The sequence below is a fragment of the Mailhella massiliensis genome (assembly GCF_900155525.1).
GTDB classification, from domain to species: domain Bacteria; phylum Desulfobacterota; class Desulfovibrionia; order Desulfovibrionales; family Desulfovibrionaceae; genus Mailhella; species Mailhella massiliensis.
Map to the genome: position 1 here is coordinate 226,230 of NZ_LT706951.1, position 224,194 is coordinate 450,423.

The 224,194-nt window shown below is 59.4% G+C and carries 217 protein-coding genes, 11 tRNA genes, 3 pseudogenes and 1 riboswitch (2 of these 232 only partly in view); of the genes and pseudogenes, 105 read left to right on the forward strand and 126 right to left on the reverse strand.

Annotated elements, in window-relative coordinates; genetic code table 11:
• The 23 genes from CZ345_RS06475 to CZ345_RS06595 all read left to right on the forward strand — a co-directional run.
• Window positions 1-112, forward strand: the final stretch of a protein-coding gene (locus tag CZ345_RS06475) for a YceD family protein (protein WP_077072363.1). Its footprint begins 446 nt before the window's first position; the window shows 112 of its 558 coding nt (coding positions 447-558); its start codon lies off the left edge, out of view; it ends in the stop codon at window positions 110-112.
• 33 nt (window positions 113-145) lie between these two features.
• The gene (rpmF, locus tag CZ345_RS06480) at window positions 146-331 is read left to right on the forward strand and encodes a 50S ribosomal protein L32 (RefSeq protein ID WP_077072364.1); all 186 of its coding nucleotides are present in this window, start codon (window positions 146-148) and stop codon (window positions 329-331) included.
• The gene (plsX, locus tag CZ345_RS06485; RefSeq protein ID WP_077072365.1) at window positions 321-1,370 is read left to right on the forward strand and encodes a phosphate acyltransferase PlsX; all 1,050 of its coding nucleotides are present in this window, start codon (window positions 321-323) and stop codon (window positions 1,368-1,370) included. Before rpmF ends, plsX begins: the two co-directional genes overlap by 11 nt.
• A gap of 232 nt (window positions 1,371-1,602) precedes the next feature.
• The gene (locus CZ345_RS06490) at window positions 1,603-2,607 is read left to right on the forward strand and encodes a beta-ketoacyl-ACP synthase III (RefSeq protein ID WP_077072366.1); all 1,005 of its coding nucleotides are present in this window, start codon (window positions 1,603-1,605) and stop codon (window positions 2,605-2,607) included.
• Between the two features lie 58 nt (window positions 2,608-2,665).
• Complete coding sequence (fabG, locus tag CZ345_RS06495) at window positions 2,666-3,409, forward strand: 3-oxoacyl-[acyl-carrier-protein] reductase (protein WP_077072367.1); 744 nt, start codon at window positions 2,666-2,668, stop codon at window positions 3,407-3,409.
• Window positions 3,410-3,548: 139 nt separating this feature from the next.
• Window positions 3,549-3,785 carry an acyl carrier protein gene (locus tag CZ345_RS06500; protein ID WP_077072368.1) on the forward strand — a complete coding sequence of 79 codons (237 nt, stop codon included), beginning with the start codon at window positions 3,549-3,551 and terminating at the stop codon, window positions 3,783-3,785.
• A 480-nt stretch (window positions 3,786-4,265) separates the two neighbouring features.
• Window positions 4,266-5,513: a beta-ketoacyl-ACP synthase II gene (gene fabF / locus CZ345_RS06505; protein WP_077072990.1), complete on the forward strand. Its 1,248-nt coding sequence runs from the start codon at window positions 4,266-4,268 to the stop codon at window positions 5,511-5,513.
• Between the two features lie 47 nt (window positions 5,514-5,560).
• A complete protein-coding gene (glyA, locus tag CZ345_RS06510) occupies window positions 5,561-6,805 on the forward strand; it encodes a serine hydroxymethyltransferase (protein ID WP_077072369.1) in 1,245 nt (414 codons plus the stop codon).
• Between the two features lie 100 nt (window positions 6,806-6,905).
• A complete protein-coding gene (locus CZ345_RS06515; protein WP_083717322.1) occupies window positions 6,906-7,448 on the forward strand; it encodes a deoxycytidylate deaminase in 543 nt (180 codons plus the stop codon).
• A complete protein-coding gene (gene ribD / locus CZ345_RS06520; RefSeq protein ID WP_077072370.1) occupies window positions 7,445-8,575 on the forward strand; it encodes a bifunctional diaminohydroxyphosphoribosylaminopyrimidine deaminase/5-amino-6-(5-phosphoribosylamino)uracil reductase RibD in 1,131 nt (376 codons plus the stop codon). Before CZ345_RS06515 ends, ribD begins: the two co-directional genes overlap by 4 nt.
• Window positions 8,576-8,578: 3 nt before the next feature.
• On the forward strand, window positions 8,579-9,247 hold the full coding sequence (locus CZ345_RS06525; RefSeq protein WP_077072371.1) for a riboflavin synthase: 669 nt from the start codon (window positions 8,579-8,581) through the stop codon (window positions 9,245-9,247).
• 65 nt (window positions 9,248-9,312) lie between these two features.
• A complete protein-coding gene (locus tag CZ345_RS06530) occupies window positions 9,313-10,533 on the forward strand; it encodes a bifunctional 3,4-dihydroxy-2-butanone-4-phosphate synthase/GTP cyclohydrolase II (RefSeq protein WP_077072372.1) in 1,221 nt (406 codons plus the stop codon).
• 7 nt (window positions 10,534-10,540) lie between these two features.
• On the forward strand, window positions 10,541-11,011 hold the full coding sequence (gene ribH / locus CZ345_RS06535; protein ID WP_077072373.1) for a 6,7-dimethyl-8-ribityllumazine synthase: 471 nt from the start codon (window positions 10,541-10,543) through the stop codon (window positions 11,009-11,011).
• Complete coding sequence (gene nusB, locus CZ345_RS06540; RefSeq protein WP_077072374.1) at window positions 11,011-11,472, forward strand: transcription antitermination factor NusB; 462 nt, start codon at window positions 11,011-11,013, stop codon at window positions 11,470-11,472. Before ribH ends, nusB begins: the two co-directional genes overlap by 1 nt.
• Before the next feature lie 64 nt (window positions 11,473-11,536).
• Window positions 11,537-14,041, forward strand: coding sequence for a leucine--tRNA ligase (gene leuS, locus CZ345_RS06545; protein ID WP_077072375.1), 2,505 nt, complete (start codon window positions 11,537-11,539; stop codon window positions 14,039-14,041).
• 392 nt (window positions 14,042-14,433) lie between these two features.
• On the forward strand, window positions 14,434-14,964 hold the full coding sequence (locus tag CZ345_RS06550; protein ID WP_077072376.1) for a hypothetical protein: 531 nt from the start codon (window positions 14,434-14,436) through the stop codon (window positions 14,962-14,964).
• A gap of 89 nt (window positions 14,965-15,053) precedes the next feature.
• The gene (gene holA / locus CZ345_RS06555) at window positions 15,054-16,040 is read left to right on the forward strand and encodes a DNA polymerase III subunit delta (protein WP_077072377.1); all 987 of its coding nucleotides are present in this window, start codon (window positions 15,054-15,056) and stop codon (window positions 16,038-16,040) included.
• A gap of 6 nt (window positions 16,041-16,046) precedes the next feature.
• Window positions 16,047-16,754 carry a JAB domain-containing protein gene (locus CZ345_RS06560; protein ID WP_077072378.1) on the forward strand — a complete coding sequence of 236 codons (708 nt, stop codon included), beginning with the start codon at window positions 16,047-16,049 and terminating at the stop codon, window positions 16,752-16,754.
• A gap of 28 nt (window positions 16,755-16,782) precedes the next feature.
• Window positions 16,783-19,275 carry an endopeptidase La gene (gene lon, locus CZ345_RS06565; protein ID WP_077072379.1) on the forward strand — a complete coding sequence of 831 codons (2,493 nt, stop codon included), beginning with the start codon at window positions 16,783-16,785 and terminating at the stop codon, window positions 19,273-19,275.
• Window positions 19,276-19,472: 197 nt separating this feature from the next.
• On the forward strand, window positions 19,473-19,931 hold the full coding sequence (gene tnpA, locus CZ345_RS06575; protein WP_077072381.1) for an IS200/IS605 family transposase: 459 nt from the start codon (window positions 19,473-19,475) through the stop codon (window positions 19,929-19,931).
• Window positions 19,932-20,367: 436 nt separating this feature from the next.
• The gene (locus CZ345_RS06580; protein ID WP_077072382.1) at window positions 20,368-21,762 is read left to right on the forward strand and encodes an MFS transporter; all 1,395 of its coding nucleotides are present in this window, start codon (window positions 20,368-20,370) and stop codon (window positions 21,760-21,762) included.
• A gap of 184 nt (window positions 21,763-21,946) precedes the next feature.
• Window positions 21,947-22,921: a hypothetical protein gene (locus CZ345_RS06585; protein WP_077072383.1), complete on the forward strand. Its 975-nt coding sequence runs from the start codon at window positions 21,947-21,949 to the stop codon at window positions 22,919-22,921.
• 642 nt (window positions 22,922-23,563) lie between these two features.
• The gene (locus CZ345_RS06595) at window positions 23,564-23,815 is read left to right on the forward strand and encodes a cell envelope biogenesis protein OmpA (RefSeq protein WP_077072385.1); all 252 of its coding nucleotides are present in this window, start codon (window positions 23,564-23,566) and stop codon (window positions 23,813-23,815) included.
• A 65-nt stretch (window positions 23,816-23,880) separates the two neighbouring features.
• On the opposite strand, the gene CZ345_RS06600 is transcribed toward CZ345_RS06595, so the two are convergent.
• The 5 genes from CZ345_RS06600 to cadR form a co-directional block, all read right to left on the reverse strand.
• Window positions 23,881-24,705, reverse strand: coding sequence for an ABC transporter permease (locus CZ345_RS06600; RefSeq protein ID WP_077072386.1), 825 nt, complete (start codon window positions 24,703-24,705; stop codon window positions 23,881-23,883).
• Window positions 24,702-25,742 (reverse strand): ABC transporter permease, encoded by a 1,041-nt coding sequence (locus tag CZ345_RS06605; RefSeq protein ID WP_077072387.1) that lies wholly within the window; start codon window positions 25,740-25,742, stop codon window positions 24,702-24,704. Before CZ345_RS06605 ends, CZ345_RS06600 begins: the two co-directional genes overlap by 4 nt.
• Before the next feature lie 194 nt (window positions 25,743-25,936).
• Window positions 25,937-26,506, reverse strand: coding sequence for a hypothetical protein (locus CZ345_RS06610; RefSeq protein WP_077072388.1), 570 nt, complete (start codon window positions 26,504-26,506; stop codon window positions 25,937-25,939).
• 249 nt (window positions 26,507-26,755) lie between these two features.
• Window positions 26,756-27,379: a recombination-associated protein RdgC gene (locus tag CZ345_RS06615; protein ID WP_077072389.1), complete on the reverse strand. Its 624-nt coding sequence runs from the start codon at window positions 27,377-27,379 to the stop codon at window positions 26,756-26,758.
• Between the two features lie 266 nt (window positions 27,380-27,645).
• Window positions 27,646-28,155, reverse strand: a complete 510-nt coding sequence (cadR, locus tag CZ345_RS06620) for a Cd(II)/Pb(II)-responsive transcriptional regulator (RefSeq protein WP_077072390.1) — start codon at window positions 28,153-28,155, stop codon at window positions 27,646-27,648.
• A gap of 181 nt (window positions 28,156-28,336) precedes the next feature.
• On the opposite strand from cadR, the gene CZ345_RS06625 reads away from it, so the two are divergent.
• From CZ345_RS06625 to CZ345_RS06660, 8 genes are all read left to right on the forward strand, one after another.
• Window positions 28,337-30,676 carry a heavy metal translocating P-type ATPase gene (locus tag CZ345_RS06625; RefSeq protein WP_083717192.1) on the forward strand — a complete coding sequence of 780 codons (2,340 nt, stop codon included), beginning with the start codon at window positions 28,337-28,339 and terminating at the stop codon, window positions 30,674-30,676.
• 187 nt (window positions 30,677-30,863) lie between these two features.
• Entirely contained in the window at window positions 30,864-31,646 is a 783-nt protein-coding gene (locus CZ345_RS06630) for an MBL fold metallo-hydrolase (RefSeq protein WP_077072391.1), read from the forward strand.
• Window positions 31,647-32,197: 551 nt separating this feature from the next.
• On the forward strand, window positions 32,198-33,064 hold the full coding sequence (gene galU / locus CZ345_RS06635) for a UTP--glucose-1-phosphate uridylyltransferase GalU (RefSeq protein WP_077072392.1): 867 nt from the start codon (window positions 32,198-32,200) through the stop codon (window positions 33,062-33,064).
• A 361-nt stretch (window positions 33,065-33,425) separates the two neighbouring features.
• Window positions 33,426-34,613: a M20/M25/M40 family metallo-hydrolase gene (locus tag CZ345_RS06640; protein ID WP_077072393.1), complete on the forward strand. Its 1,188-nt coding sequence runs from the start codon at window positions 33,426-33,428 to the stop codon at window positions 34,611-34,613.
• Window positions 34,561-35,124, forward strand: coding sequence for a zinc-binding metallopeptidase family protein (locus tag CZ345_RS06645; RefSeq protein ID WP_144277273.1), 564 nt, complete (start codon window positions 34,561-34,563; stop codon window positions 35,122-35,124). Before CZ345_RS06640 ends, CZ345_RS06645 begins: the two co-directional genes overlap by 53 nt.
• A 199-nt stretch (window positions 35,125-35,323) precedes the next feature.
• Window positions 35,324-36,157, forward strand: coding sequence for a 3-deoxy-8-phosphooctulonate synthase (gene kdsA / locus CZ345_RS06650; RefSeq protein ID WP_077072395.1), 834 nt, complete (start codon window positions 35,324-35,326; stop codon window positions 36,155-36,157).
• Complete coding sequence (kdsB, locus tag CZ345_RS06655; protein WP_077072396.1) at window positions 36,154-36,885, forward strand: 3-deoxy-manno-octulosonate cytidylyltransferase; 732 nt, start codon at window positions 36,154-36,156, stop codon at window positions 36,883-36,885. Before kdsA ends, kdsB begins: the two co-directional genes overlap by 4 nt.
• A 5-nt stretch (window positions 36,886-36,890) precedes the next feature.
• Window positions 36,891-37,826, forward strand: coding sequence for a KpsF/GutQ family sugar-phosphate isomerase (locus CZ345_RS06660; protein ID WP_077072992.1), 936 nt, complete (start codon window positions 36,891-36,893; stop codon window positions 37,824-37,826).
• A 174-nt stretch (window positions 37,827-38,000) separates the two neighbouring features.
• On the opposite strand, the gene metA is transcribed toward CZ345_RS06660, so the two are convergent.
• The 6 genes from metA to CZ345_RS06690 all read right to left on the reverse strand — a co-directional run bounded on the left by metA (window position 38,001) and on the right by CZ345_RS06690 (window position 45,317).
• On the reverse strand, window positions 38,001-38,939 hold the full coding sequence (metA, locus tag CZ345_RS06665) for a homoserine O-acetyltransferase MetA (RefSeq protein ID WP_077072397.1): 939 nt from the start codon (window positions 38,937-38,939) through the stop codon (window positions 38,001-38,003).
• Window positions 38,940-39,018: 79 nt separating this feature from the next.
• On the reverse strand, window positions 39,019-40,302 hold the full coding sequence (locus tag CZ345_RS06670) for an O-acetylhomoserine aminocarboxypropyltransferase/cysteine synthase family protein (RefSeq protein WP_077072398.1): 1,284 nt from the start codon (window positions 40,300-40,302) through the stop codon (window positions 39,019-39,021).
• Between the two features lie 853 nt (window positions 40,303-41,155).
• Complete coding sequence (locus CZ345_RS06675; protein ID WP_077072399.1) at window positions 41,156-41,563, reverse strand: cupin domain-containing protein; 408 nt, start codon at window positions 41,561-41,563, stop codon at window positions 41,156-41,158.
• 218 nt (window positions 41,564-41,781) lie between these two features.
• Window positions 41,782-42,981 carry an MFS transporter gene (locus tag CZ345_RS06680; RefSeq protein ID WP_077072400.1) on the reverse strand — a complete coding sequence of 400 codons (1,200 nt, stop codon included), beginning with the start codon at window positions 42,979-42,981 and terminating at the stop codon, window positions 41,782-41,784.
• 122 nt (window positions 42,982-43,103) lie between these two features.
• A complete protein-coding gene (locus CZ345_RS06685; RefSeq protein ID WP_077072401.1) occupies window positions 43,104-44,150 on the reverse strand; it encodes an alpha/beta hydrolase in 1,047 nt (348 codons plus the stop codon).
• 132 nt (window positions 44,151-44,282) lie between these two features.
• Complete coding sequence (locus tag CZ345_RS06690; RefSeq protein WP_077072402.1) at window positions 44,283-45,317, reverse strand: alpha/beta hydrolase; 1,035 nt, start codon at window positions 45,315-45,317, stop codon at window positions 44,283-44,285.
• Window positions 45,318-45,509: 192 nt separating this feature from the next.
• Here CZ345_RS06690 and CZ345_RS06695 point away from each other — a divergent pair, with 192 nt between their 5' ends.
• Window positions 45,510-46,403, forward strand: a complete 894-nt coding sequence (locus CZ345_RS06695) for a LysR family transcriptional regulator (RefSeq protein ID WP_077072403.1) — start codon at window positions 45,510-45,512, stop codon at window positions 46,401-46,403.
• A gap of 173 nt (window positions 46,404-46,576) precedes the next feature.
• Here the strand turns inward: CZ345_RS06695 and CZ345_RS06700 are convergent, their stop codons facing one another.
• Genes CZ345_RS06700 through larB form a run of 4 tightly spaced genes read right to left on the reverse strand, consistent with a single transcriptional unit; the run spans window position 46,577 to window position 50,006 of the window.
• Window positions 46,577-47,683: a DUF362 domain-containing protein gene (locus CZ345_RS06700; RefSeq protein ID WP_077072404.1), complete on the reverse strand. Its 1,107-nt coding sequence runs from the start codon at window positions 47,681-47,683 to the stop codon at window positions 46,577-46,579.
• Between the two features lie 41 nt (window positions 47,684-47,724).
• Complete coding sequence (locus tag CZ345_RS06705; protein WP_077072405.1) at window positions 47,725-48,540, reverse strand: adenine nucleotide alpha-hydrolase family protein; 816 nt, start codon at window positions 48,538-48,540, stop codon at window positions 47,725-47,727.
• A 9-nt stretch (window positions 48,541-48,549) separates the two neighbouring features.
• Window positions 48,550-49,356 (reverse strand): nickel pincer cofactor biosynthesis protein LarC, encoded by an 807-nt coding sequence (larC, locus tag CZ345_RS06710; protein WP_077072406.1) that lies wholly within the window; start codon window positions 49,354-49,356, stop codon window positions 48,550-48,552.
• Complete coding sequence (gene larB, locus CZ345_RS06715) at window positions 49,353-50,006, reverse strand: nickel pincer cofactor biosynthesis protein LarB (protein ID WP_077072407.1); 654 nt, start codon at window positions 50,004-50,006, stop codon at window positions 49,353-49,355. Before larB ends, larC begins: the two co-directional genes overlap by 4 nt.
• 460 nt (window positions 50,007-50,466) lie before the next feature.
• On the opposite strand from larB, the gene CZ345_RS06720 reads away from it, so the two are divergent.
• The 5 genes from CZ345_RS06720 to CZ345_RS06740 are packed head-to-tail and all read left to right on the forward strand — an operon-like array spanning window position 50,467 to window position 53,717.
• Window positions 50,467-51,147 carry a DUF134 domain-containing protein gene (locus tag CZ345_RS06720; RefSeq protein ID WP_077072408.1) on the forward strand — a complete coding sequence of 227 codons (681 nt, stop codon included), beginning with the start codon at window positions 50,467-50,469 and terminating at the stop codon, window positions 51,145-51,147.
• 9 nt (window positions 51,148-51,156) lie between these two features.
• Window positions 51,157-52,056: a 4Fe-4S binding protein gene (locus CZ345_RS06725; RefSeq protein ID WP_077072409.1), complete on the forward strand. Its 900-nt coding sequence runs from the start codon at window positions 51,157-51,159 to the stop codon at window positions 52,054-52,056.
• Window positions 52,049-52,921: an ATP-binding protein gene (locus tag CZ345_RS06730; RefSeq protein ID WP_077072410.1), complete on the forward strand. Its 873-nt coding sequence runs from the start codon at window positions 52,049-52,051 to the stop codon at window positions 52,919-52,921. The genes CZ345_RS06725 and CZ345_RS06730 overlap by 8 nt, the downstream gene beginning before the upstream one ends.
• 31 nt (window positions 52,922-52,952) lie before the next feature.
• Complete coding sequence (locus CZ345_RS06735) at window positions 52,953-53,345, forward strand: NifB/NifX family molybdenum-iron cluster-binding protein (protein WP_077072411.1); 393 nt, start codon at window positions 52,953-52,955, stop codon at window positions 53,343-53,345.
• Window positions 53,346-53,354: 9 nt separating this feature from the next.
• Entirely contained in the window at window positions 53,355-53,717 is a 363-nt protein-coding gene (locus tag CZ345_RS06740) for a hypothetical protein (RefSeq protein ID WP_077072412.1), read from the forward strand.
• A 367-nt stretch (window positions 53,718-54,084) separates the two neighbouring features.
• Here the strand turns inward: CZ345_RS06740 and CZ345_RS06750 are convergent.
• From CZ345_RS06750 to CZ345_RS17705, 3 genes and pseudogenes are all read right to left on the reverse strand, one after another.
• Window positions 54,085-54,171, reverse strand: a tRNA-Leu gene (locus CZ345_RS06750).
• A 66-nt stretch (window positions 54,172-54,237) separates the two neighbouring features.
• Window positions 54,238-54,588 (reverse strand): oligopeptide/dipeptide ABC transporter ATP-binding protein, encoded by a 351-nt coding sequence (locus CZ345_RS17700; RefSeq protein WP_420843769.1) that lies wholly within the window; start codon window positions 54,586-54,588, stop codon window positions 54,238-54,240.
• Window positions 54,589-54,645: 57 nt separating this feature from the next.
• Window positions 54,646-55,191, reverse strand: a pseudogene (locus tag CZ345_RS17705) (ABC transporter ATP-binding protein); the annotation flags it as partial.
• Window positions 55,192-55,480: 289 nt separating this feature from the next.
• On the opposite strand from CZ345_RS17705, the gene CZ345_RS06760 reads away from it, so the two are divergent.
• Both CZ345_RS06760 and feoB read left to right on the forward strand, forming a co-directional pair.
• Window positions 55,481-55,714: a FeoA family protein gene (locus tag CZ345_RS06760; RefSeq protein WP_077072415.1), complete on the forward strand. Its 234-nt coding sequence runs from the start codon at window positions 55,481-55,483 to the stop codon at window positions 55,712-55,714.
• Window positions 55,714-57,933, forward strand: coding sequence for a ferrous iron transport protein B (gene feoB, locus CZ345_RS06765; protein WP_239446634.1), 2,220 nt, complete (start codon window positions 55,714-55,716; stop codon window positions 57,931-57,933). The genes CZ345_RS06760 and feoB overlap by 1 nt, the downstream gene beginning before the upstream one ends.
• 339 nt (window positions 57,934-58,272) lie before the next feature.
• Here the strand turns inward: feoB and CZ345_RS06775 are convergent, their stop codons facing one another.
• Window positions 58,273-59,103, reverse strand: coding sequence for an Mrp/NBP35 family ATP-binding protein (locus CZ345_RS06775; RefSeq protein WP_077072417.1), 831 nt, complete (start codon window positions 59,101-59,103; stop codon window positions 58,273-58,275).
• Between the two features lie 439 nt (window positions 59,104-59,542).
• Between CZ345_RS06775 and CZ345_RS16565 the strand changes: the two genes are divergently transcribed.
• Entirely contained in the window at window positions 59,543-59,821 is a 279-nt protein-coding gene (locus CZ345_RS16565; protein ID WP_144277274.1) for a hypothetical protein, read from the forward strand.
• A gap of 281 nt (window positions 59,822-60,102) precedes the next feature.
• On the opposite strand, the gene thiE is transcribed toward CZ345_RS16565, so the two are convergent.
• From thiE to CZ345_RS06815, 7 genes are all read right to left on the reverse strand, one after another.
• The gene (gene thiE, locus CZ345_RS06785; RefSeq protein WP_077072419.1) at window positions 60,103-60,744 is read right to left on the reverse strand and encodes a thiamine phosphate synthase; all 642 of its coding nucleotides are present in this window, start codon (window positions 60,742-60,744) and stop codon (window positions 60,103-60,105) included.
• 10 nt (window positions 60,745-60,754) lie between these two features.
• Window positions 60,755-61,363, reverse strand: coding sequence for a sulfur carrier protein ThiS adenylyltransferase ThiF (thiF, locus tag CZ345_RS06790; RefSeq protein ID WP_077072420.1), 609 nt, complete (start codon window positions 61,361-61,363; stop codon window positions 60,755-60,757).
• Between the two features lie 2 nt (window positions 61,364-61,365).
• Window positions 61,366-62,517: a 2-iminoacetate synthase ThiH gene (gene thiH / locus CZ345_RS06795; RefSeq protein ID WP_077072421.1), complete on the reverse strand. Its 1,152-nt coding sequence runs from the start codon at window positions 62,515-62,517 to the stop codon at window positions 61,366-61,368.
• Window positions 62,518-62,779: 262 nt separating this feature from the next.
• Window positions 62,780-63,547, reverse strand: a complete 768-nt coding sequence (locus CZ345_RS06800) for a thiazole synthase (RefSeq protein WP_077072422.1) — start codon at window positions 63,545-63,547, stop codon at window positions 62,780-62,782.
• 1 nt (window position 63,548) lies between these two features.
• Window positions 63,549-63,773 (reverse strand): sulfur carrier protein ThiS, encoded by a 225-nt coding sequence (thiS, locus tag CZ345_RS06805; RefSeq protein ID WP_239446635.1) that lies wholly within the window; start codon window positions 63,771-63,773, stop codon window positions 63,549-63,551.
• Window positions 63,774-63,807: 34 nt separating this feature from the next.
• Window positions 63,808-63,912, reverse strand: a riboswitch (TPP riboswitch).
• Between the two features lie 9 nt (window positions 63,913-63,921).
• A complete protein-coding gene (locus CZ345_RS06810; protein WP_077072423.1) occupies window positions 63,922-65,301 on the reverse strand; it encodes a Na+/H+ antiporter NhaC family protein in 1,380 nt (459 codons plus the stop codon).
• A gap of 41 nt (window positions 65,302-65,342) precedes the next feature.
• A complete protein-coding gene (locus CZ345_RS06815; protein ID WP_077072424.1) occupies window positions 65,343-66,158 on the reverse strand; it encodes an LpxI family protein in 816 nt (271 codons plus the stop codon).
• A gap of 286 nt (window positions 66,159-66,444) precedes the next feature.
• On the opposite strand from CZ345_RS06815, the gene CZ345_RS06820 reads away from it, so the two are divergent.
• The 14 genes from CZ345_RS06820 (at window position 66,445) to hslV (ending at window position 83,071) form a co-directional block, all read left to right on the forward strand.
• Window positions 66,445-68,385, forward strand: coding sequence for an aconitate hydratase (locus CZ345_RS06820; protein WP_077072425.1), 1,941 nt, complete (start codon window positions 66,445-66,447; stop codon window positions 68,383-68,385).
• Window positions 68,386-68,442: 57 nt separating this feature from the next.
• Window positions 68,443-70,344 carry a SurA N-terminal domain-containing protein gene (locus CZ345_RS06825; RefSeq protein WP_077072426.1) on the forward strand — a complete coding sequence of 634 codons (1,902 nt, stop codon included), beginning with the start codon at window positions 68,443-68,445 and terminating at the stop codon, window positions 70,342-70,344.
• 265 nt (window positions 70,345-70,609) lie between these two features.
• Window positions 70,610-71,092: a cytochrome c3 family protein gene (locus CZ345_RS06830; protein WP_077072427.1), complete on the forward strand. Its 483-nt coding sequence runs from the start codon at window positions 70,610-70,612 to the stop codon at window positions 71,090-71,092.
• Window positions 71,093-71,270: 178 nt separating this feature from the next.
• Window positions 71,271-72,035 (forward strand): hypothetical protein, encoded by a 765-nt coding sequence (locus CZ345_RS06835; RefSeq protein ID WP_077072428.1) that lies wholly within the window; start codon window positions 71,271-71,273, stop codon window positions 72,033-72,035.
• 115 nt (window positions 72,036-72,150) lie between these two features.
• Window positions 72,151-72,654 carry a hypothetical protein gene (locus CZ345_RS06840; protein WP_077072429.1) on the forward strand — a complete coding sequence of 168 codons (504 nt, stop codon included), beginning with the start codon at window positions 72,151-72,153 and terminating at the stop codon, window positions 72,652-72,654.
• 318 nt (window positions 72,655-72,972) lie between these two features.
• Window positions 72,973-73,281, forward strand: coding sequence for a YggT family protein (locus CZ345_RS06845; protein WP_077072430.1), 309 nt, complete (start codon window positions 72,973-72,975; stop codon window positions 73,279-73,281).
• A 63-nt stretch (window positions 73,282-73,344) separates the two neighbouring features.
• Window positions 73,345-73,566: a DUF465 domain-containing protein gene (locus CZ345_RS06850; protein ID WP_077072431.1), complete on the forward strand. Its 222-nt coding sequence runs from the start codon at window positions 73,345-73,347 to the stop codon at window positions 73,564-73,566.
• Window positions 73,567-73,757: 191 nt separating this feature from the next.
• Window positions 73,758-75,038 (forward strand): diaminopimelate decarboxylase, encoded by a 1,281-nt coding sequence (lysA, locus tag CZ345_RS06855; protein WP_077072432.1) that lies wholly within the window; start codon window positions 73,758-73,760, stop codon window positions 75,036-75,038.
• Between the two features lie 299 nt (window positions 75,039-75,337).
• Window positions 75,338-76,762, forward strand: coding sequence for an MATE family efflux transporter (locus CZ345_RS06860; RefSeq protein WP_162274945.1), 1,425 nt, complete (start codon window positions 75,338-75,340; stop codon window positions 76,760-76,762).
• The gene (locus CZ345_RS06865; protein WP_077072433.1) at window positions 76,759-77,661 is read left to right on the forward strand and encodes a DUF2156 domain-containing protein; all 903 of its coding nucleotides are present in this window, start codon (window positions 76,759-76,761) and stop codon (window positions 77,659-77,661) included. The genes CZ345_RS06860 and CZ345_RS06865 overlap by 4 nt, the downstream gene beginning before the upstream one ends.
• Before the next feature lie 77 nt (window positions 77,662-77,738).
• The gene (gltX, locus tag CZ345_RS06870; protein ID WP_475717181.1) at window positions 77,739-79,130 is read left to right on the forward strand and encodes a glutamate--tRNA ligase; all 1,392 of its coding nucleotides are present in this window, start codon (window positions 77,739-77,741) and stop codon (window positions 79,128-79,130) included.
• A gap of 434 nt (window positions 79,131-79,564) precedes the next feature.
• Window positions 79,565-81,022: a cysteine--tRNA ligase gene (gene cysS / locus CZ345_RS06880; protein WP_077072435.1), complete on the forward strand. Its 1,458-nt coding sequence runs from the start codon at window positions 79,565-79,567 to the stop codon at window positions 81,020-81,022.
• Window positions 81,023-81,050: 28 nt separating this feature from the next.
• Window positions 81,051-82,466 carry a M48 family metallopeptidase gene (locus CZ345_RS06885; RefSeq protein ID WP_077072436.1) on the forward strand — a complete coding sequence of 472 codons (1,416 nt, stop codon included), beginning with the start codon at window positions 81,051-81,053 and terminating at the stop codon, window positions 82,464-82,466.
• 65 nt (window positions 82,467-82,531) lie between these two features.
• Window positions 82,532-83,071 carry an ATP-dependent protease subunit HslV gene (gene hslV / locus CZ345_RS06890; RefSeq protein ID WP_077072437.1) on the forward strand — a complete coding sequence of 180 codons (540 nt, stop codon included), beginning with the start codon at window positions 82,532-82,534 and terminating at the stop codon, window positions 83,069-83,071.
• A gap of 332 nt (window positions 83,072-83,403) precedes the next feature.
• Here hslV and CZ345_RS06895 read toward each other — a convergent pair whose 3' ends face one another.
• Complete coding sequence (locus CZ345_RS06895) at window positions 83,404-84,378, reverse strand: DUF1848 domain-containing protein (RefSeq protein ID WP_239446636.1); 975 nt, start codon at window positions 84,376-84,378, stop codon at window positions 83,404-83,406.
• 309 nt (window positions 84,379-84,687) lie between these two features.
• Here CZ345_RS06895 and CZ345_RS06905 point away from each other — a divergent pair, with 309 nt between their 5' ends.
• The gene (locus CZ345_RS06905) at window positions 84,688-85,371 is read left to right on the forward strand and encodes a DUF4405 domain-containing protein (RefSeq protein ID WP_077072440.1); all 684 of its coding nucleotides are present in this window, start codon (window positions 84,688-84,690) and stop codon (window positions 85,369-85,371) included.
• 45 nt (window positions 85,372-85,416) lie between these two features.
• Window positions 85,417-85,851 carry a cyclophilin-like fold protein gene (locus CZ345_RS06910; protein ID WP_077072441.1) on the forward strand — a complete coding sequence of 145 codons (435 nt, stop codon included), beginning with the start codon at window positions 85,417-85,419 and terminating at the stop codon, window positions 85,849-85,851.
• A gap of 2 nt (window positions 85,852-85,853) precedes the next feature.
• Here the strand turns inward: CZ345_RS06910 and CZ345_RS06915 are convergent, their stop codons facing one another.
• The 7 genes from CZ345_RS06915 to CZ345_RS06945 all read right to left on the reverse strand — a co-directional run bounded on the left by CZ345_RS06915 (window position 85,854) and on the right by CZ345_RS06945 (window position 90,926).
• Window positions 85,854-86,534 carry an HAD hydrolase-like protein gene (locus CZ345_RS06915; protein WP_077072442.1) on the reverse strand — a complete coding sequence of 227 codons (681 nt, stop codon included), beginning with the start codon at window positions 86,532-86,534 and terminating at the stop codon, window positions 85,854-85,856.
• A gap of 124 nt (window positions 86,535-86,658) precedes the next feature.
• Window positions 86,659-87,072 (reverse strand): zinc ribbon domain-containing protein, encoded by a 414-nt coding sequence (locus tag CZ345_RS06920; protein WP_077072443.1) that lies wholly within the window; start codon window positions 87,070-87,072, stop codon window positions 86,659-86,661.
• Between the two features lie 90 nt (window positions 87,073-87,162).
• Window positions 87,163-88,008 carry a histidine racemase CntK family protein gene (locus CZ345_RS06925; protein WP_077072444.1) on the reverse strand — a complete coding sequence of 282 codons (846 nt, stop codon included), beginning with the start codon at window positions 88,006-88,008 and terminating at the stop codon, window positions 87,163-87,165.
• A gap of 256 nt (window positions 88,009-88,264) precedes the next feature.
• Entirely contained in the window at window positions 88,265-88,600 is a 336-nt protein-coding gene (locus CZ345_RS06930) for an IscA/HesB family protein (RefSeq protein WP_077072445.1), read from the reverse strand.
• 67 nt (window positions 88,601-88,667) lie between these two features.
• The gene (locus CZ345_RS06935; protein WP_083717198.1) at window positions 88,668-88,985 is read right to left on the reverse strand and encodes an IscA/HesB family protein; all 318 of its coding nucleotides are present in this window, start codon (window positions 88,983-88,985) and stop codon (window positions 88,668-88,670) included.
• 131 nt (window positions 88,986-89,116) lie between these two features.
• Window positions 89,117-90,307: a cystathionine beta-lyase gene (gene metC / locus CZ345_RS06940; RefSeq protein WP_077072446.1), complete on the reverse strand. Its 1,191-nt coding sequence runs from the start codon at window positions 90,305-90,307 to the stop codon at window positions 89,117-89,119.
• Between the two features lie 166 nt (window positions 90,308-90,473).
• Complete coding sequence (locus CZ345_RS06945) at window positions 90,474-90,926, reverse strand: EF-hand domain-containing protein (protein ID WP_083717200.1); 453 nt, start codon at window positions 90,924-90,926, stop codon at window positions 90,474-90,476.
• A 130-nt stretch (window positions 90,927-91,056) separates the two neighbouring features.
• Between CZ345_RS06945 and CZ345_RS06950 the strand changes: the two genes are divergently transcribed.
• The 6 genes and pseudogenes from CZ345_RS06950 to CZ345_RS06980 form a co-directional block, all read left to right on the forward strand.
• Complete coding sequence (locus CZ345_RS06950; RefSeq protein WP_077072447.1) at window positions 91,057-91,533, forward strand: GNAT family N-acetyltransferase; 477 nt, start codon at window positions 91,057-91,059, stop codon at window positions 91,531-91,533.
• Between the two features lie 27 nt (window positions 91,534-91,560).
• Complete coding sequence (gene tig / locus CZ345_RS06955) at window positions 91,561-92,841, forward strand: trigger factor (RefSeq protein ID WP_077072448.1); 1,281 nt, start codon at window positions 91,561-91,563, stop codon at window positions 92,839-92,841.
• Window positions 92,842-93,027: 186 nt separating this feature from the next.
• Entirely contained in the window at window positions 93,028-94,365 is a 1,338-nt protein-coding gene (gene tig, locus CZ345_RS06960) for a trigger factor (protein WP_077072449.1), read from the forward strand.
• 237 nt (window positions 94,366-94,602) lie between these two features.
• Window positions 94,603-95,073, forward strand: a complete 471-nt coding sequence (gene tnpA / locus CZ345_RS06965; protein WP_077072450.1) for an IS200/IS605 family transposase — start codon at window positions 94,603-94,605, stop codon at window positions 95,071-95,073.
• A gap of 287 nt (window positions 95,074-95,360) precedes the next feature.
• A pseudogene (gene tnpA, locus CZ345_RS06970) lies at window positions 95,361-95,612 on the forward strand (IS200/IS605 family transposase); the annotation flags it as partial.
• A 4-nt stretch (window positions 95,613-95,616) separates the two neighbouring features.
• Window positions 95,617-96,185: pseudogene (locus tag CZ345_RS06980) on the forward strand (IS5 family transposase); the annotation flags it as partial.
• A gap of 115 nt (window positions 96,186-96,300) precedes the next feature.
• Here the strand turns inward: CZ345_RS06980 and CZ345_RS06985 are convergent.
• The gene (locus CZ345_RS06985; RefSeq protein WP_077072453.1) at window positions 96,301-97,299 is read right to left on the reverse strand and encodes a lytic murein transglycosylase; all 999 of its coding nucleotides are present in this window, start codon (window positions 97,297-97,299) and stop codon (window positions 96,301-96,303) included.
• Window positions 97,300-97,953: 654 nt separating this feature from the next.
• Between CZ345_RS06985 and CZ345_RS06990 the strand changes: the two genes are divergently transcribed.
• Both CZ345_RS06990 and CZ345_RS06995 read left to right on the forward strand, forming a co-directional pair.
• Window positions 97,954-98,547, forward strand: a complete 594-nt coding sequence (locus tag CZ345_RS06990) for a hypothetical protein (RefSeq protein WP_077072454.1) — start codon at window positions 97,954-97,956, stop codon at window positions 98,545-98,547.
• Between the two features lie 208 nt (window positions 98,548-98,755).
• Window positions 98,756-99,181, forward strand: coding sequence for a VOC family protein (locus tag CZ345_RS06995; protein ID WP_077072455.1), 426 nt, complete (start codon window positions 98,756-98,758; stop codon window positions 99,179-99,181).
• Between the two features lie 304 nt (window positions 99,182-99,485).
• Here the strand turns inward: CZ345_RS06995 and CZ345_RS07000 are convergent, their stop codons facing one another.
• On the reverse strand, window positions 99,486-100,520 hold the full coding sequence (locus CZ345_RS07000; RefSeq protein ID WP_273523489.1) for a branched-chain amino acid aminotransferase: 1,035 nt from the start codon (window positions 100,518-100,520) through the stop codon (window positions 99,486-99,488).
• A gap of 428 nt (window positions 100,521-100,948) precedes the next feature.
• Here CZ345_RS07000 and CZ345_RS07005 point away from each other — a divergent pair, with 428 nt between their 5' ends.
• Entirely contained in the window at window positions 100,949-101,449 is a 501-nt protein-coding gene (locus CZ345_RS07005) for a single-stranded DNA-binding protein (RefSeq protein ID WP_077072457.1), read from the forward strand.
• 889 nt (window positions 101,450-102,338) lie between these two features.
• On the opposite strand, the gene CZ345_RS07015 is transcribed toward CZ345_RS07005, so the two are convergent.
• The 13 genes from CZ345_RS07015 to CZ345_RS07075 all read right to left on the reverse strand — a co-directional run bounded on the left by CZ345_RS07015 (window position 102,339) and on the right by CZ345_RS07075 (window position 109,785).
• Window positions 102,339-103,067, reverse strand: a complete 729-nt coding sequence (locus tag CZ345_RS07015) for a hypothetical protein (RefSeq protein ID WP_077072459.1) — start codon at window positions 103,065-103,067, stop codon at window positions 102,339-102,341.
• Window positions 103,068-103,091: 24 nt separating this feature from the next.
• A complete protein-coding gene (locus tag CZ345_RS07020; RefSeq protein WP_077072460.1) occupies window positions 103,092-103,589 on the reverse strand; it encodes a DUF5681 domain-containing protein in 498 nt (165 codons plus the stop codon).
• Window positions 103,579-103,803, reverse strand: a complete 225-nt coding sequence (locus tag CZ345_RS07025; protein WP_077072461.1) for a hypothetical protein — start codon at window positions 103,801-103,803, stop codon at window positions 103,579-103,581. Before CZ345_RS07025 ends, CZ345_RS07020 begins: the two co-directional genes overlap by 11 nt.
• Before the next feature lie 5 nt (window positions 103,804-103,808).
• Window positions 103,809-104,006 carry a hypothetical protein gene (locus tag CZ345_RS07030; RefSeq protein ID WP_077072462.1) on the reverse strand — a complete coding sequence of 66 codons (198 nt, stop codon included), beginning with the start codon at window positions 104,004-104,006 and terminating at the stop codon, window positions 103,809-103,811.
• A gap of 168 nt (window positions 104,007-104,174) precedes the next feature.
• Window positions 104,175-104,393 (reverse strand): hypothetical protein, encoded by a 219-nt coding sequence (locus CZ345_RS07035; protein ID WP_077072463.1) that lies wholly within the window; start codon window positions 104,391-104,393, stop codon window positions 104,175-104,177.
• 29 nt (window positions 104,394-104,422) lie between these two features.
• Window positions 104,423-104,806 carry a hypothetical protein gene (locus tag CZ345_RS07040; protein WP_077072464.1) on the reverse strand — a complete coding sequence of 128 codons (384 nt, stop codon included), beginning with the start codon at window positions 104,804-104,806 and terminating at the stop codon, window positions 104,423-104,425.
• A gap of 9 nt (window positions 104,807-104,815) precedes the next feature.
• On the reverse strand, window positions 104,816-105,400 hold the full coding sequence (locus CZ345_RS07045) for a hypothetical protein (RefSeq protein ID WP_077072465.1): 585 nt from the start codon (window positions 105,398-105,400) through the stop codon (window positions 104,816-104,818).
• Complete coding sequence (locus CZ345_RS16205; protein ID WP_083717204.1) at window positions 105,397-107,220, reverse strand: bifunctional DNA primase/polymerase; 1,824 nt, start codon at window positions 107,218-107,220, stop codon at window positions 105,397-105,399. Before CZ345_RS16205 ends, CZ345_RS07045 begins: the two co-directional genes overlap by 4 nt.
• Window positions 107,217-107,387: a hypothetical protein gene (locus CZ345_RS16875; protein WP_154674805.1), complete on the reverse strand. Its 171-nt coding sequence runs from the start codon at window positions 107,385-107,387 to the stop codon at window positions 107,217-107,219. The genes CZ345_RS16205 and CZ345_RS16875 overlap by 4 nt, the downstream gene beginning before the upstream one ends.
• Window positions 107,380-107,817 (reverse strand): hypothetical protein, encoded by a 438-nt coding sequence (locus CZ345_RS07060; protein ID WP_144277276.1) that lies wholly within the window; start codon window positions 107,815-107,817, stop codon window positions 107,380-107,382. The genes CZ345_RS16875 and CZ345_RS07060 overlap by 8 nt, the downstream gene beginning before the upstream one ends.
• A 409-nt stretch (window positions 107,818-108,226) precedes the next feature.
• Window positions 108,227-108,427, reverse strand: a complete 201-nt coding sequence (locus CZ345_RS17710; protein ID WP_077072467.1) for a helix-turn-helix transcriptional regulator — start codon at window positions 108,425-108,427, stop codon at window positions 108,227-108,229.
• A 120-nt stretch (window positions 108,428-108,547) separates the two neighbouring features.
• Window positions 108,548-109,261 (reverse strand): hypothetical protein, encoded by a 714-nt coding sequence (locus CZ345_RS07070; RefSeq protein ID WP_144277277.1) that lies wholly within the window; start codon window positions 109,259-109,261, stop codon window positions 108,548-108,550.
• Complete coding sequence (locus CZ345_RS07075; protein ID WP_077072469.1) at window positions 109,261-109,785, reverse strand: tyrosine-type recombinase/integrase; 525 nt, start codon at window positions 109,783-109,785, stop codon at window positions 109,261-109,263. The genes CZ345_RS07070 and CZ345_RS07075 overlap by 1 nt, the downstream gene beginning before the upstream one ends.
• A 176-nt stretch (window positions 109,786-109,961) precedes the next feature.
• Here CZ345_RS07075 and CZ345_RS16210 point away from each other — a divergent pair.
• A protein-coding gene (locus tag CZ345_RS16210; RefSeq protein WP_239446597.1) for an IS5 family transposase occupies window positions 109,962-110,716 on the forward strand; the annotation gives its coding sequence in 2 pieces (ribosomal slippage) (window positions 109,962-110,295 and window positions 110,295-110,716; 756 coding nt in all).
• Here the strand turns inward: CZ345_RS16210 and CZ345_RS07090 are convergent.
• The 3 genes from CZ345_RS07090 to CZ345_RS07100 form a co-directional block, all read right to left on the reverse strand.
• On the reverse strand, window positions 110,713-111,330 hold the full coding sequence (locus tag CZ345_RS07090) for a tyrosine-type recombinase/integrase (protein ID WP_077072470.1): 618 nt from the start codon (window positions 111,328-111,330) through the stop codon (window positions 110,713-110,715). The two genes, CZ345_RS16210 and CZ345_RS07090, sit on opposite strands and share 4 nt — an antisense overlap.
• A 174-nt stretch (window positions 111,331-111,504) precedes the next feature.
• Window positions 111,505-111,580: transfer RNA gene (locus tag CZ345_RS07095), tRNA-Glu, on the reverse strand.
• A gap of 55 nt (window positions 111,581-111,635) precedes the next feature.
• Window positions 111,636-112,238, reverse strand: a complete 603-nt coding sequence (locus CZ345_RS07100) for an SGNH/GDSL hydrolase family protein (protein WP_077072471.1) — start codon at window positions 112,236-112,238, stop codon at window positions 111,636-111,638.
• A 383-nt stretch (window positions 112,239-112,621) separates the two neighbouring features.
• On the opposite strand from CZ345_RS07100, the gene CZ345_RS07105 reads away from it, so the two are divergent.
• Complete coding sequence (locus CZ345_RS07105; RefSeq protein WP_077072472.1) at window positions 112,622-113,176, forward strand: hypothetical protein; 555 nt, start codon at window positions 112,622-112,624, stop codon at window positions 113,174-113,176.
• Between the two features lies 1 nt (window position 113,177).
• A complete protein-coding gene (locus tag CZ345_RS07110) occupies window positions 113,178-113,546 on the forward strand; it encodes a hypothetical protein (RefSeq protein WP_077072473.1) in 369 nt (122 codons plus the stop codon).
• A 121-nt stretch (window positions 113,547-113,667) separates the two neighbouring features.
• On the opposite strand, the gene CZ345_RS07115 is transcribed toward CZ345_RS07110, so the two are convergent.
• From CZ345_RS07115 to CZ345_RS07235, 26 genes are all read right to left on the reverse strand, one after another.
• Window positions 113,668-114,627, reverse strand: a complete 960-nt coding sequence (locus CZ345_RS07115; RefSeq protein WP_077072474.1) for a hypothetical protein — start codon at window positions 114,625-114,627, stop codon at window positions 113,668-113,670.
• The gene (locus CZ345_RS07120) at window positions 114,620-115,195 is read right to left on the reverse strand and encodes a lytic transglycosylase domain-containing protein (protein WP_239446637.1); all 576 of its coding nucleotides are present in this window, start codon (window positions 115,193-115,195) and stop codon (window positions 114,620-114,622) included. The genes CZ345_RS07115 and CZ345_RS07120 overlap by 8 nt, the downstream gene beginning before the upstream one ends.
• A 144-nt stretch (window positions 115,196-115,339) precedes the next feature.
• Window positions 115,340-115,765, reverse strand: a complete 426-nt coding sequence (locus CZ345_RS07125; RefSeq protein ID WP_077072475.1) for an ATP-binding protein — start codon at window positions 115,763-115,765, stop codon at window positions 115,340-115,342.
• Between the two features lie 95 nt (window positions 115,766-115,860).
• Complete coding sequence (locus tag CZ345_RS07130; protein WP_077072476.1) at window positions 115,861-116,196, reverse strand: STAS domain-containing protein; 336 nt, start codon at window positions 116,194-116,196, stop codon at window positions 115,861-115,863.
• A 23-nt stretch (window positions 116,197-116,219) separates the two neighbouring features.
• A complete protein-coding gene (gene sctR / locus CZ345_RS07135) occupies window positions 116,220-116,870 on the reverse strand; it encodes a type III secretion system export apparatus subunit SctR (RefSeq protein WP_077072477.1) in 651 nt (216 codons plus the stop codon).
• A gap of 15 nt (window positions 116,871-116,885) precedes the next feature.
• Window positions 116,886-117,935 (reverse strand): type III secretion system cytoplasmic ring protein SctQ, encoded by a 1,050-nt coding sequence (gene sctQ / locus CZ345_RS07140; RefSeq protein ID WP_077072478.1) that lies wholly within the window; start codon window positions 117,933-117,935, stop codon window positions 116,886-116,888.
• A gap of 15 nt (window positions 117,936-117,950) precedes the next feature.
• Window positions 117,951-118,676, reverse strand: a complete 726-nt coding sequence (locus tag CZ345_RS07145) for a hypothetical protein (RefSeq protein WP_077072479.1) — start codon at window positions 118,674-118,676, stop codon at window positions 117,951-117,953.
• A 20-nt stretch (window positions 118,677-118,696) separates the two neighbouring features.
• Entirely contained in the window at window positions 118,697-119,197 is a 501-nt protein-coding gene (locus tag CZ345_RS07150; protein ID WP_077072480.1) for a type III secretion protein, read from the reverse strand.
• Window positions 119,198-119,199: 2 nt separating this feature from the next.
• The gene (gene sctN, locus CZ345_RS07155; protein WP_077072481.1) at window positions 119,200-120,516 is read right to left on the reverse strand and encodes a type III secretion system ATPase SctN; all 1,317 of its coding nucleotides are present in this window, start codon (window positions 120,514-120,516) and stop codon (window positions 119,200-119,202) included.
• 15 nt (window positions 120,517-120,531) lie between these two features.
• The gene (locus tag CZ345_RS07160) at window positions 120,532-121,149 is read right to left on the reverse strand and encodes an HrpE/YscL family type III secretion apparatus protein (protein ID WP_077072482.1); all 618 of its coding nucleotides are present in this window, start codon (window positions 121,147-121,149) and stop codon (window positions 120,532-120,534) included.
• Window positions 121,128-121,784, reverse strand: coding sequence for a SctK family type III secretion system sorting platform protein (locus tag CZ345_RS07165; RefSeq protein WP_077072483.1), 657 nt, complete (start codon window positions 121,782-121,784; stop codon window positions 121,128-121,130). The genes CZ345_RS07160 and CZ345_RS07165 overlap by 22 nt, the downstream gene beginning before the upstream one ends.
• A gap of 12 nt (window positions 121,785-121,796) precedes the next feature.
• Complete coding sequence (gene sctJ / locus CZ345_RS07170; protein ID WP_077072484.1) at window positions 121,797-122,561, reverse strand: type III secretion system inner membrane ring lipoprotein SctJ; 765 nt, start codon at window positions 122,559-122,561, stop codon at window positions 121,797-121,799.
• Between the two features lie 15 nt (window positions 122,562-122,576).
• A complete protein-coding gene (locus tag CZ345_RS07175; protein ID WP_077072485.1) occupies window positions 122,577-123,023 on the reverse strand; it encodes a hypothetical protein in 447 nt (148 codons plus the stop codon).
• 81 nt (window positions 123,024-123,104) lie between these two features.
• Window positions 123,105-123,476: a tetratricopeptide repeat protein gene (locus CZ345_RS07180; RefSeq protein ID WP_077072486.1), complete on the reverse strand. Its 372-nt coding sequence runs from the start codon at window positions 123,474-123,476 to the stop codon at window positions 123,105-123,107.
• 170 nt (window positions 123,477-123,646) lie between these two features.
• Window positions 123,647-123,892: an EscF/YscF/HrpA family type III secretion system needle major subunit gene (locus CZ345_RS07185; RefSeq protein WP_077072487.1), complete on the reverse strand. Its 246-nt coding sequence runs from the start codon at window positions 123,890-123,892 to the stop codon at window positions 123,647-123,649.
• Between the two features lie 15 nt (window positions 123,893-123,907).
• Window positions 123,908-124,114 (reverse strand): hypothetical protein, encoded by a 207-nt coding sequence (locus tag CZ345_RS07190; RefSeq protein WP_077072488.1) that lies wholly within the window; start codon window positions 124,112-124,114, stop codon window positions 123,908-123,910.
• Window positions 124,107-125,618, reverse strand: a complete 1,512-nt coding sequence (sctD, locus tag CZ345_RS07195) for a type III secretion system inner membrane ring subunit SctD (RefSeq protein WP_077072489.1) — start codon at window positions 125,616-125,618, stop codon at window positions 124,107-124,109. Before sctD ends, CZ345_RS07190 begins: the two co-directional genes overlap by 8 nt.
• Complete coding sequence (gene sctC, locus CZ345_RS07200) at window positions 125,618-127,429, reverse strand: type III secretion system outer membrane ring subunit SctC (protein WP_077072490.1); 1,812 nt, start codon at window positions 127,427-127,429, stop codon at window positions 125,618-125,620. Before sctC ends, sctD begins: the two co-directional genes overlap by 1 nt.
• A 20-nt stretch (window positions 127,430-127,449) precedes the next feature.
• The gene (locus tag CZ345_RS07205) at window positions 127,450-127,896 is read right to left on the reverse strand and encodes a type III secretion system chaperone family protein (RefSeq protein ID WP_077072491.1); all 447 of its coding nucleotides are present in this window, start codon (window positions 127,894-127,896) and stop codon (window positions 127,450-127,452) included.
• Between the two features lie 131 nt (window positions 127,897-128,027).
• On the reverse strand, window positions 128,028-128,894 hold the full coding sequence (gene sctB / locus CZ345_RS07210; protein WP_077072492.1) for a type III secretion system translocon subunit SctB: 867 nt from the start codon (window positions 128,892-128,894) through the stop codon (window positions 128,028-128,030).
• A gap of 132 nt (window positions 128,895-129,026) precedes the next feature.
• Window positions 129,027-130,046: a hypothetical protein gene (locus CZ345_RS07215; RefSeq protein WP_077072493.1), complete on the reverse strand. Its 1,020-nt coding sequence runs from the start codon at window positions 130,044-130,046 to the stop codon at window positions 129,027-129,029.
• A gap of 3 nt (window positions 130,047-130,049) precedes the next feature.
• Window positions 130,050-130,532, reverse strand: coding sequence for a SycD/LcrH family type III secretion system chaperone (locus CZ345_RS07220; protein ID WP_077072494.1), 483 nt, complete (start codon window positions 130,530-130,532; stop codon window positions 130,050-130,052).
• A gap of 69 nt (window positions 130,533-130,601) precedes the next feature.
• Window positions 130,602-130,865, reverse strand: a complete 264-nt coding sequence (locus CZ345_RS17390; RefSeq protein ID WP_239446638.1) for a hypothetical protein — start codon at window positions 130,863-130,865, stop codon at window positions 130,602-130,604.
• Complete coding sequence (locus CZ345_RS17395) at window positions 130,838-131,158, reverse strand: hypothetical protein (protein WP_239446639.1); 321 nt, start codon at window positions 131,156-131,158, stop codon at window positions 130,838-130,840. The genes CZ345_RS17390 and CZ345_RS17395 overlap by 28 nt, the downstream gene beginning before the upstream one ends.
• A gap of 95 nt (window positions 131,159-131,253) precedes the next feature.
• Window positions 131,254-131,781, reverse strand: coding sequence for a hypothetical protein (locus CZ345_RS07230; RefSeq protein ID WP_077072495.1), 528 nt, complete (start codon window positions 131,779-131,781; stop codon window positions 131,254-131,256).
• Window positions 131,782-131,832: 51 nt separating this feature from the next.
• Entirely contained in the window at window positions 131,833-132,126 is a 294-nt protein-coding gene (locus CZ345_RS07235) for a hypothetical protein (protein ID WP_077072496.1), read from the reverse strand.
• A 309-nt stretch (window positions 132,127-132,435) separates the two neighbouring features.
• On the opposite strand from CZ345_RS07235, the gene sctW reads away from it, so the two are divergent.
• From sctW to CZ345_RS07285, 10 genes are all read left to right on the forward strand, one after another.
• Complete coding sequence (sctW, locus tag CZ345_RS07240; protein WP_077072497.1) at window positions 132,436-133,557, forward strand: type III secretion system gatekeeper subunit SctW; 1,122 nt, start codon at window positions 132,436-132,438, stop codon at window positions 133,555-133,557.
• Between the two features lie 3 nt (window positions 133,558-133,560).
• Window positions 133,561-133,926: a CesT family type III secretion system chaperone gene (locus CZ345_RS07245; RefSeq protein WP_077072498.1), complete on the forward strand. Its 366-nt coding sequence runs from the start codon at window positions 133,561-133,563 to the stop codon at window positions 133,924-133,926.
• A gap of 66 nt (window positions 133,927-133,992) precedes the next feature.
• Window positions 133,993-134,358, forward strand: coding sequence for a type III secretion apparatus assembly protein SctX (gene sctX, locus CZ345_RS07250; protein WP_077072499.1), 366 nt, complete (start codon window positions 133,993-133,995; stop codon window positions 134,356-134,358).
• 1 nt (window position 134,359) lies between these two features.
• Window positions 134,360-134,719: a type III secretion apparatus assembly chaperone SctY gene (sctY, locus tag CZ345_RS07255; protein WP_077072500.1), complete on the forward strand. Its 360-nt coding sequence runs from the start codon at window positions 134,360-134,362 to the stop codon at window positions 134,717-134,719.
• Entirely contained in the window at window positions 134,716-136,806 is a 2,091-nt protein-coding gene (sctV, locus tag CZ345_RS07260) for a type III secretion system export apparatus subunit SctV (protein WP_077072501.1), read from the forward strand. The genes sctY and sctV overlap by 4 nt, the downstream gene beginning before the upstream one ends.
• A gap of 8 nt (window positions 136,807-136,814) precedes the next feature.
• Window positions 136,815-137,075, forward strand: coding sequence for a type III secretion system export apparatus subunit SctS (gene sctS / locus CZ345_RS07265; RefSeq protein WP_077072502.1), 261 nt, complete (start codon window positions 136,815-136,817; stop codon window positions 137,073-137,075).
• A gap of 69 nt (window positions 137,076-137,144) precedes the next feature.
• Window positions 137,145-137,963, forward strand: a complete 819-nt coding sequence (sctT, locus tag CZ345_RS07270; RefSeq protein ID WP_077072503.1) for a type III secretion system export apparatus subunit SctT — start codon at window positions 137,145-137,147, stop codon at window positions 137,961-137,963.
• Entirely contained in the window at window positions 137,960-139,003 is a 1,044-nt protein-coding gene (gene sctU / locus CZ345_RS07275; RefSeq protein ID WP_077072504.1) for a type III secretion system export apparatus subunit SctU, read from the forward strand. The genes sctT and sctU overlap by 4 nt, the downstream gene beginning before the upstream one ends.
• A gap of 114 nt (window positions 139,004-139,117) precedes the next feature.
• On the forward strand, window positions 139,118-140,395 hold the full coding sequence (locus tag CZ345_RS07280) for a sigma-54 interaction domain-containing protein (RefSeq protein WP_077072505.1): 1,278 nt from the start codon (window positions 139,118-139,120) through the stop codon (window positions 140,393-140,395).
• The gene (locus tag CZ345_RS07285) at window positions 140,392-142,347 is read left to right on the forward strand and encodes a PP2C family protein-serine/threonine phosphatase (RefSeq protein ID WP_077072506.1); all 1,956 of its coding nucleotides are present in this window, start codon (window positions 140,392-140,394) and stop codon (window positions 142,345-142,347) included. Before CZ345_RS07280 ends, CZ345_RS07285 begins: the two co-directional genes overlap by 4 nt.
• 123 nt (window positions 142,348-142,470) lie before the next feature.
• Here CZ345_RS07285 and CZ345_RS07290 read toward each other — a convergent pair whose 3' ends face one another.
• The 8 genes from CZ345_RS07290 to CZ345_RS07330 all read right to left on the reverse strand — a co-directional run bounded on the left by CZ345_RS07290 (window position 142,471) and on the right by CZ345_RS07330 (window position 151,359).
• The gene (locus CZ345_RS07290) at window positions 142,471-143,136 is read right to left on the reverse strand and encodes a GNAT family N-acetyltransferase (protein ID WP_077072507.1); all 666 of its coding nucleotides are present in this window, start codon (window positions 143,134-143,136) and stop codon (window positions 142,471-142,473) included.
• A complete protein-coding gene (locus tag CZ345_RS07295; protein WP_077072508.1) occupies window positions 143,133-144,116 on the reverse strand; it encodes an alanine racemase in 984 nt (327 codons plus the stop codon). The genes CZ345_RS07290 and CZ345_RS07295 overlap by 4 nt, the downstream gene beginning before the upstream one ends.
• Entirely contained in the window at window positions 144,116-146,452 is a 2,337-nt protein-coding gene (locus CZ345_RS07300) for an MFS transporter (protein ID WP_077072509.1), read from the reverse strand. Before CZ345_RS07300 ends, CZ345_RS07295 begins: the two co-directional genes overlap by 1 nt.
• Window positions 146,445-147,581 (reverse strand): ABC transporter substrate-binding protein, encoded by a 1,137-nt coding sequence (locus CZ345_RS07305; RefSeq protein ID WP_077072510.1) that lies wholly within the window; start codon window positions 147,579-147,581, stop codon window positions 146,445-146,447. The genes CZ345_RS07300 and CZ345_RS07305 overlap by 8 nt, the downstream gene beginning before the upstream one ends.
• 179 nt (window positions 147,582-147,760) lie before the next feature.
• Complete coding sequence (locus tag CZ345_RS07310; RefSeq protein ID WP_162274947.1) at window positions 147,761-148,987, reverse strand: PqqD family peptide modification chaperone; 1,227 nt, start codon at window positions 148,985-148,987, stop codon at window positions 147,761-147,763.
• Window positions 148,988-150,421: 1,434 nt separating this feature from the next.
• Window positions 150,422-150,498: transfer RNA gene (locus CZ345_RS07320), tRNA-Pro, on the reverse strand.
• Window positions 150,499-150,520: 22 nt separating this feature from the next.
• Window positions 150,521-150,596: transfer RNA gene (locus CZ345_RS07325), tRNA-Thr, on the reverse strand.
• An 88-nt stretch (window positions 150,597-150,684) separates the two neighbouring features.
• Window positions 150,685-151,359: a histidinol phosphate phosphatase domain-containing protein gene (locus CZ345_RS07330; protein WP_077072513.1), complete on the reverse strand. Its 675-nt coding sequence runs from the start codon at window positions 151,357-151,359 to the stop codon at window positions 150,685-150,687.
• A gap of 141 nt (window positions 151,360-151,500) precedes the next feature.
• On the opposite strand from CZ345_RS07330, the gene rsfS reads away from it, so the two are divergent.
• From rsfS to CZ345_RS07365, 6 genes are all read left to right on the forward strand, one after another.
• Window positions 151,501-151,893, forward strand: coding sequence for a ribosome silencing factor (rsfS, locus tag CZ345_RS07335; RefSeq protein ID WP_077072514.1), 393 nt, complete (start codon window positions 151,501-151,503; stop codon window positions 151,891-151,893).
• Complete coding sequence (gene gpmI / locus CZ345_RS07340) at window positions 151,893-153,413, forward strand: 2,3-bisphosphoglycerate-independent phosphoglycerate mutase (RefSeq protein WP_077072515.1); 1,521 nt, start codon at window positions 151,893-151,895, stop codon at window positions 153,411-153,413. Before rsfS ends, gpmI begins: the two co-directional genes overlap by 1 nt.
• Window positions 153,414-153,478: 65 nt before the next feature.
• Complete coding sequence (locus CZ345_RS07345) at window positions 153,479-153,706, forward strand: Lar family restriction alleviation protein (protein WP_239446640.1); 228 nt, start codon at window positions 153,479-153,481, stop codon at window positions 153,704-153,706.
• Between the two features lie 399 nt (window positions 153,707-154,105).
• On the forward strand, window positions 154,106-154,762 hold the full coding sequence (locus tag CZ345_RS07355) for a YczE/YyaS/YitT family protein (RefSeq protein ID WP_077072518.1): 657 nt from the start codon (window positions 154,106-154,108) through the stop codon (window positions 154,760-154,762).
• 52 nt (window positions 154,763-154,814) lie between these two features.
• A tRNA-Arg gene (locus CZ345_RS07360) sits at window positions 154,815-154,891 on the forward strand.
• Between the two features lie 564 nt (window positions 154,892-155,455).
• Window positions 155,456-155,836, forward strand: coding sequence for a hypothetical protein (locus CZ345_RS07365; RefSeq protein ID WP_077072519.1), 381 nt, complete (start codon window positions 155,456-155,458; stop codon window positions 155,834-155,836).
• A gap of 641 nt (window positions 155,837-156,477) precedes the next feature.
• Here CZ345_RS07365 and CZ345_RS07370 read toward each other — a convergent pair.
• Both CZ345_RS07370 and CZ345_RS07375 read right to left on the reverse strand, forming a co-directional pair.
• A tRNA-Pro gene (locus CZ345_RS07370) sits at window positions 156,478-156,554 on the reverse strand.
• A gap of 22 nt (window positions 156,555-156,576) precedes the next feature.
• Window positions 156,577-156,652 (reverse strand) — tRNA-Thr (locus tag CZ345_RS07375).
• Window positions 156,653-157,097: 445 nt separating this feature from the next.
• Between CZ345_RS07375 and CZ345_RS07380 the strand changes: the two genes are divergently transcribed.
• Entirely contained in the window at window positions 157,098-158,654 is a 1,557-nt protein-coding gene (locus CZ345_RS07380; protein ID WP_083717214.1) for an AbgT family transporter, read from the forward strand.
• 151 nt (window positions 158,655-158,805) lie between these two features.
• Window positions 158,806-160,041, forward strand: coding sequence for a peptidase T (gene pepT / locus CZ345_RS07385; RefSeq protein WP_077072521.1), 1,236 nt, complete (start codon window positions 158,806-158,808; stop codon window positions 160,039-160,041).
• A gap of 308 nt (window positions 160,042-160,349) precedes the next feature.
• On the opposite strand, the gene CZ345_RS07390 is transcribed toward pepT, so the two are convergent.
• The 14 genes from CZ345_RS07390 to CZ345_RS07465 form a co-directional block, all read right to left on the reverse strand.
• Complete coding sequence (locus tag CZ345_RS07390; protein WP_083717328.1) at window positions 160,350-161,273, reverse strand: DMT family transporter; 924 nt, start codon at window positions 161,271-161,273, stop codon at window positions 160,350-160,352.
• 318 nt (window positions 161,274-161,591) lie between these two features.
• On the reverse strand, window positions 161,592-162,959 hold the full coding sequence (locus CZ345_RS07395; RefSeq protein WP_077072523.1) for a YfcC family protein: 1,368 nt from the start codon (window positions 162,957-162,959) through the stop codon (window positions 161,592-161,594).
• 70 nt (window positions 162,960-163,029) lie between these two features.
• Window positions 163,030-164,208, reverse strand: coding sequence for a M20 family metallopeptidase (locus tag CZ345_RS07400; RefSeq protein ID WP_077072524.1), 1,179 nt, complete (start codon window positions 164,206-164,208; stop codon window positions 163,030-163,032).
• 459 nt (window positions 164,209-164,667) lie between these two features.
• Window positions 164,668-165,084: a hypothetical protein gene (locus CZ345_RS07405; RefSeq protein WP_077072525.1), complete on the reverse strand. Its 417-nt coding sequence runs from the start codon at window positions 165,082-165,084 to the stop codon at window positions 164,668-164,670.
• A 222-nt stretch (window positions 165,085-165,306) separates the two neighbouring features.
• Entirely contained in the window at window positions 165,307-166,404 is a 1,098-nt protein-coding gene (locus CZ345_RS07410) for an NAD(P)-binding protein (RefSeq protein ID WP_077072526.1), read from the reverse strand.
• Window positions 166,404-168,056 (reverse strand): FAD-binding protein, encoded by a 1,653-nt coding sequence (locus tag CZ345_RS07415; RefSeq protein WP_077072527.1) that lies wholly within the window; start codon window positions 168,054-168,056, stop codon window positions 166,404-166,406. Before CZ345_RS07415 ends, CZ345_RS07410 begins: the two co-directional genes overlap by 1 nt.
• Before the next feature lie 13 nt (window positions 168,057-168,069).
• Complete coding sequence (locus CZ345_RS07420) at window positions 168,070-169,584, reverse strand: tripartite tricarboxylate transporter permease (protein ID WP_077072528.1); 1,515 nt, start codon at window positions 169,582-169,584, stop codon at window positions 168,070-168,072.
• 145 nt (window positions 169,585-169,729) lie between these two features.
• Window positions 169,730-170,161, reverse strand: coding sequence for a tripartite tricarboxylate transporter TctB family protein (locus tag CZ345_RS07425; RefSeq protein ID WP_077072529.1), 432 nt, complete (start codon window positions 170,159-170,161; stop codon window positions 169,730-169,732).
• Window positions 170,162-170,215: 54 nt separating this feature from the next.
• Window positions 170,216-171,175, reverse strand: coding sequence for a tripartite tricarboxylate transporter substrate binding protein (locus CZ345_RS07430; RefSeq protein WP_077072530.1), 960 nt, complete (start codon window positions 171,173-171,175; stop codon window positions 170,216-170,218).
• Between the two features lie 44 nt (window positions 171,176-171,219).
• Window positions 171,220-171,972: a GntR family transcriptional regulator gene (locus CZ345_RS07435; protein ID WP_077072531.1), complete on the reverse strand. Its 753-nt coding sequence runs from the start codon at window positions 171,970-171,972 to the stop codon at window positions 171,220-171,222.
• A gap of 1,326 nt (window positions 171,973-173,298) precedes the next feature.
• On the reverse strand, window positions 173,299-174,468 hold the full coding sequence (locus CZ345_RS07445) for a metallophosphoesterase (protein ID WP_077072533.1): 1,170 nt from the start codon (window positions 174,466-174,468) through the stop codon (window positions 173,299-173,301).
• Window positions 174,469-175,047: 579 nt separating this feature from the next.
• On the reverse strand, window positions 175,048-175,497 hold the full coding sequence (locus tag CZ345_RS07450) for a type III secretion system chaperone (protein WP_077072534.1): 450 nt from the start codon (window positions 175,495-175,497) through the stop codon (window positions 175,048-175,050).
• A gap of 25 nt (window positions 175,498-175,522) precedes the next feature.
• Entirely contained in the window at window positions 175,523-177,310 is a 1,788-nt protein-coding gene (locus CZ345_RS07455) for a hypothetical protein (RefSeq protein ID WP_077072535.1), read from the reverse strand.
• A 539-nt stretch (window positions 177,311-177,849) separates the two neighbouring features.
• Window positions 177,850-177,925, reverse strand: a tRNA-Ala gene (locus CZ345_RS07465).
• A gap of 407 nt (window positions 177,926-178,332) precedes the next feature.
• On the opposite strand from CZ345_RS07465, the gene CZ345_RS07470 reads away from it, so the two are divergent.
• The gene (locus tag CZ345_RS07470) at window positions 178,333-178,884 is read left to right on the forward strand and encodes an NADPH-dependent FMN reductase (protein WP_077072537.1); all 552 of its coding nucleotides are present in this window, start codon (window positions 178,333-178,335) and stop codon (window positions 178,882-178,884) included.
• 39 nt (window positions 178,885-178,923) lie between these two features.
• Here the strand turns inward: CZ345_RS07470 and CZ345_RS07475 are convergent, their stop codons facing one another.
• Complete coding sequence (locus CZ345_RS07475) at window positions 178,924-179,391, reverse strand: pyridoxamine 5'-phosphate oxidase family protein (protein WP_077072538.1); 468 nt, start codon at window positions 179,389-179,391, stop codon at window positions 178,924-178,926.
• Window positions 179,392-180,365: 974 nt separating this feature from the next.
• Between CZ345_RS07475 and CZ345_RS07480 the strand changes: the two genes are divergently transcribed.
• On the forward strand, window positions 180,366-181,172 hold the full coding sequence (locus tag CZ345_RS07480; RefSeq protein ID WP_077072539.1) for an ADP-ribosylglycohydrolase family protein: 807 nt from the start codon (window positions 180,366-180,368) through the stop codon (window positions 181,170-181,172).
• A 39-nt stretch (window positions 181,173-181,211) separates the two neighbouring features.
• On the opposite strand, the gene CZ345_RS07485 is transcribed toward CZ345_RS07480, so the two are convergent.
• Complete coding sequence (locus tag CZ345_RS07485) at window positions 181,212-182,447, reverse strand: peptidase U32 family protein (protein ID WP_077072540.1); 1,236 nt, start codon at window positions 182,445-182,447, stop codon at window positions 181,212-181,214.
• Window positions 182,448-182,609: 162 nt separating this feature from the next.
• Here CZ345_RS07485 and CZ345_RS17045 point away from each other — a divergent pair, with 162 nt between their 5' ends.
• The 3 genes from CZ345_RS17045 to CZ345_RS07500 all read left to right on the forward strand — a co-directional run bounded on the left by CZ345_RS17045 (window position 182,610) and on the right by CZ345_RS07500 (window position 184,694).
• On the forward strand, window positions 182,610-183,203 hold the full coding sequence (locus tag CZ345_RS17045) for a hypothetical protein (protein ID WP_077072541.1): 594 nt from the start codon (window positions 182,610-182,612) through the stop codon (window positions 183,201-183,203).
• A 199-nt stretch (window positions 183,204-183,402) separates the two neighbouring features.
• The gene (locus CZ345_RS17050) at window positions 183,403-184,125 is read left to right on the forward strand and encodes an ADP-ribosylglycohydrolase family protein (protein ID WP_077072542.1); all 723 of its coding nucleotides are present in this window, start codon (window positions 183,403-183,405) and stop codon (window positions 184,123-184,125) included.
• Between the two features lie 170 nt (window positions 184,126-184,295).
• A complete protein-coding gene (locus CZ345_RS07500; RefSeq protein ID WP_077072543.1) occupies window positions 184,296-184,694 on the forward strand; it encodes an ADP-ribosylglycohydrolase family protein in 399 nt (132 codons plus the stop codon).
• A gap of 126 nt (window positions 184,695-184,820) precedes the next feature.
• Here the strand turns inward: CZ345_RS07500 and CZ345_RS07505 are convergent, their stop codons facing one another.
• The 4 genes from CZ345_RS07505 to CZ345_RS07520 all read right to left on the reverse strand — a co-directional run bounded on the left by CZ345_RS07505 (window position 184,821) and on the right by CZ345_RS07520 (window position 189,418).
• Window positions 184,821-186,161 (reverse strand): MFS transporter, encoded by a 1,341-nt coding sequence (locus CZ345_RS07505; protein WP_239446641.1) that lies wholly within the window; start codon window positions 186,159-186,161, stop codon window positions 184,821-184,823.
• A gap of 228 nt (window positions 186,162-186,389) precedes the next feature.
• Entirely contained in the window at window positions 186,390-187,913 is a 1,524-nt protein-coding gene (locus CZ345_RS07510) for an alpha/beta hydrolase family protein (protein ID WP_077072544.1), read from the reverse strand.
• 129 nt (window positions 187,914-188,042) lie between these two features.
• On the reverse strand, window positions 188,043-188,894 hold the full coding sequence (gene mazG / locus CZ345_RS07515) for a nucleoside triphosphate pyrophosphohydrolase (protein ID WP_077072545.1): 852 nt from the start codon (window positions 188,892-188,894) through the stop codon (window positions 188,043-188,045).
• Window positions 188,895-188,932: 38 nt separating this feature from the next.
• Window positions 188,933-189,418, reverse strand: a complete 486-nt coding sequence (locus tag CZ345_RS07520) for a CvpA family protein (protein ID WP_077072546.1) — start codon at window positions 189,416-189,418, stop codon at window positions 188,933-188,935.
• Window positions 189,419-189,723: 305 nt separating this feature from the next.
• Here CZ345_RS07520 and CZ345_RS07525 point away from each other — a divergent pair, with 305 nt between their 5' ends.
• The 5 genes from CZ345_RS07525 to CZ345_RS07545 all read left to right on the forward strand — a co-directional run bounded on the left by CZ345_RS07525 (window position 189,724) and on the right by CZ345_RS07545 (window position 193,787).
• The gene (locus tag CZ345_RS07525) at window positions 189,724-190,245 is read left to right on the forward strand and encodes a nitroreductase family protein (protein ID WP_077072547.1); all 522 of its coding nucleotides are present in this window, start codon (window positions 189,724-189,726) and stop codon (window positions 190,243-190,245) included.
• A gap of 94 nt (window positions 190,246-190,339) precedes the next feature.
• Window positions 190,340-190,588: a TM1266 family iron-only hydrogenase system putative regulator gene (locus CZ345_RS07530; protein WP_077072548.1), complete on the forward strand. Its 249-nt coding sequence runs from the start codon at window positions 190,340-190,342 to the stop codon at window positions 190,586-190,588.
• Window positions 190,589-190,591: 3 nt separating this feature from the next.
• Window positions 190,592-191,785, forward strand: a complete 1,194-nt coding sequence (gene hydE, locus CZ345_RS07535; protein ID WP_077072549.1) for a [FeFe] hydrogenase H-cluster radical SAM maturase HydE — start codon at window positions 190,592-190,594, stop codon at window positions 191,783-191,785.
• A gap of 271 nt (window positions 191,786-192,056) precedes the next feature.
• Window positions 192,057-193,265 (forward strand): [FeFe] hydrogenase H-cluster maturation GTPase HydF, encoded by a 1,209-nt coding sequence (gene hydF / locus CZ345_RS07540; protein ID WP_077072550.1) that lies wholly within the window; start codon window positions 192,057-192,059, stop codon window positions 193,263-193,265.
• A 445-nt stretch (window positions 193,266-193,710) separates the two neighbouring features.
• Window positions 193,711-193,787, forward strand: a tRNA-Pro gene (locus CZ345_RS07545).
• Between the two features lie 866 nt (window positions 193,788-194,653).
• Here CZ345_RS07545 and CZ345_RS07550 read toward each other — a convergent pair.
• From CZ345_RS07550 to CZ345_RS07570, 5 genes are all read right to left on the reverse strand, one after another.
• Complete coding sequence (locus CZ345_RS07550; RefSeq protein ID WP_077072551.1) at window positions 194,654-195,031, reverse strand: cupin domain-containing protein; 378 nt, start codon at window positions 195,029-195,031, stop codon at window positions 194,654-194,656.
• 105 nt (window positions 195,032-195,136) lie between these two features.
• Entirely contained in the window at window positions 195,137-195,574 is a 438-nt protein-coding gene (locus tag CZ345_RS07555) for a MarR family winged helix-turn-helix transcriptional regulator (protein ID WP_077072552.1), read from the reverse strand.
• A 195-nt stretch (window positions 195,575-195,769) separates the two neighbouring features.
• Complete coding sequence (pstA, locus tag CZ345_RS07560; protein ID WP_077072553.1) at window positions 195,770-196,642, reverse strand: phosphate ABC transporter permease PstA; 873 nt, start codon at window positions 196,640-196,642, stop codon at window positions 195,770-195,772.
• 109 nt (window positions 196,643-196,751) lie between these two features.
• Window positions 196,752-197,630 carry a phosphate ABC transporter permease subunit PstC gene (gene pstC, locus CZ345_RS07565; RefSeq protein WP_077072554.1) on the reverse strand — a complete coding sequence of 293 codons (879 nt, stop codon included), beginning with the start codon at window positions 197,628-197,630 and terminating at the stop codon, window positions 196,752-196,754.
• A gap of 177 nt (window positions 197,631-197,807) precedes the next feature.
• Entirely contained in the window at window positions 197,808-198,626 is an 819-nt protein-coding gene (locus CZ345_RS07570) for a phosphate ABC transporter substrate-binding protein (RefSeq protein ID WP_204224241.1), read from the reverse strand.
• Between the two features lie 203 nt (window positions 198,627-198,829).
• Here CZ345_RS07570 and CZ345_RS07575 point away from each other — a divergent pair, with 203 nt between their 5' ends.
• The 4 genes from CZ345_RS07575 to phoU all read left to right on the forward strand — a co-directional run bounded on the left by CZ345_RS07575 (window position 198,830) and on the right by phoU (window position 203,111).
• Window positions 198,830-199,519, forward strand: a complete 690-nt coding sequence (locus tag CZ345_RS07575) for a response regulator transcription factor (RefSeq protein WP_077072555.1) — start codon at window positions 198,830-198,832, stop codon at window positions 199,517-199,519.
• Between the two features lie 2 nt (window positions 199,520-199,521).
• Window positions 199,522-201,297 carry an ATP-binding protein gene (locus CZ345_RS07580; protein WP_077072556.1) on the forward strand — a complete coding sequence of 592 codons (1,776 nt, stop codon included), beginning with the start codon at window positions 199,522-199,524 and terminating at the stop codon, window positions 201,295-201,297.
• Window positions 201,298-201,331: 34 nt separating this feature from the next.
• Entirely contained in the window at window positions 201,332-202,090 is a 759-nt protein-coding gene (gene pstB / locus CZ345_RS07585; protein WP_077072557.1) for a phosphate ABC transporter ATP-binding protein PstB, read from the forward strand.
• Window positions 202,091-202,430: 340 nt separating this feature from the next.
• Window positions 202,431-203,111, forward strand: a complete 681-nt coding sequence (gene phoU / locus CZ345_RS07590; protein WP_077072558.1) for a phosphate signaling complex protein PhoU — start codon at window positions 202,431-202,433, stop codon at window positions 203,109-203,111.
• An 818-nt stretch (window positions 203,112-203,929) separates the two neighbouring features.
• Here the strand turns inward: phoU and uraA are convergent.
• Both uraA and CZ345_RS07600 read right to left on the reverse strand, forming a co-directional pair.
• Entirely contained in the window at window positions 203,930-205,180 is a 1,251-nt protein-coding gene (gene uraA / locus CZ345_RS07595; RefSeq protein ID WP_077072559.1) for a uracil permease, read from the reverse strand.
• Window positions 205,181-205,445: 265 nt separating this feature from the next.
• Window positions 205,446-206,093 (reverse strand): flavodoxin family protein, encoded by a 648-nt coding sequence (locus CZ345_RS07600; RefSeq protein WP_077072560.1) that lies wholly within the window; start codon window positions 206,091-206,093, stop codon window positions 205,446-205,448.
• Window positions 206,094-206,248: 155 nt separating this feature from the next.
• Between CZ345_RS07600 and tsaA the strand changes: the two genes are divergently transcribed.
• Complete coding sequence (gene tsaA / locus CZ345_RS07605; protein WP_077072561.1) at window positions 206,249-206,923, forward strand: tRNA (N6-threonylcarbamoyladenosine(37)-N6)-methyltransferase TrmO; 675 nt, start codon at window positions 206,249-206,251, stop codon at window positions 206,921-206,923.
• Window positions 206,924-207,268: 345 nt separating this feature from the next.
• Here the strand turns inward: tsaA and CZ345_RS07610 are convergent, their stop codons facing one another.
• The 4 genes from CZ345_RS07610 to CZ345_RS07625 form a co-directional block, all read right to left on the reverse strand.
• Window positions 207,269-208,006: a sulfite exporter TauE/SafE family protein gene (locus CZ345_RS07610; protein ID WP_077072562.1), complete on the reverse strand. Its 738-nt coding sequence runs from the start codon at window positions 208,004-208,006 to the stop codon at window positions 207,269-207,271.
• 241 nt (window positions 208,007-208,247) lie between these two features.
• The gene (locus CZ345_RS07615; RefSeq protein ID WP_083717220.1) at window positions 208,248-209,711 is read right to left on the reverse strand and encodes an SLC13 family permease; all 1,464 of its coding nucleotides are present in this window, start codon (window positions 209,709-209,711) and stop codon (window positions 208,248-208,250) included.
• 69 nt (window positions 209,712-209,780) lie between these two features.
• Window positions 209,781-209,993: a 4Fe-4S dicluster domain-containing protein gene (locus CZ345_RS07620; RefSeq protein WP_077072563.1), complete on the reverse strand. Its 213-nt coding sequence runs from the start codon at window positions 209,991-209,993 to the stop codon at window positions 209,781-209,783.
• Between the two features lie 33 nt (window positions 209,994-210,026).
• The gene (locus CZ345_RS07625) at window positions 210,027-211,712 is read right to left on the reverse strand and encodes an FAD-dependent oxidoreductase (RefSeq protein WP_077072564.1); all 1,686 of its coding nucleotides are present in this window, start codon (window positions 211,710-211,712) and stop codon (window positions 210,027-210,029) included.
• Between the two features lie 199 nt (window positions 211,713-211,911).
• Between CZ345_RS07625 and CZ345_RS07630 the strand changes: the two genes are divergently transcribed.
• The 3 genes from CZ345_RS07630 (at window position 211,912) to CZ345_RS07640 (ending at window position 215,684) form a co-directional block, all read left to right on the forward strand.
• A complete protein-coding gene (locus CZ345_RS07630; RefSeq protein WP_077072565.1) occupies window positions 211,912-213,798 on the forward strand; it encodes a sigma 54-interacting transcriptional regulator in 1,887 nt (628 codons plus the stop codon).
• A 604-nt stretch (window positions 213,799-214,402) separates the two neighbouring features.
• A complete protein-coding gene (gene tnpA / locus CZ345_RS07635; protein ID WP_077072566.1) occupies window positions 214,403-214,864 on the forward strand; it encodes an IS200/IS605 family transposase in 462 nt (153 codons plus the stop codon).
• 439 nt (window positions 214,865-215,303) lie between these two features.
• Complete coding sequence (locus tag CZ345_RS07640) at window positions 215,304-215,684, forward strand: hypothetical protein (RefSeq protein WP_144277279.1); 381 nt, start codon at window positions 215,304-215,306, stop codon at window positions 215,682-215,684.
• A gap of 307 nt (window positions 215,685-215,991) precedes the next feature.
• Here CZ345_RS07640 and CZ345_RS07645 read toward each other — a convergent pair whose 3' ends face one another.
• A complete protein-coding gene (locus CZ345_RS07645) occupies window positions 215,992-216,279 on the reverse strand; it encodes a DUF1653 domain-containing protein (RefSeq protein WP_077072568.1) in 288 nt (95 codons plus the stop codon).
• Between the two features lie 350 nt (window positions 216,280-216,629).
• On the opposite strand from CZ345_RS07645, the gene CZ345_RS07655 reads away from it, so the two are divergent.
• Window positions 216,630-218,843, forward strand: coding sequence for an AAA family ATPase (locus CZ345_RS07655; RefSeq protein WP_083717222.1), 2,214 nt, complete (start codon window positions 216,630-216,632; stop codon window positions 218,841-218,843).
• 312 nt (window positions 218,844-219,155) lie between these two features.
• Here CZ345_RS07655 and CZ345_RS07660 read toward each other — a convergent pair.
• The 6 genes from CZ345_RS07660 to CZ345_RS07685 form a co-directional block, all read right to left on the reverse strand.
• Window positions 219,156-219,246, reverse strand: a tRNA-Ser gene (locus CZ345_RS07660).
• A gap of 386 nt (window positions 219,247-219,632) precedes the next feature.
• Entirely contained in the window at window positions 219,633-220,373 is a 741-nt protein-coding gene (locus CZ345_RS07665; RefSeq protein WP_077072570.1) for a Fic family protein, read from the reverse strand.
• Between the two features lie 539 nt (window positions 220,374-220,912).
• Window positions 220,913-222,607: a gamma-glutamyltransferase gene (gene ggt, locus CZ345_RS07670; protein ID WP_204224243.1), complete on the reverse strand. Its 1,695-nt coding sequence runs from the start codon at window positions 222,605-222,607 to the stop codon at window positions 220,913-220,915.
• Between the two features lie 241 nt (window positions 222,608-222,848).
• Window positions 222,849-222,939 (reverse strand) — tRNA-Ser (locus CZ345_RS07675).
• Window positions 222,940-223,011: 72 nt separating this feature from the next.
• Window positions 223,012-224,169 (reverse strand): NADP-dependent isocitrate dehydrogenase, encoded by a 1,158-nt coding sequence (gene icd / locus CZ345_RS07680; RefSeq protein ID WP_077072571.1) that lies wholly within the window; start codon window positions 224,167-224,169, stop codon window positions 223,012-223,014.
• An 11-nt stretch (window positions 224,170-224,180) separates the two neighbouring features.
• Window positions 224,181-224,194: the end of an A/G-specific adenine glycosylase gene (locus CZ345_RS07685; RefSeq protein WP_077072572.1), read on the reverse strand. Its footprint extends 1,111 nt past the window's final position; the window shows 14 of its 1,125 coding nt (coding positions 1,112-1,125); the start codon falls outside the window, past its right edge; it ends in the stop codon at window positions 224,181-224,183.

Here is a 224,194-nt window from a genome sequence, read left to right on the forward strand (position 1 = left end):
GTGCCCCGAGTGCGGCAAAAATCTTAATGAAGGTGCCTGCGGCTGTTCCCGCGACAGCGGTGATCCGCGGCTGGCTGCTCTGCGTCAACTGAAAGTGAAACATCAGGGGTAACATCCCCCCGTTTCCGAGATAAGGAGAAACATCATGGCCGTTCAGCAGAACAAAAAGTCCCACTCCAAAAAGTGCATGCGTCGTTCTCATGACCGTGTGGCCAAGCCCACCGTCATCTACTGCTCCTGCGGCGCTCCCACCAAGCCTCACAGCGTTTGCCCCTCCTGCGGCAAGTACGACGGCCGCCAGGTAGAACCTGTGGCCGCCGATGAGCAGTAGTCGTCCAAGGCTGGCCGTGGACGCCATGGGGGGCGATTTCGGCCCTTCCGTGGTGGTCCCCGGCGCGCTTCAGGCCGCCCGCAACACGGGCGCGAAGGTCATCCTTGTCGGTATTGAGGAAGAGATCCGCAAGACGCTTGCCGATCTTTCCCAAGAGGACGGGGAAGGGGAACTTTTCGAGATCGTCAACGCCACGCAGCTGGTGGAGATGACCGACAAACCTTCCGAAGTTCTGCGTACCAAGAAGGATTCCTCCATGCAGGTGGCATGCAGGCTGGTCCGCCAGGGGGAAGCCGACGCTTTCATCAGCGCCGGCCATTCCGGTGCGGCCTATGCCTGCGGCATGTTCATTCTCGGGCGCATTCCCGGGGTGGAACGTCCTGCGCTGGCTTCCGTGATTCCCACGGAGAAGTCGCCCATGCTGCTTCTCGACGTGGGCGCCAACGTGGAATGCCGCCCTCACCATCTTTTTCAGTTCGGCCTCATGGGGTCCACCTTCGTCAAGGATATCCTCGGCTATGAGGAACCCCGCGTCGGCATTCTGAGCATCGGTGAGGAGGAAGGGAAGGGCAATTCGCTCGTCAAGAGCAGTTATGAACTGCTCAAGCAGGCTTCCAACCTCAACTTCATCGGTAACGCCGAGGGCAGAGATCTGTTCACCGGCGATATCGACGTCGCGGTCTGCGACGGCTTCGTGGGCAACATCGCCCTCAAGCTGAGCGAGGGGCTGGCTTCTTCCCTTACGCATCTTCTGAAAAGAGAGCTTCTGAACAACGGCGTTCTTCCCAAGATCGGCGCCATGCTTTCCATGAAGGCTTTCCAGAATTTCAAGAAGATGGTGGACTATGCGGAATACGGCGGCGCGCCGCTGCTCGGTCTGAAGGGCATTGCCATCGTCTGTCACGGCAAGTCCAACGCCAAGGCCATCACGAGCGCCGTGACCATGGCCAACACCTATGTGGTCAAGGGAACGCAGCAGCGTCTCGTGGAGACGATCAGCGCCAACGAGGAGCTGACGAGCTACGGCCGTTCCGTGTAATCTCATGTATTTTTTTCACGCATCGCCTTCGCCTTCCGGCGGAGGCGGCGCGTGTCGTGTCGGCGGCGTATGTTCGCCGTCCGTCGAGACAAGGTGCTTTTTTTTTCACGCACCTGCCGGCCGCTTCGTCCCTGTGCGGAAAATGCGCGGCTTCTTTCGAGGCGGGGCCGTCGCGGCCCCCCTCGTCTCAACTGGGATCGGCTGCCTCCCGGGCGCCTCTCCGGACATCTTCATGAATCATCCCTGTTACATTTGCGGACTCGGCACCTTCATTCCTCCCCGTGTCATGACCAATCACGACCTGGAAAAGCTGGTGGAGACTTCCGACGAGTGGATCACCACCAGAACGGGCATCAAGGAACGTCATATCCTTGACGAAGGCGTCAATCCTTCCGACTGCGGTGTGGAAGCCGCGCGTGCCGCTCTGGCGGAGGCCGGAGTGTCGCCGGAAGAAGTCACGCATATTTTCGTAGCCACCTGCACTCCCGACTATCTCTGCCCCAGCACGGCCTGCGTCATTGCGGGCAAGCTCGGTCTGTCCGCCCAGGATGGCCGCAGGGGGGATGTGATGTGCCTGGACTTCAATGCCGCGTGCACGGGCTTCGTGTACGGGCTTGAACTGGCGCGCGCCATTGCAGGCACGCATGACGACGCTGTGGTGCTGCTTGTGGCTGCGGAAGGTCTGAGCCGCCGCACCAATTTTTCCGACCGCACCACCTGCGTGCTTTTCGGCGACGCCGCCGGGGCCGTGGTGCTCCGTTCCTGCGGAAAGAATGCCCTCTGGAGGCTGAGCGACGTGGTCTGTTCTTCCGACGGCTCCCTGCATGAGCTTATTCAGATAGGCGGGGGCGCGGCCTGCAGCATGAGGGAGGGCGACCCCGTGGGCGCGGACTGGTTCATTTCCATGCAGGGCATGGCGGTGTTCAAGCACGCCGTGCGCAGCATGGCGGAGGAGAGCCTCCGCATTCTGGAGCGCAACGGCATGAGCCTTGCGGAGCTCGATCTCTTCATTCCTCATCAGGCCAATCTCCGCATCATCAAAGCCGTGGGAGAAAGGCTGGGGCTGGATGAAGGCCATGTTTTCGCCAATGTGCAGCATTACGGCAACACCTCCGCCGCCACGCTTCCCGTGGCCATGGAGGACGCCCGCCGGACAGGCAGGCTGAAGCCGGGCATGAAGGTTCTTCTGACCAGCTTCGGCGGCGGCATGACCTGGGGTTCCGCGCTGCTGGCTTAGTTTCTCCGTTGTCATTTCCCCGGAAAACGCTTAGTATTCCCCTCATAGGAGCTTGAGCATGAGCGAACTCTCCCCCACCGCGCTTGTCACCGGCGGTTCCCGCGGCATCGGCCGCACCGTGGCGCTTACCCTCGCCGCCGCCGGATACCAGATATATTTCACCTATGTGAGCCGTCCCGAAGCGGCCATGCAGACCGTGGCCGATATCGAGGCCATGGGCGGGCACGCCCGCGCCTTCTGCCTGGATTCCGGCGATTCCGAAGCCGTTTCCCGTTTCTTTGCCGAAGAGATCAAGGGCAAGGTGCATCTTTCCGTACTCGTGAACAACGCGGGCATCACCCGAGACGGCCTTGTGCTCCGCATGAAGGACGAGGACTTCGACGCCGTGGTCAACACCAACCTGCGCGGCGCCTTCCTCTTTCTGCGTGAAGCGGCCAAGATCATGGCCCGTCAGCGCGAAGGCCGCATCATCAATATTTCCTCCGTGGTCGGTCAGATGGGCAATGCCGGTCAGATCAACTACGCCGCCGCCAAGGCGGGCCTCATAGGCATGACCAAATCCGCCGCCAAGGAACTGGGCGGGCGTTCCGTGACCGTGAACGCCGTTGCGCCCGGCTTCATTGAAACCGACATGACCGCCGCCCTCACGGAGGAGACGAAGAAGGCCTACGCCGCCTCCATTCCTCTGGGCCGTCTCGGTTCCGCGCAGGATGTGGCCGACGCCGTGGCCTTCCTGGCTTCCGATAAGGCCGCGTACATCACGGGGCAGGTCATTGCCGTGAACGGCGGTTTGTACTGCTGAAGATATTTCCGGAGCTATCCGGCTCCCCCCCCCTTCAGGTTCGCCGGAGGACGGGGAGTACTTTGAATGTGGTTGGCAGCCGGAGCAGCAGAGCTTCCGGCATGGATGTAGAAACCTGAAACACCCCCTGGAGGGAACCATGGCCGCCGTTGAAGATAAAGTTAAGCAGATCATCGTCGAACAGCTTCAGCTTTCTGAAGAAGAAGTGACCCCCGAAGCTTCCTTCATCGAAGATCTGGGTGCCGACTCTCTCGATCTTACCGAACTCATCATGGCTTTTGAAGAAGCCTTCGGTGTGGAAATCGCCGACGAAGACGCCCAGAAGATCCTGAAGGTCAAGGACGCCATCAACTATATTGAAAGCAAGCAGAAATAAGTCACTTCCTTTCATCTTGTTTTCATGAAGATGCCGGGGAGCCTCGCGTTCCCCGGCGTATTCGAGTTTAGAGCGATGTTGTTCCTGATCGCTCAGGCTCCGCATGAGGCAGAGGCGTGAAGCGCCTTGCAGAAGCGGAGCCCTATGCTCGCGCAGCGTATTCCGGCTGACGAGATGTTTCACTATCACCGTTCGCGGCATGGCGGCCTGACTGGCGGGCCGGGCTGCGGAGCACGCCGGCTTTTTTGCCGCTTCGGCAAAGGCGGCAGGGCGTGCCGACGGTTCCAGGGCAAAACTCTGACGGCCCGCACGCGCGGGTCGAGGGGCGCCTCTGAACGACGCCGTGAAAGGAGAGGTTCGCGGTAAGGACGTGCCATGGTCCGCACAAGGCGTGCGGAAGGCGGAAGCGGATATACGCCGACGCTGCACGTCCCCGGCAGGGGCATTTTCCCGTCACCTATTCATATGGAGTGCTTTCGCGTGGATCGTAAACGCATTGTCATCACCGGTCTTTCAGCCATCACGCCTCTGGGAACCAACCTGGAGAGCAGCTGGGAGGCCCTTCTTGCCGGCAAGTCCGGCATCGGCCGTATCTCCCAGTTTGATTCCACCGAATTTCCCACGCATATCGCGGGCGAAGTGAAGGATTTTACCCCCGAAGAATTCATCCCGGCCAAGCAGTGCCGCAAGATGGACCGCTTCTGTCAGCTGGCCGTCTGCGCGGGTATGCAGCTTGTGCAGCATTCCGGTCTCAAGATCGACGAGAGCAACGCCGGTCGCGTGGGCGTGGTGCTGGGCGTCGGTCTCGGCGGGCTCAAGACCATTGAAGATTTCCACGAAAAGCTGCGTACTTCCGGCCCCAACCGCGTTTCTCCCTTCTACATTCCCATGCTGATTTCCAACATGGCTCCCGGCCAGGTGGCCATTTTCACGGGTGCGAAGGGTATCAACGTCGTTGCCACGAGCGCCTGCGCCTCCGCGCTGCACGCCATCGGCAGCGCCTATGATCAGCTTGTGCTCGGCCGCGCCGATGCCGTCATCACCGGCGGCGCCGAATCCACCATCACGGAAATGGGCATTTCCGGCTTCACCTCCATGAAGGCGCTCTGCACCACCCATCAGGACGAGCCGGAAAAGGCCTCCCGTCCCTTCGATGCCGGTCGCGGCGGCTTCATCATGGGCGAGGGCGCGGGTATGCTCATGCTGGAAACCCTGGAACATGCCCAGGCCCGCGGTGCGAAGATCTATGCCGAAGTCGTGGGCTTCGGCGCTTCCGACGACGCCCACCACATGGTGGCGCCTCTGGAAACCGGCGAAGGCATGGCGGCCTGTATGCGCAACGCCCTGGCCGATGCGGGCCTCGCCCCTGAAGCCATCGACCATGTGAGCGCCCACGGCACCTCCACCCATGCCAACGACGCGGCCGAAACCCGAGCGCTGCACGAAGTGTTCGGCGACCATGCGAAGAACCTGGCCATCACGGCCGTCAAGTCGCAGATCGGCCACCTTCTCGGTGCTTCCGGCGGCGCGTCCAGCGTGTTTGCCGCGCTTTCCCTGTTCACCGGCATGGTGCCCGGCACCATCAATCAGGAAACTCCTGATCCCGAGTGCGATCTCAACTACATGGGCGAAGGATCGAAGAAGCTCGATCCCGGCTATGCCATGATAAATTCCTTCGGTTTCGGCGGCACCAACGCAAGCCTCATACTGAAGAAGTTTACCGCGTAATCTGCAGGGCCGGGGTACCGGCCCTCAATTTTCAGGAACGGAGAACCATGGAAGAACTGATTTTGCGCGACCCCGAAGTCGCGGACGCCATCTGGAAGGAATCCCGCCGTCAGGTGAGCAAGCTTGAGCTCATAGCCTCGGAAAACTTCGTATCCGTCGCCGTGCGCGAGGCGCAGGGCTCCATCATGACGCATAAGTACGCCGAGGGGTACCCGGGCAAGCGTTACTATGGCGGCTGCGAATTCGTGGACATCGTGGAAAACCTTGCCCGCGACCGTGCGATGAAGCTGTTTGACTGCGACTATGCCAACGTGCAGCCCCATGCCGGCAGTCAGGCCAACATGGCCGCCTACCTGGCGCTCATCAAGCCCGGCGATACGGTGATGGGCATGGATCTTTCCCATGGCGGCCACCTCACCCACGGCAGCCCCGTGAACTTTTCCGGCAGGGCCTATCACTTCGTGCCTTACGGCGTGAACCGTGAAACGGGCTGCATCGACTACGACGAGCTGGAAAAGACGGCCCGCGAATGCCGCCCCGCGCTCATCGTGGCGGGCGCCAGCGCCTATTCCCGCATCATCGATTTCGAGCGTTTCCGCAAGATTGCCGATGAAGTGGGCGCGAAGCTCATGGTGGACATGGCCCACATCGCAGGCCTTGTCGCCGCAGGGCTCCATCCTTCTCCGCTTCCCTGGGCGGACATCACCACGACCACCACGCACAAGACCCTGCGCGGGCCGCGCGGCGGCATGATACTCACCTCCCGCGGGGAAGAGTACGGCAAGTCCATCAACAGCAAGGTGTTCCCCGGTATGCAGGGCGGTCCGCTCATGCACATCATCGCCGCCAAGGCCGTGGCCTTCGGCGAAGCGCTTCGTCCTGAATTCAAGGAATATCAGGCGCAGATTCTGCGCAACGCCAAAGTGCTCGCCGCCTGCCTCACCGATGCCGGATACTCTCTCGTTTCCGGCGGTACGGACAATCACCTCATGCTGCTGGATCTGAGCGACAAGGACATCACCGGCAAGGATGCCGAACATGCTCTCGATCTTGCCGGCATCACGGTGAACAAGAACACCGTGCCCTTTGAAACGCGTTCCCCCTTCGTCACTTCCGGCGTGCGCATCGGCACGGCCGCGCTCACCACGCGCGGCATGAAGGAAAAGGACATGGAAAAGGTGGGCGGCTGGATTGTGGACGTGCTTGCCCATACCACCAACGAATCCCGCCTTGCGGAGATTCGTGGTGAAGTGGAAGCCTTCGCCTGCGATTTCCCGCTGTTCGCCTGGTAAAAAAGCATGGGCGGCTTTGCGCACGGCATCTGCGCGGGGCCGCCCTTTTCCTTGCTTGCAAACGGTGATACGTTCCCGGAATGAAACGGGAGGATGTATGATGCAAGGCAGCAGGGCCAGCTGGCCCAGATATTTCATGGACATAGCCTACCTTGTGGCGGAGCGCTCCACCTGTCTTCGCCGGAAGGTGGGAGCCGTGGCCGTGCTGGACAGGCGCATTCTGGCCACAGGATACAACGGGGCGCCTTCCGGCGTGCCGCACTGCCTTGAGGTCGGCTGTCTGCGCGCGACGCTGGGCATTCCCTCCGGTCAGCGCCACGAGATATGCCGGGGCATCCATGCCGAGCAGAACGTCATCATACAGGCCGCGGTGCACGGCATTTCCCTGCGCGGCGCGGAACTGTACTGCACCACCTATCCCTGCTTCATCTGTTCCAAGATGCTGATCAACTGCGGGGTGCGGCGGATATGGATTTCCGAGAACTATCCCGACGAACTTTCAAAGTCCATGCTCGCGGAAGCGGGGGTGGAGGTGATACACCTGCCGCACGGCGCCGACGGCCCGGAAGGTGTGGAAAACGGCGTTCCGGCCGAGGCCGCGCGGGCCGTGCCGGAAGGCGAAAAGGAAGGAGGCAGGGCATGAACCGGCACGAACCATTCATGAGGGCGGCCCTGGAGCTGGCCGAAAGAGGGCGCTGGAGCACTGCTCCCAACCCTGTGGTGGGTGCGGTTCTGGTGCGCGACGGCAATATTGTGGCCGAAGGCTGGCACGCGGTTTGCGGCGAGGGGCACGCCGAGGTGAACTGCCTGCGCGACGCGCGGGAGAAGGGCGTCGATCCTTCCTCGTGCACGCTGTATGTCACGCTGGAACCCTGCAACCATCAGGGAAAGACGCCCCCCTGCACGAAGGCCATTCTGGAGGCGGGCATTCCCCATGTGGTGGTCGGCATGGCCGACGTGAACGCCCAGGCTTCCGGCGGAGCGGAATTTCTGCGCGAACACGGAGTGCAGGTGGAGATGGGCGTTTTGGAGAAGGAGTGCCGCGATCTTGTGGCCGACTTCATCATCTGGCAGACCACGCGCAGGCCCTACGTCATTCTCAAAATGGCCTCCACGCTCGACGGCCGCATTGCGACGCGGGCGGGGCGGTCTCAGCGTATTTCCAACCGCGCCTCTCATGAAGAGGTGATGCGCCTGCGCGAGAACATCGCGCGGGCGGGCGGCGCCGTTCTTGTGGGCGGCAACACGTTTCTTCTGGACAATCCCCGTCTTACGGCAAGAACGCAGAGCGCCACGCGCCAGCCTCTGGCGGCGGTGATGACTTCGCGCCTGCCGGGTGCCGATACCTCCTGTCATCTTCTGGACGAGCGCCCCGGCGACTGCGTGTTCTTCAGCACGGCGGCGCAGGCGGCCTCTCCCGCGGCAGTATCCCTGCGCAACCGGGGCGCGCGCGTGTACGGGGTGGACAGCGCGGCCGGCAGGCATACGCTGGATGCGGAAGAAGTGCTCAACACCCTGAGAGAGCAGGAACACTGCCTGTATGTGCTCTGCGAAGGCGGCGGCAGGCTGGCGCTTTCCCTGCTGGAGCAGGGCCTTGTGGACGAATTCCATCTGCATCTGGCCCCTTCCATTCTCGGGGATGCGGACGCAACGCCCGTGTTTTCCGGCCGCACGGCGGACGATATGGAGGACGCGCTGCGTATGCGCGTGATGCGTACGTCCGTACTGGACGGCGACATTCATCTTTATTTTCGTGCGGACAGGGGCTGATCTATGTTTACGGGGCTTATCGAGGGGCAGGGCCGCATCGAGAGCATGGAAAAGAGGGGAGGGGACGTACTCTTCCGCTTTCATCCGCTTTTCGCGTGGGATTCTCCCGAAATCGGCGAATCCGTGGCCTGTAACGGCGTATGCCTTACCATGGAAACCTGGATTCCCTCCGGGCCTGCGTTCACGGCCTTTGCTTCGGCGGAGACGCTCTCCTGTTCCAATCTCGGGGGGCTTGCCGTGGGGGGCCTTGTGAACATGGAACGCGCCATGGCCATGGGCGAACGCTTCGGCGGCCATATCGTGAGCGGACATGTGGATACCGTGGCCCGTGTGGAAAGCGTGCGTCCCGTGGGGGATTCCCGACGCATACGCCTCGTCTTCGACGAAGCGTGGAGCCTTCAGATCGTGCCCAAGGGGTCGGTGACGCTGGACGGCATAAGTCTCACCGTGAATGAGTGCGGTCCGGGATTTCTGGAAGTGAACATCATTCCCGAAACCTGGCGCGTGACCACGGTGGCGTCGTGGAAGTCCGGCTCGGCGGTGAACCTGGAAACGGATGTCATCGGCAAGTATGTGAAGCATCTCATGCAGCCGTATGGGGGGAGCCGCGGAAGCGCTCCCGAAGAACGCGTGACCATGGATTTCCTGCGCCGCAACGGTTTCGGTTTTTAGCGCGTCCGGCTGCGGCGTCGTCCGTACCTTGCCGGTTCACCTTCACCCGTTCCTAAGGATAACGTATGCCTCTGTGCAGTGTGGAGACGGCCCTTGACGATCTGAAAAAGGGCAGAATGATCATTCTTGTGGATGATGAGGACAGGGAGAACGAAGGCGACCTTGTGGTCGCTGCGGAGTTCGTCACGCCGGAAATCATCAATTTCATGTCGCGGCAGGGGCGCGGACTCATCTGCCTTTCCCTTTCCGCCGCGCGTGCCGACGCGCTGGAACTTCCGCTCATGACGCGGCGCAACGGTTCCCGGTTCGGTACGAATTTCACCGTATCCATCGATGCCCGCCGCGGGGAGGCTCCCGCCATTTCTGCGGAAGGCCGCGCGCATACCGTGCGTACGGCCGTTGCCGACGGCGCCGTGCCTGCCGATCTCGTGTCGCCGGGCTGCATGTTCCCCCTGCGTGCGAGGCCCGGAGGGCTGCTGACCCGTGCCGGGCAGACGGAGGGCAGCGTCGATCTCTGCCGCATGGCGGGGCTCAAGGATGCCGCCGTGATCTGCGAGATCATGAAGGAAGACGGCACCATGGCCCGTATGCCCGACCTTGAGAAGTTCGCGGCCGAGCATGACCTGCATATTGCCGCCAACAGGGACATCATCCGCTGGCGGCTGGAACACGGGGAAGTGGCCGTGAAGCGTGCCGCCGAGGCGGCCATGCCCACGAAGTACGGGAATTTCCGCATCATCGCCTACGAGAATTCCGTGGACGGACGCACCCATGTGGCGCTGGTGAAGGGCGATGTGACCACGCCTGAGCCCGTGCTCGTGCGCGTGCACAGCGAATGCCTCACCGGCGACGTGTTCGGTTCCATGCGCTGCGACTGCGGCGGACAGCTTGCCGCAGCGCTTATGCAGATAGAGAAGGAAGGGCGGGGCGTTCTTCTGTACATGCGGCAGGAAGGGCGCGGCATAGGCCTTGCGAACAAGATCAAGGCCTACGCGCTTCAGGAACAGGGGCTGGACACGGTGGAGGCCAATATTCGTCTTGGCTTCCGGCCCGATTTGCGCGATTATGGCGTCGGCGCGCAGATTCTGGTGGATCTGGGCATACGCAAGCTGCGCCTGCTGACCAACAATCCCACCAAAATCGTGGGACTGGAAGGCTACGGTCTGGACATTGTGGAGCGTGTGCCCATAGAACAGGAACCCGGCCGCTACAACGAAAGCTATCTGCTGACGAAGAAAGAAAAAATGGGCCACCTGCTCCGGCGGGTATGCCCCAAGACAGAGTGAGGAAACCATGTATTCCGTCAAGACCATAGAAGGACAGCTCAACGCACAGGGCCTGAAGATCGCCATTGTGGCGTCGCGTTTCAACGACTTCATCGTCCAGCATCTGGTGGAGGGCGCCATTGACTACCTGACCCGTCATGGTGCCTCCCAGGAAGACATCACCGTCGTCCGCGTGCCCGGGGCCTATGAACTGCCCATCGTGTGCAAGAAGCTGGCCGCCTTTTCCCAGTACAACGGCATCATCGCCCTCGGCGCGGTGATCCGCGGAAGCACCCCTCATTTCGACTATGTCTGCGCCGAAGCCTCCAAGGGCATCGCCCAGGTTTCCCTGCAGTCCGGTCTGCCCGTGGGCTTCGGCCTTCTGACCTGCGACACTCTGGAGCAGGCCATTGAACGCGCCGGCGCGCATGTGGGCAACAAGGGTGCGGAAACCGCTGCCGCCGTTGTGGAAACCATCCGCGTCATGGAGCAGATCTGATGTCCGCGAAAGAACCTTCCCGCCGCGCGCACCGTCTTCTGGCCTTTCAGGCTCTGTACGGTCAGGAATTTCAGGAATGCGCTTCCGTGGAAAAGCTCAAGGCCGCCTTCCTTGCGGTGCCCCGTCAGGACGAGGCCCTCGAACAGGAGGGAGAACCCTCCGGCTTTGCCTGGGAGCTGGTGTACGGCGTATGGCAGCACCGCGACGAACTGGACGCCATCATTGAAAAGTTCGCCCGCAACTGGAGGCTCGACCGCGTCGGCCGCGTGGAACTGAATCTTCTGCGTCTCGGCGTGTACGAAATGCTTTACCGTGCCGACGTGCCTTCCCGGGTTTCCATGAACGAAGCTCTGGAGCTGGACAAGCAGTACGGCGACGCCCGTTCCCACACCTTTGTCAACGGCATACTCGATGCGGTGAGCAAGGCCGTGGACAAGGGGGAACTCACCATTCGCAACTGACGGGTCTCATACCCGGAATGATTTATTGAAAGCGGGCGCAGGCCCGGAGATTCAAGGAACAGAAATGGCACTCTCGTCTCGTTACGATCCTCATGCGCTGGAAGAAAAATGGCAGAAGATCTGGGCTGAAAAAGGCTCGTTCGACTGCGAGGTCGATCCTTCCCGTCCCAAGTATTTTCTGATGGAAATGTTCCCGTATCCGTCGGGCAACATCCACATGGGCCATGTCCGCAACTACTCCATAGGCGACGTCATGGCCCGCTTCCGCCGTATGCAGGGATACAATGTCCTGCATCCCATCGGCTGGGACGCCTTCGGTCTTCCCGCGGAAAACGCCGCCATCAAGCACGGCACGCACCCCGCGAAGTGGACGTATTCCAATATCGACAACATGCGCGTCCAGCTCCAGCGTATGGGCTATTCCTACGACTGGCGCAGGGAAGTGGCGACCTGCCGCCCGGAATATTACCGCTGGGAACAGGAATTCTTCCTGAAGTGTCTGGAAAAGGGCCTCGTCTACCGCAAGAAGGCTCCGCAGAACTGGTGCCCGAGCTGCCACACCGTGCTGGCCAACGAACAGGTGGTGGACGGCCGCTGCTGGCGCTGCGACTCCGTGGTGGAACAGAAGGACCTGACGCAGTGGTTCTTCCGCATCACCGCCTATGCCGACGAGCTGCTCGCCGACCTTGAAAAGCTGGAAAAGGGCTGGCCTTCCCGCGTGCTCACCATGCAGCACAACTGGATAGGCCGTTCCACCGGTGCGGAAATCGTGTTCCCGCTGGAAGGCCGCGAAGGCGAGATCAAGGTGTTCTCCACCCGCGCCGATACCGTGTTCGGCGTCACCTTCATGACGCTGGCTCCTGAACATCCGCTGGTGGAATCCCTCATCGCCGGTCGTGAGAACGAGGCCGAGATCCGCGCCTTCATCGAACGTACCCGCAACATGGACCGCCTGGACCGTCAGTCGGAAACGCTGGAAAAGGACGGCGTGTTCACGGGCGCGTACTGCCTGAACCCTTTCACCGGTCACCGTATTCCCATCTGGCTCGGCAACTTCGTGCTGGCCGACTACGGCACCGGCGCGGTCATGGCCGTGCCTGCGCACGATCAGCGCGACTTCGACTTCGCGCACAAGTTCGGCATCGACATCAAGGTCGTGGTGAGCCCCGAAGGGCAGGAGCTTGTTCCCTCCGAAATGACGGAAGCCTTCGTGGATGCGGGCGTTCTGGTGAATTCCGGTGAATTTACCGGTATGCCCAACGAAGAAGGCAGGGCCGCCATCATCAGCAAGCTTGAGGAAATGGGCAAGGGCCGCGCCACGGTGAACTACCGCCTGCGCGACTGGAACATTTCCCGTCAGCGCTACTGGGGTGCTCCCATTCCCGTGGTGTACTGCGAAAAGTGCGGCGTGCAGCCCGTGAAGATCGAAGATCTGCCCGTGCGCCTGCCCCTGGACGTGAAGACCTGCGAGGACGGCCGTTCTCCTCTGCCCGACACGCCTTCCTTCGTGGAAACGGTATGCCCCTGCTGCGGAGGCCCCGCCCGCCGCGAGACGGATACCATGGATACCTTCGTGGAATCCTCCTGGTACTTCGCCCGCTACACCTCCGCCCGCAAGGACGACGCGCCCTTCGATATGGAGGCGCTCAGGTACTGGATGCCCGTGGATCAGTACATCGGCGGCGTGGAACATGCCATTCTGCATCTTCTCTACTCGCGTTTCTTCACCAAGATGCTGCGCGACTTCGGCTATTTCCCCGCCGATATGGACGAACCCTTCAAGAATCTGCTCACGCAGGGCATGGTGCTGCTCGGCGGCAGCAAGATGTCCAAGTCCAAGGGCAACATCGTCGACCCCGACGCCATGGTGAAGAAGTACGGCGCGGATACGGTGCGTCTGTTCTGCCTGTTCGCCGCTCCGCCGGAACGCGACTTCGACTGGAGCGACAGCGGCATTGAAGGTTCCTACCGCTTCGTGAGCAGAGTGTGGCGCATGTTTGCCGAAATGCAGTCCGTGCTGAAGCCCGTGCTTCCCTGTTCCGACCTGACTCCCGCCGCGAGCGACGCCATTCGCGCTCTGCGCCTGAGCGAGCACGCCACGGTGAAGAAGGTGGGCGAGGACATTGCGGAACGCAATCAGTTCAATACCGCCATCGCCGCCATCATGGAGCTGGTGAATGCGGTGAACCAGTACCGCGAGGAACTTTCCGCCACGGAAGAAGGCCGCAATGCGCTGTCCTCCGCCATGGCCACGGTGCTTGCCATGCTCTTCCCCTTCACTCCGCACATGTGCGAGGAAGTCTGGCAGGAACTGGGACATGCCGACGCGCTGGACGACGTGAGCTGGCCTGCCTGGAGCGAGGAAGCCCTGAAGCGCGACGTGGTGACCGTGGTGGTGCAGGTGAACGGCAAGCTGCGCGGCAAGGTGGAAGTACCTGCCGGTTCCTCCCGTGAGGAGCTGGAAAAGGCCGCGCTCGCCGAGCGTTCCATCCAGAATCACATCGCCGGAAAGACGGTGCGCAAGGTCGTCGTGGTGCCCGGCAAGCTGGTCAACATCGTGGCCGGATAAACAGTCTGTGCGGGCCTTCCCTTCTTCGCCGGGGGGAAGGCCCGTCATCCCGCCCTCAGTCCTGCGGGCGGACTCGCCCGGTACGTCCCGCCGGATGTCGGGGCGTTGTTTCGTTTTCGGAAGAATCCGTGCGATAAGGCGCGCCGGCAGAAGTCCCGTTCCGCCTGTTCTGCGGAGAAGGCCGGACCTCGCAGAAAAAGCAGTGCTCCGGGCGTGGCTTTTCCCCGGCGTTCGTGTCCGGTGAAGGGGCGGAAGAAAAACAATATTTCCCGCAGCGGCCCGCTGCGGACCGGCGGCCTGCCGTGCGGAAGTCTCCGTTCCGGCGAGCGACGGATGTGTTATTTGCGGAAATGTTCCCCGCCTGCGGGGAGGGGAATCATGAGGGAATGTCGATGAAAGGACCCAGGGTAACGTGGAAAGGACTGGCGGCTGTCGTCTGCTGCCTCGGCCTTTTTGCCGGCGGCTGCGGCTATGAGCTGGATGGTTATTCCTCCGGCAGTTCGCGCGCCGTGAGCGTGCTCGGCGACGGAAACCAGACGCTCAGGATAGACAAGGTGGAGCAGGTCACCATGTACCCCTGGGTTCAGTATTATCTGCGCGGTCTCACGCGCGACGAAGTGAACCTGCGCCGTCTTGCCCGCTGGGTGGACAGTGGAAACGCCGATTATCTTCTCACCATCACCATGCCCGGCTTCCGTGTGCGTTCCTCCATATCCAACAGCGTGGACAACACCCTGCTCAGCGATACCGAAGTGCAGCTGGAACTTATTGTCCGCAGCGGCAAATCGGGGACGGTGGTATGGCGTTCCGGCGTGGTTTCCTATTTCGACAGGTTCGAGACCGTGGATGAGGCAAGCGCCATACGCGACGGCCTGAAGGAGGCCCTGCGCCGCGCGCTTGACCGTATGCAGCAGAAATTCTGATCCTTCTGCCGGCCGGATTCTCCTTTTTTCTGCCTTCGGGGAGAAAAGGGGAGAGGTACGGGTACGGAACAAACGCTTCAGAGGCATTTATGGACAGGCCCGGTTTCTTTTTCTGCATCTGCCCCGACGCTGCGCTGCTGCGCGAGTATGTGGAGGGGGAGCTTGTCGCCTCCTGCAGGGGAGACATGCCCGGTGTGCAGGTCTTCTGGTCGGATGAGGGACTGGACCGCCGTTTCTGGGACAAGCTGACCCTGATCGGCATGGACGGCCGTGCCCGCGTGCTTGTGGTCCGCGGTGCGGAACAGCTTCCGGCCGAAACGTGGAAGCGTCTTTCCGCGGCTCTGGGCACGCCGCGTTCCGGCGTGCTGCCCGTATTCTGCCTGGAAGGAGCGTGGGAAAAAGGGCAGCCCAAACTTCCGGCCCATATCGCCAAACTCAAGTGTCTGGCCTTTGCCGACAAAAAGCAGTGGGTATGGCGTTCGGCAGGCATAGAGGCGCGGGCCCTCGGCCGCTATGTGCAGAAACAGGCTTCCGCCATGGGCCTGAGCATGACGCCGGAAGCGGTGAATACCCTTTCGGAAATGCTTATTCCCGATGCCTTTGCCGTTCACAACGCGCTGGAGCAGCTTTTTCTGGCTTCTCCCGACGGCGCCGTGGACGTGGATCTTGTACGGCAGATGACGGAATTCACGCCGGAAGCCGTCATTTTCGACATCATCCGTCAGCTTGAAGCGGGCAATGCCCGTTCCGTATGGAAGACGCTTCTGCAGGCGGGCGACGGCGGAGAGTCCCTGCTTTTTCCCCTGCTCACCCTTATGGCGCGCGAGGCCCGCATTCTGTGGCAGATGAATGCCGGGGAAAAGGTGTTCGTGCCCCAGTATGTGGAAAATGAGAAGCGCCGTCTTGCCGCCCGTGTCGGTTTCGAGGGGCTTTCCCGCATTTTTTCCTCGCTGCGGAAGGCGGAATTCTCCGTGAAGAGCGGTGCGCGGCAGCCGCTGCAGGCCATGGAGGAACTGGTGGCCGATCTTTCCCTGACTTTTGCCGCTTCCCGAGAAGAAGCGCCCCGTATGCGCTGACCCGCCATGAAAAAGGACGATTCCCTTTCCGAGTCGGCTCTTCGTTCCGGGCACAGGAAGCGCCTTCGCGAACGCTTTCTTGCCGAACCTTCCGCGCTGCCCGACTATGAGCTGCTGGAACTGGCTCTGGGCTGCGTGTACCTTCGCCGCGACAATAAAATTCTTGCCAAGCGTCTTCTGCAGCGCTTCGACGGTTTCGGCGCGCTGCTCCGGGCTTCGGCGGACGAGCTGGCCCAGGTGGAAGGCTGCGGTCCCGCCGTTGATAGTTTTCTTGCCGTCCTGCGGGAAATCATTGCCCGCGCTTCCCAAAGCAACGTACAAAGAAAAAGACCCGTGACGCTGCCCGATCTTGTCGAAATGGGCAGGCTGCGTCTCGGCCATTGCGTTGTTGAAGAAGTATGGATCGCGCTTCTGGACAAACAGAACAGGCTGCTTATGTTTAAAAAGATCCGTCACGGTTCGCTCAACCATGTGGCTCTGGAACCGCTGGAAGTGGTGGAGCTCATGGTCAGGCACCATGCAAGCAGCATTGTTCTCATGCATAACCATCCCGGCGGGGCATACATGCCTTCGCAGGAGGATAAGGCGCTGACCGGGCGTATAGCCCTGGCGCTCCGGCATCTGGGCCTGTTGCTGCACGATCATGTGATCATCACTTCCGAGGCGTCCTACAGCATGATGCAGGACCGCCGGATCGAAGTGCCGAAAAGATAGGTACGGGAACTGCCCGAACGAGGATAGCATGAGCGATACGCAAAAGACGCTTTCCGCAGTGCCGGAAGACGACAAGAACAATATGCTGGAACAACAAGAGGAAGATTCCCCCGCGAAGGCCCGCGACAACGGGCATGACGGCGGCGGAGAAGAGCGGGACGGAAACGCCTCCGGCGAGACCGACGACCAGGCTCCCGCCATTCCCTCCGTATTGCCCGTACTGCCCCTGCGCGACAGCGTGGTGTTCAATTCCATGATCGTGCCTCTGTTTGAAGGCCGTGAAAAGGCCATGGACACCGTGGAATTCGCCCTGAACGGAAACAGGTATCTTCTGCTCTGCACCCAGCGCGAAGGCTCCACCGACGAACCCGGCCCGGAAGATCTGTATTCCGTGGGTTCCGTGGTCATGATTCTGCGCATGATCAAGATGAACGACGGGCAGGTCAAACTGCTGGTGCAGGGCCTTACGCGCGCCCATGTGGAGGAGTTCGACAGCGACGGCCCCATACTCCTGGCCCGCGTGCGCCTGCTGGAAGAGACGCAGAGCGAGGTTTCCGATGTGGAGCTTGAGGCCATGCTGCGTTCCGCAAGGGAGCAGAGCGACAGAATACTGCATCTGCGCGGGCTTCCTTCCGGCGAAATCATGAATGTTCTCAACTCCGTGCATGAGCCGGGCCGTCTGGCCGACATCATTGCCGCCAATATGCGACTGCGCATTGAGGAGGCTCAGGCTCTTCTGGAATGTCTCGATCCCGTGGAGCGCCTGCGCCGGGTGAACGAGCACCTTCTGCGCGAGGTGGAGGTCGCCACCATGCAGGCGCGCATCCAGAGCATGGCGCGCGAGGGCATGGACAAGGCGCAGAGAGATTATTTCCTGCGCGAGCAGCTCAAGGCGATTCATAAGGAACTCGGCGACGGCGGCGATGAGGAGGACGAGAACGAAGCCCTGAAAAAGGCGCTGGACAAGGCCGGCCTTCCGCCCGAAGCCCGGCGTGAGGCCGACAAGCAGCTGCGCCGTCTCGCCTCCATGCACGGCGATTCCGCAGAAGCCACCGTGGTGCGCACCTACCTTGATCTGCTGGCGGAACTGCCGTGGAAGAAGATGTCCCGCGACCGGCTCGACATCGTGAAGGCTGCCGCCATTCTCGATGAAGATCATTTCGGCCTTGAAAAGGTCAAGGACAGGATTCTTGAATTCTTGAGCGTGCGCAAGCTGAACCCCGATTCCAAGGGGCCTGTGCTGTGTTTCGTGGGGCCTCCTGGCGTGGGCAAGACATCTCTCGGGCGTTCCATCGCCCGTGCGCTCGGCCGCAAGTTCCAGCGTATTTCCCTGGGCGGTATGCGCGACGAAGCGGAAATACGCGGGCACCGGCGTACCTACATCGGCGCCATGCCCGGGCGCATCATTCAGGCCATACGGCAGGCGGGCACGCGCAATCCCGTCATCGTGCTGGATGAAATCGACAAACTCGGCAACGACTTCCGGGGCGATCCTTCTTCCGCGCTTCTGGAAACGCTGGACCCGGAACAGAATTCCCATTTCAGCGATCATTATCTGAATCTGGAATTCGACCTTTCCAAGGTGCTCTTTCTGTGTACGGCCAATCAGCTCGACACCATTCCTCCGGCACTGCTGGACCGGCTGGAGATCATTTCCCTTTCCGGCTATACGGAGCAGGAAAAGCTCTCCATCGCCCGCAGCTATCTCATACGGAGACAGGTGGCGGAAAACGGCCTGAAGGAAGGGGACGTGGTGTTCCGGGACAATGCCCTGGCCCGCGTGATCCGCGGATATACGCGTGAAGCCGGTCTGCGCGCTCTGGAGCGCCAGATAGGCGCCATCTGCCGCAAGCTTGCACGGCGCAAGGCGGAAGGGGAGAAGCCCCCGTTTACCGTGACGCCCGCGCTGGTGGGGAAACTTCTGGGCGCGCCGCGTTTCCTTGACGAGGAAAAGGAAACGGAGCTTCTGCCCGGAGTGGCTCTGGGCCTTGCCTGGACTCAGGCCGGAGGCGAAGTGCTCCATGTCGAGGTGAGCACCATGCAGGGCAAGGGGGCGCTGCTGCTTACCGGGCAGCTCGGCGATGTGATGAAGGAAAGCGCGCAGGCCGCCGTGACCTACGCCCGTTCCCATGCGGAAGAGCTGGGCATCGATCCCGAGTTTTCCCAGAAACTGGACATTCATATCCATGTGCCTGCAGGCGCTACGCCCAAGGACGGGCCTTCCGCCGGTGTGACGCTGGTTTCCGCCCTGGTTTCCGCGCTTACCGGAAGATCCGTGCGCGGCGATACCTGCATGACCGGGGAAATCACGCTGCGAGGCAGGGTGCTGCCCGTGGGCGGCATCAAGGAAAAAATACTCGGTGCGGTGGCCAGAGGTCTGAAGAGGGCCGTCATTCCTGCACAGAATGCCAAGGATCTGGAAGAGATTCCGGCGGACCTGAGGCGCAGGATGGAAATCCATACCGTGGATACCATTGATGAGCTGCTCGGACTGGTGATGGAAGAGAAAAAGACCGCATGACGATTGCGGGAATGCTTTGATGAAGAGGAGGGAGGATTTTTCCTCCCTTCTTTTTTGGTTAAAAGAAAACCCCCAGCTAGGCTGGGGGTTCCCGAAAACTTATAGTTATGGGTATGTGATAAACACTCCTTTTGATTTGCCAAGCAGGAGGTGCGGTCTGGCAATTGCGCCCACAAGCAAATCAAAAGGAGGTCACAATGGGTGACACAAAGAAGTTAGCGCATACGCAATGGAACTGTAAATATCACATAGTCTTTGCACCAAAATATCGCCGACAGGTTTTCTATGGAGAGAAGAAAAGGGCCATAGGAGAAATATTGCGGAAATTATGTGAGTGGAAGGGAGTGAGCATAGTAGAAGCAGAATGTTGTCCCGACCATATCCATATGTTGCTAGAGATACCGCCCAAGATGAGTGTATCGGCGTTTGTCGGATATTTGAAAGGAAAGAGCAGCCTGATGATATATGAGCAGTTCGGTGAGCTGAAGTTCAAATATCGTAATCGGGAGTTCTGGTGCCGTGGTTACTATGTCGACACGGTAGGTAAGAATAAGGCAAAGATAGCTGAGTACATCAGGCATCAACTGGCCGAGGATAAACACGGAGATCATCTGAGCATCCCATACGCCGGAAGCCCGTTTACGGGCCGCCGGTAACAGAAATGCAGATGTCAGACCGTACATGCGCCTGCCAGGGCGCGGCTGGTAAGAAAGCCTTACAGGCGCACAAGAGGAACCACCGGCTATGCCGGTGGGACCCCATTTATGTCGCGTTCGTGGGGCTGCGGCACTGCCCTTGCGCAAAACGGCCGGGAAACGGGAACGGGCATTTGCCGATGCCGGTGTGAGAGGCTTTTCAAAAGAAGGGGATGCCCGCCGGAGCAGGGCAGGTTCCGTCGCCCGGAAGGATTGCAGGCTTTTCATGCGATCCGGCCGGTCGGGAGGAGCAGGCTGAGGGAATGCTTCCGTCGGGGGCTGAAATGAGCCGGAAGCTTGGGCGTCGGATATGATATTGAGAGCTGTTTCACGAAGTTCCGGCGAAATCTTTCCAGCCGCCGTCGTTTGGCATAGGGTGGAGGGAAGGAGTCAGACCATGTTCGATATTCAGCAGAATCCTTCGTCGTTGCATTTAAAAAGTGTCATTGCCGCCCTCTGGACGGGAAATCTGTTCGCCCCCTTTCTCATGAGCGGCGTGGCCGCCATGCTGCCTTCCATAGGCGAGTCGCTGGGAGCTTCGGCCGTTGCGCTTTCTCTCGTGATGGTGTGCTATAATCTCGGCCAGTCCATTTCCCACATGTTGAGCGGCAGGGTTGCCGACATGTTCGGCGTCAAGCGTACGCTGCTTGTGGGAGTGGGGTGTTTCTGTCTGTTCTGCGCCTGCATGGGGCTTGCCCCCGCCATGGGGGTGCTTGTTCCCCTGCGTTTTGCCCAGGGTGTGGCCGCCGCAACCATTTCCTGCGCCGTCACCACGCTGAGTGTGACGCTGGCCCCCGCGAATATCCGGGGGCAGGTGATCAGCATCGTGGTATCGGCGGTGTACCTGGGGCTGGCCATAGGGCCTCTGGCCTGCGGCGGACTTTCGGAACTTTTCGGCTGGCGTCTGGTGTTCTTCATCATCGCTTCGCTCAGTCTGGTGGAGTGGACGCTATTGCGATACGTCATTCCCGAAATGCCCAGAGAAGGGGCGCGCCGTTCCTTCGACGTGAAAAGTGCAGCTCTCGGCGCAGGCGGGCTTTTCTGTGTGACCATGGGGGCGACCTGTTCCTTTCTGCACCCTGCGGTGGTCGCGCTGCTGCCCGCAGGGCTGTGCCTCATGGCCGTTTTCGTACGGAGAGAATGGACGGCGGCCGATCCCATGCTCGATTTGAAGCTGCTGGCCAAGGTCCCCGGCCTGCCCGACGGCATGGCGGCCGTGTTCATCAACTACGGTTCCTTCATGGGGCTTTCCCTCTTCTTTTCCCTGTATCTTCAGCAGATTCTGGGCCTCAACGCCTTTCATGCAGGCATGGTGCTCATGGTGCAGAGCCTGTGCCAGACCGTGTTTTCTCCGCTGGCCGGAAGGCTGGCCGACAAATATCACCCCGGCATTGTATCCACGGCGGGCATGGCGGGGTGCGGCGTGAGCATCCTGAGCCTCATGCTGCTCGGCGAACACAGTCCCGTATGGCAGGTGGTGGTCAGTCAGGCGGTGCTTGGCGTGGGGGCGGCCTTTTTTGCGGCCCCCAACATGGCGGCCACGCTGGGCAACGTGCCCAGAGAGGAAATGTCGGTGGCTTCCGGTCTGCTCGGCTGCCTCCGCACCATGGGGGGGCTGATGAGCCATATCATCATGTCCTGCACCATAGGTCTGTTCATGGGCGATACCGCCGTGACGCTGGAAAGCGCAGGTCTGTTTCTTCATGCCATGCGTTACGCGCTGCTGCTTTTCGGCTCCCTCAACATTCTGGGGGTGATTCTCAGTCTGCGCGCCCTGCGTCATCACCGGTAAGGGACTTTTCGCCGGAAACGATTGCGTGTACCATACGTCTTCGCCGGAATGCAGGCGTAGAAAGAAGGCGACATGCGGCCGTCTTCAGCGCCCCGGCCAAGACGGGACGCTTTACGGCCAAAAGTCCGTATCCTTTCCTGCAGCATACCGTTTCAAAGCCATCCCTTGAAGAGAAGGAGAGATCATGGCCATATCGGGCAAGTTTTTCGGAGGCCGCAGACACAGCAGCACGACGGCGAAACAGCCTCTGATCAGAAACAACACCTCCAGCGATTCCGCTCCCGACAACGAAGGGCCTTCCTCGGCCTTCATGGGCAGGCATTTCGAGGGACTCGGCGATGTATGGTCTGCTTTTTTCCCGGGGGGAAGCAGGGAATATGTGGGTATGCTGCAGGGGCTGTTTGAAAAAAGTACGGCCCGGGGACCGGTCATGCACAGAAAGGACGGTTCCAGCGTGCTGCTTCTCGCTTCTCCTTCGTCGGGGGGCATCAGCATTCATTCCCACATCGTCATGGGGCAGGGCAAGGGCAAGGCGGACTTCGTGGGCGGATATCCGGCTTTCGAAGGGCTTCCCGTGGAGTCCCGCATAGAGCAGGCGCATATATGGTCCAACGGTATTTCCGGTGTGGTGGCCGCGCGCGACACGCGCCTTCAGACTCCGCTGGCTTTTTTCCTTTCCGGTTTCTTTCAGCATGTTCCGCAGTTGCAGTTCGGGGCGAAGGCCGTGTTCCATGTGGCTGCGCTGGCCTTTTCCCTGCGTAAGGCGGAAAGGGAGGAAGTGGAGCTCGTGCCGGGAACGGCGGCCTGCGATGCCGCGCTGAAGGTCTTTCTCCGTGCGCACCCCGAGAAGAAGGCTGGCGATTTTCATCCCGAGGAGCTGTCGTTCCACGGCAAGGGCGCCATGCTGCCTACGGAAGTGGTGGGGGTCTGGGCGTTTCAGGGGCCGGTCCTCGCCATGGAGGAAGTGGAGTTCCTGGGGAGACGTTTTCTTCGGCTGCTTACGCTCTTCGCAGGGGCCGGCGAGCGTTCCGTGCAGGGATATGTTTATGCGGCGGAACATACGCTGAAAGGCTATGTCCCGCAGATCGGCGACGATCTGGTCGGCGTTTTGTGGCTTCAGGGTTCCATGGAAAATTATCCGGGAGAGGAAAACGGATAGCCCCCGGAGGGGGAATTTCTGACGGGCGTTTTCCGTGCAGGCGGGGCGTTCAGGCCGGTTCCGGGCATTCCGGTTCCGGCCTCGCTTTTTTGGCAACGGACCGGTGCGCGTTTTCCCATACCGGCCGCCTCCTGCCTCAGATGAGCGCGGGGCATGTTTTCCCCGGAAAGCGCATCTGCCGCCTGGGGAAAAAGGGGGCCGCCCCGGCAGAGAGGAAAAAACATCATATCCCTGTGCGCGTCTTTCCGGTACGATGCAGCCGGAACTTCACGGAAAGACTTTGCAAGGCGATGTTACAGATCTCGCCGCGTTGAAAGAAAGAGGCCAACAATCCGGTTTTCATGGATATTTTGTTCGTGTTCCGGAAAGGCGCGTTTTTTCGCCGCTTGCTAAACATGTGGCCGTGGAGTATTAAATCACTATCCTGTCCGCCCTGAAAACAGGATGAGGTGAAGTTATGGCTATGAACAGACGTACCTTTCTTTGTTCGCTGGCCGGTCTGATCGCTGCCGGTATGACGGCTCCTCTGCTGCCTCTTCGTGCGGATGCGGCTCCGCCTCCCCCTCCGCCTCCTCCGGGCCCCCGCCCCGGAAGGCCGGGGCCGCGCCCTGCGCTAATGTCTTTTTTGCGGGAGAAGAAATCATGAAGAAAATCCCCGTTATTGTTCTGATCGGCGCCCTGGCCTTCGGCTTTACGGGCTGCACCAACATGACAAGGACGCAGCAGGGCGCGCTGGCCGGGTCAGCCGGCATCGAGCTGATCGGCGGCGGCATCAGCGCACTGACAGGCGGCAGCGGCACCACCGGCGCGCTTATCGGCGGCGGCCTCGGCGCTCTGGCGGGCGGTATTTACGGCAATCAGCAGGAACGGAATCATGACGACCGCCACTGGTGATGTTTTTCTACGCTGCTTATGAAAAAAGCCCCCGGAAAGGGGGCTTTTTTTGTGGGGAAAAGCGGCTAGCGTTCCCTCAGCCTCGGGTCCAGCATGTCGCGCAGGCTTTCGCCGAGCAGATTGTAGCCGAGTACGGTGACGAGTATGGCAAGGCCGGGATACAGAGAGAGCCAGGGGGCTATTTCCAGCGTGTTCTTGCCGTCCATGAGCATGTTGCCCCAGCTTGCGTCGGGAGGCTGTACCCCGAGGCCCAGAAAGCTGAGGGAGGATTCTACAAGGATGGCCCCGGCAACGCCCAGCGTGGCGGAAACCAGCACGGGGGCGAGGGCATTGGGCAGAATATGCACGAACAGCAGGCGGACGGAGGAGGCTCCGGCAAGTCTGGAAGCGGCGATGAAGTCCCGTTCCCGCAGCGAAAGCGTTTCGGCCCGCACAAGACGCGCCACCCCCATCCACGAGGTAAGTCCTATGACCACCATGATGTTGGTCAGGCTCGGTTCCAGAAAGGCGATGACGGCAAGAATGAGAAAGAAGGACGGAAAGCAGAGCATCACGTCCACACCGCGCATGATGAGTTCATCGGTCCAGCCGCCGAAGTAGCCTGAGGCAAGCCCCAGCACAATGCCGATGGCGGTGGAAATGCCCACGGCCACAAAGCCCACCCACAGAGAGACGCGCGCGCCGTAAAGCAGGCGGGAGAGCACGTCGCGGCCGAGTTCGTCGGTACCGAGGAGGTGCTCCGCCGAAGGAGGCATGAGTATCTGGTCGAGGTTCAAGGCTGCGGGGTCGAAGGGGGCCAGCCAGGGGGCGAGCAGGGCGAGAACGCTCATGGTGAGCACGATGGCGAGCCCGGTAAGGAACATACCGTGGCGTTTCAGACCGGTCTTCATGCCTTGCCCCCCTGTTTTGCCGTGGCCCGGATGCGCGGATCGGCCAGGCTGTAGCCCGCGTCGGCCAGCATGTTGCCGAGCAGGGTAAGCACGGCGCCGAGAACGAGGTTCCCCATGATGAGGGGATAGTCGCGCGCCATGACGGCGGCATAGAAGAGCTGGCCGAGCCCCGGAAGGGCGAAGATGGTTTCAATGATGACGCTGCCGCCGATGAGTCCCGGAACGGAAAGCCCGAGCATGGTGATGACGGGCAGAAGAGCGTTGCGCAGGGCGTGGCGGCCTATGACCAGCCTTGCGGGCAGGCCCTTGGCGCGGGCCGTGGTCATATAGTCCTGACGCAGCACTTCCAGCATGGAGGAACGCAGAAAGCGCGACGTTCCCGCAATGCTGCCCACAAGGCCCACAAGAATGGGCAGGGTGAGGTGCTTTGCTATGTCCAGCACCTTACCCAGAGGGGAAAGCTGCGCGTAATCGAGAGAGGTGAGGCCGGAAAGGGGCAGCCAGCCGAGATCAATGCCGAAGTAGAGCATGAGCAGCATGGCCAGCCAGAAGCTGGGCATGGCAAAGCCCAGAAAAACGAGCACGGTGAGCGCCCTGTCGAGCAGAGAACCGCGCTTCACCGCCGAGACGATGCCGATGGGAATGGAAACAAGCAGGGTGAGCAGCAGGGAAATCACGTTCATGCCCACGGTAAGGGGCAGGCGTTCCATGATTTTTTCCATAACCGGGCGCGCATCGCTGGAAAGGGAAATGCCGAAGTCGAGCCGGATGAGACGGCTCAGCCAGTCCACATACTGTTCCCAGAGCGGCCGGTCCAGTCCGTACAGCGCGTTCAGGCGTTCGCGCACCATATCGCCCGCCAGCGGGTTCAGGCTGGTCTGCATGTCGGTGGGCGTGCCCGGAGCAAGATGGATGACGAAGAAGCTCACCAGCGTGATGCCCCACAGCACAAGCAGCATCCACAGCGTTTTGCGGGCGGCGCGGACGGCCAGAGCCTTCCAGCGTGAGGTTCCGCCTGAAATCGGGGTGTTCTTCATAGGTTGTTTCCTTTGGAGCGTTTTACCTTTGAAAAGTAAAGCGCAAGGCGGCGCAGCGCCGCCCGGCCAGTGAGCGGAAAAACCGCGCTTTTTCCGCAAAAACGACAGGCCGCATGGTTTGAAAGACGAAGCACTTCAAACGAAAAATGCTCTAAGAAGACCGGCGCGCAGAAGCGCGCCGGTCACGGCAAAACTCAGTCTCCGGGTTGCATGCTCCCCCGGCTGATGTCGTGGCGCATCCATTCGGCAACGGCCTTTGCCTCGGTCTGCCAGGCGGCGGGGGAGAGGCGCAGCGTAAGGAACTGCCGGAACATTTCATCCAGCATGTCCAGCGCCTGATCGAGCAGATAGATTTTTTCCAGAAAAACGGCGTCCGGGTCTTCGGCTGCGTCTTCCTTGGAAATGGGGGGCGTACGCAGGGAATTGATGCTGAAGTCCTCAGCCTTCAGCGTGACCTGCCAGTCCATGCCGTCCTTTTCCAGCCGTACCAGGGCGCGGACGACCTGCTTGCCCGTCAGCAGTCCGAGCCTGGCTTCGCGCAGGGGAGAGAAGGAACCCACCACGGTGGCGGTTTCCTGGTTTTCGCCTTCGCCGCCGCGCACCACGATGCGCTGTTCCATGGCCACGGTGAAGGGTTCTCCGCGGTGTTCCGGCGTTTCCATGCGGAACACGTTGCCGGTTTCACTGCGGAACCACAGCCAGGTAAGGAATTCCTGGCCCAGAATGAGATCGGTATTTTCTCCGATGTAACCTATTTCTGCCATAACGGGATGCCTTTGAAAGAGTTTTCAGATGAAGGTGCGTATGCGCGGGCAAAAGCCCGCCGGAGGGACGGGACACGTCGTGCGGCCACGCCGGTTCTTCGGAGAGCACTTCTTCCGGTATGACAAGGCAGGTCGAAGTGTGCTGTTCATGCCGGAAAGGATGCCGCCCATGCGGAAAGCGTGATGATGCGTCCTTCGGGTCTTTCCGTGCCGGGCCGTATGCGTCGCCCGCGTTCGACGGAGCGGAGGCTACTCGCCCTGAATGAACCGCGTGCCTTCCACGGCGTCCAGCTTGTCGGAACACTGTTCGCCGAGCAGGGAAAGCGCCAGGGCGCAGGGAACAAGCTGCTCAAGACGCAGATCGAAGCAGCGGGTGAAGAGGTCGAGGAAAAGCTCGATCATCTTCGTCTGCGTAGAGGCGAAATACACTCTTCCCGTACGCGTGTTCCACACAACCTGAAATTCTGCGGGAATGGGCAGGAAACGCCCCATGAGGCGCAGCTTCACCTGTTCGCCGATTTCCTTTTTCCGGTCGCGCGGAATGAACTTCTTGCCCAGTTCCTTGATGCGGGCTTCTTCTTCCCTGAGCGCTATGCGCGTATGCTTGCGCAGTACGGCAGGGGGAATGCGCCGGGTGTCGAGCCGCAGGGAAAAGGTCAGGTAATCGGCTTTTTCCGGCGGGCTCAGCTTCCATTCCGTATCGAGCATGTCGTCGAAATTGGTCCAGCCGAAGGCGCGCTCCTCGGCAATGTCGTCGATGTCCAGAAAGGCGAACTGACGGAGCTTTTCGGGAATGGCGGGCCACAGGTCGGCGGGGACGTCGTCAATGATGCGAAAGCGTGTGAAGCTGGTGCTTGCTTTGAGAAAACTCATATCTTCCTTCCTTTTGCGCGGGAAGGAATCTTCCCGCAGGCCGGGCAATGGTACGATAAGCGGGCATCTCGCGCAAGACCGCGCCGCGCGTCGCCCCGGGGGAGAAGAGGGCGGCTCTGCCGCAAGGGAACGCTTTGCAGGCCGCCCGCAAGGCGGCAGAGGCGGGGAACGCAGCTTTTACGGCGCGCATGCTGCCGTTTTCCGGGGGCACGGCCTCCATGAACCGTTCGACCCTTTGCCGGGCCCGGGCAGGCAGGGGGGAAGTATTATTTTTTTCTGCTTTCGGGCTGCTTTTTTTCTTCCTTTTCTTCATGGGCATGCAAGGGTTCGCCCATGTGCCCGGCAATGCGGCATTGCCGGGAGTCGCAGAAGGGGCAGGGATCACCGTGGTTCAGGCTGTGAATAATGCCGCACCCCTCGCCCCGGTCGCCCCCGCAGCTCAGGCGCAGCGCTTCCAGATGCCTTTTGAGGTGCTCAAGGGAGGCTATCTGTTCCTCGACGTCGGCAATGTGTTTTTCCACCAGGTCGTTGATCCACGCGCAGCTTACCGTGGGGTTGTCCTTGAAGGCGAGCAGATCGCGTATTTCGGCCAGATTCATGCCGTGGAGTCGGCAGCGGCGGATGAAGTGAAGCCGCTCCACGTCTTCCTCCCCGTACAGGCGGTAATTGGAGCCCGTGCGTTCCGGCCGGGGAAGAAGTCCTTCCTTTTCATAGTAGCGTATGGTGACGACCTGGCAGCCCGTAGCTTTGGCAAGTTCTCCGATTTTCAGCGGCATGGCATCCCTCTGATGATGGAATGATAATGATTCATGATAGCTGCGGAAGCCTCGAAGTCAAGCGGAGAGTTTTTTTCCATGCTTGTGCGAACGAAATGTTCCGTGTGAAAAAAAATTTTGAAAAATGCTTGACTCTATAGTCCCTATAGACACTACGTTGAATCCAACAAGGAGCATCAGTATGAACGACAAACAGATATCTTCCGGCGAAGCGGGCGGCTGCGCCTGTGCACAGGCCTTCACCCTGAGGCCTTTTGCCGAAGAAAAGGAACGGCTGGATAAGGACGCACATCACGTTCACGATCATCACGCGCATGACGGTCATCAGCATGAAGGCTGTACCTGCGGGCACGATCATGCCGCAGCGGAGCCTGTGGATGCATCCGTGCTGGCGGCGGCCTCAGACACGGTGGCCGTGTACCGCATCATGAACATGGACTGCCCCATGGAAGAGGCACTCATACGAAAGCGCCTTTCCTCCGTACAGGGAATTACGGAGCTGGAGTTCAATCTCATGCAGCGGGTGCTTACCGTACGCCACACGCTGCCTTCCACCCATGTCATTGAAGAGGCGCTTGTTTCCATAGACATGGTTCCCGAAAAGCTGGGAAAGGCCGGGGCCGGCCCCTCTCCCGTGGCGGAAACGCCCATTGCCTGGAAGCGGCTTGCCGCAGCGGGCGTATTCGCGGCGCTTTCCGAAGCCACGGAGCTTGCCCTTGCATGGACGGAAAGCGCGGAATCCTCTTCCTTTACGGGGGCGCTGCCGCTGCTGTTCGCCTTGGCGGCCATACTTCTCGGCGGCCTCGGCACCTATCGCAAGGGCTGGCTGGCCGTTTCCAACCTCAACCTCAACATCAACGCCCTCATGTCCGTGGCCGTTACCGGCGCCGTGCTCATCGGGCAGTACCCCGAAGCCGCCATGGTCATGGTGCTTTTCAACATATCCGAGGCCATCGAAGCCCGTGCCCTCAACAAGGCGCGCCGTGCCATAGGCAAACTTCTGGCGCTTTCCCCGGAAAAGGCCACCATGCGCCGTGCCGACGGTTCCTGGGTGGAAACGGACATACGCTCCATTCCCATGGGGAGCCTCGTCCGGGTACGGCCCGGCGAGAGGGTGGCGCTGGACGGCGTGATCCGCAGCGGTCATTCCGCCGTGAATCAGGCTCCCATCACCGGGGAAAGCATTCCCGTGGAGAAGTGCGAGGGCGATACCGTGTTTGCCGGAACCATCAATACATCGGGTTCCTTTGAATTCGAGGTGACGGCGGCCGCGTCGGATACCACGCTGGCCCGCATCATCCATGCGGTGGAAGAAGCTCAGGGGAGACGTGCGCCCATGCAGCGCTTCGTGGATGCCTTTGCCCGCTGGTACACCCCGGCAGTCTTTCTGCTTTCCCTGCTGACGGCGGTGTTTCTGCCCCTCGGCATGGGCTGGGCCTGGCGCGACGCCGTGTACACCGCCCTGGTGCTTCTGGTCATAGGGTGCCCCTGTGCGCTGGTGATTTCCACCCCCGTCAGCATCGTGAGCGGCATGGCTGCGGCCACGCGCAGCGGCATACTGGTGAAGGGCGGCATGTTTCTGGAACAGGGGAGGCTGCTGCGCTGCCTTGCCCTCGACAAAACGGGCACGCTTACCCATGGCCGTCCGCGCCTGACGGATACGGTTCCCTGGGGCGGGGAAGAGGATAGTCGGACCTTCCTTGTTGCCGCAAGTCTTGCCGCACGGTCGGATCATCCCGTTTCCCGCGCCGTGGCGGAGGGCCGGGAGAGCGACCTTCTGAACGTGGAGGAATTTGAAGCCGTTCCCGGGCAGGGCGTGCGCGGAAAGGTGGACGGCACGCTCTATCATCTCGGCAGCTACCGCATGATGACGGGGCTGGGGCTGAATGCTCCCGAGCTTGAGGCGCGCGTTTCGTCTCTGGAAGAACAGGGCAGGACCGTGGTGCTTCTTGCCGGTGCAAAGGGTGTGCTTGCGCTTTTCGCCGTGGCCGACACCATGCGGGAGAGCAGCAGGCAGGCGGTGCGGGAACTGAAGGAACTTGGCGTGCATACCGTCATGCTTACCGGCGATAACGAGAAGGTGGCGCGCGTCATCGCCTCGCAGGCCGGGGTGGAGGAATATTTCGCCGGTCTTCTGCCGGAAGACAAGCTGCACGCCGTGGAAAAACTTGCGTCCCGCGGGGGCAAGGTGGGCATGGCGGGCGACGGCATCAACGATGCTCCGGCTCTGGCCCGTGCGGACATAGGCTTCGCCATGGCGGGCGGAGGTACCGATACCGCCATGGAAACCGCCGATGTGGCCCTTATGGACGACGATTTGCGCAAAATTCCCAGGTTCATCCGTCTCTCGCGGGCAACCTATGCCATTCTTGTGCAGAATATCGCTCTGGCCCTGGGCGTGAAGGCGCTGTTCTTCGTCCTTACCTTCAGCGGCTGCGCCACCATGTGGATGGCCGTGTTCGCCGACGTGGGCACCGCTCTTGTCGTGGTGGCCAACGGTCTGCGGGCGGCAAGGAAATAGCTTTTTGACAGAAAAAGAACCGCAGCCCCCGGTATGCGCCGGAAGGGAGGCCCGCTTCCGCCTTTCTCCGTACAGAAAGCGGAGAAAGCCGGAAAGCAGGGGGCTGCGAAGAGAAGGGGCGTTTTCCTCGTCCGGCGGAAACCGTCCGCTCACAGCGCGGACATACACTTCATTCAGGAGAAAGAACATGACGTTTCAGCAGATACGCGGTGCAACCGCCATTATCGATTTCAAGGGCAGCCGTTTTCTCATTGATCCGTTCTTCGCCCGGAAGGGAACGCTTCCTGCCGTCCCCTCTCCGTGCAACAATACTCCCAATCCGCTGGTGGAGCTTCCTCTGCCCGTCAAGGATATTGTTGCCGTGGACGCCGTCATCGTCACGCACATGCACCATTTCGATCACTTTGACGAGGCGGCGCGCGATGCGCTCGATAAGGAGCTGCCCGTCTTCACGCAGGATGAGTCCGAGGCCGGGGATATGCGGGCCGCAGGCTTTAAGCATGTCACGGCGCTTACGCCCGAAGGCGTGGAGTTCTGCGGGGTGAAGCTGTACCGGACTTCGGCGCTGCACGGCGCCGGAGAGGCAGCGGAACGCAACTACGCGGCTATTGGTCTGCCCTCGAAGGCCTGCGGCGTGGTGTTCTGCGCGGAAGGGGAAAAAACATTCTACCTTGCGGGGGATACGGTGTGGTTTCAGGGGGTGGTTGACGCGCTGGCCACATTCCGGCCGGAAATCGTGGCGCTGAATGCGGCCTGGGCACAGTTTTACGACGGTACGCCCATACTCATGGGACCGGAGGAACTGGCCGCGGTGGCGGCTTCTGCTCCTTATGCGAAGCTCATCGCCACGCATATGGACGCCGTGAACCATGCAAGACTCGACAGAGCACATCTGCGCGACTTCATACGGGAACATGGGTTTGAGGAACGCTTTCTCATTCCCGAGGACGGGGAAAGCGTACAGCTTTGAGTCGCCCGGGAAGACGCTCTCAGGCCGGAAGGCTGGCGGCCTTCCGTGCTGCAGGGCGTTTTCCGGTCAGAAAAAAGGAAGAACCATCTCCGGTAATACGAAGGTGAAAAAAGAGTATTTTGCCGGCTGAGGCCCCGGAATATATTCCGGGGCCTTTTTGCGCAGGCGTTTTTCCGCGTTTCTTTGCAGATATGGTTTGTTCCGGGGAGTGCGGCGCAGAACAAGTGTTATGGTCATGTTCTGACAGTGTACAGGTATTCGGCAGATAAAAAAGGAAAAAGAACTTTTTTTGTTTCATTCTTTTTACAATTGCAGGAATCTATGGACGTAAGCGAAAAAAAAGTGTAACTTGATTTTAAAGGATTGCGTATCATGCGTATCCGGCTGATAAGATGGAAAAAGGTTTTTTTTGCGGTCACAGTGCCTTTTATGGTCGCAGGTCCATAGGGCCGGGCTTGCCGCATATAGGTGTTTAAGCGGGAGTTTTCCGCTTTGTTCTGGAAAACGGCTGACGCCGTAAATGGTTTTTTCCAAGGTTTTGTGAGGTCGTCATGAAAGTAAGCAAAGTCGTTCTTCCTGTCGCAGGATGGGGTACCCGTTCTCTTCCCGCCAGCAAGAATATCCCTAAGGAAATGCTTCCCATCTACAACAAGCCGGTGATTCAGTATGTTGTTGAGGAAGCGGTGCGTGCCGGCGTGCAGGAAGTCATTTTCGTGACCAACCGCCATAAATGCGTGGTGGAAGATCATTTTGACCGTAATATCGAACTTGAGGAACTGCTGGCCGAAGCCGGAAAGATCGAACAGCTCAAGGCCGTGCAGGACGCCGCCAGCATGGTGGAAGTCATGGCCGTGCGTCAGAAGCAGCAGCTCGGTCTGGGCCATGCCGTCGGTTGCGCCAAATCCATGGTGCAGGAAGAATACTTTGCCGTCATGGTGGGCGACGACTTCATGGTGGGCGACAATGCCGGTCTGGTGCAGCTCGTGCAGGCTGCGGAAAAATACAATATGCCCACCATCGGCGTGATGGAAGTTCCTGCCGACAAGATCGACAAGTACGGCATGGTTGCCGGTGAAGAACTGGAAGACGGCGTGTACCGCATCACCGACATGGTGGAAAAGCCCGCCGTAGGCTCCATGAATTCCCGTCTCGCCATCGTCGGCCGCTATGTGCTGCCCCGGGAAATTTTCGACTATATCGCCAAGGTGAAGCCCGGTAAGGGCGGTGAAATCCAGCTTACCGACGCTCTGGCCGACTATATGAAGGAAAAGGGTATGCTGGCCGTGAAGATGAAGGGCCGCCGCTTCGACGCGGGCGACTGGGTCGATTACCTGACTGCCGGTATCTACTTCGGCCTCAAGGATGAGAAGCTCAGCGGAGCGCTTCGTTCTTCTCTGAAGGAACTGCTGGACGACTAAATGATTCGGCCTGCAAAAGGGCCGCGCATACAGTGTTCGCTTGAAAAAGACGCGCACGGCGACTATAAGGTGGCCGTGCGCGTTCTGCATTTGTAAGGCAGGTTGCCATGCCGGATAACCTGCGGGCGCGTATCGTACCTGTGCAGAAAAGGCATTGTTCCGGGGAATGCTTCCGCCGGAAGCATACCGACGCCGTGCCGGTGCGGGGCGTCGGTGTTTTTTGGTTTTTTCTGTTGTCGGGAACGCTTATCCGGGGAAGGCCGGTTCAGCGTCTTTCCCCAAAGCGGGAGCTGCATGCCTGCCGCAGGCTCCGATGCGCCGGACAGGCAGGCTGTCGTACCGTTGTCGGAAGGGAGAAGCCATGCTGGAGTACACGAGAGAAGGACTGCTGGAACTGACGAAGAAGCTGGTGAGCATACGCAGCATATCGCATACGGCGGGGGAAAACGAGGCGGCCGCCTTTATTTATGAGAGCCTTGCGGTCGAGCCCTATTTTCAGAAACATCCCGATTTTCTCCGCTACCTTCCCGTGGAGGAGGGCGGTCTTGAGCGGCGTGCGGTGATGGCTCTGGTACGGGCCGGGAGTCATACCCGGCGCACGGTGCTGCTCAACGGACATTTCGACGTGGTGGATACCGATGTCTGCGGCGATCTGGCCGAAGCGGCCTTCGACGCCGCGGAATACACCCGTCTTGTGGCGGAACGGGATATTCCCGAAGATGCCCGGGCCGATCTGGCTTCCGGCAACTGGCTCTTCGGCCGCGGCGTCATGGACATGAAGGCGGGCATAGCTCTTCATATGGCATACCTTGCCCACATGGCCCGCCGTACCGGGGAACTCGGTGTGAACCTGCTTTTTCTGGCCGTTCCCGACGAGGAGGGCAGTTCCGCCGGTATGCGCGGTTCTCTGCCCGGACTCTGCGCACTTATGCAGGAACAGCATCTGGAACTGGAGGCTGCGCTTTCCGGGGAACCGGCATTCTGGACATCAAAGAGCACGGAAGGGAGCCGCCCCTGCCGCACGCTGTTCACCGGCACCACGGGCAAGCTCATGCCGCTGTTTTTCTGTGTGGGGCGCGAGGCCCATGCAGGCTATTCGTTCGACGGCGTGAACGCCGCCGCTCTTGCCGCACGCGTGGTCTCTCTCATGGACTGTCGTGCCGACCTTATGGACGGATACGGCGACGATACGCTTACGCCCCCCGTATGCCTCAAGCTGAAGGATCTGCGCGACAGCTATTCGGTAACGCTGCCGGAACGGGCTGCGGCCTATTTCAACGTGCTTTCGGTAAGCCGCAGTCCGCTGGATATCCTGCATATCTGCCGCGAGGTGGCCCGACAGGCGCTTGAGGAAACGCTCGAGGGTATCCGTGAGTCGGGGCGGGCCTTTCAGCAGCGCTCCGGCCGAAAGGATTCCCCCGTTCCCGCATGGGAAAGCCGCGTGCTCACCATGAGCGAACTCATGCAGGAGGTTGCAGGAGCAGGGCGGGGAAAACGTGCAGGCGTACATCCGCGATTTCGTCCGTTCTCTGCCTGCCGACAGGGATGAACCGGAAAAGGGGCTGGCCGTGGCCGATTATCTGGTTTCTCTGGCCAACCTCAAGGGGCCCGCCATAGTGGTGGGCTTTCTGCCGCCGTACTATCCCCAGCGGCTCAACATGCGGGCTACGGCCGGAGAAAGAAGACTGCGTTCCATCATGGAGGGGGTATGCGCCGACCTTGAGAAGAGCGTCGGCAGCATGAGACTGGTGGAATGTTTCAGCGGCATCATGGACCTGAGCTATATGGGCTTTCAGGGAAAAGAAGAGGAACTGAGAAGCCTTGCGGACAACATGCCCGGCTGGGGAAGCGTGTACGATCTGCCCATGAAGGAGCTTTTGTCGCTGAATGTTCCCATTGCTTCCGTGGGACCTGCGGGAAAGGATGCCCACAAGGATACGGAACGCCTCGAGCTGCATTATTCTCTGGAAGTTGCGCCCCGCGTGCTGGAGCGCGTGATCCGTGAACTAGGAGAAGACGGAGAACAGGTCGCCGGAACGGAAGAACGCAAAAACGTTTGAGCGTTGTTGCTGATGATACCGGACACGGCAGCGGGAAAGGCCTGGGCGTCCTCCGGCTTTTATGGAGACAAGCCGCCGTGTGCAATACGCTGTGCCCGAGAGGGCCGGGAGCGACATTCTCTTGAAGTCGGCGTAAGCATGGCTTATACTCAGCCCGACTTTCTTCCTTTTTCCTGCCCGACGGGCCTGGAGTTTTTTCATGTTTGAACTTGAATTCAACGGCAGACCGTACATCAAGGCCGACAATACGCTGCCTCTTTTCTTCATAGCGGGGCCGTGCGCCATAGAAAGCCGGGCCCATGCGCTGGAAGTATCCGCCGCGCTCAAGGAGATATTCGCCGCTGCGGGCATTCCCTTCATTTACAAATCCAGTTTCGACAAGGCAAACCGCAGCTCCGGCGCGGGTTTCCGCGGCGTAGGCATGGAGGAAGGGCTTTCCATTCTTGCGGAGGTGCGGGAGAGCAGGGATGTTCCGGTGCTGACGGACATCCATACGGCCGAACAGGCCGCCCCGGTGGCGGAAGTGGCGGACTACCTGCAGACGCCCGCCTTCCTCTGTCGGCAGACCGACCTCATCCTTGCGGCGGCTTCCACCATGAAGCCGGTGAACATCAAGAAGGGCCAGTTCCTCGCTCCGTGGGAAATGGAAAACGTGCTGAAAAAGGCCCGCTCCACGGGAAACGAGCGCATTACGCTCTGCGAACGCGGCACCAGCTTCGGCTACGGCAATCTGGTGGTGGACATGCGCGGCCTTGAAATCATGAAGAAGTTCGCACCGGTGGTGTTCGACGCCACACATTCCGTGCAGCTCCCCGGAGCGCAGGGTTCGTGCAGCGGCGGGCAGAGGGAATTTGTTCCCACGCTGGCGCGCGCGGCCGCAGCCGTGGGCGTGGCGGGCATTTTCATGGAAGTGCATCCCGACCCTGACAAGGCTCCCTGCGACGGGCCGAACATGCTGGCCGTCAGGGATCTTCCCGCTTTTCTTTCCCTCATCAAGGCCTTTGACGGTCTTGCCAAGAAGGGGGCGTTATGAGCGTCATCGCCGTTATTCCTTCCCGTTACGCTTCCACGCGGCTGCCGGGCAAGCCTCTGGTGGATATCTGCGGCAAGCCCATGGTGCAGCATGTGTATGAAAGGGTGCGCCGTGTCGCGCTGTTCGACGAAGTGCTGGTGGCCACGGATGATGAGCGCATCATGAAGGCTGTGGAAGGCTTCGGCGGCCGCGCCGTGATGACCAGCCCGGACTGCGCCTCCGGTTCCGACAGACTCATTGAGGTGGCGAAAGCCCATCCTGCCGATATTTATGTGAATATTCAGGGCGATGAACCTCTCGTGGAGCCTTCTTCCATCGAAAAGCTGGCTCGTGCCATGCTGGAGGATTCCTCCCTGCAGATGGCAACGCTCTGTTACCCCGTAAGCGTAGAACAGGCGCAGAACCCCAATCTTGTGAAGGTGGTGCGGGCGCACAACGGCAACGCGCTGTATTTCAGCCGCAGCCCCATTCCCTTCCCCCGTTCCGGGGGAATAGCGCCTTCCTATTTCGGGCATCTGGGCATGTACGCCTATCGCCGTGAATTTCTTATGGATTTCGGAAAGCTCCCCTATTCTCCGCTGGAAAATACGGAGAAGCTGGAACAGCTTCGCGTGCTCGAGGCGGGTATCGCCATCCGTGTGCTTGAGGTGGAGGCCATGGGGCCCGGCGTGGACACGCCCGAGGACCTGGAGCAGGTGCGCCGCATTCTCAGCGAAAACGCCGGGTGAGCATCATGAAATATCTTGACGAAGCAAGGCAGGTTCTGCGCGATGAGGCGCAGGCCCTTTGTATTCTGGCCGACGGTCTTGGCGAAAGTTTTGAGAACACGGTGGAGTGCCTGCTCGGCATCAAAGGCCGTATTGCCGTTACGGGCATGGGCAAGAGCGGGCATGTGGCGCGCAAGATAGCGGCTACGCTGGCTTCCACGGGTTCTCCGGCGTATTTCATTCATCCTGCCGAAGCCAGCCACGGCGATCTCGGCATGATGACGCCGGACGATGCCGTGATCGCCATTTCCAATTCCGGCAATACGGCGGAACTGACCGATATCGTGCTCTACGCTTCGCAGAACAATATGCCGCTTATCGCCATTACCAAGAATGCGGACAGTTTTCTCGGCAAGCATTGCGATCATCTGCTGCTTCAGCCGCCTCTGCACGAAGCCTGTCCGCTGGACTGTGCCCCCACCACGAGCACCACGGTGCAGATGGCGCTGGGCGACGCGCTCGCCATGTGCCTGCTTACCGCGCGCGGCTTCGGCAGGGAGGACTTCCACAAGTTCCACCCCGGAGGCTCTCTGGGGCAGAAGCTGTCTCTGGTGCGCGATCTCATGCACACGGGCGACGCCATGCCGCTTTTGCAGCTTGAGGCTTCCATGATGAGCGTGCTTGCGGAAATGACGCGCAAGGGGTTCGGCTGCGTAGGCGTGATGGAAGGGGAGACGCTGGTCGGCATCATTACCGACGGCGATTTGCGCCGTCATATGGGACCGAACATTCTCGAATGTTCCGCCGGCGACCTCATGACCAGAAACCCCGTGTGCATCGATGCGGACGCCCTGAGCGCCAAGGCACAGGGTATTATGGAAGAGAAGAAGATCACCTGCGTCTTTGTTGTGGATGAACGGAAGAGGCCCCTCGGCATTCTGAGCATGCACGATATTCTGTAGTGTGTTGCAGAAGAAAAAAGGAAGCGCTCCATGGCGATGATGTCGTGGAGCGCTTTTTTGTCGGAAGATACGGGAACGGGCAGGCCTTTCCGCAGACTGCATTCGGAAAAGAGGGGAACGGACTGCGTGGAATATGGGCGCTGTGCGTCCCGGGCTCGCAGGGGGCGAAAAGGGCTATGCGTTTCTGCGGGTCTGCTTCTCCAGTTCCGCAAGATCATAGGGCGTGGACTGATAGACGAAGTAGTTGAGCCAGTTGGCGTAGAGCAGATGGGCATGGGCGCGCCAGGTCATGCGCGGGGCAAGGCTGGGGTCGTCGTTGGGATAGTAGTTTTCCGGTATTTCGGGATTGATGCCGGCGGCAAGGTCACGGGTGTATTCCCTGTGCAGGGTGTCGGCGTCATATTCGGAGTGCCCGGTAATGAAGATCTGCCTGCCGCTGTCGGTGGATATGGCGTACAGCCCGGCTACGGGAGAGGAGGCGAGTATCTTGAGTGCCGGCTCCTTTTCCACATCGGCCCGGTCCACGGTGGTATTGCGGGAGTGGGGAACCATGAACACGTCGTCGAAGCCCCGGAAGAGAATGGAACCCGCATGGTCCACCTGATGGGGATAAATGCCGGAAATCTTTTTGGGCAGAAGCTTTTTCTGAATGCCGTAGTGGTAGTACAGTCCGGCCTGAGCGCCCCAGCAGATATGGAAGGTGCTGTGAACGTGGGTTTTGCTCCATTCCATGATTTCGCAAAGCTCCTGCCAGTATTCCACTTCCTCGAAGGGCATGAGTTCCACGGGAGCGCCGGTGATGATCATGCCGTCGTAGTAGTTCGCGCTTACATCCTCAAAGGTTTTGTAGAAGGAAAGCAGGTGACTGCGCGGAGTGTTCTTGGACTCATGGCTGGTGGTATGGATGAGTTCAAGTTCCACTTGAAGGGGAGTGTTGCCCAGCAGGCGGGAGAGCTGTGTTTCCGTGGCTATTTTGGTAGGCATGAGGTTGAGCAGGAGTATCTTCAGCGGGCGGATGTCCTGCGTGAGGGCGCGTGTTTCGGTAATGACGAAGATATTTTCCTGATTCAGCGTTTTTACCGCAGGAAGTTCATTGGGAATCATGATGGGCATGGCATTCTCCCTGGATGATGTTCGGAAGCTGGCGCGTACGGAAAGGGGCCTTCCGCGAAGGCGGAAGGCCCCTCAGAAATCAGCGGTTGGAGGCGAGGGCCTGATCGATGTCGGCGATGAGGTCTTCGGCGTTTTCAATACCGCAGGAGAAGCGCACGAGTTCCGGCGGAATGCCGCACTTTTTCAGTTCTTCGTCGTTCATCTGACGATGCGTGGCGTTGGCCGGGTGCAGGCAGCAGGTACGGGCATCGGCCACATGGGTTTCAATGGCGGCAAGACGCAGGTGCTTCATGAAGTTTTCCGCAGCCTTGCGGCCGCCCTTCACGCCGAAGCTCACCACGCCGCAGGAGCCGTTGGGCAGGTACTTCCTGGCAAGATCGTAGTACTTGTCGCCGGGAAGTTCAGGGTAGCGCACCCAGTCCACCAGGTCATGTTCGCTGAGGAACTTCGCCACGGCGAGGCCGTTGGCGCAGTGGCGGGCCATACGCACATGCAGGCTTTCCAGACCGATGTTCAGCAGAAAAGCGTTCTGCGGGGACTGGATGGAGCCGAAGTCGCGCATGAGCTGGGCCGTGGCCTTGGTGATGTACGCGCCGGCATTGCCGAACTTGGTGGCATAGGTGATGCCGTGATAGCTTTCATCGGGCGTGCAGAGACCGGGGAACTTGTCGGCGTGGGCCATCCAGTCGAACTTGCCGGAATCCACGATGCAGCCGCCCACGGCAGCGCCGTGACCGTCCATGTACTTGGTGGTGGAATGCACCACGATGTCGGCGCCCCATTCGATGGGGCGGCAGTTCACGGGCGTGGCGAAGGTGTTGTCGATGATGAGCGGCACGCCGTGATCATGCGCGGCCTTGGCGAAGCGCTCGATGTCGAGCACGACAAGCGCGGGGTTGGCGATGGTTTCACCGAACACGGCCTTGGTGTTGGGGCGGAAGGCGGCTTCCAGTTCCTCGTCGGAGCAGTCGGGCGTGACGAAGGTGAAGTCGATGCCCATGCGCTTCATGGTGACGGCGAAGAGGTTGTAGGTGCCGCCGTAAATGGTGGAGGAGGCCACCACATGGTCGCCCGCGCTCGCCAGGTTGAACACGCTGAAGAACGAGGCGGCCTGCCCGGAGGAAGTGAGCATGGCGGCGGTGCCGCCTTCAAGCTCGGCTATCTTGGCGGCCACATAGTCGTTGGTGGGGTTCTGCAGACGGGTGTAGAAGTAGCCGCTGGCCTCAAGGTCGAACAGCTTTCCCATATCCTCGCTGGTGTTGTACTTGAACGTGGTGCTCTGGATGATGGGAATCTGCCGGGGTTCGCCGTTGCCGGGGGTGTATCCGCCCTGTACGCAGGTGGTGTCGATATGCTTGCTCATGCGATATCCTTTGTTGCGGCGTTTTGCCGTTCATAAACGTCTGTTGTGCCTGCCGGAGAGGCTGGAAGCTGATGGCAGCGTGTTTCGCCGGCAAGGTATGGTGAACAAAAATGAAAAAGCCCGCGCTTGTCGCACGGGCTCCCTGCCGACTGATGTCAGGCATGAAAGGAGAGCGGTGCGACTGTTGTTTCGCCCCTGCACATGCGTTCGTCGAGAAGTTCGAGGAAGTATTCCATATCATGCCTGCCTTGATATAACTCTATATCTGGAAATCCTTATATTGTGCTCTTTCAAAAATGTCAAGATATGAGAAAGGGTTTCAAAAAATTCTTTTTTTGCAGGGAGAAGAAGAGCACGGGCAGGAGGGGGAAAAGGCGCCCGCCGTCCTTGGAGCGTGCGGGTTTTCCCCGTACGGACACGGAGTCTTCCCAGAGAGTCGCCTTGTCGCCGGGAGCTTTTGGGGCGCCTTCCCGCATGTCCGTACGGGGAACATTTTCATGGAAACGCGGGGAGAATGGTTTCGGAGCGGGAATACCGAAAAAGCCGGAGGGGTATCCTCTTTGCCGGAGGGCTCAAGGGCGAACGTGCTTTTTTTAAGGAACGGCATGGCTGCAAACGATGCTCCGGCACGGCCTCGGAAGGGAAAACGGAAGAAGCGGCCGGGCATCGGCAGCAGACGCGAAGAAGGCCCCGACATGGAAAATGCCGGGGCCCTGGAGGAGTGGCCGCAGAAGCGGCTCGGAAAAAACAGCTCCCGTTCCGGTCCGCCGTGGACGGAGGGCGCGGGGAACGCCCTGTTCTTACGGGCGGGGCAGCACAAGCATGGCGCTGCAGGAGTGAGAGCGCGGTATGCTTACGGAAGGGCGTCGTATTCGCTGTCCGACACTTCTTCCTGCCATTCGTTGCGCGTCTCTTCGCCCGGCACTTCCACGGCCACATGGGCGAACCAGCTGTCCTTTGCGGCGCCGTGCCAGTGCTTCACGCCTGCGGGAATGATGACCACATCGCCCGGATGCAGTTCCCGTGCGGGGCTTCCCCATGCCTGATACCAGCCCCTGCCGGCGGTGCACAGCAGAATCTGTCCGCCGTTCCTCGCGGCGTGATGGGTGTGCCAGTGGTTGCGGCAGCCGGGTTCGAAAGTCACGTTGCCGATGACCACGCCTTCCGTGGAAAGCATGCTGAGCCAGCTGTTGCCCGTAAAATATGCGGCATAGGCGGTGTTGGCTTCGCCTCTGGGGAAGAGATCGGTGATGGTATTCATAATTGCTCCTTTGCGGTGCGGAAGATTGAAGGGCACGGAGAGCCTCCGTTTCCGGCCCGGATGGGCGGAGTCTCCGCTGTTTCCGGGCATGAAGAAAGCCTAGCGCGGATTATCCGGGGGGCATAGGGCCTGTTCTCTCGATTTCTTGCACGATTCTCTCGGCTTTTTTCGTTTTCGGGTATCCTTTCACAGAAAAAGGCCGGATGTTCCGCACGCTTTTAAGGAAGGCGCTTACCCGTGATCCGGGCGTGGAGCGCGAAGCTCATCATGGCCAGAAGCGCGGCGGTACAGAGCAGTCCCGAAGCAAGAAGGAAGATGCCCGACATGCCCGAGGCGTCGTAGATGCTGCCGCCCGTCGCCGCCGCGCCGCCTATGGAAAACTGTATGGCCGCCACGGAAAGTCCGCCTGCGATTTCCGCCCTGTCGGCCAGGGTAAGGGCTATCCATGCCGTCCAGCCTACGCAGATGAGACCGAAACCGAAGCCCCAGACAAGGACGAGAGCGATGTTCACGGCCGTATGCGCCGGTGCGCAGAGCAGTACCAGAGCCGTTGCCGCAAGGCAGGCATGAACGCCGAGCATGGTAAGCCGTAAACTTCTGTTCAGCAGAAAGCCTGCGCAGAACGTGCCCAGAGTATTGGCAATTCCGTAGGCCAGAAGCGTGGCGGAAAGCCCGGCAGGCTCCAGTGCGAGGCTGTGCTCCAGATAGGGGCGGAGGTAGGTGAACAGAGAGTGATAGCCGCCGTAACTGAAGATGGTGGCCGCCATTCCTGCGAGAGCCCACCTGACCTTGAGCAGGCTGAACATGCCGGCAAAGTCGTTTCCCGGGCGGGGAGGAATGGAAGGCAGCGCCATATACTGCCAGATGAGAGACACGAGCCCCGGAGCGGAGGAGAACAAAAACACGTTGCGCCAGCCGAAATGCGCTTCCAGGAGACTTGCCAGAGGCAGGGAAAGAATGGTGGCCACGGCCACGCCGGAATAAAGAACGCTCAGCGCGCGGGGAATGTCTTTTTGCGGCACGAGCTGAATGGTGACGGCCGAGGCCATGGACCAGAAGCCTCCTACGCATACGCCGAGCAGCCCCCGTCCCAGCATGAGCATGGCATAGCTTTGCGCCGAGGCGACGATGATGTTGGAGATGATGAGCAGTGCGGAAAGAAGGAGCAGGATGCGCCGCCTGTCGGTATGCCGGGTGAGGGGGGCGAGCAGAAGGCTGGTGACCATGGCCAGCGCTCCCACGGCGGTGACGCTCCGGCCTGCCATGCCTTCGGAGATTCCGAGTCCCTGAGAAAGGGGAGTAAGCAGGCTGACGGGGGTGAATTCGGCGGAAATGAGGCAGGTGACGCCCATGAACAGGGAAAATACGGCGAACCAGCGGGCCTTGGCGACCGGTGCGTCACAGGGGGGAGTCTGCATGGCGGATCTCTGTGAAAAAAGGTGGGGCGGCGCCGTCCCTGCATGGAGCGTGCGCCGCCGGGCGCATCCGGGAAAGAGCGTCCGATGCGGGAGCGGCCCGCCTTCCCGGCGGATCTGTGCAGTTAGTTCAAGCTCTTCTTGAAGAATTCTGCGAGTCTGTCGAAGGGAATGAGGCTGACGCGATCGTACAGATCCACATGCCCTGCGCCGGGTACGATAAGCAGTTCCTTGGGTTCTGCGGCACGGCGGTAGGCATCTTCACTGAATTCGATGGAATGGGCGTTTTCCCCGGTAATGAAGAGCAGCGGCCGGGGAGAAATGGTTTCTATGTCGTTGAACGGGTAGAAGTTCATGAACTTCACGTTGCTGGTGAGCGTGGGGTGCGTGGTGGTGAGGGGGGAAGCGCCTTCGGGCGTGAATTCTCCCCGGCTGGTGCGGTAGAAGGAGTAGAACTCGCGTTCCACGGGCGTGGACTGCTCCGTCAGTTCATGCACGGTTCCGCCGGTATAGAGCGGTTCCTTTCCGGCAAATTCCGCATAGCGCTGTTCGGCTGCCTGCTGAAGAACGGCCCTGCGGTCTTCCAGAGACATGGAGTGCCGCAGACCGTTGCGGTTGGCTGCGCCCATATCGTACATGCTTACCGTGGCGACGGCCTTGAGCCTGGGATCGATTTTTGCTGCGCTGATGGCGAAGCTCCCGCTGCCGCAGATGCCCACCGCGCCGATGCTTTCGCGTCTGACGAAGTCGCGCGTGCCGAGAAAGTCCACCGCCGCGCTGAAGGCTTCGGCGTACATGTCGGGAGAAACGGCGTTGCGGGGCCGGCCTTCGCTTTCTCCCCAGAAGGGCAGATCGATGGACAGCGTGACGAATCCCTTTTCGGCCAGCCTGGCGGCATAAAGGTCGGCGCTCTGTTCCTTGACCGCTCCCATGGGATGCCCCACGATCACGGCGGCGAGCCTGGAGCCTTTTTCCATGCCTTTCGGCGTATAGAGATGTCCTGCGACCTTCATGGTGTACAGGGTGGGGAAGGATACCTTTTCCCTGTTCACCTTGTCGCTCTGGTAGAAGTTCGCGGCATCGGCGGGAACGGCGATGTCCTGAGCCTGTGAGGGAACGGCCGGGGCAAGAAGAAGGCCGAGCATGGAGGCGGCGATAAGCGTCTTTTTCATGGTGTCTCCTTGTCGTCTGAAGGTTGATGTCATCCGCCGGGGCGGTTTTTGGGTGCAGAGGAGCAAGGTGCATTCCGCGCGGCGGGAAAAGGCCGGCGGAATACACCCTGATGCAGGATGAGGGAGGATTGTTCAGCGTTCTTCGGGGGCGGAAGACTTCAGATGAGTTCTGAAGAATCGGCCGAGTTCCTGAAAGTGGAACCGGGCTTCCGGCATGTCTTCATTCATGTGATACTGGGCGTGGGAGAGCCCTTCGAACACGATGAGGTCGGCGGGGACTCCCGCCTCGCGCAGTTTCAGGTGCATGCGTACGGTATTGCTGAGAAAAAGATCTCTCGTGCCGGAAGTGAGCATGGTGGGAGGAAAGCCCCGTACATCGCCCCGCGCGGGGGAAAGGAAGGGGTCGGTCATGTCGTGCCCCGCGCTGTAGATTTCCGCAGCTCCGGCAAGCCACCCGTCGTAGCCGACAAGGATGTTGTCCACTTCTTCGTTGGTGAAGTAGCTGTCGCCGGTTTTGCCGAGCTCCGTCCAGGGGGTTCCCGCTCCCAGTGCGGCGGGAAGGGGGAGATTTTCCGCCCTAGCTCTCAAAGCGAGGATGAGCGTCATGGCTCCGCCTGTGGATGTGCCGAAAACGCCGATGCGTTCTGCGGGCGTACGGGAGAGAAGATGGCGGTATACGGCCATGGCATCGTCCATGGCGGCAGGATACGGGAAATCGGGAGCCATACGGTAGTCCACGGAAATGATTTTGAATTTTCCGATGCCTGCCATGAGTACGGCTTCCTGAGTGCCGGCTTCTCCCTGCCCCAGAACATAACCGCCGCCGTGCAGGTGCAGAAGAATGCGCCCGTCGTCGGCAACGTCCTTCGGTTCTATGATGAAAACCGGTACTCCCGCCATGACGTCGGAGCGGGAGGTGACACCCAGCTTTTCCCGCAGCGCGGGCAGGGCGGCGCACTGCTTTTCAGCCATGGCCGAGGCCCAGGCCTTCCATTCTTCCGCATTCTGCGGTCGTCTGCGCCAGTTGTCGGGAATACCGGCCGATATCATGGCTCCAAGTTCGGGACTGACCGTATCCGGCACGGGGAAGGCGGATTCTCCGGCGCTTACGGGCAGCGAGGGCAGCGTGAGCAAGGCGGAAAGCAGAACGGAGGCAAAGGTTTTCATGGTGACTCCTGTCAGGGACGGAAAATTTGTTGACTTAGTTATAGGGGGGAGGAATATCAATAGCAAATACTTATATCAAATAGAAAACCATGCCTTATAGGCATGACAGGGGCGGTTGATGCCGGAAAAACAGACCGTATCGGAAATATGCCGCCATGCTCGTCCGGCGGAAGGCGGACAAAGGGGGAAGCCGTGGAACTTCGGGTACTGCGTTATTTTCTGGCTGTAGCCGGGGAACAGAACATATCAAGAGCGGCGGAATTTCTGCACGTCACACAGCCTACGCTTTCCCGCCAGATCATGGATCTGGAGGAGGAACTCGGCAAAAAACTGTTTCTGCGCGGAGGGCGGCGGATGGTGCTGACGGAAGAGGGCATGTTCCTGCGCAAGAGGGCGCAGGAAATCGTGGCCCTTGCCGACAGAACGGTGGAGGAGTTCCGTTCGGCGGATGAGGAGGTAAGCGGCGACGTATATATAGGCGGCGGGGAAAGCCGCGCCATGCGCATCATTGCGGGAGCGGCACGCCGCCTTTCTTCTTCGCATCCGCATATATCCTATCACCTTTTCAGCGGCAATGCGGCCGAGGTGACGGAAAAGCTGGACGAAGGGCTGGTGGATTTCGGCGTATTCGTGGGGCCGACCGATCTTGCCAGGTACGAGTATGTGCATCTGCCGGTGATGGACGTATGGGGGGTGCTCATGCGCCGTGATCATCCCCTTTCGGAGAAAAGGGCGCTGCGTCCCGAGGATGTGGCGGAACTTCCCCTGTTCTGTTCGCGGCAGGCGCTGGTGGTCAATGAAATTTCCGGCTGGCTGGGGGAAAGCTGCGATCGGCTTCGGGTGGTGGGGACCTATAATCTGCTGTACAACGCCTCGGTCATGGTGGAGGCGGGCATGGGCTGCGCCCTGTGCCTTGACGGCATTGTGCGCTGCGAGGAGGAAGGCCCCTTGTGCTTCCGCCCGCTGGAACCCAGGCTGGAAGTGGGGCTTGCCGTGGCATGGAAGAAGTACCGGGGCTTCTCCCGCGCGGCGGAAAAGTTTCTGGATGCGCTTTTGAAGGAGAGCGAGGCGGAGGGAAAAGCCTGAGCGGCGTTCTCTGGAGGCTTTTCCTGAAAGGAGCGCTTTCAAAGAAAGAGGAAGAATATCCCCGGGCTGGCTTTGCTCTTCGGGAAGGGAAGATGTTCTGTGCCGTGCGCGGGGAGGCGGAAAGGCCTTGATGAAAAAGGGGCCGCCTTCCGGGAAGGCGGCCCCGCGTCGGCTTAGAGCCTGATCAGTTCATATTCCCCGCTGCCGAGGCCGATGGCTTCGGCATGGCGGATCTGGCCGCGCCAGTCCGTGGTGGGATGAATGCTGGTGAAGTGGTCGTGCGCGCCGTGGTCGCACTGGCTGAGCACGCTGGTGGAAATGGCCGGAGCGGCGTTTACGGCGTCGATGCAGGCCTTGTCCAGAGCCACGGGGTCGAAGCTTGCGAACATGCCGATATCCGGCACCACGGCGGCGTCGTTTTCACCATGACAGTCGCAGCAGGGAGAAACCTGGTTGACGATGCTGATGTGGAAGTGAGGACGCCCGTCCACCACGGCCTTGGTGTATTCGGCCATGCGGCTGTTGACGTCGTTGCTGTTGGCGTCGATGGCGTTGGCGATGGCGTTGAAGTTGCACACGCCGATGCAGCGGCCGCAGCCCACGCATTTATCGTGGTCTATGTGAGCCTTATGGTCCGTAACGGTAATGGCCTGCTGCGCGCAGAAGCGGGTGCAGGTGTGGCAGCCGCGGCATTTTTCCGGGTCCACCGTGGGTTTGCCGTTGCAGTGCATGGCCATTTTGCCGGCGCGGCTTCCGCAGCCCATGCCGATGTTCTTGATGGTGCCGCCGAAGCCGGTCAGCTCATGCCCCTTGAAGTGGGTGAGGGAAATGAAGATGTCGGCGTCCATGATGGCGCGGCCGATGAACGCGCTTTTCAGGATGATGCCGCCGTTCACGGGAACTTCGACGTCGTCGGTGCCCTTCAGGCCGTCGGCGATGATGATCTGGCAGCCGGTGCTGAGCGGTGAGAAACCGTTTTCATTGGCGGCGGTCAGGTGTTCGAGGGCGTCCTTGCGGCGCCCCACATACAGGGTGTTGCAGTCGGTGAGGAAGGGCTTGCCGCCGAGAGCCTTCACGCGGTCGGCCACGGCACGGGCGAAGTTGGGGCGCAGGAAGGAAAGGTTCCCGGGTTCCCCGAAGTGCATTTTGATGGCCACGAACTTGTTCTCGAAGTCGATGCTGTCCATGCCGGCGGCGAGCATGAGTTTATCCAGCTTTTGCAGCAGGCTGGTGCCCACCTTGCAGCGCATGTCGGTAAAGTACACTTTCGATGCAGCCATGTGTTTCCTCCTGGTACGGGTATGGAGCGGTAAAGACGGGTTCAGGTTCTGTCGAAAAAGCCGGAAAGCGAGGCCTGCGCCGACAGAACGGGGCGCGGGTATCCGGGCATGGCGGCCCGGACTTCCCGGAGAAGTTCATCGCGGAAGGCTTCCCCCATGCTTTCCATGTCGGATGCGAGAAGGTGAAGCTCTGGCCTGTCCGGCGCAGGGAGGCGCAGGCGCAGGTCGACCTCTTCTCTTTTTTCCCGGGCAAGAACGGCGCGGGCCGCCGCTTCTCCCGCGGCCACGGCCGAGAGTATTTCCCTGGTGGGAGTCGTGCCGTAGGGGAGGCGCGTAAGCAGGCAGGGGCGTGCCTTCTGCATGGGGTGTTCCATGCCGGTACTTCCGGCAAGAAAGTGTATCTCTTTTTTGCCGAGTCCGGCAAGCGCGAGGGGCGAGATGACGCCGAGCTCCCGCACGGCCCTGATGCCCGGGCGATAGGCCGAGGCGTCGGAGGCGTTGGTGCCGTCGCAGAGCGGCAGGGAACTTTCCGCAAGAAGGCGGGAGAACAGTTCCTTCTTGCAGGCATAGCAGCGGTCGCGCGCTCCGGCCGCCACCGGGGGAAGACGCAGCGGGTCCACGGGCACTTCACGGAAGGGAAGGGCATGTTTTTCTGCCCATTCCCGGGCGAAGGCCGTTTCCTCCGGCGGAACATGGGGACCCGTGACGTGCAGAAGCAGCGGCTTCATGCCGAAAAGTCCTGCGGCATGGGCAAGGAAGCGGCTGTCCAGTCCGCCGGAATAGGCAAGGGCGAACAGGCCGTCCGGCGCAGTCTCCAGAAGGGCGCGCCGCAGTCCGGCAAGAGGGGCGAGGTCCATATTCTCTCCTCAGAAAGCGGCGTTCGGGTCGCTTTCGGTGCGGCCGCAGGCGAACAGAGCGCCGTTCGGCGCATCGTCGAAGACACGGGTTCCGTAGACAAGGGCCTTTTTTTCCACCCGCATGGCGGGCCAGGGGCCGAATTCCGCACCGAGGGCCTTCAAAAGGGCCATGGCCGTGGGGGTGACGGTTTCCCCCTGTCCGGGGAAGGGACGCACGGGAACATTGTCCATGAGTTCCAGCACCGCAGGCGCAGGCACGGGAATGACGCCGTGGGCGCAGCGCACGAAGCCGTCGGCCATGGGCAGAGGGCTGACCACGAAGCGGGAAGGAGCAAGAAGGCAGAACAGCTCGCAGCTCATGCAGATATCGAGAATGCTGTCCAGCGCGCCCACTTCATGGAAGTGCACTTCCGCGGGCGTCTTGCCGTGAACGGCGCCTTCCGCTTCGGCAAGGATGGTGAAGGCCCGGGATGCCAGAGCCTTGCCCTCCTCGCTCATGCCGCCTGCGGCGATGATGGCCAGAACGTCGGCAAGCGTGCGGTGTTCGTGCTGATGGGGCAGATCGACCTGTGCGTGCATACCGCCGATATGGTGCACTTCCCTGCGTATGAGGTGCACGGAGCCTTCCAGTTCGGGCATGACGGCGGCGAGCTTCCGGTTCAGCTCGCTTTCGTCCATGCCCGTCATGCATAAAAGCCCGGCGAGAAAGATGTCGCCGGAAAGGCCGGAATGGGCGCGTATGGTCAGCACCGGCCCGGAGGAGGGGGCTTCGTGATGGTGATGCCCGTGAGAATGTTCGTGATGTTCGTTATTCATAGGTTGTTTACCACGCGTGCCGCGGCGCAGGCGGCGCCGTAGCCGTTGTCGATGTTCATGACGGCGATGCCCGGAGCGCAGCTCGCCAGCATACTGGAGAGGGCGGCGTTGCCGCCCCGGGCGACGCCGTAGCCTACGGAAGTGGGAACGCCGAATACGGGAAGGGGAGTCAGTCCGCCGAGCACGCTGGCGAGCGCAGCATCCAGCCCGGCCACCACGATGACGGCCTGAAAACGGTTGATTTCATCAAGTCTTTCGGCCAGACGCCACAGCCCGGCCACGCCGCAGTCTTCAAACACCGCATGTTCTATGCCCAGGTATTCCAGCGTACGAGCGGCCTCCCAGGTGACGGAACCGTCCGCCGTTCCGGCGGAGACCACGGCCACGCGTCCCCTGCCTTTCGGGGGCAGCGCTTCGCCGAAGGCCGTACGGGAAAGGGGATGATAGTCGTAACGCGCCCGCACGTCGTCGGGCATACTGTTGAAAACGCTTTCGGCAAGCCTCGTGAACAGTATGGGGCGGCCGGAACCTCTGCCGAACTGCTCCAGAAGAGCGCGTACGGCGGCAAAGGGTTTGCCTTCGCAGAAGACCGCTTCCGGCAGGCCTATACGTGCGGCGCGGGCGTGATCAAAAAGAATACCGTGATCCATAAATGCTTCCTCTCGGAGAAGGACATAGCGTTCCTGAACGCTTTTCGCAAGCTGCGGCCATGTCCGCCGCGAGTATGCGCAATATAGAGGAAAAAGGGAACGCAAACCAGACACGATTCTTTCTTTTTCTTGCCCGATTCTGCCGCGTGGCGGAGAAATGCGTCGCCGGAAGAGGGCGGGCTTTACCGTTTCAGGGCGTTCTGCCGGGGTACGGAAGGGGCGCGGGGCGGGACTGCAACGGGAAAGAGGGCGGGGTGCCGGAGTTGTTTTTCCGCACGCTCCTCAGGCGGGCGTGCCGGGATCCGCCATGCCCGGGGACGGGGCAGCCGTGCGGGCGGGACGCACCGCTTTTTGCGGGGAAAATGTTTTGCCGCCGCTTGACAAGCCATGGTTGTGTATTATGCTCATTTGTGCAAAACAAATGAGACGTGAAGCGCGACATGCGCGCCAGGGAGAACGAATGCCCCGCCCGAGACATTGCCGTTATGTAAGCAGCGCGCCCAGCGTGACCTATTTCAAGCCCCGGGGCATACCCATGAGGGAGCTGGAAGAGGCGACGTTGAGCGTGGAGGAGCTGGAGGCGCTGCGCCTTGCCGATATGGAAGGGCTCACCGCCATCGAGGCTGCCGGGCGTATGCGCGTATCGCGCTTCATTTTCGGGCGTACGCTTTCCTCTGCAAGGCGCACCGTGGCCACGGCACTGTGCCGGGGGCTTGCGCTGCGCATAGAGGGGGGCGACTATGCCCTTTCCCAGCACGGATCGCACAGTTGCTGCAAGGAGATGAACATGAGCAAGATAGCCGTTTCCAGTGAAGGCCCCACCCTTGACGATGAAGTCGACCCCCGTTTCGGGCGTGCCGGCGGCTTTGTGGTGGTGGAACTGCCGGAGATGAAGGTGGACTATATCGACAACGGCGAATCACAGATGATGGCCATGGGCGCGGGTATTGAAACCGCGGAACGCATGGCCCGTGCCGGAGTGGAAGTGGTGATCAGCGGTTATGTGGGGCCCAAGGCCTTCGACGCGCTCACCGCCGCCGGCATCAAAATATGCCAGGATGTGGAGGGCGTTACCGTGCGCGAAGCGGTGGAGCGTTTCGTACGGGGCGAACTTCCCTTTGCCGAAGCCTCCAACAAGTAGGGGAAGTGCATGAAGATCGCCATTGCCAGCGGCAAGGGCGGCGCGGGCAAGACCAGCGTCACGGCGTCGCTTGCGCGGGTGTGGGACGCGCCCCTTGTTGCCGTGGATACGGATGCCGAGGCCCCCAACCTGCACCTGTTTCTGCACCCTGCGGTGGAGGAAGGCCGCACCTGTATGCTCACCGTGCCGCAGATGGACCCGGAAAAATGTGTGCACTGCGAGAAATGCCGCAATATCTGCACCTACAAGGCCATAGCCTCGTTTGCGGGCCGGATCAGCCTTTTTCCCGACATGTGCCACGGCTGCGGCGGCTGCCTTGCCGTATGCCCGAGCGGAGCGCTGACTCCGGGCGGCCGTGAACTCGGCGTGCTGGAACGGGGTTCCGCGCTGGAAGGAAGCGTACGCTTTCTCATGGGCCGCACTCGCATAGGCGAATCCATGACGCCGCCGCTTCTGCGCAGGGAACATGCGTTTCTTGCCGAAATGCTGGCGGATGTTCCCGCCGACGCGCTGCTCGACGCGCCTCCCGGCGTGAGCTGTCCCACCATCACCGTCACGCGGGATGTGGATGCGATTCTGCTGGTGGCCGATCCCACGCCCTTCGGTTTTTACGACTTCACGCTGGCGCATCAGGCTTTTCTGCCCCTGGGCAAACCCATGTTCGTGGTGATCAACCGTGCCGGGGCCGAAGGCAACGAGGATGGCGATGAAGCCGTTCGGGCCTACTGTCGGGAACACGACCTGCCGCTGCTTGCGGAACTGCCCTTTGAGCGGGAGGCCGCGGAGCAGTATGCCGGGGGTATGCTTCTTGCCGACCTTTCTCCTGTGTGGAAGGAGCGTTTCACCAGCCTGCGCGATGCGCTGCGCGAGGCTTTTGCCCGAGTGAAGAAGGAGGGCGTCCATGCGTGAGATAGTGGTCATCAGCGGCAAGGGCGGCACGGGAAAAACCACCGTGAGCGCATCCTTCGCCCATCTGGCGGAGAACAAGGTCATCTGCGACCTTGATGTGGACGCGCCCGACCTGCATATTCTGCTTTCCCCCTCCGTCCGGCAGACGACGCCCTTCATTTCCGGCAATCACGCCGTCATACGCAGCGAAGACTGCGTGAAGTGCGGCGCCTGTGCAAAGCTCTGCGCCTTTGATGCCGTTCGGGAAAACGAGGGCGGCTTTGTGGTGGACGATCTGCGCTGCGAAGGCTGCGGCGTATGCGTGAAGCTCTGCCCGCAGAAGGCCGTGGACTTTCCCGACCGCCACTGCGGCGACTGGTATGTGAGCGATACACGCTTCGGGCGCATGGTACATGCGCAGCTTTTTCCGGGGCAGGAGAATTCGGGCAAGCTCGTCGGCCTGCTCAAGACCGAAGCCCGCAGATACGCCCGGGAACAGAAGCTCGATACCATTCTCTGCGACGGTTCCCCCGGCGTGGGCTGCCCGGTCATCGCCTCTCTTTCCGGGGCGAGCCTGGCCGTGGGCGTGGTGGAGCCCACGCCCTCGGGACGGCATGACTTTGCCCGCGTGGCCGATCTGTGCCGTCATTTCCGCGTGCCGCTCGCCGTCATCATCAACAAGGCGGATCTCAACGCCGCCGAGGCCGACGCCATCGCCGCCATGTGCGCCGAAAACGGCCATACGCTTCTGGGCAGACTGCCTTTTTCTCCCGTGGTCACGCAGGCCATGGTACGGCGGCAGGCCCTTACGGAATTTCCCAACCCTGTGGGAGACAGACTGAAGGACATGTGGTCGGCCCTTCAGGATATCAAAACCGGCCGCTAGGCCGCATCTACGACCAGAAACGGAGTTTCTCATGAGCACTCTTCTTGCTGTTCCCTCCGCCATGCCCGGCGGACTCGACGCCCAGATGGGAATGCATTTCGGTCATTGCGATATCTATACTCTTGTGGACATTGAAGACGGCGCGATCAAGAACGTCACGACGCTGGAAAACGTGCCCCATCATCACGGCGGCTGCATGGCCCCCGTGCAGCACCTCGCTTCTCACGGCGTGAAGGCCCTGCTTGCCGGCGGCATGGGTATGCGTCCCCTCATGGGCTTCCAGCAGGTGGGCGTGGAAGTGTTCTATGCGGGCATGTTCCCCACCGTGGGCGCGGCCGTGCAGGCTTTTCTGGAAGGCAGGCTCCAGCCTTTCTCCATGGAATTCACCTGCGGCGGCGGCCATCAGCACGGCCAGCAGAACTGAGGCCGTATCATGGATGTTCTCGTCATAACGCCGCGCCGGGCCTTCTGGGAGGCGCTTCGTCCCGCCTTCGCCGCACATGAGGCTTCCCTCCGCTTTGCCTCCACGAAGGAGGAAGCGGGAGACATGCTGAAGGAGCGCCGGGCCGACCTTGCCGTGCTGGACCTCGATGTTGATACCGCAGAGCTGCGCAAGGCGGTGGTAGGTATCCTTTCCATCGACGCCATGGTCAACATGGCTTCCGTATGCGGCATGGGAGAAGAGAAGTTCCACAGCGCCATGGAAGGTCTCGGCCTCATCATGGACCTGCCCCGTACGCCCGACGCCGGGGATGTGGACCGCCTTCTCAGGGCGCTTCGCGTCATTCTGGGCTGAGCGCGTTATTGCAGAATGCATTTCGGCCGGATGCTCATTGTGAGCATCCGGCCGCTTTCGTATTTCGGAGCTGGCGGGGAAGCCGCCATGCTCGGAGGCAGAGCATACCCTGCATGGCGAAAAGGCTTCCAGCCCGTGAAAAGCGTATTCTGAAATGGATGCCCCGGATGTTTTGCGACGGCGGCGCTGTGGAGACATGACCAGGGGAAGGGCTGGAGAACACGGAAACGTGTGCCTTCTTCGGCGTGCGTTCTTTCACGGAAGGGAGGCGCTTCCGCAGAATACCCGGCAGGGAAAAGAGGAGAATTGCTGCGGAGAGAATAAAAAAGAAGGGTCATGACTTTCATCATGACCCTTGATTGCTTACTGGTGCCGAAGAAGAGACTCGAACTCTTACTCCCGAACGGGAACTAGACCCTGAACCTAGCGTGTCTACCAATTTCACCACTTCGGCGCAGGAATGTTCTTAGTAAATTTGCCCGCCCTTGGCAAGCATTTTTTTTCATTTTTCATAATTTTTTTATGCGAGGGGGTTCCAGCAGCGTACGAGATGCCCTTCGCCCATGGTCCGAAGGGGGGGAGCCGTCAGGCATTCTTCGGAAGCGCAGGGACAGCGTGGGCGGAAGGCGCAGCCTTCCGGCAGTTCCGAAGGCAGGGGAACCATGCCGGGAATGGATGGCAGGCGACGGCTGTCGTGGTTGCCCAGAAGCGGCGCGCATGACATGAGACCTTCGGAGTAGGGGTGGAGGGGGCGCTCGAAGAAGGCGGCGACCGGGGCCTGCTCCACCAGTTCTCCGGCGTACATCACGGCCACATCGTCTGCGGCTTCCGCCACCACGCCGAGATCATGGGTGATGAGCAGCACGCCCATGTCGCGTTCCCGGGCAAGGCGGCCGAGAAGCCGCAATATCTGCCCCTGTATGGTGATGTCCAGCGCGGTGGTGGGTTCGTCCGCAAGAAGCAGCCGCGGGGAACAGGCAAGAGCCATGGCGATCATCACCCGCTGGCGCATACCCCCGGAAAACTGATGCGGGTAGTCGGCGAGCCTGCGGTGCGGGTCGGGAATGCCCACCATTTCCATGAGTCCGGCGGCCTTTTCCAGCGCTTCGCGGCGGGACAGACCCTGATGGATTTCCATGGGCTCCGCAATCTGTCTGCCTATGCGCAGCACGGGATTCAGGGAAGTCATGGGTTCCTGGAATATCATGGAAATATCGCGTCCGCGCCTGCTGCGCATGGCTCTTTCCTCAAGTTTCAGCAGATCTTCTCCGGCAAAGATCAGGGAACCTGCGCTGATGCGGCCGGGTTCGGGCACCAGGCGCATGAGGGAAAAAGCCGTCATGCTTTTCCCGGAACCGGATTCGCCCACAAGGCAGAGCGTGCGGCCTTTGAAAAGACGGAAGCTGAGATCGCGTACTACGGGAACATCGCCGAAGGAAACGGTGAGGTGCTGAACGTCGAGCAGGGGAAGCATGGATGTGAGGCCTGTACGGGTAGGAGGAAAAGGGCATGACCTGCGAAAACGTGCAGGCCGGAAGGGACGGACCGACTATGACACAGCTTGTCTGCGGGGGCAAGAACGGCCCCGCATGATTTGACAAGGCCGCCGTTGGGGAGGTAGCTTGTTGCAACGCATCAGTGTCGGGACATTCAGTGAATATGCGGGCCTTCCGCAGGGCGCACAGGCACGGCGGGCTTTCCCCGCGCGGCCCTGAACTCCCGATGCGAGGAGCTGAACTTCAGCATTTTTTAAGGATGTTTTCATGAGCATACCTCTTCGTTCTCTTCCCGTGGGGCGCAAGGCGCGCATTGCTTCCGTGCTGGCCGACGGGGAACTGGGTCGCCGCATCCGCGACATGGGACTGGTGACCGGAGCCGAAGTGGAAGTGATAGGCCGCGCGCCTCTGCGCGACCCGGTCGCTCTCCGTCTGCCCGGCTTTACCCTGAGCCTGCGCAACAACGAGGCTGATTTCATTCTGGTGGAGACTGACGACTGATGTCCTACTTCCATCATTCCGATGAAGGGCTGCCGCACGGCGGTATGCCCACCTTGGCGCTCGCCGGAAATCCCAATTCAGGAAAGACTACCTCGTTCAACGCGCTTACCGGAGCGCGCCAGCATGTGGGCAACTATCCCGGCATCACCGTGGAGCAGAAGGAAGGCATAGCCCACTGCGACGGAGAATCCATACGCATCATCGACCTGCCCGGAGCCTACTCCCTGACAGCCTACACGCAGGAAGAGCGGGTGGCGCGGCGCGTCATCGGCAGGGAAAGGCCTCTGGCCGTCATGGCGCTGCTCAATGCCGGCGCGCTGGAACGCAACCTTTACCTCGCCGTGCAGCTCATGGAAATGGGCGTTCCCGTATCCATAGGCCTGAACATGATGGACGAGGCCCGCGCCATGGGCATGAGCATAGACGTGCCCACCCTTTCCCGGCGTCTCGGCGTGCCCGTGGTGGAAACCGTGGCCCGCACGGGCGAAGGGCTGCAGGAATACCTGCGCGAGACCATGGCCTTCAGCCGTACCAGAGAAGGCCAGCCCTGGAAGCCGCTGCTCATTTCCTACGGACCCGACCTCGACCCCGTACTGAAACATCTCACCGAATCGCTGGACGAGGAGGGCATAGGCTGCGCCCCGTACCCCACGCGCTGGCTGGCATTGAAGCTTCTGGAAAACGATGAGGAAATTCTTTCCGAACTGAGCCGCGACAAGCCCGAAGTCATGGCTCATGTGAAGGAGCATCTCGACGAGGTGGAAGCCCACCTCAAGGCCACCCTGGGTACCAGCGCCGAAGCCATCATTGCCGACTACCGTTACGGCTACATCAGTTCCCTGCTGCGCGGCGTGCTCACGCGGCGTGAGGATATCGCCCAGCGCATGGATCTTTCCGACAGAGCCGACCATATTCTGACCCATCAGTTCCTCGGCCCGCTCATCATGCTCGGCATCATGTATCTCATGTACCGCATCACCTTCACTCTCGGGGAAGTGCCCATGCAGTGGGTGGAGGCGCTTTTCGGCTGGCTGCGCGATACGGTGGATGCGGGCATGGCCGACGGCGTGCTGAAGTCCATGATCACCTCGGGCATCATCGACGGGGTGGGGGGCGTGATGTGCTTCGTGCCCCTTATTCTGCTCATCTTCATGCAGATCGCCATTCTGGAAGATTCCGGCTATATGGCGCGCATGGCCTATATGCTGGACCGCATCTTCCGTATCTTCGGCCTGCACGGAGCCTCCGTGGTGCCCTACATACTGGGCGGCGGCATTGCCGGCGGGTGCGCCGTGCCCGGCATCATGGCCGCGCGCACGCTGCGGAGCCCGCGTGAAAAGCTGGCCACGCTTCTCACCGTGCCCTTCATGGCCTGCGGGGCCAAGCTTCCGGTGTTCATCGTGTTCGCCGGGGTGTTTTTCCCCGGCAACGAGGCGCTCGTCATGTTCGGCCTTACCCTCACGGGCTGGGTGGTGGCCATGCTTGCGGCGCGTGTTCTGCGTTCCTCGTTCATCAAGGGACCGGCCACGCCCTTCGTCATGGAACTGCCTCCCTACCGTATGCCCACGCTTCAGGGCATGTTCATTCATGCCGGGGAACGCACCTGGGAATACCTGAAGAAGGCGGGCACCGTCATTCTCGCCATATCCATCGTGGTGTGGGCGGCCATGACCTATCCGGGCCTGCCGGAAGACAGAGTGAAGAATCACGAAGTCACGCTGCAGGAACTTCAGCAGCAGCTTGCGGCTGCGCCCGCAGGTTCGGAGCTGCAGCGTACTCTGGAAGAAGCCGTGCGCGGGGAAAACGGCCGTTTCAGCGAGGAAATGCTGCGCCATACCGTGGCCGGACGCATAGGGGCCGCCATGGAACCGGTGAGCCGTTATGCGGGCTTCAGCTGGGAAGCCAATATTTCGCTTCTCGGCGGGCTTGCCGCCAAGGAAGTCATTGTGACCACCCTCGGCACCGCTTATTCCCTGTACGATACGGAGGAGGATTCCACCTCTCTGGCGCAGTTCATTGCCCGGGACGACAACTGGAACATTCCTTCCGTGGTGTCGTTTCTCCTGTTCGTGCTGCTTTATGCGCCGTGCTTCGTGAGCCTTGCCACCATACGCATGGAAACGGGTTCCGTGAAATGGGCGCTGTTCAGCTTTGCCTTCAATACCTGTGTGGCCATGCTTGTGGCTACGACAACCTATCAGATTCTTTCCCGCTGGTAGGAAGCGATATCGGTAACGGAAAACGCCCTTTTCCCTGCGGGGGAAAGGGCGTTTTCGTCGTCATGGGGAAAAGTCCGGGGAGGCCCCGCGCAGCGTGTTTTTCCGGTATTCCGGACGGCGTTCGCTTCCTGCAGCCGTTGTGTCATAAACGGCGGAGAAAAGAACCGGGAAGGAGAACTTCGGAAGAGAGGGCGAGGTCTTCCGAAACTCCGGTTGCGGGAGCTTTTTCGCTCTTTCAGAAGGCAGAACAGAAAAAAGGCGAGGCATGAACCCCGCTTTTTTTCTGCGAAGGAAGAAAAGCGTTCTCTGCCGCAAGGCGGCAGACGTTTCCGTCCCCGGCTACAGGGCGCTGATGGCGTCGGCGATGTCGTCCAGCCAGGGGCTGTCCACCGCTTCGATGGCTCCCTGGTCGCAGGAGCGGGCGATGGAGGGATCGATGGGCAGGCGAGCCGTATGCCTGATGCCGTACTGGGCGGCGATTTCTTCCAGATGGCTTTCGCCGAAAATGGAATGACGCTTGCCGCAGTCGGGGCATTCAAAGTAGGACATGTTTTCCACAAGGCCGATGACGGGAATGTTCAGCCCGTCCAGCTTCGCCATGTTCACGGCCTTTTCCACGATCATGGAAACGAGTTCCTGCGGCGAGGTCACGATGACGATGCCGTCGATGGGCAGGGACTGGTACACGGTGAGGGGCACGTCGCCGGTTCCGGGAGGCATGTCGACGAACATGTAGTCCACATTGTTCCAGATGACTTCCGACCAGAACTGCGTGACCACGTTGGCGATGACGGGGCCGCGCCATACCACGGGGTCGGTATCGTGCTCAAGCAGCAGGTTCATGGAGGCAATGTCCACGCCGGTGGCGGAGCGCACGGGGTTCAGGCCGAGCTGCGTGCCCGACATGCGGCGGGTGACGCCGAAGAGGCGGGGAATGGAAGGACCGGTGATGTCCGCGTCGAGTACGGCCGCATGAGAGCCGCGACGCTGCATTTTGGAGGCAAGCAGACCGGTGACGAGGGACTTGCCCACGCCGCCCTTGCCGCTCACCACGCCGATGACCTTCTTTATGGTGGAGAACTTGTGAGGCTTCACCTTCATGTCGGCAGGTTCGGTGCGTTCCGCGCAGTCTTGGCCGCAGCTGCCGCACTTGTGATCGCAATCGCTCATAGTAAGACTTCCTTTGTTGCTCCGGCGGACGGTACGCCGGTAATGTACGTTTTTTATCTATAGTTCTTTCCCCGGCCTCTGACAAGTCGGAGGCCGCTTCAGCTCCGCAGAGAGAAGGGCTTTTTGCATGATGCGTTCAAAAGGCGGCACAAGAAGGCAGGGGAGAGATGCTCCTGCTCTTCCGGCAAAGGTCGTGTGCCGTACTCCGGCGAGGCGGAAGCGCTTTTCAGAAAAGGGCGGCTTTTCCGGCGGGAGAAGGCCCGGGCGCTTCCGCCTTGACGGCGCTTTTCCGCCCGGGCTAAGGTGGCGGCTGAACCGTGTTTCCACGGTATGCGTGTTCCGGCTCGGCAGGGAAGGGGCATTCTTCCGCCCCTGCCATGGAACCGGATGGACGTGCCTTTTTCCGATACGGGAAGAAGCCAAACATCAGGGATGGATGATGACCAGATTTGAATTTCACGATGCCGCGGGCAACGTGCATCCTTTCGATACCCGCGAAGAGGCCGAGGGCTTCGCCCGCGCCTGCGGTTATGTGTTTGTAACGAGCCGCAGCGTCATGGAAGGTTCGGATGCCAGAATTTCCTACTATCTTGCGCCGTCCGACGTGCCGGAAGGCGTGACGGACAAGAGCGTTCTCTTTACCGTGCTGCTTTCCCGTTATCGGGAATGGGAGGAGCCGCGCGTCATGCCCGTCATGGATGCGGACTGGGCGAAGTAGGCCTTTCCCGCAGAGAAGGCCGCAGAACCGCGGGAAGCCTGTTCCGCGGGGCTGTGCAAAGGTTGCCTGTGCCGCGGAGGAGAGAAGGTCAGGAGTCTGGGAAGACCCCGGGGAAAGCGTTTCTTCCGGCGGCGTTTTTTCTGCGTCAGGAAAAAATGCCTTATCCGGGAGCATCCGTTGAAGGTGGCGATGACGCCCGTATGCACGGCATTTCAGAAGCGGAGGCGAAAAAAAGAGCGGCCCGGGGTTCCCCAGGCCGCTCTTTTTTTCTTTATGTCGGTTCAGGCGCGGGCGTGCATGGCTGCGCGCACGGCGCGTACTCTGGCGGCAATGTCCGGCGCGCCCACCAGTTCGGAAACGAGGGCGCAGCATTTCGCGCCGCGTCCGGCCACTTCGCCGATGTTGTGCTCCTTGATGCCGCCTATGGCCACAAAGGGCAGGCTGATGTTGGCGACCACCCATTCCAGATAGGAGAATCCCACCGGCGCGCACACGTCTTCCTTGGTCTGTGTGGCGAAAATGGGGCCTACGCCTATGTAGTCGGCTCCGGCCAGCACGGCGGCCCGGGCCTGTTCCGGGCTGTGGGTGGAAAGCCCGATGATCTTGTCCGGGCCGAGCAGACGGCGCACTTCGGGCACGGGAAGGTCGTCCTGCCCGACATGGACGCCGTCGGCGTCCACAAGCATGGCGATGTCGATATGATCGTTGACGATGAAGGTTGCACCCGCTTCCTGCGTGAGGCGGCGCAGCAGGCGGCATTCCTCCAGCATTCGTCCGGCATGGGCGTGCTTTTCGCGGTACTGCACTATCTTCACGCCTGCCGAAAGCAGGGCGCGGGCCTGTTTTTCCACGCTTCTGCCCAGGGCGAGGCGGGAGTCGGTGAGGGCATAGAGGTCGGTTTCTCCGGGAAGTATGCGGGGCATGGGACAATCCTTAAAGCAGTTCTTTAATGGTTCCGGTAAGCAGCCATTCCAGCGCGGCGTCGGCCTGCATGGCGGCACACTGCATGACGCGCGGCGCAAAGGGCGGAAGGCTGGCGACGTCGGAGCGGAAATCGCCCACCACGGTCATGCGGCCCATGTTGCGGCGCTTCATGGCGAACCCGCCGATGCCGCCCATGCCGGACGCGCAGATCACGGGCTTTCCCGCAGCCGAAGCCAGGGCGGCGAAGCGGGCCTTGGTTTCCGCCTTGTCCAGCGCTTCTATCCACAGTTCCGCCTCGGGCAGCAGCGCGGGGATGTTTTCCTCGTTCAGCCACATATTGCGGGCGTCCACCTCCATGGCCGGATTCAGGGCAAGAAGCTGCCCGGCGAGAGCCTCCACCTTGGGGCGCCCCACATGTACGGGAAAGTAGTGCTGCCGGTTGAGGTTGGACGCTTCCACCCTGTCGCCGTCCACGATGAGGATATGCCCGACGCCGGAACGCGCAAGCATCATGGCGGCATGGGAACCGAGTCCGCCCGCGCCGGCAATGCCTATGCGGGCGGAGCTCAGCCTCTGCCTGTCTTTGGGGGAAAAGGAGGAAAGAACACCTTCAAGCATGGCTAAAAGTCGCAGCCTTCCCAGTCCTTGGTGACGGCCTGATATCCCAGCGCGGCGAGATCATGGATCATTTCCGGTACGGAACGATGATCGGAAATGTCGAACTGGCCGGAGTTTTCCGCTTCCACCACGCGGCCGCCCACGGCTGTGGAAACACCTGCGGAAACACGCGTCACGCCGATGGGCACGATGTGGTTGCGCATGGAGGCGCTTTCCCGGCTGGAAACGGTGATGCTGCAGCGGGGCAGGAAGCAGCGCAGGGCGGTGATGTACTGCACGAACTGCCGGTCGCTCACGGCATGTTTCACCTCGAAGCTTCCTTCATGGGGGCACATGCGCGGTACGGAGAGGCCTACATCCACGCCGGGGAAATGCTTCTGAATCCACCAGGCGTGGAGGCCTGTGCAGAAGGCGTCGTGAATGAACTCGTCAAGTCCCATGAGCGCGCCCAGCCCCACGCCGTGCAGTCCGGCCTTTGCGGCGCGGGCGGGGGTGTTCAGCCGCCACAGAAAATCATGCTTGGGGCCTGCCGGGTGCAGCCATTCATACAGTTCCCGGTTGTAGGTTTCCTGGAACATGGTCATGCTGTCCACACCGCTGCGGAGCAGCAGGCGGTATTCTTCCAGTGTAAGGGAATAGACTTCCACGCTGACGGAGGCGAAGCGCGGCTTGATGCGTGCGGCCACTTCCGCGATGTATTCGGGGGAGGCGATGTGCCTTGCATCCCCCGTAAGAAGCAGAATGTGGCTTATGCCCGCGTCCGCCAGGGCAAAGGCTTCGGCCGCCGCTTCGTCCACGGTGAGGTGGCGGCGCTTCTGATGATTGTCGGCATTGAAGCCGCAGTAGCGGCAGTGATTGGTGCAGATGTCGGAAATATACAGCGGAGAGAAGATGTTGACCGCCCGGCCGAAGAAGCGGAGCGTGATTTCCCGGGAACGCTGCGCCATCTGCTCCAGAAAGGGTTCGGCCGCCGGAGAAAGCAGGGCCATGAAGTCTTCGGGATGAAGAACGTCCTTTTCCAGCGCGGCGAGAACGTCGCGTTTTGTGGCGGCCGCGGCGAGAGCCGCACGGCGTTCGCGCGGCCATTCGGCCAGAAATTCGTCGAAATGCGCCTCTCCCGGCGCGAAATGATCTGCCAGAACGGGATGATTCATAGATATGCCTTTATGATGCGGGAGCCGGGCGCAGGCTTTTGCGGCATGGGGTGCCTGCGCCTTCAGGAAAGCTCGGGGCAGAGGGGATACTGGGGCGCCGCATGTTTTTTTCCCCCGCCCCGGCAGACGCCGGGCACGGCGGTCAGGCGCTGCGGCGCAAACGCCGGGCGGGCCTGCACCTCGCCGTTTTTTCAGGGCGTTTGTTGACGTGGCGGAGCTTTTCCGGGGCCGCATTCTTCATGCAGGTCCCGGAAAAGGAGGATCAGCGCAGAAAGCCCGTCAGAGGGGAGGAAGCCACGGCTTCGCCGCTGCTTACGGCTCCCGCTCCGGCAAGGTATGCGGCGCGGCCCGCTTCCACGGCGCGGCGGAAGGCCATGGCCATGGTGACGGGATCGTTGGAAGAAGCGATGCCGGTATTGACCAGGCAGGCCGCGGCGCCCATTTCCATGGCCTCGCAGGCCTGCGAGGGACGGCCGATGCCTGCGTCCACCACGATGGGAAGTTCGATTTCCTCGATGAGAATGCCGATCATTTCCCTGGTACGCAGGCCCCGGTTGGTGCCGATGGGCGCGCCGAGAGGCATGACGGCCGCGGCCCCGGCGTCCGCACAGGCGCGGGCCACATAGAGATCGGGGTTGATGTAGGGAAGAACGGTGAATCCTTCCTTCGCCAGAATTTCCGTGGCCTTTGCGGTTTCGTAGCCGTCGGGCAGGAGATGGCGCGTATCGGAAATGACCTCGATCTTGATCCAGTCGCCGCAGCCTGCCGCGCGGGCCAGCCGGGCAAGGCGCACGGCTTCTTCCGCGTTGCGCGCGCCCGAGGTGTTGGGCAGAAGGCGCATGGAAGAGGGGATATGCCCCATGACGCCCGTGCCGCCCCTGTCCACGCGGCGCATGGCCACGGTGATGACCTGCGAGGCGCTGGCTTCGCATACTGCCGGGATGAGGGAATCGTCGCTGTATTTTCCGGTGCCGATGAAAAGGCGGCTTGTGAGTTCCACGCCGCCGATGACAAGCTTGTCCTGCTGCATGTTAACCTCCTCCCACAAAGTGCAGGAGCTCCAGGCTGTCGCCCGGGTTGAGACGAACGGCAGCGAAGTTGTCTCTGGCAACGATGTCGCGGTTGAGCTCGGCGACCACGACGTCGGGGTTCAGCCCCCGTTCGCGGATGAGGTCGAGCAGGGTGAGGCCTTCGGTGATCTCTTCTGTTTCGCCGTTGACGGTGATGCGCATGGAAACCTCGCTGAAGATAGACAAAAAACGTCCGCCAAAGGGGCGGACGTGAGGTTTCTGCAAGGAAACCAGGCTTCCCTTCGGCAGTACTGACTGCATCAGGTTCCAAGGGTCAGAGGCATGATCCTCTTTCTCAGCCGTAAAGGCTCCCCTAGCTGGCGGACGTCTTTTTTTAATCCCGGTGCTTTTTTTTGGCAAGAAGAAACTGAAGAAGGGGCCGCGGGCAGGATTGATGCACGTCACGGGAACGCAGGCACCAGTAGAGGGGGACCATCCACAGGTACAGGGCGAAGGGAATGATTTCCGGCCCCTGCTGCAGCGTGAGGCCGCACATGGAAAAGGCGATGCTCCACGGCAGCACGGCGGAAAGAAGCACCACGCTGTTTTCCAGATACATGGCCATTTCACGGCGGTTGTGCTGGGCATGGGCACAGAGCTGACGGGTGAGAATGATGGAGAGTGTCTGATTGCAGGAAAGCCCCGTGGTCAGCACCCCCACCAGCGCCGTGGCACGGAAGGCTCCCATGCGCAGGGCGAGACGCTCTATCATGTATTCAAAGCTGTCCAGAAGGCCCGATTTTTCAAAAAGCGCGGAATAGGAGGAGGAAAGCGCCACGATGGCGGCCACGGTCGCCATGGAGATGATGCCCCCGCCGCCGAGCATGGCCAGTTCCCCGACGGGAGCCTCATAGCCCAGCACCATGCTGGAAAGAAGGGCGGAGAGGGGCGTCCCCTGCAAAAATACCGCCGCTCCCGAGGCACAGACGATGCTGGTGGCCATGGCGATTTTCACGTCGATGCGCAGAAGCCCGAAGAGAAGAATGACGAGTGCGGGCAGAAGCACCCAGAAGTGGAAGCGGAAGTGTTCGCGCAGGGCGTCCGTCGCGCCTTCGGGCATGACGTGTTCCGGTCCCGGCAGGGAAAGAAGCGCGTAGCCCAGGCAGGTCAGAAAAAAGGGCGCGGCTCCGTTTCTCAGCATTCTCTTGAAGTTGCCGTAGATGTCGGTATGGGTGAGCGCGCAGATGAGCGCGGCGCTGGAGGACATGGGAGAGCACCGGTCGCCCACATAGATGCCGCTTAAAATGGCCCCGCCCACCAGCGTTTCATTGAAACCCGCCGTATGGGCCATGAGCATGCACACCACGCCGAGCGTGCTCACGGTGCCGAAGGCCGTGCCGATGAGCGAACTCAGCGTGGCGCATAGGAGAAAGCTCCAGAGCACGAAGAAGGTGGGATTGATGAGGGAAAGCGCCCAGTCGATGAGCATGGGAATGGTGCCGCTTATGCGCCATACGCCGGTAAGCATCCCGATGAGCGTGAATATGGTGAGAATGTTGGCAATGCGCCGCACGCCCTGAAAAAGCAGCGCGGCAATGACGGGGAAGGAGAAACCCACGCTGCGGGCATAGCCGGAAAAGCACACGAGGCCGAAGCCGAGCGCCCAGAGCAGGGAAATGCCGCTGAAGACGCAGACGGCGAGGCCGCAGACGAAGAGGCCGAGCGTGATGATCTGGCCGCGGGTGACGCGGCCTGCGCTGGAAGGGGAGAGCATGGCCTCATCTCAAAGGAAAGCCCCCTTCCGGGGGCGTTGATTCAGGAAAAGTCGTCGGGCAGGGATACTACGGCAAGGCCGTGTTCGTCGGCGAGGGCGAGAGCCTCCTCCCTGTCGAAGAACAGCGTTTTTTCCGCCTGTATGGCCAGAACGGCATAGTGGTGTTCCACAAGGTTGCGCACGGTGGCAAGTCCCACGGAGGGCAGATCGACTCTTTCATCCTGTCCGGGCTTCACCATTTTGATGGCGATGCAGCCGTTGCCTCCGAGTTCGGCGCCGCGTTTTATGGTGGCGTCGGTCCCTTCAAGGCATTCCACGGCCATGACCATGCCTTCGCGCACGATGAGGCACTGGCCGATGTCGAAGGCCCCCATGGAACGGGCGATGGGCCAGCCGTAGCGGATGTCCTTCCATTCCTCGTCGGTGGGAGTGCGGCGGCTGAGCGTGCCCCGGGGAGCGCGAAGGCCGGGCGCGAGATCGGCGGAAGCCACGATGCGGATGCCGTCTTTTTCAATATCGGCCATGATGGCGCGCAAAAGAGCGTCGTCGCCTTTTTTCCTGAGGGAGAAAAGGATCTTCGCCGCCCGCCAGTCGGGCCGGAAATCCAGAGCCTTCGGCTTGCTTATGGAACCGGCCATGCAGGCCCTCGTCACATGATGTTCCTGGAAAAAGCTGATCATGCGGCCGAGCTGACCCAGATGAAGCAGCTCGAACGCATCGGCATGTTTCGCAGTATCCGGGTCGGTATGCCCCTGAAAGCCGCAGATGACGACGCCGAGACCTGCGGCCCGGGCCTGCTGTGCCACAAGGCGGGGAAACTGACCCCCGCCCGCAATGATGCCGATATTTTCTGCCATAGCAACTCCGAAGGAAAAATCGCCGGTAGTATAAGCCCTTCGCCCTTTCTCTGCAACCGCGCGTTTCCCGGTGAGTTTTTGCGGGAAGCGGCGGAACGGAGGGGCCGTGCCGCCATATCCGCGCTTGCCCTCCGGGCATTATCTTTGTATAAATAGGCCTTTCAAGCGCCTTGAAGATTCACTGCGGGCATGAGCGCAAGGTGAAGCTTCGGGAATGGTGCGGCCTTTTTTTGTGAATCGCCGTATAAGGATGCGCCGCTTACGCCGGCCGGAAAGGTTTTTTGCCATGAATATCGCTCATAAGATCATAAGCGCCCACCTTCTGGAAGGGGAGATGGTTCCCGGAAAGGAAATCGGGCTTCGTGTGGATCAGACGCTCACCCAGGATGCCACGGGTACCATGGCCTGGCTTCAGTTCGAAGCGCTGGGCCTGCCTTCCGTGCGGACCGAGCTTTCAGTAAGCTATGTGGACCACAATACCCTGCAGATGGGCTTCCGCAACCCCGACGATCATCGTTTCCTGCGTACCTGCGCCCAGCGTTTCGGCGCCGTGTACTCCGCGCCGGGAACCGGTATCTGCCACCAGCTGCATCTGGAAAACTTCGCCCGTCCCGGGCGTATCCTTCTCGGCTCCGACAGCCACACCCCCAATGCCGGGGGCATGGGCTGCCTTGCCATGGGTGCGGGCGGCCTTTCCGTGGCGCTCGCCATGGCGGGGGAGCCGTATTCCATTCCCATGCCCAAAGTGGTGAAGGTGCATCTCACAGGTCGCCTTCAGGGCTGGGCGCAGGCCAAGGACGTCATCCTGCACATGCTTTCCCGCCTGAGCGTCAAGGGCGGGGTGGGGCGCATCTTTGAATACTGCGGCCCCGGCGTGGCCACGCTTTCCGTGCCCGAACGCGCCACCATCACCAATATGGGCGCGGAACTCGGCGCTACCGGTTCGCTCTTCCCCTCCGACGAACGCACCCGCGAATTTCTGCGTCAGATGGGCCGCGAGCAGGACTGGGAACCGCTGTATGCCGATGAAGGTTCCGGGTACGACGAGGAGATGGAGGTGGATCTTTCCTCCATCGTGCCTCTTGCCGCAAGGCCCCACATGCCCGACAGGGTGGTTCCCGTGGCGGAACTCGACGGCCTCCGCGTCGATCAGGTGGCCATGGGGTCCTGCACCAACTCCTCTTATGCCGACCTGCATCTGGTGGCGGAAACCATGCGCGGCCGCAGAGTCTGTCCCTCCACGGATACCTGCATGGCCCCCGGTTCCCGTCAGGTGCTCGCCATGCTTACGGAGGAAGGTTCCCTCACCTCGCTTCTGGAAAGCGGCGTGAGACTTCTGGAATGCGCCTGCGGCCCCTGCATCGGCATGGGCAGTTCTCCCGTGTCCGGCGGCGTGTCCGTGCGTACCTTCAACCGCAATTTCGAAGGACGCAGCGGCACGCGCGATGCGCAGGTCTATCTCGTCAGCCCGGTCACGGCGGCTCAGTGCGCCCTGAACGGACGTTTCACCGATCCGGCGACCTGGGGTGAAGCTCCGGCCCATCCCGATTTTCCCGCCCATATTCCGGGCGGCCGTCATCATTTCCTTTTCCCCGCCGAAACGGAAGAGGAGAGAGCGGGGGTGGAAATCCTGCGCGGCCCGAACATCGTGGCGCTGGAAACCTTCGAGCCTCTGCCCGACACGCTTTCCGGCGAGGTGACGCTCAAGGTGGGCGACGGCATCACCACCGACCACATCATGCCTGCGGGAGCGGAAATCACCGCCCTGCGTTCCAACGTGCCCGCCATCGCACGCTATGTGTTCAGCCGTACGGACGAAGGCTTCGTAGCCCGTCAGGACAGGGTGAAGGCTGCGGGCGTCGCCGGCATCATCGTCGCCGGGGAAAACTACGGTCAGGGTTCCAGCCGGGAACACGCCGCTCTGGCTCCCCGTCATCTGGGCGTGCGGGCCGTGCTTGCCAAGTCGTTTGCACGCATACACAGGGCCAATCTCATCAATTTCGGCATTCTTCCGCTCATCTTTACGGATGGAGCGGATTATGAACGTATAGCGACGGGTTCCGCCGTGCGTCTGGATGTTTCTTCCATGACGGCGGGCGGCGAGGCCGTGCTGTCCATCGAGGGTGCGGGCGAAGTGACCGTGCGCAACGACCTTTCCGAAAAGGAATGGGCCGTGCTGCGGGCAGGCGGACTGCTCAACGCCGTCCGTGCCCGCCGGGCCGGGTAGCGTACCGGTTCCGGTCGGCTTTGGGAACATCAACAACACAGCAAGCAAGGAGTCGTCATGCTGGACGGCATCAGAGCCAATGCCCAGTCGCTGGGCGTAAAACTGGCTTTCGGCATCATTATCGTGGTTTTCGTTTTCTGGGGCGTCGGGTCCTACACCGGCCCCAAGGGGCTTGTGGCCTCCGTTAACGGCAAGAACATCACCGAGGTGGAATTCCAGCGGGCCTACGCCATGATGGAAGACAACCTGCGCCGTTCCATTCCCAACCTGACGCAGGAAATGCTGGAAAGCTTCCAGCTGGAGCAGCGCGTGCTTCAGTCCCTCATTCAGGAAAAGCTCATTGAGGACGAGGCGGAACGCGCCGGGCTGACCATCAGCGCCTATGAGCTGCGCGCCCTGCTGGAACAGCTTCCCTATTTCCAGAAGGACGGCAGGTTCGACGCCGAAGTCTACAAGGAAGTGCTCAGCAAGAACCACATTACTCCCCGCCAGTTTGAAACCGATCAGGCGAAGTCCATGCTGCCCGCCAAGCTTCAGCGTCTGGTGACGGCCGGGGCCTATGTCTCCCCCGCCGCGGTGAAGGCCATCTTCGACTATGCCGCCGAACGCCGCCGCGTGGACTACATCCTGTTCCCGGCTTCGGCCCACATGGACAAAGCCGCTCCCTCGGAAGAGGAAATCGTGAAGACCTATGAAGCGCAGAGCGCGAGCTTCACGGTTCCGCCCAGCGTGAATGTGGAATTCATCCGTCTGGACCCCGCGGCCATGGGCGATCCTTCCTCCGTGACCGAGGAAGAACTGCGCGCCGCCTACGACGCCCGCATTGCCCAGTACACCGAACAGGAACAGATTCAGGCCCGCCACATTCTCATCCGTGTTCCTGCCAACGCTCCCGAAGCCGAAGTGAAGAAGGCGGAAGAGCAGATCCGTTCTCTGGAAGCGCGTATCCGCGGCGGCGAAGATTTTGCCGAGCTGGCCAAACAGTTCGGTCAGGACGGAACCGCCCCGCAGGGCGGCGATCTCGGCTGGTTTGCCGCCGGGCAGATGGTGCCGGAATTTTCCAAGGCCGCCTTTGCTCTGAAGGACGGCGAAGTTTCCGCCCCCGTGCGCACGCAGTTCGGCTTCCATCTTATTAAGAAGGAAGGCCATAAGGAAGCCGTGACGCACGGCTTCGACGAAGTGAAGGATGCCCTGCGCGCCGACCTCGCCACCGAGGCCGCCTCTCACGGGCTTGATGAAAAGGCCGACCTCGTGCTCGCGCAGGCTCTTGCCGGAAAGAGCATGGCGGAAGCGGCTGCCGCCGCCGGTTCCAAGGCCGTGAAGGCCGAGAGCACCGGCATCATTTCCGCCGAAGAGCTGGGCGGAAAGCTCAATATCCGCGATGTGGACGTGCAGAACATCATGGCCGCCGCTGCGGGTACGGTGCTGGATTCCCCCGTGGCCTCCGGCAATTCCCTGATGGTGCTCAAGGTGCTGGAAAGCAAGCCCCAGAGCGTGAAGCCTCTTGAAGAGGTGCGTCCGCTCATCGTGGAATTCCTTACCGGTCAGAAGGCTGCGGAAATGGCCATGGACGAAGCCCGCAAGGCCCGCGCCGCCTTCCAGAACGGCAAGCCCGGCGAAGGCGTCGCCGTCAAGACCAGCGAACCTTTCGGCCGCGACGGCAACATTGCCGATCTCATCGCCGATCCTGCGCTTGCCCGGGCCGCCTTCCAGGTTCCCGCCGTGAACGACGTCTGGCTCAACGAACCCTACCGTGTGCAGGACGGTGCGGTTCTTGCCCGTGTGTCCGCCATCGAATCGCCCTCCGAAGAGGAATGGAAGCAGGCGGAACCCCAGATGCTGGAACGCCTTGCCGCCGACAGAGCCGGAGTGGCCTATCAGATTTATCTGACGCAGCTCGGTTCCCAGGCCACCATCAAGATGTACAACTCTCCGCTTCTTTCCCGGAAGAGCGATTAAAGGCCGCGGTTCCTTCCCGTGAAGGAACCAGGCGCAGGCGTAATGCCATGAAGCCGGAGCGCGAAGGCGCTCCGGCTTTTTCTTACGGAAGGGCTTTTCACCGGGCTGGGGAAGGGCGGAATATCATGCGTTTTACGCGGAAAGAGAGCCTGCCTTTGCGCGGCGTCTCTTGACATTATTTCTGTTTTGGCAGTAACGTAATTCTGCTTATGCCTCTGCGGCGTGAGCTTTGGTTTCGTGTAAAGACCAGGAGGAGGTCAACCCTATGAAGAAGCTGCTGACGTTCGGCTCCGCCGCTCTGATAGTCGCCGCTTTGGCTCTGCCGGCCGGCGCCGCGCAGTTCGCACATATCCCTGCCGGGCCCATTAAAATGGAACTGACCGAAAAGCCCGTGTATTTCGATCATAATATCCATACCACGCAGGACTGCACGGCCTGCCATGCGAGCATGCCCGCCCACTTCCCCCCGCTGGCCGTCGATACGGAGAAGCAGTGCGCCGTATGCCATCACAAGGTGGCCGGAACCACCCCGAAGTTCAAGTGCGGCACCGCAGGCTGCCACAACCCCGAAGACAAGCAGGCCGAGCGCAGCTACTTCAAGATCGTGCATGACCGCGAAATCTTCGGCAAGGGCCATGTCGCCGATTCCTGCCTCGGCTGCCATACCGAAGTGGCGAAGACCCGTCCTGAAAAGAAGCAGGCTCTCACCGGCTGCGCCGGTTCCGCCTGCCATCCCAAGCAGAAGTAAGCCTTTTCCCGGTATTGCCCCGCCTTTTGAGGGGCGGGGCAAGCCGTGGGCAGCTTATCTGTCTTCGTGTATTACGCCCCCGGAAGGGGGCTTTTTTTGCCCCTTAGGCAAGGCTTGCCTTTTGTCGGCAGTTGTATATCTTTGAGCCACATTTTTCTGTTACCGCCAAGAGGGGATCATGGAAGAAAAAGCGTTTTCTTCGGAGCAGCCTGAAGAGGTCATTGAGCTTTTGGATATCGTGGGGCGGTCCGCCGGAGAAGACTCCGGGAACGTGACTCGGGAGGACGCCCCCCGGCCTCAGGCAGCCGGAGAAGAAGCCGTGTGCGCCGAGCCTGCGGGTGAGGAAGTCCTTGATCTGGAAGAGAGCATGGAAAGCCCCGTGCAGAGCGGGGCTGTTCTGCCGGAAACCGACGGAGAGGCGGAAGAGCGGGACGAGCCTTCGCAGCAGGAGCTTTCCCCCGTCGCGCAGCAGGAGGTTCCCGCCGAGGCGCCTGCCGTCCCCGGAGAAGGGGAGGGTGATCTTCGCGCGGCCTTTGAGGAGCGCCTGCGCACGCTGGAGGAAAATCATCGCAGCGCCGTTCTTGCGCTGGAAGCGCGCCTTGCCGCCGCGGAAAAGACCTGTGCGGAGCTTGCGGAAAACGTGGAAAGTCTGAGCCAGCAGCTTGCCCAGGCCGGGGCCATGTTTCTGGAAGATGCCTCCGTTCGCCTCAATATGGAAGAAATGGTCAGTCACATGCTCGATGCGCGCCTGCCTGCGCTCCCGGAACAGGAAGAGGAGAATTCCTCCCGGGAAGAGGCTCTTGCCGCCCGCGTGGACGAGCTTGAGCGCCGTATGGACGAAGGGCAGGCCCGCAGCGACCAGATGGCCGCCCTTGCCGCAGCGAAGGTCATCCGCGAAGAGATAGCCGCCATGAAGGCGGCGGGCGTTCCCTCCGGGAACTGAGCATATTTCCGGCCGCATTTGCGACCGTGAGCCTTCCTCCGGGGAAGGCTCGGTATTCCCTTGTGTCGAGCGCAGGGCGTCCTGCGCCGAAAATCCATCTGGAGTTTTTCGTTTCATGAGTTCTTTTGTTACAGGCCAGATCATCGAGGCTCGCTGCACGCGCTGCAAGGATGTGACCGGCCATGTCGTCATGGCATGTCTCGACGGTATGCCCGTGAAGGTGGAGTGCCGCGCCTGCGGCAGCGTACATAAATATGTCGCCCCCGAAGTACATGCCCGTCCGAAGGTGGAAAAGACCGTGCGCGTAAAGGCCGGTCACAACCGCGTGGAAGCCGTGGACGCCACCGTGAAGGCCGAAAAGCGCGCCGCCGCTCCCCGTCCCACCCGGGAACAGCAGCAGACCGCCCGCCGTATGGAGGAAAACGAACAGCGCTGGAACAGCCTTGTGGCCGGACGCGCCGCGGTTCCCGCCCCGTACAGCATGAACGGCACCTTTGCCGTGGATTCGCTGGTGGATCATCCCGTGTTCGGTACGGGCGCGGTGCTGGAGCTGCTGCCCCCGGACAAGATGGATGTGATGTTCAAGGACGGCGTGAAGCGCCTGCGCTGCGTCTGCTGAGGCGTTTCACGGCATTTTCGGGCTCTTCTTCCGGGAGTGTTCAGCGTGTCCCGGGCGGAATTTTCTCCGTGCCGCAACGGACCATTGCGCATATTCCGGCCCTGTACGGAGCCTCGGTATGTTCCGCAGCGCCGGGCTTTACGCCCCGTGCGGAAGCGCCTGAGGCGTTCCCCGGGGAGGGCGGCGCTCCGTTACCGCACCCGGGGCGGCGCTTCGGCGTGAAGAGCGCGAAAATTATGGACGGAATATCCATTTTTTGCTTGCATCCGAAGGCCAATCAGGCAACACTCTGAATACAGGACTTCTCATGGAGGCGCCATGTTCGTCTTTGCCAACCTTGTCACCACCATCGCCGGGCTTCTGAGTCTGGTGATCAATCTTTACATCTTCGTCGTCATCGTGGCGGCTTTCCTTTCCTGGGTGAAGCCCGACCCGTATAACGCCATCGTCCGCACGCTGAGGGGGCTGACGGAACCGGTATTCTACCGCGTCCGCAAGGCGTTTCCCTTCGTGATGGTCAACGGCATCGACCTGTCGCCCATCGTGGTGCTGGTCGCCCTTCAACTGTTAAACGGCGTGGTCGTGCAGTCCCTTCTTCAGCTGGGCCTGCGTCTGACCGGCGTGTAAAATGTAGAGGAAGCCGGTCTGCCGGCTTGTTCCCTTCCACCCCAACGCAATGGAGTCTGTGCCATGGAAGAACGTGATCTCAAAATTGTGGAACAGTACGGCGATACTGATCCTGAACTGAAGACTCTCTGGGAAGAACACATGCTGTATGAAAAGCAGCTTGCCAAGTACGAGGGCAAGAGCTACCTCACCCCCAGCGAAGAGCAGGAAGTGAAGATGCTCAAGAAGCAGAAGCTGGACGGCAAGACCCGCCTGGCCGCCGCTCTCGACAAATATAAGAAGTAAGACGTCCGCCCCCTGCCGTACTGCGGCAGCGGCGTTTTTTTGTCGGCCCGGGATTTTCCCGGGCCGGGTATGGCCGTTTCCGCCCATGCGGCACGGCCATTCTTTTGCGTTTCAGGCCAAAGGCCATGGTTTGCCGTTCCATGCCGCGGGCCGGATTCCCGTCATTCTCCCATCAAGGAACAAAAGAGAACATGGCAAACGTACGATCCACCTATACCGACAGCGTGAATTTTTACGGGCAGGAAGACCCCCGCGAACTGGTCTCCCGCTTCGGCTCTCCCCTGTATGTGTATAATGAAAACATCCTGCGCGCCCGCTGCCGCGATCTTACAGGGCTCTGCAGCCTTCCCGGCTTTCATGTGAACTATTCCGCCAAGGCCAATACCAACCCCGCGCTGCTTCGCATCATCCGTTCCGAAGGCTGCGTGGCGGACGCCATGAGCCCCGGCGAACTTCATATCAACAGTCTCGCGGGCTTCACTGCCGACGAGATCACCTACGTCTGCAACAACGTCAGCGCCGAAGAGCTGAAGAATGCCGCCGATCACGGCTGCGTGGTCAGCGTGGATTCCCTTTCCCAGCTGGAACTTTTCGGCCGCACCTGCCCCGGCGGCCGCGTCATGGTACGCTTCAATCCCGGCATCGGTGCGGGCCACAGCGACAAGGTGGTGACCGGCGGCAAGAAGACCAAGTTCGGCGTGGACCCCGACATGCTGCCCGAAGTGCGCGCCATCGTGGAAAAGTACCATCTGCAGTTTGTGGGCGTGAACCAGCATATCGGTTCGCTCTTCATGGAGGAGGGGCCGTATCTTGCCGCCATGAACATTCTGCTTTCCATGGCGGAAAAGCTGCTTGAGCTGGGGTATCCTCTGGACATCATCGATTTCGGCGGCGGCTTCGGTATGCCCTACCATAAGTACGAAGGGCAGAAGCGCATGGATATGGAGGCCCTCGGGCGCGCCATCCACGGCCGCCTGGCGGAATGGTCCGCCGCCGCGGGCTACAAGGGGCGTTTCTTCATCGAGCCCGGCCGTTATGTGGTGGCCGAATGCGGCGTGGTGCTCGGCACCGTACATGCGGTGAAGAACAACGGCCCTCACCGCTTCGTGGGGACCGACATCGGCTTTACCGTGCTCGCCCGCCCCATGCTGTACGATGCCTTCCACGATGTGGAAATCTACCGTGAAAACGGCAGGCCCGGCACGGAAACCATGGAGCAGACCATTGTGGGCAATATCTGCGAATCCGGCGACATTCTCGCCAGGGATCGCCGGCTTCCCGAGGTGGAGCAGGGCGATGTCATCGCCATGCTGGATGCGGGAGCCTACGGCTGGGTGATGGCCTCCACCTACAATCAGCGTACAAGGCCTGCGGAAGTGCTCATCGGAGCGGACGGCAGGGCCAGACTCATCCGCCGCCGCGAAACGCTGGAAGATTTGACGGCGCTTTTCGTAACGGAACCGGAAGAGTAGTCCTCACGCCGTTTCTCCAGACTGTCCGCCTTCCGTGATGCGCGGTGCAGGAAAAAGAGGGGCCGCCTTGCGCGGCCCTTTTTCTCCCCGGCTTCTCCGAGAAGGCGCAAGCGCGCACGGCAGGCGTTTTCCGGCAAGGGGCTCCTGACCTTCCGGCATGTCTCGCTTTCTTCCGGTACGGAATGGGCGTTTTCAGAGAGGAAGAACGCTTTTTCCGGTACGGCGTCAACAACGACAATCCCGGCAGGAGCCTTGTGCGGGCCTTTTGCCGGGGCATACCCTCGCCCCAAGTTCTGCCCATGTCAGCATTGCTTTCTCGTTTTCTGTTCTCCCGTCGTCTGGAAACATGGCTTCGCGACGTGCCTTTCGGCATCATCTGGGGGCTTGTCTGGCCGCAGATGATGATGCTGCTTTGCAGCATCATCGTGAACCTCACGGATATCTGGGCCGCCGGGCGCGTTTCTTCCGACGTGCAGGCCGCCGTAGGCATATCCTTTCAGATTCAGGTATTTCTCATGGTGTTCGGCTGGGCCCTCGGCGCGGGGGGAATGGCCGCGGTGAGTCAGTCCATGGGGGCGGGGCGTTTTACGCGCGCGCAGAACTATGTGGGGCTCGTACTGGCAAGCTGCGTGGTCGTGGCCGTGGCGCTTGCCGCTCTGACGGGATGCTTCCGCGGAGCGGTGCTCTTCGTGCTTCAGACGCCGCCCGAACTTGTGCCTGCAACGGACTACATGGTGCGCGTCATGCTCGTGGGCCTGCCTTCCTTCTACGTCATGCAGGTGGGCGGCACGCTTTTTCGCGCGGCAAGGCAGGTCATTGCTCCGCTTCTGGTGGCCGTGGCCACCTGTGTGCTCAACGTGTTCGGCGATCTGTGCTTCGGCCTGGGCTGGCTGGGCTTCCCGGCCATGGGCATGGCGGGCATAGCCTGGTCCACCTTCAGCGCCAATACGCTCGCCGCCGTGCTCACCCTGTTTTTCCTGAAGAAGGGCAGGCTGCTCGGCCGTCATGTTCTGCCTCCCCTGCGCTGGCTGCACGGGGGACTTCCCTACCTCGTCAAGGTGGCGGTGCCGGCCTGCGGCAACAGCCTTCTGTGGCATACGGGCTATCTCGTCATGTATGCCATCACCGCATCGTTGCCGGACGGTGTGGAGGCTCTTGCCGGGCTTACCGCGGGCAACCGCATAGAATCGCTGCTGTACATGCCCGCCAACGCCTTCATGGTCACGGCTTCCATCCTCGTGGGCAACGCCCTGGGCGCCGGGGACAAGGCCGGAGCCAGACGCATCGGCCTGGCGCTTTTTTTCCTTTCCGGCGTTTCCATGAGTTCCGTGGCAGCGTGCATGTGGCCCTTCATTCCCGATCTCGCCGCGTTTTTTTCCACGGAAAGCGCTGTTCAGACGCAGATCGTGCATTATCTTTTCTTCAACGTGCTGGTGGTGCCCTTTACCGTGTCCGGGCTGGTGCTGCACGGGGTGATGAACGGGGCCGGGGCCACCATATACCCGCTCATCGTCAACACCGCGAGCATCTGGCTTGTGCGCCTGCCTTTCGGCTGGGGGCTTTCCCACCTTGTTTTCCACGACGCCTGCGGCGTGTACATGGCCATGTTTCTTTCCATGGCCATTCAGACCTCCGTTATGGTCTGGGTGTTTTTCCGCAAGGACTGGGCACGTTTCGCCATGGGCGCGCATCCTCCCCATACCAAGCATAAGGAGAAGGCATGAACCTGCCTGCCGGATATGTTCCGCTTACTCTTGACCTTTACGACGATTACCGCCGCCGCTTCGATCTCACGCCGGAACCGACGGCGGATCTGACCTTCACCAATCTCTGGGGCTGGGCGGAGTATTTCGGGCTGGGGCTTTCCCTGCGCGAAAATCTCTGCTGGATATGCCAGACGAAGCCGTATGTCCGTTACTGGGCTCCCGTGGGGAACTGGAAGGCTGCGGACTGGGCCGCGCAGCCGGAAATACGTTCGGGCGTGGAGATCATCCGCGCGCCGGAGAAGCTTTCCGCGGCGCTTTCCGCGGCGCTTCCCGGCCGTGTGGAGGCGACGGAAGACCGCGATCAGTGGGAATACCTGTACGACCGCGACGAACTTGCCGAACTTCCCGGGTCGAAGTTCCACAAGAAAAAGACGCACGTCAACGGATATCATCGCCGCTACGGCGAGGACTACCGGCCTCTCGGCGACGCTTCCAACCCCGACGGCATAGAGCATGTGCTGCAGCTTCAGGAAGAGTGGTGCAAATGGCGGGACTGCGAGAACAGCCCTTCGCTTCAGGCGGAGAACGCGGCCATTTTCCGCGTGGTGGGCAACTGGAACCGCCTGCCCGGGCTGGTGGGCGGCGCGCTGTATGTGGAGGACAGAATAGGCGCCTTCGCCGTGGGAGAAAGAGTGGGCGACATGATGGTCGTGCACTTTGAAAAGGTGCAGGCGGAGCTCAAAGGCGTGTATCAGGCCATCAACCATTCCTTCGTCAACCATTCCGCGCAGGGGGTTTCCCTCATCAACAGAGAGCAGGATATGGGCGAACTCGGCCTGCGTCAGGCCAAGGAAACTTATAACCCGGTAGGCTTTCTGAAGAAAAGCCGGCTTGTCATCAAGGCGGATGCGGAGTAATATGTCTGCGCCAACGGAAGCGGCGGAAGTTTCGGCCTCTCCGGCTTCCTTTTACATAACCTTCTGATCTTTTTTGGATGAGCTTCATGAAAATCGTTACGAGATTCGCTCCCAGCCCCACCGGCCATCTGCACATCGGCGGTGGCCGTACCGCCATTTTCTGCTGGCTGCTCGCCCGCCACTTCGGCGGCGAGTTCCGCCTGCGTATCGAAGATACCGACGCCACGCGCTCGAAACAGGAATACACCGATTCCATTCTCGCCTCCATGAAGTGGCTGGGCCTGGACTGGGACGGCGACCTGACCTATCAGAGCAAGCGCCTCGACATCTACAACGCCTATATCGACAGGCTTCTGGAAACCGGTCATGCCTACTGGTGCGACTGCACGCCCGAAGAAGTGGAAGCCATGCGTGAAGTGGCCCGCGCCAGAGGGGAAAAGCCCCGCTACAACGGCAAGTGCCGCGACAGAGGCCTTACCGCAGGTCCCGGCCGCGTGGTGCGCCTGCGCGTGCCCGACGAGGGCCGCATCGTGTTCAACGACATGGTGAAGGGCACCATTTCCGTGGATGTTTCCGAACTTGACGACATGGTGCTCCGCCGTACCGACGGTATGCCCACCTACAACCTCGCCGTGGTGGTGGACGACCATGACATGGGCGTGACCCATGTGCTCCGCGGCGACGACCATGTTTCCAACACGCCCAAGCAGATTCTGCTCTACAACGCCTTCGGCTTCGAGGTGCCCACCTTCGGCCATGTGCCCATGATCTGCGGTCCCGATCATCAGAAGCTTTCCAAGCGTCACGGCGCCCGCGCCGTCATCGAATACGAGCAGGACGGCCTTCTTCCCCAGGCGCTGGTCAACTATCTGGTGCGTCTCGGCTGGTCTCACGGCGACCAGGAAATCTTCTCCCTCAAGGAACTCGTGGAGCTTTTCGACGGCAACAACCTGAACAGCTCCCCCGCCGCCTTCGACCCGGAAAAGCTGAAGTGGCTGAACGCCCACTACCTGCGCAACACTCCCTTCCCCCAGCTTGCCGCCATGGTGCGCCCCTTCCTCGAAAAGCTGGGATACGACGTGCCCGCCGAGAAGATAGAGGCGCTTCTTCCCATGTATGTGGAACGCGCTTCCGACCTTGCCGCGCTTGCCCAGGCTCTGACCATCTACTTCAAGCCCGCCGAAGAGCTGGTGATTGAAGAGAAGGCCATGAAGGCCCTGAATGAAGACGGCAAGCATCAGCTTTCCGTGCTGCACGACATGATCGCCGACATGCCCGAATTCAGCGCCGAAGCTCTGGATACGCTGCTGCATGAATATGTGGAGAAGGGCGGACTCAAGTTCAAGCAGGTGGGGCCGCCTCTGCGTTCCGCGCTTACCGGTCTTGCCGGCGGCCCCTCCGTGCATGATGTCATGGCGGCCCTGGGCCGTGAGGAGAGCCTGAAGCGCATCGCCCGCGCTGCGAACTAGACGAACCCGCGCCCGTGCAGCATAGGAGCCGCGCGGGCGCAGCGGCCGCGTCGCTTTCCCGTGACTTCTTCGGGAAAAAGGCGCGACGGCTTTTCGCCGTTCGGCGCTTCGCGGCCGGAAGAAAACGCCTTTTTCATGCATCCGGCCCTGTCCGAACTCTGGACGGGACCGGATGACTGCTTATTTAATACGGGAAAACACCGCGGCCGTCTCAGAACCGGCTGCGGAAGCCCCTCTCCTGAAGGACAGGCGGGGGAAAAGCCGGACGCTTTTCCCCTCCCCGCCGGAGCAGGGAAGAGCGCAAGGCCGGATGCGGTTTTCCGTAACGCCTTCTTGCGCTGACCGGATCGGATAACGCCGGAGCGAGGCAACGCCCCGGAGAGGGCCTTCTCTGCGGGGAAGGCCGCAATAAGCCCGCATAATGGGAGAATTTCATGCAGCTTTATAATTCCATGACCCGCCGCAAGGAAAATTTCGAGCCTCTCAATCCCGGCAGGGTGGGCATGTACGCCTGCGGCATCACGGCGTATGACCTCAGCCACATAGGCCATGCCCGTTCCGCCGTCGTGTTCGACGTATTGAACCGCTATCTGCGGTATCTCGGCTACGATGTGACCTTCGTCCGCAACTTCACCGACGTGGACGACAAAATCATCGCCCGCGCCGCCCGTGAGGGGAAGAGCAGCACCGAAATAGCCGAAACCTACATCGCCGCCTTCCATGAGGATATGGACAGGCTGAACGTGCGCCGTGCCGATATCGAGCCGCGCGCCACCGAATACATCGGCGACATGCAGGAACTTATTCAGACCCTCATCGAGGGCGGCCACGCCTACGCCGTGCCTTCGGGCGACGTGTATTTCCGCGTGCGTTCCTTCAAGGGCTACGGCAAGCTTTCCGGCAGGGACGTGGATGATCTGCGTTCCGGCGCGCGCATCGCCATAGGCGAGGAAAAGGAAGATCCGCTGGATTTTGCCCTGTGGAAGGCCGCCAAGCCCGGCGAACCCTTCTGGGAAAGCCCGTGGGGCAAGGGTCGTCCGGGCTGGCATCTGGAATGTTCGGCCATGAGCAAGAAGAACCTTGATCTGCCTCTCGACATTCACGGCGGCGGGCAGGATCTCATCTTCCCCCATCACGAAAACGAAATAGCGCAGAGCGAAGCTTCCACCGGCAGGGAACTTGCCCGCTTCTGGGTGCACAACGGCTTTGTGCAGATCAATTCCGAAAAGATGTCCAAGTCGCTCAACAACTTCAAGACCATCCGCGACATTCTGGAACATCGCCAGCCGGAAACGCTGCGCTTCTTCCTGCTGGGCAAGCATTACCGCAGTCCCATAGACTTCAGCTTCGAAGGGCTGGACGAGGCGGAACGCGCTCTGAAGCGCGTGTACGAATGCCTGCGCGATGCAAGGCAGGCGCAGGGACGCGCCTCATGGAAGAAGGGCGAGGTTCCCGCTTCCGTGCTCGATGAGTTCGAACCGCTGGAAAAGGGCTTTTTTGAAGCCATGGACGACGACCTCAACACCGCCGGAGCCCTGGGGCATGTTTTCGGCATGGTGCGTCTCATCAACCGTATTCTCGAAGACAAGGCCCTGCGCAACAAGGAAGGCATCCGCGACCTGCTGGAGCGCTTCGACAGACTTTCCCGCGCCTGGGCCGACGTGCTCGGCGTGTTCGGGGCGGAACCCTCCGCGTTCCTTGAGGCGCTGCGCGATACCCGTGCCGAACGTGCGGGCATCGACATGGAAAGGGTGCGCGCCCTTATGGCGGAGAGGGCCGAGGCCCGTGCCGCCAGGGACTTCGCGCGTTCCGACGCCACGCGTGATGCGCTTGCGGCCATGGGCATAGAAGTGCGCGATACTCCCGCCGGAGCGGTGTGGGATATCGCCTGACGGGCCGGAGAGGCCGGGAAAACATGCGATGCGAGTTCGTTCCCTGATTGCCGCCGTGTGCATGGCGGGTATGCTGCTTTCGCCTTCTCCCGCCGCGGCGGGACTTTTCGGTGATTTCACTCTTCAGGATGAAATGAAGATGGGCCGGGAATTCGAAGTCCTGGTCAAGTCGACCATGCCCATCATAGAAGATCCCGTGGTGCGTGATTATGTGCAGGGCGTGGTGGACCGCATCGTCAAGCCGCTGCCTCCTCAGCCCTACAAGTTCCCGGCCAACGTGGTGCTGCACAATTCCCTGAATGCCTTTGCCGCGCCCGGCGGCTTCGTATTCGTGTTTTCAGGTCTCATCATGCATCTGAATCATGAATCGGAGCTGGCGGGCGTGCTCTCCCACGAAGTGGCCCATGTGACGCAGCGGCATATCGCCGGGCGCATGGAAAGAGGGCGCGCCATATCCATGGCTTCCCTTCTCGGCATGGTTGCTGGCGTGGCGGCGGGAATCGCCGGGGGCGGCAGCGCGGGCGGCGCCGCCATGGTGGGAAGCATGGCAGCAGGTTCTGCGGCCATGCTGAATTACAGCCGTCTGGATGAGGACGACGCCGACCGTTTCGGCCTTAAATATCTGGTGGATGCGGGCTACAACCCGCAGGGACTGGGCGGCGCGTTCGAGGTGCTTCGTTCCCAGGACTGGGGCGGAGGTTCCGCCATGCCCGCCTATCTTTCCACGCACCCTGATCTGAACGTCAGACTTGCGAAGCTCAGGGCCGACATACAGAGCATGTCGCCTGAACTGAAGAACCGCAAGGATGACGACAGCCGCTTCCGCCGCGTGCAGGCGCTGCTCTGGGCACGCCATGGCGATGCCGGTCATGCGGAGCAGATTTTTGCCAGAGGCGGGGACAGGGACCCCGTCAGCCTCATGGGCAGGGCCATGCTTGCGGCCCGTCAGAACCGCATCAAGGATGCCGAAACGCTGTTTTCCTCGGCGTTGAAACTTGCCCCGAAGGATGCGCTCGTGCTGCGTGAGGCGGGCATTTTCGAATACACCAAGGGCGGGGACATGGGCCGCGCCCGCCGCTACCTGGAACAGTCGCTCCGTATTGCCCCCGGCGATTATTACGCGGAATTCTTCTATGCCCGTCTTCTGGACGATTCCGGCGACAGGGCCGGGGCGCAGCGGCGCTACCGCGAGGTGCTGCGCCATGTGCCGGAAGACAGCGAGGTGCATACCTATTACGGCAGGTCTCTCGGAGCCGTGAACAGACTCTGCGAAGGATACCTGCACCTTGCCTACGCGGCGCTGTACGGCAACGAGCAGCGCCGTGCGGACAACTGGCTGGAAAAGGCAAAATCCGCAGCCCGCAGCCCCGAAGAGAAAAAGGCCGTAAAAACCTATGAGGAAAAGGCTGCGGCGCGTGCCAAAATCATGAAGGAAGCCCGGTAACGGGCATCCATGCCGGACTTTCGTGATGTTGTTGAACTTTCATCCGCTTTCAGGCAGGAGATGATATGGAACTGAGAGGAACGACCATTCTGGCCGTACGCAATGAACACGGCGTTGCCATCGGCGGCGACGGGCAGGTGACCATGGGGCAGACCATGGTGATGAAGCATACGGCCCGCAAGGTTCGCCGTCTGTACAGGGGGCAGGTGCTGGCGGGTTTCGCCGGGGCCACGGCCGACGCCTTCACGCTTTTTGAACGCTTCGAGGCCAAACTTGAGGAATCGGGCGGCAACCTTCTGCGCGCCGCCGTGGAAATGGCCAAGGACTGGAGGCAGGATAAATTTCTGCGCAAGCTGGAAGCGCTGCTGCTGGTGGCCGATGCCGACCGCACGCTTATTCTTACCGGTACGGGCGATGTCATAGAACCCGACGACGGCGTGGCCGCCATTGGTTCCGGCGGAGCCTACGCTCTTTCCGCCGCCCGGGCGCTGCTGCGCCACACGCAGATGACGCCTTCGCAGATCGTGAAGGAATCCATGGCCATTGCTGCCGATATCTGCGTGTTCACCAATACGCACCTTACCATGGAAACCATTGAGAAGTAGTCCCGTGAGGGAGGAAAAAGGCGGCTTCTTTCGGGGAGCCGCCTTTTTTCGTACCCGGTCTTTTCCGCAACGATGCGGGAACGTGTCTCCGGGGCGGGCAGAGGCAGGGCCGGCTGCGTACATGAGGGACCGGTCTGACTTCTGTACGGAGGAAGGAAAGCGCCGTGCGGCAGACGTTTCCGTCGCTTCCTGGGGGGCAGGCACGGAAAGATGTTTCGTCTTGAAGGCGGGGCGCAGGCCGAGCTGTGCCCGGATGTTCCGCGCGTCCGCTCTCTGCCCGGGAGGCGGGCGTCAAGGGCGTCGGGAGAGCAAGGGCCTTTCCCAACGGTTCGTTATAACAGGGCTTCCCGTGTCTCGGGCATGAACAGGCACCGGGCCATGTTTTTCCGCACCAGACGTTCCGAACGGTCGGCATAGCAGTAGGCGCAAAGATGCGGACAGGTATCGTAGGCTCCTATATCCTTGCTGGGGAAGCAGCCGCAGGCTTTGCGCTGGCCTTTGTCTCTGGGAGCCTTTTCCTGGGGAAGCAGGGAGAGCGGAGATGGTTTCGGATGCAGCGCCTGCTGCAGCGCTTCGTTGTCGGGGCAGAGCCGGGACAGGAGGAAGGCGTCGACACAGGCGTTTTTGCGTATGCCGAAGTTGTGAAGGTCCGTGTTTTCGGCGCAGGCGGCAAGGGTGAGCGGATGCGGCCAGGAGCGGTTCATCGACGCCATGCCCTGCGCGAGACGGCATATTTCCTCTTCCGAAGGGGCGCGGAATCCGGGATGAAGCGCGTGCAGGTTTCTTGCCGTCTTACGGTACATATCCACAAAGCTGAAGACCAGTTTTTCCGTAAACGGCGAGAGGGTGCGGCCCATGCGGTCCACGCGGTCCAGAATTTCCGCTTCGTGGAGTCCTCCTCCCAGAATGATGGGGTCGAATCGCCAGATGACGCGGTGAGGCCCGAGTCTGTCGGCCAGACGTTTAAAGGTGTCGAGGCGGACGCGCATCGGGGGAAGATGCGGCTCCAGACCTTCTTTTTCGTAATCGTTGAGCGTGAACTGGAAGTAAAAGGCAAAGCCTGCGGAGCGTATGGCGTCGAGGTTTTCCAGAAAAGGGGCCGGATTTTTGCTCCAGAAGACGAAAGCACATGTTTTTTCAAAGGAAATGAGACTTTCCTGACCGGGATTGAAGGGATTTTTCCGGCGGCAGAAACCGGCGTTCAGCCGCCCCATGAACCATGCGCCGTGGAAGGCGGGAATATCCGTGGCGCGGCTTGCGGAAATGACGAGAGGTGTTTCCGCTCCGGGAATGTGCGCTCTGGCCATGCGGTCTCCTGTCGTGAGTGGCATACGATGAGCCGAAATGTTTGGGGCCCCTTTCCCGCCGCAGATACAGGAGCGTGCCGTACACGGCTCACAGGCGCGGCCTTGCCTGCCGAAAGCATACGCCGTTTTTTCTCTGGAGTATATGCGTTGCAGGCATACGTCGTTTTTTTTGTCCGATGCGGAAGAATCGGGCAAGAATTTGCGAGAAGCGTATCTTCATGAATACGGGCAGGCGCGCGTATTCTTCCTTCAGATCGGGTTCCGTGTGCAGGAGTGTGTCGGCGCGGACCCGGCGTAAGGAGAAATGCCATGAAAAAAACGGGGAGACTCGTGCTCGATGGCGTGATGGCGGCGGTCTTTCTTCTGCTCATGGCCGGTCGTGAAACGGGAAACGTCGTGCACGAATGGCTGGGGCTGGGGCTTGCGTGTCTGGCCGCGCGGCATGTGCGGCTGAACCGGCACTGGTTTTCGGCGGTTCCGGGCGGGCGGTATTCCTTGTCCCGTGCGCTGCGGCTCGTTCTCAACGCTTCTCTCTGTCTGGCTTTTGCCGGTGCGCTGGTGAGCGCCGTCCCTGTTTCCCGGACGGTGTTTTCCTTTCTCGGGCTGGAGGGCGGCCTTTTTTCACGAACGCTGCATGTGTTTTCCGCGCACTGGGCCTTTTTTCTTGCGGCGTTTCATGCCGGGCTGTACGGCCGCCGCGTGCCTCTTCCCCCATGGCGGGGCGGGGGAGCCGCTCTGCGCGCATTGTTCTTTTTTGTCTGTGCGGCTGCGGCGCTGTTCGGCGCCTGTGCCTTCCCCCGTCGGGATATGGCATATGTGCTGACCATGCAGAGCACTTTTCTGGCCTGGGGCGGGCAGGATGGAACGGCATCTTTGTTGCTGGACTACGGGGCCATGTTCTTCCTTCTGTTCTGGGCGGCCCGGATATGCGCCCGTCCGGGGAGAGAAAAGGCGAAGGCCCCCGACGGAGCGACACGCTGCATTCCCGGTTGACGGGAAAGAAAAAGCGCGGCCGTTCAGCCGCGCAGGGAGGATGCGATGAAAAAAGGAATACTGATATTGTCCGTGGCCATGCTCATGGGATGCTGCGGTCATGCCGTGGCAGGAGAAGAGACCGGGCAGAGGGTACGCCTGAGCTTCGGGGAACATGAGGCGGTGGTTTTGCTGGACAATCATCCCGCAGGCCGTCGATTCGTGGAGATGCTTCCTCTGACCGTGACGTTCGAGGATTTCAACGGCACGGAAAAAATCGCCTATCTGCCGGAAAAGCTGGATACGCGGCAGTCACCGGCAAGCTGCGATCCTGAGGAGGGAAGCTTCACCTACTATGCGCCGTGGGGCAACCTTGCGGTGTTCTACCGCGATTTCCGGCACTCCAGCGGGCTTGTGCCCCTGGGGCGCGTGGAATCGGGCATGGAATATCTTTCCGCCGTGGAAGACGGCGCTGTCGTCCGCATGGAAAAAATGGAATAGCTTCAGCGCCGCATGAGCGTTCTGAGTTCCTCCACCGAGCCGGCAAGCCAGGAGGCCCCGGCTTCGGTGAGTTCTTCACGGCTTCCGAAACCGTACAGTACCCCGAGCGTGGGGATGCCGTGCCGCCCCGCGCCGAGCACGTCGAACTTGCGGTCGCCTATCATGAGGCAGCCCCCGGTATGGCTGAGGCCGAGTCTTTCCATGGCATACTCGATGACGAGATGCTTTTCCACGCGCTTTTCTTCCACGTCGCCCCCGGCCATGAGCAGAAAGGCTCCGTTCATGTCGAAGCGCTCCAGAATACGCACGGCGAAGACTTCCGGCTTGGAAGTGGCGAGTATGAGCCTGCGCCCTTCGTCCCGCCAGGAATGAAGCAGATCCCTCATTCCCGGGTAGGGCACGTTTTCATACATGCCCTGCTGCCCGTAGTATTCCTGAAAGTACTCGATGGCCTTGTAGGCCGTGTCGAGGTCGAAACCGTAGTGGCGCATGAAGGAATCATAGAGAGGCGGCCCGATGAAGGGATAGAGCCTGCGCGGATCCTTCTCATGAATGCCGAAGCGCTCCAGCGCGTACATGACGCCCCGGGTAATGCCTTCCGAAGGGTCGGTCAGCGTGCCGTCGAGGTCGAGAAAAACATATTCGGCCTGAGAAGGAGAGGACAGGGACGGAGAAAGCGTCATGGAACACCTGAAGGAGAAAAGTGGGCGCAGGGGCGCAGGGAGAAAGAATCTCCCGGCAGAGACTGCGCTGCCGGAAGAACATCCGGGAAGAGAGGCGAAAGAACCGCCTGAGGGATGAGGTCGGTCAGGAAGCCAGCCAGGCGACAAGGCTCCAGCAGCAGAACCAGGAAACGATCTGGAGAATCAGGGGATTGATGGAACGGCCCATCATCATGAGCTGTATGTTGACGGCAAAGGTGATGACGCGCGCGATACCCGCGAAGACCAGAAAGCCTATGCAGGCCAGGAGGCCGAACTTCAGCCCCATGGCAAAGGCCAGGGCAAGGGTGATGATGCCCATCTGACAGGAGGGCAGAATCTGACTGGAGTGGGACTGCATGAAGACCACGCGCTGGTGGAAATTGCCGCGCTGTTCCCGGCCGGGGCCGTCCATGAGTTCCGCATCCACGATTTCACGGGTACGGATGACGGGCTGACCGCAGCTGGGGCAGGAGGTGCTGTCGTCGGGAATGGCGGCGTGGCAGTTGGGGCAAAGCATGGGGAAAACCCTCTCAGGATGGCTTTGTGAACAGGATGGTTTAACTCTAATCATCCTGTGCCGCTTGGCAAGGGAAAAGAGTTCCCTTCGTCAGGGAAGTGCGGGCACGGGAGGAAGCAGACCGGTGAGATCGGTTTCCCCGTGCGCGGTCATGCGTACCGGGCCGCCCACCCAGACATCCCATCCTTCGTGGCCTTGTTCCATGCGTACGGTAAGGGTACAGCCGCTGGGCTGACGAATGGCGCAGCGCGTGAGGCCGAACGCGTGGTGCAGGTTCAGGGCGCAGGCCAGCGTACCCGAGCCGCAGGCGCTTTCACGGCAGAGGGTGGCGGTATCGCGTACCCATACCACGGGGCGGAGATCGGCTCCTGCGGGATCATCGTTCAGGGGCGAAACCCACAGATGCCCCACGGCCTCCTCGTGGGAAACGCCGCACGCCTCGCGCTGCCGGCGGCAGAAGAGGGGCAGCTCCTGTTCCGGGGGAAAGGGGCCTTCCTGTACGATGTGGGCTATGCCGGGCACCCGGATGAGGCGCAGACCTCCGGGAAAAAACTCCGGCTCGGGCAGGGAGGAAAAGTGCAGGCAGGCTTCGGCAAAGGGCAGGGAGTTTTCCCCGAAGAGCACGCGCACGGCCACGTCGCCCGGTACGCCGGAAACTTCCACCTTGCCTTCGCATACGTCGCCTTTCCGGGAAAGAAGGTTTTGCACGGCAAGCAGCACGGCGAAGGAACGTGTGGCATTGAGGCAGAACTCTCCGCCCATCATGTCCAGCCGGGGCTTTTCCGAAAGGCGTACATAGCCCACCTGTTCCGCTCCGATATGCTGCCCGTCCATGACCGCGCCCGCCGCCGGAACGCGAAGCGGCTGCGGGAAGTCTTCGGCCCGCAGAAGTATGGTGGGGTTTCCGCCCGGAGTCATTTTCCAGAATTCGTACATACCTGTTCCTTGAAGCGGCCTTTCCGCCGGAACGTCACCGGCATGGAAAGCATCGTCTTTCGCCGTATCCGCATTCCCTGCGGCGCAGGTTCCGGGTGGGGCGCTTTTGTGCGGAGAACCTCGGCACGGGGTGCCGAGGGAAAAGGGAAAGGCCGCCATGCTTGCGCACGGCGGCCCGTCATGCGGGATCTTCCCCCGCGGAAGGTGACGCGCAGCCGCTTACGGTTTTACCGGAAGAGCGGCTCCGCCTGCGGCATCAGTGGTGGCAACCGCCGCCGCAGGTGCCGGTGCCGCAGCTGGAGCAGCCGCAGCCGCCCATGCTGGGCAGGGGGATTTCAGGGGTGACGAGGAAGCCCATGGGGCTGGCATCGACCGTGGCTCCGCCTATGGTAGCCCACAGTTCCTTGGTCGCGCAGAAGGTATAACCATCCTGCTCGGTGACGAAATCCTGTTCGTTGGGTTCGTCGAGAGCAAGGCCGATACGGGGACCGCTGCACCCGCCGGGAGCGAGGTACAGACGGATGGCGGATTTTTCCTTGTCGGCGAAAAAGGCGTCGAGTTCGGTGCGGGCGCTTTCGGTGAGAGTAAACACAGTGTGCTCCGTTGAGTAAAAGGTCATATGGGGATCACTCCCCAGAAAACCTTGGAAGCTTACGGTATCAGTGGCTTCCGCAGCTGCTTCCGCAGGAACCGCAGCTGCTCCCGCCCTGAAGCGGGATTTCCGGGTCGACGATGAAGCCCATATAGCTCACGTCGATTTTTACGCCGCCGATGCGTTCCAGCAGCGAAGATTCCAAACAGAAGGTGAAACCGTTGACTTCAAAGGCCTTGTCGTTGTCGGTAGGCTCATCCAGAGCCAGGGCGAGACGGGGGCCGCTTCAACCGCCGGGGGCCAGATAGACGCGGATGCCGGCTTTGGGCTTGTCGGCGAAAAAGGCCTCAAGTTCCTGCCGGGCAGCATCGGAAAGATGAATCATGTATATCTCCAAAAGAAATGGGTTTGGGTAAAAATAGGAACGGTTCTTGTCTTTGTCAATGGAAGGAAGGCGCTTTTCCTCTTTTTTGTGCCTGAGCCTTCCGCTTTGTACAAAGACCGGCCCGCTTTTGTTTACGAAAGGGCGGCGCGAAGGCGCCCGAACCCTTCCTCCAGATCGGCCTTCAGGTCTTCCACGTCTTCCAGACCTATGGCGTAGCGCACGAGGGTGCAGTTGTCGTCGTTCCACACCGGGGCAATGCGGTTCAGCGCGGTGCGTTCGGGGTGACAGTGTTCCACGAGGCTGTCGTATCCGCCCCAGCTTGCGCCGATGCTGAACAGCTTGTAGCCGTTGAGCATGGCCGCCACCGCCTTTCTTTCCATTTTGGGCAGCACGATGGAAAAGAGCGAGCCGCCCCCCGTGAAGTCGCGTGCCCAGAGGGCATGGCCGGGATGGCTTTCCAGCGGAGGATAGAGCACCTGAAGCACTTCGGGCCGCGTTTCCAGCCAGCGGGCCAGTTCCAGAGCCTGGGCGAACTGCCGTTCCATGCGTACCTTCATGGTACGCAGGCCGCGCAGGGCGAGGTAGCAGTCGTCGGGAGAGGCTATTTCCCCCATCTGCACGCAGAAGGCGCGCATACGGAGGTACAGTTCTCTGGTGCGGGCCGTGATGATGCCCATGACGAGGTCGGAGTGTCCGGCGATGAATTTTGTGGCCGCTTCCACGCAGATGTCCACGCCCGCGAGCAGCGGCTTGAAGTAGAGGGGGCCTGCCCAGGTGTTGTCCATGATGACCACGGCTCCGTGGGCGTGCGCGGCCTGGACTATGGCCGGAATGTCCTGCATTTCAAAGGTGAGGGAACCCGGCGCTTCCGTATATACGACGCGGGTGTTCGCCTTGATGAGCACGTCTATGCCTGCGCCGATGGTCGGGTCGTAATAGGTGGTTTCCACCCCGAAGCGGCGCAGTATGCTTTCGCAGAACATGCGCTGCGGACCGTAGACGCTGTCGGGCATGAGCACATGGTCGCCCGCGCCCACAAAGGCAAGGAGCGACTGCGTGCACGCGGCAAGGCCGGAGCTTGTCACCATGGAGCCTGCGCCCTGTTCCAGGCGGTTTACGGCGTCGCACAGGGCGAAGGCGTTTTCCGTGCCCAGAGCGCCGTAACAGACGTTGCGGAACTTGGCGTCGCCCGCCTCATTGGCGTCGAATTCCTCCAGCGTGGGGGAAACGATGGTGGATGCGCGGTGCACCGGCATGTTGACGGGGCCGCCGACGCGCAGAGGCGCGCGCCCGGCGTGCGTGAGTATGGTGGAATCCTTCATGATGCATTCCTCGGGGAATATCCCTTCCGGGCGGAGCGTACCGCCCGGAAGCTTTCGGCTTTGCGTGGAAAAGGTTGCCGGAATTCTGCGCCGGAGCGTTGCGGAGCGCGGTGTCTGCACGACGGAAAGCCGTGCTCCGGCTCCCGGCGGGAGGTGAGGCGTCTGTTCAGTTCTTCTGGGCGGGCGGCGTGACGAGCAGGGGCATACCGCCGGAGGGAGCGTTCTTCTGCGCCGGAGGCATGACGAGGGGCATACCTTCCCGGGGAGCGGAGACATGATCGCCCGCGCCGCGCATGGCCTTCATCATGCCTTCCATGTCGGGAGCCTTGGCGGAAGCGCCGTGTCCGGCGGAAAAGTTCTTCCATTCCTCAAGGCAGATGAGGCCGTTGTGATCGGCGTCGATGGTATCGAAGGCGTTGCGGTTGAGATTGGGCCTTGCGGCGGAAAGTTCTTCCCACGTCAGCGTGTCGCTTTTGTCGGTATCCATGGCATGGAAGCGTTCCACGGGGTCGGAGGAGCGGGCAGGCGAGCCGCCCTGCATACCGGGCATGGCGGAGGCGTGCAGGGGAAGGATAAGGGCGAAGGCCAGGGCCGCCGCCTGAAATACAGCGATATTCATGGCATATACCTCTTACAGGGTTGAAAGCGCAGCATGACACGAGGCGGGGGCAAGTGCAAGTACGATTCGCGGCCGCTTCCTGCACCTTGCCATTCCCCGGGTTCTGATACAATATCCGCGGGGAGGCTGTATGATACGCCCTTTTTGCAGTGATGACAGTAACGCCGTCGTCCGGCTGTGGCTGGAGGCGTCCTGCCAGGCCCATTCCTTCCTTCCCCCCTCGTACTGGGAGGCGGCGGCCGCAGACATGCGCGAGGTGTACCTCCCCATGAGCGATGAGATCGTCGTGCATGTCGACGATGCAACGGGAGAGGTGGATGCCTTTCTTGCTTTTGTGGATACGTACCTCGCCGCGCTTTTCGTGGCTCCCCGCGCTCAGGGGGCGGGGCTCGGCAGCCGCCTGCTGCGCATAGCAAGGCGTATGCATCCCGATCTTTCCCTGTGCGTGTACGAGGAAAACGCCCGGGCCGTGGCCTTTTACCAGAAACATGGACTTTCGGTTCTGGGGCGAAGAGTGGAAGAGAAGACGGGACATGCGGAACTTCTCATGGGATTTTCGCAGAATGTTGCCGAAAACGTGCCCGGACGTGAACGGGCCGCCCATTAACCTTAAAGGAATGGTTCAGGTTTTAATATGGAATATCATGTGGAGAAAGGGGAAGGCGGAGCTTGCCGCCTCACCTGCTTTTTTTCTGCCGCGGACGTGACAGCCGAATGGAAGAAGGCCGCCGCACCCTTTGCGTCTTCCTTCCGCATGGCGGGCTTCCGGCCGGGCAGGGCCCCTCTGGAAGTGCTGGAGCGGCAGTTCGGGCGGCAGATTGCCGAGGAAACCACCGACGCACTGGTCGGACGCGGCGTGAAGAAGGCCCTTTCTGCGGAAGGGCTGCTTCCCGTCACGGCCTTCACCTATGAAGGGGAGAATGCTCTTCGGGGACGGGATTTCAGGTTCAGCGTTTCCTTCGGCGTACTTCCCGACGCGGAGACTCCAGATTTTTCTTCCCTGCGGATTGAAGGAAGGATTCCTGCGGCCGATGCGGGACAGGATGCCGCAGCCCTCAGGGACATGCTCGGCCGCATGGCCGAAAGAGTGCCGGTGAAGGAAGGGCGTCCGCAGGACGGCGATATCGTGCAGGCGGACGTGACGGGCCGTATCGACGGCCGTGTGGTGCCCGGCATGAATACGGGCCCCTGCCGTATGCGTCTCATGCCGCTGATGCCGGGAGAAAAGGCGCCCGATCTGGACCCCGTGATCCGCAGTCTGAGCATCGGCGAAACCGGTACCGGTACGACGGTATGCCCGGACAACTATCCCGATCCCTCCCTGCGCGGCAGGGATATAGAACTGACCGTGACGCTCCGTTCCGTGGAAAGGGAAATACTTCCTCCGCTGACGGAGGAAACGGCGCGCCGTCTCGGTTTTTCCGGTGTGGAAGCGCTGGAGAACGCCGCCCATGAGCTGGCTCTGGAAAGGAGCGGAGCACGCCTTCATATGGAGGCGAAGCGCGAACTTATGGAGCGCCTGGAAGCCTGGGAAGGCGTGGAGGCCCCTTCCTGCCTTGTGGAGCATTGTCGTCGCGAAGCCATGCGCCGTTCCCGTCAGTATCTGCAGAGCAGCTATGAGTCCCCTGACAAGCTCAGGGAAATTCTCGCCCTCATGAAGGAGGAAGCGGAAGAGACGGCGCGGAAGAAAGCCGTGAGGCGTATGCTTCTGCTCGGCTGGGCGCGGGGAGAAGGCCTGGAAGTGCGGGATGCGGAACTGGAAAGAGTGCTTGCCGGGCGTGCCGCCGCGCAGAACATGGATGCCGCATCCTATGCCCGCAGTCTTGCCCGCGGGGGCGATATATACGAAATGCGCGCCGCCATGCTGGAAGAGCGTGCCCTGGAAGCGCTGCTTGCGCGTGTGCTCAGGCCGTAGCTTTTCCGTTGCCCGGAGGAGTGGAGAAAGCGTTTCCTCCGGGAGGAAGGCTTTTGCCGGGCCTCATACGGCCTTGGAACGGCTTCTGCCCGCCGCGGTTGCGGAAAAAGCGCGCGAGAAGCGCGCCCGGCAGCGTGCCCTTTTACGTTGCCATCATCGTTATGTTTTCTGCGTGAGGAGCTTGGTATGGAATACAGCATAGAGAAAAACTCTCCCACCTCGGTGAAGCTCACGGTGACGTGTTCCGCCGATGAGGTGAAGAAGGCTTTCGACCGTGCGGCGAAGGCCATAGGCAAGGGCATGAATCTTCCCGGGTTCCGGGTGGGCAAGATTCCCGTCAACGTCATCAAGAGCCGCTTCGCCTCCCGCGTGGCTGCCGATGCCACGGAAATTCTTGCCGACGACACCATGATGGACATTCTTAAAAAGGAAGGCGTCCGCCCCCTGTGCCCTTCGCAGTATCACGGGCAGCCTGCCGTGGAGGGCAGGGAGTTTTCCTTCTCCTCCGCCTTCGACGTTCTGCCCGAGATGGAGCTGCCCGACCTTGAGTCGCTTTCCGTGGTGGTGCCCGACCCTGCCCCCGGCGACGATGCGCTGAACGCCATGCTCGATCAGGCCCTGCGCCGTGTGGCGACCTATGAGGAAGTGACGGACCGCAGGCCGCAGGATCATGACCTGCTCACCGTGGACGTGCGCGGCACGGTGGACGGCAAGGCGCTTCCGGGCATGACGGCGGATAATTTCCGCCTGCAGCTTCTGCCCGTGCAGCCCGGCGGAAAAGTGCCGGAAATGGACCCCATCGTCCGCGCGCTGAACGTGGGCGAAAGAGGGCAGGGCGTGATGATATGCCCGGACAATTATCCCGATCCCACGCTGCGCGGCCGCGAAGTGCAGCTTGACGTGGTGCTGCGCCGCATACAGCGCGAAGTGCTTCCCCCGCTGACCGACGAGACGGCGCAGAAGCTGGGCTTCAAGACCTTCGACGAGCTGAAGCAGGAAGTGTGGCAGCAGACCTTTGCCGCCCACATGCGCCGGATTCAGCGCGAGGGCAAGCACCGCCTCATGGAAGAGCAGCTTGCGCGGCTGGACTTTCCCCTTCCTGAAAGTCTGGTGCAGCGCTTCTACCGGGAACATCTGCGCGATGCGGAACATTATCTGAAGAAGCAGCACGCCGATGAGGATACCATCCGCGAGACGCTGGAACACATGCACGACGAGGCCATGGAATTCGCCCGCAAGAAGGCCAAGGGCCATACCTTCCTGCTGGCGCTGGCCCAGCGGGAGGGCATCAGCGTGAGCGGAAAGGAGGCGGAAGACGCCGTACGCGCCATGACCAAAGGTACGGGGCAGAACTACGATGACCTTCGCAAGACCATCTGGGAAACGGGCGTCATCACCGCCATGCAGGAACGCATGATCGTCGACCGTGCGCTGGACCGTCTTTACGGCGCGGCCCGCAAGGTTATGGCGGAGTCGACCGTGCTTCGTCCCTTTGCCGAAGTAAAGAAGGAAGGCGGGGCGTAACAGGCGTGCCCCGGGAAGGGGCCTGCTCATCCCCGTAACAGGAAAGAAAAAGCCGCCGGAACACTGTTCCGGCGGCTTTTCGTTTAAGGCCTTTAGGCAGTTGAGGGAGCGGAAGCGACCGAAACAGAAAACCACCCGCTTAGCGGGTGGACCACAAAATGGTTATACCTAAAAAAACACCTTTTCGATAAGACGGAGTTGTTCAGGCTCCCGTCCACATCGAAAAGGTGTTTTTTTATGGCGAAAGAACAAAATCTGGCACATACGAAATGGCTGTGTAGGTACCATATTGTCTTCACTCCGAAGTATAGGAGAAAAGTGATTTACGGGCAATACCGTGAAGAAATAGGAAAAATAATACGACAGCTTTGTAATTACAAGGGAATCGAAATTATTGAGGGACATATGATGATAGACCATGTGCATATGCTTGTCATGATACCGCCAAAGTATGCGATATCGTCGGTTATGGGGTATATAAAGGGTAAAAGTTCACTGATGATTTTTGATAAATTTTCCCAGCTGAAATACCGGTATGGCAATCGGAGATTCTGGAGCGTGGGATATTACGTCAGCACAGTAGGTTTGAACGAAGCAACGATCAGGAAATATATACGGGATCAGGATAGAGAAGATATCATGCTTGATAAGAGGACGTGCAGGGAATATACGGATCCGTTCAGTCCAAAGCAGGGAAAGCTCCTTTAGGAGCAGGCTACGAGTCAAAGTACATGGGGGCTTGAACTGTTGAAAAAAAGGCAGGGCGCCGACTAGAGAAGTTCAAGCCGGCGCCCTTAAGGCGCGAGTAAGTAACAAGCCCTTACAGGGCTGGTCAAGCCACCCGTTTTACGGGTGGTCCTGACTTTAAGACTGAAAACTCCCCGCTATGCGGGGAGTTCCAAAAAGGCGAAGCCTTTACATAAGTTAAAAAAGGGGTTCCTTTGTGAGATAACCAGTTGTCTCGACTCGAAATCTATACACAAAGGAACCCAATAATGAATGACCAGAGTTTAAACCATACCCGTTGGAACTGCAAGTATCACATCGTTTTCGCTCCGAAATTCAGACGCAAGCTGGTATACGGAAGGTATCGCAGAACGATCGGCGAAATTCTGAGAAAACTGTGTGAATACAAAGGAATAGAGATAGTGGAAGCAAATGCGTGTGTGGACCATATTCATATGTGCGTCAAGATTCCGCCCAAGTATAGCGTGGCGCAGATCATGGGGTATTTGAAAGGGAAGAGTTCNTCGTTTTATCCGCTGGAGCCGATTGGGTGTCTTTAACAGGATTTTTGCGGAGCTTGTTGAGCAAAACGGCTCCACAACACGCTTGATGATTGATGCCACACATCTCAAGGCACACAGGACAGCAGCAAGTTTGCTGAAAAAAGGGGCCTTTCCCGATGTATCGGACGCACAAAAGGCGGCCTGAATTCAAAACTCCACGCTGTCTGCAATGCCTTCGGTCAACCGTTGGCCTTCCATCTGTCCGGCGGTCAGGTGAGCGACTACAAAGGCGCTGCTGTCCTGCTTGATACTCTGCCGCAGGCCAGGGAGCTTCTGGCGGATAGAGGCTATGATGCCGACTGGTTTCGTCATGCTTTGTCCCGCAAAGGAATCACGCCGTGCATTCCTGGCAGACACAGCCGGAAAACCCCGGTGGTCTATGACAAGGAGGTTTATAAGCAGCGGCACAAGATAGAAATCATGTTCGACCGACTCAAGGATTGGCGCAGAATAGCCATGCGTTATGACCGTTGTGCACACACGTTCTTTTCGGCCATTTGTCTCGCTGCCATTGTCATCTTTTATATTTAATGAGTCCTGAACCTAGAGAAGTTCAAGCCGGCGCCCTTAAGGCGCGAGTAAGTAACAAGCCCTTACAGGGCTGGTCAAGCCACCCGTTTTACGGGTGGTCCTGACTTCCGCTCCGCTACGGGAGCTGACGTATGGTTTTTGCCAGCGCGAGAATGGTATGGGCGTAGATGTCCATGGCGTTGTAGGTTCGCAGCACTCTGGTCTGCCGCTGCACGCTCAGGCCGCTTTTCCACCCGTTCCGGCGCAGATAGTTGCTCAGGCTGGATACGGCATCGTCCACCTGGAAGAGGTCGATGATGCCGTCGCCGTTGCCGTCCACACCGTAGCGGGAGATATTGGAAGGCATGAACTGGCACAGACCTATGGCCCCGTACACGGAACCTTTTACCTTCAGAGGGTCGATGCGGTTGGCATGGCAGTAGGCAAGCAGGGCCTTCAATTCCTTATAGGCCCAGTCGGCCTTGAGTTCCATTTTTCCGCGTATCCAGGGCAGATGCTGATCCGCTCCCGCGAGTTTTGCCGTATATTCGGGAATGGCCTCCGGGGATCTTGTCACCGCCATGCTGGCGAGCATGTAAAAGGCGTTGTGCTTGCCGAGATAGCCGCCGAGTCTTGTTTCCACAAAAAGCAGGGCCGCCGCCACTTCCGAGGGGACGCCGTAGTTGAGTTCCGCTCTGGCAAAGGCCACGGCGTGCTTGTTCATGAATTCCCGGCAGAGTTTCGCGTTTTTTGTGGTGACGACCCCCTTGAACCACGGGCCGGGAATACCGAGTTTGGTTTCAAAGCTCTTGGGAGGCCGGGCCTTGGGCCTGGGAATGAAGGCGTTCGTATAAAGTTCCTTCACCTTGATGCCCATGGGAACGGGAGAAGGCGGCATGTCGAGCCGGGCGAACACGTCGCGGGTGAAGTTTTTATCCAGCCCGTCTTTCTGAAGTTTCACGGAAAGCTGCCGCCAGGTTTTTTGCCACGAGGATGCGGAGGAAAACGTGTCTCCTTCGAGAGAGCTTTCCATCCGGCCGGGGTCCTGCGGCGTCGGGACAGCGGTATGAGTACAGGCGGAAAGCGGCAGTATGAGAAGGCCCAGAACAATGCTGTGCAAGGGGAGAAAGCGCATGGGATATCCTTTGTATGGTCGTATCGCCGGAGCTTTTTGGCGGATGTATTAAAGTCGCCTGCCCGGGTACTGTCAAGAGAGAGGCGAAGGGCGCTCCCTCCCTGCCGATGCCATGCGGCACGGGATTTGCTGTTCCCGGAACTTGTGGGAAGAACCGTCCCTGATGCGCTGTGCGTCTCGGAAACCATGTCGGAAAACAGGCCCTTGGCTCTTTGCCTTGCCCGGGCTTTTCCGCGGCGGAACGGAAACGGGCTTCGTCGCGGTGCAGAGGCACATGCTTCCGCCTCCGGCAATGTGAGGATGGGGGGATAGCCATGGCGGAAGCCGGTCCGCCGGGCCTCGGATTGCCGTATGCCGGCAGCCCGGAAAAACGTCCCTCGTGCCCGCCTCAGGCTTTCGCTTTTCGGAAAAAAATACCTCTGTGCGTACAGGAAGAGAGTTCCGCCGGGGCCTCGGCGTCTTGTCGTTGCCGGTGATTTGCGTTATAAAAAAATACCTTCTATACACATTTCCTCAGGGCTTTCCCCCGGGGGAGTCTTGTCGGCAGGGCCTGCCTGCTTCCGCTTCACGGGGCTAAAGGAGGCTCCGCCGGAAAGAACGTCGGCCGTCGCCCGGCCGGACAGGGAAAACGCTTTTTCCGGTAACGGATGTTTTATGAGAATACGCTTCGCCTTCTGTCTTGCTCTTGCCTGCCTTCTTTTACCCGCCGTTCCTTCCGGCGCAACGCCTGTTCCCTCCGTGACGGGGAGAGCGGAACAATACTCCCCTGCGGGTGCGGACTGGGAAAAAAGTTATGTGGACGCCGCACGCATCACCATAGAGAAGGGCGTGATGAGCGTGATGAACGGCATCTCCTCGCCGGAACAGCTGCGTGATTCCGTGGACTATTTCTGCCGCACCTGGGACAACTGGGCGGATTCGCAACTGTTCATACTGCAGGACGACAGGGATATCGACGTGTACGGCAATCTGTATTCCCTGCAGGTGATGTGCCGCACACTCCATCTTGCCGCGACCGACTGGCATGAGCTGGAAAACAGCGCCCGTTCCGCCGCTACGCTGGAGAAGGCGCTCGAGCTTGAGAACCGGAGCCGTCTTCTGGCCGAACCCGTGGCGGAGATCATCACCCGCCAGAGCTACAGCGCCTATCTGCCGCGCCGCGTGGAGATCATGAAGGAACAGCTCCCGTATGTGGATGAGTATTATGAGCGCAATTCCTTCCGTTCCGTCATGGAGGCCAGGCGCTGAGCTTTCGGCAGGGCAGAGGGATGCCGGAGCGCACCGGCGCAGCGCGGCCTGCGCAGGAAAACCGCACGAGCCGTTTTCTTCGCAAGGGGCGGCGTGGCGTGCTTTGTGGAAAACGGCAGAAAATAGTTGTGAAGTCCGGGGAGAAAAACGTTCATGCTGAGGGCGCTCCCGGATCTGATATTCAGGGATGAAACGCGCGGAGGTCGGTATGAGCGTGTGCAAGGGGCTGCATCATGTGGCCATGGCCATTCAGGACAGGGAGACGTACGAACGTACGGTGGCTTTTTACAGAGACGTCATAGGGCTTCCGCTCCTGAGAACCTGGCGTCGTGGTGAAAGGCATATCACCATGCTGGATTTCGGCAACAGCATTCTTGAAATCGTGTTCGGTGCCGAAGGCGCGGGAACGGGCGTTTTTGCCCATATCGCGCTGAAGGTGGACCGCCCGGAAGACGTGGATGCCATGCTGGAGCGCGCTCTGGCCTGCGGCTGCACGCCTTCCCGTCCGGCGGAAAGCGCTCTGGCGGAGGAGGAGACCTGCGGCGGTGGCAGGCAGGCGGGGACGTTTCATCTCCGCAATGCCTTCTGCATCGGCTTTGCAGGCGAGAGCCTGGAATTTTTCTGCGAGTATTGATGGTTTCTGCTTGGTTCCGGCGGGAGACTGCGTGTTCCCGCACGGGGGAAGAGAGCGTCGGAAGACTGCCCGGTACGGAACAAAACGCAGGCCTTGAGACGGCGCAAGAACGGTATGCCCGGAATCGGAAAAGACGTTTCCGGGCCGGGGCTGTCCGCTGTTCTGTCCGGGACGGAGGATGAAGGCGTACGGCATTGCCGCATCGGACGAAATGGAGAAAAAAGGCCTCCCGCTTTTGCGGGAGGCCTTTTCGTCTTATCGGCTTCGTCCGTCAGACATTGTCATATGCCGGGCGGCAGGCGTGTCAGGCAATGCGCTTGATCCAGCCCTCGGGAGCTTCGATGCGGCCCATCTGGATGCCGGTGAGCGTGTCGTAGAGCTTGCTGAGCACGGGACCCATTTCGTCCATGCCGGAAGGCACGAGGATTTCCCTGTCGTGATCCACAATCTTGCCCACGGGAGAAATGACGGCGGCGGTACCGCACAGGCCCACTTCCGCGAAGGAAGGTACTTCGGCAAGAGGCACTTCGCGTTCTTCCACTTCCATGCCCAGGTAGTGCTGAGCCACATAGAGGAGGGAACGGCGGGTGATGGAAGGCAGGATGCTGTCGCTCTTGGGCGTGACGAGCTTGCCGTCCTTCGTAATGAAAATGAAGTTTGCGCCGCCGGTTTCTTCCACCTTGGTGCGGGTGGCCGGGTCAAGATACATGTTTTCGGCGTAGCCCTGACGGTGGGCGTCCATGATGGCGTGCAGGCTCATGGCATAGTTGAGGCCGGCCTTGATGTGGCCGGTGCCGTGAGGCGCCGCACGGTCGAAATCGCTCACGCGGATGACGATGGGCTTGGCGCCGCCCTTGAAGTAGGGACCCACGGGAGTGACGAGAATGCGGAACTGATATTCCTCGGCAGGCTTGACGCCGATGACGGCGGAGCTGGCGAACATGTAGGGGCGGATGTACAGCGTCGCGCCGGAACCGTAGGGAGGCACCCAGGCGAGGTTGGCCTTCACGGTTTCCACCACGGCTTCCACAAAGCGCTCGGTGGGGTACACCGGCATTTCCAGACGGCGGCAGGAATCTTCCATGCGCTGGCCGTTGAGGTCGGGCCGGAAGCAGACCACATGGCCGTCTTCGGTGGTATAGGCCTTCAGGCCTTCAAAGCAGGACTGGGAATACTGGAGCACGCCGGCGCACTCGGTCATGACCACCTTGTCGTCATCGGTAAGCTGACCTTCGTCCCAGGCTCCGCCCTTGTAGTTGGACACGAAGCGTTTGTCGGTCTTCATGTAGCTAAAGCTCAGATTGGCCCAATCCAGATTCTTCTTTTCCATGGTACACATCTCCTGACAGCGTACACGAGATTGCGTGTATAGGGACCGGCCCTGTGGCCGGGAGCCTTCGTTTCCGCAGGGAGTCCCCCGCGGCAAGATACACTTTCGGCAAACTCTGGCATTGTACGGCGTGCTCGTCAAGTCCCGGCATGGGGGAATTTGTGTATCCGGCAAGTTTTCCCGCCGTTTTCGGCAGGAAAAAGAGTGACAATAATGTAAAACAGAAAACGGCCGGAGTTTTCCTTCCTTGTCCGGGCGGGAGCTTTTTTGACAGAAAAGAGCAGGCGGAGGCAAAACTCGTCGGGTCCTTTCCGCCGCTCTAGGAGCGTCCCGGCAGGTTTTTCTTGTGTTCCATGGGTATTCGGTCTATGTTGAACCCGTAAGAGAGGCGTTGCGCCTCCCCCGTTCACCTTTTGAAGCGAGAAGGATTCGTTTCCATGCTGAATAAAGTCATGATCATCGGCCACCTTGGGGCCGACCCCGAACTGCGCTATACCCAGAGCGGTTCCCCGGTGACCACCCTCCGCGTCGCCACGGATGAATCATATACCGATAAGGACGGCAACCGTGTGGAACGCACGGAGTGGCACCGTATCGTGGTATTCCAGCGTGCGGCGGAAAACTGCAATCAGTACCTGCGCAAGGGCAGCCTCGTGTATGTGGAAGGCAAGCTTTCCACCCGCAAGTGGCAGGATCAGAACGGGCAGGACCGCTACACCACGGAAATCCGTGCCGACCGTGTGCAGTTCCTCGACCGTCGCAATGCCTCCGGCCCCGTCGACGGCGACGGCTATGCTCCCCGTCCGGCCGCGCCCCGTCAGTCGCAGCCTTCCCGTCCCGCTCCGCAGCGTCGTCAGGCTCCGCAGCAGGACAGCTACGAAGATCTGGGACCCGCCTTCCCTTCGGAAGCGAGCACCATGGACGATATTCCCTTCTAAGAAGGAAGGATTCTCCGCCGGGTCTTCTGTGCCGGCGGAACGATGCTGAAACGGTATGGCTTTCGGGCCGTACCGTTTTTTTTATGGCGTTTTTCGGCGGAAAATGGTCGGGGAGGGATGCGGCAGAAAAAACGCCGCCGGAAGTCGGGCGAATCCCCGGTCTTCCCGGGCGGGAACGATGAGGGAAACGTGCCGGATATCCGCACGGCGCGTCCGTTTCTTCAGCCCGAAGGCCGCCCGCTTTTCGTCTTCATGCGATATTTCCGGGAGAAGCGATTTCAGAATACAGGTGCAGGACCGCGGACGTATTCTTTTCTGCGGGGCAGGTTCTCCATGCCGGGACTGCTCCGGCGGTCTGCCCGGAAGGGGCGGGGAAAACTTGCGTTTTTTTGCGGGGGCGTTGCAGGACAGGGCTGCTGCGGCATGGTCGGCTGCGGGCGGGATTTCTCTGCCGCCCCGCCGAGGCGTCAAAGGAAGCGTTTTTCCGCTCAGACAGTTGCGGAAGGCGGAATATTTCAGAGTGTGGGTTATATCGACAGAAAAAGGAAGGCCTCATGGAAAGTCATGCTTTCCATGAGGCCTTTGCTTCATCTCTGGTGTCACCAACGGGAGTCAAATTAGATATGTAATCTATTGATTTTATTGATAGTAGATTGCGGCGCTCTTAATTTGTACCCTTCAGGGTACCCTTACATCGTCGGATGCCCTACTTGTGACCTATGGGCAAAGTAAGGAAGGATAGCAGGGCGATTGCCTCCTTCAATACGGGAGTCGGATAGGATTCGAACCACTGCACACCACATAGAGGCATGTTTATTCCTTGGCCGGTGTTCCCCCTACATGGCATGAAAAAAGCCTCTGACAAAAATCAGAGGCTTTTTCTTTGGGCTTATCGTGCCAGTTGGGCGTTACGCTGTGCCGTGCGTTCGTCCAGCTGCTGTTTCTTGGCGGCGTAGTCCGCACCCAGACGACAAGCCACGGCGACGGCGACAGGGTAAGTCTTGTAGTTGGATTCAAGAGAGGTGACAAGCTTCTGCATAGCCCTATGGCTTTCCACAAGGGCGGGATTCACTTTTTCCGCCCTTGCATCGGTCACGCGGCGCACCACGTCGGGCGGGAGATTTCCAAAGGCTATGGGAGTGCTTTCCAAAGCGGCCTGTATTTCATCGGAGCCATTCATATAAAACGCCACCATCGCAGCCTGAGACAAGCCCCGGGCGTATTCCCTTATTTCCCGTGCTCTAAGCTCATTGATAAAAGCCTGTTCCCCTCTGGCGGGCAGTTTGATAGATCGCAGATTTTCAATAGCGGCGGCCTGTCGGCTGACAATCTCGCCGGACTCTTTCAGCATGTAAGGGGGAACGACTTCATCAATTTTTTTCTGAGCGGTGTACTTGTCATAAATCGCTTGCCACTGCGCCCCTTTGCCTATGTCGGTCAATCCGGGGTCGCGGGCCACCTTGTCGGCTTCTTCCGTTACCGCGTCCACAAGCGCCTGAAAGCAAAGGCCGCTTCTTTGAAGAACACTATCAGCAGAAAGCGCCCCTACCATGATGTCAGCAAGCTTGTCACTGTCGATGGCTTCAACAAAGCCGTTTTTCGTGGTTCTGGTTTCCATGATGTAACACCTATTCTTTGTGGTTTATGCCTCACCTTTGGCAGTGAAGGAAAATTGATAGTTCGGATCATTGGCCGCCTGAGTCCATTCTTCGTCACTCAGCACATCAGGAGTCAGCAGCACGCCTATTGACTGATTGACCTTTTCCGCCGCTTCCGTATCCCTCTTGACTTTCAACAGCTCTACAAGGTTCCTTCCGTCTTCCGGGGCCATATTCCCGGCAAGGACGCTGTCCACTACGGCGGCGGGAGTAGCTTCGGGCAATCGGATAGGTTCCGCTGGCGCTATGGGCTTCACCTTTGGGCATCCCAACTGACACAGCAGGGAGATAGCCTTGAAGTCCCCTTGTTCGGCCAGGGCAATAAGACGGGGAAGGGCTACAGTTTCCGCCGCGTCCCGCATCTTCTTCAAGAGCGTGTTGACACTGCCCGGCTTGCGACCGTTGGGATTACCCGAACACCCCTTTTTGAAGTGACCACGGGGGCCACGTTCAACTTGTAACGACTGCTCTTTACTCGCCATTGCGGGCTTTCCTCCCGTCAACGATCTGCACATTGATACGTTCGGGGGTTTGTTCTCCGGCCTCTTCGTCAATCATGGTTTTGAGCAGCTCCAACGCTTTTACGGCGGGCCCGAACTGTTCCCGGATAAGTGCGAATTCTGCGGCAGTCATAAGGCGCTGTCTGATATATGCCCGGTTCACTCTGACAGGGGGAAGGCGATCAGTTAGTTTCATTGTCCTTACTTCTCCCAGTCATGCTTATAAGCGGGCTGACTGTATGGATTGGCCGGGTTGTTGTTCTTGACCTGTTCCCCGTATTCGCGCAGTCTCTCCACCTTGGCGAAGTCATCAGCCTGCATCTTGCGCTTATATTCTTCGCTGTTGTGGTACTCGCCCTTGCTGTTGTTCTGCCATGAGTAGTCAGTATTCTTCTGCATAACTCCTCCTGTTCTTTCCTGTTATTATCCTGATCTTATCCTGATAACGTCCTGTTACCTTCCTGTTCTGTTTCCAAACGAAGGGGAAAAAACAAGCGTTTCTTGGATTATTTTTTCATCGAAGCACAAAAAAAGGGGGCCCCTGCATAACACAGAAGCCCCCTATGGTTAGATGCTGTCCAGAAGGTCTAGCAATTCGCTTTCCAGTTCCGCCGCCCGTTCTTCATGGTTACGGGCCACAAGGTAGCCCAGTTCAACCTTTCGGAGTGAGACCTTTGGTACACGGCCCCGGCCTTGCGCCTTGCTTTCCGCTTCCTGCATGGCCTGATCGATCTGCTCCGCCTTTCTTGCAGCCCATGTGCGGTATTTGATTATCCGTCTTACCATCCTACATGCTTCTTCTTCCAAGTCGTCTGTCACAATCCCCCCTTTACAAGTTGGAGATTTTCGCGCTGTTCCGCCTGCCTCATGGCCTCCCTTACGCACGCTTCAAAGTCCGCAACCATGATCTTCCCCTCTGTCAGGTATGTATAAAGGACGAAACCTAATGCTTGTGCCAAAGTTTCACCATATTCTTTTTGTATGGCGTTCACCTTGTCGCTAGCAATTCTTGCAGTAAGCCCCTTCAACGGCACATTATCATAGGCAACAACGCCAAGGTCTTCATCCGGCCATATGATGATAATCTGATCTTCTCCCGACTCATAGAAGATATGGTACTGCAAAAGGTAGTCTATCCGCTGTTCGTACCACGGAAGAGCCTTGTTTTGCCTCATCTGATTACCTTTGACGCACTTCATCGTAACACCTCACATCTTTGATTTCAGCATATGCCACCAGCCCGTATTAGGGAAAGCCATCTCAAACAACGCACAGTGACACGCCTTGTCCGGCTGATAGAATCCGCACACCGCGCCATCATCCCGGACACAGTGCGGGAAAGCGTCGCAGAACTTCCGCCAGTCCGGCATACTCTTGTATTTGACCGGAGCCCCGTCCGGGAAAGCCTCGTGGACGGCGGCAATGATTTCTTCCGTGGTCATATCGTCTATGGAAAGAGATTCTTCCTTTGTCTTTTCCTGCCTTTTATCCGCCTCTTGTGTGGTATCTAAAAAGTTGCCTATTTCTGCTTTTTCCACGTGGGACAAAATCTCGTCGTTTGTCCCACGTGTGGGACAAGGCTTGTCCCGCTCTTGTCCCACACTTTGTCCCGCTTCTTTTGCTTGTCTTTTGGCTTTTATCAAGGCTAACAGGGAAAAGCCATGTTCTTTGTCCCGCTTTTTGTCCCGCACGTTGTCCCGCTTTTCCGGCGTTTGTCCCATGTCCCAGCTCTTAAGGCGTGGGACATGGGACAAAGGGCTTTCAGAAGATGAATTCTTGCCTAATTCTCTCACTTACGCCCTCCATGCTTAGGCAGTTCCCCGGACTCTTCCAGCTTCTTTTTCATGCGTCCGATGGTACTCTTGGAAAGCCCTAGCTCCTCCGCAATGTCTCTTACCGTCATGCCTAGCAGGAACATTTCCTTGACGTCTGCTTCCTGCACTTCTTTCAATGGTCTGGTCTGCCAAGTATATGCGTTGTCGTGCTCTATTAACTCAGCTTCAAACGGGTCAACGTCGTTGCCAAAGATGCCACGGGCTTTTGTGAAGCGGACTTCAAACTTTGCACCCTCCCGCTCATCGTAGTCTTTAGGATGCCGTATAGCGACAACGGCATCTAACGTATCTTCCTTGGCGGAGCTTCCGCGCTGGTCGCCGTTCTTTCCCGCGTGGTGCATCAGCAACACCGCAATCCCACGTCGGCGCAAGGAAAGGATCCATGACTGGACGGGCCTCCAATCGTCCGCACTGTTAGATTTTCCAGAGCCGATAAGGCAAGCCAGATTGTCAAGAATAACCAGTTTTACGCCGTCAAGAAACGGCTCAATTGCTCTTTGACTGGCAAGTTGTGAAAAGTCAATGTTGACGCCCAATAGCTGCTCATCAGGGGTAATAATACGCAGTTTGCTAGGGTCTGTAATGTCATAGTTGTTGCCAAGTGATAGGGCTTCTATGCGCTCCTGCAATGACTGTGCGGGCATTTCACCATCAATGAAAAGCACTGTAGCTGGTTCCGGGGCCTTCCACCTCCCGCCGAACACGTCGCCACCACAAGCAACGGCAAGTGCGATAGAAAGGGAAATGTGCGTCTTTCCTGTTCCGCGCTCCCCGAAGATCATACACAAAGATTTTTCTTGAATGACGGGCGCGAGTAGTTGCTTTCTTGGCTCGTATTTCTTGGCCATAAACTCGGCAATGTTCAAGCACCGTAGCCCCATGGGTTGATTGCCGTCCTGTATTGGTTCGGGCTTTATGGGCGTATTCCGGGGGTGTTCCATGCCCGCACGCTTGGCGCTGGCAATGGTTTTCAGCGTCTCCACCTGCCCCAGGCCGCACGCCTGCGCGGCCGCCTCTAGCCCGGCTTGAACCTCTTCTTCTGCCAGCTCACCACCTGCCACCCACCCCCACAACCGGAAAGCGCAGGTGTTCAAAGTGGCGTTTCTGCATCCGGCCGGGCAAGTGGCCACGGCTTCAAGCTCACCTTTCAGCACGGCCAGCGCGTAGGGCGTAGCATGGCCTGAGAAGGGCTTTTTCTCTCCCTTCGGTCTGTCGCTCCAATAGGGGTTGTTCAGGGCCTCTACAAGCCACGGAGGCGCTTCCTCAATGGCTCGAAGATCCTCAACGGTATACGCGCCACCGCCGATAACCCGGCTAGGCGGCGCGATTACATAGCCAGAGCTTGCCCGCACGTCTACGTTGGGTAACCAGCCGTTAGGACTTGGCACGTCAACGCCTTCCGGTCTCTTGAAATAGAGGTGCTTCCCGCCGCTCTGACTTCTCACGACGTAGGTAGGCGGAACGCCTCCATGAGCGGCGGCCAGTTCCGCAAAGTTGGCTTCACCGTCTATGCCGTGCTTGTTGTCACAGTCGATTACCAGCAAGCCGCTAGGGCCCGTCGCAACGCCTATCAGAGCATCAGGCCATTGCCCCCACCACTTGCGGATTTTGTCAGGATTGGCAGACGCATCATAGAAGCTGTTCTTTGTGAGCGGGGCCTTTGCCTTGAATCGTTCCTTCCCGTCTTCGTCAAGAACGGCCTGCGGCCTACAGGGCAGGACGTGCCAGCCGCGCTTGGCGTATTCCAACGCCTGTTCCAAAAGGAAGTTTTCGCTCATTCCCCGCCCCCTATCATCTGTTCAATGTTCACGCCATTGCGGGCAAGGTCCGCGTCCTTTCCGTTCTGCCAATCGAACAGGCACAGGACCGCCACAAGCTCGATCAGGATAAGGGCTGTACCAAGTATCAGCTTGCCGCGTTCGGAGAGTTTCAGAAGGCTACGCATGGCGCACCCCCTTCACCTGATCGACGAACACGGCCACGGGCAGAAGTGGGCGCAAGGCGGCGTCCATACGCTCAAAGGCGCGGTAGAGGGGTTCCCGGACTTCTGTTTCCTCTTTGAGCCTATCGCCGATCTTCCAAAGCCCGGCTTCTCCGTCCATGGTAAGCAAGTCGGTAAACTCATGGGGAAGGCCGCCTATCAGCTCTTGGCGCATGGCGTCCAGTCTGGCCGCTTCGTCAAGGGTACGGCTACGGAAGTCCCGCAAAGCAAGGGCATACTTTTGCAACGCTTCAACACGGGTCATGACCTCCGGGGAAGGACAGTCAGGCGCACATGGCTTGCAAGGACGATCCGAAGGAACGACGGCGGGGATGTTGGTGTTGTGGGATTGGGGACGACGGGGAATGCGACGGACGATTGTCAGTTTAGGCATGACTTAACCTCGTGTAATTTTTGAAGTTTCATAGGTGGTCACTGTTTCAAAGAGCGCAAAAAAGGCCGGGAGCTCAAAAGCGTACACGAACGCCGCACATATTCCCCCTAAGGGTATTGTATTAGTGCACTCCCGGCCATGAAGGGCCGTAAACACGCTATGCTTTTCAGGTGCATAGACGCAATAAAAAATGCCAGTGTTGAGGCTCCGGCTTGCCTTCGTGTATGAGTTTTGAAGCTCAGGACTTACCATGCCAGCAGGGCGGCCATGAGTCAAGAGTTCTTGCGTAAAAAGACGGAAAGTGTTACTTTTCTTTTCAGGCGTAACACCGCTCTTGCAATAAGGCCTTTTGATTACCTTTGCCGTTGCCCCCGCCGTGCTCACCATGGCGGGGGCCTTTGTGTATGCGCTATTCAACAGGGGCGGCCTCCTCAGTCAGAAGGCCACGGCTGCGCAGGAACTCCCGCACATCCGAATCAGACCACCTTGTACACTTGGCGGAAAGACGCTTGCCCTTAGGTAGAATTCCCTGCCTAGCCCATCGGCGGACACTGTTCGTCTTTACCCGGCACAGTTCCGCAATCTCAGAAGCAGAGTAAAGCTTTTCCATAAGCTAACCTCACACAGCTTAGCATGAGGTTTTATGCAAGCCCTACGTATGCAAAAATGCCCCATGCGATACTTTTGCATGAGGCATATCATGTTGGGGGTATGGGGACACAAGGGGACACTATGGGGACAGGCATAGGGACAAGGTTGTCCCTATATGTCCCTCTTTTTTGTCTTTTCGCTGTCTCCACTTTTTTACGGCTTCGGAGTCCTTCCCTTCACCGTCATAAAGCAGCGCGTCCGCCGTCGTATAGGAAAAGCCGTCTCCCTTTAAGGCTTCACGGATAACATCATCCGGTATTCCTTGCTCTTCCAGTTCCAGAACATACCGCCAAAAGGTGCGCAAACGTGGGGTCTTTCCGCCCGGTAGAGCGTTTTCCAGTTCCGCTACTCTTTCCCTGAGTGTGTCGTTTTCTGCTTTGTAACCGGCAAGGGTGGTTTCCAGTTGGTTGATAAAGTCTTTGCAAATAGCAAGAGAGTCTTCCAGTTCTGCAATATGTGCTAGTTTTGGATCAGGCTTCTTAGGATGAAGGAAGTTTCTGATTTCATCAATAATAGGCAATATTTCACTTTTGAGGAAAACAATATCGTCTAACGGCTCAAAGTTTTTACAATTGTCATTCATAAAAAAGCGATAATCTATAACAACAACAGAATCTTCCTTTCTTTCAATTATTTTAAAAATATGTATTTTTCCTTCAAGTTGTGAAGAATGAAGCCAAAAAGCGTATGATCTCTTTGACGCATCTTGGCTATTTTGTACTTTTTCATCAATAAGCCAGTCTAAATCTTGAATAAAAAGAACATTAGAATATGAAAAAGTATGTGTAGCCATTACTCCCCACTTCTCAGCTTGTCGCACAAGTCCGCCCAATCCTGCATGAGCTTCCTGCGTTGTGGCAGATAAGCGGCGGCATTGTAGGCGCGCCGCACCTTGTTCAGTTCGATATGGGCAAGTTGCCGCTCTATCACGTCGGGGCCTGCCATTTCCCTAATATTCATTGTCGTTGACGCGCTCCCCCGGAAGCCGTGAATGGTCATTTCATCCTTGCCATAGCCAAGGCGACGCAAGGCGGAAAGCATGGCCTCCCCTGTGATAATGCCGTCCTTTGAACGACTGGAATAAAAGACGTGCTCTTTATCGCCTGTGAACCTTTGGAGTTCCTTGAACAAGGGTACAACTTGCCGTGCCAAGGGTACGACGTGCTCCGCCTTGTGGCCTTTTCGGCCCTTCATATCCTGTGCGGGAATAATCCATTGTGGGGAATCGCCCTCTAACTGGATATCCGCCCATTTGGCCTTGCGCAATTCAACGCTTCTCACAAACAGATAGGGAACCAGGCGCAGGGCGTAGGCCACGGATGGATCATTCCCCCAGTAGGTTTCTATATCGCGCAAGAGTTGTCCGAACCGCTTAGGGTCATGAATGGCCGGTCGATGAGTTTCCGGCGGCTTTGGAGCCAGCACCCTAGGCTCAGGACTCATTACTTGCCAAAAGGATAAGAAGTTCTTATTGTCGGCATAGGGAGGATGCCATGAAGGAACTTTTTTATCTTTCTCATGAACAGATTGCTCGTATCAAACGCTACTTTCCACGTTCCCATGGCATTCCGAGAGTCGATGACAGACGTGTCATCAGCGGCATTATCTATGTCATCAAGCACGGCCTGCAATGGAAAGATGCTCCGCGCGAGTATGGACCATACAAAACTCTCTACAATCGTTTTATCCGCTGGAGCCGATTGGGTGTCTTTAACAGGATTTTTGCGGAGCTTGTTGAGCAAAACGGCTCCACAACACGCTTGATGATTGATGCCACACATCTCAAGGCACACAGGACAGCAGCAAGTTTGCTGAAAAAAGGGGCCTTTCCCGATGTATCGGACGCACAAAAGGCGGCCTGAATTCAAAACTCCACGCTGTCTGCAATGCCTTCGGTCAACCGTTGGCCTTCCATCTGTCCGGCGGTCAGGTGAGCGATTACAAAGGCGCTGCTGTCCTGCTTGATACTCTGCCGCAGGCCGGGGAGCTTCTGGCGGATAGAGGCTATGATGCCGACTGGTTTCGTCATGCCTTGTCCCGTAAAGGAATCACGCCGTGCATTCCCGGCAGACACAGCCGAAAAACTCCGGTGGTCTATGACAAGGAGGTTTATAAGCAGCGGCACAAGATAGAAATCATGTTTGGCCGACTCAAGGATTGGCGCAGAATAGCCATGCGTTATGACCGTTGTGCACACACGTTCTTTTCGGCCATTTGTCTCGCTGCCATTGTCATCTTTTATATTTAATGAGTCCTGAACCTAAGCCGTGCAACAGGATTGACCGGGATAATCCTTGCATCGTCAACGGCATAATCGAAAATGCGAGTCAGATAGCCTTGCAGTCTGTGCGCTATGTTGGAACTTCTCTTTTCCACGTCCTGCAAGAGGTCGGCCACTTCATGCCGTGAGATATCGGCCACGGGCTTGTTTCCCAGAACGGGGAACACATCCTTTTTGAGACGGGATAAAACAGTCTGTTTTTCGTGCTCCAAGTTGTCCTTTTGGTACTTTTCCCACCACTCCAAGGAAACAACTTGCAGAGTCTTTTCCCTGCGCAGGTTTTCAAGCCTTTCCGATTCTTCCCGTTGTTGTTTTTCTTCGTTTGGGTCTATTCCCTGCGCCAACAGGGCATTGATACGGTCTCTTTCCCGGCGGGCCTGCAAGAGCGATATTTCAGGGTATGGGCCTATCGTGTAGGACTTGTTGCCAGCATCCCAGATCATACGAAAGACTTTCTTACCACTTGGGGAGACAAACACCGCTAGACGATCTCCAAGATTTTTCTTGTACCGTGCGGCCTTTGGTTTCAATCCGGCAATGTAGGAATCCGTTATCCTTTTGGGCTTGTTTTCGCCTGCCATGCGTCAACCTCTGAGCGGTAAAAAGGGTACGGGGAATTTCCGTGCCCTTGAGGGTACCCTTAAATTTAGGTTTAGCAAAGGGTACTATGGTATCGCATGGTATCCTATGAAAAGGTAAAAAAGAAGGCTTTTCAATAGGTTGGTATCGAAAAGCCTTGCATAGAATATTTTTTTTGGTGTCACCAACGGGATTTGAACCCGTCTTGGAGGCTTGAGAGGCCTCTGTCCTAACCGGATAGACGATGGTGACGTGTCGTTTGCTCGACGTGTTGGAATTTATAGAGAGCCGTCTGATCTGTCAAGCATTATTTTTCGTTTTCGGTGAACCAGCGCTTCAGGGGTCCGGCCTTCATGAGTTCTTCGGCTATCATGGCATTGCCCGCTTCTCCGGGGTGTACGCCGTCGGCCAGGTCGTCGACATAGCCCGCCTTGAGAAGAGGGTGGAAAATATCGATGAAGGGCACATCGACGGCCGCACAGATGGAGGCGTAGGCCGTGCACAGGCTGTCCAGCCGTTCGCAGTGTTCCCTGTCCTTCACGGGGGGAGCGCTTATCATGGCCACGTTTCCGTACGTTTTGGCCTTCTGCAGAATTTCACGGGCGTTGGCTGCGGATTCGCCCACCGGAATGTTGACGGCCCCCCTGGGTGCGGCCATGTCCACCGTACCGAAGCAGAAGAGCAGGAAGGAGGGAACGCCTTCCATGGCCCGGGCCTGAAATTCCCTTTCCCAGCGTTCCAGAATCATGGCGCTGGAATGTCGGCGCACGCCCATGTTGTAAAAGGTGTCCGGCGGAACCTGCAGCCCGGCTGCGGCAGCCTTGCCGGCCAGTCTTGCCACCCAGCCCCCGGCGGGGGCGTCGTTGACGCCGAGGGTGACGGAATCACCGAAAAAATAGAAAATTTTCATAACAACCTCGCAGGTTACGGATTCCGCCGACAGACGGCAGGACCGGTGTTCTGAATCTTGCGCGAAGGCGTGTTGCCTGCCGGATGCGGCGTGTTCTGTCGTAAAGGGTCGTATGCCGGAAGACCGCGGCGGCGAAGCCCGGCCCGCCGCTCTTTTCCGGCTGGAATGTATCTAGCGTTTTTTCTCCGGCCTGCCAAGCAAAGCGTCCCTATGCGGGGGGAACGACGCCCCGGACAGGGGAGGGCGTGCCTCCCGGCCGTGGAGTCTTGCCGGAATATCCTTCCTTTGTCTTCGGTCCGGGCCGGGCGGCCGCTCTTGAAAAGCACCCGGCTTGCTGCTAGTTTTCCTTGTTTCCAAAGATTCATGGAAAAAGGAGGTCGTCGATGGAAAGCGACAAGGACAGGGAAATACTCAAAGAGGTTGCGGAATACCGGAACGGGCTTCAGAACCTTCTGGCACAGGAGGCCGTGAAAACGGGCTTTTTAAAGGACTCCGTACGCAGCATTCCCGAACTGTCCGGCCTTGTACGCTCCTTTTTCGAGCACTGCATCAGGGAATATCACTCCCTGTATGATCATGTGGAGCCGCTGGCCGTGCTGGGGTCCTGCTGTTTTGCGGGGGCTGCGGCCGCCCACTTGTGGAACGCCGTGGGAGAAGAGCTTTTAAAGAGCAACCTGTTTGCGCTGCTTTCCCGGGAACGCGGCATGAAGTACCTGGACGACACGGCGCTGGAATTTGCAGGTATGCCCGGGGGCAGCTCCGAGGGCGATCGCCTTGCGGCCTGCATCAAGGGAAGCTGGAGCATCATGGCGCTGGCTTCGATGAGCGGCGCGGTGAAGGGACGGCAGGCCGAGGAGGCCATGCTTTTTCTTCAGGCGACGGCTCAGGTCATGTTCATTCTCGGAGAAGCCATCGTTCTGGCGCGGGAGGAAAACTGACATGGGCGTGCTGGATCAGGCTTCTGTCGCCATCATCCGGGCCGGAGCGGACAAGATCCTTCAGAGCGAGGCCGTTCTGGGCGCGCTGCGGCGCAGAACCGCCCGTTATGGCGAGATTCTCGAACTTTCCTGCGCTGGAGAGGGCGGCATCAGCGCGCGGGTCCGTCTCAGAGGCTTTTCGGAAGAAGTGCGCGTAACCCTGCGTCGCGCCGAAATAGGAGACGACGGCACATGGCTGCGTCTTGTGGAAATGAGTGCCGACCGCGAAGGGATGGATGCCCTGCTCAGGGATTTCGTGCAGGGAAAGAAGTTCAACTTTCCTGCGGCGGTCAGACCCTTTGCAGGGATGCTGAAAAAGCTTTTTGCCTGACAGCGCGTTTTCCCGCGTTATAGGGAAAGGGAGCGTTGAGTCCCCTTTTTTGATGAGGTTCCGGCCGGAGGAATTTCCTCCGGCCGGAACCATTTAAGAAAGAGGGAGCCCGTGTTGCCCGCTATTGCAGGCGGATGGCGATGGTGCGCGCATCTTCCTGGCTCACTTCGCAGAGCGTGGGACGTTCGGCAAGAGGAAAGGTGAGCACGGTGTCGCCGTTGCGGAAGGCCGTATCCATGCCCTGCACAAGAGAGGTGTTCACCTTCCGGGGGGCGATGTTCCAGAGTCCCGGCAGCGTCACTTCGCAGCGCAGCGGCTGTTCATGCACGGCGCCTTGCCCCGTCAGGCTCGGGCCTGCGCCCGCAATGCGGAAGGTCAGGCTTCCTGCGCGCCTTTCCACCGTGGTCCAGGTTTTTTTCGGCGTGGCGTCGGCGGCTTTTTCTTCAGATATCTCTCCGGTGCTTTTGCCGGAAGGCGGGGCGATTTCTGCCGCTTCGGTGTCCGGCACCTTTGGGGCTTCGGAAGAGTCCGGGGCCTTTTTCGTTTTGTCTGAGGAAGGCGTTGCGTCGGCATCTGAAGCAGGCACGGAGGGAGCTGGCCGGCCGTTCCGGGCCTGCGTTCCGTTTTTCTGTGCTTCTGCGGCAGAGGGAAGCGCTGCCCGGAGCGGCGGTGCGGACTCTTCCGCCGGAGTCTTGCCGGAAGCGGAGCTTTCCTGCTGAGGCCCGGCATCCGCCGGAGGGAGCGTTTTTTTCTTTGCGGAAGAAGCTGCGGGGACAGGCTGCTCTGCGGGACGCCCTGCCGCCGGGAACACCTGGGGGGTGGCGGGAGCGGGCAGGGGGGCCATGGCGTCGCTCACCGTGCCCCGCGGACCGTCCACATCGCACAGGGCTTCCATGGGATACTCGCAGAAATTGTCCAGCCGGATACGCGAGGCTTCCAGCGAGGCCTGAAGTTCTCTGTTCTGCCTTTCCAGTCTTTTTCCTTCTTCCCAGGACTGCCAGAACAGCCACGCTCCGCAGCCGACGGCAAGAAGAAGCGCGGAAAGACTTGCGGCAATGAGAGTGACGAGGAGCTTATTCATGACGTTTTTCCCGCTCGGCGGCCTTTGCCGCTTCCTGCCGGTGAAGCGCCACCTGTTGCAGGTAGGCGCGCGTTTCAGGGAAGGGCGGTACGCCGCCGTATTTTTCGACGTTGGCCGGTCCCGCGTTGTAGGCGGCGAGAGCAAGATCGAGGGAACCGAATCGGTCGAGCTGGCGGCGCAGATAGGCGCTTCCGGCCATGACGTTGGCCTCGGCGTCATACGGGTCTTCCAGGCCCAGTTCCTTCTGGGTTTCCGGCATGATCTGCATGGCTCCGCGGGCGCCCCTGGGGGAAACGGCGTGGGCCTGGAAGGCCGATTCCGTGCGTATGATCGCCGCAATGAGCGATGCCGGAAGGTTGTAGGCCTTCGCCGCCTTTTCTATGATGTTCCGCCATTCTTCCGGGGCAGTGTATATTTTTCCCTCGTTCATGGCTCCGGCCAGCTCGGGCGTGACCATGGGCCGGGGCAGAGCCAGCAGGCGGGCGGAAGGGGAGAGGCGGGTCACATCCATGCTGTCGATGAGAAACTCCCGGGACGGACGCCGCTCCAGAAGATTGACTTCCGTCACGCTCACTTCTTCCGAAAGAATGACTCCGGCTCCGGCCAGGCGCGGAACGGGGAAAAGAGCCAGCGCGCACAGAAAGGCACATGCGCCTTTTGCCGCGCGTGCACGACATGTGTTTCTTGTATCCTTGCGCAGGCGCACGGGCGGTTATTCCTCTTCCGGCAGGGCGAAGTAGACGTCGATGCAGTTCACGCCGTCCTCGAGGGAATAGGCCTGATGCGTGGTGACGCTGCGTATGAGGTAAATGCCCAGTCCTCCGATGGGACGGCTTTCCGTATCCAGGGAAAGATCCGGCGCGGCAACCTCTGCAAAGGGATTGAAGGGCGCGCCCCGGTCCTTTACGGAAAAACAGAGCATTTCCTTTCCGTCGAAAAAGACTTCGCGCAGCGCGATTTCCGCATTGCCGGTCACCCCTTCGGGGTAGGCGTAGCTGAATACGTTGACCAGAAGTTCTTCCGTGACCAGTTCCAGATTGAGCAGCAGAGGGAGGAACTTCTCCGGTATATTGTCTTTGAGAAAGGTGTTGACGGCGTCAAGCTGTTCCAGTCGCGCCGGGACATGGAGCTGCGGCATGGCGGCCTCCTGCGGTATGCGAGTGTGACATGCGTTCGCGGAAAATCCCATCCGTCCGGCGGAAAGCGCGGGGCGGAATCCGGTCTGTCTGCGGCTCAGCGCATTCCCGCAAGAGCCTCGTCGAGGCCGGGATAGACCTTGAGAATGGAGGTGAAGCCGGAAAGTTTGAACATGTCCGCCACCATGGCCTGCATGGAACAGAACGCCAGCGCGGTTCCGGCGCTCTTGCAGGCCTTGCCCATGGTGAGAATGCCGCGCAGCCCGGCGGAACTTATGTATTCAAGTCCCTCCAGATCAATGATGATGCGGCCCGCCCCTGCGGAGAGCAGGTTCTGACATTCCTCATTGAACTGCGCCACCGTGGTGGCGTCCATGCGGCCGGAAATTTTGGAGACGGTCACACCGTCCTGAACAAAGGTATCAATCTGCACGGGAATCCTCCGGGATGACTGGATTACTGATAGCTGAGCATCAGCCCCTGGCTGATTTTCAGCCAGCCGTCCAGCGTGACGAAGAGCAGAAGCTTGAACGGCAGGGAAATGGTGGTGGGAGAAACCATCATCATGCCCATGGCGAGCAGGATGTTGGAAATGATGAGGTCGATGGCGATGAAGGCGAGATACAGCACGAAGCCTATCTGGAAGGCCTTGGTAAGCTCGGAAATCGTGAAGGCCGGAACCATGATGAGCATGTTGTCCCTGCTGATCATGTCGTGGCGTTCTTTGGGCCAGATGCGTTTTGCCGTACCCATGAACATGTTGGTGACCTTTTCGTCGGAATTGGCGGAGAGAAAGCGCTTGAGCGGCGGGGACGCCTGCTCGGCCACTCGGACGATGTCCGAGAACCCGGGGTTCGCCGGTACGGTGATGTTCTTCACGATGTCCATGGTATCCATGGCCACGGGCGCCATGATGAACACGCTGAGAATGATGGCAAGCCCGTTCATGACCATGGTCGGGGGCACCTGCTGCACGCCGAGGGCGTTCCGCACCAGGGAGGTGACCACCACGATCTTGACGTAGGAGGTGACCATCATGAGGAAGAAGGGGGCCAGTCCGAGTACGGACAGGCCCGCCATGAGATACAACGGATTGATGTCGCCCATGGAGGCTCCCGAGTGCTACAGCGTTTCGGCGATCTGTACGCCGAGCACGCCGTTCATGTCCACAAGGCGCCCCCGTGCAATGGCTTTGCCGTTGGCGCGTATGGTTACGGGAGACTGCATGTCGCTGTTGAGCGAAAAGGTGTAGCCCGGCGTGAGCGCTTCCAGTTCGCCCACGGTAATGAGGCGGCGGTCGAGTTCAAAGCTCAGGCGGATGTCGATGTCGTTTTGCAGGGAGCTGTCCATGGAGGGTTCCGCTTCTTCGGATAGGGGTGATGTGAGCGTGGCGTTTCCGCCTTCTGCGGTGCAGAGGGCGGAACAGGTGCGGCCCGCACCGTACAAAATACGCAGCGTCAGCGTTTCGGGAGCCGTCCATGCCTCGGGAAGGAGCACATCCTCCACGCCGAGGCGAGCGACCTCTTCGGGCTTCAGAAAAAGATAGCCCGATTCCAGTACGACTTCAAGGGGAACGGCTTTCAGCGTTTCGCTCAGCGGGCCGCTCTGCCGCTGGGGCAGGGCGCGCAGGGCGTCGGCGAGTACGGCGGCCTCTTCGGCCTTCGAGGGAGAAAGCCGAAGGAAAAGCGTCTGTTCGGGAAGGCCGTTGCAGGCGGAAAGCACGGCTTTGAGCCCCAGGGAAAAGGGAACCTTCACTGACTCTGCCGGAGAAAATCGCACGTCGGTCACGAAAACGGGCAGGTTCAGGTGCTCGCGCAGGGCGGCAAGCGCTTTTCCCAGCATCGATTCCAGGATCGCACGGCGCACTTCGCCGGGCAGCGTTCTTTCGTCGATATCAGGGGCGTTTCCGGCATCGTCCGTAAAGACTTCGTGGCGCAGAAGCAGGGCCGCATCGTCCAGTTCCGCGTACCACAAGGTTCCGCCCATATCCAGATCAAGAATGCAGGCCGGAGCGAAGCCGGGCGTGTCCGGCAGGGGCGTGAGGTCGACCTTGCCCGCGCCGAAAGCCGTGCTCCACGGGCAGGGGCGAAGGCTGACGCTGTTTTGAAGAGATGCCTTTTCCAGAGGGAGGGAAGGAGCCCTGTAGGCAGGGTAATATGCAAATTCCGCCATGATTCTGACCCGTGTTTAAAAATGGTTCGTGTCTTCCGCCATATAGCCGCGCGATCTGCGGCCGGCATCGTTTTCTTCCCTGTCTGCTTCCCGGCTCACGTCCACGCGGACATCCGATTTTTCCATCCGTTCCAGCCCGGCCCTGAGCGCGTCCTGCGAGGAAACCATGGTCTGGAAGGCGGAAGGATCGGTGCATCTGACGGATACCTGAAGTATGCCGTCCACGCCGCGCCGGAGCACGATGTCCGTACCCTGAAAATCGCGTCCGCCGAGGGAAAGGCGTACCTCGTGCCCCCCCTTTTCCGGCGTGGAGACCAGAATACGTTCCACCAGCTTTTCCAGGTCCGGCCCGTCGGGAGCAGGTTCCGCTGCGGGAGCGGCCTGTTCCATGCGGCCGGAAAAAAGACTGTCCAGCGGGCTGGTCATGCCCGCCATGGAAGCGGTCGCGCTCTGGGGGGCTTCCCCGGAGTTCTCCCGGCCTTCGCTTGCCGTTCTCCCTCCATCCTGCCCATGCCTTTCAGGCTTTTTTTCCGCGGAACGGCTGAAGAGCCCGGAAAGCCGGTCGTCTTTTTGGGAGCGGCCGCTTTCCAGATCGTGTCTCCCGGGCCTTTCCTCCATGGACTTGCGGAAAAGGGCGGAAAGCCGGTCGTCGGGGGCGGCAAGGGGAGCTCTTTCCCCGGACGGAGAAGTATCGCCTCCCGCCGACGGAACGGACTGGGAAATCTTGATGTCGGTGCTCATGGATTCCTCCTTGGGAAGCGTCAGGCGTCCTCGCCTTCCGCTTCCGCTCCTTTTCGGGAAATGGGACGGAATTCCTCCAGTTCCAGGTCTTCCTTGTGCTCGGCTTCCTTTCTGGCTTCTTCCTGCCAGATATCCTTGTGGGCCTGTATCTTGGAAGTGTTCTTCCGGGCAGCCTTCACGGCTTCCTGCGCTTTGCGGAGTTCTTCTCTGCGGCGCTCCACAGTCTTCTGCGCCTGCGCCACGGCCTGTTCTCTGTCGTTTTCCTGCGCGGCAAGCAGGGCGAGACCGTTCTTGAACGCATCCAGCTTTTCCATGCTCATGGGCACGTTCATGATGGCCTCATAGCGGCGGTCCTCCTCTTCGACGCGCCAGATGCGGAACTCCTCAAGTTCCTTCCTTTTTTTCTCCACAGCCGCTTCCGCTTCGCGAAGCGCGCCCTCGGCATTGCGCACCCCGCGCTTTGCTCCCTCCTCCCGGTAGAGGCGTACGGAGATCAGCGCTTCCAGAGGATAGCGTTCCACGGTCAGCGTACGGCTTCGAACAGACCTTCCAGCGTCTGTTCAAAGGTGCTTTTCTCGTCAAGGCCCTGTTTGAGAAAGGCGTTGACCTTGTCGATATGGGCCAGGGCGTCGTCGGCTTCCTTGTCCGCCCCTTTCTTGTATTCGCCTATCTGTACCAGAAGTTCCACTTCCGCGAATTTGGCGAGTATCTGGCGCAGTCTCTGGGCCGCCTTCTTATGCTCCTTGCTGACGATGGCGTTCATGACGCGGCTCACGCTGGCCTGCACGTCGATGGCCGGGTAGTGGTTGCGCGCCGCGAGCTTGCGGGAGAGCACGATATGGCCGTCCAGAATGGAACGGGTTTCGTCGGCAATGGGTTCGGTCATGTCGTCGCCTTCCACAAGCACGGTGTAGAGTGCGGTGATGGACCCCTTGTCGGAGTTTCCTGCCCGCTCCATCAGCTTGGGAAGTTCCGAAAATACCGAAGGCGGAAAGCCCCTTCGCGTAGGCGGTTCGCCTGCGGCGAGTCCTATTTCGCGCTGGGCACGACCGAAACGGGTGACGGAATCCATCATGAGCAGAACGCTTTTGCCCTGGTCGCGGAAATATTCGGCTATGGCCGTGGAGGTATAGGCGGCCTTCAGGCGTTCCATGGAGGAACGGTCGGAGGTGGAAACCACGAGCACCGCCTTTTTCCTGCCTTCCGGCCCGAGGTCGTGTTCGATGAATTCCCTCACTTCCCTGCCGCGTTCGCCGATGAGGGCAAGTACGCACACCTCGGCGGAACAGCCCTTGATGATGCTGGAGAGCAGGGTGGATTTGCCGCCGCCCGCTGCGGCGAAGATGCCCATGCGCTGGCCTTCGCCGCAGGTGAGCATACCGTCCAGCGAGCGCAGACCGAGGGTAAGCGGCCTGCTGATGATTTTTCTGGTCATGGGGTTGGGGGCTTCGGCAAATACCGGGTAGTGATGGCGCGTTTTCAGCGCGGGGCCGCCGTCCATGGGCTGCCCCAGTCCGTCCAGCACGCGGCCGAGCAGCTCTTCCCCCACGGGGACGGAAAGGATTTCTCCCGTAGGAATGACTTCCGTGGCCGGTGAAACGCCCTGACAACTGCCCAGCGGGGACAGCAGGGCCACGTTGCGAACGAACCCCACCACTTCCGCCTTGAGCTGGAAGTTCTCCCACGGGTTCCTGAGTATGCAGAGCTCTCCTACCTTCACGCCGGGAACCACGGCGCGGATGATGGTGCCCACCACCTGTTCCACGCGGCCGCGCACTTCCACGGGCGTGGTGGTCTGCACCGCTTCTTCCAGGAGAGAACCGATATATTCGAAAGCCATGGTGAAGTCCCGTCGTTACTGGCTGATTTTGCTGTGGAAGGCGTGTTCCAGCGCCTTGAGCTGGGTTTCAAGCCCGGCATCCACCACGCCGAGTTCACTTTCCAGAATGCAGGAATCGCGGGGGAGCCTTGCGTCGGCCACGATGGTGAGGAAGGAACTGCCGGAAGATCCCGCCGTCATGGCGGAAAGCGCCGAGGCCACGGCCTGTTCATCGGCCGGGGATACGCGCACCGTCACCTTCTGCTGGCCGCGCACCGTGTTCAGGGCGTTGCGCACGATGCTGACGATGCGTTCCTTGTCGTCCATTTCTCCGATGATTTTGCGTATGGCCTGATTCACCACGCTGACCAGCGTGTTTTCAATGCCTTCGATGAACTCCACGGAAGAGAGTATGGTTTCCATCATCTTTTCCGCGTGTTCCAGTTTGCCCTGCTCGAGGCCTTCGCGATACCCCTCTTCCTTCTTCCGCTCATAGGCTTCTTCCGCGGCTTTTTCCGTGGCCGCGGCCTTTTCCCTGGCGGCGGCAAGCAGCGCGTTCGCTTCCAGAAGCAGACCGTACTCTTCCGCCTTCAGAACTCTGGTACCCGCAGCGGGGGTGACGAAATCGGTGTTCAGTCGAAACAGGGTGCCCATTGCGGAGCCACCTCCCTGAGCAGAATTTTTTTCATGGTGAACCACAGGGCCGTACGCTGACCGCGCGTAAGCTCCGGCCGGAAGGCATCCTGCTCCATGACCGGAAAGCGGGGGGCGGAAAGCGTGCGCAGCGTTTCCGGCCAGTCGGACCGGATGAGGAAAAGGGCTGCCGTTCCCAGCTCCCGGATGCGCGCGGCCAGCGTTCCCCGGGAAGACGGAGGAAGCAGAAGAGGGCGCAGACTGCCTATCTGGTAGCGGCCGCGTTTCAGCGCGTAGGCGTAGATTTCCGATCCGAGGTCACGCCTGAGTTCCCGCACCTGTTCTGCGGCGATCACGCGGGAAAGTTCTTCGGCGTGGACCGCCGCGCCGAGAAAGAGACCGAGCCTGCGGAGAGTATCGGCATCCATGAGGGCGAGCCTTTGCGATTCCTCGGAAAAGTTCCAGTATTCCCGTTCGTTGCGTGGGCATGGCCAGGCTCTGCGGAAGGACGGGCAGGCCCAGAGTGCGGCCGCATTTTTGCCGAGGGCTTCCAGCGCTTCGGGCATGGCGGAAGAGGAGCCCCGGTTGAACTCCAGCATGGCCCGGAAAAGCGGAGGCCTGAGCGCGATGATTTCGGCAAGAAAGCGGTAATCCATGGCGGCTCCGTTTTACTGAGCCTTGTTTCTGTTTCTGCGCGCGTATAACACGGCCGCCGCGGCCAGCCCGGCGCATGCCAGCAGAAGCAGCGCCCCGAGCCCTGCGAAAAGATACGCCTTTTCCCTGTCGTCCTGTTCGCTCTTCTGCGGCATGGGCACGCTTACCTGTTCCCGCACGGGCACGAGCATGACGGACACCTTGTCCTGCATGAGGCCGGGAACGGCGTTGGCGGCCAGCTCCCGGATATGGGAAATGAGGCGCGTGGCCTGGGATTCCGGCGTATGGCGCAGAAAGACCGCGGCGCTGGGGGGCGTGACGTTGCCTGTGCCGAGATCGGTATGCCCGAGAACGACGTGTACTCTGGCGGTAAGCACGCCGTCTATGCGGGAAAAGGTATCGGCCAGCTCCTGGGAAAGGGCGTAGGCAAGGCGTGCCTGTTCTTCCGTCGTGGAAGATATCATGCCCTGGGCGGCGAACACCTCGCCGAGGCTTTTGAAGTCTTCCCGCGGGAGGCTGTTCTCGCGCAGAATTTCCAGTGCCTGCACGATCTGCTTTTCCTCCACGGCTATGCTGAAGTCGTTCTTGGCGGCGACTTTTTCCGCGCTTATGCCGTGGCGCAGCAGCACGGAAAGCATGGTGTTGGCCTGCGTTTCGCTGAGTCCCTGGTAGATTTCCGCCTTGCAGCCTCCGAGCAGAAGGGCGGCCAGAACAAGAACAAGGCACAGCGCACGGTGAAAACAGGAGGCGGAGGCAACAACGGAACGGAAGGACTGCATGGCGGCGTTTCCCTGTCAGGACTGGTTGCGGAGCAAAGAATCAAGCCCCTGCGTGGTCTGCTGTTTGACGTTTGAGCCGATTTCGGCCTGAAAGCGGAGCATTCCCACCTGAAACTGCAGGCGGTACAGCTCGGAAGGGCTGGGGAGCGTTTCTTCCCCTCCGCGGATGGAAGCGCTTTCGTTTCCCCGGACAGGTTCCGTGCCTTCCGTACGGAGCGGTTCTCCCCCGACTCCGGCGGAGGCGGTTTTGTCCGTGCGCGGGACCGTCTGTCGGGAAAGGTCGGCGGCCTCGGTCGGCATGGCGGGCTGCCCCTGCTCCATGAGGGACTCGAACATCCGGGCGAGTTCGGCCGGCACGGGAGACGGACCGGAACTGACCAGACCTTCCCCGGGGGAAAGGCCTGTGCGTTCCAGCGCGTCCAGCAGGCGGCTTGTCGTGGATGTCGTGAAACCTATGTCCATACGGTGCTCCCTCCGTGCGTGAGGCGCGGGGCGGAACGTCTCCTGCCGGGAAAAGCTTCGCTATGAGGATGCGCGGACGGCTCAGGCCTGCCGTATCTGTTCAAGGAGCGATTTCGCAAGCTCTGCGGAGGAGTGTTCCTCTTCCGCCAGAGGCTGGAGAATCTCCTCAGCCTCATCCTTTTTGTCTGCGAGGAAGAGACAGAGGCCGAGCATGACCCGCCCTTCGGGATCATCGGGGTTTTCGGAAAGAACTTCGGAACGGAGTATCGTCTCGGCCTGCCCGTATTCGCCGATGACGATATGGCTGAGAGCACGGCCGATGAGCGCGGGCGCATGGCCGGGGAGCACGGCGAGAATGCCTTCGTAAATGGTGCGGGCTTCCATGACCATGCCCTTGTGGCACCCCGCGTTGGCGATGTCGAGCAGGCGGACTATCTGGGAATCGGTAAGCATGAGCGCTCCTGCGTATGCTGATGGGAAAAGGTTCGTAGGCGGGCGGCGCTGCTGCCCGCGCGTTGCGTGACGTCCCGGCCGGGCCTGTATCGCAGAATGCCTGCGGCGGGCCTTTGGGGGAAGGCGGTGCGCGGCCGGAGTGGGCGGCGTGCGCTCCCGCCTCCGTTATCTCAGCTGGAGCGCTGGGCCAGGCTCTTCATCATGTCGGTCATGCTCTTGGTCACGGTGGAAAGAGATTCCATCAGCGTGTTGTACTGGCCGACGGCAAACTGCAGGGAGATCATCTGTTCGTTGCTCAACTCGTCGCCCTGAGCGATCTGTTCCATCTGGGCATTCAGTTCCGCACCCTTGGTGCTGACGCCCTGCAGGGTATTTTCAAACATCTGGTTGATATTGAATCCGCTGACAGCATCCATGATATACTCCTTGAATCAGGCAAAAATCTTATCGAGAATGGAAGAGGCCGCCTGTGCCGCCGCGCGTGCGGCCTGCGCCGTTTTCATGTCGTCCGGGGTAAGGCCTCTGTCCATGGTGCGGCGGATGTCCGCGTCCATGGCGGCCACTTCGTCCCTCACGGCGGTCTGTGCGCCGTAGGGGGCATGTTCCATGATGTCGAGAACAGAGACAAACTCAGTCATGGGAACCTCTCAAAGGGTAGAGGGTTGTGTTGTTGTTCCTGGTCAGCGTCAGCGCGTCGACGGAAATTTTTTCCAGTACGTAGCCGCCCGGCAGTTCTCCCCCTTCAAAAACGCGTTCGCCGTTTTTAAGAGTGATGAATTTCATGGGCCCCATGGAAACCGCCGTAACCTGGAAGGCGGAGGAGCTCTCTTCCTTCCGTGCAGACGGGGCGGAGGAGCTTTCCCGCTTTTCCTGACGCGTGTAAATGTTGTCGGACTTGCCCGGGCCGGGAACCTCCGCGCTGTTGATGATGTCGAAGGGCACGGGTACGCCGAGCTTTTCCTTCACCGCGGCGACGACCTCCTCCAGCGCGGATTTCGTCTGCGGGGTGAAGGCTCCGCGCAGCACTATCCTGCCGGGCTGATATTCCGTTTTCACCTCTCCGAGTCCCGCCCCTGCAAGAGCGGGCATCAGCAGTACCTGCACGTCTTCCTCGTGCCGGATGTCCTGAAAGAGCGACAGCTTCGGACTGCCTCCCTGAGCCTCCGGCCGGAGGGCGGGCACGTTGCGAACGGCCTCCGTAAGCGCCTGTTCCTCCATTACGCCGTTTTTGATGTAGCCCTTCACAAGAAGTCCGGGATGGGCGGAAGGCGGCAGCTCCGTCACTTCCGGGAACAGGCCCAGCGCGTTGAAGGAGGATTTCACCGCATCGGCGGCGTCCGACCGTACCGTCACATCCAGATATACGGGGAAATGCAAAAGTTGTGCCAGACGGAGTATGCGGCCGCGTTCCCTGTCGGAGGCAATCCGGCCCGTGACGGTTACGCTGTCTTTCCCTCCCGTGACGGAGAGTTTCTGATAGCCCGCTTCGTCCAGAAGGGCGCGCATGATCTGTTCCGGCGTGCGTTCAGGCCCGTTTTCCTGCCAGGTAAAGCACAGAAGGCCTGCAAGCCCGCAGGCGAGTATCAGCCCCGCCGCCTTGAAAATCCGGCCGGAGGCTCCGGATTTTTTTGGCTCTTCATCCGCGGGGACTTCCGCAAGGTCCGGCAGGGGAGAGGCTGCGGCCACATCGTTGGCGTTTTTTTCCTTCTCTTCCGTCTGCTCCGCCAATATCGTTGCCTGAGATGCGGGAAGGGCTTCCGTGATTTTTTCCGGTTCCGCCTGCGCTTTCGCCCGTTCGAGGCAATCTTCCACTTCCCGCCAGGCGGCGTCGCCCGCCGTGGAGTTTTCCGTCCATGCCAGAATGACCTGGCCGAGCCTGAAGGGGCGTCGTACGGGGAGCCTTTCCTCACCGGAAAGGGTGTTTTCGAAAAGAATCACCGTGCCGTCCAGAGGTTCCGCAAAAACCTGAATTTCTTCTTCGGACGGAAGAACGCGCAGAGCCGCGTGACGGGGAGCGAGCGAGGAATCGCTGAGGATGAGATCGCAGGAATCGTCGGTACCGATGACATACGTCCCTTCCGTCAGCTCGATTTCCGCCCCGAGGTGAAGGCCGGAAAAGATTCTGAGCGTCACGCCGTCCATCACAGCGTCCTTTCCGCACCGGAGACGGTGGATACGTCGGGCGTGCGGGAAGCGCGGGAACAGCCTGCGCCTTTGGAGCGGACGGGAATGCGCGGTTCGTAGTCGGCCTGTGTGGCGGTGCGGTGGAAGGAAGGATCTTCCACCTGGCTGGGCACGTTGTTGCCGGAAAGTTCCACGATGCGCGGCGTGATGAGAATGAGCCGTTCCATTCTCTTGCTCTGCTTTGCATTGCTCTTGAACAAATGCCCGATGACGGGAATATCCTTGAGCAGGGGAACGCCGCTTTCGTCCTGTCCCTGCTGCTCATAGTAATAGCCGCCGATGAGCAGACTCTGCCCGGCGCTGACGATGGCCTGGGTGTTGATCTTGGTCTGTTTGATGGGGGGCACTCCGGCGCTCGTATCGACGCTGGTGCTGCTGTCCTGATCATCCTGCACGCTCACGGCAAGCTTGATGGAGGTTTCTCCGTGCTCGCGGATGATGTGGGGCGTCACGCGCAGCACGGTACCCGCCTCGACCTTGTACAGATCCACGGCCTGGTAGCCTTCCACTTCCACATAATAGGTGGTGGTGTTTTCCAGCGTGGCCTGAATGTTGTCCACCGTAAGAACGGAGGGGCGGCCCAGCACGCGGGCTTCGTTGTTTTCCTCAAGAGCCTGTATGCGGGCGAGAAAGAAGTCGCTGCCGTGGGTGTAGATGGTGGAAAGGGTGAGACCCGCGTTGTCCATGACGCCGGGGGAGGGCATACCCGTGCCGTTGGAGGTGGAACCCGTCGAGGTGCCGCCTCCGCTCCAGCCGTTGCCGCTGCCGCCAGACCCCTGGAAGGCGATGCCGAGTTCGCGCTTGAAATCGGTATCGATATCCACGATGGCGGCGTGAATTTCCACAAGTTCCACAGGCTTGTCCAGATCCTTGATGACCTGCGCGTAATAGGGCATACGGTACGCCGCATCGCTGACGAGCACGGCGTTGACGCGCGGGTCGGCCATGATGCTGATGCTGCCCGTGGAAACGGGGGTGGGAGAGACCTGCGGCTGCGCGGGGGAACTCTCTTCCCTGCCCAGCGCCGAAAGTCCCTTGCCTCCCAGCTTTTCCACCGTGGCCTTTTCCTGCGTGACGCGCGTGCCCGATACGGGAGTACCCATGACCATGGCGCGCAGGATGGTGGCGATTCCCGGCACGGTGACCGTTTTGTCCATGCTGCTTACCGTCATGTCTTCCGCCCAGGCATGTTTGAGCGGAAAGACCCGCATGACGATCTGCTCCGTCTGCGAGGCTTCGAACGCGGCTGCGGCGTTTCTGATCTGCGTGAGATATTCCGGCGGGCCGGAAACGGAAATGACGTCGCCCGCACCTCCCAGCGTCGGCGGAAGCTGCGGGGAGAAGACGACGGATTTTTTCAGCGCGTCGTAAAGCTGCCGCGCCGTACCCGTGCGGGGAGAAAGAAAGATGCGCTGACTTTCGCCGGCATGGTAGAAGTAGATGGTATTGCCGAGCGTGTACCAGTTCACGTCGAAGGCGCTCTGCATCCCGGCAAGAAAGGTAAGCGGTTCCACATCCTGAAAGCGCCCGCTGACGGTTCCCTTGACGGCGGGGGAAAGGGATGCCGCATAGCCTTCGGCCCGTGCGAAGTGCATGAGCACGGTGCCGAGTTCCTGGCTGTCGGCATAATAGGAGAAGGGGTGGCGGAAGGTCGCCGCCGAAGCGCTGCCCGCCGTGAGCACGACGAGGCAAAGGCAGGCCAGAACGACCTGCCGGAAAAAGAGGGAAGCGAAGGCTGAGGCGGCAAGAAGGGAGAAATGTTTCCGCATACGCTGTCCTTGAAAAACTATCAGCCGGGGAACCAGTTGCCGAAGGGAATGCTGAACGGCGAGGCGTTTTTTGCCGGGGAGGTTCCCGCGCCGGAAATCTGCCGCTTCCACCACGCGAGATCGTTGAGGAAATCCCGCACCTCCGGTACCAGAACATCGGCGGAGGCTTCCGACAGCAGGAAGGAGCGATGAAGTTCCAGACCATGTTCCCCCATGCTGAACACGGAACGGCGTTTTTTCAGGCATCCGGCGGCAAGGGCGGCAAGACGTCTGAGTTCATCGTCGTTTTCAGGAGCGCCGCCGAGGGAGGCAAGCAGTATGCCTGTTTTGTTTTCCGGGGAACGCAGGGTAAAGTCCAGCCCGCCTTCCAGCGCGAAGTGGAAGATTCCCTCATCATCGGGACTGGCCTGCTGCCAGCCCGCTGCACGGGTGATGATGTCGGCTGTCTGCTGAAGCGGCGATGCCATGGCAAGCTCCTGAATTTTTCCCACTCTAGTGATTTTTGCCGCGCTCTGTCAAATTCCGTTCTGCTGGAGCAGCGTCGTCTGCGGGTGCGGATAAGCTGCTTTCCGGCGGGAGGATTTCTCCCGCCGGCCGTTCAGCCCAGAATTTTCGTTCTGGTCTGATTGATGTTCTGCTGTATGGTGTCCTGACTGCTCAGCGCCTTCTGAATAAGAGCCTTCAGGGATTCGTCCAGGCTTTCCAGATTCTGCTGTTGGGCGCGGATGCGTTCCACATCGGCTTCCGATTCCTTGAGCGCGGCGTCATACATGGTGGATACGCACTGTCCGATGCTGCCGAGTATGCTGTTTGAGCCGCTCATCACGGAATTGAAGGCCTGCACTCTGGCGTTCAGCATGATGTCGGCCTGCTGGCGGACCAGCGTGGAGGCGCTGTTCGCCTTGTCCAGAACGGAGTTCATGGCCGCCTCGCCTGTTATGGTCTTGGTGCCGAACCCGGTGGACTGGTCGATGGAGTCGGTGAACGCTTTGCCGGCGGCCCTTTCATTGGCAGCCATGCCCTTGACCGTGATGCCCACGGACGCCGCACCCTGGGCTATGCTCAGCGCGCCGGTGACGACGCCGGTAACGAGTTCGGTCACGGCCTTTTGACGGATGGTGTCGGCTTGGTCCTGTATCTTGTCGACCAGTTCTTCCGTCTGCAGGGCACGAATATCGGCATTCCGCCGCCGTTCTTCCGAAGACATTTCGGTAATCAGGGCAAGATAGGTGCTGCCGAAGGAGGGAACAGCGCCGATGCAGCTTACCGAACCCGAAGGCGCGGGGAGCAGATCGGCGACTTCATTCATGACATCCTTGAAGTTCAGCGTACCGTTTTCCGAAAGACTGATGAGAAGATTGTCGAAGTCGGAGTCCGTTTTCCCGGTGGCGCTGGTATAGGTGGCCTTCATGGAGTCGTATATGGACTGATCGAAACCGACGAGATTATTGACGCTGATGGACATATCAATATCCTTATCGTTATAGGCAGGAGAGAAAAGCAGTCTCACGGGAGCGTTCCTCTGCATGTGCAGAGCGGATGCGGAGGTGAAACTGTGCGGCACTTCGCGATGCTGCGGGGAAAACGCGTTCTGCGTTCAGGCCATGGCGGGGGCGGCACCCAGAATGGCGGCCTGCGTGTCCACACATTCACCCACGATTTCCCTCACCTTGCTCATGAGGGCGTTGGCCCGTTCCATTTCCGATTCCACAAGATCCCGATCCATCTTGATGGCTTCGCGCAGGCGTTCGAGAATGGCCTCAAGCTCCTTGCTGTCGGCCTGGCTTTGGGAAATGTTGTAGGAGAACACCGCCCCTGCGATGGTGGCCGCGCCCGTGCCTATGCTCGTTACGCCGGAGGCGATGTTCGCCGCCTTTGAGGCGATGGACGTGATCTGTGCGGCCTTCTGGACGGTCTGACTGGAGATGTTGGCGATGCTGCCGGCGCTGGAGGCGAAGCCCGCGCCGAAGCTGACGCCGATGGAAGCGACCATGATAGCCATGTTCACGCCAAAGCCGAACCACTGGGCGGCTTCGTCGCTCATGCCCATTTTTTTGCCGAGTTCCGTAAAGCCCGCGGCAATGCTGTACTTACCGTCCGAGGCGAGGGAAACCACGCTGTCGATGGTCATGGCCATACCCACCACGCCGGCCGCGACGAGCAGGGGGTTGCCCGTCAAGGCGCCCGCCACGATGCTGGCTGTGGAGGCTATGGCGCCCACGATGGCTCCGATGATCTGGAAGGCCTTGAGAAATGCGTTGGCCACGGATTTCTTTCTCATTTCCTCGAGGCGATCGACGATTTCCTGCAGTTCCTTCTCATTGATTGCCGCCTGTTGTTCGCCCTTGAGTTCCAGACTGGCCACGCCGTCGCGGCAGGCTTGGCGGCGCACGTCGTCGCCGATGGCATTCATCAGTGTGTCGAGCGAGAGGGAACTGGAGGAAATGGGCAGGTCGGGAAGACCGAGTTCTTCAAGAAGCTGCTGAAGGGCTTCTTCCCTGGCGTCGGGAACGGTGGAAGTGTCGGAGGTGGTGGAACCGGTTTTGTTTGTGCCGGCGCTCTGGCTGTTGAAGACGGCGCCCAGAGTGGTATTGGTAACGGTATTGAAGTCAACCATGTTTTACTCGCTTGCATTGAGCATGGTGAGGAGGACGCGCGCCTTCCTGTGGCAGTCGGCATGGGCGGGGTTTGCTTCCTCACCGAGAGTGAGCAGCCCCTTGAGCGCGCCGATGGCGTTTTCCCTGTCGCCGAGCTGGATGTAGCACTTGGCCGCGAAGAGGAAGGGAACAGGATTGCGCAGAAGGTCCACGGTTCCGGCCATGGCGTAGGCGTCGATGGCGCCCTTCAGATCGTTCTGTGCCTGGCGGCATCCGGCAAGGCCCAGCCAGAACCGCACTTCCTTGTGCCTGTACAGGCAGAGAGCCTGGAACACGGTACTTGCGTCGGCGAAGTTGCCGGAAGTGTAGAGGTTGTAGGCAAGGGCGTACAGGCCTTCTATCTGCTCATCCGAAACATTGCACACGTCGCCGATGCTGGCGCCTTTGTTCAGAGCGGTGATGATGGCGGCGATTTCGTTGTCGTTGAGGGGGGTATTGTCTGCCATGGTGCTTCCATCCTGAAGAAGATTGTTGTGGGAGAACAAGGGCCTCGCGGCAGAAAGCGTCTGCCTGGCTTACTGACCGCGGGCGAGGTTGGTGAGGGTCTGGTTGGCGTTGGCGATCTGGGTGTTCGCGCCCTGGAGGTAGGAGTTGTACTGACCGATGAAGTCCTGCAGGTACACCATGAGGGTCTGCGTCTTGTTGCCGACGGTTTCCTGATAGTTGGTCAGGCTCTTCAGGGCGTAGTCCCATTCGTCCTTGCCGAGAATATAGTCCTTGTCGTCGTTGGGGAAGCTGAGACCGCGTTCGCTCATGAAATCGACCAGCTCCTGCGACATGGGGTAGCAGTCCTTGCCGGAGGTCGTCGTCCCGCTGATGCTTTTTGCCCCACGCCCTTTCCGTCTTCGCCCATCTGCTGGCAGTTGCGCGCCTCTTCGATCATCTTGGCGCACAGTTCCTGCTCTTCCTGAATGTCTTCGATCTGCTTCATGTAGGATTCAGCCTGGTTCTTGCAGATTTCGGACTGGGCGAGCTGGAGCTTGGCGAACATCATCTGCACGCTGCCGGTGGGGCCGAGGTCGATGGTGTCCAGAATTTCGGAGAGAAAGCTTTTTCCGGTAACCTGTGACATGGAGTGTCCTTGCTGATGGAGAGGTATGAGCAGGGAAAAGCCGGGACGGGAACCTGTTCCGGCTCCGCGCCGGAAACCGGAACAGGAAAAAGGGGTTATTGACCGCGGGCGAGGTTGGTGAGGGTCTGGTTGGCGTTGGCGATCTGGGTGTTCGCGCCCTGGAGGTAGGAGTTGTACTGACCGATGAAGTCCTGCAGGTACACCATGAGAGTCTGCGTCTTGTTGCCGATGGTTTCCTGATGGTTGGTCAGAGATTTGATATTAACATCCCATTCTTCCTTATAGTGGTAATGGTCGCCGCCTGCGGAATCTTCAGTCAGCCCGTATTTTTCAAAGTATGCTACCATTTCTGCAGGCATTTCCGTAGTTTTTTTGCCGGAGGAGGCATCTTGTGAACTGGCTTCATTCTGAAGCTTTCTGGCCATTTCAATCATCCTGGCGCATTCTTCCTGCTCTGCCTGAATCTGTTCGATCTGGTCCATATAGGCTTCCGCCTGATTCTTGCAGATTTCGGACTGGGCAAGCTGGAGCTTGGCGAACATCATCTGCACGCTGCCGGTGGGGCCGAGGTCGATGGTGTCCATGATTTCGGAAAGAGAGCTGCTGTTGGTGACCTGAGTCATGGTAATACTTCCTTGAAATTAAAAAGAGTTGCTAGCTTGGAAGGAGTTCAGTCAGATGCGCATGGCGCCGCGGCGGGAACGACCGCCCGTGGTGGAGGGGCCGGCGGCGAGTTTGGCCTGAGCGGCGCGGGCTTCGCCTTCGCGCTTCGCTCTTTCCGTGGCTTCGGCCATGGCCTTTTCCAGTTCCGGGGTGATTTCCGCCTCGTTCAGGGTCACTTTTTCTTCTTCGGCCAGGCCGAGAGCCTTCTTCTGTTCCGCAAACACGCTGTTGAGGCGGGAAAGTTCATCGGCGAGGCGGGTGATTTCCTGTTTCTGATTTTTGAGATCCTGTTCGGTAAAAGCCATGATGTATCTCCTTCAAGAATGGATGGGGCAGACATATTGCCGTGTTGCGGCTTTCGTCTTTTATTATGCAAGAAGCGTGCCAACGTAAAAAGCCCCTTTTTCAAGGGCCGGAAGAAAAAGTATGACCTGTTCCCCCGGCGGAAAAGCCAATTTTTTTGGCATGAAGGGGAAGAGTGTTGCCATACCGTTTGCTTTTGGTCATACTACCAGAGTCGCCGGGGGCTTGCAATGGCCGAAGCTTGGGACAGCATGGATTTGATGGCTTTGGCATGTTTTTTGCATAAGGGCATAGAGAAAGGAGTGCATATCATGCCTATTGATTCCATATCCAGCCCTTTATATGCGGGAGGGGTCGCGCACCAGACGGAAAGTCGCTCCGTCAGCGGCAGTTTCATGGGAAATGCCGTGGTGCAGGTTCCTTCGCCGGAATCGCTGCTGGCCGACGCGGCGGAGGAGCTTTCCTTTTCCGCCGACACCACGGATGAATTTGAACTGGAAGAGCGCAGGGAGCGCGACAGAATAAGAGAATCCGAGGAAGACCGCGTGAAGCTCTACCAGGAGCTCATGCACGAAGCGGGCAAGAGCGAAGAGCTCAATCAGATGCGCGACAGCCTGCGCAACAGGGCCGATTCCCGCCGTGCGCTGGACAAGGTGCGGGAATACTTCCCCGACCCTTCCGATGCGTGGGCCGCCCTGAAGAAGATGCAGGAAGAGCTGCGCGGGGAGGAGGGGGCGGACAGGGCCCTTGTCGCCGAGGTGGACGCAGCGCTCGCCGAACTTGAGGAGCGCGAGGGAGCGGCCATCCGTGCGGGCGTGCAGGGCGCGCTTGCCGCCGCAGGTTTTTCGGATCTCGGCGGCAGCGACGACATGCGCGATTTCTACCGCCGCACGGTATGCGAGTTTTCCACGGTGAACGAGGTGTTCGGCCATGTCATGGAGACCTACGGCGGGGATTTCGAACGCGCCATGGATTTTCTTTTCTCCGCGCTGAGCGCCGACATTGCGGCCGATACGCCCAGCATGGGCGTGCGGCATCTGGAAAGCGTACACGAGAATCTCGGCAAGGTGCGCCTTACCCAGAGTGCATACCGCCTCTGCCAGAACATGATGGACCGATGGGAAAGAGTGCACGGAGTGAAGACGCGCGAAGGCGGCCTTACCGCGCTGGAGCTTCTGGGCGACATCGTGGATCTGCGCACGAAGCGTTTCCTCGGTTCCATGCAGATAGAGAGCATTCTTGCCAAGGCGGGGGCCCCCGATATAGAACGGGAGGTGCTTTTTCTGCAGGAGCTTCTGACGACGACGCGGAATTTTCCCACGGCGCTTTTCGATGACGAGCAGGGCCGCATGAAGGTGCTGGACGCCGTGCAGGAAGCCGTGGACAAGGCCGTGGAACGGGAAGACGAATATCTGGCCCAACAGGAAGGTTGACGGATGCTGGATCATGAAATGGAGGCCTTCGGGCGCAGGCTTGGGCTGGAATCGCTGTCGTTCTCCTCGGAAGGGGTGGCCCGTCTGGATATCGCCAATATCGGCAGTTTTTATCTTGAAAAGGCGGAACATGACGGCAGGCGCGAGATTCTGGCCTATCTTTCCGCCCCTCTGCCCGAACACGACACGGGCGCGATCCGCCGCCTGCTTTCGCTCTGCAACTACCGGCACGCCTTGCCCATGCCTCTTTATGCCGGAGTGTTTTCCGGCCGGGGTATGCTTCTCACCCGCATGGATGAAGACGGCGTGACGGCGGCCTCGCTGGAAAACGCGCTGCGTTTTCTGGCGGACCTCATGCACGGCGCATAGGAGCGCTCCGCCCCGGCAGGAGCGGGCGGAACGACCGCCGGAACAAAGATTCAAGGAGCATGAACGATGCCCTCTTCCATTAATCTTCTCGATTCCTCTGTGGGAATTCAGCATGTCATGGACATGCCGGAACCTGCGAATCTGCCCCGGGCCAGGGAACTGGCCTCCAACGCGCTGAACGAACCCGGCCTTGAGGAACTTTATGCTCCGGGCAATGCTTGGCAGCTTGTGGAACATGCCCTCTGCCCCGACGTGGGGGACGGTTCCATGCTGAACCCGGAAACCTTTTCCCGTACGCTGGAAGAATGCCTGCACGAGCTGAAAGACAGCTCCGACCCCGCCGTTCAGGACATGCTTTCTCAGGAACTTGTGCCCCTCATGCAGAACGGGCAGCTTCTTCAGGCCTATCTCGGCCTGATGATAGGAGGCTGAGATGGGGAGGCTGAAGGATGACCAGCGGCGTACCCTGCATGTGCTTGCCTACATGATGCTGCGCATGGGGCAGCAGGAGCGTGCGGGCAGAATCTATGCCGCGCTGGCGGCGCTCGCGCCCGGGCACGAGCCGGACAGACTGGCCCTTGAAGGCCTTGCCGCGCTGGCCATAGCCGAAGGCAGGGGGGCAAAGGCGCTGGAATACCTGCGTGGAGCCATGGGCGGGCGCGTGCTTTCCTCCCGCCAGGCCGTGCTGCACCTTATGAAGGCGCAGGCGCTCTGGCTGGAAGGCCGCAGGGAGGAAGCCCGCGCATCTCTTGACGAGTATCTGTTCCTTGCCGGAGGAGGGAGGAAGGCATGAGCTTGATGGAAAAGGCGTCGCGCGGCGTCGGCCTCATGACGCGCCACAACGACATCACCATGGTCATGCTGCTCGTGGTGGTGGTGGCGCTTATGATCGTGCCCCTGCCCACGCCCCTTGTGGATACGCTCATCGGCGTAAACATGACGTTGTCGTTTCTCATGCTCATGATGTCCATGTATGTGAAGACGGCGCTGGATTTTTCCTCCTTCCCCACCATGCTGCTTTTTACCACGCTGTTTCGCGTGGGGCTGAACATCACCACCACGCGCCTTATTCTGCTTCAGGCGGATGCGGGCGAGATCATCTTCACCTTCGGCGAGTTCGCCCTCGGCGGCAACTTCGTGGTGGGCGCGGTGGTGTTCATCATTCTCACCATCGTGCAGTTTCTCGTCATCGCCAAGGGCGCGGAGCGCGTGGCCGAAGTTGGCGCACGCTTCACGCTGGACGCCATGCCCGGCAAGCAGATGTCCATCGATGCGGATATGCGTGCAGGCGTCATCGACATGGCGGAAGCTCAGGACAGGCGCAACCGCGTGCAGCTGGAAAGCCAGATGTACGGGGCCATGGACGGCGCCATGAAGTTCGTGAAGGGCGACAGCATCGCGGGCATGATCATCGCCGTCATCAACATCGTGGGCGGCACCGTCATCGGCATCACCCAGCACGGCATGACCGCGGGCGAAGCCATGCATACCTACGGCATCCTCACCATCGGCGACGGGCTGGTCTCACAGATTCCGTCGCTTCTGGTGTCCATTTCCGCAGGCATTCTCATCACCCGTTCCGGCGACAGCGGCGACAACGTGGGCGCTCAGGTGGGGCAGCAGTTCTTCGCCCAGCCCAAGGCCCTGCAGATGGCGGGTGCGCTCATCTTTCTTTTCGCGCTCATTCCCGGTTTCCCCAAGCCGCAGCTTTTCACGCTGGCTCTTGCCGTGGGCGGCTTCGGCTATGTGCTTGCGCGCATCGCCTCCGCGCCGGAAAAGAAGGACGGCAAGACGGAACTCGCCCGTTCCCTTGCTCCGGCGGCGGAAAAGAAGCCCCGGCGTTCCTCCGGCCCGCAGGACGACTTTTCCCCCACCGTTCCCATCATTCTGGACATTGCGCCCGACATCGGCGAATCCATGGACTATGACTCGCTGAACGACGAGCTTTCCCGTCTGCGGCGCGCGCTGTACTTCGATCTCGGCGTGCCGTTCCCCGGCATCAACATCCGTCCCAATCCCTCCCTTCCCTCTCTGGGCTATATGCTCAACCTCAATGAAATACCCATGGCGCACGGCAGGCTGGTGAAGGGCATGGTCATCGTGCGGGAAAAGAAGGTCAATCTGGATCTGCTCGGCGTCTCCTGCTACGAAGGGGAACCCTTCCTGCCGGATGTGGAACCGCTGTGGGTGGCCGATGAGGACAGGGAGCGTCTTGAGCAGGCGGGCATCACCTGTATGCCCCATGCCCGCATTCTGGCCTATCATCTTTCGCTTCTGCTTTCCCGCCATGCGTCGAGCTTCCTCGGTATGCAGGAGAGCAAGTATCTGCTCGACCGCATGGAAGAGCGCGCGCCCGATCTCGTCCGGGAGGTGACGCGTCTGCTTCCCGTGCAGCGTATTGCGGAAATCTTCCAGCGCCTGGTGCAGGAACAGGTTTCCATACGCGACCTGCGGAGTATCCTTGAAGCGCTCATTGAATGGAGTCCCAAGGAAAAGGATGTGGTCATGCTCACGGAGTATGTGCGCAGCGCGCTGAAGCGGCAGATAAGCTACATGTATTCGCGCGGGCAGAACATGCTTCCGGCCATACTCATGGACCCTTCGCTTGAGGAAACCATACGCAAGGCCGTGCGGCAGACTTCGGCAGGGGCCTTCCTTTCGCTGGACCCCGATACCTCGCAGCGCATCATCAGGGCCGTGGGCGAGGCGGTGGGCAAGAACAGGGGCAGCACGCAGAAGCCCGTGCTCATGGCCTCCATGGACATACGGCGCTATGTGCGCCGGCTCATCGAAAGCAAGTATTACGAACTGCCCGTCATGGCCTATCAGGAAGTGACGCCGGAAATCTCGGTGCAGCCCGTGAGCCGCATCAGGATATAGGAGAAGGCATGAACAGCATCGCCATGGACTACGCAAGCCAGGCCTTGTATCTGGTGCTTGTCATCTCTCTGCCGCCCATCGTCATCGCCTCGGTCATAGGCATAGTGCTCAGCCTCGTGCAGGCGGTGACGCAGCTTCAGGAACAGACGCTGACCTTCGGCGTGAAGCTCATCGCCGTGGTGCTTTCCCTGTTTCTTCTGGGCGGCTGGATGTCCGGCGAGCTTCTGCGCTATGCCGACGAGATATTTACGAGGTTCTACCTTCTTTAGCGGTATGGCGGGCGCAGAACCGCGCCCGGAAAGCGCGCACGGACAAACATTTCGGGAGGACGTTGAGGATTGGATACCGGCCTGTTCTGGGGATTTTCACCGCAGCAGCATCTTCTGGCCTTCCTTCTGGGAACGCCGCGTCTGTTCATGCTCATGCAGACGGCGCCTTTCATGGGGGCCACGCTGGTGACGGGGCAGCTTCGCTTCACCATAGTGCTGGCCTGCTATATGGTGCTGCACCCCATGCTGCTGGGGCAGCTTCCCGTTGTGGAGGGGCTTTCCCTGGCTTCCGGTCTGCATCTGGGCGCGCTCATCGTCAAGGAAGTGTTCCTCGGCATGTTCATGGGGTTTCTTGCGGGCATGATGTTCTGGACCATACAGTGTGCGGGCTTTTTCATCGACAACCAGCGTGGCGCGGGCCAGGCTACGGAAACCGATCCTCTGGCAGGGGAACAGACTTCGCCCACGGGGTCCTTCTTTTTTCAGAGCGCGGTGTATGTCTTTTTCTCCACGGGGGCCTTTCTCACCTTTCTCGGCATCGTCTATGCAAGCTATGAGTGCTGGCCGGTGTTTTCCGTCCTGCCGTCCTCTCTGTGGGAAAATCCCTCGCTTCCCCTGTTCTTTGCCCGGAAGGTAAGCGATCTTGCGCTCGACATGGTGCTTCTTTCCGGGCCCGTGGTGGTGGCCTGCCTGCTGACCGATATTTCCCTCGGCCTCATCAACCGCTTCGCCTCCCAGCTCAACGTGTACGTTCTGGCCATGCCCATCAAGAGCGGCCTTGCCTCGCTCCTGCTCATCTTCTACTTCAGTATGCTCATGACCGGGGCGGTGAGCATGTTCGATTCCTTCGGTTCCGACTTGCAGTATCTGCGGGTGCTTCTGCCATGAGCGACGAAAAAACAGAACAGCCTACACCGAAACGCCTGCGGGAAGCCCGGGAAAAGGGCGATGTGTGCAAGAGCCAGGACATATCTCCTGCGCTTACCACGCTTGCCGTAGGCGTGTACCTGGCGGCCAATGCCCGCAATATCTTCGATACGCTTCAGGGCATGGTGCTCGCCCCCATGCATTTCATGTCCTTGCCTTTTGAAGAGGCCATGGCCAGGGTCGCCCCGCTCATCATCGACGCTTCCGTTCAACTGGTGGCCCCGGTGGTGGGCATTGTCATGGCGGTGGCTCTTGTGGGCACTCTTGCGCAGACGGGCGTGCTTTTCGCCTTCAAGGCGGCCATGCCCAAGCTGGAGAATCTGGACCCGAAAAAGTGGTTTCAGAAGGTTTTCTCCATGAAAAACCTCTTTGAACTGGTCAAGAATCTCATTAAAGTGGCGGTGCTCGGCAGCGTGGTGTACGTCGTGCTCAGCGACTACCTGCCTCTGCTTTTCCGTATGCCGGAAAGCGGACTGGGAGCCATGTGGACGGTCACGGGGTCGGCGGTGAACGATCTGGTGCTCATGGCCGCCGGGTCCTTCTGCGTCATTGCGGCGCTGGACTATCTGTATCAGCGCTACAAGTACAATCAGAACCACATGATGAGCAAGGATGAAGTGAAGAGAGAATACAAGGAAAGCGAGGGCGACCCGCATATCAAAAGCAAGCGCAAGCAGCTGCATAAGGAAATGCTCGCCCAGAATTCCCTTGACAACGTAAGAAAAGCGAAGGTGCTTGTGACCAACCCCACCCATTACGCCGTGGCTCTGGATTATGAAAAGGACAGAACGCCTCTTCCCGTCGTGCTGGCCAAGGGGGAAGGGTATCTCGCGCAACGCATGATGGAGGTGGCGAAGCAGGAAGGCATTCCCATCATGCGCAACGTGCCCCTGGCACGCGCCCTGTACCGCGACGGCACGGAGAACGCCTATATTCCGCAGGATCTCATAGGCCCCGTGGCGGAGGTGCTGCGCTGGGTGCAGAGTCTGGAACGCGCCTAGCTCTTTTCATGGGAAAGAGCGTTTCCGTTCCTGCGGATGCGCGGGAACGGCAGTTTGAAAAAGCGCGCTCGTCTGCCCGCGGCGGGCGAAGGGAAAGACAGGAGAAGGTGAACGATGGTGGAAAACAAGGGGACGGACCGGCTGCTGCCGCTGCTGACCGATCTTTGCGGGGAACTGGCCCTGGGCAAACATGCCGATACGGACCGTCTTTTCGATCTCACGCGCGACGGCTCCGGGCCGGATGAGCTGGTGCGCCTTGCCGAGGCCTTCGGCATGATGCTGGTGCGCGTGGAGGCCCGCGAGTTTCAGAACAGTCAGCTCATACAGCAGCTCCGCGCCAAGAACGCGGAGCTTGAAGCCCTGCACAGGGTGCTTCTGGAAAGAAACGACGAACTTCAGAAAAGCGTGGAGGCTCTGTATTCGCCCGGCAACGGCATCATAGGGCAGAGCGAGCCCATGCGCCGCGTGTTCGACATGGCCCGTTCCATAGCAAGGCGCCCCATCAACACGCTTATTCTCGGCCCGACCGGTACGGGCAAGGAAGTGCTGGCAAGGTTTCTGCATCATCAGTCTCCGCGCAGCCGGGGGCCGTTCATTGCGGTGAACTGCACGGCCATTCCCGACACGCTGTTTGAAAGCGCCATGTTCGGCATAGAAAAGGGCGTGGCCACAGGAGTGACGGCCCGAAAGGGGCTGGTGGAGGAGGCGAGCGGAGGCACGCTTTTTCTGGATGAACTTGCGGAAATGAGCCTGCCCAATCAGGCCAAGCTGCTGCGGGTGCTGGAACAGGAGGAAGTGCTGCGCGTGGGCAGCGCCACGCCCGTGCATGTGGACATCAATCTTGTCTGCGCCACCAACGTCAATCTGGAAGAGGCGGTGAAGGAAGGACGCTTCCGCGAAGACCTTTTCTACCGCGTCAATGTGGTGGAGCTGCGCCTTCCGCCGCTTTGTGAGCGGGGGGACGACATTCTTCTTCTCGCCCAGTCCTTTCTGGAACGCTACTGCGCCGAAATGGGCAGGGAACGGCTCATGCTTTCCCCGGCGGTACAGGGGCTTTTCCTGCGTTACCCGTGGCCGGGCAACGTGCGGGAACTCAACAATGAGATGAAGCGCGCGGCGGCTCTCACCCCCAGCGGAGTGGTGGAGCTTTCCCATCTTTCCCGGCGTATTCTGGAATCCGATACGGGGAAGGAGTATCTCTGCCGGAAGGAACAGGAAGGGGTGCCGGAAGCGCTTGAGCTTCCCCTCAATCTTCAGAAGGCGGAAGAACTCATCATACGCCGGGCTCTGGAGCTTTCCGGCGGGCGCAAGGTCAAGGCGGCGGAGCTTCTGGGCATCACCCGCGAGGGACTTCGCAAGAAGCTCCAGCGCATGGAGGGGGAAACGGCATGAACTTTTCTCTGCGCAGCAAGCTTTTTCTGCTCGTGGGGTTCGCCATCAGCTTTGCGGCGGTTCCCATCATTCTTTTCAGCCGCGCCAGCCTTCTGGAAAGCGGTATGCAGAGAGAGAGGGAATCGTTCGTCAATACGGTCATGCTGGTGGAGGACAGCCTGAGCGTCCGTTACCTGCATCTGCTCACCTCCGAGGTGGAGGCGGTGCTGGAATCCAAGCGCAATCTCCGTCAGTATGCCGCCATGATACGCGACATGCTGCTTTCCGAGAGTGAGGATGAGGTGATGCAGAGCCTTGCCCAGTGGCGGAAGGTGCTTATGCCGGGCGGCGTGTACCTTGCCTTCTACGACAGAAGCGGCAACGAGGTGCTCGCGGGAGACATTGCGAAAATGATCATGGAGGACGGGCGGCAGGACTTCAAGGGGCAGTCCATACACTCCATGCTGGAGCACCGCGAATCCTTTTCCGAAGGGCAGTTCGCTCTGGTCCGTCTGCCCGGGCCGGGCACGCAGGAAGTGCCCGTGCTTGTCTGCTTCATGCCGGTGAAGAATCTGGGCACGCTTCTTCTCTCCGATCCCGTGGCCGATACGGAACAGAGCCGCAGGCTTCTGGAACGGCGCATGGTGCTCGGCATACAGGAACGGCTCGACAGCCTGGAGCTGAGCCGCGGCGCCTCCATATCCATCGTTTCCGCCGACGGGCGCGTCCTTGCCGGCAAGGGTATGCCCATGGAGGTTTCCTCCATTTCCCCCGACGTGCTGAAACGGGTACGCAAGGGGGAAGTGCTGGAAGGCAGTACGGAAGGGGCGGAAGAACCCGTCATGTACAGACTGGCGTATTTCAAGGCCATGGACTGGTATGTGGGAGCGTCCATTCCCCTGAACGCCATCGCCGGGCCGGCGGAAGCTCTGGCGCGGCACCTGTTCGGAGTGGCGGCGGCGCTGCTTGTGCTGAGTCTGCTCATCATGCTGGTGCTTACCATGCGTATCATCGCGCCTCTGCGCCTGCTCACGCGCCGCGCGGGAGAAATAGCCCGCGAGGATTTCAGTTCCGAAAGGGGCGTGGGCTTTTCGGCAAACATCGTCGAGGGGCTTCCCGTGGAAAGAACGGACGAGGTGGGGCAGCTTGCCGGGGCCTTCGCCCACATGGTGAAGGCGCTGGATGAGAATATCCGCCGTCTGGTGGACACGCTGGCCGTGCGCCAGAGGATGCAGGGCGAGCTGAACGCCGCGCGCGACATACAGATGGGCATACTTCCGCCGCCGAACGGCGCGCCCAGAAGTCTGGGCTATTCCGCAGCGGCTTTTCTGGAACCGGCCAAGGAAGTGGGCGGCGATCTGTACGACTTCTTCACCGTGCCCGACGGGCGTCAGGCCGTGGTCATCGGCGATGTGTCCGACAAGGGCGTGTCCGCCGCGCTTTTCATGTCCATGACGGTGACGCTGGTCCGCTATGCTCTGGCCGAAGGACTTTCCTGTTCGGAAGCCATGCTGCGCATCAATGAGCGCCTTGCCGAAAACAATCCTTCCTGCATGTTCGTCACGCTGTTCATCGGGCTTTTCGATCCGGCGACCGGCAGGCTGGATTACGCGAGCGGCGCGCACTGTCCGCCCTTTGTGGTCAATCCCGATCCTTCCGTGCCGGTAAGGATGCTTACCGATACCAGCGGCCCTCTGGTGGGCGCCATGCAGGGGCTGGACTACGAGGCCTGTCATGCCGTGCTTGCGCCCGGGGAATACTGCCTGCTTTATACCGACGGCGTTTCCGAGGCCATGAATGAGAAGCTGGAGCTTTTCGGAGAGGAGCGCATTGCCGCCGCTCTGGAGCATCTGCGCGATGCCTCGCCCGACAAGGTGCTGCATGGCGTGCTGGAAGCGGTGAAGGCGCACCGGGGCACGGCCGGTCAGTCGGACGACATCACCATGCTCTGTTTCCGGCGGTCGGTGCAGTAACTCCCGGCTTTCTCAGCATGAGGCCCGGCTTCCCTTCACGGGGCCGGGCCCTGTCGTATCCGCTCTTTGTGCGGCGGAAGGCGCGGCGGATGAGAAGTCCGCGCGGCTTTCGGAAAGGCCTTCTCATGCTGGGGGAAGGGGGAAATACTCCACCATGAAGGAGGACTCTCCGGGCGTGCGCCTGAGTCCTGCGCCCGCGAGTCCCGCATCGAGCGCGGCAAGGTGCCCGTCGATGTCCATGGACTCCACAAGCCGGGGAGGGACGCTCCGGTCGGCTTTCCCCCCGCTCATGAGGATGAGGCGCGCCTTTCCTCCGTATTTGAAGGCAAAGGCGCGGATGAAAAGTCCGAGGTTCAGGTGCAGCTTCAGACTTGCGGCATTGCCCGGCCATGCCGTAGCCATGGAAATGGTACGGCCGCTCTGGTCGGTAAGGCGCATGTTTTCCCTCACCAGACGTTCCGCGAGCCTGTTTCCCTGCATGTCGGGCCGCACGAAGACGGATTCCAGGTGCCGGACCTGCTCCAGGCGTTCTTCCGGCAGCAGGCCGCGGCCCAGATTGTCCGGGTCGCTTCTCCCTGGAAAACGTATGACGCTCACCCCGGCGATGCGTTCTTGCCCGTCGAAGGCAAGCAGGATATGCCCTTCGCCGCGCAGGATGGGTTCATAGAATTCTTTTTCGTCCACGGCGAAAATGTCGCGGGAGGGCAGGGAGGCTTCCACGGAGTGTTCCAGACGCACCAGCTCTTCCAGATCCTGTTCCCGGGCGGAGCGGAGAAGGATGTCGTTCATGCGTCCTCCACGATCAGAGGCAGAGCCCGGGAGGTAAGCGCGCGGGAAAGGGAATGATAGTCCAGTCCGAAGGAAAGGGCCGCGCCTTCGCGCAGGTTTTCCGGGCAGTTCGTCACATCAAAGGAAGCGTAGGCCGACGAAGCTCCGCAGAAGATCATGCCCGGCAGGGGAGCAAGCAGACATTCCGGCGCGGTATGGAAGCTCCCCACATCCAGAAGCGCCATATGACGGCCGTTTTTCACGCGGCACTCCATGACATGGGCCTCCAGACGGAAAGTATCCTGCCGCGCGCCCGGAAGAGGCCGTCGGGTAAGGGGATGAATGCCGAGCATCACGCCGGTGCCGCAGCGTATTTCACCGATGGAGGGAGGAAGAGGCGTGCTTTCCGCCAGTTCCAGCACATCGGTGCCCCCGGCGGAGATGTCGGCTCCTTCCATGCAGAACCCGCGCACCTTCTCAAGCTGCTCCCCGGCGAAGCGCAGAAGTTCCGGCGTAGGCGCATGGGGGGACAGACAGGCGAAGTTGACGGAAAGACCGCGCAGAGAAAATCCGAGGCGTCGTATTTTCCTGCAGAGTCCGGGGAGTTCTTCCGGCAGGACGCCGTCGCGTCCGTCCCCCGCTTCCAGAGAAATGCGTACTTCGGGGAGGAGGCCTCTGCAGGCGTTGCGCAGCGTCGTCGCGGCATACGGGGAATTGACGTATACGCAGCGGCAGAGCGCGGTTTTTTCCGCAAGCTGGGGAGAAGGCGCGTACACATGGTGCAGGCTCACCCCTTCGATACGGGGGAAGTCCTCATAGGGCCAGGCCACGAGTCCGAGCCTGCTCACGGGAGAGTCCGCAAGAAGGGAAGCGACAAGATCCGCATGGAGCGGCGCTTCCTTGAAGACGAACATGCACGCCGTACCTGCGCGGCGGCACAGCTTCTGAGCTGCGGCGAGGTTGTGCTTCAGGGCGTTTCTGCGAAGAAAAAGAAGAGGCATCAGGATTCCTTGGATGAAGAGCGTGAGATACTCAGCACGGCGAAAAGAAGGGCGGAGAGGCCGGTAAACACGGCCAGCACGGTAATGCCCGTGCGTGCGTTCCATACCGACATCATGATGCCGAGGCTCAGCGGCCCGAGGACCTGCCCGATGCGCATGGCCACATTGTAAAAGCCCATGGTATGGGACCGGCCGAAACTCTGCGCCGCAGGCAGGGAAAGGGCGTACGCGCCCTGTCCGTTGGAGGCTATGGCCGTATTCACGGCCAGAAGGGCCACGCTGAGCATGGCTGCGGAAAGTCCGTCCAGCACCAGAAGGGCCATGAGACTGAGCACTACGACAAGCATGGAAAGGAAAAGCGGAGGCACCATGCTTTTCGCCCTGTCGAGCAGCGAACCGAAGAACGGGCCGGCGAACATGACGATGACGCAGTACAGCAGAAAAACGCGTCCTATGGTGGCGGGGGAGGTTCCGGCCTGACTCAGGGAAAGGGGCATGAAGAACTGGAACAGGCACACCGTGATGAGCGCATTGGGAATGATGAAGAAGAGAAGCAGGGCTCCCATGCGTCTGTCGGAAAGAAAGGCGAAGGCTTCCTGCAGGCTGAGTTTCGAGGCGGAACTTTCTCCGCTCTGCCATGTTTCTTTGGGCAGCAGGCGTGAAAGGGCGGCGAGGGTGATCACGAGCATGACGGCGGAAGCCGGGAACACGGCCTGGTAGCCGAGCCGGTCGGCAATGAGGCCGCCCATGGAGCTGCCGCACAGCGTACCGGCGTAAAGCCCCGCAAACATGAAGGCAAGGTTGTGCGCGCGGCTGCTTTCGGAAGAATGGGCGATGACGAAGACCTGCGCGGCCAGGTTGATGAAGCCGTATCCCAGGCCGGACATGCCTCTTGCCAGAATGAAGGGCAGGGCGGAGGGAGAAAGCCAGCTTGCAAAGGACCCCAGACATGCCAGCAGCACGCCGGAAAGGAGCATGGGCTTCCAGCCCGACTTCTGGCTCCAGAAACCGCCTGCAAACATGGCAAGCCCGGCCATGAAGAGTTCGCAGGAAACGGGCAGGCCGGAAACCACTTCGGGCGGCAGACCGAACAGGTCGAGCCCCAGCTCGCCTATGCGGATGGGCACATAGGACATGGACATTTCCGTGGCGAAAAGACAGGCGAAGATGATGGGGCGCATGAACCCGGGGGAAGAGGCCATGGCCGTCAGTCCGTTGCCGCTCATGATGAGCAGGAAGATCAGCTCGGAAAGAAAGAGCGCGGCAACCACCGTCATGGTCAGGTTGTCCAGCATGACGGAGAGGAGGTTGCTCCGTATGGTTGAGGGATTCATGAGCACCTGTACGCTTCCTGCCGGGGAGCCGTCCGCCGGGTGGCAGATATCGAGCCGTACGGGCCGGTGTTCCTCCGTCAGGCGTTTCCAGTCTTCCGGGTAGAGGTAGCCGTTGGCGTCGGCCGCGGCATGAAGGCGGCCGGTCACGTCGAAGACGGCCATGCCCAGGGTGGAAACATGCTGCTGCCTTTCCATCATCCACAGCTGCATACCGTGAATGCCGCTCACCGGCAGGCCCATGCCCGCAAGCCGTTCCAGATCCCAGGTCATCTGACGGGCGAGCTGCCTTCCGGTATGGGCGGTTTCCGCTTCATACAGACGGGAGAGGGGCGTATGGAGCAGAAGGAGGAAGAGTATCTGCCCCAGAATGAGCGGCATCATGAAGGAGAGGCGCAGCCTCAGACCGGAAGGTATCTTTCCGCTTCCGCCCGCGCCGCTCTGAAGGCGCATGAGCAGAACGAGCAGGAGGCATTCCGCCAGCGATACTCCGAGAAAAAGCCAGAGCTGGCTTTGGGCCGTATGGGCGATGACGCCGGAGATGCGCTCCTTGTTGAGAGCCAGAAGCACATGCCCGGCCACGACTCCCTGCCTGCCGGAAATGGGGCAGGTCGTCCAGAACTGTTCGTCCGTGGAGAATTTCCGTACGCTGCCGAATACGGTATCCGCGTCGGCGGGAGGAATGATGCGCGACCCGCCGTTTTTGTCCCACTGGAATATGACGTTGCCCGCTCCGTCGGTCACGGCAATGTTTTCCGCCTCCGTCCGTGTGCGGTAGAGAGAAAGGAACCGTTCCACCGTCTGCGGCCGGAGGCTTTTGCCCACACGCACCAGAAGGCCCAGATGGTCGGCAATGTCCCGGCAGACCAGTCCGTTTATCTGGAATACCGGTTCCTGATACTGCTTGTACAGGGCCGAAAGCATGAGCGCGCCGTAGAGAAGCTGGGCGCAGAGCAGGGCAAGAATTCCCCCTGTGAGAAGTCTGCGGAGGCGCGGATCAGTCATGGTCCGCCGCCGGAATCTGCTGATAGATTTCATCCACGGCGGCGAGGATTTCCAGAGGCGGATTCCAGCCTATGCGCATGGCTGTCTTCAGATTGATGGCCAGCCCCAGTTCGGGTTCGAAGATCTGGCTTACCTCGCGGGGCTTTTTTCCTGCGATGACGGCGGCCATGGCCTCGGCTTCAAACATGCCTATGTCGGCAAAGCTTGCCTGGGCAAGACTCATGAGCACGCCGTATTCCACAAGCTGCGGCCCAGCCTGGGCGAAGGAGGGAATGCCCGCGTCAATGACGGGCGCCATGAGTTCGGGAATTTTTTCCATGGGGGTGGAAGTATAGGTGAGGTAGATGGCGTCCGCTTCCCGGGAAAGCTCCGTGACGCAGCGCATGAGGTTCTTGAAGGCCTCTTTGGGGTCGGGCAGATCCAGCGGTGCGGAACGGAGCACCAGTTCGATGCCGAGATCCTTCGCCGTCTGCTCTATTTCGTCCATGGCTGCGGTATTGCGGCCTTCCGGCGTATCCTCAAAAGGCACGCCGAGCTTCTTGAAGTGGAATATTTCATGGAACATGGAGATCTGGCGGCGGAAGCGGCCGGGTTCCAGCTGGGCATGGACGTTGTCCTTGCCGGAATCTTCGGCCGATTTCACGATGCCCGCGTTCACGGCGTCGGTCACGCTCATGGAGAATACGGGAATGCCCAGGTCTTCGGAACACATGTCGAGTCCGCTCCAGGTTCCCATGGCAATGATCATGTCCACGTCTCTGCGTTCCCGCACGCGTTCGATGATGGCTTCCCGTATGTTTTTACGGGCAACGGCATCCCATTCTGCGGAATAATGTCCGTCACGCAGGAATGTTATGCGTCCCCGGGCATGATCGGCCAGCCACAGCCACATGGAACTGGTGGATTCCGTTCCCTCGGGAATGGAAACCTGACCGTTGTCGATGAGACCCAGTTTTTCCAGACCTCGCGCCGTCTGGGCAAGCGTCTGCTGATAATTGGAGAAAGGCCCGCCTTCCACATACAGGACGCGCCATACCTTTTCTCCTGCCCGGGCGTGGCCGCTCCCGGCAAGAAGCAGAAGACAAAGGAGAAGGAGCAGAGAACGGAAGGGACGGAAATGTTCAGGCATGGCAGACCTCGCAGGAGTTGGGAAGAACATACGCAATATGCCTGCAAAATACAATGTTCGGCCGTGGTGAAATGCCGGAAAACACTGTGGAGGAAGGGGCCCGGAGCTTTTTGACTCATATCCGGGAAGGGGCGGATCTGCGGAAAAGTGTTCCTTTCCGCGCGGAGCGGCGCTGCCCGTCAGTTTCTGTTTTTTTCTGCCCGGGGAGGCGTTTCGGGAGTACATCGCAGGATAAGGCCTTCGTGCCGGAGACGGGCGAAGATTTCCGCAACGTCGTGTGCTATCCGGCCCTTGTCCGTTCCCGGAAACGCTTCCTGAAGGAGCTGCGCGGCTTCCGCTTCACTTAAAGGTTGTTCCAGCATGTGCCAGAGTGTTTCTCCCAGCCGGTTCAGTCCGTACATGCGGTCGGAGGCTCCGTCCATCAGAAAGATGTTGCCGTGTTCCACCCTGATCCGCGTACCGGGGGCCTGCCTGTGGCATGTCCGGGAAAGCCGGGGAGTTTCCCGGGCGTACATGGCCGGGGACGATTCGTGCGGGCGGGGATGGTGGGGAGCTTCGGGCGCGACGGCATCCGTGGACGGCCGGTTCAGCAGAACGTCGGCCGCTTCGTCGAGACCGGAATAGCGGAACACGAACGCGGGAACGTTCCGTATCAGGTGTGCCGCCTGGCCGAGTACGATGTCGGCGGAGCCTCTGCGCATGACATAGTGAGGCAGAAGCTGCATGAGGCCGGAGTCGTGTGTTACGGGAAGAAGACGGGCGCGCTCCCCGCTGCGGCGCTGCAGTATGATGATGCGGTCGGGGGGCAGGGCCTGTCCGAAGGGGGCGGAAAAGGCGCAGTCCGCCCGCAGGTACTGATAGCGGTCGTCCCTTATGCCTCTGTTTTTCTGCACGAATGCCGCAAGTCCCGGGGAAGAGGGCAGCGGCAGACGCAGACGGGGCGGAATGCCGAAGGACCACAGCGTTCCTCCGGGAGCGACGCCGATGAGGTCGTCCCCCAGGCATACCCGGCCTTCAGCCATGAGCCGGGCGACAAGTGTGCTTTTCCCGGCATGGTTGTCGCCCAGCAGAAGCAACGTGCCGTTGCCGGAGCGCACGGCGGCAGCGTGCAGACACGTCATCTGCGGATGCGATTCGCAGAAGGCGGCGACAAGCTCTATGGCCAGACTGCACAGCGCGCTTGCCATGGAAGGTTCATGACAGGGGCCGGGCATCCACGGCGCGCGTATATCGTATCCTCCGGGTTCCCGGCCGAAGGCACGCACATGGATGACGGCATCGCCCTCCGGGAGTCTTGCTTCCTCATGGGGCCAGGCGTGAAAAAAACGCCGTGCCTGCCCGAGCAGCATGGGACAATGCAGAAAGCGTACGGGGCGTTCCACACCGGTAAAGAGAATATCCGTCATGAGCATTCCGTTCTGCTCCGCACGCCCCCGGAGACGGCACGGACTTTTGGGAAAAGGCATGTTGTTGCCGGCAAGGCCGGTCGCTGTTGCCGAAGGCGGCAGGGGAAACGTTTCCGTATTGCGGGCACAAAAAGCCCGGGGCGCCGCCATGAAAGAGCCTTTTCTCCTGCGGCAGGGGCTGCTGCGCCGCTCCGCCGTCTTTTCAGACAAGGCCGCGGCAGGTTTTCATGAGGCCGTGCCGGGAAGGCGCGTGCGGAAAAAGGCAGACCCGGAAACATACCGGGCATGGCCATGCCCGGGCGGACACGCCCGGGCTGGCAGGGCATCTGGTATTACAGCGGATGGCGCGGAGGCGGAGGAACGAGTGCTCTGTCGGGGCGGGAGGGTCTGCTCATCCGCGAGGGACGGCTCGGCCGCGACCTGTTGGGCCGGGACGGCCGGGAACGGCTGGGGCGGGAACGCCTGCTGGGAGGCGAAGGCCGCCGGGACGGGCGACTCCTGCGGGACGGCCGGGAAGGTCTGCTTCTGTGCGGAGGTCTGTCGGCGGCGCAGGCTTCATTAATGGAAAAGAGCACGGGAGAAGTGTACACGACGCCTGCCGCGGCGAGGGCGGCCAGAACGCGCCGACGCTGCCTTCTGAATCTTTCATGGCGGGAAAGTGAGTTCGGACTTTTCATCGCTGTTTCCCATGGCTGAGGTTTTCTGCTTTTCCTTCAGAATATTCCGAAAAAGTTTCTCCGGTCAAGGCGTCTTCCCTTTCTTTCTCTTGCATTTTCCTGCAGAACTGCGTGCCGGTATTGCTTTGTCGGAGCCGTCATGATGAGGAGGGAACAGTTTTCGGCCGCGTATCATGCGGAAAGCGGGGAGGGAAGGTCTGCGTTCCGTTTTGCGGACATCGGAAAGGCAGAGGAAGGGAGGCGACCTGTCGCAGGCACGGTCGTGAAGGAGGGCGTACAGGGGATGGCGCTCCGGCAGGGGGGGTATCCATGCGTGAGCTTCAGCGCAAGGAACGCTGTTTTCCCGTTTTTAGGGAGAAAGGATACTTCTCCCGGAAGGACGCCGTGCCGGAGGAGCGTGACCGTGCGATGCATCCACCCGGGATGTCGTGCCGGAGCCGTGGAGGAAAGGAGTCATCCTCCGGGGAGAACATTACCGCCGGGAGAATATGCACACCGGAGAAAAACGGAGACGGAGAATCCTGTATCATGGTGCCCCATCAGACGGGCAGGGATTGTCCGGGCCTCCGGCCGTAAGGCGGAATGCCGATTTTTCTTCTGTGTTTTTCAGAGGAAGAGAGTCCTGAAGCATGTCCGTCCCGGCACAGGGGCGTACATGCGGGGAGGGTCGAAAGGAGGAGCGGGGCGTTTGCCCGGAGCAGGAGCGCATTAACAGAAAAAGGGAGTAACGATGATTCGTTACTCCCTTGGAAATTTCTGGTCGGGATGACTAGATTTGAACTAGCGACCCCTTGAACCCCATTCAAGTGCGCTCCCAGACTGCGCTACATCCCGACTCTGGAACCGAAGAAGGAAATGGAGCTCATGAACAGAATTGAACTGTTGACCTCATCCTTACCAAGGATGCGCTCTACCAACTGAGCTACATGAGCATTTCGTCTCTCGGCAGGGAGGAAACTACCTAAACGCACCCCATCCGTCAAGAGATAATGGTCACTTTTTTTAAATTTTTTTGTTTTTTTATGGCTTCATCAGCTTGCGGATGAGTGATTCTTCGCTCTTTCTCAATAATTCCGAAAGATTATATTGATTATCCCCGTGGGGGAAGACGTCGGAGCCCTTTATGATGAAAGGCCAGAATGCCCGCGGAGTGATTTCCTCGGCCTTTCGTGCCGCGCTTCCCCGCACCAGCGGGCAGTGGAAACGCAGCGCCATGGCCGCCGTATGCGCGTTGGTCAGTCCATGCTTCGGACAGGAGGTGAATTCCAGCGCCACCCCCTTTTCCGCGGCAAAGGCTGCGGCTTCGGCGTCGATGAGGCCGGGGTGGGCGAGAATGTCGGCATCGGCCTCTATGGCGGCGAGGTTGGTTCCTTCCTCCACCTGATCGGCAAGACTTTCCCCGTGTACGAGCACGAGTTCCGCTCCGGCCCGTCGAGCCTCCCTTACCGCAGAGGGGATGAGCGCCGGCGGAACGTGGCGAAGCTCCACCCCCGTGCGGGCCTCCACATTGGCGTAGAGGCTGCACGTCCGCACTTCGCGGGCCAGAGCGGCCAGACGGGAAAAGTCGCTTTCTCCCCCCGGCAGAATGAGGGCCGCGAAGCGCAGCCCGGCCAGAGAAGCATAACGCAGGGCGGAAGCGGCGCTCAGTCCGCCCGCCGACCCGTCAGGGGTGAGAATGATATGAAAATCCGTCATGTCGTATCCTCCCCGGGCATCATAGAAGGGAAGGGGGAAAAAGGAAAGCCGGGGGCCGGGCCGGCTCTTTGCTATTTGCGCTTGCTCCGGGAATGATGTATGCTTACGCCCCATTCATATCGATCATTACTGAGGGACACCATGACCAAAGAAAAAAAGTATTCCACGCTTCCCGCTTCTGAAAAGGCTCCCGTCATGCAGCACTGGCTGGCCGAACACAAGGCGCGCGATCTGGCCGTGTTTCAGCTGCCGGAAGGCAACCCGCTGGCCGATATCGTCATCATCGCTTCCGCTTCTTCCGCCCGCCATGCCCGCAGCCTGGCCGACGGACTTTCGGAAATGTGCAAGCAGGAAAAGTTCGAAATCCTCCGTACGGAAGGATATCAGGAAGGTCAGTGGGTCCTGGTGGACCTCAACGATGTCATCGTTCACATTTTTCAGGAGCCCGTCCGGGAGCTTTATCATCTTGAGGCTCTCTGGGCAGGCGCCGAAGCGCTGCCCGCCACAGCAGCGGAAGGAAAGGAGAATCTTTGATGTCTGTAAAACCGACCCTTTTTCTTATTCTCGACGGCTACGGCCTTGCGCCTGCCGGTCCGGGAAACGCCGCCAGTCTGGCGCATACCCCCACGCTTGACCGCCTCTTCTCCATGCCCGGCATGGGGAGGCTGGACGCTTCCGGCCGACAGGTCGGTCTGCCTTCCGGCTTTATCGGCAACTCCGAAGTGGGGCATCTCAATATCGGCGCGGGCCGCATCGTCTATCAGGACATGACCCGTATCGACATGGCCATTGAAAACGGGGATCTTTTCAGAAATCCCGTGCTGGTCGACCTGCTGGAAAAGACCCGCGCCCGCGGCGGCCGCATTCATTTCTGCGGCCTTCTGTCCGACGGCGGCGTGCACAGCCATATCAATCACCTGTTCGCGCTTCTGGAAATGGCTCAGCGCGAGGGCGTGCCCGCGCTTGTTCACGCCTTCCTCGACGGCCGCGACACGCCTCCTTCTTCCGGTATCGACTATGTCGCCCGCCTGGAACCCGAGCTGGAAAAAACGGGTGCGAAGCTTGCCGACATGGTGGGCCGCTTCTATGTCATGGACCGCGACAAGCACTGGGAAAGAGTGGAAGAAGCCTGGACCATGCTTGTGCACGGCAAGGGGGAACGCATCTCCAGCCCCACCGAAGCACTGCGCGCGGCCTATGCCGCAGGAGAAACCGACGAATTTCTGAAGCCCCGCATTCTGCTCGATCCTTCCGAATCCGTCATCCGCGACGGCGACGGCGTGTTCTGCTTCAACTTCCGTGCCGACCGCGGCCGCGAGCTGGTGCGCGCCCTGACCGACCCTGATTTCACCGGGTTCGACCGCGGCGTCATGCCCGATATGGCGGGCGTGGCTTCCATGACCTCCTATGAGTCCACGCTCACCGCGCCGGTGGCCTTCACCAAGGACAATCTGGACAAGACCATGGGCGAACTGGTGTCTTCCATGGGCATGAAGCAGCTGCGCATTGCGGAAACGGAAAAGTACGCGCATGTCACCTACTTCTTCAGCGGCGGCCGCGAGGCTCCGTTTGAGAACGAAGACCGCATTCTTGTGGAATCTCCCCGCGATGTCGCCACCTACGACCTCAAGCCTCAGATGAGCGCCGTGGAAGTGACCGACAAGCTTATCGAGGCCTGGAACAGCGGCAGGTACGATTTCGTGGTGTGCAACCTCGCCAACCCCGACATGGTGGGACATACCGGCGTGATCGAGGCTGCCGTCAAGGCCTGCGAAACCGTGGACGCCTGTGTGGCCCGCATTGAAAAGGCCGTCATGGACAAGGGCGGTATTCTGTGCATCACCGCCGACCACGGCAACGTGGAGAAGATGATCGATGAGGAAGGACGTCCGCAGACGGCCCATACCCTGAACCAGACGCCCTTCCTCATTGTGGAGGAGGGAAAGGCTCATCCCGTCGGCAACGGTAAGCTCGGCGACATCATGCCCACCCTCCTTACCCTGTGGGGCGTTCCCGTTCCCGCAGAAATGACCGGCAACAATCTGCTTGCCTGAGAATACGGGCCCCGCAGAGGCGCGGGGCCCTGCGCCTTTTTTCTGGAACCTTCATGGAGGATGGAATGATCCATAGCGAACCGGTCAGGCCTGAAAGCATGGCCATGCTTTTTGTCTACCCCTGCCCGCATTGCGGAAACGAGGTGGTGCTGGTCGCCCCCGTGCAGCCCATGACGGTGACCTGCGGTTCCTGCCGCAATCGTTTTCCCATCGTTCCGGTGGATGAGCGCACCGTACAGTATGTATATACCATGCTCGGCGACGGAAGGGCCGCGGTCAGTCCCGGCTTCTGAACAGGTTCCCCGGCATACGGCCTGCCTTTCGGCAGGCTTTTTTTATCGGCAAAACTTGCTATTGTAAGCAATATTGAATAGAATATCATCATATTAATATATGAATGAGGAAGCGTATTCGATGCTGCCGTGCTGCGGGGCATGATGCCCGACGCACAGGGTGTTGCGCCCTGTGCCTGAGCAATGCCGCATTTCTGCCGGAGGTTCTGCCCGGACAGGCTTTTTTTCAGGCTTTTTGAAAGGAAAAGCCGGGAAATACGGCGCCGGTCTCCGTTTCCGGCTGCGCTTCCGAATTGTCCGGTCGGCGCTGTTTTGCGAGGCGGTAGGCACGCATATCTTCCACCTCACGGCGGACATGCGCAGTATGGAGGCCGGAGGAAAACTTCACCGGGGAGATGTATGAAGACAAACATTTCCAGAGAGCGCGTGAAACGCTGGGTCGTTTTTTTTCTCAGCCTGTTCTTCATGGGGAACGGCATCGCTCTTGTCACCAACGCTCAGCTCGGCACGACGCCCATTTCCAGCGTGCCGTATGTCATCGCCAGAATTTTCGGCATATCCATGGGAACGGGAACTTTTTGCATCAATGTTCTCATGCTGCTTGCGCAGATTCCCCTTCTGGGAAAGACGTTCCGAGCTCGACAGTTTCTCCAGCTTCCGTGCGTGTTCGTCTTCAGCCTGTTCATCGATCTGGGGTTGTGGCTCAGCCATGCCTTTATTCCCGAGGCATGGCTCATGCGCATGGCCATGACGCTCACAGGCTGCGTCATCATGGCGTTCGGCATCATGCTGGAAATTGCCAGCAGCACCACGGTCATTCCCGGGGAAGGCTTCGTACTGGCGCTGGCCTACAGAACCAGGCTGCCTTTCGGGAACCTCAAGGTCATCAACGACGTCACGCTCGTCTGCATCGCCGCGCTGCTCGGATGGCTCTGTCTGAACGGTATAGAGGGCCTGCGGGAAGGCACCGTGGTTACGGCTGTTCTGACGGGGGTGTTCATCCGTTTCTTCAGTCGTATCTTCCGTATGCGCATAGAACACTGGTTTAAGCGATAACATGAAATTTTTGCTTGACCCCGCGGCCAAGCTTCACTACAACACAAGGAGCGCGCTTATAGCTCAGCTGGATAGAGCAACTGCCTTCTAAGCAGTGGGTCGCAGGTTCGAATCCTGCTAGGCGCACCAGATATTTCAAGGGGTTATGCTGTTGAAGCATGGCCCCTTCTTTTTTGTGCATACCGTCCTGTGCATACGGCGCGGTCTGAGGCTTTTCCTGTTGTTTTCCCCGGCCGTTGAAAGGAGCTTCATGAAAAGTTCCCGTCGGTCCGTTGTTCAACGCTGCAGCGGAGACAGCGCAGGGCGGAGCATCCTCCATGAAGGAATCTTCTCCAGTCGTTCCGTTCTTTCGTCGTGCTCTGTTTGTACCTTATACGGCGTTACTTTTCCACGAAGGCATCGTCCTGCGATATTGCGTGACAAGGAGCAGAATCAGTTTTTCTTGGTCTGTCCGAAGAAACGCCGATGCGCCGGAAGGGAAGCGGTTCGAGGTCGCCGCGAGCGGAGCAGAACGTCTTGTTCTGTCTGACCGAACATCCGTCCGCGTTTTTGAGGCGTCTCCCGTCTGCCGTCGGCGGACGTTTCGTATGCGGAAGACTGCCGGGTAATCCATACGTCTGTGGAAAGTCCGGCTTTTTCTTCTTTGCCCTGAGTAAGAAGAAAAATAGAATGATCATGAGATAAGGAGATGACATGGAACATTATCATCTGGAGAAAAGAAAATATTTCGAGTATAAAGGATACAAAGGACATTACGCGCTCATGGTCACGGCAGACTGGCAGGTGGTGCTGGCAGACCTGTGTCCCCCTTCAGACGGCTGGGGAGGCCATGAGCCTGTGACCTTTGCCCATCCCGTTTATCCCGTCCTTGCCAGCATGGTCTATCGCTGGGCCGTGCGGGAATTTCTGAACTGGCTGTACGCCTGCCGTCCGCCCAGTTTCTGGTTCTCTACCGATGGTCAGGAGAACCGTCGCGCATTGTACATGCGCTATGCCTTTAAACTCGAAGAACGGGGCTACGTCTGCTACGCCTCCGATGATGACAGGTTTTACTTTGTTCGACGCGCGGATTAAAAAAAGAAGCCATGCGACGCTGTTCCGCATGGCTTCCGTGCTTATTGAAAACCGTCTTTTTGCCCTGATGTTTCATCATGTTCCATGCACAGGGCAAACTGCCTTCCGGCCTGTTTCAGGGAGAAGTCGCCCCCCGCAGAATACCCGGCCTCAATCGTTGTTGTCCTTTCTTCCGTTCTCTTGCCTGATTGAAGCCATGACGTTCACCTGCTGAGGCAGGGGCGTTCTCGTCCGATACCATTTTTGCGATGACATCATTCAGAGGGAAGGAGTCGCGGTCGTCCTTAAGAGAAGAAAAGGCGCATGTTTTCCCGCGTGCGACGTCGACGGCGCATCTGGATTTACCATGAAGGCTTTTTGACGATCTGCGGCTACACGAGACCGGAAGTTTTCTTTGTGATAAAGCCGGGGGAAAGCGGCGCGCAGTCTTGCTCAGTCATATTTTTTCATCGTCTTGCTGGGCTTCCGGCAGCATTCCATGTGACATATCGGAGCGTTGCATCTGGCCGGGGCCGGAGAGCATTCCTGCAGGAGCCGTGCGGCTTATGCCGGCGCCATGTGATGGGGCTCCAGTGTTCTGGAGGGGAGGGCTTTAACAGAAAAAGGGAGTAACGAATCATCGTTACTCCCTTGGAAATTTCTGGTCGGGATGACTAGATTTGAACTAGCGACCCCTTGAACCCCATTCAAGTGCGCTCCCAGACTGCGCTACATCCCGACTCTGGAACCGAAGAAGGAAATGGAGCTCATGAACAGAATTGAACTGTTGACCTCATCCTTACCAAGGATGCGCTCTACCAACTGAGCTACATGAGCATTTCGTCTCTCGGCGAGGTATGTAATTAGCAGGATGGGGGGGGAGTGTCAAGCATTTTCCTCTTCTTTTTTTCGGAAAAGATAAAAAAGGTATTTCGGCGGTCGGAACCCTGCGCAAGAAAGAGAGTTTTTCGCCGGGAGTGCGTGGCATATCCGGCTCTGCCCGCAGGGCATACATGAGCAGTCTTCTGCCGGAGCCGGAGAAAAGGTTCCCCTCCCTGCGGAAGGAGATAGCCGCTCCGTACCTTGCAGGCCGATTTTCGGGCTTGCCACCGGGGAAGGGGGAATACGGGAAAAACGGTGTGCCGTAACCGTTTTTTGGAATTTTCCGCAGAGGATGTACTTGCCTCCCGGCTGGAAAATGGGCAAAAGAGTGTGTTGGCGCTTCTCTTATGATCGACATAAAGGTGGCTTTATGCCGGAATTCAGCGCGTAAGGAGTGTATATGCCTAAAACAGAACAGCCCATGGGGGCCATGAACCGGTTTTTGAACGCTGTGGAAGCGGCAGGCAATAAGTTGCCCCATATCACCATGCTCTTCATTTATGCACTGGTGATAGCTATCGTCCTTTCCTTCCTGCTTTCGTTTATTTCTTTTAATTATAAGCATCCGAGCACGGGCGAGACCATCAGAGTGCTCAACATGCTGAGCCCGGAAAATCTGCTCGACCTTGTGGTCTCCTCGGTCAGGAATTTCATGAACTTCCCCCCGCTCGGCATGACCATTGTCGCGACCATGGGCATCGGCATAGCGGAAGGCAGCGGCTTCATCCATGTCTTTCTTAAAAAGCTGCTGAGCATCATTCCCCGCAGAATACTCACTCCTGCCGTCATTTTCGTTTCCATTCTCTGCCATATCGTGTCCGACTCCGCCTATGTGGTGCTGATGCCGGTTTCCGCCCTGATTTTCTATTCCTGCGGTCGTCATCCTCTGGCGGGCATAGCCTGTTCCTTTGCGGGCCTTGCCGGCGGCTTCACCGCAAGCTACACCCCTTCCATCATTGATCCCGTCATGCAGAGCTTCACGCAGGCTGCCGCGCAGACCATCGATCCCGGCTATTCCGTCAACGTGCTCTGCAACTATTTCTATGCGCTCGGAGGCACCTTCTTCGTCATCGCCGCATGTTGGTATGTCACCGACAAGATCGTGGAACCCCGGCTGCGCATGACCATGCCTCTGGACAGCGGCCTGGAAAACGATCCCGACCTGCAGCTCAACCCCATCAGCGCCGAAGAAAACAGTGCGTTCCGCAAGGCCTGCTGGGCCTGGGCGACCTTCATCCTTATCTTCTTCGCCCTCTGCTGGCCGGAACATTCCCTGTTCCGTGCTCCCGACGGCAGCCTGACCAGCCCCAAGGCCCCGGCCATGCAGGCCATCGTGCCCCTGCTGTTCCTGTTCTTCGCCGTGCCCGGCATGGTGTACGGCTATGCTTCCAGAAGCTTTAAAAGCAGCACGGACGTCATCAAGTCCATGGAACATGTGCTGACCATGCTGCTTTCCTTCATCGTGTTCGCCTTCTTCGCCGCGCAGTTTCTCTATGTGTTCGGCAAGTCCAATATCGGCACGCTGCTGGCCATTGCGGGCGCGGAATTTCTGAAGAACATGGGCCTGCCTTCCGGCTGCACGCTGTTCGGCATCATTCTGCTTACCGGTATGCTGAACATCCTCATCACGTCCGCCACGTCCAAGTGGGCCATTCTTTCCACCATCTTCGTGCCCATGCTCATGATGCTGGGCATTTCCCCGGAACTTACGCAGGCGGCCTTCCGTGTGAGCGATTCCGCCGTGAACGTTTCCACGCCGCTTTTCCCGTTCTATCCGCTGCTCATCATGTACTGCCAGAAGTATGCCAAATCCACCGGCGTGGGCACGCTCTGTTCCATGATGCTGCCCTATACGCTGGCGCTGCTCGTGGTGCTCACCGCAGTACTGTATGTGTACTGGATGATCGGCATTCCTCTCGGCTTCGACAGCGGCTATGTGTATCCTCCTGTGAGATAACGTCCGGGGGGCGGCCGCGGAAAGCGCGGTTTCCGCCGTTCTGTGCTCCGTATCCTTGCGGTGCGGCGGGCCGGAGCATGGTTTCCGGTTCCGCCGCGGCAAAGGCGTCGACGGGGCTTTTCATTCAACCAGTCAAAGAAAGGCAAAAATCATGGAACATCAGTATGCCGGCGAGCTTACGGAACGCTTCCTGCGTTATGTGGCCGTTGCTTCCGAAAGCGATCCTTCGGCGGGAGTGGTCCCCAGCAGCGAAGGTCAGCGTGAACTGGCCCGTCTTCTGGAAGGCGAGCTGCGCGCCATGGGACTTGAGGAGATAGAACTGGATGAACATGCCGTTCTTACGGCGTATCTGCCCGGCAACGTGCCCGGTGCGCCTGCCATCGGCTTTGTGGCGCATCTGGATACGGTGCCTGTTTCCCTTTCTCCCGAAGTGCATCCCCAGGTGCTCCGCTATGAAGGCGGAGATGTCTGCCTGAACGCGGAAAAGGATATCTGGCTGCGTCTTTCCGAACATCCCGAGCTTGCCGCCTACGCCGGGCAGGACATTGTGTTCACCGACGGTACCAGCGTGCTCGGCGCAGACAACAAGGCGGCCATCGCCAATGTGATGACCATGCTGCACGCCATGACCTCGCAGTCCCTGCCGCACGGCGATATCCGCGTGGCCTTCGTGCCCGATGAGGAAATCGGACTTTGCGGTTCCAAGCTCATGAATCTTGAGAAGTTCAGGGTGGATTTCGCCTACACCATCGACTGCTGCGCCGTGGGCGAACTGGTGTGCGAAACTTTCAACGCAGGCAGCGTGCTTTTCGAGATTCAGGGCGTGACGGCGCATCCCATGTCCGCCAAGGGCGTGCTGGTCAATCCTCTGCTCGTCGCGGCCGACATCATCGCCTGCTTCGACCGCAAGCAGACCCCGGAACATACCGACGGCATGGAAGGCTACTGGTGGTTCACCGGAGCCGAGGCCAACGACAGCCGCTGCGTGTTGCGCATGAATATTCGTGACTTCGATAAGGAAGGCTACGAAGCCCGCAAGAAGTATGTGCTGGATGTGGTGGACTTCATGCGCATCCGTCACAAGAGGGCCGGCATCAAGGTGACCATAACGGATGTGTACGGCAATATCAGCGACTCCATCGGAGAAGACCGCGCCCCCATCGACCTCATGTACGAAGCTGCGCGTGAAATCGGCGTGGAACCCAGGACCATAGCCATGCGCGGCGGCACCGACGGTTCCGTGCTTTCCGCAAAGGGACTCGTTACGCCCAACTACTTTACCGGAGGGCTGAACTTCCATTCCAATGCGGAATTTCTTCCCATTCCTTCGCTGTGCAAGTCGCTGGACATGACGTTCAAGATTCTTGAACTCGCCGCGAAGCGCTAGACTCGGGAGTGCGGGGCGTCCGTAGTCCGGGAGCTTCGCGGAGAGAAGCAGAAACGCCGTATGCCGGGATTCCGGCATACGGCGTTTTTCCATGGAAAAAAGGGATGGTCCGTGCCTTGGTCAGGATATGTTTTTCCTGCACGACTGCCGCAGGTCTTTGCCGGACGCGACATCTGCCTTGCGCGGGCGGCAGCATGACCGCAGGGACGATGTTCCGGGGGAACGAAGGAGGTGCGGCTTCCGGGGAAAGCGTTCAATGCGGGGATGACGGTGAGGGAGAAGCGGCGGAAAAGAGAGATTCCCGGCAATCAGTGCTTTTTCACCCGGCTCATGCCCGGCAGATGAATCATGCCCGGAACGAAGTGCCCGACGCGTATGAGGCAGAGCATCACGCCCATGAGAATGAGCGCACTGCCGGTCCAGAACGACGGGGTAACGGTTTCTCCCAGCAGCAGTATGCCGAGCGCCGTGGCCGAGAGCGGCTGCACGGGGTAGAAGGCGGAACAGGTACCCGCCTCGGTGAGGGAAAGGCTTTCATTCCAGAGCAGATGCGCGACGCAGGTACACATGACGGCCATGTGCAGCAGGGCGAGCACGACGCCCGCATCCCAGGCCACGGGAGTGCGTATCAGTTCCACGACCGATACGGGCAGCGTGCACACGAGCGCCACGCCCATGCTCCAGGCGGTGATGAGCAGCGGCGGATACCTGTGGCTCATCTTGCGGATGAGTATGGATACATACGACCAGAGCAGTACGGAAACAAGGGAAAGAACAATGCCCGCCATCATGCCGGAACCGTGGACGCCGCCGATGATGATATACACCCCCGCCAGCCCCAGAACGATGCCGGTGATTTTCTGGAAGGTGAGCTTTTCGTGAAGGAGGAGGGCCGCCATGAGCATGATGACGATGGGATTCAGGGAATTGACCAGAGCGGCGAAGGAGGCGCTGGAAAATTTCGTCCCCAGAAGCTGCAGCACCAGAGCCACGAAATATCCCAGAAAGCCGATGAGGAAAATAGGCCTGTAGTCCTTTCTTTCTATGGGGCGGTACTTCCTGATGCGTATGAAGAGGAAAAGCAGAAGAAAGGCCACGGCGTAACGCACCAGGGAGACCGTGAACGGGGGAACCTTGTCCAGAACATACTTTCCGGCCACATAGAGGCTTCCCCAGAGGAAGAAGGTGATGAACAGATACACATAGACAAGTTTTTCATGTTTGAGCGGCATGGTATGCCTCCGGGAGAAAGGGCCGTGTTCACGGCGGTGCAGGGGAACCTTCCCGAAAAGGGAAACGGAAAGAGGCATATACCTCCCCGCCGCGTTTATCAATGCCCGCACAGGGGGGGGAAGACATTCCGGCGTCAATCCGCGCTGTTTCGGAAAGTTGCGCCAGGAGCCTCATGCAAAGGACACGATGTTTTTCGGCAAAGTCGGGGAGATTCCCTGTCGTCCGTGACGGAAAGGGCATCCTGCCGGAGCTTTTCCGGAAAGGCATGAAAAAGGCCCCGCTTCATGGAAGCGGGGCCTGAACAGTTCGGGAAGATGTCAGAAGCCCGTGGCCACGGCAACGACCATGGTCACTACGGCAAGCGCCGTCCAGAACAGGAACAGGGGCAGCACCCAGCCTGCCCAGGTCCTGTAGTTGATGCCCGCTGCGGCGATGCAGGCCATCATGGTGCCGTTGGTGGGGAAGATGACGTTGGAAAGGCCGTCGCCCAGCTGGAACGCCAGTACGGCCGTCTGACGGGTCACATGAACCACGTCGGACAGCGGCGCCATGATGGGCATGACTACGGCGGCCTGTCCGGAACCCGAGGGCACGAAGAAGTTGAAGAGCAGGTTGAAAAGGAACATCACCGGAGCGACCATGGCGTTGTGCAGGCTGTCCAGCGCCATGGCCATGCCGTAGATGATGGAGTGGAGGATATGGCCTTCGCTCAGCACCACGGAAATGCCGGTGGCCAGACCGATGAGCATGGCGGAGAAGGTCATCTGTTTTGCGCCCTGCAGGAATCCGGCCACAAATCCGTTCATGCCCATGCCGGTGACCAGCGCGCAGAACATGGCGACCAGCATCATGATGCCCGCCATGTAGTTCATGCCCCAGTGCAGGGTGAGCGAACCCCATACATATATGCCGAGGCCGACCGCAAGGCCGAGAAGGGCCAGGGCATGACGACCGTTGAAGGGAACGGCGGAATCTTCGGCTGCGGCCGGTTCCGCCTCGTCCAGCACGCCCGCATGGGGGTTCTGCCGGACCTTGTCGGCATAGCGCACGATGAAGGCCGCGGTGGGCAGGAAGAAGACCAGCCAGACCACGCAGCGGAAGCCGAAGCCGGAAAGCATGGGCAGCCCGGAAATCTGCTGCGCGATCTGCACCGTCATGGCGCATACGGGACTGGTGGCATAACCGCCGTAGGCGGCCAGAAACATGACGGCCACCCCCGTGACTCTGTCCGCACCGAGTTTGCGCGCAAGAATGACGCCTATGGGAATGGTGGCCACCACGGGGTTGGCCATGACCCCGGACGCGCCGAGAATGCTCATGATGAGTGCGAGGCAGGGCAGGATGAGGAAGGAACGGGTGCCGAGAGCACGCACAAGGCGGCTGATGAAGGCATCCACGGAGTTGCTCGCGATGAGCACCTGAAAATAGCCGCCTACCAGAAAAGTGAACACGATGATGGGCCCGGCCTTGACCATGCCCGCGAACACGGCGTCGACAAGGCCCCAAGGGGAAACGCCCTGCTGTTCGATGGCGTGATAGGTGACGGGATCGAGGAGTTTCGTTCCGGGAATGAGGTCGTACATCCCTGCCGGAATGACATGCGTCAGCACGGCGGCCAGAACCATCATGGCGAAAACGATGACGAGGGAATTGGGGAACTGGAATTTTTTAACCTGTGCGCTCATGGGAGGCCTTTGTTCTGAGTGTGGTGAAAAAGCACGGTCTGAAGTTTGCCGGATGCGGGCCGGGCAGGCGTCATGCCTCGTCGTCGGGCAGGGAAAGAATGGCCGTCACCAGCTTTCTGCACTGAGGCAGCAGAGAGGAGAGCAGCGCGTATTCTTCCTTCGTGTGGGCGTTGGCTCCGGCTATGCCCAGAGAACACAGTGTGGGCACGCCCATCTGGGTGACGAAGGCGCTGTCGGAACAGCCGCCTGCGGCAAGGGCCGTCGCAGGCCCGAAGCCGAGCATACGGGAAGCGTTGTCGTACACGGAAAGGAGTTTTGCCGTGCCGGGAGTCTCCTCCATGGCGGGGTAACGTCCGAGCAGGGAGAACGTGGCCGTCGTACCGGGCAGAGGCAGTTCTTCGCACAGCCTTTGCAGTTCGCGGAGGGCTTTTTCATAGTCGGCGTTGCTGTGATAGCGCAGCCCCAGAGAGATGTCGCAGGAATCGGCGATGACGTTGGCCCCCGTTCCGCCCGTGATTTTGCCGCAGTTGAACAGGTTGCCGGACAGATCGGTAAGCTGTTCGATGCGTTCCACAAGGCGTGCGGCCGTGCGTATGGCGCTGGCGCCTTTTTCCGGGTTTCGTCCGGCATGGGCGGCAATGCCCGTGACGTGAATGCGCAGAACGGCGCCGCCCCTGCGCCTGATGACGATTTCATTCGCCGGGGATCCGCTTTCGCAGTTGAAGGCAGCCGCGCAGTCTCTGCATTCTTCGGTGAAAAGCCGGCCGCCGAGACCTTCGGAGAGCATGTGCGCCGTTTCCTCATCGCTGGCGAGCACGAGCCTTATCTGCCGTTCCCTGTAGCCGCAGACAAGAAGAGCCTTGATGGCGAAGAGCGCGATGACGATGCCGCCCTTGCAGTCGTACACGCCGGGGCCGTAGAGGCGGTCGCCTTCCTGCCGGAAGAGCTCGGGCCAGCTCCCCGCAGGATGCACGGTGTCGAGGTGGGCGAGCAGGGCCACGGGCTTTTTCCCGGCAGGGGCGGTACGGGCCGCGAGCGCATCTCCGGCGTGGGCGTAATGCTCTTTGCGGCATGTCATGCCCATGGCGTCGCAATAGGTGTCGAGATGCCCGGCAAGGCGGCTCACCGCCTCCCTGTCGGAGGACGGGGTTTCCATTTCCACAAGGTTTTTCAGAAGCTGGAGCATCTCCGTCTGTCTGCCGTCGAGATATTCCATGGCCTTCTGCCACAGCGCGTCGTTTTTCATCATCCGTACTCTTTTGTTGCAGAAAAAAGATGTATCAGCGTATCCGTATCGGAAAAAATAGGCAAGAGTGCCTTTTCGTTCTTCGCAACTGCCCGGAGAAAAAAGAAAAAATATGATATGGAGGCAGGCGTTTCATGCCGTCGAACGCATTTTTTGGCATATGATTCTCATGTATCTGCATTGATACAGATACTTCTGCAGAAAAAGGAGTACGCTCTTCGCAATATACGTTACATCTTTGTACCGATACGTCTTTGTGCTGCGCAGAGACAGGGGAAACGCGCCCTTTCTCAGAAAGTACCTCCGACGTCCCGGCATCCGCCGGAATATTCCCCCGCCCCGTAGGGAAGGTTCCCGCCTGCGCCGTTGAGAAAGAGGCCCGGCGCAGAGACCGGGCAGATACCCTTCCAGGAAGAGGACTTCGGCGACGGCGCAGGAATCCTCTTCCCCGCTCAAGGAGCGTTACTTCTTCTTCAGCGTGGAAAGCATGTTCTGTATGGCGGCGGTATGCTTTCCCGTAGGATCGGTAACGGTGACGAGAAGGAACTCTCCGTCCTTGAGTGCGCAGAAGCAGGTGCTCTTCACCCCGTCGCGGGTAAAGCTGAAGGTATGCACGCCCTGATCGTCCGCCTGCGGCTCCGAGCCTCCCAGCTTCCGGGAAAACTCTCTGGTCACGACATCGAGGCTCTGTTTTTCCATCCGTTCCGCGGCGATGGAAATGGCCGCTTCATTTCCGGGGGCGGTAACGGCGACGACGCCGTTTTCTTCCATGGCGTTCCAGCCCTGGGGAATGTCGATGCTGAACTTGCTGAATTCCCGGGCGGAGGCGGTACCTATCATAAACAGAGTGAGAGTAAGCGCCAGAGCGATATGCTTCATACTGAAATCTCCTTGAAGGTGCGTAACGGCGTGGTGCGGTATGCCGGTTCGCGCCACTACCTATAACGCAAAGGACGTACTTCTTACAATCCTTGCAGGGAGACGTCGTCCGCGGCCCGTTGCGGCACAGAATACAAAAGCGGCGCTTCCGGCCGTTCCGTGCGTTTTCAGAGGAAAAAGCGTGAAGGCCCGAAGCGCCGCCGGAGTTCATGGCGGAGATGTTCAGCGGATCAGGTACGGAATGCGCACATGCAGCGCCTGCGTGGGGCAGACCACTTCACAGGGCAGGCAGTACCAGCAGGTCCTGTTCCGTTCGTAGGGACGGCCGCAGCCCAGGCAGCGGGAGGCTTCCTCACGGGCTTCCTCACCGGTATAGAGGTTCCCTGCGGGGGCCACGGGCGCGGTATCGGCGATTTCCCTGTCGCCGAGTCCGGCGAAGCGTTCCAGCCCGCGGGCCGTGCGTTCATCGAGTTCGTAATCGATGTCGAAGCCTTCCAGAAGGTTGCGCGCCGCGTGGGCGGCTTTTGCCGCGGCGGCCATGGCCTGAAGGGGAGTCAGGCTTTTCTGGTTCTTCACGCAGGTGCCCGCAGCGAAGAGATTATCCTTCACATGGCCGTTCTTGTCGGCGGGCAGCACCGCGCCCTTGCCGCAGGTGCAGAGCACGGCGTCGTATTCCGCACAGAGCGCATCCAGCTCCGCCTGACCTTTGGGGGAAGAGGTAAGGAAAAGAATCCCCGCGTCGCGCATCATGGTCAGGGTTTTTTTCATGACGTCGGCGGGAACGGCGGGCAGGGGAGCGGCCGCTCCCGCTTCCTCGGCGGGAACATGGGTGAGCGTCGTGCCCGCTTCGGGCGCAGCTTCGAATACGGTGACGCTTATGCCGCCCATGCGCAGATTCCAGGCCGCCTGAAGACCGGCGGGGCCGGAACCGATGACGGCGGCCTTTTTGGAGGAGACGGGGAGTCTGCGTGTTTCCGGGCCGTAGACGATGTCCGGCCGGGCGGCGACGAGATAGCGCAGAAGGTCGGCAAAGCGCAGAGAGCCTCCGGCCTGACCGCGGGAACAGGTTTTTTCCGCGTAGGGATCGCCCAGCACGGAGAGTATGCCTGCAAAGGGCGTGGAGCGCCTGAGTTCACGGGCGGCGTCCTCTTCCTTGCCGGAGGCGAGGAGTCTGGCCACGCCCTGATAGTTCACGCCCAGCGGGGAGGCCTGACGGCAGGGCGGCAGGGAAAGACGCAGGTTGTCCATGATGCAGCGGTCGACACAGTTGCCGCAGGCAAGGCAGAGCGTGGTGTCAATGGCGATATTGCTGTCGTTCATCACAGGGAAACCTCCTCGCCCAGTTCGGAAATGCGGACTTTTTCCGCGTTCAGATGATTATCCTTCATTTTGATGACCACATGGCAGAGCCAGTTGGCGTCGTCCTGCAGGGGGTAATCGCTGCGGCGGTGGCATTCGCCCCAGCGGCTTTCCTTGCGGAAGTCTCCGGCGAGCGCGGAGCAGTCGGCGCAGAGCAGGATGTTTTCCACTTCGTAAAGCTTGGAAAGCTCATGGCCGTTATGGATGGCCACATGCCTGAAGTCTTCGCGGAAGGTGTCGGACCAGTACTTCCACAGTTCGAACTTGTGGGAGTTCTTGGGTGCGACGAGGTAGTCGCCCACCACGCGGCGCACCTTGTGTTCCAGCTCGCGCACGTCGATGTCGCGGTCTTTGGCGCTGAAGCGCTCCGCGAGTTCCTCACGTACGGCGGCGACGTCGTCTTCATGAATGTTCGTATCGGGGGCCTTTGCAATGTATTCGGCGGCCTGTTCGGCGGCGATTTCACCGAAAATGAAGGCCCCGGTCAGGTGCTGCTTGGCCACGCTTGCCACGTCGCCCGCAGCGTAGAGGCCGGGCACCGCGGTTTCGGCACGTTCATTGACGCGGATGCCCGCCAGCCCGTGGCCGCCGCAGAGCAGGTATTCCGTGGGCCACAGTTCGATGTCCTGCTTGCGGAAATCGATATGTCTGCCGCCGAAGAAGCGTTCGTTCACCGGCCGTTCCGTGGTGAACAGGATGTGTTCGATTTCCCGGATTTTTTCTTCCGGCAGATGACTGAGCTGGATGTGCACGGGGCCGCGGCCTTCGGTGAAGGCTTCGTTCATGGCGTTGATGTTGTTGACTTCGCCTTCCATGATGACGGTACCGTTGCAGTCCAGCACCTTGCCGCCGCGCGTGACGCAGATGGCGAGCAGGGGCATGTTGGAGTCCTTGATGAGCATGGTGCGCTGGGTGAACTCCATGCCCGTTACGCCGGCACCGGCGCGCAGGGCCATGGCGAAGCCGTCGCCGGTGTTGCCGGGGTAGTCGTACACGCCGTACAGGTAGCCGGAATTGGGGAGCGTGAGACGGCTGACGCCGCCGGAGGCGATGAGCACGGCCTTGGCGCGGCAGACCACAAGCTGGCCGGTGCGCACGTTCAGGCCCACGGCGCCGGCCACGCGGCCGTTGTCGGTGAGCAGACGCAGCGCCATGACGCGGTTGACGGGGCGCGCACCGAGGTCGAGGGCGCGCTGCACCAGCATGGATTTAAGCTCCGGTTCGTCCATGGCCGTCTGAAATTCGCCTTTCACATGGTATTTCAGGGTCTTGTACTGGCCGTTCTCATCCTTGGGGAAGGTGACGCCCCAGCTTTCCATTTCCTTGAGCAGGGCATAGGAACGTTCGGCCATGACATAGCTCGGGCCTGCGTCCACAATGCCCGCCGCACCGGCGCGCACGGCTTCAAGGTAGAGTTCGGCCGTGGTCTTGCCCGGAATGGCGACGATGTTCAGCGCGTCCATGCCGCGGGCGATGGAACCGCCGTAGACGATGTCGCTTTTTTCAAAAATGGTCACGCGCAGATCGGGAGCGACCTGAAGGGCGCGCATGGCCGCGATGCAGCCCGCGCTTCCGCCCCCGATGATGAGAAAATCACTTTCCAGTATCTGCATGGAATCCTCCTGGTTACTGCTTGGCGGTCTTGCGGCCGCGGGTGAGGCGTACGATGTAAAAGAGCGTGACGAACACGGTCATGGCGAAGAAGCAGCAGGCGATGGGCCTGTCGATGAAGATGGTCCAGTCTCCCCGCGAGATGATGAGGCTCTGGCGTATCTTGTGTTCCAGCAGCGAGCCCAGGAAGAAGGCCACGATCATGGTGGGAAGGCTGAGCCTGAGTTTGGTGAACAGGTAGCCCACGAGGCCGAACACGAACATGACGCCCACGTCGAAGAGACTGGTGTTGTTCACATAGGAACCCAGGAAGGAAAAGATCATGACGCAGCTGAACAGCACCGTCTTGGGAATGTTGGTCAGCTTGCGGGCGTAATGCACGAAGATACCGCCCACGATGAGCGTATAGAGGTTGCTGATGAGCAGCACGGCAAAGAGCGCGTACAGCATGGGGGCGTTGCTTTCCATGAACTGCGGACCGGGCACGAGGCCCTTGATCATGAAGCCGCCCAGAATGAGCGCCGCGGCCAGGTTGCCGGGGATGCCCAGGGTGAGCAGCGGCACGAGGTTGGGACCGTTGACGGCGTTGTTGCCCGCTTCGGAAGCGGCGATGCCTTCCAGCGCGCCGTTGCCGAACTTTTCCGGGTACGGGGATTTCTTCCTGCTCCAGATGTAGCTGAGGTAGGCCCCCACGGTGGTGCCGATACCGGGCACGATGCCCACAAAGGAGCCGATGAGGGTGGAACGGGCTATGGTGGGCAGGCACAGCTTCATTTCCGAGGTGGTCAGGCGGTCGTCGTCGGTGCCGGGGCGGGAAAGGCGGATTTCCTCCGCCTGACGGCGGTTGCGGTCCCTGTACCAGCGTTCCGCCTGCAGCAGCACTTCCGAAAAGGCCAGCAGGCCTATGGCCATGGGCATGATGCTGATGCCGTCGGCAAGTTCGATGAAGCCGAAGTTGAAACGGAGCGTGCCGGTTTCCGGGTCGCATCCCACGGTGGCGAGCAGCAGCCCTATGCCCGTGGAGATGAGGCCGCGGCAGGGGCTTCCCGAAGCGGCAAGGCTGATGATGATGAGCGAGAAGAAGAGAATCATGCTGTATTCCGGCGGGCCTATGTGCAGGGCCACCATGGCCACGGGCGCGGCCAGGAAGATGAGCACGAGGTCGCTCGCGGTATCGGCCGTTACCGAGGCGAAGAGCGCGGTTTTCAGCGCCTTGCCGCTTTTTCCCTGCTTTGCCAGGGGGTAGCCGTCGAACGTGGTGATCATGGCCTGCGGCGTGCCGGGAATATTGAAGAGAATGGCGGGAATGGAGCCGCCGAAGTTTCCGCCCTTGGAAAGGCCCATGAGCATGGCGATGCTGGGAATGGGCCCGAGGTAGTAGGTGAAGGGCAGAAGCAGAACGATGGCCATGGTGTCGCTGAGTCCGGGGATGGCACCCATGATGATGCCGAAGGTCACACCGAACAGCGACCAGAAGAAGTTCTGCCAGTCCAGCACCATGCCGAGCGCTGTCATTAAACTTTCAAACATAGAAGACGCCTTTTTGGAGGAACCTGAGGTCGTGATGATCGTGGAAACGCATGGCCGGAATCGGCGGCCCCTTTCGGGAGCCTGACGCATCCTCCGGCGGAGCGGCCTGAGCTTTTCCGCTTCCTGTCCGTGTTACGGGCAGGGGTCAGAAGAGCAGTCCCCGAGGCAGTTCAAACTGGAGAAAATGGACGATGACGAGGTAAATGCCGCCGAGACATACGAGCGGCGTGAACAGAAAGACCTTCTTGCGCCGTTCCCCGAACAGCAGGAGCGAGCAGAGGATGAAAACGAAGCTCGGAACAAAGAATCCCAGCCTGGACAGGGATACGATGTAGACGAGGAAGAGCAGGATGGCAGGCACCGAGACGCGCAGGAATGCCGTGGGGTCGAAGGTCGGCGCGGGTTTTTCTCCCGGAGTGCGCAGCAGCATGATGAGGGAGGGCAGGGCGATGACCAGAACGGCCAGGCGCGGAACGAACGCTTCCTCTGGTCCTTCCGTCTGCGCGGGAATGATGACGAACCAGAGCAGCGCGCTGAAGACGAGAAAGCCGAGACCGGTGAGTCTGTCGGTATGCATGGGAACTCCGTGGCGGCTCTCCCGCAGGAGAGCCGCCTTTCTCTTGAGCAGCTTTTATTCGGCCTTCTTGTTGAATTCCAGCATGGCCGGGATAAGCTTCGTGGCTTCTTCACAGAAGGACTTGGTTTCCTGACCGTTCATGAACTTGGGGCTGAAGCCCGCTTTAAGCATGGCTTCCTGAAGTTCCGGGTCCTCAAGGGCGCGCTTGATGGCGTTTTCCCACGTCGCGCGGATTTCCTCAGGAGTCCCCTTGGGCAGAATGAAGGAGTAGGGAACCGAGGTGTAGAAGGGATGGCCGAGATCCGCATGGAGCTTCGGCAGATCCGGGAAGTCGGGCACTTCGCCGGTACCGAGGTTGAGCAGCACATTGAGGTCGCCCTTGCGCGCAGCCTGATAGCCTGCGGTGCCCACGCCGAGTTCACAGGCGTCGATATGTCCGCCGATGAGGTCGGCCGAGGCTTCGCCGCCGCTTTTGTACATGACGAAGTTGATGTCGAGCCCTTCCTTGACGGCCACGGAGCGCAGAAGTTCCACGGCTTCCTGGGAAGCGCCGCTGCCGATGGAGACCTTGCCGGGGTTGGCCTTGATGTAGGCCTTGAATTCCTCCCAGTTCTTGTAGGGTCTGTCGGTGCGGGCAAGCAGAATGCGGTCGTTGATCATGTAGGTGCCAGCAAAACTCATGTTATTGAGATCGTAGGCTTTTTTTCTCAGAAAAATAGAAGCGGAGAAGGCGGGCGTGGCAGGGGCGGCGATGGTGTATCCGTCGGGTTTTGCCTTCATCACATATTCAAAGCCGGGAACGCCTGCGCCGCCGCCCTTGTTGGTGATGACGAGAGGCTGCCCCAGAATGCTTTCCAGCTTCTTGGCAAGCATACGCACGCTGATGTCGCCGGTTCCTCCCGGGGCGTAGGCGACGATGACATTGAGCGGTTTTTCGGGAAAGGCGGCCTGCGCCTGCCCCATGAAGAACAGGGAAACCGTACCGGCCAGCAGCGCTGACAGCAGCTTGTTCATGATATCCTCCCAACAACGGCTGAATTGAGGGCTTGCTCCCCCGGTTACAGACGAAAGTCATGCTTGCGCATGAGGCCCCTTTTGCCTCCGAGCACATAGCTTATGCGGTACTCGAAGGGAATGTTTCCATAGGTGTATGAGATCATGTGCAGCTCAAAGCAGGGGGAGTGTTCCTTCAGCCCCAGCCCGGCGTGAACTTCCGGGGGCAGCCCCATGCGGATGTGCATGATTTCATCACAGAAAAAGGAGGGGATATGGCAGTCGCGTTCCGCAAGATGATACAGGGAATGCTTTTGAAAATCCGCCATGGGCGTCTGAAGCAGCCCGTCGCACAGAGGCCGTGAGAAAAAGGACTCCGTCCAGCCGAGGGGAAACTGTCCGCCGCCGTCGCGTCCGTTCAGATACCGGCTGACGCGGATGCAGGGCGCGCCGACGGCCAGGTTCAGGCGCGATGCCGTGTCCTTGTCGGCGGAAACTTCCGTGCGGATGATGTTGAAGGGCAGGAGCACGGCGTCGCTGTCGCTGAACGAAGTGCGGAGTTTGTAGAATACGGCCCTGTCGGAAGGGAAATCGGTGACGAAGGTACCCTTGCCCTGCACCCGGTAGCAGTATCCGGCCTGGACAAGCTGTTCCATGGCCTTGCGTACCGTGCCCACGCTGAGCCCGTATTCCTCGGCAAGCTGGCGTTCCGGCGGAAGCTGATCTCCGGGTTTCCAGCGGCCGGCATTGATCTTCAGGGCAAGTTCCTGCTGAAGACGGGAGTAGGCGGGGGCGAAGGGCGAGGTGGCGGGTATCATCGTTTTTTACCAAAAATGTTTATTGCTATATAGAACTATAGCAATATCCCGTCAAGAATCTTTTCCAAGGCATGGGGGCACCTTACGCGGGGTGTGAAGAAAACACGGGGAAAAATAAAGAGATTTTTTTCTTTTCTTCTTTTGTAAAAAAGCAGTCTTTTTTTTACGGTCCTGCTGGCTGTTTTCCTCCGGCGAGGGAAATGAGGCATGTCGTTTCGGAGCGGAAGCGCGGAAGATGTTGCGGGAGAGGAGCGTTCGGGAAAACGGCAGACGGGCGGAAATGGACAGAGGCCTGGCGGGGGCTGTGCGGACGGAGGGAAAATTTGTCGTTTTCGTAAGGAAGTGAAAAGAGAGAACAGGTGCGCTGCCGGAAGAAATTTTCCGGTCACAGTGCCCTTCGACCGGATTTCGACCGTGAAAAAGCGTGAAGAACGGCGGGGTGCGTATAACGAGGGGCGCCGGTACTGCTGGCAATGCCTCTTGTGCGCCTCAGTTTTTTATCCAGCCTTGTCGGACAGGCGTTTCCAGAGGCTGACCTGTGCATGTCCGTTGCATGTCCGTTGCCGGTGCCGTAAACGGGCTTCCGGCATACGGAATATTGAACGGCCCGCCGGGCTTACCCCCGGCCGGCCGCTGTCCGATGTTCCCGGTTGTCTTTGCCTGTTTTGTCCGTCGTACGACATGGTGACCGCGGCCCCGGCCCCGATGGCGCTCTGCGAACCCAGTTCCCCGAACGGCTCATGGATCATCAGGCTGCGGTCCCTTGCCAATATCCGACAAACGCCGATGCGCTCATCTTGGGCGGTATCTCAAGCAGCAGATGGACCTGTTCGGGGCAACACTCCGCCTCTGCTGGCTTCACGCCCGTTCACGCGCAGAGTTTTCATGATATTTCTCCTCCGGTCCTTTTCTCCATGGAAGATCTGTCTGCGATGGTGGGGAGCAAATACCCTGTGATATGCCGTTCTCTTCGCGTGCCCAACCTTGAGTCCCCCATGGAGAACTTTTCTGATTTGCCCGGGGCGCAGTTGTCAGACCGCTCCTTTTTGGGACAAATCACAAGGAGTAACAATTCATAACCATACGTTTTCTGGTTCCGGCCTGCCCGGGGCATTTCCCCCCGAAAGTCCGCCCGAATGCGGGCAGGCTATGGAAAGAATGTTTTTCCGGGGCTGCGGCGGAAGAATACGCCGGAAAAAACACACGGAGCGGTCGCTGCGGAGTCTGCGCATCTTCTTTTTGTACGCGTTCCCGGAAAACGGGAAGCGCCGGGCGGAAACCCGGCGCTTCTTCAATCGGAGGGGAGGAGGCCCGTCCGGGCCGTGGTTATTTCCGGGAATCCTTGAGCGAAACGGTGCGCGTCTGACCCCAGGTGGTGGTGTCGGAAGCGTTGGTGTTCCACAGCACTTCCCGCACCGTCATAAGACCGGTATCGGTATCTGCGGAAATCAGCAGGAAGGAAAGTTCCGTTTCGTTGCCGCCGGAAACATCGCCCTTCATGGGAGAATCCACGCGGAAGGTGGGCAGGGAGATGGTGTAGTCCGGGCCCTGCCAGTCGTAGAACTCGTTGTAGTTTTCATGCCCGTGGAAATAGGCGCGGATGGAAGGATGTTCCTTCAGGAAGGCCGCAAGTTCCCTGTGTTCGCGCAGGGGGCGTTCCTTCGTCGTGTTCACGCTCGCCACATCCGGGGTCAGATTTTCAAAGCCGTCTTTGGGGTTGAGGCCGTGATCGCCGTTGGGGTTGGTCAGACGGTTGGCGGTAAGGTCGGGCGGCATGTGCGTGAAGAGCAGCACGGGTTCCCCTTCCGGCATGGCGGCAAGCTTTTCCGCCATCCACCGGCGGCTCGCCGTATCCGGCCAGATACCCATGAGCAGAAGATGCAGTCCGTCCTTTTCCCTGTCCAGAGTGACGGGGCGGGCATAGGGGTCGAAGTCCTTGCCGGGCTTTTTGCCCGTGGACATCTCGGTCATGGCACGCATGGCGCCGTCGTCCTTTTCCGGGTACATGGGGCGGAAGAAGCCCACGGCGTTGGTCATGTCGTGGTTGCCGGGAACCGCGAGCAGTTCCGCAGGCTTTCCGTCCTTGTCCTTGACGGTCAGGCCCTTGCCGTACTGGGTCATGAACAGGTCGAAACAGGCCGTCGCCGTCATGGGAGCCTTTTCCTGCGTGCCTTCCATGCGGTTGGCGATATCGCCGGTGGAGATGACGTAGTCTATCCAGCCCACGGGCTTTTCGGCCATGACGCCGTTATCCGGGGGCAGGGTGAGGCCGGGAAGGTCGTTGATGGCTTCCACCATGGCGGCGTTGACCTTGGTGGCGGACACTTTTTTCTCTCCCCGGAAACTCTTGCGGGAAATGCCGTAGTGCTGATCGGAGGTATAGACGATCTGCACGACTTCCGCGCAGGCCGTGCTGCTCCACAGGGAAGCGCACAGCAGGGCCGAGACGAAGGTTGCGGCGATATGCGTACGGCGCACGTTTCTGACATTGAACATGGATGTGTCTCCTTTATGCCTCCTTTTCCCGGTCGGCGGAACATGCCTTGCGCGGAAAGGGGCGTTTACGAAGGAGACTATAGGAGGGGAGGGTAACGGCAGCATGAAGACGGCATGAAGAAATCATGTCGCAGGGGATGGGAACGGCAGGTCGAAGGTGCGGAACCATCCATGCCGCGGAGAAGCATGTCCGGCCCTCCGGCCGGTGGCGAATGCCCGACGGAGAAAGGAGGCGGGGGCCGCCCGGGCGATGCTCCGTCCCCTGCGCGGCGTGGGGCGGGATGCGGGAAAGGATGCTGAACCTGCATTGACGTGTCTTTCCGACCATGCCGTTGCGTCCGGGAACCGTGCGGGGGGGACGAAAAGGATCTTGCGGCACTCCGCAGTCGTGGCCGGACCTCGGGGAAACGCTCATGACCAGGGATGATGCATGGAAAAGCCCCATGCCTTTTCAGGGAGAACCTGAAGGCATGGGGCTTTGTCTGCGTCGCTGTCTATCGGTCGGCAGCGGCAGGGAAGGCGTGGCACGCCGCGTTTACGGCGGGGAGCCGTACGTTCTGTATGCCGGGGAAGGCGTCGCTACACCCGCAGCATATCCTGAGGGAAGGCGGGGGCTTCTTCCCGGTCTGTTTCCTCCTCGCCGTGCAGGCAGAAGCTCTGCCACATTTCCGCGATATCGACGAAGTTCTGTACCCAGGTGGCAATGTTGCCGTCGTCCAGAACTCGCATCGACATGACGCCCTGAAGCGTCACCCCGGTATCTTCCCTTGCGGCCAGCGTGAAGCCCTGCGTTTCATGGAAGAAGGTATTGGCGTCCAGAAGCGCGGCATACAGCGTTTCCCTGCCTTTTTCCGGCAGCGGAGCCACTACGGTGAACATCATGACGGCATCGGAGCCGGGCAGGTGGCGCAGGCTCACCTCGAAATCGTCGATGACCAGCAGACAGGAGGAATCCTCCTGCTGGGTGATTTCCGGCAGCCCCAGAGCGGGGGCCAGCGCACGGAGAAGGGACGTGAATGCTTCAGACATGGTCGTAACCTCTCATGTATGCGGATCAGGCGTCGGCGGGACGGCGGGCCTGCATACGGCAGGCCGTCAGCGTGCTCTGTCCGTCGGGGGTGATGGTAAAGGTGTAGTCGATATCCAGCGGGGAGGCCTCGGGCTTATGGTAACGCATGGTGACGTTGCCGTTTTCTTCCCGACGGATGTCGATGTCCAGCGGAGAGTGTTCGGATTCCGCAATGCCGGTGACGGGACTTCCGGTGCGGACGAGGAAGGCGCCGCTCTGGCCCATGCTCTGAATAATCTGCCGGGCCTGGATTTCGTTGTCTCCACAGAGACGCAGCGTGTGTTCGACCAGGCTTCTGCTTATGGGCGAAGGATGCCCGCCCTTGAACTGTGCCTTTTCCTCCTCACTCATGCCGGAAGTATCCTGAATACGCACGACTTCCGTTTCCCCTCCGGCCGTGCCGAAGCTGATGGTGGGCATGTAGCCCGGCAGGGAGTTGTGCGAACCGCGGCGGTAGAGGTCCTTGGCCAGAGATTCTTCCACCATCTGCAGAGAATTGAGTTCCGAGGGCGACGTCAGGGTGGGGCGGTTGACGAAGTCGGCCAGCGTGACCGACACGGGATGGAGCAGGCTTTCCATGGTCTTTTCCAGGCTGAGCCCCGCGGCCATGGTGGTCATGCCTTCGGAAGACACGGTGGGGCTGTCCGGGCGCGTCTGCTGGAACATGGCGCCGAGCCTGTCGAAAACCGCGTCGTTGAAGCCCCGGAAGTCGACATCCTTCAGATTGTCGGGCATGGCTTCATGGAAGCAGCCCTGCCACAGCGTTTCCCGGCTGAGAAGACCGTCGGGCTGAAGATTACGCATTTCTCCCAGACGCTGCGCCGTCAGAGCGCCGGCCGCTATGCCGCCGTGATTCGCGATCTGTACGCTCAGCATGGAAAGATCCGCCGCGGTTTCGGGGGTGGCCCACGACAGCATGATCTGCGCCACGTTGTCGGGAGCGGGGCCCTTGCCGCAGGCATAGGCGAAGTTCTGCAGGGCAGGCAGATTGCCGTCGGTCACACGGCGGAACATCTGGTCGGCATGAAATTCGAGTCCCTTTTCCGCCGCCGTTTCCGCTTCGTGCCTGACGGCCATGCCCACCAGCTTCCGCAGTTCCTGCTTCTGCGCGGCGTCCAGATTCATGCGGGCGGCGCAGGAGTCCAGAGCAGCCTCCGCACCCTGGGTGGAATCGTTCATGAACCTGTCGACAAGCACGTTGTTCCAGGCCTTCATCATGGCGGTATGACCGGCCGTGCGGACCATTTCACTCATGTTCTCATAGCTGAGAATCTTCTGCGTTTCCTTAGCCGCCGTCTTGAGCACGGCTTCTTCAAACGTGTCCTTCAACTTCTGACGTTCGGCGGGAGTGACGTTGTGCCCGGCGCAGAACGCATCCAGCGCAGTACCGAAGTTGCGGGTATCTCCCTGCCCCGTATTGCCCAGCACGAAATGACGGGCCATGTCGGTATTGATGCGGCTTATGCCCTGGTGCATCTGTGCGGCGTCCGCCAGAATATCGCGTACGGTTCTGGCGCTGAGGGGCTTGCCCTCCACGCGGGAGGCGCGCATACGGGGGGCCAGGGCGTCGGCCACGGTGTCTCCGTACTGCTGCCGCACGGCGGCGAACAGCACATTGCCTGCGTGGCGGTTGGTGCTCTTGAGGGTAAAGAAGGTGCCTATCTTTCCTCTGGTTTCAAAGCCGCCGTTCTTGACGACGATATTGGTGTCATCGCCCAGGGTATTGGCCAGGTGGGTAAGGTTGCCGAATGTCAGGCTGATGGGGTGTGCCATGAAATGCCTCCAGCTATCTTTTACGCAGAATTGCACGGAATGTTCCGATGCGCAAGGTGGAATACGGTGCGCGGATCGGGTACATCTTTCTCCAAATATACTGCAAGAAGTGTGCCATTGGGGCATCGTCGTACGGCAACAGGAAAACGGGCCGGAATATTACGTTTTGTGCGGAGATGAGAGCGGAGATAACCGGAACGGGGCTGCGAACAATGTACGCCTTGGGACAAAGTATGCCAACGATACTGTCGTTGCCAGGGTGTTTGCCAGAAATATGGGCGGATGGCGCGCAGGGTATCTGACGGGGAGGAGAAAGAAAGGGCAAACCGTACAATGTTTTCGGTTTGTGCGGGAACGCGGGGCCGCCGGACACGCGCGGGGCATGTCGCACGCATACGGGCGCAGTACATAAAGGGGCGGAAGGACCGCTTGAGGACTCTTGCCCGGTGAAGAGGACCGCTTCGACCTCTTTACTGCAAAAAAGAAACATACAGAAAAAGCCCCGCCGTTTTTCAACGGCGGGGCTTCATGCTCTTGAGTGGTGGAGATGAAGAGATTTGAACTCTCGACCCCTGCCTTGCGAAGGCAATGCTCTCCCAGCTGAGCTACATCCCCACAGGTTGACCTTGCGTCAACGGGATGGACTTTAGAAAAGCCCGCCGGGAATGTCAAGCATTATCTTTCCTTTTCGAAGATAAAATCGTTTTTTGCGTCCCGGGGCGCGGAATACGGGCAAAGAGCGTACAGGTATTCTTCCGAAGCAGAAACAACGCCGTGTTTTCTGCCCTGCCGCGGGAGGCGAGGTATATCGGAAGAGCCGGGCGATGCCGTTTTGCGAAAAATCCTGGCGATCCTGCGGATATGTTCCCGGGGGCTTTTTTTGCGCCGCAGGGGAACGACTCATTGCCTCCGGCAGAGCAGTGCCTTACACTTTTTTTCTTCCCGTTTCCGGCGCGGGAAGAGGGTGCGGGGAAGGATTTGCCTCCCTCAGCCATACTTTGCCGGGAAATGAAGGAAACGCCATGAAGAAGAAAAACTTTCTCGGTATCTGCGGGAGTCTGCGGGCCGCATCCCGCAACAGCGGCCTTCTGCGTTGTGCACGGGAACAAATGCCCGAAGGTTCGGAACTCGTCATTGCCGATATTGCCGATATTCCTTTTTATGTGGAAGGGCGGGAAACGCCGGAGTCCGTGAAAAGGCTTGCAGAAGAAGTGAAGGCTGCGGATGCGCTTGTGCTGGCGGTGCCGGAATACAACTATTCCGTGGCACCGGCGCTGAAGAACGCTCTGGACTGGCTTTCCCGCGAGCCGGGGGATATCCTTGCCGGAAAGCCTGCGGCCATGATGGGAGCGGGCGGAGGTATGGGAACGGCCCGCGCGCAGTATCACCTGCGCCAGAGCTGCGTGTATCTCGATATCCGGCTTCTCAACCGTCCGGAAGTGTTCGCCAACGCCTTTTCCGAGGCATTCACCCCGCAGGGCGATGTGTCCGACGAGCCGGAAGGGCGTAAGCTGCGGGAAAAGGTGGCCGCATTGATGAGGGCGCTGGATGAGCGTGTCCGGCAGAATGCCTGACGCCCGGAGAGCGCCGTATGCCCTCTCCGGGAAGGGGCGTCAGTTTTTTTCCTTTCCCTGGGGGGGATTGCTTTTCCCGCTCAGGGAAGCAATGGCGATTTTCACCACTTCCGTGCTTTTCAGCGTTTTTTCGGGTACGGGAAGCGTGCAGCGGCTCTTGTATTTTTCCGCCAGAGCGGCCAGCGCACGGCTTTTTTCCTCCATATCGACGACACAGGAAGCCTTTCCCGTACCGCAGAGGCTTTTATAGAGCGTGGTGGCCTTTTCCCTGTCGATGGCGATGACTTCATGAACGGAAAACCCCACGCCCGGGGCCTGCTTCAGACAGTCCAGCTTGCGGCCTTCCCTTGCACAGTGGAAATACAGGGCCCCGTCCAGAAAAACGAAGTTGACGGGAATGACGTAGGGGGCTTCTTCGGCTTGAAAAGCCAGAGTCATGACTTCCGCTTCTTCAAACAGACGGGCGAAGAAGGCCGGATCATTGCATTCCCTTTCTTTGCGGCGCATGGTTTCTCCTTATATGAGTTAAGGCTCTGCCGGGGGAGGCGGGAGATACGGCTTGCGGCAGAAGACATGAGCCGGAGCTCTCCCGCAGACGGGCAGAGCTTTTCATCGGGGCAAGGCTCTGTCAATATGTTTTCTACGCGGCCTTTTCCGGCAAAGCAGGCGGTTTGCCCGCCTTCGGTATGAAACGGGTCCAGGGGCGAAAAAACATAACAGCAGATAACGGTCATGCCGTCCGTGACGCAACTTTCGTGTTCTCTCATGAGCGAAAGAAGTGCGAGATTTTTTTGCAGCAAGGCATCTCTTCTGAAAACTGCTGGAAATAGCGGAGAGTATCGAAAAAGGACAGCCTCCATGGAATTTTCCCGAAAACGGAGCGATACGCCGCAGACAAAAATGCGGAGGGCGAAACAGGGCAGAAAGGAACTGCCTTATCTTCGGTGAAGGCGGGGCATGTTCCGACAGAAGCGTTCTGCAGAAGAAGATGCAGTCCGGCGGCGGAACGCATTCGTCCTTGGTTTTTATTTGCGGAAGGTCTGCCATGCCGTGTTTTGCATAAGATTATGTGGAGTGATTTGACTTTTTCTGTTTTAATGGAGCTGTCGAAGGACGGTTTCTGAGCAGTGTGCCTCCACGGAGGGGGGACGCAGGCAGAAAGGAGCGTGTACTTTTTAGGGGCAGGGGTGCGGATTATGGATATTCCGCTGAAATTGCATGAGAAATACATTTAATAATTATCACATAGTATATTTTATATGTCTGTCCCTTCGCCTTGAGAAGACTGCGCCTTTCGGAAGCCGTTGCAGGCACGGCAGGAAGGGGAACCCTGCAGGCGGCGGGAGAATTTTCCCGGCGAAGAAGGGGCATTATGCTTGACGTGCAGGGCAGTTTTTCGCCCGGAACCCCAACCTGTGCGATGTTCCGGGAAAGCGGCATGATGCCGTAGTCAATGTGATGCCTGAAGATTGGAGGCAGCCATGCTGGGAGCCGTCATCGGCGACGTCGCAGGATCGCGTTTTGAGTGGAAGAACAGAAAAAGCAAGGAGTTTGAACTTTTTACCCCGGACTGCCGCATCACGGACGACAGTGTGATGACGCTGGCCGTTGCCCGCGCCGTGCTGGAATGCGTGCGGAACAGGGAACATTTTTCGGAAGCGGCCGTCGCCGCCATGCGGGATTTTGGCAGGCGTTTTGCCCGGGGCTGCTATGGGGGGCGCTTTTCCCGCTGGCTTGCCTCCGACCATCCCGCGCCTTACGGCAGTTTCGGCAACGGATCGGCCATGCGGGTAAGTGCCTGCGGCTGGGCGGCTTCGTCTCTGGAGGATGCTCTGGATATGGCAAGGCGCGTTACCGTGGTGACGCATGATCACCCGGAAGGCATACGGGGAGCCGAGGCCGTGACGGCCGTCATATGGCTGGCCCGGCAGGGAGAAGCGCCGGAAGACATACGTCGGAAGGTGGAGGCTTCCTGGTACAGGCTGGATTTCACGCTGGACGATATCCGCGCAGCGTACAGTTTCGACGTGAGCTGTCAGGGATCGGTGCCTCAGGCCATAGAAGCCTTTCTCGAGGCGTCGGATGTGGAAGACGCCGTGCGCAACGCCGTTTCCCTGGGCGGCGACAGCGATACCCTCGCCGCCATGGCGGGCAGCATGGCGGAGGCCTGCTACGGCGTTCCCGAAGCGCTGCGTGAGCGCGTCATGCCTTTTCTGCCTGCGCCGCTTTGCGAGGTGCTGGAGCGCTTTGAAGCGGTTTTTCCTCCCGTACCGGGGCGGAGAGCATGAAAGGTCGTGCCTGAGCGGAAAAGCTGCGGCGTACGGGCGTCATGCCCGGATGTAGAGGCCGGGGCGTATGTCTGCCACGTCGGTGTAGAGCGTGCCGGTCATGCCGGGGTTGAGCCGGGTTGTTGCTTCTCCTCTGTGATTTTCCAGATGGTAATGCCCCGCAGCAAGCAGAGGCCTCCGCATACCGGGCATGAGGAGCGCGGCGTCGGCGTCGGCATTCCAGGGAGAGCGGACTTCCACCCTCCAGCCGCCGAGAGGGGCGGGCTCCATGATGCGGGCCACCACGGGCCGGGGGCTGAAGTTCTGCGGGGCTTTTTCCACCACGCGTTCCGGCATGAAGAAGCCTGAGCAGAGCGGTCTTGAGGCCGTATGAAAAAGTTCCTCCACCAAAGCATCGTCGGATATTTCGTCATCGGGGGTGCGGCGTGCGGCAAGATTGAGGGCCGTGCGGTACACGTCCGTAACCTGGGCGACGTAGCCGCCGCTTTTGGTGCGGCCTTCCAGTTTGAGCGCCGCAGGCCCCATGTGCACGATGTCTCGCATCCAGCGTACGAGGCACAGATCCATGGGCGCCCAGACGGCGCTGAAATCCTCTCCCTGCTGGATATCGAGGAAGGGGCCGTCGCGGCGCAGGGCTTCCTCTACCGTGAGGGTGATGCCGCGGTAGTCGAAGCGGCAGGGCTGCGTGCACAGACCGAGATTCGCCGGGCGGTTGTTCACCCATGCGGAAATGAGACAGTGCCCGGAAAGGGAAAGGCACATGGCCCCATGGACGAACACCTCGAAGTCCATGGAGGGGAAGCGGCGGATGAGGCTCTCCATGGATTCTCTGCCCAGCTCGCGGGCAAGATTGATGCGCCCGACGCCGAGCCCGCTCCAGAACTCCACCGCTGCGGCGTTGACGGAATGCGCCTGGGTGGAAAGGTGCAGCTCCACACCGGGGCAGATACGGCGTGAGAGATGTATCACCCCCGGATCGGCCGCAATGAGTCCGTCCACACCGAGGTCGGGCAGCATGGCGAGCTGTTCCTCCACCAGCGGGAGCTGTTCGTCGAAGGGGAGGGCGTTCAGGCAGTAGTACACCTTCACGCCGGAGGCGTGGGCGAAGCGCACGGCGTCTTCCAGTTCCCTGCCGTCGAAGCCCCGGCATTTTGCCCGCAGGGAAAGGGCGCTTCCGCCGAGGTACACGGCATCCGCACCGTAAAGCACGGCGGCTTCCAGTTGTTCACGGCCTCCGGCCGGGGCGAGAAGTTCCGGGAGAACATGTTCCTTCATAACGACATCCGGGGTAAAAGGAGAGAGAAGCCGGGCCGCTTCCGAGGCCCGGAAAAAGCTCTAGCCCGCCTTGCGGGGAAAGACAAGCTCTTCGGTGCTGGACAAACGCCGCACCTGAGTTTACTGATGACCGTGCCGCAGGGGCGGCAAGGGAGTTGTTTCATGAAATATATGCAAGCGGCTTTTTTCGTTGCCGTCTTTTGTTTCTGCAAAGCGGCGTGCGCTCTGGGCGCAGGGGCCTTCGGCCTGGAACTGGGAAGCGACATCGACCGCTACGGCCATGAGGCCCGGCCGGTTTCCGAACGGTGGGAACTCAGGATGTACGAAGTCACTCCTCCTTCGCCCGACGCCAGGTTCGACACCTATGCAGTGGATACGTTCCAGGGCAGGATCATCAGAATCATGGCTTCCTCTGCCGACGATCCCAGCGCCGAAGCCTCGAAGACGCTGGATGTGTTCGAGAGTCTGAAACCTGAACTCATGGAAAAATACGGGGAACCTTCGCTCAATGTCGAGGATGTGGAGGATGCGGGAAGCGACCTTCGTTCCTATCTTGTGGATGAAGGCGGCATGGAAGTGCTGGAATGGACGTTTTCCGCTACCGCATCTTCGGACGGGCCGGGCGCGGTCTATGTCTTTCTTGCCGGTTCGGAAACCGATGACGGAAAACAGGCTTCCTACTGCACCCTGTACATGGAAAGCCCGGAATATCCCGCCATCAGCGACCTGGCGGATCAGAAGGAAGTCCAGCCCTGAACAGGCAGGACACACCGGCGCTGCTCCGTATGCTGCATGTACTCAGAAGGGCTTTTTCCCGGGAAAAGACATGAGCGGGGCGAAGGATAAACGCGGAGTGCCTCCCGCCCCCGATGGAGCGGAGCTGGGGAAAGCGATGCCTTGTATTGCGCCGAAAAGCGGGGCGTACGGTATTTCAACACAGGGAAGAGGAAGAAGCATGGAAAGAAGTTCATCGGAAATACGGCGTGCATGGGGCTGCCTGCTCGGTCAGATTGCCGGAGATTCCCTGGGCAGTCAGGTGGAATTCAAGGATGAGGAAAAGGTACGCGCCCTGTACCCCGCGGGTATGGATGATCTCGAGGGCAGCGCCCTGTACGGGACGCTTCCCGGGCAGCCTACCGACGATTCGGAAATGGCGCTTGCTCTGGCCCGCAGCCTTGCGGAAGAGGGTGCCTTTCATGCCGAAAAGGTGCGCGCAGCCTATGTCGCGTGGCTGGGGAGTCATCCCGTGGATTTTGCTCATGCGGTGTTTCGCGCTCTGCACGGCAAAATAGATGCCCGGAGCGAAGCCAACTGCGCGTTGATGCGTGTGAGTCCCCTCGGCATACGGGGAGCGCATTGCGTACCGGATGCGGCGCTTCCCTGTGATGACGGAGCCGAACCCGATATCGAGGCTCTGGCCGAAAGCAGGGAGATGCGGGAGCTTGCCCGTCAGGCCATGGAGGAAGCGGCGCTGACGAATCCCCATCCTCTGTGCCGCGCTTCCAGCGCAGCCTATGTCTCGGCGCTGGCTTACGGTATACGGAGCGGTTCTCCCATGGGCATGTGGCCGCGCATCTTCCTTCGTGGAGCGACGTGCCCGCGGAGGAGGCGGAGCGGGTATGCGCATGTCTTGAGGATGCCAGAACGCATGAGCCCGAAAATGTTCAGGAAAACATGAGTCATGTGCTCGTTGCGCTGCATAACGGCTTCTGGCCTTGGCGGTCTTGACGATTTTCAGCCAGTCGCGGGGGGGATGGCGGGTCTTGTCGGGAATGATCTCCACCATGTCGCCGGTTTTGTGCGGCGTGGCGAAGGGTTCGAGCTTGCCGTNGGTTCTCCCATGGGCATGTGGCCGCGCATCTTCCTTCGTGGAGCGACGTGCCCGCGGAGGAGGCGGAGCGGGTATGCGCATGTCTTGAGGATGCCAGAACGCATGAGCCCGAAAATGTTCAGGAAAACATGAGTCATGTGCTCGTTGCGCTGCATAACGGCTTCTGGCGTCTTCTTCATGCCGGGAATGCCGGAGCCGGTGTGCGCGCCACGGTAATGCGCGGAGGCGACGCCGCAGCCAACGGGGCCGTGGCCGGTGCGCTGCTCGGCGCGGCGCTGGATATCGATTCCTTCCCCCATCAGTGGGCGGACGCCGTGCTTGCCTGTATGCCGAAGGAAGGCCGGGTTGCCCGCCCGAGGCCTGAGGCGTACTGGCCCATGGATTTCATGCCTCTGGCGGAGAAGCTTCTCGGCTGAAGAAGTCCTGCTTTCTGATGGAGCCAATGCCTCAGAGAGACATGAAGAACATGCAGAAACGGCGGCGGATGAACCATCCGCCGCCGTTTCTGCAGAAAATACCCGCATCCGGGAAGGGAACCTTCGTCACCGGCCCTCATGACGGGAATAGAAGAAAAGCAGGAGAAATCCGACGGCGGCTCCCGCTGCTCCCAGACATGCCGTACCGGCATAGCCGAACCCTGCGTCGATGGACAGACCGCCGAGGAAGGCCCCCAGCGCGTTGCCTGTGTTGAAGCCTACCTGCGCCATGGCCGCGCCGAGCATTTCGCCTCCTCTGGCATTCTGCAGCAGAAGCATCTGCTGCGGCGCGGATATGCCGAAGAGGCAGGCCGTGCAGAGGAACAGAAGGCACAGCGCCGCCGCAAGACCGGTTCCCAGCAGAAAAAGCGCCAGCAGGCTTACGGCCATGACTCCCTGCATCCCCGCCGCTATGACCGCCGGTCTGAAGCGGACGGAAAGCCTGCCGCTCAGAGAATTGCCCAGTACCATGCCCGCCCCGGCAAAAGCCATGACCAGCGTCATCTTTCCCGGTTCCAGACCGGAAACCCCCGTCAGAAACGGCGAGACATAGCTGTACCAGCAGAACATGCCTCCGTTGCCCAGAACGATGGCCAGAAAGATGAGCCAGGGCTGAACACTGCCGAGAAAGCGGAACTGTTCGAGAAACCCCGTGTGTTTGAGTCCCGGGAGCTTCGGTACCCAGATAAGCACGCAGATGATGACGACCACGCCCGTGCATGCCACGAGCGCATAGGCCATCCGCCACGATACAAGGTGCGTGAGGAGCGTGGAACAGGGGACGCCGCCGAGGTTGGCAATGGTGGCCCCGGCAATGACGATGGATACCGCCAGAACGGAAAACGCCTTTTCCACCAGCTTGTCCGCAATAATGGCGGCCACGCCGAAATAGGCTCCGTGGGGCAGGCCCGCGATGAACCGTGCGGCAAGCATCAGGGAGGGGTGCGTCGCCATCGCGGTCAGCGCGTTGCCCGCGATGAAGAGGAGCATGAGGACCAGAAGTATCCCGCGCAGGGGGCGGGAGCGTGCCGTCATGACGGTAAGAGGCGCGCCTGCGCATACCCCGAGGGCGTAGGCGGAAATAAAGTGCCCCGCCTCGGGAATACTCACCGCGAGGCTTCCGGCAACTTCGGGCAGAACGGCCATCATGGAAAATTCCGACATGCACACGCCGAAGGTGCCGAGGGAAAGGGCCAGCAGACTTTTGAAAACGGGATAGCTTATCTTCATGGAATGCGCCCCGGAGCGCGGGGAAAAAGGAAAGAGAACCCCATGGCCTTTGGCCCTGAGGCTGGGCCTGCTGCGGCAATGCCGGTTCGCCGCCTGCGGGAAAACGCAGACTTCCGGCTGGAGATGATCGGCGGAAAGCCCCTGTTCCTTTTCGGAAAGTTCCAGCAAAAACAGCATGATTTTCCGCGTGAATCGCCCGGCCTTTGTGTAGTGGGGCAGGGCGCTTTCGTCAAGAGCCGGGATTCCGTTTTTTTCAGGGCGTTTCCCTGCCTTGCGCCGGACAAGGTCTGTCTGAGCTGCGCAGGCGGCAGGGGAAATCATGGCCGGGGATTTTGTCGCCGTATCCGGGCAGAAAAGACCGGCAGAAGCTTCCGCTGCCGAAAGGCCGTAGCCGGATGGGGACGCCTACTGGGCGTTTTCCCTGCCCAGCACTCTGTTGAAGAACTCCTGCAGTACGGAGACGAGGCGGGTATGCACGGCCTCTCGCGTTTCCTGATCCACGCTGTTGCAGAGCGTGGCGAGCGGACCCGCCGGGTCGGAATCGGGGCAGGGGGCCTGAAGCGCCGGTGCGTCGGCATGGTTCAGAAGCATGTATTCCGGTCTGTGGCCCAGCATGTCCACAAAGCGTTCCGCCTGTTCCGAAGGTCTGTTCCATCCGTCCAGTTCCGCTCCTATGAACAGGGAAGGCGTACTTACTGCGGCCAGACTTTCCCTGCTGAACAGCATGGAGAATCCGGGCGAAACGAAGACCATGGCCTTGAAGCGGGCATCCGCCACGGGGCTGTGATGGGAAAGCGGCGGCAGAAGGGGCAGCGCTACCGGGGGAGTGGGCAGCGCGTCGGATCTGGCAAGGCGGAGCTGGCGATGATGGCTGCGGGATACGGAATCGGAAAGACGGCGGAAAAGCTGACGCCTTGCCTCCACGGCGGTATGCATCATGGCCGTTTTTTCCTCCCTTTCCAGAGAACGATGCTTCATGCTGGCGACAAGCTCGTTCATTCTGGCGGAAAGATACGGCGAACACCAGGGGCTGTCGGAAGGATGCAGCAGGGAAGCCACGTCCGGCGAAATACCTTCGTCGGCATAGGCGGGAGTGACCAGAAAGTTCTGCAGAAAGGTGCCGGCGGGCGCATCCGGCGAGGGCGTGTGCTGCGCCGCGGGTCTGAGAGGGACGGCCTGCGGCAGCGATATGGGCGGTACGGAACCCTCGGGGCGTACATCCTTCTCCACGGCTTCGGGCAGAGTTTCCTCATCCGGCGCAGGTGCGGGAGGAATGTCTTCCTGTACGGGAACGGCCGCTTCCGCGCCTTCGCAGAAGGAAGGCCATGCATCGGGGGTCAGCTTTCCTCCGGCAAGCAGCAGTCCTGCGGAAGAAGGCATACCGAATCCCAGAAAGCCTATGCGCGAACGGTCGGCTTCCTTGCCTATCTGGGGATGTTCCAGCACGAGATCCAGCGCGGCCCGGAGCTGGAGCGCCCGTACCGGCAGTTCCCTGTCGGAAAAGAGCAGGGCCATGTCCTCGCCGTTGTCGTGGTCGTGCGTGGGGGCGGCCACGATGAATCCGCGCGCGGCCAGAGCGGCGGCAATGTCGTGATGCGTCCATGCGGAACCCGTGACGTCGTGCGAAAGAACGATGACGGGCCACGGTCCCTGCATGATGGGAGCGTTGCGCGCGGCGCGGAAGGTCCAGTCCCCCACCTTTACGCTGCCTGCCTTGCGGCGTGTGGGGTACCACACGCCCATGTGTATCATGAGGCGCTGGGCGGGCAGACTGGAGGAAAGGGTACGGTAGCCTGCATAGACGTTCTGCTTGCTCTGCCTTGCCTCGACGCCGGGGGCGGCAAGGAGCAGGGAAAGGACGAAAACGAAGAGTACGCCGAGCGGCGCACGCAGTCGGAAGGTATGAAGGAACGGAAAGCGCTCAAGCATATCCGGCGATGTGATGCGGCATGTCCCTTTGCACCGTGCTCTGTTCGTCGGGCAGAAACGGAAGCGTCCGTGTGCCGGGCGGGCAGGGGCGACGCAGGGAAAGGAACCCCGCAGAGCGGGGTTCCAGGATCAGGCTTCGGGGTTTTCGCGCGGAGCGGCGAAGTCTACGGCGGCTCCGGTTTTCAGTTCAGGTTCGGCGGCCTTGACTTCATTCCAGAGCTCGTCCTTTTCATCGAGGCTGAGGGCCTTGAAATCGAGTCCGCGTTCCCGGGCCAGGGCTTCCATGGCGTCGAAGCGGGCGCGGAAGCGGTTCGCGGCGAAGTCCACGGCGGCTCCGGCCTTCACGCCCATGCGACGGCCGAGTTCTACCAGCGTGAATATCATGTCGCCGAGTTCGTGTTCTTTGGCCTCGTCGCTCCCGGAGGCGCGCGCATCCAGCAGTTCCAGCCATTCCGCCTCGACCTGCCGTTCCACTTCCTCGTCGTCGTCCCAGGTGAATCCTGCGCCGGCGGCCTTGGCGTGCAGGCGGTAGGCCTTGGTGAGCGGCGGCAGGCCGGAAGGCACGGAAGAGAGGGTGCCCCTGGGTTCCCCGGCCTCGCTTTCCTTTTCCGCCTTCTTGATGGCGGCCCAGTTCTTCATGAGCTGATCGATGCTTTCGCACCCCGCGTCGCCGAAAACATGGGGGTGGCGGCGGGTCATCTTGTCCGCCCCCATCTTCAGCGCGTCTCCCAGGGAAAACTGCCCGGCAAGTTCAAAGCGGCGCGCCATGAGCAGCAGAACGAAAAGCAGATCGCCCATTTCATCGCAGGCATGACCGGGTTTGCCGGAGCGGATGGCATCCACCAGTTCGTGGCATTCCTCTATAAGATATTCGCACATGGAAAGGGGCGTCTGTTCCCTGTCCCAGGGGCACCCCTTTTCCGGGTCGATAAGCTGATTGACGACATTCTGAAAGCGGAGAAGCTGTTCCTGCTCGTTCATGATGGACTCCTGAACATAAAGAGCGCGGGGCGCGCGGATTACATGGGGGGAAGGTGCAGATCAAGGGAACCGGCGAGACTCTGGATGAAGCGCATGAGCGGGGGCAGAATCTGCGATTCCTTCACCACCGGCACGTTGGGCAGCAGGCGCACGGCGATATAGCCGATGACACCCGCGAAAATGAGACCCTTGGCAAGGCCTGCCAGCAGGCCGAGCATACGGTCGATGCCGCCTGCGAAGGCGGATTCGAGCATACGGTGCAGGGCATGGGCCGCAAGCCCCACCGCCAGTATGCCCGCCAGGAAAAGGAGGGCCATGGAAAGCATGGGCGCAAAGCCGGGGGAAACGCCGTACTGGGAAAGCACGGGCGCAAACTGGGCGCTGAATGTCCGCGCGAGCAGAATACCCGCGGCCACGCCGAGCAGCCCGGCCACTTCCTGGACAAGCCCCCGGATCAGACCTTTGACGCTGAAAAAGAGCAGGATGATCAGAAGGGCGGTATCAAGCAGGTTGATTTGAAACATAGGACCTCAATGGTTCCTCAGGGGAAGGTGTGGCGGTATTGTAGAGGAACGGACGGGAGTGTCAAGAAAAAGCGGGATGCGGGACGCGTCGGACTTCCGGGCGGCGGCAGGAGGCTCTTCATGCGGAATGCGGGGAGGGAGCATACGCCTTCCTTTCGTCGGAGAACCTGCGGCAGAGTATGGACAAAAGCGTTTTCGGGCATACTTGCATAAAGGAAAAAAAGGGGTGAATCTCATATGGGCCCGGAGGGGAAGGATGTTCCGCCCCCGACCGGGCACGATATCGCCCGAAAAGGAGAATAGTCATGAAAGAGACGTTGCAGGATATCAGGACCCGCCGCAGCTGCCGTAAGTTCCAGTCCCGCCAGATAGGCGACGAGGAGCTGAACGCCATTCTTGAAGCCGGAACCTGGGCCCCTACGGGCCGGGGCGCACAGTCTCCCGTCATGGTGGTGGTGCAGGATAAGGACACCATCGCCAGGCTGTCGAAAATGAATGCCGCCGTTCTCGGCACTTCGGGCGACCCGTTCTACGGCGCGCCCACGGTGGTTGTCGTGCTGGCCGACAGAACCCGTCCCACCTGTGTGGAAGACGGTTCTCTGGTCATGGGCGATCTCATGCTCGCCGCTCATGCGGTGGGGGTCGCTTCGTGCTGGATTCACCGTGCCCGCGAGGTCTTCGACAGCGAGGAAGGCAAAGCTCTGCTCAAGAGCTGGGGCGTGGAAGGCGATTATGTGGGCGTGGGCCACTGTGTGCTGGGCTATGCCGACGAACAGGGCGAGGCTCCGGCCAAGCCCCGCAAGGAAAACTACGTCATCCGCGTATAGTTGAAGTTCTGCATGAACTTTTTCCCGTGCGGGGCGGCGCGTTGCCGCGCGTGCCCCGTACGATTTTTCCTCCATTCCGTTCACGGAGAATAACATGGGCGAATCACGCATAGGCACGGTGGGCATCGTGGTGGACAACCCGGAAGCCACGGCCGGCATCAATGCCATTCTTCATGACTATGCCGACATCATCGTCGGCAGGCTGGGCATTCCCTACCGCAGCCGGGGCGTTTCCATCATCGCGCTTGCCGTGGACGGCAGCATGGACGCCATTTCCGGCATGACGGGGAAAATAGGCAAAATTCAGGGCGTGTCCGTCAAGGCCGCCATTTCAAGGCGGTGAATCATGGATATGCAGCGCTGTCTTGCGGTTCTTGATACCTTGAGCGAGGGCCGCCTGCCGGAACAGGGAGAAATGGCATCCTTCATCGATGCCTGCGCCCCGCAGGCCTTCGCCGGTTCCGTGCCGGAGGAGGCTTCCGAACGGGAAGCGGAGTATCTGGCGCTTGCCGGTCTTTCTTCCGGTCCTGCCGCAGCCCCGGCGGGGGAACCGCTTTCCGTGGAAGAGGCGGAAGCCGTCCGGGCCGTGCTTTTCGAGCGGGCCAGGGCAAAGGCGCAGGAGCACTTCGGAACGAAGATCTACATCCGCGGCCTCATAGAAATTTCCAACATCTGCCGCCAGAACTGCCGCTACTGCGGCATACGTTTTTCCAATACCGAAGCGCAGCGCTACCGCCTTTCGCCTGAGGATATTCTGGAATGCTGTGAACACGGCTACGCGCTCGGCTTCCGCACCTTCGTGCTGCAGGGAGGGGAGGATGTGTGGTTCACCGACGAGCGGCTTGCGGGCATTGTAGGCGGCATCAAGGCTTCCTGGCCCGATTGCGCCGTGACGCTTTCCGTAGGAGAAAGACCGCTGGAATCCTACCGCCTTCTCCGCCGCGCCGGGGCCGACCGTTTTCTTCTGCGTCACGAAACCGCCGATCCCGCGCATTATGCGCTGCTGCATCCTGCGGGCCAGCGCTGGCGGAACCGCATGGACTGCCTTGATGCGCTCAAGTCGTGTGGCTATCAGACGGGGGCGGGCTTCATGGTGGGGTCTCCCTGGCAGACCTCGGCATGTCTTGAGGAAGACGTGCGCTTTCTGTACCGTTTCCAGCCGGAGATGGTGGGGATAGGTCCCTTCATTCCCCATGTCGATACGCCCTTTGCCCGCTTCCCCGCGGGGGATGTGGAAAGAACGCTGGTCATGGTGGCCATGGTGCGTCTGCTTCTGCCCTTTGCCATGCTTCCTTCCACCACGGCGCTGGGCACGGCCGCAGGAGACGGGCGGGAACGCGGCATTCTTGCCGGAGCCAATGTGCTTATGCCCAACCTTTCGCCGAAGGAGGCCCGCACCCGTTATCGTCTGTACAACAACAAGCTTTCCGAAGGTGCGGAATGTGCGGACAATCTTGCGGCGCTGAAGGAGCGCATCCGGGCCATAGGCTACGACATCGTGGTCGACAGAGGCGATTTCTGCCGGGAGGGCGCGCTTTAGATGCACCGCGGGGCTGCTCCGGTCCGCACGCCATGTCTGTCGTGCGCCGAGCAGGGAAGCGCCGCCTTGTTTTCCGATGAAAGGCCGCAGCCTGCTTCTGCAATGTTGCAGAGGGCTGCGGCCAGGGGATTCCTGCCTTGCGTAAAGCCGCAGAGGCAGAACCCGGGGCCTGCTTTTGAGCGGCGTGGCCTCCAGCCGCCTTTCCGTCCAGGGCGGAGGGCGTTCATAAGGAGCGCCGTGTACGGCGCTTCCGGTTCAAAAGGAGAATTTCATGTCCGATACCATCAACGATACTCCCCGTTCCGGCCGCCTGCATATAGGTATTTACGGCAGGCGCAATGCGGGAAAATCCTCACTCATCAACGCTGTTACCGGTCATGAAACGGCCATCGTCTCCGAAAATGCCGGAACCACCACCGATCCCGTGTACAAATCCATGGAGATTCACGGTCTCGGCCCCTGTGTGCTCATCGATACCGCCGGTTTTGACGACGTCGGCCCCATGGGCGAACTGCGTGTGGAAAAAACGCGCCTTGCTCTGGAAAAAACGGATATCGCTCTGCTGGTAGTGACCGGAGAAGGGGAACTCGACCGGGAAAAGGAATGGGTGGCCGCCTTCAAGGCCGGGAAGAAGCCTTTCATCATCGTGCTCAATAAAAAGGATGCGCTGGATGAGCCTCATCTGAAAGAGCGCGCAGCCTTCATCGAGCATGAACTCGGGCAGGCCCCTGTCGCCGTGAGTGCGGAGCGGCGCCTCAATCTGGACGGGCTGCGCGAGGCCATGCTGCGCCTTGTTCCTGCGGACTGGGGCAGGAGGGAGATCACCGGCAGCCTGTGCGGAGAGGGGGATGTGGTCATGCTGGTCATGCCGCAGGACATACAGGCCCCGCAGGGAAGGCTTATTCTTCCTCAGGTGCAGGTGACGCGGGAACTTCTGGACAAGAAGTGCATCATTGCCAGTTGCACGGCGGACAAGATCGCACAGACGCTGGAGGCGCTTGCGCGGCCGCCGCATCTCATCATCACCGATTCGCAGGTGTTCGGCGAGGTATGGAAGCTGAAGCCTGCGGAAAGTATGCTTACCTCGTTTTCCATTCTCATGGCGGGCTGGAAAGGCGATATCGAGGAGTTCATCCGAGGGGCGGAAGCCATCGACCGCCTCACTCCCCATTCCCGCGTGCTCATTGCCGAAGCCTGCACCCATGCCCCTCTGGCCGAGGATATAGGACGCGAAAAGATTCCCCGCCGTCTGCGCGCCCGTTTCGGCGAAAGTCTGGACATCACCATCGTAAGCGGAACGGACTTTCCTGCCGATCTTACGCCTTACGACCTTGTCATTCATTGCGGGGCGTGCATGTTCAACCGTACCTACATGATGTCCCGCGTGAAAAAGGCCAGGGAACAGGGGGTGCCCATGTGCAACTACGGTGTGGCCCTGGCCAAGCTTACCGGTATTCTCGACAAGGTGGAACACGCCTGAAACCGGCGAGAGACCGGTATGCCGAGGCAGCCGTAGGCATTCTGTTTTTTCTGTGCCTGTGGAAGCAGGCGGGCAGGAAAAGATGCCTTGCGGGCTGTGAGCCCTTCATTGCCGGGGAAGGCGATGCAGGTTGTGCGGGTGCTGCTGGAAGAATGTGACGCTGCCTGTCAGAAGATGCGTTTTTTCCTCCGCTCATGACGGCGTCTCCCCGGGGGGACGCCCTTGACGCGTAGCATCCCGCTCTTCGGACAGAGGAGAGAAACGGGCGGAATCGTCTCACGGAACCGCCGTTTTTTTCCGCGGAGATGCCGGCGGGATTCCCTGCATTTTTCGTGACCGGGGCCGTGTCGCGAAACTTTCTGCAGGAAAGATGCATCTTTTCCTGAAATCAGGAAAGAAAAAGCTTGCCTTTTAGGTCGGGTCCGGCTATAGTGCCTTTCGTTGTCGGGATGTGGCTCAGTTTGGTAGAGTACAGCGTTCGGGACGCTGGGGTCGCTGGTTCAAATCCTGCCATCCCGACCATGTTATAAAGGCATAAGCCGCATAAGGAATCACAACTCCTTATGCGGCTTTACTTTTTTCTCTCCCTCTCCTGTTCTCCCAGGATTTCCTGTACAGGACGGCGAAAAGGTATCCTTTTCGGCGCCCTGTTTTTTATTTTTCCGGCAATACAGGAGCAGATGGCGCCACGGACGGGGGAGACTGTGGCACGGACTCCGCCTTGCGCGGCCTGCATGGGCGGGTGAAGAAGGGCGCAAAGGCGCCCATGAAGTCCGACAGCGAGGCCGGTACGTTCTGGACGGAAATATCGGCGTCTCTTCTGTCGTTTTGCCGGAAAGCGGAATTCCCTTGGCTTTGGCATAGTTCCTGAAGTCTTTCTCAAGCCGGTCCGGCAGGCGAGGGATGGAGCGCGGGAGCTTCCGGCGCAGGGCATAGCCCGGGCGAAGAGAGGAAGGCGGGCAGGGGCGGAACGGATGGAACAGGTGCGCACCTTCCAGACTGTGGCTCTGACGGGCGGAAACAGACGACCAGACACAACATGGGGGTATGGCTCCTGCGGGGCTATGTGAAATATCGGCTGCCGTCATACATGCGGCCGTCGTGGGCGCGGCCATTGCGGCAGAAGGAGAAGGGAAAGGAAGGCTCGGGCGGCATCTGCCCGGGAAGATGCCGGTACCGGGAGTGTTGCCGGATAAAAATCCGGCCGGAGAATATTTTCCCCGGCCGGAGATATGTTGAGGCGCGTTTTCCAAGAGTACGTCCCGGAAGGCGACGTCGCATTGCAAGGCCGCGGAAGCGCCATGAAGGGGACCTCTCCGGGCGGGAGTGATGCGTCCGCCCGCCGGAAAAAAGAACGTTTTTGAGCGGAAAGGCTTCCTGGAGGAAGACTACAGCCAGCTCGGCTTGTTCCTGGAAATCACGCCGTCCTGCATGGTGAAGCCTTCCAGACTTCCGGCCTTGACCTGTATGCAGAGGAAGCGGATGGGGCTGTCTTTCGCGGCGCATACGCAGCGGGCTCCCGCAGGAGCGATGCGGAAGCAGTCGCCTGCCTTCAGGGGAAGTTCCTCTCCGTCGATGTACAGTTTGCCCGCGCCGTCCAGCACGATATAGAGTTCTTCGTTCTGCGTGTGGGTATGGACAAAGGGAACGGATATTCCGGCAGGCAGGTTGTTGAGGGAAACTTCCGCTCCGGTAAGGTTCAGCAGATCGTGCAGTTCGCTGCGGGCGGCCGAGAAATCGAGATGGGCGAGAGTGCAGTTTTTCATGGAAAACTCCTTTTTTGATTCGTTATCGAACTAAATGGTGAAAAATATTGCGTCATGCCGGAACCTTCGACACGACGCGGTTAAATGAGGATGCCGGAGAACGGTTCAGCATTTTCCGTCCGCGTGTTTTTCCACACAGGCGGCAAGGAGCTGTTCCAGTTTCAGGGCCTCTTCCTCGCTGAGCCGGTCGGTAATGATGGCCTGCAGACCTTTGGAAATAGCATCGAAGGCGGGTTTGAGGGCCCGTCCTTTTTCCGTGAGGCGTACTTTTACTCCGCGTGAGTCCTCAGGATCGGGAATGCGTTCCACATAGCCGTTTTTCTCCAGCTTGGTCACCAGAGCCGTTACGGTCGACTTGGTGCGGTGGGCATGAAACGCCAGTTCGCTCATGTTGCGGGAATCGCAGGTGAGCAACTGGCCCAGCACGTCGCCGTGACTGGGCGCAATGTCGCGCAGACCGGCCTTTTCGAGCTCGGCGAGAATGAACGTATTGCCGATTTCACGCAGTCGGCTGGCGTAATTGAAAATGGCGAGCTGTTTCATGACCTTCTATTTAGTTTGATATCGAATTTTTGTCAAGAAAAAAGATCACGGCTCGTGGTTCCGGCCGTGATCGGAACGGCGCGCTGCGAGGAGGCGGCAGACGCCGTGTTTTCTCTTCCTCCGCAGGCCTGCCGGAACAGGTCCGGCAGGAGAAAGCGGCGGTAAAGAGGAAGGAATGTGCGGGAAGAGGCCCGTTTACTGTTTGTTGCGGTTCTGCAGCCTGTCGCGCAGGATGATGGCCAGAAGGTTCATGCCCACCACGAGGAAGATGAGCATGAGCGCCGTGCCGTACTGCAGGGGCAGGGTTTTTTCGATGTCCGTGCCGGAGGTGGCGAGAATGTACATGTGATACGGCAGCGACATGACGGGGCTCAGGATGGAGTCGGGCATATGCGGGGTGAAGTACACGGCGGCCGTGAACATGATGGCGCCGGTTTCGCCCGCAGCGCGGGCGAGGCCCAGAATGCAGCCGGTGAGCATACCGGGAAAGGCGGCGGGAATGACCACGCGAAGTATGGTCTGCACCTTGGTGGCGCCCATGGCCAGGGAGGCTTCGCGCCAGGAATCGGGCACGCGGCGGAGGGATTCTTCGGCGGTGTTGATGATGATGGGCAGAGTGAGGATGGAAAGGGTGAGGATGCCGGAAAGCAGGCTTACCCCGAGTCCGAGGAAGGTGACGAAGAAGGAAAGTCCGAACAGGCCGAAAACAATGGATGGCACGCCCGCAAGGTTGTTGATGCCGAAGCGTATGTAGTAGGTGAGGCGCGAATGGCGGCTGTACTCATGCAGATACACGGCCGTGGCCACACCGATGGGGAAAACGATGATCATGGAGCCGAAGGCCAGCAGGAAGGTGCCTACGATGCAGGGCATGATGCCGCCTTCCGTCATCATGTTCTTGGGATAGGCGGTGAGAAATTCCCAGGAAAGGGAGGAAATCCCGTTGAGGGCAAGGTAGAGGCATACGCCGGAAAGCGCCAGCACATTGATGGCGGCGGAGGCATGGAGCAGCCCGAACATCAGTTTCTGAAGGCGCAGGCGGTATTTGTTGCGAGTGGCGCTGTTCATGGAATCTCCTGAAAGGGATGATGCCGGCCTTGCGGCCGGAGCGCATACGGAAGGGGAGGAACTTGCGGGAAGAGTCGCCGTACGCGGTGAAAGACGGAGCGAGGACATATCAGCAGCCTATGCCGGAATTGCGCTTTTCCGCGATGCGGAAGGCGGTGGCGTTGAAGATGAGCGTGAAGATGATGAGCACGATGCCGGTGGCGAACAGGGCGAAATAATGTTCGCTGTGGAAGGGGGCCTCCGCCATTTCCGCAGCAATGGAGGCGGGAATGGGGCGCACGGAATCGAACAGCGAGGTGGGAATGACGGCCGCGCCGCCGGCCACCATGAGCACGACCATGGTTTCGCCTATGGAGCGGGACATCCCCAGCATGACGGCAGTACCTATGCCGGAACTGGCGGCGGGGAGCACCACGCGGATGAGCGTTTCCCATTTGGTGGCGCCGAGGGAGAGCGAGGCTTCGCGCAGTTCGCGCGGGACGGAGTAGATGGCGTCCTCGGCCACGGAGCAGATGATGGGCACGCTCATGAAGGCCAGCATGAGTCCGGCGTTGAGCAGGTTGAGGCCGGAAGCGGCCCCGAAATAGTTCTGAAGGAAGGGAGCTACGACCACCATGCCGAAGAAGCCGATGACCACGGAGGGCAGGGCGGCGAGCAGTTCCACGAAGGGCTTGACGATACGGCGCATACCGGGCTTCGCCACTTCCGCAAGATAGATGGCCGTGGCCACGCCGAGGGGAACCGCAATGACGGTGGCCAGCAGCATGACGGTGAAGGAACCGGCGATGAGGGGAAGTATGCCGAATTCCATGGGCTCGTCGGTGGGGTACCAGCCCAGACCGAACAGGAAGTCGAAGAGGGGATAATCCTTGAAGAAGGGGAGGCCGTCCAGCAGCAGAAAGAGAACGATGCCCGCCATGGAAAGGATGGAAAGCGTCGATATGCCGGCCAGCAGCCATTGAATGAGTCGTTCCTTGCGAGTGTTCATGCCGTTATCCGTGGAATACGAAAAAAGGGGGAATTCCCCCGTGTTGTCGGCCTCCGGGAAGCGTCCGCCGGACTTTCAGCCTCCGGCGGAGCTTCTGGGGAGCCCGATCTCGTGACATGCCTCCGTACGCGGCGGGGCGCTTTTTCCCGCCCGGGTGCCGCGTCGAAAGGAGGAATGCTACTTTCCGAGCGGGATATAGCCCGCCTTCAGGACATCCTGCTGGCCGAGCTTGGGATCAAGCATGAAATCCATGAACTTGCCGGTGTTGCCCGCAGGCTTGCCGTTGGTGAAGAGATACAGTTCGCGGGAGAGGGGCCACTTCTTGGCAAGGGCGGTTTCGGCGGAAGCCTCGACGCCGCCGATGGTGAGGCCCTTGACGTTGTCGTTCAGATATCCCATACCGATATAACCGATGGCGTTGGGATTGGTGGCCACGTTCTGGGCGACGCCGCCGTTGCTGGCCTGGGTGAGGGCCTTGGGCATGACCCGGGCGTCCTTCATCACGAGTTCCTTCCAGCATTCGTAGGTGCCGGAGGAGTTGTCGCGGTTGACGACCACGATGACGGCGTCGTTGCCGCCCAATTCCTTCCAGTTGGTGATCTTTCCGGCGAAGATGTCGCGCAGCTTTTCAATGGAAAGATCCTTGACGGGGTTCTTGGTGTTGACGATGGGCACCAGGGCGTCCACGCCGATGACGGTGCGGGTGAGTTCCATCTTCTTGTCGGCGGCGAGCTTGGTTTCGCTGGACTTGACGTCGCGGGAAGACATGGCCACGTCGGTGATGCCGTCAAGAAGGGACTTGATGCCCGTACCGGAACCGCCGCCGGAAAGGACGATGGAAATGTCGGGGTAGCTCGCCATGAAGTGTTCGGAGGCCTTCTGAATGATGGGCAGCACGGTGGTGGAACCGTTGATGGTGATGGATTCGGCCGCAGCGGCGGGGGAAACCGCAGAGAGGGCGAGCAGGGCGCTCATGACGATGCTTTTGATTTTCATGGATCAGACTCCTTGTGTTTTTCCGGCGGATCATCCCGCCGGACAGAATGCAAACTAGAAAGCGATTGTTGCGGCAGTATATCCCGGATATTAATTTTTTGTATCGCTTCAACATGCCGTCCTTTCATGATATTTTTATAGGAATGTAACACTGGCTTCATACTGCGAAGCTACACAGATCAGAAACCGAAAGGGGAAACATCGTGGACAACAAACAGCCTGTCATACTTGTTGTGGAGGACGACGACGATATCCGTGAGCTGGTGGCTTTTTCTCTGGAAGAGGAAGGTTACCATGTCGAACAGGCCGCCGACGGTCTTCGCGGGCAGGAAATGGCCGAGACCCTCAAGCCGGATCTCATCATCCTCGATCTCATGCTGCCCGGAAGGGACGGGCTTTCCGTGTGCCGCGAGCTCAACAGGCACGCTGCGGAAAGTATGCCCTGTCCCATACTCATGCTCACGGCGAGGGGCGAGGAAATGGACCGCATCATCGGCTTTGAATACGGAGCCGACGATTATGTGGTTAAACCTTTTAATATCCGTGAACTGATGCTGCGCGTCAAGGCCATCCTGCGCCGCCGCAGCATGGATACCGGGAAAAAGGTCGTCGTGCGGCACGGCGTCAGCCTCGATCAGCAGGGCCGCCGTGTGTCCATCGACGGCCGCACGCTGGAACTGACCGCGCTGGAATACCGCATTTTTGAGGATTTCTTCCTCAACGCCGGCCGCATACGCACGCGTGAAGAGCTTCTTTCCTCCGTGTGGGGCTACCAGTTCGAGGGATATGAACGCACGGTCGACGTGCATATCGCCCGCCTGCGCCGCAAGCTCGGAGACGCCGCCCAGTACCTGGAGACGGTACGCGGCATGGGCTATCGCTATAAGGAATAGCCATGAAGAACACCACGTTTTCCATCAAGATATTTTTCTGTTTCTGTGTCGTCATTCTGTTTTCCGTGCTGGTGCCGTGCGGATATTTTCTGCACAGCATCAAGCAGGAAAGCATTGATCTCTCGCGGGAGGAGGCCTTCCGCGAGGTATCCTTCGTGCAGACCTGCATTCTGGACGAGGTGAAGAAGGCGGGAGGCTCGCCGAAGAGCGTCCTGCCGGAAATGCTGAAGAATTTCTACTCCGGCGGGGAACACCGCGTGACGCTTATCGACGCCGAGGGCGTGGTGCTGTACGATTCCTTTGCCGAAAACGTCGCCGAGCTGGAAAATCACCGTTATCATGAGGAAGTGGCCCTTGCCTTCGCTCATGGAGAAGGCTCCAGCGTAAGGCACAGCGCAAGCCTCGATACGCCGTTCGTCTACGCCGCAAAGCGCGTCGCCATACCGGGAACGTCCATCAACGTCATCCGCGTGGCCGCGCCGCTTTCCCTGGTGGAAACTCATGCCGCCGACAGAAGCCGTGCGCTCATGGCGGGCGCCGTGGCGGCGCTGATCTTTGCCGTGGGCTTTGCCGCCTTCATGTCCATGCGCTTCCGCCGTTCCCTGCAGCTCATGATCACTTCGGTGGAAAACCTGGCCACTCCCGGCAGCCGCAGCGGCCGCATCAGCCTGAGAGCGTTGCCCGGCGACGAATTCGCGCCGCTGGCCTCCGCCGTCAATTCCATGGCCCAGCGCATGGAAGTGCAGGTGAATCATATTCTCGCCCAGAAGGCCCAGCTCGACGCCGTGCTCAACAGTATCGCCGAGGGCGTGCTCGTGGTGGATCACGAAGGCTGCGTGCGCAGCGTCAACGCCACTCTGGTACGTCTCTTCCCCCGCGCTGCCCATGCCGAGGGCCTGCAGCCCGTGGAAGTGATTCCTTCTCCCGAACTGCAGAAGGGGATAGAATCGCTCAAGCATGAAGTGCCGGAAAAGCCCGTGCAGTTTGAAATGGACAACATGTCGGGCCGCAAGCTTCAGGTGCTGATCTGCCCCATTGTGGGAGAAAGCAAGCTGCTCATGGCCGTGGCCGTGTTCCACGATATTACGGAAATGTCTGTACTCATGGACATGCGGCGGGATTTCGTGGCCAACGTTTCCCACGAACTGCGCACTCCTCTGACGGCCATCATGGGTTATGCCGAAAGTCTGAAGCGCTACGTCACGGAAAAAAGGGCGCTGCATTTTCTGGAAGTCATCGACCGCAATTCCCAGTACATGGCTACCATGGTCAAGGATCTGCTCCAGCTCTCCAGCATAGAGAACGGTTCCATTCCCATGGATATCAAGCCCATATCCGCATCCTCCATCATTCATGGCGGTATGGATCTGTGCCGCACCTCGGCGGAAGCCAAGCGGCTGGAATTTCATGAAGAACTCAAGGAAGGCGATTTTCCCGTCAATGCCGATGCGGAATATCTGACAAGAGTGGTCCGCAATCTGCTGGAAAACGCCTGCCGCTACGCGCCCGAAGGTTCCCGCATCGTGATTTCCGTGGAGCCGGACAGGGAATCGGGCATGGCCGTGTTCCGCGTTGCAGACAGCGGGCCGGGCATTCCGCCGGAACTGCGCGTGCGGGTATTCGAACGCTTTTACCGGGTGGAAAAGCACAGGGGCGGTCAGGTTTCCACGGGCCTCGGCCTTGCCATCTGCAAGCATGTCGTGGAAAGGCACGGCGGCTGCATAGGCGTTGAGGACGGCCCCGGCTGCATCATGCGCTTCACCATTCCCCTTGCCTGAACCATCCGTCAGTTTTTTCAAGGAGTTTCTCCCCATGCAGAATGTCAAGATGGAGACGGTGTCGCTGAACTTCTTTTACGGAGCAAAGCAGGCGCTGAAGAATATCAGTCTCCGTTTTCCCGAAAAAAAGGTAACGGCGCTCATCGGTCCTTCCGGCTGCGGCAAGAGTACCTATCTGCGCTGTCTGAACCGCATGAACGATCTTGTGGCCGGCAGCAGGGCGGAAGGTGCCATCCTGCTGGACGGCCAGGATATCAATACCCGCGAATGCGATGTGGTTTCCCTGCGCCGGAGGGTGGGCATGGTGTTCCAGCGCCCCACCTCCTTCCCCAAGAGCATTTTTGAAAACGTGGCCTACGGCTTGCGTGTGAACGGAGAAAAGTCGGAATCCGTCATTGCCGCAAAGGTGGAAGAGAGCCTGAAGCGGGCGGCCCTGTGGGGCGAAGTGAAGGATCGTCTTTCCGATTCCGCGCTGGCGCTTTCCGGCGGTCAGCAGCAGCGTCTCTGCATAGCCCGCGCCCTTGCCGTGGAGCCGGAAATACTGCTCATGGACGAACCCACCTCCGCGCTGGACCCCATCGCCACGCAGCAGATAGAGGAAGGTATCGGCCAGCTCAAGGAACAGCTCACCGTCATCATCGTTACGCACAACATGCAGCAGGCGGCCCGCGTTTCCGATTATACGGCCTTCTTCTACATGGGCGATCTCATAGAGTCCGGTGAAACGGACATGATGTTTACCCGTCCCCGCCTGAAACAGACGGAAGATTACATCACGGGGCGCTTCGGATAGCAGACGGCATGTGCCGCAGGCATGACGGGCCGTCCGGTCACGCATGGGCACGGAGTTTTGCTCCGGTTCATGCGGAAGGGCGCGGCAGGCAGGGCCTGCTGTGGGCATGTGGACTTCCGGCAGAACCGTGAGCGGTGTTTTCCGACCGCATTGCGGGTGTTCCGTATGAGGCGAGGCGGCCCGAAAAGGCGCAAGGATGCGCGGCACGGTTTTTTCTGCGGACGGCGCCGCGTGCGTGATGTTTACGGAACAACCCGCTCTTCACAACATTATCGGTCGCAGGCGATTTTTCCGCACGGTTTTTCCGCGCAGGGACGGCTGCGGCCTCAAGAGGTAGATTATGAAGGATCAGATGTACGCATCTCCCGCGCTTCGCGGCTTGAGAACGGAACTGCTCACCATGGGCAGCCTGGTGCAGATGGCCTACAGCAAGGCCCGCACCGCCCTTTTGCTCCGTGATGTCGCCGCCGCCGAAGATGTGGTGAAAAGCGACGATGCCATCGACGAGATGGAACTGGAGCTGGATGAAAAGTGCACCAGCATCATCGCGCGTACGCAGCCTGTGGCCAGAGACCTGCGCTTCATTCTTACCGCGGTTCGCATGGTGCTCGATCTTGAGCGCATCGCCGACGAATCCGTGACCATAGGCCGCCAGATTCCTCTTCTGCCGGAATCGTTTTCTCCCGAACTGGAAAAGGATCTGGCCCGTTATCTTCAGCTTGCCTTCGATATGCTGGATACGGCGCTGGACGCTTTCCGCAAGGAAGACGTGCCCCACGGTATGCAGGTGTTCCAGCACTCGGAGGAAAGCGTACGCCTTCTTCTTTCCATGTATGAAAAACTGATGGTGGACGTGCGCGCCTCCGTGGTCGATCCTTCCGCCGCCGTGCCGCTTATTCTTGTGGTACGTTCCGTGGATCGTATCTGCCGCCGTTCGGAAAATATCGTGGAGCACCTGTGCTTCATGTGCGACGGCATTACCGTGAAGCATCGTGTGAAACTCTCCGGCATGGATGCCTGATCGGAATCTGAAGGCAATGCCCCCGCAGAACATGCCGTACTGCGGGGGCATTGCCGTTTTTTTTCTGCTGCATCGCGACCTCATGGTCGCGTTTTTGCGTTAAACGCCGTGAGACCGGGCGGAAGAAAATCTTCCGTGTGGAAGAAAAATTCCTTTTGACAGGGGAAGAGTCCCTCCGTCAGCATGTTCGTACAGGCCGTTTTCAGGGGCGGCTGAACCGGTTAAAAAGAAGAGACAGGGGGCGCATGAAACATCCTGCGTAGAGGAAAAGGCGCTTTTTCTATCCCATGCCCTGAGAAGCCCGCCCGGGCCTTATGTTCCGTACCTGAAATCCCTTTGCCGGGGCGGTAACGGCAGGGCCCTGCGCGAACGTCTGCGCTCATATCGGGCAGGAGCTTTACGGCATAAAAGAAGCTCCACCGCATTCCGGCAGGGACTTTTGTCTGCCAGGGGAGAGGCGTTTTTCCGCGGGGATATATCTTCGGGAGATGGCGTGTATTCAGGCATTGACGTTTTTCGGCGGCAAGTTTTTCAGAGAAAGGAAGTTCCGGGGGCGTGGCGGTGTCGTCGGTGGAGCATTCCGGCAGGGGCTATGCTGTTTCCGGCGGTCGTTATGTCTTTTTCTTTCATGGCGGAAACGTTTCCTGCGGCGTTCAGGGGAATTCGATGTTTGAAGTGGCCCCCGGCTATGGCTGCGGAAGGTGGTACGATGCCCGTATTCCGCGTTCGGAATAAAAAAAAGACGCCGGTCTTTGCGATCGGCGCCCTGTGAAGACGTCAGGAAGTCGACGGGCCGCCCTGCGGAGGCCGGGGAAAGATCAGTCCTTTCTCAGCAGATGGAACTTGTCGAAGAGCTTGAAGCCCAGGCTCATGATGATGGCGATAATGGTGGCGAGCACCATGCCCTGAATGGTGATGGAACCGAAGCTGAGCTTGGCTCCGCTCAGACCGATGATCATGATGACGGAAGTCATGACAAGGTTGGAAGATTTGCTGTAATCCACCTTGCGTTCCACCAGTACACGCAGGCCCGAAGCCGCGATGACGCCGAACAGCAGCAGACATACGCCGCCCATGACCGGCACGGGAATGCCCCGGATGAGTTCGGAAAGCTTGCCGACGAAGGAAAGCAGAATGGCCATGACCGCCGCACCGCCGAGCACCCATACGCTGTACACGCGGGTAATGGCCATGACGCCGATGTTTTCGCCGTAGGTGGTGTTGGGCGTCGCGCCGAAGAAGCCGGAAAGAATGTTGGAGCATCCGTCGGCGAACAGGGAGCGGGAAAGACCGGGGTCCTTGATGAGGTCGCGTCCGACCACGTTGCCGGTAACGAGAAGATGACCGATATGTTCGGCCAGCACCACGAGGGCCGCCGGAGCGATGATGAGAATGGCGTTGAGGTCGAAGGTGGGCGCGTAGAATTCCGGCAGCTGGAACCAGGGGGCTTCCCTTACGGGCGTCAGATCCACCATGCCCATGAAGAAGGCGAAAACATACCCGCAGATGACGCCGAACAGCACCGGAATGATGGCAAGAAAGCCGCGGAATGCCACGGAGCCGATGACGGTGACGGCCAGCGTGAACATGGAAACCATCACGTTGTCCATGTTGATGTTGTCTCCCGTGAGTCCCGCCATGGAAGCTGCGGTGGGAGCAAGTTCCAGGCCTATGACGGCGATGATGGAACCCATGGCTGCGGGCGGGAAGATGACGTCGATCCATTTCGTCCCCACGGCCCGGATGAGCGCGGCGAACAGAATGAAGAGCAGGCCGAACACGATGAAGCCCGACTGTGCCGAGGAATAGCTGCTTGCCGCCATGATGGCCAGCACCGGGGAAATGAAGGCGAAGCTGGAACCGAGGTAGGAGGGAATTTTACCCCTGGTGAGGAAAAGATACAGCAATGTGCCTATGCCGTTCATGAACAGGCAGGTGGTGGGGTTTACCTTGAACAGGAAGGGCACGAGCACGGTGGAGCCGAACATGGCGAACAGGTGCTGTATGCTCAGGGGGATGTTCAGAAGGAGCGGCGGGCGTTCCTCAACCTGGATGACATGGTGTTCCACGGTGATATCCTCGCTGGAAAAGTATGTATGAGTCGCGCTTCGGCATGTTCCGAAGTGCCGGTTCCCGGTGGACGCTTTCCGGCGCAGCGCCGGGCGGCGGCTTCCGCTCTGGTGCCGTGCGGCGGATGTTGCGAAAAAAGCTGATATTCCGGTGTGCTGTGTAAAAGGTTTTTCTGAGACGGGACTGCCTCAGGCTGCACCTCCGCGGGCAGAGAAACACCGGGACATGTCTTGTATGGGGCGGATTCAGGGCATGAACGTTGCTTCAGGCCTGCTCCTTCATAAGAGCGAGCCTGCGGCCCATGTCGAAGGCTTTCCGGCAGTCTTCGGGGAAGACTTCGTCATGGTATTTCTTTTTTTCCGCAGGGTCGTAGCGGTCGGCCTCGTAAAGGCTGTAGTCGCTGAACTGCCAGGCGTTGGCGCTGTAGCAGATTTCGCTCTTCACGCCCAGCATTTCGCCCATGCGGGCGTGTATCGTGGCAAAGCGGCCGACGACGGAATCCGCAAGGTCCGCGGTCACCCCGAAGGTGTAGACGAAGGCTGAGGGAATCCTGCGGGGAAACACCCAGCGGTTTTCCCTGTTGTAGAGCATGTGGCTGAACAGAAAGCGGTGTTCCAGGGCGAGAAGCTCGGGCGTCACGTCGCCGTAGTAGACGGGGGAGCCGAAAATAATCCCGTCGGCCTCCTCCATCATGTCGAGAAAGGGAGAAAGTTCGTCTCTCATGGCACAGTGCCCGTGCCTTCCCGATTTGAGCTTGCAGGAAAAGCAGCTGACGCAGCCTTTGTATTTCAGAGGATAAAGCTGGACAAGGCGTGTCCTGGCTCCTGCCGACTCAGCTCCGTCCAGAGCGGCCTGCAGCATGGTTGCGGTGTTGCCGCAGGCTCTGGGGCTGCCGTTGAACGCAAGTATCATGGAAGCTCTCCTGTAGGTGGGGCGGAAGAAAAAGGTATGCTTTCGGCAAGCATTCTCATGAGAATAAAGCGGAACATTTTCTCTTGCAAGTTGAAATCGCTCCGTCGTTCCGGCTGCGCCTTGCCTGATGCGGACGCTTCCGTTATGGTTCGGGCATGGATATCATTGCCCGTATACATACCGATCTGCCGTCGAAGTTCGGCGTGCCCCGTCAGAGCGGCCTTGTGCAGGAGCTGAAGGGGCGTATCGTGTTCACTCCCGAGTACAGAGACCCCGAGGCCCTGCGCGGAATGGAGGATTTTTCCCATATCTGGCTTATCTGGGAGTTTTCCGAAGCCCGCTGCGAGCGCTGGTCGCCCACGGTAAGACCTCCGCGCCTCGGCGGCAACATACGGCTCGGCGTGTTTGCCACTCGTTCCCCCTTCCGGCCGAACAGCATGGGGCTTTCCTGCGTGCGCCTGGAAAAGGTGGTGCTGCACGGGGAGGAAGGGCCGGAGCTGCATGTTTCCGGCATAGACCTCATGGACGGTACGCCCATTTTCGATATCAAGCCCTATATTCCTTATGCCGATTGCCATCCCGAAGCTACGGGCGGCTTTACGACGACGCTTGCCGATGTCACTCTTGAGGTGGATTTTCCCGAAAAATGGCGGGCGCTGTTCAGTGTGGAGCAGCAGGCCTCCATTACGGGCATACTTTCGCGCGATCCGCGTCCCCATTATCACCGCGATCCCGGCAGAATATACGGTATGCCCTTTGCGGGAAGGGATATCCGTTTCCGCGTCCGGGACGGCGTGGCGGAAGTGGTGGATGTGGCAACGGAAGGATAACCGGAGGCGCTTTTCATGGCTGCACGGCGGCGGAGGGGCTTTTTCCTTCGCCGTTTTTCATCGGGAGAAGCTGCGGAGCCCGGCCGTTTGAGAATATGCGGCAGGGACGTGAATACCGTTCTCCCGGAAAAGCCTGCGGAATTTTCCTCACGGGCCGGGGCCGCCGTGCGCATTCGCGGGAAGCGCCATGCTTTTTTCCGATGATTGCCGCAGAGGGGCATGGAGATCCGAAACTTCCTTCGGGAAAGGCGTATTCCGTCGGAGAATCCTGCTTGCCGGTTCGGCACGGGGGCCGTACCTGCGGAGAAGAGTATTTTTATATGATTCTCGTCATGACGGCAGTTTTCAGGCGAGGGCCTTATACAGGAGCATCACGGCGGACAGACTGAGAAAGATGAGAAGCAGCCGGATGAATACGCGCTGGTTCAGATACCGTCCTATGATATATCCCAGCTTCTGGCCGATGAAGACTGCGGCGATGCCCACAGCGGCGAGTTTGAAGAATTCCGGGCGGTACAGGCCGGCAAACCACTGACCGGCCAGCGTGGCCCATCCGCTCACAAGAAAGAGCATGGCCATGGTGCTTCTCGCCCTGTCAGGCTGCCAGTCCTTGAACAGAAGAAAAATGCCTATGGGCACGCCGCCTACGGAAACGGAGGAATTGGCAAAACCGCTGGCAAGTCCCGTAACGAGCAGCGAAGCGGCGGAATCCTTGATACGGAACGTCGCGTTTTTTTTGATGAGCTGCAACACGACGAAACAGGCGATCATGAGGCTTATGCCTATCTGCAACCACTGTATGGGCACGACCTTGAGCGCGAGAGCCCCCAGAAAGCATCCCGGAACACAGCTTGCCCAGAGCCACAATACATCCGTCCAGACAAGTCCCTTTCGGTACAGCCAGGCGAGCTGCGTGCTGCCCGGCGCGCCGATGATGCAGCAGGTCAGTATGGCATCCGTAACAGGCATACCGAGCAGAACGACGGGCAGGGCCGCCATCATGCCGCCGATTCCCGCGATGCCGCTCACAAGTCCGCCGAAAAGCCATCCGAAGAAAATATAGACATAGGTTGCAGTGATCATCGCAGGCCTCCAGAATTTGTGCCGATCACATCCCCTGTACGGGCGAAGCCGACCTTAGAATATTTTCGTATCCTTGAAAAGGTATCATTTCCGCATGTTGTCGAAGGCCGCCCCCGTTTTTTCCGGCACAGGACGGGCAGAAAAAACGCTCACCGGCAAGGGGGGGACGAGTCCGTGCCGATGAGCGGTGAGGGGCCGGGCATCCGTTCCGGCATGGAGGATGCCCGGCGTTTCGGGGGCGCTACAGGAAGATTTTCCCCGTCAGTATGACGACGGCGGTCACGATGCACAGGGAGGCGACAACGAGAATCGGCGCCGTCCGCCAGATGGCTCTGGTCGTTATCCAGTCGTTGCCGTGGAGCATGGCGGCGGTCGAGCTTGCGGCGGGGGTGAGGAAGGCAAGGCAGCAAGCCACGGTCACCAGAATGACGGGCTGTTCGGCAAGCATGCCGTTTGCCGTGCAGTAGGAGAATATGACGGGCATGAGGGCTACGGAAATGGCCGTATTATTGATGAACTGCGTGAGTATGACGCCTACGATGCCGATGCATATCAGGAACTTGATGCCGGAGCCCGTACCGAAGAAGGGCGTCAGTATTTCCAGCATGAAGGCCGTAATGCCGCTTCTGGGGTCGGATATGGGGCCGGAAAGCGGCAGAACGAAGGCCAGAATGAAGATGATGGGCCAGGCCACGCCTTCATTGACCATGGCCCGCCACGGGCAGAGCGCTTTGCCGTTGACTTTTATGGCCGCAAGCAGCGCCACCAGAAGAACGCACACGCCGGTATTGCCGATTTTTTTGAAGAACACCGCAACGGCGAGATCCCTGGGAAGAAATCCCGGGAGCATCATGAACAGTATAAGGGCGATGAGGAAGGCGAAAAGGAGCTTCTGCACGCCGGACAGCTTCATGTCCTCATCGGTGATGAGAGTTTTGATGTCCAGACCGGTAAGCTTGCTCAGATCCGGCCGGAGCAGAAACTTGCCGATGAGAATGAACGCCAGCAGGCAGAGCAGGCAGGACAGGAAGGAGGCGAACATGTAGATGGTGTAGTTGACGGTGGCGCCGGAAAGGCCTTCATAAGCGCTTATGGCGACCAGCGGGAGCGATTTGAAGGGGATGAGCGCCATGCCGAGCTGACTGGCGAAGACGGCGCCGATCACCATCATCATGGGGTAGCCCTCATGCTTTTCATAACCGCAGAATTTGAACATGCCGTACATCAGGCTCCAGCCGATGACACATGCGGGCGTGGCGCTGGACAGGCCTCCGAGAACGGATATGGCCAGAAGCAGGGCGAAACTCAGCAGCCACGGCCTTCCCTTCACGCATCTGCGGCTTACGAACCACATGGAAATCCACCTCGTCACGCCGTAACTGTCGAGAACCGTGCTGAAGACGAAGATGAATATCATCATGACGACGGTCGGGTCGCCGAAACCCTTGTTGAAGAGGGTGTTGATGGGCATGATGTCCAAGAGACCTATGGCGAGGAGTCCTATCATGCTGGGCCAGATGACGTCTATGAAGATCCATGCGTACACGACGCCGATGAGCGCGCCGAGCACATTCATGCCGTAGGGGGTCAAAGGAGGTGTCGGGTCCAGCCTGCCGAAGAAGAAGGTGATGGCAAGAAAGACGGCGATATGGAAACAGCGCTTCACGTCTATGGAAGCTTTTGCGGTACGTTCCGGGGCGGCCATGCGGTCCTCTCTGTAATCAGGTGGCAAAAAGGGAAGAGCCGCAGGAGCTCTTCCCGGGATCAGGGCCGTTCAATACGGCAGGGGGGTAGGTCTGTTTCTGATGGTGTCGACCTTGATGGCGTCCTTCGGGCAGTAGATCTGACAGAGGAAGCACGACTGGCAGTCTTCGCGATAGCAGATTTCCGGCACGGTCTCACCGGCGCGAAACACGTCGAGAGGGCAGATTTTCACACAGGTTCCGCAGTTGACGCACTTTTCCGAATCAATGGTAAAAACAGGCATGGAGCACTCCGTAATCAGGTATGGGCAGGGCGGTTAGAGCGGATAGACGGGGAGCCCGTAGCGCTCGAATTTTTCCGTCTGAACAGGTTCTCTGGTAATCTCGATTTTGCCGTCCTTCAGCTTCGACTTGAGCCACACGTTCCATTCCTTCTTCATTTCGGGGTAGTCCGTGCGGTAGTGGGAACCGCGGCTTTCCTTTCTTTCCAGTGCGCTGGTGAAGGTCAGCCGGGCCGTCGTCAGCATTCCGCAGAGTTCATGATACAGCATGAGCTCGTGCGTATTGCGGACGATGATTTCGTTTTCAATATCTTCTTCAATCCGGTCAAGCGCAGTCAGCGCTTCCTTCAGGTTTTCCCCGCTGCGGATGATGTTGTATTTCGCGGGAATCACGCAGGACTGAATACGGTAGATGGCTTCGTCGATGGAAAGACGGCCTTCATGTCCGAGCTTGGCGAAGGTCTTTTTTCTGACGGCCTCCACCTGTTCCTCATCAAGGGGCAGAAGTTCCGTGCCTTCGCAGGCTTTGGCGGCTCCCTCACCGGCACGGAAACCGGAGATGCAGGCCCAGCCGAGATGAACGGCTCCTGCGCCTGCAATGGAACCGATGAGCAGTCCCTGATTGGCCATGTCGCCGGAAGCGAAGAGGCGGGGTACCGTGGTATCGCAGGCAAAGGATTTCAGCGTGAGTCCGCTTCCTGAACTTGTGGACCCCATGAATCCGGGAATCCATTCGACGGAATCCTCGAACGGATCTATGCCGCAGCTTTTGCAGGCAGCAAAGAAGGTGGGAACGATGCGGTAGCTGAGTTCGCGGTCTTCCGCGCTCATGTTTTTTAGGTTGAAGTATATGGGGCCGCGTCCTTCGTTCACTTCCGTGGTCATGGCGCGTACGAGAATGTGCAGAAGGGCGCCGTCCTTGTTTACAGGGTCGTACCTGTCCATGAACGCTTCCCCCAGAGCGTTGGTGAATCTGCCGCCGAGCCTTTGGAAGCGGCTCATGCCGCAGATGTCGAAATCCCTGGCCGTGGAGTTGTAGCAGTTGGAAAATTCCATGTTGGTGAATTCCGCTCCTGCCCGAAGAGCCATGGTGTTGCCTTCGCCGGATTCCATGTCCTGACCGTGATACTGCCCCTTGAAGCTGCAGCTGCCGGTGCTGAGGATGGTGTTCTTGGCATGAAAGATATGGAACTGCCCTGTGCGGACATGGAATCCGGTCGCTCCGACGACTTCGCCGCTGTTCGTGAGCAGATCGGTGACCTGCACGCGGTCGACAATGGTCACCCCCAGTTTTTCCAGCCTGGCGCGGAGTTTTCTCATCATTTTGAATCCGGGGAAGACGACGGCGTGATTGTGGCCGCGGCCGGGCTTGCGTTTGAACCTGCCGTCGGCATCCTTTTCAAAATCCATGCCCCAGGTGTTCATCATGTTGATGATTTCCGTGGAACTTTTCGCGTACCATTCCATCCACTCCGGGTCGAACATGCCGTTGCCGTTTCTGTTCCAGCGTTCCAGCCATTCCTGAAGACTGTCCTGTTCTGGATCGAAATACAGCATGTCTCCGGCGGCAAAGCAGCTTTCGCCGCTGCCTCCCACCCATGCCTTGTCGACAAGAACGACGCTGCGGCCCGCCATGGCCGCAGCGCAGGCCCCCATGCATCCGGCCATGCCGCCGCCGAGAACCAGAACGTCCGCGCTTTTCTGTTCAGTTTTGGGAATCATAGTGTCTCCTTGCGGTAAGATGTTTCCTCCTGCAAAGCAAAATTTGTGCCAATATATTTAATATGTTGATTTAAAAGAGTATTGCCTTTTTCGTCGTTTTTTCTGTCTTTTGTTTTTGTTGCATTATGAAACAAAATGTTGCATCTGTTTAAATACTCATGAAACAAAAAGTCCTTTCCGGGGGCACAGGCGGTTTTTTATGAAGGACGTTTTTATTCTCGCCACACATCGGTCGCTGGTACAGAAAGCGGAAAGCCTCATTGCCGGGGGCGGACTTGAGCGGATTGATGTCGTCTTCTGCAAAACGGTGAAGGAAATACTTGCGTTCGTGACGGAGGATCTTCCGGGAACGGCGGAGGTCCTCCTCACCATGCCCGGACCGGCGCTGCTTGTGGAAGGTGTCCTTCAGGACAGGATTCCCATTCTGTCCATAGAATACAATAACATCGACATCATCCGAGGCCTTTGCGGCGCGCTTTCCGTCTGCCCGGGAAGCGTGGCGCTCGGCCATTATAAGGAAGAGAATCCCCGCATCGGAGATATCCGGGAAATGGTCGGTCGCCCGTTCATGAATTTTCTTTTCGGCGACGACGACAACGCCAACAGAAATATTCTCCGGCAGGTCAAAGAGCAGGGCGTTACGGCCGTGGTCGGAGGAGGCTATATCTGCAATATTGCGCAGGAGATGGGGCTTTCCGTCTTTCCGCTGGAAGTCAACCTCGCCACACTGCGGAAAACCATACGAAATGCGCTTTCCATTGCCGATACAAGACGATTCGCCCGCTACTCCCGGCGCAATACCGACATGATTCTGAAGTATCAGGCGGAAGCCGTCATGACGGTCAACAGCGAAAACAGGGTGACATTCTTCAACAAGAGTGCCGAACACATATTCGGTATGGCCGGTGAAACGGCGCTCGGGAAGCTTTCCACACAGGTGCTTCCCGACAACCGTTTCGCGGAAGTGCTGGCGGACCGGTCCCCTGTGGAAAACTTTCTTCATGCGCTGCCGCACATGGATATTCTCGGTGATTACCGGCCGGTGCTGGATAACGGCATCGTTATCGGAGCTGTGGGAACCTTCAGTCCCATGACGGAAATTCAGAAGAAAGAGGAACTCGTCAGAAAATACTACACGCCGAAAAACGCGGGGCCGCGCTTTTCATTCGATGATTTTCAGGGCGATACTCCCCGCTTTCGTGCGCTGCTGGACAAAGCCCGCTGCTTTGCCCTGACGGATGAAACGGTTCTCATTACAGGGGAAAGCGGTACGGGCAAGGAGGTGATGGCCAGCAGCATACATAACGCCAGCAGGCGGCATGACAAGCCTTTTCTTGCCATCAACTGCGCGTCTATTCCCGCAACGCTTATGGAAAGCGAGTTGTTCGGCTATGAACCCGGAGCCTTTACCGGCGGCAGAAAAAACGGCGCGCCCGGCATGTTCGAGTCGGCTCACGGCGGAACGCTGTTCCTTGACGAAATAGGAGAAATGCCCTTTGAGCTTCAGGCAAAGCTGCTGCGCGTCATTCAGGAACGAAGGGTGCGCAGGATAGGTTCATCGCGGGAACTCCCTGTTGATGTCCGTATCGTCGCCGCCACCAACAAGATTCTGGAACATGAGGTGGCGCAGCACAGATTCAGAGTCGATCTGTACTACAGGCTGAATATTCTTCATATTCACATGCTGCCTTTGCGTGACTATGCCGACAATATAAGCGATATTGCCGGAAACATGCTTTCCCGGCTGGCTCCGGAGTCTTCCTATGCCGATCAGAAGCATTTGCGGAACCTGCTGAAAAAGCTGAATTCCTACGACTGGCCCGGAAATATGCGGGAACTTGAGAATATGGTGCGGCGTTATGCGGCGCTCAGCCCCTACCTGAGGCGTCCCGTCAGCCTCGGCGATATCTTTACCCGACCCGACCTTCAGGAAAAAACGATCGGCTCCGTGTCTTCCCGCAAGGATCAGGAACTGCAGAGAATACGGGAAGCCTTCGACAGACTGCACGGAAACAGAACACAGATAGCCCGGGAACTGGGGATTTCCCGCTCCACGCTCTGGAGAAAACTGAAGATGCTTCATTGAGCCGGGCATCATGCATCGCTCATACCATGATGAGCATGGTTGATGCGGATATGCTGCCGGGAAAATGCCGTCCGGTTCTTGATCGCCGGATATGATTTTCAGAAAAGGATACTTCTCTGGTATGCCGTCATGCAACCGGTACATACTGTACCGGTTGCATGAGAAGAAACGGCTGAAAGCATGAGATATGCGGCCATGCCGCAGGGAGAAAAGTTTTTTTGAGAAGCGGTATGCTCCGCAGTCATTCACGCAAAGGAACCTTTTTGTGAGAATGACGTATGGACTGGCTCCCTTGTACGCACGGCCTGCGGCATACAGGGAAGGCGTTTCTTTCGGCTTGTTCCGGCCGGCGGGGAGAAACGGGCGGAGATGAGGGGGAAATGTTCTGATACATTACTAATATATTATATAATAACAGCGTATTGCATCATGTTTGCACCTCAAAAACTTTTTAAAAGTTTTTGAGGTGTTGTTTAAGATTGAAAACTCCCCGCTATGCGGGGAGTTCCAAAAAGGCGAAGCCTTTACATAAGTTAAAAAAGGGGTTCCTTTGTGCGATAACCAGTTGTCTCGACTCGAAATCTATACACAAAGAAACCCAATAATGAATGACCAGAGTTTAAACCATACCCGTTGGAGCTGCAAGTATCACATTGTTTTCGCTCCGAAATTCAGACGCAAGCTGGTATACGGAAGGTATCGCAGAACGATCGGCGAAATTCCGAGAAAACTGTGTGAATACAAAGGAATAGAGATAGTGGAAGCAAATGCGTGTGTGGACCATATTCATATGTGCGTCAAGATTCCGCCCAAGTATAGCGTGGCGCAGATCATGGGGTATTTGAAAGGGAAGAGTTCTTTGATGATATTCGAGAGTTTTCCGCATCTGCGCTACAAGTTCGGCAATCGCCATTTCTGGTGTACCGGTTATTTTGTCAGCACGGTGGGAGTAAATGAGGCGACCATCATCAAATATGTGAGGGAGCAGGAAGAACGAGACAAAATAACAGACCAGTATAGCCTGGTAGAACGGCCCGTCAGCTCGTTTACGAGCAGCAGAAAATAACTCTTCGGCAAGAGTCGAGACAGAGCCCTCTTAAGAGGGCAGCCGGGTAACAGACCCTTATAGGGTCAAATCAAACCGCCCCTTGAAGGGGCGGTCCTGACTGTTTGTCAAAAACACAAGGGGAAAAGAAGAAAAAGCAGTTCCGTTTTGTTGTATAAAAACATATAAAAATCAATAAAAACAATATGTTATGCTGAATTTTCTTGCCATGGAAAGACTCGTGTGCTACACCTTGAGCACGCGGAAAGAGATTCTGCGCGAGCCGCTGTGACCTCATGCAGACCGTGGCGAAGCAGGCAGGGTGGAGTAGTCAGCTTTGCGCTGTGAAGTAGCTGTGGGATAGTGAAATGAGGAAAGTCCCGCCTTTCCTTGGGCCGGGCATGAGGGCGGCCGGAGACGGCCGCCCCGTCAGCAACATTCTGCCAAAAGGAGTCAGACCGTGGAAGATAGGGAAGTTATGGAAATATGGAGTGAAATCAAGAAGTTCGTCGAACAGAATCCTGGCATATACACGACGCGGTGGAAAAACGGTCGCGAGGGAGTCCGTTTCAGGGCAGAAAATATCCGGGGTGATATTTATATCTCCGTTCAGGAACATAAGGGCGGAAACACCTCCGGGGCGGAGAGTGAAACGGCACCGGACTACAGATGTATCGGGCGACTGAAGAATGAAGACTTTCCGGCCCTGTATTCCCTTTATCTGCGCAGAGAGAAGGGGGAAGCGGTCAGCCGGGAAGCCGGCAAGGTAAACAGACGTCCGATTTATTTCTGGGGGCTTATTTACTGGGCATACGAAAAGAAAAAGAAGCCTCAGCTGTAAAAGCCGGGCAGCTCATGGGAGGCGGTATGCCTTCCGAGAGGGGCCGGTCTTCCGTCATGCCATTTTCGTATCGGCAAAACAGGCGATGTACGAAATTTGCGTCAACTCATGGCGTTATTTCGGTGTCGTCTGCGACGGTGAAGGTTTTGCGTGTTTCGTATGCTTTCATCAGGAAGGGGGAGAACAGAGTCAGGAAACTGCACATGCCGTGCGAGGTGTGAACATGCTCTGGACTTCCTCCTTCGTTTTTCGACTGGGGGAGAGGCCGGGGCGCGGGCGTTTTCCACGGTGCTGCGGAGTTTGTTTCTCAGTCCATGCGTTCAAAACGATACCGCTGTCTGACATCTGGATACTTTGTTTTATCCACCTCAGACATGAACATATCGAGAGGCCTTGCAAAAACCTTGAGAGCGTCGTTTTCTTTCAGGTCATAGCGGGCTTCATAGATCACCAGCGTTTCCCTCGTTTCGGAATGCGTGGCAAAGCCCAGTATTTTATAGGTGTACATGGGGGAATCGGCGGGGCAGCGTTCGTGCTTGAAGTGGCGGACGATGTCACCGGCCTTGAAGGGCGGGCGGGGATTGAATTCTGACATGCCGGTCTCCTGAAAGAAATTGTTTCTGTGGCCGGATGAGCGCTGCCGTATGTTGTTGCGGCGCAGCCATGACCGTTGCTGAGAAGAAAGTGGTCGATACACCCTGGTCATCAGTGGCCTTGGGATATCAGGGGAAAATGCAACTGGCAAGGGCGGAAACGCGGACATAGGGTTGAATCCTCGGCGGGAAGAGGGCCGGCATGATATTTCAAAACAGGGGGTATTTTTTTGTAGATAACTATAACTTGTTGATAATAAATAAAAATAAAAAAATGAACCATTGCCGGAATCTGGAACGATGTCTTGATAGCCAGTCCTTGTGAAAACATGGGAGGAGGTATCGCAGATATATGTTCCTTGAAGGTGCAGATCAAATCCAGTCCGCAGACAGCCCTGAAGCCATGTATGCCAGGCGCAGGGCCGCACATTGGATTCTTAATATGGCGGAGGAATCGCCGGTTCTTGATACCGCTCTTTTTCGATGTGTGCATTGGATATGCGGAAGTCTTCGATCCGTTCTCGAAGATGTGGAGAGACGAATTTCAACGCTCGAAAGCAGGGCGGGCAGAGCCGCACATCATGCCGTTCTGGAAGAACTCGGCAAGGATGCACATCATCATGTGGAAGGGTGCAGCATTCTTGCGGATGAACATCCGTATGTCTGTTCGTACTGCTGGGAGCAGATTCAAAAGCAATGTCGTCACGTTGCAGAGAACAGGAATGTTTCTCTGGCTGTGGAATATATTGTGGCGGGAAACGAACTGAATCGGGTATTCGGTCTTGATGAAGATGGCATCGCTGTTTGCGAGTTTGCGTTTATTCTTCAACATTTTCCTGAGCTTAAAATGTATTTTGCTGCCGGTCTTGGCATATTCGGGCCGGGCGGCCTCCGGCTGATGGCACAGATGTTGAGCATGTCACAGGATATCCTGTCGGATCATCTTGGTATGTTGCTTTGTTTTGGCATACTCGAGTATGATAAAGATCGTTCTTTTCATCTGATACCGGCGGTCAGTGCCTTCTGGTCGTCACGGTTTTCTGTGGACGCTTCCTTCTTCTGCAGCGCCTTCAAAGACGATCTGCTGCCGCTTAAGTCTTTCCGCGTTCCCGGTGAAGAAGTGCGTCATGTATGCCGTTTATTGAAAGAGCACGTTGATTTTTCAGTGAATATTCTGCTTTATGGTCCATCAGGATCCGGTAAAAAGACATTTGCGCACAGTCTGGCAAAAAATATTGGAATGAAGGTCTGCCTTGTCAGCAGCCGAGGAAAAAACAGCGAGGGGGAATGCCGGGCTTCGTTTCTGGCCTGCCTGCATAGGGCGTCTTTGCAGAAGGGAACCCTTATTGTCGTGGATGGCGCTGAACGACTGCTCAGTACGGATTTTGATGTTGAGGGTGTTTCCGGTAGTCAAAGAAAAAATACAGCGGATATGATCTTCGCTTTTGAGAAGTCCGGCCAGAAAATAGTGTGGATTACAGATGATGTGGAGAAAATTGAGCCGTCGGTCAGACGTCGTTTCATATACAGTATACATTTTGAGTCGCTGGGGGTACGGGAACGCGTAGAGATGTGGCGCCATGTACTGAAAAGGCAGGGGTTGTCCCGGCGTTTTGATAAATCATACATGACAGGCCTTGCCATGAAATATCCTGTACAGGCAGAAGTCGTACAGAGCGCTATTATACAGGCATCTTCCTTGTATCCTTCAGGAAATAGATTTTATACTGCGCTTGATCGCATTCTTAAAGCGCATCTTGCTCTGCAACATGGAGGAAGGCTTTCTTCAAAAAAAGTATACGGAGCCGTTTCTGATTTTACATTAAATGGCGTATGTATGGAGGAAAATATTTCTGTATTCATGGAGCGCTGTCAGCGTATGGATGCAGCCATGCGTTCTGGCAAAGTGCTGCGTCCGGGATGCGGAACCATGCTTTTCTATGGTCCGCCCGGTACGGGGAAGACGGCACTGGCCCGTTTTGTTGCGGAAACCTTGAATCGTGAATGTATCGTGAAGCGTGCCAGCGATCTGTTAAGTCCTTTTGTCGGAGTGAGTGAACAGCAGGTGGCGGAAGTTTTTGGCGAAATGGAAAAAAACGGTGCCGTGCTGGTCATAGATGAGGTGGATTCGTTTCTTTATTCGCGTGACGGAGTACACCATTCCTGGGAAATTACCCTGGTCAACGAGTTTCTTACTTCATTGGAGGAGTGCCATGGCTTTTGCATATGCACTACGAACAGGAGAGAGTATCTCGATAAGGCGGCAATGCGGAGATTTTCGTATAAATTAAAGTTCTGCTATGCTGATTTTTCCCGCGTGAAAGCTCTGTACCGCAAACTTCTTGCTCCTTTGTGTAAAGCACCGATGTCCGAAGCTCTTTGGCTGAGGCTCTCAAACATGCGATACCTTACCCCCGGCGACTTTCATGCCGTACGGGCAAAATATGATCCCCTTTTTACAAAACCGGAAGAGATTACTCATGAACTTCTTGTACAGGCGCTCTCTCATGAGATGTCTCTGAAAATGGATTCAAAAGAGCAGACTTTGGACATTGTCATTGATTAACTAATTGATTTTTATATAATTAAATAGCATGAGGCCTGTGAAAAAACTTTGCAACAAGTTTTGTCCTTTCAGGATATATTCATTCTGCGGCAGTGTGCGGCGTCAACAAAGTCCATGCTCCTCAAGGGGTAGTTGCGGATGCCCGGGCAACTGCTTTTTATGCGCCATGAGCGAAACGTTGTTCCGGGAATTTTCGGTGATACCGGAAAGCTCATGGCATATCCCGGGAATGTATCCAAGCTGCGCATCCAGTACGAACAAGCCGCGATTAAAAGAAAAACCCACTGTAAAAAACAGCGGGTTATAAATATCTGGCGGAGAGGAAGAGATTTGAACTCTTGGTACCTTTCGGGTACACACGATTTCCAATCGTGCTCCTTAAGCCGGGCTCGGAAACCTCTCCGCGGCGGAAGTCTTTCTAGTATAGAAAGGGGATGCTCGTCAAGTCATTTTGGAGTATGAAAAAAGTTGAATAAATACATATAAATAAAATTATAATAAAGATGCTTGGATAAAAATTTTTCCACCGGCTCGGATGGGACCATCCTGTCAGTAAAATCTGCAGAAACGGATGGAGTGCTCCGTTCTATTTTTTTCGTGCTTCCAACGCTTCCAATTTTGACGGAACGTGTCTTCGCTTATGCGGAGGCGGGCACACCTTTTTGGGGAAGTCAGAATTTCCATCAGGCGTTTCTCTTGTCACCGCGAAAATGGTGCTGGACTTTCGGGATAAAAAAGCCCCGCCTGATTTTCAGACGGGGCAATATTGAGGATATCTGCGAAAGAGGGTTAGTCCTTCAGCAGCCGCAGGTATTCTTTTTGAGCTTCAATCTGGCAGCGGCAGAGGAACAGGATGAAAGGCGTCATGTGTCGGTGGGACGTTTCCAGAGTCTCAATGTATTCCGAGCGGAGCACAGGGGGAATGACTGTGACCAGATGGCCGCTCTGAAGCAGCGCCAGATTCATGAGCAGCCTTGCTACTCGACCGTTGCCGTCAACAAAAGGATGGATGGCCACAAGCCGCTGATGAAGGCGAGCTGCGTATTCGACAGGATGATACATCTCCCTCCATCGCGGCGCCTGCTCCACGAATTCCTTCATGAGAGCCGGCACTTCTTCGGGACTCGGAAACTTGTGGGCAGAGCCCGTCACGAAGATGCGGCTTCCTCTGTAGACACCGGCCTGTTCTTCCTGAATTTTGCAGAAAAACAGCCGGTGCAGGGTGAGAATATCCTGTTCGGAGAATCCCGTGCTGCGTTGGAGCGAGCAGACGTAGTCAAAGGCGGCGGCATGGCCGACGGCTTCAAGATGATCGCGCAGCGGCCTCCCGCCAATGGTGAGGCCGTCTTCCAGAACCACCTTGGTTTCCGACTCAGTGAGCGTGTTGCCTTCCAGTGCGTTGCTGCTGTAGGTGAGGCCTATTTTGTAGTATTCGCGCAGAGAGGCAGCTTCTGCTTCGTTCAGAGGCCTCAGACTGTTGATCTGCGTCTGAAGTTCGTCGATCCGAGAGAGTGATTCCGTCAGTGACATGAGATGCTCCACCAGTATGTTCTGCTCAGAAATAGCAGGGGAAAACATGACTGGCAAGAACTGGTAGGGACAAGAGCCGGACTGACCGGATTGTTTCCTGGGTGATGAACTTTGACCGTGGAGTATTCCAGCTGATGTGTCAGTCTTGATGAATGATCCACAGGCCGTATTTCTCGGCGGCCATGTGTTCGAGGATACATCCTTGCGCATAACGTCAACCTTCCATAAAATTATGGCATCGGTCTTGTTTATTGCCTCGGAAGATTTTACGAATCGATACAGCAGACAAAACAGGAAGCAAGCATCCGTTGGGAAAGTCTGACAGGCCGTTGAATATTCCAATATGCTTGGAGTCCGCTTATGGGCATCCGGTAGCAGAAATTCAGATATTGGATGTTTATACACCTTTCTGAACACGAATGGTAAGTAAACATTACAGGTTCACAAGAGGAACTACCGGCTCGGCAGTATTCTTTATCGCGCTGACGTAAACGCGTTAAAAAAAGAAAGGCCCGGATTCCGGGCCTTTCTTTTACGGGTTACCAGGTGGCTACGCAGCCGTCAGTACGGGATTCGGTACCGCCTGCAAGGGTACCGTCTTCCATGCGCCAGATAATTTCGCCTCGACCGAAGTCACCGGCCAGAGTATCATAGCTGATATCGTGTCCCATGCGTTCGAGCTTGCGGAGGTCTTCCACAGGGTAGCTTCCTTCCACCACAACCTTCTTGTCGCGCATCCACTGCCAGCGGGGTGCGTCGAGGGCCTGCTGGGGATTCATGCCGAAGTCGATGCAGTTCATGAGAACCTGCACATGCCCCTGAGGCTGCATGAAGCCGCCCATGACGCCGAAAGGACCGACAGCCTTGCCGTCCTTGGTGACAAAGCCGGGGATAATGGTGTTGTAGGGGCGCTTTTCCGGCGCCACGGCATTGGGATGCTTGGGATCAAGGGAGAAGCTGCACCCGCGGTTGTTCAGAGAGATGCCGGTGCCGGGAACGACCACGCCGGAACCGAAGCCGCCGTAGTTGCTCTGAATGAAGGATACCATGTTGCCTTCGCCGTCGGCGGTGCACAGGTACACGGTACCGCTCTGCTTGAAGTCCCCGGCTACGGGCTGCTGAGCCTTGTCGGTAATGAGAGCGCGTCTCTTGGCGGCGTATTCGGTGGAGAGCATTTCCTTCACGGGAACCTTGCTCACGCGGGGATCGGCGACGTACTTCAGGGTATCGGCAAACGCCAGTTTCATGGCTTCAATCTGCACATGAGCGGTTTCGGGGCCGCGATGGTCGAAATGATACCCGTTGAGAATGTTCAGCGCCATGAGGGCGGTAATGCCCTGTCCGTTCGGGGGCAGTTCCCATACGTCATAGCCGTGGTAGTTGACGCTGAGGGGTTCCACCCATTCGGGATCTACGGCCGCGAGGTCTTCAGCAGTGATATAGCCGCCGGTGGCCTTGGAGAATTCCACAATTTTCTTTGCGATTTCTCCGGTATAAAAGGCTTCGGCGTTGGTTTTTCCGATAAGCTCGAGCGTGCGGGCATGATCGGGCAGTTTCCAGAGTTCACCGGCCTTGGGCAGCTTGCCGTTTTTGGAGAAGGTATCCTTCCAGCCCTGGAACTGGGGATCCTTCTGCGCGATATACATGGGGCCTCTCAGATTCCAGAACTGCGCCACCGTGGGCTGGACGGTGAAGCCGTCGCGGGCATAGCTTATTGCAGGGGCCAGAGATTCGGAGAGCGGGAGCTTGCCGAACTTCTTCGCCAGAACGGCCCACGTCTTCGGGGCTGCGGGGACGGTTACGGCCTTCCAGCCGAGGGTGGAAATCTTCTTTTCACCTTTGAACACGTCGAGGTTCATGGCTTTGGGAGAGCGGCCGCTGCCGTTGATGCCGTACATCTTTCCGTTCACCCAGAGGATGGAGAAGTTGTCGCTTCCTATGCCGTTGCTGGTGGGCTCGACAACCGTCAGGGCCGCGGCCGTGGCGATGGCCGCATCCACGGCGTTGCCACCTTTTTTCAGCACTTCAAGGCCGGCCTGCGCGGCAAGAGGATTGGAAGTGGCGACCATGCCCCTGGACCCGTAAACGACATTTCTCTGTGCCGGATAGGGATAATAGAGCGGGTCAAAAGATCTCAGCGGATCCTGAGCGGCGGAAGCGACCGAACAGGTTCCCATGCAGAGAGCCATCACGGCAAGCTTCAGCGCACCGCAGGGTTTGGAGAGTGAAAACATAAAACTCCTCCTTTTCCAACCGGACTTTTATCAACCAGGCAGGAGGGCCTGCATCTGTTCCTCACATCATGCGGAACAGTCCATTCCGCGGCGTCCGGTTTTTCCACGGGATGGAAATATTGTCGACAATGAAGATGCATTGCCGAATGAAATTCAGCTTTATCACCAATTGAAGCGCCAGTCATGGAATTTTAACCAACAAAAAAGGGTTACATTTTTCAATGTAACCCTTTGAAATGTCTGGCGGAGAGGAAGAGATTTGAACTCTTGGTACCTTTCGGGTACACACGATTTCCAATCGTGCTCCTTAAGCCGGGCTCGGAAACCTCTCCGCGACAGGAGTGTTTCTAGTATAGAAGCACTCCTTCGTCAAGCAAAAAAACGGCTTTTTTCCACTTTTTTGCTCAGTGGATGTTTTTCAGAAGAATTTCACCGAATTTCGAGCAGGATACGGCCTGAGCGCCGGGCATTTCGGCGGCGAGGTCGGGGGTTACGGTTTTGGAGGCGATGGCCGCGAGGATGGCGGAACGCACCTTGTCGGCCGCTTCGGCAAAGCCCATATGTTCCAGCATGAGAGCGCCGGAAAGCAGAAGACTTCCGGGGTTGGCGATATCCTTGCCTGCCGCGGTAGGAGCCGTGCCGTGGGTGGCCTCAAAGAGTGCCAGCCTGTCGGACATGTTGACGCCGGGAGCCATCCCCAGTCCGCCGACCTGCGCGGCGAGGGCATCGGAAATGTAGTCGCCGTTCAGGTTGGGCAGCGCAAGAACGCTGTACTGGTCGGGGTGGAGCAGGGCTTCCTGGAACATGGCATCGGCGATGCGGTCCTTGATGATGATCTTTCCCCTGCTGTTTTCGGGAGTGGCTTCCTTTTCAGGAATGGTGATGTCGCCGAATTCCTCCCTGGCCACCTCATAACCCCAGGCACGGAAGCCGCCTTCCGTGAATTTCATGATGTTGCCCTTGTGTACAAGGGTGACGCTGGGAAGCTTGTGATCGATGGCGTACCGGATGGCGCTGCGGACAAGGCGCTTGGAGCAGAAGGCCGACATGGGCTTGATGCCCAGAGCGGAACCTTCCCGGACTTTCGCTCCGAATTCGCTGCGGAGAAATGCTCCCAGCTTTTCCGCTTCCGGGGTACCGGCCTGGTATTCAATGCCTGCGTACACGTCTTCGGTATTTTCACGGAAAATGACCATATTGACCAGTTCAGGGTGCTTCACCGGAGTGCTGATTCCCTGGAACCAGCTTACCGGACGGATGCAGGCATAAAGGTCAAAGGCCTGACGCATGGCCACGTTGAGACTGCGGATACCGCCGCCCACGGGCGTTCCCAGTGGTCCCTTGATGGCGACGGAAGCCCTGCCCAGCGTGTCGAGAGTTTCCTGGGGCAGGGGGGAACCCGTCTTCTTCATGGCCTTTTCGCCTGCCAGAAGTTCGATCCATTCTATTTCGTGTTCGCCGCTGGTGGCTGCCTTCATGGCGGCATCCAGCACGGGACGGGTCACATTCCATATTTCCGGGCCTATGCCGTCGCCTTCAATCCAGTAAACCGTGTGTTTCATGATGGCCTTCTTTATAGAGGAAGTT

Bases quoted from the DNA above. Each gene is read 5' to 3' on its own strand.
- CZ345_RS06700 (WP_077072404.1), bottom strand. From the start codon at position 47,683: ATGGCTGCATCGAAAGTGTACTTTACCGACATGCGCTGCAAGGTGGGC.
- ribH (WP_077072373.1), top strand. From the start codon at position 10,541: ATGTATTCCGTCAAGACCATAGAAGGACAGCTCAACGCACAGGGCCTG.
- CZ345_RS06500 (WP_077072368.1), top strand. From the start codon at position 3,549: ATGGCCGCCGTTGAAGATAAAGTTAAGCAGATCATCGTCGAACAGCTT.
- CZ345_RS07530 (WP_077072548.1), top strand. From the start codon at position 190,340: ATGGGCGAATCACGCATAGGCACGGTGGGCATCGTGGTGGACAACCCG.
- holA (WP_077072377.1), top strand. From the start codon at position 15,054: ATGGACAGGCCCGGTTTCTTTTTCTGCATCTGCCCCGACGCTGCGCTG.
- CZ345_RS07485 (WP_077072540.1), bottom strand. From the start codon at position 182,447: ATGAAGGAACATGTTCTCCCGGAACTTCTCGCCCCGGCCGGAGGCCGT.
- hydE (WP_077072549.1), top strand. From the start codon at position 190,592: ATGGATATGCAGCGCTGTCTTGCGGTTCTTGATACCTTGAGCGAGGGC.
- sctD (WP_077072489.1), bottom strand. From the start codon at position 125,618: ATGGACGGCGTGACGCTCAGAATCTTTTCCGGCCTTCACCTCGGGGCG.
- CZ345_RS07630 (WP_077072565.1), top strand. From the start codon at position 211,912: ATGAAGGACGTTTTTATTCTCGCCACACATCGGTCGCTGGTACAGAAA.
- CZ345_RS07070 (WP_144277277.1), bottom strand. From the start codon at position 109,261: ATGGCTACACATACTTTTTCATATTCTAATGTTCTTTTTATTCAAGAT.
- CZ345_RS06725 (WP_077072409.1), top strand. From the start codon at position 51,157: ATGAAGATCGCCATTGCCAGCGGCAAGGGCGGCGCGGGCAAGACCAGC.
- CZ345_RS07520 (WP_077072546.1), bottom strand. From the start codon at position 189,418: ATGTTTCAAATCAACCTGCTTGATACCGCCCTTCTGATCATCCTGCTC.
- tnpA (WP_077072566.1), top strand. From the start codon at position 214,403: ATGAATGACCAGAGTTTAAACCATACCCGTTGGAGCTGCAAGTATCAC.
- kdsA (WP_077072395.1), top strand. From the start codon at position 35,324: ATGTTTGAACTTGAATTCAACGGCAGACCGTACATCAAGGCCGACAAT.
- CZ345_RS07300 (WP_077072509.1), bottom strand. From the start codon at position 146,452: ATGACTGATCCGCGCCTCCGCAGACTTCTCACAGGGGGAATTCTTGCC.
- CZ345_RS07185 (WP_077072487.1), bottom strand. From the start codon at position 123,892: ATGGATGCTGTCAGCGGATTCAATATCAACCAGATGTTTGAAAATACC.
- CZ345_RS06885 (WP_077072436.1), top strand. From the start codon at position 81,051: ATGCGAGTTCGTTCCCTGATTGCCGCCGTGTGCATGGCGGGTATGCTG.
- CZ345_RS06845 (WP_077072430.1), top strand. From the start codon at position 72,973: ATGTTCGTCTTTGCCAACCTTGTCACCACCATCGCCGGGCTTCTGAGT.
- CZ345_RS07040 (WP_077072464.1), bottom strand. From the start codon at position 104,806: ATGAAGTGCGTCAAAGGTAATCAGATGAGGCAAAACAAGGCTCTTCCG.
- CZ345_RS06690 (WP_077072402.1), bottom strand. From the start codon at position 45,317: ATGAAAACCTTTGCCTCCGTTCTGCTTTCCGCCTTGCTCACGCTGCCC.
- CZ345_RS17390 (WP_239446638.1), bottom strand. From the start codon at position 130,865: ATGTCGCAGGAGCTGGTCGATTTCATGAGCGAACGCGGTCTCAGCTTC.
- CZ345_RS06595 (WP_077072385.1), top strand. From the start codon at position 23,564: ATGAAGAAAATCCCCGTTATTGTTCTGATCGGCGCCCTGGCCTTCGGC.
- CZ345_RS07665 (WP_077072570.1), bottom strand. From the start codon at position 220,373: ATGTCACTGACGGAATCACTCTCTCGGATCGACGAACTTCAGACGCAG.
- CZ345_RS06560 (WP_077072378.1), top strand. From the start codon at position 16,047: ATGAAAAAGGACGATTCCCTTTCCGAGTCGGCTCTTCGTTCCGGGCAC.
- sctW (WP_077072497.1), top strand. From the start codon at position 132,436: ATGCCTATTGATTCCATATCCAGCCCTTTATATGCGGGAGGGGTCGCG.
- CZ345_RS07610 (WP_077072562.1), bottom strand. From the start codon at position 208,006: ATGATCACTGCAACCTATGTCTATATTTTCTTCGGATGGCTTTTCGGC.
- CZ345_RS07330 (WP_077072513.1), bottom strand. From the start codon at position 151,359: ATGACGGATTTTCATATCATTCTCACCCCTGACGGGTCGGCGGGCGGA.
- CZ345_RS07555 (WP_077072552.1), bottom strand. From the start codon at position 195,574: ATGAAACAGCTCGCCATTTTCAATTACGCCAGCCGACTGCGTGAAATC.
- sctQ (WP_077072478.1), bottom strand. From the start codon at position 117,935: ATGGCGGAATTTGCATATTACCCTGCCTACAGGGCTCCTTCCCTCCCT.
- CZ345_RS06625 (WP_083717192.1), top strand. From the start codon at position 28,337: ATGAACGACAAACAGATATCTTCCGGCGAAGCGGGCGGCTGCGCCTGT.
- sctY (WP_077072500.1), top strand. From the start codon at position 134,360: ATGGGGAGGCTGAAGGATGACCAGCGGCGTACCCTGCATGTGCTTGCC.
- CZ345_RS17710 (WP_077072467.1), bottom strand. From the start codon at position 108,427: ATGGAAAAGCTTTACTCTGCTTCTGAGATTGCGGAACTGTGCCGGGTA.
- CZ345_RS07025 (WP_077072461.1), bottom strand. From the start codon at position 103,803: ATGAAACTAACTGATCGCCTTCCCCCTGTCAGAGTGAACCGGGCATAT.
- CZ345_RS06825 (WP_077072426.1), top strand. From the start codon at position 68,443: ATGCTGGACGGCATCAGAGCCAATGCCCAGTCGCTGGGCGTAAAACTG.
- CZ345_RS17050 (WP_077072542.1), top strand. From the start codon at position 183,403: ATGGAAAGAAGTTCATCGGAAATACGGCGTGCATGGGGCTGCCTGCTC.
- CZ345_RS07600 (WP_077072560.1), bottom strand. From the start codon at position 206,093: ATGATACTTGCGTTCAACGGCAGCCCCAGAGCCTGCGGCAACACCGCA.
- CZ345_RS07230 (WP_077072495.1), bottom strand. From the start codon at position 131,781: ATGACTCAGGTCACCAACAGCAGCTCTCTTTCCGAAATCATGGACACC.
- CZ345_RS06580 (WP_077072382.1), top strand. From the start codon at position 20,368: ATGTTCGATATTCAGCAGAATCCTTCGTCGTTGCATTTAAAAAGTGTC.
- fabG (WP_077072367.1), top strand. From the start codon at position 2,666: ATGAGCGAACTCTCCCCCACCGCGCTTGTCACCGGCGGTTCCCGCGGC.
- CZ345_RS06985 (WP_077072453.1), bottom strand. From the start codon at position 97,299: ATGCGCTTTCTCCCCTTGCACAGCATTGTTCTGGGCCTTCTCATACTG.
- rsfS (WP_077072514.1), top strand. From the start codon at position 151,501: ATGACCAAAGAAAAAAAGTATTCCACGCTTCCCGCTTCTGAAAAGGCT.
- CZ345_RS07165 (WP_077072483.1), bottom strand. From the start codon at position 121,784: ATGGATTACCGCTTTCTTGCCGAAATCATCGCGCTCAGGCCTCCGCTT.
- CZ345_RS07450 (WP_077072534.1), bottom strand. From the start codon at position 175,497: ATGTCTGAAGCATTCACGTCCCTTCTCCGTGCGCTGGCCCCCGCTCTG.
- CZ345_RS06860 (WP_162274945.1), top strand. From the start codon at position 75,338: ATGTCAGCATTGCTTTCTCGTTTTCTGTTCTCCCGTCGTCTGGAAACA.
- icd (WP_077072571.1), bottom strand. From the start codon at position 224,169: ATGAAACACACGGTTTACTGGATTGAAGGCGACGGCATAGGCCCGGAA.
- CZ345_RS06600 (WP_077072386.1), bottom strand. From the start codon at position 24,705: ATGAAGACCGGTCTGAAACGCCACGGTATGTTCCTTACCGGGCTCGCC.
- CZ345_RS06530 (WP_077072372.1), top strand. From the start codon at position 9,313: ATGCCTCTGTGCAGTGTGGAGACGGCCCTTGACGATCTGAAAAAGGGC.
- sctX (WP_077072499.1), top strand. From the start codon at position 133,993: ATGCCCTCTTCCATTAATCTTCTCGATTCCTCTGTGGGAATTCAGCAT.
- CZ345_RS16205 (WP_083717204.1), bottom strand. From the start codon at position 107,220: ATGAGCGAAAACTTCCTTTTGGAACAGGCGTTGGAATACGCCAAGCGC.
- CZ345_RS06850 (WP_077072431.1), top strand. From the start codon at position 73,345: ATGGAAGAACGTGATCTCAAAATTGTGGAACAGTACGGCGATACTGAT.
- CZ345_RS07115 (WP_077072474.1), bottom strand. From the start codon at position 114,627: ATGAATAAGCTCCTCGTCACTCTCATTGCCGCAAGTCTTTCCGCGCTT.
- CZ345_RS06680 (WP_077072400.1), bottom strand. From the start codon at position 42,981: ATGCAGACTCCCCCCTGTGACGCACCGGTCGCCAAGGCCCGCTGGTTC.
- CZ345_RS06895 (WP_239446636.1), bottom strand. From the start codon at position 84,378: ATGGCCAGAGCGCACATTCCCGGAGCGGAAACACCTCTCGTCATTTCC.
- CZ345_RS07110 (WP_077072473.1), top strand. From the start codon at position 113,178: ATGGGCGTGCTGGATCAGGCTTCTGTCGCCATCATCCGGGCCGGAGCG.
- CZ345_RS06660 (WP_077072992.1), top strand. From the start codon at position 36,891: ATGAAATATCTTGACGAAGCAAGGCAGGTTCTGCGCGATGAGGCGCAG.
- plsX (WP_077072365.1), top strand. From the start codon at position 321: ATGAGCAGTAGTCGTCCAAGGCTGGCCGTGGACGCCATGGGGGGCGAT.
- CZ345_RS06585 (WP_077072383.1), top strand. From the start codon at position 21,947: ATGGCCATATCGGGCAAGTTTTTCGGAGGCCGCAGACACAGCAGCACG.
- CZ345_RS06670 (WP_077072398.1), bottom strand. From the start codon at position 40,302: ATGAGCAAGCATATCGACACCACCTGCGTACAGGGCGGATACACCCCC.
- metA (WP_077072397.1), bottom strand. From the start codon at position 38,939: ATGCCCATCATGATTCCCAATGAACTTCCTGCGGTAAAAACGCTGAAT.
- CZ345_RS07455 (WP_077072535.1), bottom strand. From the start codon at position 177,310: ATGGCACACCCCATCAGCCTGACATTCGGCAACCTTACCCACCTGGCC.
- lysA (WP_077072432.1), top strand. From the start codon at position 73,758: ATGGCAAACGTACGATCCACCTATACCGACAGCGTGAATTTTTACGGG.
- CZ345_RS06910 (WP_077072441.1), top strand. From the start codon at position 85,417: ATGAAAAAAGGAATACTGATATTGTCCGTGGCCATGCTCATGGGATGC.
- CZ345_RS07020 (WP_077072460.1), bottom strand. From the start codon at position 103,589: ATGGCGAGTAAAGAGCAGTCGTTACAAGTTGAACGTGGCCCCCGTGGT.
- CZ345_RS06525 (WP_077072371.1), top strand. From the start codon at position 8,579: ATGTTTACGGGGCTTATCGAGGGGCAGGGCCGCATCGAGAGCATGGAA.
- CZ345_RS06615 (WP_077072389.1), bottom strand. From the start codon at position 27,379: ATGAGTTTTCTCAAAGCAAGCACCAGCTTCACACGCTTTCGCATCATT.
- CZ345_RS07245 (WP_077072498.1), top strand. From the start codon at position 133,561: ATGCTGGATCATGAAATGGAGGCCTTCGGGCGCAGGCTTGGGCTGGAA.
- CZ345_RS07305 (WP_077072510.1), bottom strand. From the start codon at position 147,581: ATGCCTGAACATTTCCGTCCCTTCCGTTCTCTGCTCCTTCTCCTTTGT.
- CZ345_RS07310 (WP_162274947.1), bottom strand. From the start codon at position 148,987: ATGACGGATATTCTCTTTACCGGTGTGGAACGCCCCGTACGCTTTCTG.
- CZ345_RS07525 (WP_077072547.1), top strand. From the start codon at position 189,724: ATGAAAGAGACGTTGCAGGATATCAGGACCCGCCGCAGCTGCCGTAAG.
- CZ345_RS07190 (WP_077072488.1), bottom strand. From the start codon at position 124,114: ATGACTGAGTTTGTCTCTGTTCTCGACATCATGGAACATGCCCCCTAC.
- CZ345_RS07205 (WP_077072491.1), bottom strand. From the start codon at position 127,896: ATGGCATCGCCGCTTCAGCAGACAGCCGACATCATCACCCGTGCAGCG.
- CZ345_RS07470 (WP_077072537.1), top strand. From the start codon at position 178,333: ATGAAGAAGAAAAACTTTCTCGGTATCTGCGGGAGTCTGCGGGCCGCA.
- CZ345_RS16565 (WP_144277274.1), top strand. From the start codon at position 59,543: ATGACCAGATTTGAATTTCACGATGCCGCGGGCAACGTGCATCCTTTC.
- CZ345_RS07550 (WP_077072551.1), bottom strand. From the start codon at position 195,031: ATGAAAAACTGCACTCTCGCCCATCTCGATTTCTCGGCCGCCCGCAGC.
- glyA (WP_077072369.1), top strand. From the start codon at position 5,561: ATGGAAGAACTGATTTTGCGCGACCCCGAAGTCGCGGACGCCATCTGG.
- pstC (WP_077072554.1), bottom strand. From the start codon at position 197,630: ATGAACACTCGCAAGGAACGACTCATTCAATGGCTGCTGGCCGGCATA.
- tnpA (WP_077072450.1), top strand. From the start codon at position 94,603: ATGGCGAAAGAACAAAATCTGGCACATACGAAATGGCTGTGTAGGTAC.
- CZ345_RS06945 (WP_083717200.1), bottom strand. From the start codon at position 90,926: ATGAATATCGCTGTATTTCAGGCGGCGGCCCTGGCCTTCGCCCTTATC.
- CZ345_RS07365 (WP_077072519.1), top strand. From the start codon at position 155,456: ATGGAACATTATCATCTGGAGAAAAGAAAATATTTCGAGTATAAAGGA.
- CZ345_RS07430 (WP_077072530.1), bottom strand. From the start codon at position 171,175: ATGAACAAGCTGCTGTCAGCGCTGCTGGCCGGTACGGTTTCCCTGTTC.
- CZ345_RS06515 (WP_083717322.1), top strand. From the start codon at position 6,906: ATGCAAGGCAGCAGGGCCAGCTGGCCCAGATATTTCATGGACATAGCC.
- CZ345_RS07620 (WP_077072563.1), bottom strand. From the start codon at position 209,993: ATGCCTGTTTTTACCATTGATTCGGAAAAGTGCGTCAACTGCGGAACC.
- CZ345_RS07380 (WP_083717214.1), top strand. From the start codon at position 157,098: ATGCCTAAAACAGAACAGCCCATGGGGGCCATGAACCGGTTTTTGAAC.
- CZ345_RS06720 (WP_077072408.1), top strand. From the start codon at position 50,467: ATGCCCCGCCCGAGACATTGCCGTTATGTAAGCAGCGCGCCCAGCGTG.
- CZ345_RS07295 (WP_077072508.1), bottom strand. From the start codon at position 144,116: ATGCCTCTTCTTTTTCTTCGCAGAAACGCCCTGAAGCACAACCTCGCC.
- CZ345_RS07580 (WP_077072556.1), top strand. From the start codon at position 199,522: ATGAAGAACACCACGTTTTCCATCAAGATATTTTTCTGTTTCTGTGTC.
- CZ345_RS06675 (WP_077072399.1), bottom strand. From the start codon at position 41,563: ATGAATACCATCACCGATCTCTTCCCCAGAGGCGAAGCCAACACCGCC.
- CZ345_RS07395 (WP_077072523.1), bottom strand. From the start codon at position 162,959: ATGAGCGCACAGGTTAAAAAATTCCAGTTCCCCAATTCCCTCGTCATC.
- CZ345_RS07030 (WP_077072462.1), bottom strand. From the start codon at position 104,006: ATGCAGAAGAATACTGACTACTCATGGCAGAACAACAGCAAGGGCGAG.
- CZ345_RS17700 (WP_420843769.1), bottom strand. From the start codon at position 54,588: ATGGGCGTGCTGCTCATCACCCATGATCTCGGCGTGGTGGCGGAAGCC.
- tsaA (WP_077072561.1), top strand. From the start codon at position 206,249: ATGGATATCATTGCCCGTATACATACCGATCTGCCGTCGAAGTTCGGC.
- gpmI (WP_077072515.1), top strand. From the start codon at position 151,893: ATGTCTGTAAAACCGACCCTTTTTCTTATTCTCGACGGCTACGGCCTT.
- CZ345_RS06730 (WP_077072410.1), top strand. From the start codon at position 52,049: ATGCGTGAGATAGTGGTCATCAGCGGCAAGGGCGGCACGGGAAAAACC.
- tig (WP_077072448.1), top strand. From the start codon at position 91,561: ATGGAATATCATGTGGAGAAAGGGGAAGGCGGAGCTTGCCGCCTCACC.
- tig (WP_077072449.1), top strand. From the start codon at position 93,028: ATGGAATACAGCATAGAGAAAAACTCTCCCACCTCGGTGAAGCTCACG.
- leuS (WP_077072375.1), top strand. From the start codon at position 11,537: ATGGCACTCTCGTCTCGTTACGATCCTCATGCGCTGGAAGAAAAATGG.
- nusB (WP_077072374.1), top strand. From the start codon at position 11,011: ATGTCCGCGAAAGAACCTTCCCGCCGCGCGCACCGTCTTCTGGCCTTT.
- CZ345_RS06990 (WP_077072454.1), top strand. From the start codon at position 97,954: ATGAGAATACGCTTCGCCTTCTGTCTTGCTCTTGCCTGCCTTCTTTTA.
- CZ345_RS06995 (WP_077072455.1), top strand. From the start codon at position 98,756: ATGAGCGTGTGCAAGGGGCTGCATCATGTGGCCATGGCCATTCAGGAC.
- hslV (WP_077072437.1), top strand. From the start codon at position 82,532: ATGGAACTGAGAGGAACGACCATTCTGGCCGTACGCAATGAACACGGC.
- larB (WP_077072407.1), bottom strand. From the start codon at position 50,006: ATGGATCACGGTATTCTTTTTGATCACGCCCGCGCCGCACGTATAGGC.
- CZ345_RS07415 (WP_077072527.1), bottom strand. From the start codon at position 168,056: ATGCAGATACTGGAAAGTGATTTTCTCATCATCGGGGGCGGAAGCGCG.
- CZ345_RS06905 (WP_077072440.1), top strand. From the start codon at position 84,688: ATGAAAAAAACGGGGAGACTCGTGCTCGATGGCGTGATGGCGGCGGTC.
- CZ345_RS06810 (WP_077072423.1), bottom strand. From the start codon at position 65,301: ATGCTCTCCCCTTCCAGCGCAGGCCGCGTCACCCGCGGCCAGATCATC.
- CZ345_RS07215 (WP_077072493.1), bottom strand. From the start codon at position 130,046: ATGGTTGACTTCAATACCGTTACCAATACCACTCTGGGCGCCGTCTTC.
- thiH (WP_077072421.1), bottom strand. From the start codon at position 62,517: ATGAATCATCCCGTTCTGGCAGATCATTTCGCGCCGGGAGAGGCGCAT.
- CZ345_RS17045 (WP_077072541.1), top strand. From the start codon at position 182,610: ATGAAATATATGCAAGCGGCTTTTTTCGTTGCCGTCTTTTGTTTCTGC.
- CZ345_RS07235 (WP_077072496.1), bottom strand. From the start codon at position 132,126: ATGGCTTTTACCGAACAGGATCTCAAAAATCAGAAACAGGAAATCACC.
- sctC (WP_077072490.1), bottom strand. From the start codon at position 127,429: ATGCGGAAACATTTCTCCCTTCTTGCCGCCTCAGCCTTCGCTTCCCTC.
- CZ345_RS07000 (WP_273523489.1), bottom strand. From the start codon at position 100,520: ATGTGTACCATGGAAAAGAAGAATCTGGATTGGGCCAATCTGAGCTTT.
- CZ345_RS07180 (WP_077072486.1), bottom strand. From the start codon at position 123,476: ATGCTTACCGATTCCCAGATAGTCCGCCTGCTCGACATCGCCAACGCG.
- phoU (WP_077072558.1), top strand. From the start codon at position 202,431: ATGAAGGATCAGATGTACGCATCTCCCGCGCTTCGCGGCTTGAGAACG.
- hydF (WP_077072550.1), top strand. From the start codon at position 192,057: ATGTCCGATACCATCAACGATACTCCCCGTTCCGGCCGCCTGCATATA.
- CZ345_RS06865 (WP_077072433.1), top strand. From the start codon at position 76,759: ATGAACCTGCCTGCCGGATATGTTCCGCTTACTCTTGACCTTTACGAC.
- CZ345_RS07400 (WP_077072524.1), bottom strand. From the start codon at position 164,208: ATGATGAAAAACGACGCGCTGTGGCAGAAGGCCATGGAATATCTCGAC.
- CZ345_RS07285 (WP_077072506.1), top strand. From the start codon at position 140,392: ATGAACTTTTCTCTGCGCAGCAAGCTTTTTCTGCTCGTGGGGTTCGCC.
- sctS (WP_077072502.1), top strand. From the start codon at position 136,815: ATGAACAGCATCGCCATGGACTACGCAAGCCAGGCCTTGTATCTGGTG.
- CZ345_RS06800 (WP_077072422.1), bottom strand. From the start codon at position 63,547: ATGCAGCAGGACAAGCTTGTCATCGGCGGCGTGGAACTCACAAGCCGC.
- thiE (WP_077072419.1), bottom strand. From the start codon at position 60,744: ATGCCCCGCATACTTCCCGGAGAAACCGACCTCTATGCCCTCACCGAC.
- CZ345_RS06685 (WP_077072401.1), bottom strand. From the start codon at position 44,150: ATGAAAAAGACGCTTATCGCCGCCTCCATGCTCGGCCTTCTTCTTGCC.
- sctN (WP_077072481.1), bottom strand. From the start codon at position 120,516: ATGGCTTTCGAATATATCGGTTCTCTCCTGGAAGAAGCGGTGCAGACC.
- CZ345_RS07425 (WP_077072529.1), bottom strand. From the start codon at position 170,161: ATGCATACCGACAGACTCACCGGTCTCGGCTTTCTCGTCTTCAGCGCG.
- CZ345_RS07175 (WP_077072485.1), bottom strand. From the start codon at position 123,023: ATGGACATAGGTTTCACGACATCCACGACAAGCCGCCTGCTGGACGCG.
- CZ345_RS06820 (WP_077072425.1), top strand. From the start codon at position 66,445: ATGAATATCGCTCATAAGATCATAAGCGCCCACCTTCTGGAAGGGGAG.
- CZ345_RS07475 (WP_077072538.1), bottom strand. From the start codon at position 179,391: ATGCGCCGCAAAGAAAGGGAATGCAATGATCCGGCCTTCTTCGCCCGT.
- CZ345_RS07480 (WP_077072539.1), top strand. From the start codon at position 180,366: ATGCTGGGAGCCGTCATCGGCGACGTCGCAGGATCGCGTTTTGAGTGG.
- sctR (WP_077072477.1), bottom strand. From the start codon at position 116,870: ATGGGCGACATCAATCCGTTGTATCTCATGGCGGGCCTGTCCGTACTC.
- ribD (WP_077072370.1), top strand. From the start codon at position 7,445: ATGAACCGGCACGAACCATTCATGAGGGCGGCCCTGGAGCTGGCCGAA.
- mazG (WP_077072545.1), bottom strand. From the start codon at position 188,894: ATGAACGAGCAGGAACAGCTTCTCCGCTTTCAGAATGTCGTCAATCAG.
- pepT (WP_077072521.1), top strand. From the start codon at position 158,806: ATGGAACATCAGTATGCCGGCGAGCTTACGGAACGCTTCCTGCGTTAT.
- cysS (WP_077072435.1), top strand. From the start codon at position 79,565: ATGCAGCTTTATAATTCCATGACCCGCCGCAAGGAAAATTTCGAGCCT.
- CZ345_RS07405 (WP_077072525.1), bottom strand. From the start codon at position 165,084: ATGAAGCATATCGCTCTGGCGCTTACTCTCACTCTGTTTATGATAGGT.
- metC (WP_077072446.1), bottom strand. From the start codon at position 90,307: ATGAAGGATTCCACCATACTCACGCACGCCGGGCGCGCGCCTCTGCGC.
- CZ345_RS06740 (WP_077072412.1), top strand. From the start codon at position 53,355: ATGGATGTTCTCGTCATAACGCCGCGCCGGGCCTTCTGGGAGGCGCTT.
- CZ345_RS07005 (WP_077072457.1), top strand. From the start codon at position 100,949: ATGCTGAATAAAGTCATGATCATCGGCCACCTTGGGGCCGACCCCGAA.
- CZ345_RS07145 (WP_077072479.1), bottom strand. From the start codon at position 118,676: ATGAGCACCGACATCAAGATTTCCCAGTCCGTTCCGTCGGCGGGAGGC.
- CZ345_RS07615 (WP_083717220.1), bottom strand. From the start codon at position 209,711: ATGGCCGCCCCGGAACGTACCGCAAAAGCTTCCATAGACGTGAAGCGC.
- CZ345_RS06835 (WP_077072428.1), top strand. From the start codon at position 71,271: ATGGAAGAAAAAGCGTTTTCTTCGGAGCAGCCTGAAGAGGTCATTGAG.
- sctJ (WP_077072484.1), bottom strand. From the start codon at position 122,561: ATGCAGTCCTTCCGTTCCGTTGTTGCCTCCGCCTCCTGTTTTCACCGT.
- sctU (WP_077072504.1), top strand. From the start codon at position 137,960: ATGAGCGACGAAAAAACAGAACAGCCTACACCGAAACGCCTGCGGGAA.
- kdsB (WP_077072396.1), top strand. From the start codon at position 36,154: ATGAGCGTCATCGCCGTTATTCCTTCCCGTTACGCTTCCACGCGGCTG.
- CZ345_RS07105 (WP_077072472.1), top strand. From the start codon at position 112,622: ATGGAAAGCGACAAGGACAGGGAAATACTCAAAGAGGTTGCGGAATAC.
- pstA (WP_077072553.1), bottom strand. From the start codon at position 196,642: ATGAACAGCGCCACTCGCAACAAATACCGCCTGCGCCTTCAGAAACTG.
- CZ345_RS07355 (WP_077072518.1), top strand. From the start codon at position 154,106: ATGAAGACAAACATTTCCAGAGAGCGCGTGAAACGCTGGGTCGTTTTT.
- CZ345_RS07655 (WP_083717222.1), top strand. From the start codon at position 216,630: ATGTTCCTTGAAGGTGCAGATCAAATCCAGTCCGCAGACAGCCCTGAA.
- cadR (WP_077072390.1), bottom strand. From the start codon at position 28,155: ATGCCGCTGAAAATCGGAGAACTTGCCAAAGCTACGGGCTGCCAGGTC.
- CZ345_RS07060 (WP_144277276.1), bottom strand. From the start codon at position 107,817: ATGCCTAAACTGACAATCGTCCGTCGCATTCCCCGTCGTCCCCAATCC.
- CZ345_RS16875 (WP_154674805.1), bottom strand. From the start codon at position 107,387: ATGCGTAGCCTTCTGAAACTCTCCGAACGCGGCAAGCTGATACTTGGT.
- CZ345_RS06775 (WP_077072417.1), bottom strand. From the start codon at position 59,103: ATGAGCGATTGCGATCACAAGTGCGGCAGCTGCGGCCAAGACTGCGCG.
- sctB (WP_077072492.1), bottom strand. From the start codon at position 128,894: ATGTCCATCAGCGTCAATAATCTCGTCGGTTTCGATCAGTCCATATAC.
- CZ345_RS07125 (WP_077072475.1), bottom strand. From the start codon at position 115,765: ATGCCGCAGCTCCATGTCCCGGCGCGACTGGAACAGCTTGACGCCGTC.
- thiF (WP_077072420.1), bottom strand. From the start codon at position 61,363: ATGCTTGAAGGTGTTCTTTCCTCCTTTTCCCCCAAAGACAGGCAGAGG.
- CZ345_RS06925 (WP_077072444.1), bottom strand. From the start codon at position 88,008: ATGTACGAATTCTGGAAAATGACTCCGGGCGGAAACCCCACCATACTT.
- feoB (WP_239446634.1), top strand. From the start codon at position 55,714: ATGTCCTACTTCCATCATTCCGATGAAGGGCTGCCGCACGGCGGTATG.
- rpmF (WP_077072364.1), top strand. From the start codon at position 146: ATGGCCGTTCAGCAGAACAAAAAGTCCCACTCCAAAAAGTGCATGCGT.
- ggt (WP_204224243.1), bottom strand. From the start codon at position 222,607: ATGTTTTCACTCTCCAAACCCTGCGGTGCGCTGAAGCTTGCCGTGATG.
- CZ345_RS06610 (WP_077072388.1), bottom strand. From the start codon at position 26,506: ATGGCAGAAATAGGTTACATCGGAGAAAATACCGATCTCATTCTGGGC.
- CZ345_RS06920 (WP_077072443.1), bottom strand. From the start codon at position 87,072: ATGCTTTGCCCCAACTGCCACGCCGCCATTCCCGACGACAGCACCTCC.
- CZ345_RS06605 (WP_077072387.1), bottom strand. From the start codon at position 25,742: ATGAAGAACACCCCGATTTCAGGCGGAACCTCACGCTGGAAGGCTCTG.
- CZ345_RS06735 (WP_077072411.1), top strand. From the start codon at position 52,953: ATGAGCACTCTTCTTGCTGTTCCCTCCGCCATGCCCGGCGGACTCGAC.
- CZ345_RS06630 (WP_077072391.1), top strand. From the start codon at position 30,864: ATGACGTTTCAGCAGATACGCGGTGCAACCGCCATTATCGATTTCAAG.
- CZ345_RS07410 (WP_077072526.1), bottom strand. From the start codon at position 166,404: ATGAACGACAGCAATATCGCCATTGACACCACGCTCTGCCTTGCCTGC.
- CZ345_RS06950 (WP_077072447.1), top strand. From the start codon at position 91,057: ATGATACGCCCTTTTTGCAGTGATGACAGTAACGCCGTCGTCCGGCTG.
- CZ345_RS06640 (WP_077072393.1), top strand. From the start codon at position 33,426: ATGCTGGAGTACACGAGAGAAGGACTGCTGGAACTGACGAAGAAGCTG.
- CZ345_RS06840 (WP_077072429.1), top strand. From the start codon at position 72,151: ATGAGTTCTTTTGTTACAGGCCAGATCATCGAGGCTCGCTGCACGCGC.
- CZ345_RS07420 (WP_077072528.1), bottom strand. From the start codon at position 169,584: ATGTTTGAAAGTTTAATGACAGCGCTCGGCATGGTGCTGGACTGGCAG.
- CZ345_RS07220 (WP_077072494.1), bottom strand. From the start codon at position 130,532: ATGGCAGACAATACCCCCCTCAACGACAACGAAATCGCCGCCATCATC.
- CZ345_RS17395 (WP_239446639.1), bottom strand. From the start codon at position 131,158: ATGTCACAGGTTACCGGAAAAAGCTTTCTCTCCGAAATTCTGGACACC.
- CZ345_RS07510 (WP_077072544.1), bottom strand. From the start codon at position 187,913: ATGCTTGAGCGCTTTCCGTTCCTTCATACCTTCCGACTGCGTGCGCCG.
- lon (WP_077072379.1), top strand. From the start codon at position 16,783: ATGAGCGATACGCAAAAGACGCTTTCCGCAGTGCCGGAAGACGACAAG.
- pstB (WP_077072557.1), top strand. From the start codon at position 201,332: ATGCAGAATGTCAAGATGGAGACGGTGTCGCTGAACTTCTTTTACGGA.
- CZ345_RS07035 (WP_077072463.1), bottom strand. From the start codon at position 104,393: ATGGTAAGACGGATAATCAAATACCGCACATGGGCTGCAAGAAAGGCG.
- sctV (WP_077072501.1), top strand. From the start codon at position 134,716: ATGAGCTTGATGGAAAAGGCGTCGCGCGGCGTCGGCCTCATGACGCGC.
- CZ345_RS06760 (WP_077072415.1), top strand. From the start codon at position 55,481: ATGAGCATACCTCTTCGTTCTCTTCCCGTGGGGCGCAAGGCGCGCATT.
- CZ345_RS07345 (WP_239446640.1), top strand. From the start codon at position 153,479: ATGATCCATAGCGAACCGGTCAGGCCTGAAAGCATGGCCATGCTTTTT.
- CZ345_RS07015 (WP_077072459.1), bottom strand. From the start codon at position 103,067: ATGGAAACCAGAACCACGAAAAACGGCTTTGTTGAAGCCATCGACAGT.
- CZ345_RS06915 (WP_077072442.1), bottom strand. From the start codon at position 86,534: ATGACGCTTTCTCCGTCCCTGTCCTCTCCTTCTCAGGCCGAATATGTT.
- CZ345_RS07625 (WP_077072564.1), bottom strand. From the start codon at position 211,712: ATGATTCCCAAAACTGAACAGAAAAGCGCGGACGTTCTGGTTCTCGGC.
- CZ345_RS07390 (WP_083717328.1), bottom strand. From the start codon at position 161,273: ATGCCGCTCAAACATGAAAAACTTGTCTATGTGTATCTGTTCATCACC.
- CZ345_RS07505 (WP_239446641.1), bottom strand. From the start codon at position 186,161: ATGCTGTTTTTGCTGGAACTTTCCGAAAAGGAACAGGGGCTTTCCGCC.
- CZ345_RS06550 (WP_077072376.1), top strand. From the start codon at position 14,434: ATGAAAGGACCCAGGGTAACGTGGAAAGGACTGGCGGCTGTCGTCTGC.
- CZ345_RS06490 (WP_077072366.1), top strand. From the start codon at position 1,603: ATGAATCATCCCTGTTACATTTGCGGACTCGGCACCTTCATTCCTCCC.
- CZ345_RS07090 (WP_077072470.1), bottom strand. From the start codon at position 111,330: ATGGCAGGCGAAAACAAGCCCAAAAGGATAACGGATTCCTACATTGCC.
- CZ345_RS07160 (WP_077072482.1), bottom strand. From the start codon at position 121,149: ATGGGCACCCTGTTTCGACTGAACACCGATTTCGTCACCCCCGCTGCG.
- CZ345_RS07280 (WP_077072505.1), top strand. From the start codon at position 139,118: ATGGTGGAAAACAAGGGGACGGACCGGCTGCTGCCGCTGCTGACCGAT.
- CZ345_RS07290 (WP_077072507.1), bottom strand. From the start codon at position 143,136: ATGAACGACATCCTTCTCCGCTCCGCCCGGGAACAGGATCTGGAAGAG.
- CZ345_RS07570 (WP_204224241.1), bottom strand. From the start codon at position 198,626: ATGAAAATCAAAAGCATCGTCATGAGCGCCCTGCTCGCCCTCTCTGCG.
- CZ345_RS06815 (WP_077072424.1), bottom strand. From the start codon at position 66,158: ATGGCAGAAAATATCGGCATCATTGCGGGCGGGGGTCAGTTTCCCCGC.
- CZ345_RS06830 (WP_077072427.1), top strand. From the start codon at position 70,610: ATGAAGAAGCTGCTGACGTTCGGCTCCGCCGCTCTGATAGTCGCCGCT.
- gltX (WP_475717181.1), top strand. From the start codon at position 77,739: ATGAGCTTCATGAAAATCGTTACGAGATTCGCTCCCAGCCCCACCGGC.
- tnpA (WP_077072381.1), top strand. From the start codon at position 19,473: ATGGGTGACACAAAGAAGTTAGCGCATACGCAATGGAACTGTAAATAT.
- galU (WP_077072392.1), top strand. From the start codon at position 32,198: ATGAAAGTAAGCAAAGTCGTTCTTCCTGTCGCAGGATGGGGTACCCGT.
- CZ345_RS07100 (WP_077072471.1), bottom strand. From the start codon at position 112,238: ATGAAAATTTTCTATTTTTTCGGTGATTCCGTCACCCTCGGCGTCAAC.
- CZ345_RS06705 (WP_077072405.1), bottom strand. From the start codon at position 48,540: ATGGACCTCGCCCCTCTTGCCGGACTGCGGCGCGCCCTTCTGGAGACT.
- CZ345_RS07645 (WP_077072568.1), bottom strand. From the start codon at position 216,279: ATGTCAGAATTCAATCCCCGCCCGCCCTTCAAGGCCGGTGACATCGTC.
- larC (WP_077072406.1), bottom strand. From the start codon at position 49,356: ATGAATAACGAACATCACGAACATTCTCACGGGCATCACCATCACGAA.
- CZ345_RS07435 (WP_077072531.1), bottom strand. From the start codon at position 171,972: ATGATACCCGCCACCTCGCCCTTCGCCCCCGCCTACTCCCGTCTTCAG.
- CZ345_RS07445 (WP_077072533.1), bottom strand. From the start codon at position 174,468: ATGTTCAATGTCAGAAACGTGCGCCGTACGCATATCGCCGCAACCTTC.